The sequence below is a fragment of the Apilactobacillus zhangqiuensis genome (genome assembly GCF_019656215.1).
Taxonomy (GTDB): Bacteria; Bacillota; Bacilli; order Lactobacillales; family Lactobacillaceae; genus Apilactobacillus; species Apilactobacillus zhangqiuensis.
In genome coordinates, this window is the sequence record NZ_BPLK01000005.1 from 1 (window position 1) to 225,193 (window position 225,193).

Sequence of the window (225,193 nt, forward strand, 5' to 3'; positions counted from 1 at the left end):
TAACTTAGCTCTTCTGAATAAATTGTTATTTTATAAGCGAATTGACTTCGCAATGTTTAATTCTTACAACCAAGTTGCAAGTTCCTTACACATCATCGATTATCAATCTTGTTCAGTTTTCAAAGATCTACCTTTTATTAACTTGTTGCCTCAATTGACAACTCATTAATCATAGCAAATTATCAACACAGTGTCAATAACTTTTTTTAATTTGCCAACGCTTGAAATTAACTGATTTAACGCGACTTAATTATAATATCAAAATCATCAATCACTGTCAACATCAATTTTCAAGGTTGTTTGAGAGGATTAAGTAATCTCTCTCAACAGCAATATTTATACTACCAGGAAGTCTTTTTACGGTCAAGTACTATTTAAAAATTTCTATTTTATTAACTAGAACATCTTCAACAGGTTTATCGTTTGCATCAACCTCAGCATCAGCAATCTTATCAACGATATCCATTCCTTTAACAACTTGACCGAATACAGTATGTCTGAAGTCTAGCCACGGAGTACCACCATTCTTAACGTAGTAATCAATGATTTCTTCAGGGAATCCTGCTTCATTCATTTGATCCATTAGTGTTTCAGGAAGTGTCTTATTTTGCACGATAAAGAACTGACTTCCATTAGTATTTGGACCTGAGTTAGCCATAGACACTGCTCCACGTACATTGTATAAGTCTTTTGAAAATTCATCATCAAATGGACGATTCCAAATACTTTCTCCCCCTGCACCAGTTGCTGTTGGATCACCACCTTGAATCATAAAGTCTTTAATAACTCTATGGAAAGTTGTTCCATCATAGTAACCAACTTCTGCTAATTTCATGAAGTTTTCTACTGCTTGAGGTGCTTGTTTTTCAAACAAAGCTATTTGAATGTCACCATAATTTGTCTTTAGAATAGCCATCGGCTTATATTTATCATCTATACTTAATTGTGGATATTGAGTCATTTTGTCCTCCAAATATTTAATTGCTACATACATTATAGCTAACGAAGTAAAAATGATTAAGTGTTTTTATGAATTATTTTAAAAAAACTTTAATGTTAATCCTGTAAATTTGTTAAAATATATTTAAACAATAAAAGGAGAGAGAAATGCAACTTTTAATAGATTTTATATTACACATTGACCAACACATTATTAACTTGGTTAATTATTTTGGTGATTGGACCTACCTATTGCTATTTCTAGTAATTTTCATTGAAACTGGAATAGTAATCATGCCCTTCCTACCTGGGGATTCATTACTATTTGCAGCAGCAGCTATCTCTGCAAACTCAAAATATCACCTAAGCATATTCATATTTATCATATTATTCCTAATTGCTTCAATCGTCGGTGACTCTTTAAACTTCTTCCTTGGTGAAAAAGTCGGTAATAAACTTACTAAGCAAAAACATATTGGTAAGTTCATTAAACAAGAACAACTGGACAAAGCAAAAACTTTCTTTGATAAATATGGTATCTTAGCTATATTTATTGCTAGATTTATGCCAATCATCAGAACTTTCGCACCATTCATTGCAGCTTCAAGTGGTTATAAGTACAGTAAATTCGTTAAATACAACGTCTCTGCATGTATCGTCTGGGTTCTACTATGTTGTGGTGGAGGATACTTCTTCGGAAACATCCCATTCGTACAAGAACACTTCTCAGTAGTAGTACTTGGTATCATCCTAGTAACTTGTGTACCTGCATTAGTGGCATTATTCAAAAAAGGAAAGAAAGCTTAATAAAAAAGGGCTCCTGGTAAGGAGTCCTTTTTTATTGATTCGATTTGTTAATAAATCTAAGAAGGATTAAATAACACACGGTAACGAATATAAATATAAAGGCGAAGCCAATCACAAAATACTGATCAGGAAATAGTATTATGATTGGTTCTTTTTTTGCGTTAAAAATCCAGTCGTTGTTTCTAAACAAAAGTTTATGGAAAAAGATAAAAGCATCATTGAAATCAATTAATGCAAATACACAAACAAATACAAAGAAGGAGTATATTCGTTTAAAAGCTTGTTTTAAAAGCCACAGAAGCTTATTTTCCCTTAATTTAACCAATATTTTGATTAATATTGGCGTCATAGACACCATAAACAGATTATTTAGCAAAATTAATCTTCTAACATCCAAAAAATGCGTCTTAACCACATTATTGATTGGTAATGTTGTTTGCATATTATCGATAAAAAATGATTGTAGATATCTGATGATTAACAGGTAATTGTCCTTAATCTGATCAGAACTCATTTTAATATCATGTTGCACATTTAGTAGATGGACTACTGACGTATATATAAATGGCATGTTCATAAACAAAAATATCGAGCAAGTTACAAACCACAAAAGGATTACTAACGACAATGCTCGATACTTCATAAATTCAATATTCAAATTAAACTTCCCAATCATCCAATGAATCAATTTGATGAGTTGGTTGGACTTCTTTTTGAGCCACTTGTTCTTTTGTAGATAAACCTGTGTATACAATCAAAGTATCCATGCCAAAGTTAATACCCGCAGAGATATCAGTCATGTAGTTATCTCCGACCATCACTACATCAGATTTATTTAAACCAATCTTATCCAAAGCATTTTGCATGATGATTGATTCAGGTTTACCAATTAAGACTGGTTTTTGTTGGGTTGCATATTCAACTAATTTGACTAATGAACCAGCTCCTGGTTGCATCCCTTTTTCAGTTGGAATATTACTATCAGGATTGGTTCCAATAAACTTGGATCCATCTCTGACTAATAAAACGGCCTTACTCAACTGATCATAAGTAACCGAATTGTCTAAACCAACAATTACATAACTTGGTTTATCTTCTGTAATTTTAAAACCATTATTTTGTAGGGCGGTAAGCAATCCCTTTTCACCTACTACATAAGCTGTCTTTTCCAATTGATTACTTTCGGCATCTTTTTTAACGTAATCAGCAGTAGCCAATCCAGCGGTATAAACATTATCAGTGCTTACATGAATGTCATGATTATCCCCTAGATTTTTCACTACGTCCTCTGGCATCTTAGTTGTGTTATTAGTTACGAAAAGAAAATCAATCCCATTTGATTGTAATCTTTCGATAAATCTCTTTGCAGCCGGAATTCTCTTACTTCCAGCATAAATTGTGCCATCAAGGTCAATGAAATAACCCTTATACTTTGTCATTAAAACTCTCTCCTAGTCAGTTCTTTGTTTAATTGTAAAATGTCTTTTACCATGTCCTTTTGATTGAGTAACGGTCACATGTTCTCTTTTATCAACACGAGGCTTTTCATTAGTTACCTTTTCTTTAATAAAGGCATGACGATTATTCTTGTTAGAAGAACGACGTCCTCTTCTCTTGTTGAAAGAGCCATTTGGTTTGGTCTTTACTTCTAAGTTATGCAAAACAAAGTAATCCGCACCCATGTTGGCATATTCATATAAATAATCTTGAATTGCCATAAATTGGTTCTGTAGTGGTGTATTACTACCATCATCAGAAAATCCCTTTAGTCTAAGTACGCCATAACCGTAATCACCAACGATAAAGCTGTATCTACTAAATATGGGATTATAACTAGCGATAAAATCATCAATATTAAAACAGTTGTTACGATTACTAATAATTTCGTATTTATGACCATTAATCAAAATGGTCTTTTCGTCTTCAAGTTTTATGTTAGCTAGTGGTTTGTAGTTGCTATTTTTTTCTTCGACTAGTTCTTCAATACTCTTACGATCCAAAACTATCCTCTCCTATTCTAGCGGATATTTCTTTGATAGGTATGATGCGAACACTTCACGTAGTGTTTGATCATACAAGATATTATTATCACCCTTAATTGCAACCGTTGGGAAGAATGGAATGAAAATGTAATGATCTAGTAATGCAATTTCATATGTTTGGTTAAAATCAATTAACTTTCCGTCAAAATAAACATTATTTTGATCGTCAACATCAATTCCGTCATAGTTTAATTGGCCAAAGTACTTACCTCTAAAGCCCATTCCCTTTTGTTCATATGCAATTAAGAACTTCCAATTCTTTTGCATTTCCATTATCATGCGCCATAAGTCGCTTCCAGATAATGTTGTTTTAGTTACATGCATAGAATGAGGCAATATTTGATGTAATTGGTTCTTATCTACAATACCTTTTGGTAATGCATGTAAGAATAATCCATTATTAACGATTGCTGCTTTCGTTCCTGCCTTTTCTTTCATTGCAGATAAAAATTCGCTAACCATTCTTGGTTTGCCACGAAGACCATTATCCATTTTTTCATCTAACTTAGCAACTTTGGATTGAGCTAAAATGTCTTGACCACGTTTTTCAAGAGCATCTAGCCACTTACTATCTTCAGGTTTTACTGGTAAATCACTAGTTTTAACAACACTAGCTTCGCTATTAACGACATGATTATCTTCCACTTCTAACGTTACCTTACCTACATAGTATCCATACTTACCAGCTGCTGCTAATAGAGATTGATTGTCCCTTTCACCATGTTCAAACAAGTGATGGGTGTGACTTCCAATAATAACATCGAAACGTGGAAACTTCTTAGCAATCAATCTGTCTTGAGTAACACCTAAATGAGATAGCAATACTAGCACCTCATCATCCTTGTCATTGTCTAATAGTTCCGGAATCTTTTCTTGATCATCAATTGGGGTCCATCCCTCAAGCGTATAAGTTGATTGGTATGGAGCTGTTAAACCATAAATCTTTATATGATTTCCAGCAGGTGTATTAATCATCTTGGTTTCATTAGCCCAACTTGGCAACTTCTTAGTATCAGAATCAACAATGTTAGCTAAAACAACGTCAAAGTTGGCATCGTCATACAAATGATTTAATTGATCTTTGCTATTAGTTAAACCTTCATTGTTACCAATGGTTGTAGCATCATAGCCAATCTCATTCAACAGTTCAACATTTGCTTTACCATTTGTTGCGTCAGTTAGTGGATCAGCTCTATCTAAAGCATCACCTAGGTCAACGGTAATAACAAAATATCCTTGCTGTTCTAATTTTTGTTTTTCACTAATTAAATATCTTTTTATTCTTGGCCAATTTTCAAAGTGTGAATGTAAATCATTGGTGTGTAAAATCGCAATTTTTTCCAAACTTACTTCCTCCTTAACGTCTTTTGGCAAAATCAATTTTCTTTTGTTCAACCATGGTAAAAATATCTTCTTCGCTATAGGGAGCACCAAATGGTTTTTCATAACCTAAATAGTCTTTTTCAGGACTATCTACTCCCACATTGATATTTTCCTTTACTGGCACTGAATAGTGATGAATATGGCCATGTAAATCAATAATTGGTCCCACCTGTCCCATCATTAATGGGTAATGAGTCATATAATATTGGGCATGATTCATCTTAATTAATGCCCCAACATCATGAAAAGAAAACTTTGGTTTCCCGTTTAGATCATAATTATTTTTATCAATAAACTTAAACAGCGCCCTACTGTCATGATTACCCTTAATAAAAACAATGTGACCATTCAATTGTTTTAAAATGTTATAAATTTTTTCGTGTGCTTTTCTTTGTGGTTTCTCGTGACATACTGCAATATCACCAAGATGATAAACGATGTCATTGTCAGAAATCTCTTCGTTCCAGTTCTTAACGACATCGTTATCCATCTCATCCACAAAGAAGTATGGTCGTGGCGCGAAATTCTTATTTCCTATCATATGCTTATCAAGAAAATGCGTATCCGCTATAAAGTATTTCATCCTTGCCACCTACTTCCTTACTAATAGAATAAACTATTATCGATAAAATGAAAAACAAAAAAACAGCTTCAATCAAACTAACTACTTAATTAAGGAATTAGTCGTTGAAACTGCTTTAATTTATACGCGGTCTTTTACAACCTTAAAGATGTATAGGAATACAATCCACACGATTGATCCAATTAATGGAATCATAGTGTCTACTCTAAATAGCAATATAACTGCTACGAATAGTAAGAATGCTAATACGAAGTAACTTGAAAGTGGGAATAAAGGCATCTTAAATGTTAGCTTATCTTCTTCTTTATTCTTCTTAACTGAATTTCTGTACTTGATATGAGCAATAACAATTAATCCCCAAATGAATAGGAAACATGTGGTAGCAACACTTGAGATTAATTGGAAAACACCATTTGGCATGAATGCATTTAAGAATAGTGAAATAGCAATTACGATAATTGAAAAGACAATTCCGGCTGCTGGTAAACCATTCTTAGTTAATGAACCAATCTTCTTACCTACTTTGTTGTTAGTACCATAACATAGTGAGTATGCCATTCTACCAGTGGTAAAGATTGAAGAGTTACATGCAGATACAGCAGCTGTTAAAACAACAAAGTTAATAATTGAGGCAGCTCCTGCAATTCCAATATTTTGGAATACTTGTACGAAAGGACTTGAATCTGCATTGATGTAGTTCCATGGGTAGATACACATTAGTGCAACTAGTGAACCAATGTAGAAAATTAAAATTCTTGAAGGAACTTCGTTAATTGCCTTTGGAATAACCTTTTCTGGATCATGAGTTTCTGAAGCAGTCATACCAATCATTTCAATTCCGGCAAAACTAAAGATTACCATTTGAAAACTCATTAGGAACCCTGAGATACCGTGTGCAAACATCTTGTGACCAAATAAGTTTGAAAGACTTGCGTGACCAACAGGAGTCTTGTAATTCATGATTACTAATACAATTCCAGTAGCAATTAAAGCTAAAATTGCAACAACCTTTATTAGTGCAAACCAGAATTCAGTTTCACCGAAGGCTGACACGTTAATTGTGTTCAATAAGAACAAAATAATAATGATGATTAAACCAGTTATCCATTGTGGAACACTTGGGAACCAATATTTTATGTATAAACTGGCGGCTGTAATTTCGGCCATGGCAATCGTTATCCAGCAGGCCCAGTACGTCCAACCGGCAACAAAGCCCATCTTTTCGCCTAAGTATTTTTCAATAAATTCAATGTATGAGTGACAATCGACATTGGATAATAATAGTTCACCAAGTGATCTCATGATAAAGAATCCCGCAATCCCAGCAATTAAGTAAGCTAAAATAATTGATGGTCCTGCAAATTGAATGGATTCTCCAGCTCCTAGGAACAACCCTGTTCCAATTGTTCCACCCAAAGCGATTAATTGAACATGACGATTTTTTAAGCCTCTTGAAAGTTGTTGGCTTTCTTGTTTCGGTGATTCTTGCATCCCATCACCCTCCTATAAATATTCTATGATGCTAATTATACATATTTTATTTAAACCGCAATACGTCTAAACGCTTGTACAACGGTACTCATTGATGTTTAATCCCCGGTGTTACAACGTTTGTTCATGTTATTTTTATTTAATTGAATTATTTTCATCAATCCATGAAAATAAAAAAAGACCTTATTAGGTCTTTTTTTATTATTATTTCTTAAGACGTTCAATATCTCTAACAATCATTAATTCTTCGTTTGTAGGAATTAATAGTGTCTTAATCTTAGCATCGTCTGCACTAATATCTCTTTCAACGGCACGAATGTGGTTCTTTTCAGGATCAACCTTAACACCGAAGTAACTTAGCTTGTCAGCAACTTCTTGTCTGATACCAATATCGTTTTCGCCAACACCAGCAGTAAATACGATACCGTCAACACCATTCATTTCAGCAACGTATTGACCAACGTATCTAACAATTCTGTTCATGTACATGTTACGTGCTAATTCAGCTTGGTGGTTTTCATCCTTAACTGCTTCTAGATCCCTCATATCAGCAGAAACTTCAGATACACCAGCTAAACCTGACTTCTTGTTTAAGATGTTAATCATTTCATTAATATCTGAAATGCCTTCCTTTTGCATAATGTATGCAAGTAGTGAAGGGTCAACATCACCAGATCTAGTAGCCATCATGATACCTGTCAATGGTGTGAAGCCCATTGAGGTATCTAATGATTTACCATGGTCTACGGCACATATTGAAGCACCGGCACCTAAGTGCATGATAACAAGTTTTAAGTCTTCTAACTTCTTGCCCATCATTGCTGCAGCACGACCTGATACGTAACGGTAACTAGTACCATGTGCACCATATTTTCTAGCTTTGTGATCACGGTAGTACTTGTATGGTAAAGCATACATGTAGTTTTCTTCTGGCATTGAAGTATGGAATGAAGTATCAAATACTGCAACACTGATAACGTTTGGCAAAATCTTCTTGAATGCTTTGATTCCTAGAATATTTGCTGGTTCGTGAAGTGGAGCTAATTCTGATAGTTCTTCTAACTTACTTAAAACATCATCATCAATAACAACAGAATCAGTGAAGTATTCACCACCGGCAACAACACGGTGACCAACACCTGTAATTTCATTGTAGTCAGCAATAATGTTTAGACTTAGTAGTTTGTCTAATACAAGCTTAATTGCTTCTTCATGATTTTGAATATCCATTGTCTTTTGGAATTTTTCGCCATCACCATATTTAATTTCAACATCTGACTTAGTTAAACCAATTCTATCGATAGCCCCGCTAGAAATTAATTTTTCTGAAGGCATTTCGAATAATTTAAATTTTAATGTGGAACTTCCTGCGTTAATTGCAATTGACTTTCCCATAATAGTTCTCCTAACTTTCTTTAGATAATAAATCTTTTTCTTCCCACTCAACTAGTTCTGCTAAGAATTTTTGGAAAGCAGATACTTCATTAAATGATGGGAACTCACCAATCATAATTTTTTCAACTTGGTGGGCATCTTCACCATGCTTTTGTAGAATCAAAACTGCTTTTTGAGCATTGGCATTATTAAAGATTTCCTTTGGTAGATTCAACAAGGCTTGAAGATAAGCATTATCTTGAATCCACTTTAATAATGATTTTGATTCTGGCGTGTTAAAGATATTACTTGGTACTAAAAATACCCCGTAACCACCTGGTTTGATATGGTTCATCCCTTGTTCAATTAACAAGTGGTGAGCATATGAATGACCATCTGTTGATCTTGTCTTATAGTTAGTGGTATTTTCATCAATCGGATAATACCCAATTGGTAAATCAGAAATTACTAGATCTGCATCATCTACCAAAATATTGGCAACTGAATCTTGATAAATAAGTTCAGTATTTTTATCGTTTCTTTGCATTTGTGTACTTATGCTTGAAACGGCTAACATGGAATCGTCATTGTCAATCCCAATAGCATGCAAATCAATATCCTTAACTGCATCCTTCAATTGATTCATAACCGTAGTTAATAGGTTACCCATTCCAACGGATAAATCCAGAATCTGTAGATGCTTGGCATTCTTAACTAATCTAATAACTAAATATCCCATGATAGAAGCTATCGTATCAGGTGTTATTTGGTGGTTTGCCTGAATGGCGTCCTCTTTGGTTGCCTTAATCATGCAAATCTGAATGGCCTTTCTTACAGTTTCTGCATCCATAGATTGATAATCTACGTCTCGGTATAATCCTTCTAACTTAGAAACTGTGTCACTATCTGGTATACCATCTTCAACATGAACTTGACCGTCATTGATAAGGTTATCTCCAGTCTCGATAAATGCATCAAGATATGATACCCCTAACTTGTCTTTCAAAATTTCAGCTGAAGAATTGAAAACTTTAAACAGAGTTTCTGTATCTTTCTCAGTCAGCACACTCAACTCCCTTAAAAGTATTATCACTTAATAACAACTTTCATATTACCAGATTTTCACAAGAAAATTCAAGATAAACCATTAATTACTTCAATATAAATTACCATTATTCATAGCTTCTTATCATTTTATTTATCGTCTGCATTTCAGCATTATATTTTTCATATTTTATCAATAAGAAAATCGATAAAACTGATAAAACAACAATTGCAATTAGTGTTGCTGATCCACATTTTTTACTCATAAGATATCGAACTCACATCCTCATAGCTTTCATTATTATTAAATATTACCTTAATCGCTAAGTGCTTTTTTACTTCCTTAAAATCAATGCTTCTAACATCATCCAAAAGCGGATAGTATCCTCCGTTTATCCCCGAAAGAACAACTACTTTATTATATAAATGAAGATTGTATCTTTTTCCATATTCCCGGCTTATTATGGTCACAAAATGTTGTCCCGCTTTTTCGAACAAAACATAGTGCTTCTTTTTAGCTTCAATATTATTCAAGAAAGATTGAAAATCTGCCGCATGCTCATTTTTTTGATTGTAAGTTTTCTTCAACGGATAGATCATGGTAATCGTAATTGCGATTAATCCCAAAACTACAAGTTCAATAAGCGTCTCAATAATCGTAAAAGCCTTTTTTCTTTTCATACTCTATTCTCTTTTGTATCAAAGTCCTTCTAGCTTTGCCAAGATTGTCATACATATATTGATTCGACTCACAGAAGAAAATCATTCCAACAGAAATTAGCGTCAGTGCTGTAATCGAATCAATCATTATAAATCCATTATTCATAATATGTTTCATCTAATCTATAAGTCTCCCCACCAAGCTGTATTTTTACAAGGTAACGGGTATTTGTCTTTTTTGAATACCATCTAAATGTTTTAGGTGCAGAATAGCCGTCACCATTAATATAAATTAAAAGTCTATCTTGTACCCACATACTATCAGGCATACGAAGACTATAATGATGTCCTTTATTGAAAAAAATAATTTCATGTTTAGTAGCGTATATTGTCGTCAAAGATTTAGTGTATTCACTATTTTCAATTGCTTGTCTCCAATACACCCTGAAATTTATCCAAAACTCTTTTTCCAACTCCTTATCACTTACATGCATACCATGATATAAAAAAATACATAGCGACATAAAAATTGAGCTAATGACTAACACTATTAGCATTTCAATTGTGGTAAATGCATTTTTATTCTTTTGCCACAGCTTTATTATCCACAATTTGAATGCCCTCTTCTTGAGCTTGATCAGCTTGTTTTTGAGTTAAATAACCGTTTTTTACCAGTGCATCCATACTTACATCAGATTGATTGTCATCAGATTCAAATGAGTCAATTTGACCTTGGACTAATGTTTGCATTGCATGTACATGTACATTGGTAGCATGCTTCTTTTGTCCAGAAACATTTGGGACAACAATTAAAATTAATAACGAAATGATGAATAAAACGATTGTCATTTCGATTAGTGTAAAGCCAGCTTTTTTCTTGTTCATTTTTTAAAGTCCTTTCAATGATGAATAAATTGGCATAAGAACAACTAAATATGCCAAAACAATACAAATTCCAATAAATAAAAATAATAGCGGTTGAATAAGATTAATTAATTGATTTGAACGATGGTTCATTTCTTCAAATTTAATCTGCGAAAATGCCTCTAATTTAACTAATATCTCTGATACCTTTGATCCACGATGAAAGAATCCATTAAATTCAGAAGGGACAAATGCATACATCTTGGTTAATTTACCGACATCTTCTCCTCGATTAGCTAAATATCGAGCTTTTTCTCCCAACAAATACATAATCGTATTCGGTTTAAAGTCTTTTAAAATATTTAGTATATTTTTTAAGTCAATCCCATTTTGAATCAACATTTTAAGTTCCAGCGATAGTATATATCCCATGTAAGCTCTGTAAATCTTTCCTATAAAAGGGATTCTTGATATAACATCCCTTTTTCTGAGTAGCGGTAATCTTTTATACATGATTACTCCAGTCGTAATTCCAACGAATAAACCAAATGTTAGTATGTAAAGCCATCCTAAGTCGTAGTGTTGCATTGAATTAATTGAACTTAGTTGTGGTAATACAAAAGCATTTATTGCGTATACAATTCCAATTAAAATAATCACCAAAACGATTGGGTAAAAAAGTAAATCTCTGATTTTCGATTTATTTTTCAACTTCACTTCAATAAAATGGCTTAGTTCAGCCAAACAGGATGAAAGATCACCGTACTTTTCACTAATCATGATTTGATTGTAAAATTCATTATGAACGAGACCGACAATACTATTACTAAAGCTATTACCTTCGCTTAGCTTATGAGCAATCTTTTTAATTATTGATTGCCTACCGCCCACTTCTGATAAAAATTGAAGTGATTCTTTAATCGTGAAACCGGAACTGAATAAATCACTCAAATTCTTAAATAGATAGTACTGTTTATTTAACGATAGTTTTTCCATTACCGACTATCCTTCCCTTTAAATCGTCAAAATTATCTTTAATATCCATGTTAACGGACACATCTTTTTGATTTTTGATGGATAATTTTTGAAAAACAACTGAATTTAAGCAATTGAATAAATCATCATAATCACAACCTAGTTGTCCTAGTCTATTAATTACCCCGTCGATATCTCTTGCATGAATAGTAGTTAATACCAAATGGCCGGATAATGCCGCACGGACAGCTGATTTAGCCGTACTAGCATCCCTAATTTCTCCAATGATAAAAACATCTGGACGACTTCTCAAACCGACTTTGATTAGCTCGTCATATCCCATATCAGCGGATTCATTCACTTGTAATTGCAAAAAATTGTTATTAATGATTTCTACCGGATCTTCAATGCTCATAATCAATTTATTAGAACTCATCGTGTTAGCTAAATGATAAATAGACGTCGTCTTCCCTGAACCAGTCTTACCTGCGAAGACAATCATCCCATTTTGTTTAGATAGTTCCTTTAAACGATAAAATTGTCCATCATCATCGTAATTCATGGTCTCATCATCCAACGAGTAAATAATTCTAATAACCATTGATTCGTGATTTTTGTAATTACCGACTGAAGAAAATCGCAAGAAAAACTTCTTTTGCTTAGCAATAAATTCAAACGAACCAATCTGTGGTCTTCTTCGCTCACTTATTGACATTCCACCAATATACTTACAGTAATTGATTAATTTATTTGCTTTTTCATAATTGATACAATCACACTCAGTAATATTTATTCCTGTATGTTTCCTAACGATATAATTTTCATTAATCGGCAGAAGATAAATGTCTTTAATTTTTTCTTCGATTGCTTGATTAATTAAATTATCAAAATAATTTGAAATACTCATAAAAAAACCTCCACTTTTTATATTCGAAAAAAGTAGAGGTTTCATTTATTTTTATACAAAAAAAGATGCACTTAATGTGCATCTTTTTTAATTATTCAGCTGCTTCAGGTAATTCAGCTGCTTCATAAACGTCTTGTACGTCGTCGTTTTCATCAAGTTCGTCAATTAGACCAGTGTATTGTGATACTTTATCACTTGGTACAGCAGTCTTGTTTTGAGGGAACATTGTTACTTCAGCAGTATCTAAATCATATTTTTCTTGTAAAGCATCTCTAACAGCAGTTAGATCTGAAGGTGCAGTAAAGATTTCAAATTGGTCATCATCTGACTTCATGTCTTCTCCACCAGCATCTAAAACATCCATTAACATGCTGTCTTCATCAACGTCTAAACCGTCACGTAGGATAACGATGTATCCTCTACGGTCAAACATGTATGAAACAGAACCATTTGATCCTAGTGAACCACCATGGTGACTGAATGCTGAACGTACGGCTGCAGCAGTACGGTTCTTGTTATCAGTTAAGCAAGAAACCATGATAGCTGTACCAGCAGGTCCATATCCTTCGTAAGTAATTTCTTCGTAGTTTGCTCCACCTTGACCAGAAGCCTTGTCGATAGCACGTTGAATGTTATCTTTAGGCATGTTGGCAGCATGAGCTTTATCAATCACAAGACGTAATTGTGGGTTACCATCTGGTTCTGGACCACCGGCTTTAGCAGCTTGGTATAAATCACGAGACAATTTTTGGAAAATCTTACCACGTTTTTTATCTTGGGCACCTTTACGTCCTTGAATGTTATGCCATTTTGAATGTCCTGACATAATCACAGCACTCCTCTCGAATTCTATTGTTTCATTAGTTTACAAACATATCAATTATATCAATCAGTATATAATTAATCAAGTTACTAAATCAGCTATTTAGTTGAGTCGCGTTCAACTATTTCATAGCCTAAGATCACATATCGGTTATCAATCTCTTCTTTATTCATAATCTTGGTTAACAATCTCATTGCGACCGCACCAATATCATATAAAGGTTGTGTGATTGAAGACAACTGTGGTCTCATCATTTTAGCTAACTTAGTATTATTACTTGTGAATAATTCAAAGTCTTTAGGAACTGACACACCACGATCTGTCATTCCGTTTAAGATACCAGCAGCAAGCTCATCATTAGTGGCTACGGCTGCAGTAATCTTTTCTTTGATGATTTGTTCAGCCAAATCATAACCGTCTTCATATGTTCCCTTTGTTTCAAAAACCAACTGATCATCAAATTTGATTCTATTGCTCTTTAAAGCTGAAACATAGCCCTTTAGTCGGTATTCCTTGTTAACATCTTGTTTCATTGAACCTGATGCAAACGCAATTCTACGATTACCATTTTTGATTAAACGGTCTGTTTCATTTTTTACAGCATCCGCATAATCAATATTTACACTAGGCACTGAATTATTGATATCAACTGAACCGGCCAACACGATTGGACAGTCAGAACGCTTAAAATCAGCTCTTAAATCATCATTAATTTCATTACCCATAAAGATAATTCCATCAACTTGTTTACTTAACAATGTATTTAGTACTGATGCTTCCTTATCGGGATTATCATCCGAATTGGCTAGGATAATATTGTACTTGTACATAGTAGCAATATCATCAATTCCACGAGCTAGTGAAGAAAAGTATCCATCGGTTACATCGGGAATGATTACCCCAACCGTTGTTGTCTTCTTACTTGCTAGTCCCCTTGCCACAGCATTAGGGCGATAGTCCAGATCATCTATGACCTTCAACACTTTTTCTTTGGTTGCTTGTCGTACGTTACTGTTACCATTTAAAACTCTAGAAACAGTAGCCATGGAAACACCAGATTCTCTAGCAACATCGTAAATAGTTACATTTTGCTTTTCCATTCTCTCAAACTCCTCTTTAAGTCCGCCTGGTTTGTTTTCATAGCGCTTTCAATATGTTTACAAATATATCAGATAAACGACGATTTAACAAGACTACCACCTCTTGAAAACACAAAAGAGACCTAACAAAGTCAGGCCTCTTTCACGATTTAAAATTATTTACTTAAATTGTCTTCTTGTTTTAAAGCATCTGGATCAATGACGATGTCTTGGCTGTCGTCAGCGTTCTTTCTAACTTGGTTTCTTAAGTTGTCAGCTGCTTTGTGGAATTGGGTACTACCTTCATCATAATAGTATTGTGCTTTGTTAACTACATTATCATTAACCTTTCCTGCAGCATCTTTAATCTTTGATTTTGCATCTGAGGTCTTGTATTGTAGTTGATCTTTTACGTCATCAACTGAATCTAAAGCGTAAAAAGCATAATCCAATGCACGATCTTTTAAATCGTTAGCAGTCTTTACAGTACTGTTAACGAATTCCTTTGTCTTTTCATCATCCATTTTACGGTATGCTAGGTATGCAGCAGCGGCTGCACCAGTAGTTAATCCTAATAAAAATAGTCCTGTCTTTTTCATAAAAAACACTCCCTTTTATTTTTTAAACATTCTAAAGCCAGCACCTGCGACTTTTTCCATAAATGATTTTTTGTTTCTGTTTTGGAACTTTCTGGCTAAGTTTTGAGTTGCGTTATTTAAATCGCTAACGCTTTGTCCAACATCTGCAGCAGCTTTGTAAACTGGATCTAAGGTGTTGATTTTTTCATTAACATCCTTAACTAATGAATTTGAGCTAGCTAAAATATCCTCGGCTTGTTTTGATATTACATCAATATCTTGAGAAATAGAATTAATATTCTTATTTACCTCATCAACAGTCTTAGATAATTTGATTAGTAGAACCGCAGCAGCTAACGCAATGATTAAAAATGCAACTGCGGCAATCAAACCAGCTAATCCTCCAATTGTCATGCAACCCCTCCTCATACGTTTATATGATTATAATAGCATTTACCATTTAATCTTACAATTAGTTTAATCTTAAGCCTTCCACCATTCATCAAACTTACTATATAGTTGTTTAATTGCATTTCCTCGATGGCTTATCTCATTTTTTTCATGATCAGACATTTCTGCCATGGTTTTCTTCTTACTTGGCACATAAAATAATGGGTCATATCCGAAACCATTGTCACCTCTTGGTGCTTTTAGTATGGTTCCCTCCACTGTTCCATAAATGACGAATTTTTGACCATGTTGATTCAATAATACTAAACAAGTAACAAATCTGGCATCTCGCTTATCACTGTCACCTAATTTGGCCAATAGCTTCTTATTGTTCGCGGCATCATCATGATCTCCAGCATATCTAGCTGAATGAATTCCTGGTTCATTATTTAATGCAGGCACTTCCAAACCAGAATCATCAGCTAAAACGGCTAAATTAGTTCGCTCGAAAATGGCTTGTGCTTTAATGGTGGCATTTTCTTCAAATGATTCACCATTTTCAATAATTTTACCTAATTTTGGAAAATCCGCAAGTGTTTTAAAATCAATATTTTTATCGGCAAACATTTCGCGAAATTCGCGAGCCTTATTTTGATTGTTAGTAGCAATTACAATTGTTTCCATAATCATAGCTCCTCTAGTTCTTTGATTGATAGATGCTTAGCATGAACTTCGAAATTAAGCCACTCGTTAGCAACCTTGTTGAAGTTATCTGGATTACCTGTAGTGTAGAATGAATAAGTAGGTTTAGAAACTTCATTATTTTCAATGTGATTATCTTGTAAAATCTTTTTAATTTGTTTAACAGTTTCATGTCCTGGATCAATTAATTTTACATTGTCACCAACTGACTTTTGAATCAAATCACGCATGATTGGAAAATGAGTACAACCAAGGATTAATGTATCAACATCATCCTTGTTGATAGTTGATAAATCATTATCAACTACTATTTGTGTTTTTGAATCCTTAAATTCTTGATTTTCAACCATTGGGACAAACCTTGGACATCCCTGACTAAATACTTCGACATCATTATTAATCTTTTTGATTTCTTTTTCGTAAGCGCCACTCTTAACAGTTCCATTAGTGGCAATTAATCCAACACGGTTGGTCTTGGTATTATTAACCGCAGCAATACTTCCTGGGTTTACAACACCAATTACTGGAATAAGAAGATTGTCTTGTAAATAACTCAATGCATATGAAGTCGCTGTATTACAAGCAATCACTAGCATTTTTATATCTTCTTTTTTTATTAAGAAGTTTGCTATTTGTAATGAATATTGTTGAATCTCTTCTTTAGATTTTTCACCATATGGTAAACGGGCTTCATCACCCAAATATGCAATATTTTCGTTTTGTAATTCTTGAATCGCTAGCTTAGCAACTGTTAAGCCACCTACTCCAGAATCCATAAAGCCAATCGCTTTTTTGCTCAAAATAGTAACCCTCTTTTCAGTTCCGTTACTTTTATATTACCATTTTTAGCACTATCTGACATTTATTAAGGATAAACATTTGCTTTAATTTTACATGGGATATATAAATTATGATAAATTTATAATATAATGTATTTGTATATAAGGAATTGAGGTTAACAAGTATGGATAATAATAATCTTTACAATAAGATAATTGATAACGATTCTACTCGTTCCCTATGGGGACAAGAATTGTTAAGAGACGTATTATTAAACGATTTATTGGGAAATGATACCCACAGCATTATGTATTGGGCTGGTAAAAAAATCGCTAGAAAATTCCCATTAAAAGATGCTTTGGATACTGTCCTATTTTTCAAGCAATCAGGTTTAGGTGACCTAACTGTTTCTTCTGAAAATAAACACGAAATTCAATGGACTTTAAGCGGTGATATTGTTGCCAAACGAATCGAAGCTAATCCAGACGCTGATTTCATGTTTGAATCTGGATTCTTAGCTCAAATTGCCCAACAACAATTTGGTGTAATTTCGGAAGCTGAAATGAATCCTAAAGAAGAAAAAAATGGAACCGTCCTTATTAGAGTACATATGGATCCAAAACATCCCGCTCCAGTAATTGAAGATTCCGTTAAAGAATTTGATTTAAAATAATAATAAAAAAAGAACGCTTAGCATTGCTAAACGTTCTTTTTTTATTATCTTATAGGTATTGGTTTAAAATCTTAGCTAGTTGTTCTTTGCTGTGGTAACCCACGATGCTATCTACAACTTCGCCATCCTTCTTTACTAATAAAGTAGGAATACTCATAATACCAAATTTTTGTGGTGTTTCTGGGTTTTGGTCAACATCCATCTTGTTGAATGTTACCTTGTCACCCATTTCTTCAGATAATTGGTCTACAACTGGTGATTGCATACGGCAAGGACCACACCAAGTTGCCCAAAAATCAGTTAAAGTAACACCTTCGGCAGTATCTTTTTCAAATGTCTTATCTGTTGTTTCTGAAACCATTTTAATAGCCTCCTTATTTTTCTTACTGAAAGTAAGTTTAGACTGTTTATCAATTAAATGCAAAGAATATGTCTTATACGATTTAACTTTCTATCTCAATTTTACCACTGTGGAACCATCGCCTCCAGCATTTGCTGGAGAATAATTAAATGAAGAAACTCGTCGATCACTAGAAAGCATGTCTGTAACACCTTTTCTTAGAGCACCGGTACCCTTTCCGTGAATAATTGTTACTGAAGGATACCCTGCTAGAACAGCAGAATCCAAGTATTGATCAACTTCGTGCATTGCTTCTTCGTAACGATGACCACGTAAATCCAACTTAGCAGATACACGTTTAGAAGCAGTTCTTTTGACCTTAGTATTGAATCTTTGTTCATCGTTATCAACTTTGATTTTTTCAAGATCACCCTTGGCAATTCTCATTTTAAGAATACCAAGCTGAACTTCCCATTCGTTGTCATCTAACTTCTTAACCAGCACACCACGTTGTCCATATGATTTAACCATTACGTCATCACCCTTGTGGAAATCATGCTTGGCCTTCGCCTTCTTCAATACACGGTTATTAACAAGGTTGACATCGTGACGTAGTGAATTCAATTGTCCTTGAGCGTCAATTAATTCATTTTCCTTAATTGCAACTTGACCAACTTTACGTTGCTTTTCGTGAAGATCCTTGATGATAGCGTCTGCCTTCTTCTTAGCCGCTTCAGCAATTTCATTTGCTTGTTGCTTAGCAGCAGTTACCAATCTATCCTTTTGATTCTTGTACTTGATGTATTCTTCACTCAAGTCTTCATGTAGTTTAGTTGCATCATCTAATTGAACTTTTAATTCATCAGCTTCTACTCGAGCACGCTTAGTTTGTTCAGTCAATTCGACAATCATGGTGTTTAAGTCTTGACTATCTTGGTCGACTAATGATCTAGCTTCGGTAATGATTGATTCATCTAAACCAAGTCTAGAAGCAATATTCAAACCATTACTTTGGCCAGGTACCCCCATCATCAAATGATAAGTTGGTTGAAGGGTTTCACTATCGAATTCCATGGATGCATTAATCGTTTGTGGACGATTATAAGCATAAACCTTCAATTCTGGATAGTGAGTAGTAGCAACAACATCACAATCTTTTTCGGCTATCTTGTCTAAAATGGCGATGGCTAATGCTGAACCTTCCTTAGGATCGGTTCCGGCACCCAATTCATCCAAAATAACTAAACTCTTTTTGGTAATTCCATCCAAGATGTCAACGATATTATCCATATGAGATGAGAATGTACTTAGGTTTTGTTCAATTGATTGTTCATCTCCGATGTCAGCAAATACATTATCAAATACTGCAACGGATGAACCTTCATTAGCTGTAACAAATAGTCCGGACTGTGCCATCAATTGTAGTAGTCCCAATGTCTTAATGGTAATGGTCTTACCACCGGTATTAGGACCGGTAATAATGATGGCCTTATTGTCTTTACCAATATATAAGTCATTAGCAACAACCTTATTCATATCAATTAAAGGATGTCTAGCTTGCTTTAAATTAACATGGTTTTCATTTGATACTTCCGGTCTTGTCGCCTTTAAATCTCTGGCGTACTTGGCCTTAGCATTAATCAAATCCAAATGACCTAATATCTTGGAGTTATTAATAATTTCACTTTGGTAAGGACGAATTAAGTCTGATAATTCAATCAAAATACGTCTTTCTTCGTGACGTTCTTCGATTTGTTTCTGACGTAACTCTGTATTTAAACCAACAGTTGAAGCAGGTTCAATGTACAAAGTTTGCCCTGATGAACTGCGATCATGCACAATCCCACCAAATTTATTCTTATTCTCAGCTTTAACTGGTAACACCATTCTGTCTTCTCTGATTGTGACGATTGGTTCAGTTAAATCCTTGCTGTGCTTTTGAGTGAATTGGTTCATGATTGAACGCACTTCACCCTTAATGACATCCATACGACGTCTGATTGAATTTAATTCCTTTGAAGCAGTATTCAATAATCTACCATCATCATCGATTGAATCTGACAAGCGTTGAGAAATATTTGGTACTGCCTGAATTTCATTGATTAATTTGTACAAACGATTTAGTGATACTTCATCGTCTCTTAGGTTATTAAAAAATCTAACTAGATAGTTAGATGTCTTTAAAATCTTATTTATCTTTGATAATTCGCTTCCGTTCAATGAAGCGTCAATCTTTAATCGCTTCATGTATGGAGTAACATCATCCAGTTTAGGAATTGAAATTTCTTTATCTAAACGCAAAATATGAGCCCCATCATCTGTTTCATCGAGCCACATATTAATAGTATTAGGATTATCTACCGGTGATAGTGCAGCTAGTTCTTTTTTACCGTTTCTTGTCGTTAAATATTGCTCGATTGAGCTCTTAACTTTTTCATATTCTAAAGTTGATAGAACTTTTTCATTCATTTATTTAATCACCTTATCTTAGCCATTTTTCATATAAATCGTGTGAAATAATTGGTGTTTTGTTAACAATAAATTCAGCAACTGATGACTGATGATATTGTTTAGTTATTTGATTGCTTGGTAGAACAGAAATAACGTTTAAAATAAATAGCACTGATACGTAAGCAATTATCAATCCTATAATTGTTCCACCTAATTTATTAAGTTGGTGAATTACTGGAATATGGGTAATTTTATCCACGATTGAGATAATCATACGCACGAAAATTCCAGAAATTAAGAAAATAATGAAGAAACTAACACTATTACATAAAATCTGATTATTAATCAAACTACTATTAGCAAAGATAGCCTGACTCAAATCCCTAGAAAAGTATAGTGAAACAAACAGGCTAAACAAAAAACCAACAACACGTAATATTTCTTGTGCTAATCCACGGTGATATCCATCATAAGCACCATAAATAAGCAGCAAAAAGATAATAATATCAAACAACATTAGTTCATGTTTCCTTCTTCTTGATTATTTTCTGTTAATTCATTTAATTTTTCTTGTAACTTAATTTGTTCTGAAAATGCGTTAAAAGCCAATAAAATAGCAGCATCTTCGTCATTAATACCGGGTGACATTTCTTTCAATTGAAACAATTGGCGGTTCATTAATTCAGTCACTGTCTTCATATGATCTGCAGAACTCTTCCCTACAAATGTGTAATTCTTTTTTCCAATACTAGCTTTAAAGCGTTGATTCGTGTCGTTCATTTTCGATAAACCTCCATTAACTTCATCACTATTTTAGCATGAAAAGGCAGACTATAACCAGTAAAGAACACAAAAAAAGACGCCATTACGGCATCTTTTTAGGTATTACTTATTCTTCTTCATCGTCACCGTCATCGGTATCTAATAAAGTGTTTAGCACTGATTCAACCATTTCCCATTCTTCATCGGTTTCGATTAATTGTAAGTCTCCACCTTGTGGGTCCATTGGATCATCGCCTTCTGGTAAGGCGTATGCTTCAATGTTAACTTCTTCATCATCTGCTTTACCGGCTGGGTAAAGTAAGATGTATGATTTACCAAAATCATCAGATTCGAATGTGAATAAAACGTCGTATAATTCTTCGTTTCCCTTTTCATCAACTAATGAAATTTGTTGTTGTTCTTCTTCGTTGTTGTTATCCATTGCTAACCCCTCTTTTCTTTATCTTGTTAGTTTACCTTTACCATCCAAATAGGTTTGTAAAATCAATTCAGAGGCAATTTTATCGATAACTTTTTTACGTTTTTCTCTAGATGTGTCCGCTTTTTCAATTAGCATTCTTTCGGCTTCAACAGTTGTCAATCTTTCGTCTACGAAGTCGACTGGTAAGTTAAACTTTTCTTTTAACATTTCACCATAACGTTTTGAAGCCTCAACTCTAGGTCCTGAGGTATTATTCATGTTCTTAGGTAGTCCCAGAACAAACCCCGTAATTTCATATTTTTCGACTAATTCGGCTACCCGATCTAATCCAAATTGTTCTTCATCTTCATTAATTGGAATGATTTCGACACCTTGTGCTGTCCATCCCAATAAATCACTAACAGAAATCCCAACTGTCTTAGATCCGACATCCATCCCCATTAATCTCATATATTAGTTTTCCTCACGATCATTATTCTTGTCCAAGTAAAAACGAACCAACTCTTCAATAATCTCGTCTCTTTCGTATCGACGAATTAAATTACGAGCATCATTAAATCGAGGAATATATGCAGGATCTCCTGAAATTAAATATCCGACAATTTGATTGTATGGATCGTATCCCTTTTCCTCCAATGCCTTGAATACGATTAAAAGCGTATCGTGTACATTCTTTGGAGTATTATTGCTTAAATCAAAATACATTGTCTTATCTGAAGCACTCATTTATAACACCTCTAAATCTATGATGTAGGTTTATTATAATTCTACTTGAGACAAAATAAAACTTAAATATTAATTATTTTTAAAAGTTTTCTAACCAAGCAACGGCTTCTTCCATTGCCTTAGGTAATCCTTCAGGCTTTGAACCACCAGCTTGAGCCATGTTTGGACGGCCACCACCGCCACCATTAATTTCCTTAGAAATTGACTTAATGATGTCACCGGCCTTCATGCCATCCTTAACTTTTTCATCACTAACAGCAACGATTAAGTTAGCCTTTTCACCACTTTGGGTTCCAAGCACTAATACGTCTGATAGGTTCTTACTTCTCCAAGTGTCAGCTAATTGTCTTAATTGATCCATACCTGAAACGTTTAGAACACCAGTGATAATCTTGTTACCATTAACTTCTTTAACGTCATCGAAGACTGAATCAGCTTGTTGGCTGGCAATCTTTGATTCTAACTTATCTTGTTTTTGTTGTAAGTCCTTGATTTGTTCTTGCAATTGAGCAACCTTATTAGGAACTTCCTTAACTTGAATAGTCTTAACTTGATCAGCCACTTGTTTTAGAAGTGCTTCTTCGTTGTTTAGGTAGTCAAAGGCTGCCTTTGATGTAACGGCTTCGATTCTTCTAACACCGGCACCAACACCAGATTCTGAAACAATCTTGAATAAACCAATTTCACTAGTGTTGCTTACATGGTTACCGCCACAGAATTCAACTGAGTAGTCACCAGCACTAACAACTCGAACCTTATCTCCATATTTGCTGTCGAATAAGGCGATGGCTCCCATCTTCTTACCAGTTTCTTGGTCTGTTTCAACAGTTGTAACAGGTTCTGCCTTGAAGATTTCTTCGTTAACTAAGTCTTCAACTTTTTGTAAATCTTCCTTAGTTACTGAACCAAAGTGAGTGAAGTCAAATCTTAGGTAGTTTGGTTCAACTAATGAACCAGCTTGTTGAGTATGGTCACCTAAAACATTTCTCAATGATTGATCCAATAAGTGGGTTGCAGTGTGATTGTGTTCAACTAATGCATGGAACTTACGATCAACGCTTAGTTTGTATTGGTGATCTTTTGAAAGACTAGTAATTACTTCAACAGTGTGTAAGTTTTGACCATTTGGTGCGTGTTGAACATCAGTAACCTTTGCACATAGGTTACCATCTTCATCAACAATGGTACCTTGGTCAGCAACTTGACCACCCATTTCTGCGTAGAAAGGAGTCTTGTCAAAGATAACTTCAGCTTCACCAGCACCTGCTTGATCAACTAGCTTTTCATCAACAATGATATCTAATAGCTTAGCATCATCAACTTCTAATTGTGAGTAACCGACGTATTCACTTGGTGTCTTGATGTCGATTAATAGGTCACGTTGAACGCCCATTGACTTATCGTTTCCACGAGCATTTCTAGCACGTTCCTTTTGCTTTTGCATTTCTGCCTTAAAACCTGTTTCGTCAACTGAGAATCCAGCATCTTCTAGGTATTCCTTAGTCATTTCCAATGGGAAACCGTAAGTATCGTATAGCTTAAATGCATCTTTTCCTTCAACGGTCCTTTGGCTAGTCTTCTTCAAGTTGTCCATTAATTCACCAAGAAGTTGTAAACCATCTGATAGTGTTTCGTTGAAACGTTTTTCTTCAGAATGAATAACCTTTTCTAGATAATCCTTTTGTTCCAATACTTCAGGGTAGTATGACTTCATGATTTCGCCAACAACTGGAACTAATTGGTATAAGAAATCATCCTTGATACCTAAACGGTGACCTGAAACAATAGCACGTCTAATCAAACGTCTGATAACGTATCCTCTACCAACGTTTGATGGAAGAGCACCGTCACCAATTGCGAAAGTAATTGCACGAGCATGGTCGGCGATAATCTTAAAGTCGATATCGTCTTGAGCATTTTCACCATATTTTTTACCATCACTTAGTAATTGAGTCTTTTCAATGATTGGCATGAACAAGTCGGTTTCAAAGTTAGTTGGTGCGTCTTCAAAGATTGAAACAACACGTTCTAATCCCATCCCCGTATCAATGTTCTTTCTTGGAAGCGGTTCGTAAGTGTCATCTGGTTTGTGATTGAATTGTGAGAACACAATGTTCCAAACTTCTAGGTATCTTTCGTTTTCCCCACCAGGATAATTTTCTGGATCATCCGGAGCTAAATTGTCGTATTTTTCTCCACGGTCGTAGAAGATTTCAGTATCTGGACCTGAAGGACCTTGACCAATGTCCCAGAAGTTATCATCCATATCAATTAAGTGGTCGGGAGAAACCCCTGCTTCTTGCCAGAATTTCTTAGCGTCAGTATCTTCTGGATATACAGTCATGTATAGCTTTTCTTTATCCCAACCAAACCATTCTGGTGAAGTTAGTAATTCAAAAGCCCATGTAATTGCTTCTTTTTTGAAGTAATCACCAACAGAGAAGTTACCTAACATTTCGAATAATGTGTGGTGACGAGCTGTCTTACCAACATTTTCGATATCATTAGTTCTAATACTCTTTTGTGAACTGGTTAAACGGTGGTTCTTTGGAACAACACTACCATCAAAGTATTTCTTCATAGTAGCAACACCGGAGTTGATCCATAGAAGTGATGGATCGTCCTTTGGAACTAATGAAGCACTTGGTTCAATTGTGTGACCATGTTGTTTGAAAAATTCCAAATACATAGCACGAATTTGACTACTATCTAATTTTTTCATAGAAATTCCCTCCAATAAGCACAAAAACACCGTTGCCAGTAAAGACGCTGTATGCGCGGTACCACTTTACTTGCAACGATGTTTTTCGTATACCTCTTTAAGTCTCAATAACGCTGAGAAAGCGATTTAGTTTTTACTCGAGATAGCACTTGATAAACCCAATCATCTTTTTCACCAACCAAGATGTCTCTTAAAATGAAATTATACAAGCATGTTCTCTAATTTATATCTAAATTATATGGTTAATTAAAACCGGTGTCAAACGTTATCTATAACGTTGCGAACTATTCTTCTTGGACTTTCTCTTACGACGTCCTTCTTCTCTTTGTTTGATACGACGATTCATTTCATCGTTTCTCTTAAGCTCTTGTTTAATCTTATTCTTGTAACCTGGCTTAACGTTTCTCTTCTTCTTTTTAATCATACCAATCATGGTTGGTTCTAGCTTATCATGACCACGACGGTGTGACTTTCTACGGTTACGATCGTAAGTGTCTTCGACACGACCACCTCTAATTACCTTTGGCTTAAATGAAATGCCCATCTTTTCCAATGCGTCAATTTCATCTTCTTCATCAGGTTCATAAAGAGTTACAGCTGTTCCTGGCATGTTGTTTCGACCAGTTCTACCAACACGGTGAATGAAGTATTCCAAGTCTTCTGGAATGTCATCATTAATAACATCAGAAACACCTTCAATATCAATTCCACGTGCGGCTAAATCAGTGGCTACAACATATTGGAATTCAAGATTTTGAATTTGTTTCATTGTTCTCTTACGTTCACGTGGTGTTAAATCACCAGAAACGATACCAACCTTTAATCCTTGGTTACGTAAGAATTCGTAAATTTGTTCAACACGTTTTCTGGTGTTGGCAAAGATTAATACAAGGTAAGGTTCACCCATAGTGATTAACTTGTAGATTAAGTCATTCTTGTTTTGACCCTTAGTTGAAATCAACCAGTTATCAATTGTTGGACTGATAACAGTTCTGTTAGGAATATTTTCAACGTATGGGTTTTCAAGATACTTCTTCAAGAATGGTTTTAATTTTTGTGGAATAGTTGCTGAGAACACCATCATTTGAACATCCTTACCAAAGCTGGCAGCAATGTTATCAATATCATTTAGAAAACCTAAATCTAATGTCATATCAGCTTCATCAATTACTAGTTGAGTAGCAGTATGAACTTGTAAATGTTGACCCTTAATTAAGTCTGAAATACGACCTGGAGTTCCAATTACGATTTGTGGTTGTTCATTTTTTAGTTTTTCAATTTGTCTAACCTTATCAGTACCACCAACGTAGTTAGCGATATGAATAGTCTTATCTGAATGCTTAGCTAATTGCTTAGCATTGTTGTAAATTTGGTAAGCTAATTCACGACTAGGAGTGGTGATAACAGCTTGTACTTCCAAAGTATCCACGTCTAAGTTATCAAAAATTGGTAACAAGAACGCATGTGTCTTACCACTACCAGTGGCTGATTGACCAACAACACTTCTACCCTTACGGATTTCAGGAATAATCTTTTCTTGAATTGCGGTTGGTTCTCTAAAATTTAATTCATCTAAAGCATCCATGATGAATGGCTTTAAATCATATTGCTTAAATGTACTTGGCATTTATTATTCTCCTTTGTAACTAGCGACTAATTCGTCTAATTTACTAATTACCGACTTGATTTCATCTTCGTCCTTAGCAGCAGCACCACTTGCCAAATCATGACCGCCACCGCCAAATTCCTTGGCTAATTCATTAATAGCTGGTCCTTTTGATCTTAAACTAATCTTATAGGTACCATCTTCTTTTTGAATAAAGATAGCCCATGCGGTTACTTGATTAATATTGCCAGGAAGTGGCACAACGGCTGAAGTTCTTTCATTACCTAAATTGAATGGTTCCAAAACTTCATCGCTTAATACGATATAAGCGGCTCCGCTATCGGTAATACTTAGATTTTCATATACATATGCGGATAGTCTAGCCATTGGCAAATCAATTGATGATTCAATTGTGTTAACTTCACTAATTGAAAAGTCTAATTTAGCCAATTTAGATGCTACCCTAAATGTGTTTGATGAAGTAGATGGATATTTGAAACGACCAGTGTCACCAATAATACCAGCGTATAATAAGCGACCTGAATTTGCGTTAATCTTTAACTTCTTTGATGATTCAAACAAATCATAGATTAATTCAGATGTACTTGATGCTTCTGGTTTTACCCACATAATGTCTCCAAATTGGTCATCATTTGGATGGTGATCAATCTTAATCATCATTTTACCTTGAGTATATCTATCATCATCAACTCGAGGTTGGTTAGCAGTATCAACAACGATAACTAATGCATTTTTGTATACATCGTCATCAATTTCATCGGTTGTTCCTAACCAATCAAAACTTTGATATTGCTTTCCAACACAGTAAACCTTCTTTTTGGGGAAAGATTCCTTGATGATGTTAGCCAATCCCATTTGAGAACCATATGCATCTGGATCTGGTCGTTGGTGTCTATGGATAATAATGGTATCAAAATCGCAAATGGCTTTAATAATTTTACTTTGCGTTGATATATTGAAAAAATTAAACATTTTACTCATAATCGCTCCTAATATCCTTCTAAAAATTCATAACATAATTATATCATATGGTCATTTATGTTGTTTAGGGCTTTAACAGACAAAAGAGACAACCTTCAGCGGTGCTGAAAACTGTCTCTTTCAACTTATTATTTGTCTTCTTTAACTTCTTTAGTTTCTTCTTTTGAGTCTTCAGACTTAGCATCAGCAACACGGTCAGTTACCTTTGCAATTGCGTTTAGGTCAAATACTAAGAAGATACCGTCACAATCTAAAGTAACAGTCTTTTCTTCTTCGTCGATGTCGTCAACGATACCGTGTAAGCGACCGATAGTTGTAACGTGGTCACCTTTTTGAAGTTGTCTCAAAGTTTCTGCGTGTTTTTGTTGTTGTTTCTTTTGTGGTCTAATAACCAAGAAATACATAATCGCAAATAACACGATTAAAATAATAAATCCACTGTAGTTAGCCATTATAGTTCACCGTACCTCTCATAATTTAATATATATCTTATCAAAATTATCATTAATAGTCCAGTTTTTAATTATCACGGTTGATTGGATAATTAAGGTGATGATAACCATTATCAGTTACCACTCTCCCCCTGGCAGTTCGTTTAATATAACCAATTTGAAGTAAGTATGGTTCATACATTTCTTCGATTGTATTTACCTCTTCTCCAATATTAGCAGCAAGTGTTGATACCCCGACAGGACCACCATTGTAAAACTCAATCATGGTCTTTAGCAACTTAATATCAGTTGCATCTAGTCCTTCATTATCAACACCTAACATTTTAAGTGAAGTATCAACAATGTCGACATCAACGTTTCCATCGTTAGATACTTGTGCAAAATCACGCACTCGTTTTAATAAACGATTAGCAATTCTAGGTGTTCCTCTAGAACGTCTAGCAATTTCGTGTGCCCCTTGATCGTATATCTTGGTATGGAAAATATCTGCCGAACGTAAAACAATATCCTGTAAATCTTCAGTATTGTAGTATTTCATGTGTTCAACAATTCCAAAACGATCTCTAAATGGAGCTGATAACAACCCAGCTCTAGTAGTTGCCCCAATCAAAGTAAATGGAGGCAAAGGCAAATGAACTGGATGAGCTGTTGGTCCCTGACCAACCACGATATCAACGCTAAAATCTTCCATTGCTGAATAAAGCATTTCTTCTACTGTCTTTGGTAGTCGATGAATTTCATCAATGAATAAAATATCACCAGGTTGTAGTTCGTTTAATAGTGCCGCTAAGTCACCAGTCTTTTCAATTGCTGGACCACTGGTGGTTTTGATGTTTGCTTCCATTTCGTTTGCAATCACCATTGCCAATGTTGTCTTTCCTAATCCAGGAGGTCCATACAACAGAACGTGGTCTAAAGTTTCTTCACGTTGTTTGGCAGCCTTGATGTACACTGACAATTCCTTTTTCAAATCGTCTTGTCCAATGTACTCTGATAAATATTGCGGACGGAGTGATTTTTCAAATGTTTCTTCAATTCTACCTTCACTATCGCCTGAGATAATGCGGTTGTCATCCATTTAATACTCCTCCTTAAAATTTAGTTACAGCACTTAAACCTTGTCTCAAATAATCTTCAGTTGTTGTTACTTCGATGTCTTCAAGTGCCTTTCTGGCCTTCTTGATATCACGTGCTGAATATCCCAATTCGCTTAATGCTTCAAGTGCATCTTCAAGTGCTTGGTTATCTGACTTATCGTCTGATGAAGGATGGTTTTCAGCAGTAAAGTCATCGAATAATGATGGTGCAATGTCGTCTAACTTGCCCTTCAAATCAAGAATGATTTGCTTAGCCGTCTTTTGACCAACACCAGGGAACTTTGTTAAGTAAGTAACGTTTTCTGTGTTAATTGCATTCAATAATGATTGTGGATCATTACCAGCAATAATTGCTAACGCACTCTTTGGGCCAATCCCAGATACATTTAGCAATTTTTCAAATATTGATTTTAATTCTCGACTTGAGAATCCGTAAAGTAGTTGTGAAGAATCAGTCACTGCTTGGTGAATGTATACTTTCACTTGTTCTTTACTATCTACTTGGTATACATAAGGATTTGATGTGTATACCAGGTATCCAATCCCGTTTACATCAACTACGATGTATCCTGGTTGAACGTCTTCAATGGTTCCTTTTAAATATTCAAACATAGTCTATCCTCGATTACATAAAATTATCGTTAGTATGTGGGTCTTGAATTCGTTTGAACATCTTTTCCATATCTGTATTAGAAAAAGATACTAAAACTGGTCTGCCATGAGGGCAATTAAATGGATTATTAACAGTCGCCAATTCATCTAACAAATGAACCGCTTGTTTTCTATCCAAATGATGGTTAGCCTTAATTGCTTGCTTACAACTCATCATAATTGCTGTTTCAGCTCTAAAGGCAGCTACCGAGATATTCTTATGATTAATGACCCAATCAATCATTTCTCGAATTGTTTCTTCCTCGCTACCTTCTTCAATCCATGTTGGATGTTGCTTTACCACAAAGCTGTTTTTACCAAACGGTTCAACGTTTAAGCCAACTTCTTTTAGCATCCCCAACTTTTCCTGAATAATTAACGCATCTCGATTAGGATAGTCCAAAACCAGTGGCACTAACAAACTTTGTTGATCATTAGATACCTCACCAATTTCGGTTCTTAATCGTTCATAGTTAATTCTTTCTTGAGCAGCATGTTGGTCGACAATGTACATGCCGTCATCTGATTCAGCAATTAAATAAGTTCCATGAAGTTGACCAATATACAATAGCTTAGGAAAACGTGGTTGGTCATCATTATTTGCGAACACGTCATCAGTAACTTCAGTTTCCCCAAACGGAGTTACTGGGTGTTCATATCGATGAGCAAAACTTTGAACGTCTTCATCATTCAATTGAACCTTATTACTAATGTAAATAGCATCAATATCAGAAGTCTTAATGTCTTCTTTAGGCGTTTCTTCTTCCTCTTTTGCTTGAGGTTGTAAAACGGGTTCAACATAATCGTTAACTAAGGGTTCACTCTTAGGTTCTTCCCTTGTACTTGAATATTGATTAATTTGCATTTGCAACTGTTCGTTTGTGTATCTTGGTTGCACTGCACGATCCCTAGTCATAACTTCAGGAATTAAGTTTTCTTGATAAATCGTATCATAGATTGTTTTAGCAACCAAATTGCATAATTGGTCTTCCTTACTAATTCTAACGGTCTGCTTAGTTGGATGAACGTTTACATCAGTTAAAACCGGATCCAATTCGATATTTAACACCGCAATAGGATATCGACCAACCATTAGCTTAGAACCGTACCCATCCGTAATTGCTTTGAATAGTGCATAGTTTTTAACGTATCTTCCATTCAAGGTAATTGTGACGTAATTTCTAGAAGCCCTCGTTAGTTCAGGTAAACTCACAAAGCCACTAATCTTAAAGTCATTATCAGCATTTTCAATCTTAATGATTCGTTTTAAATTCTTGGCACCATAAATGTCACCAATCACTTGTTGTAATTGACCTCTACCAGACGTTCTTAGAATTTCTCTTTGGTTGTGTACCAATGAAAATGCGATATCTGGATGACCAATCGCTAAACGATCAACAATGTCTGAAATCTTGGCTAGTTCGGTCTTGATGGTTTTCATGTATTTCAATCTGGCCGGTGTATTAAAGAATAAGTCCTCAACGCAGATGCTAGTACCTCTTCTAGCTTCTGCTGGCTTAATTTCCTTAATCTCACCACCCTTAATATGAATTTGAGTCCCTTCATCCCCGGTCGATGTTTTCAAATGCACATCGGATACTGAAGCAATCGAAGGCAAGGCTTCACCACGAAAACCTAATGATTGGACCTTAAAGAGATCCCTTTGGTTATTAATCTTACTTGTTGCGTGACGTTTAAAGGCAATTTCGACATCATCGTGATTAATCCCAATCCCATCATCGATAATTTCGACTTTCTTTAATCCTGCATCTTCAATATTGATATCAATTTGCGTACTTTGCGCATCAATTGAATTTTCAACTAGTTCTTTTACAACTGAAGCTGGTCTTTCAACAACTTCACCGGCTGCAATTTGATCAGCAAGAATTGTCGATAATTCATGTATTTTATGCAAGATTAATCACCTCATTTATTTATCCATTTCGCGTTTCCATTTATATACTTCATTCATAATATCCATTGGTGTCTTAGACATCAAGTCTAAGTCCTTAATGGCCTTTAGAATCTTGTCTTCGCCACTCTTACGTTTTGGCTTCTTAGTTTCTTTAACATCGCCAAACAATGAAAGTTGTTGTTCTGATTCATCAATTTCATTTTCGACAACTGGACTACTCTTTTCAGCCATGACAACTTTATCTGTATTGGTCTTTTCATTGTTGCTTTCTAGGTCACTCAAGATGACGTCTGCTCTAGACAACAATTCATTTGGTAAACCAGCTAGTTTGGCAACGTGGATACCGTATGATTTATCAGCAGCACCCTTCTTAACTTTGTGTAAGAAGACTAGTTCACCATTTCTTTCAACCGCACCAACATGCACATTTTGTAGTTCATCCAATGAATCAGCTAATTCAGTTAATTCATGATAATGAGTAGAAAATAGTGTCTTGGCGTGAATATGATTGTGAACATATTCAATGATTGATTGAGCTAACGCCATACCGTCGTATGTCGCAGTTCCTCTACCAATTTCATCGAATAGAATCAAACTGTTTTCGGTTGCATTTTGAATCGCTTGATTTGATTCCTTCATTTCGACCATAAAGGTACTTTGACCAGAAATTAAATCGTCAGCGGCACCAATTCTGGTAAAGATTTGGTCAAAAATTGGCATTTTTGCTGACTTCGCAGGAACGAAACAACCAATTTGAGCCATGATGACCGTCAAAGCCAATTGACGCATGTAAGTACTCTTACCGGACATGTTGGGACCAGTAATCAATAGTACGTTAGTACCCGGATCCATAATGACATCATTTGGTACGTAGGATTGGTGTCCCATTACCTTTTCAACCACCGGATGTCTACCATCAACAATTTCTAATTTGTGTTCATCATTTAGACTTGGACGAACCAATCTGTATTCATCAGAAATCGATGCAAAGCTTTGCATTACGTCCAAACTAGATACTGCATTGGCTAGTTTTTGTAGTCTTTGGATTGCACTCTTAACAACATCACGGACTTCACTGAATAGTTCATATTCAAGTGTCTTTGACTTTTCTTGTGCTTCAATGATTAACTTTTCTTTTTCCTTTAGTTCAGGAGTAGAAAATCTTTCAGCATTAGTTAGGGTTTGTTTTCTTTCATATCTATCATCTGGTAACTTGCTTAAGTTAGCCTTTGATACTTCAATGTAATAACCAAAGACATGGTTGTAACCAATCTTTAGATTATTAATACCGGTAAGTTCACGTTCTTTGCTTTCTAGTTCAGCAATCCATTGCTTACCGTTATTCATTGCATCCCTGTATTGATCCAACATTTGGTTGTAGCCATCTTTAATAACCCCACCATCTGTTACAGAAATTGGAGGTTCTTCTGTGATTGCCTTATCGATTAATTCAGATACTTCATCAACGGGGTCTAAATCATTATTGATTTCATCAAATGATTTAGTATCCATTTCATCTAGAATGTATTTAATCTTTGGAATTTGTTGAAGTGATGTCTTTAGTTGAACTAAGTCACGACCGTTAACTGAACCAAAGGAAACCTTACCAGCAAGTCGTTCTAGGTCATAAACCTTAACTAACATGTCAGTGATTTCACTACGTTCGTAGTAATGATTTAATAAGTCATCAACTTGATTTTGACGGTTTTCAATTGATGCTTTATCGATTAGTGGATGGTCAATCCATTCACGTAATTTTCTACCGCCCATTGCCGTCTTAGTTTCATCCAATAACCACAATAAGCTACCTGACTTCTTGTTGGTTCTAAGGTTCTTGGTTAATTCCAGGTTATATTGTGAATTGTGGTCCATCTTCAAGAATTCGGCAGGCTTGTAAGCAATTGCTGCCTTCATGTGAGAAAGACTACGCTTTTGAGTATCTACAATGTATGTAGTTAGTCGATTAACTACCTGCTTTTCTAGGTCTTGTCTTAATCCTTCAGAAAGATATTGCATGTCATCTAGTTCTTTAATGTCATCTTGGTATGAAACTAGGATTCCAACTTTATTGATTAATGCGACGTCTTTTTCTGGAATTTCTGGATTAACAATTACTTCCTTAGTCTGTAAGGTCATTAACTCGTTTAAAACACTGTTCATGTTACTTAAAACAGTGGTCTTCAATTCACCAGTGGATAGTTCAGCGTACGCAAAGCCATAACCATCATTAGAATATTCAATTGCTGTTAAGTAGTTGTTATCCTTTGCATTTTCGGCACCCATTGTTGTTCTAGTACCTGGAGTCACTAGTTGGGTAACGGCTCTTTTAACCATTCCCTTTGCCAACTTAGGATCTTCCATTTGTTCTACAATCGCAACCTTATATCCCTTATCGATTAAGGTATCGATGTATGATTCTACCGCCTTGTGTGGCACACCACACATTGGGATTGGATTGTCAGCATTCTTACTTCTTGAAGTTAATGTAAGTTCAAGAATTTGTGCTCCCTTAACCGCATCTTCGTTGAACATTTCATAAAAGTCACCAAGACGATAAAAGACAAAAGCATCTGGGTATTGATCTTTTACTTTTTGATATTGTTCCATCATTGGTGTTTGTTTAGTTTTACTAGCCATTAAAACAATATCCTCCTTTGCTACTAACCTTTGTATGGGTGATTTGGATCAATTAATATTTTTTCAATAGATCTGGCAGTGCCATCATCTCTTAAATCAATTACGCATCCTGAAACGATTCCACGTCCCTTTTCTTCTACTTCGAATCTAGTTGGACGTTGAGTAATAAAACGATGAATGATGTTTTCATACTTCATTCCTAAGACACTATCAAACGGCCCACACATTCCAACGTCAGAAATGAACGCTGTACCGTTTTTTAAGATTTGGTCATCATTAGTCTGCACATGAGTGTGAGTCCCCACAATCGCAGAAATTTGACCATCTAGATACATTGCCATTGCTTTCTTTTCACTAGTTGTTTCAGCGTGAAAATCAACAAAAATTGCATCTGCATCCTTTTTGATTTCGTTTATTAATTCGTCAATCTTTTGGAATGGATCATCGATTGGATCGATAAAAATTCTTCCCTGTAGGTTAACAACTGCTAACTTTTTGTTATTAACGTTAATAATTGTATATCCACTACCTGGGACGTCCTTACCAGGATAATTTAGAGGGCGTACTAACTTTTTCGTATCATCGATAAAATCAAAGATTTCTTCGTTATTCCATGCATGGTTACCAAGCGTAATTACGTCAGTTCCCGCACTCATAATTTGTTTGTATACTTTTTTATTAATTCCGCGACCAAATGATGTTGAATTTTCACCATTTACAATCGTTACCTGTGGCTTGTAGTCTCTTTTTAAAATTGGTAGATATTTACTAACCATATCTACACCCAAGTTTCCTACTACGTCACCTAAAAATAGTATTCTCATTTTCGTCCTCAATTCATTATTATATATATACAATTTTACACCGTTTTACATAAAATAAAAAAGGGCAAAAGCCCTTTTTTATTTTGCATATTCGATTGATCTTACTTCTCTAATAATTGTAACCTTGATATGACCAGGATATTCCATATCCTCTTCAATCTTATTTTTAATATCTCTAGCTAAAACAACCGCTTGAGTATCAGAAACTTTTTCTGGTTTTACAATCACTCTAATTTCACGTCCGGCTTGAATTGCGTAGCTCTTGTTTACTTCTTCGAAGCTATCACTAATTGTTTCCAAACTTTCTAGACGATGAACAAAGCTTTCAAGAGATTTACTCTTTGCACCAGGTCTAGCAATCGCAATCTTGTTTGCGATGTTAACTAATTCAGAAATGATGTACTTAGGTTCGCTGTCTTCATTATCGGCTGCGATTGAGTCAATAACAACTGGACTTTCTTTGAACTTCTTGGCTAAGTCAACACCAAGGTCAATGTGAGAACCTTCTGTTTCATTATCTGCAGAGCGACCAATTTCGTGCAACAATCCTGCGCGTTTTGCTAATACGACATCTTCGCCTAATTCTGCGGCTAAGACACCTGACAACTTCGCAACTTCAATAGAATGGCTCAAAACATTACGGCCATGATAAATCTTAAACTTCAATTTACCAATCATCATAATCATTTCAGGACTCAATGAATGAATTCCTAAATCAAATACTGTTTCTTCACCAATTTCTTGAATCTTTTCATCAAGTTCTCGACGACTCTTATCTACCATTTCTTCGATTCTAGCTGGGTGGATACGACCATCTTTAATTAGACTTTCAAGTGCCATCTTGGCAACTTCACGTCTAATTGGATCAAACCCACTTAGCACAACTGCTTCTGGAGTATCATCAATAACCAAATCAATTCCCGTTAAGGTTTCAAAGGTTCTGATGTTTCTACCTTCACGTCCGATGATACGACCTTTCATATCATCATTAGGTAAGTTAACAACTGAAACTGTGGTTTCAGATACGATGTCAGCAGCACTTTGTTGAATCGCTTCAATAACTAGATTCTTTGCATTCTCAGAAGATTCCTTACGTGCTTGGTTATAACTGTCTTTAACCATCTTGGCACGTTCATCAGCTAATTCTTTCTTTGTTTCGTTAATAATTAGCTCTTGTGCTTCTTCTTGAGAGAGTGAAGAGATACGTTCTAACTCATCTTGACGTTGTTTAACTAGCATATCAGCTTGCTGTTGCTTTTGTTCAAGTTTCTTTTGGTTTGAATTAAGCTTTTCTTCACGCTTATTCAATGAATCTTCACGCTTGTCAAAAGCGTCATCTTTACGATCTAGAGAATCTTCACGTTGAATTAGACGATTTTCTTGTCGTTGAACTTCAATCCGTCTTTGCTTAATTTCTTTTTCGATGTTTGAACGATAACGGTTACTCTTTTCTCTTGCTTCAAGAATCGCTTCTTTAGCTGAAGTTTGAGCTTGTCGTTTAGCATCTTCCAAAATATCTTGTGCACTCATGTGGGCCTTTGTTAATTTCTTATCAACAATTTTCTTGTTAGAAAACATTCCCACAGAAATACCAACTACAAAAGCAGCGATGATTGCGAGGATCATAGGTAAAAAATAAGTCATAGGCTTATTGCACCTCCACATCATCTAATTTAATTAAGTTTTTGATAATTGCGCATTGAATGATTTATTAGTCATTTTGCGAACTAAATAAATAGTTCAATGTACATTATTATATTTTAAATTTTAGTTGTGTAAGTGTCAACACATGTTATTTTCTTTTGCAAAATAAAAAAGCCTTTCGGCTTATTTATCGTTATTCTTCACCGGTATCCAAACTGGTTTGTTCGGCTTCACCTGATTCAGAATCATCTCCGCCCATGCCATATGCAGCACGAACTTTTTTGTTAATTTCTTCCATTTTGTCCGGATTATCTTGTAAGAATTTTTTTGCGTTTTCACGACCTTGACCAATTCTTTCTTCACCGTATGAATACCATGAACCAGACTTACTAATAATGTCTTGTTCAACGGCCATATCAACTAATTCACCAGTTTGTGAAATACCTTGACCATACATGATATCAACTTCGGCACGCTTGAATGGAGGAGCTACCTTATTCTTGGCAACTTTAATCTTTGTTCTGTTACCAATAATGTCAGTACCATCTTTAATTTGTTCAGCTCTTCTGATTTCTAGTCTGATAGTTGAGTAGAACTTAAGAGCACGTCCACCGGGTGTAGTTTCTGGGTTACCAAACATAACACCAACTTTTTCTCTAATTTGGTTAATAAATAGAGCAATAGTCTTAGTCTTGTTAATTGATCCAGATAACTTACGTAGCGCTTGTGACATTAAACGAGCTTGCAAACCAACGTGAGCATCACCCATTTCACCTTCAATTTCAGCTCTAGGTACTAAAGCCGCAACTGAATCGACAACTACGATATCAATGGCACCACTAGATACAAGGGCGTCACAAATTTGTAGACCTTGTTCACCAGTATCAGGTTGTGATAGAAGTAAATCATCAATGTTTACCCCTAGGTTGGTAGCATATACTGGATCCAAAGCATTTTCAGCATCAATGTATGCTGCTGTTCCACCTTGTTTTTGTACTTCCGCAACAGCTTGTAGCGCAATGGTAGTCTTACCTGAACTTTCAGGTCCATAGATTTCAACAATTCTTCCTCGTGGGAATCCTCCAACACCTAATGCATTATCAAGTGCTAAGGAACCTGTTGGTACAGTGGAAATTCTAGTATCTCCACGGTCTCCCATTCTCATGATTGAACCTTTACCGAATTCTTTTTCAATTCGTTTTAAGGCACCATCTAGAGCCGCTTTTCGTTCATCAGCCATTAAATTGACCTCCCTTTGATAACTATTCGATATTTATACTATACTAATCTCTCATTAAAAAAGCAAGTAAAAGCAGAACAAAAGTTCGCATTATTTAGAATACTCATTTTCAATCATTTTCAATGCAGCTTGAACTGATTGTTCACGCACATCTTGGCGAGATCCACTAAAATGAAATTCCTTTGCAAATTGATTTCCCTTGAAATCTAGTCCGATAAATACAGTTCCCGCTGGTTGCCCTTCCAAACTATCAGGACCCGCAACACCAGTAAATGAGACACCTATGTCAACATTCATGATTTGCTTAGATTGTTTAGCCATCCAAATGGCAACCTGTTCAGAAACAACACCGTATTCATCAATCACATCCATTGGAATTGATAATAGTTTGGCCTTTGCTTCATTTGAGTAAGTCACAAAGCCACCATAAAAGATTGCAGATACACCAGGAACACCGCCAATCGTAGATTGAAACATCCCTGCTGTTAAACTTTCCGCTCCAGTTATGGTTAACTTATCATCAATTAGTTTATTAACAATCGACGTATCAATTTGCATACATAATCCAACCTTTCTTATATATATACGATAATTAAATCGATTTACTTGAAAGAATCTGCAAAAATGAAGCGACTCTTCCAGAAGTATTCAATACCTGAGTAAACAGTAAAGAATAAGCAAATGTAAAGTAGTAATGTACCAAAACCAATTGTAGTGAATGGAATGATTAAGAAGTCATTCAATAACAATAAGATAATGGCAATCATTTGACTGAAGGTCTTAATCTTACCGGGCCATGCAGCTGCAATCACTTGGCCATCGTTTTCCACAACAATTAATCTTAGACCGGTAACCGCTAGTTCACGACATACGATTATAGCTGCAACCCATGCTGGTACAAAATCAAATGAAACTAAGATAATGAATGCAGACATAACAATCATTTTGTCAGCCAATGGATCGGCAAACTTACCAAAGTTGGTAACTAAATGTTGTCTTCTGGCAATTTGGCCATCTAAAAAGTCTGTAATACATGCAGCAGCAAAGACTATTGCAGCTACGATTCTGGTAACTTGGATGCTTGTTCCTAACCAGATAACTGTTCCCATGTTAATAGAACATGAAAGCAAGATAATGAATAATGGAATCATGATGATTCTAATTAAAGTAAGTTTGTTTGGTAAATTCATATTTTCCTCCAAAGAAATAAAAAAGGGCTTTACAAAGCCCTCTTTTTTATTTGCTAAATTCTAATGTAATTTGTGTAGTTAAAGGTGTGCTCTTGTCGTATTTCAATTCAGTACCGTTAACCAAGATTTTTGCGCCTTGGGTGTTACCTAATGAAATGTTAACACTCTTTGTGTTAGCTGGAAGCTTAACATCTTTCTTGTCACCATTGCTTTGTGAGCCTTGGAATAGAGTCTTGTTATCAGCCATAATTGATGACCATGCTCTACCAGTAGCCTTTAGAGTAATAGTGTTTTCCTTTTGACCAGTCACATTATACTTAGTAGCACTAACTTCCTTGATGGTAGTCTTCTTATCAGTGGACTTCTTTTCTTCTTTCTTCTTGTCATCAGCCTTGCTGCTTGATGAAGTTGATGATTCAGAAGAACCAGTAACTGAAACAGAACTGCTACTAATACTAGTTTGAGAAGAACTATTAGTATGTACAACAACTGCCCAAACACCGCAAACAACCACTAGGATTGCTACGATAATTCCGATGGTAGGAATAACCTTACGGAACGAGTCTTTTCTGTGTTCACGACTACGACTAGCTACTCGGCTATTAACGTCATCCTTTGATACTTCCTCAGCGTATTCTTCACTTTGAGTATCTGGTAGACTATCGTCATGTTCATTTAATAGTTCAATACCGTTAACGCCAACAGTGTCAGCGAATTGCTTAATAAACGCGCGAACGTAAAAATCACCAGGAAGTTCATCAAAGTTCCCCTGTTCGATTGCTTCAAGGTAATGTTTTTGGATTTTGGTAATCTTTTGAATATCGTCAATGGACATTCCCTTGGCGACACGTGCTTCGTGTAGTGATTTACCAATTTCTACTTGTTTTCCATTGTTATTTTGCATAGGTATTACTCCACTTATTTATTATTTTACATTTACAGTATATCATAATTAAGCGTATTTTCTAAGCATCTAAACTAATTTATTTTTAGGAAAAACCTTATTTTTCACTATCATATCAGGTCTTAAGAATAATTTGCCATAATGAATCAAATCATCTAATTCTAATTGTTTAATCATCTCAATTTCATCATAAATATTTTCAAAATCATGATTTTGATCTGACATGTTATTAGCAATCGCCTCAATCGAATTCATCATTGAAACATGTTGGCCAATTTCTTCCTTTTTGATTAGCTCAAATTCATCGTTTTTATCTGAAATATATTCAGCAAAGTTCACTAATACATCGGTGATCTTTTCAATGAAATCATCGATTTTTTCAGTTTCACCGGCTAAGACAGCAAAATTGAATTGATCTTCGCAATCGAAATCAAAACCAAATGAATCATCGATTACTCCATCATTGTACAATTTTTCGTAGATTTCAGAACCTTCTGATAAAAGAAGTTGAAGCAATAATGATATGGATAGTTCATATTTGATATCACCGTTGTATTTAGAATCACCCTTAATTCCCAAGGCAACCTTTGGACGATTTACGTCCATGTAGTGAGTTGTTTCCTTAACAATGGATGAAGACTGAATAATTGTTTCCTTAACATCCCTAGGATTTGCAAATGATTTTTTACTTTGATTATCACTAACCCACTTAAAGACATCTTCGGGAATAACATTTCCAACCACTGTAAGTTGCATGTTTTGTGGCTGATAGAAGTAATTATATGAATCATATAAATCCTGTTTGGTAATCTTGTAGATAGAATCTTCTGTTCCCGCAATATCAACATTCAATGGCGTATCTGGGAACATGTTTTGCACTGTCTTGAAGAATAAAACCGCTCCGGGTTCATCATCATACATACTAATTTCTTGGCCAATGATGCCCTTTTCTTTTTCAACCTTTGCGTCACTAAAGTAAGGTTCTTGAACGAAGTCTAACAACTCAATTAGGTTTTCATGAACATTATCAGTGGTAGAGAATAGGTAACTTGTTTTATTAAAACTAGTAAATGCGTTAGATCCTGCACCATATTTGGAGAATGTATCCATTGCGTCGTGATCCTTTTTATCGAACATTTTATGTTCTAAGAAATGAGCAATTCCTGCCGGATAATTCTTACCATTAATGTTAGTATCAATAGATCCATATCGAACGGAAAAAGTGGCGTATGTCTTTTGGTAGCCCTTCTTTGGAACTACTACGACTGACAATCCATTGTCCATCTTATCGATATAAACCTTTTCGTTAAATTTACGATACTCTTTAATTTGCATCATCAATCCTCCCATCTAAGAAGAAAATTGAATTTAATTCTACTTTTTTAGCAACGTTGGCAATTTGTTCAATTGTCACTTCATTAACACGTTGTTTCCATTCTTCAAACGATAATGCACGGTTCAACAATCCATTAACAAATTGTTGTTCCATGTTTTGTCGAGGACTATCTAAAACAGATTTTTTGGCGTTAATCATTTCAGCCTTGATACTGTTTAAAACATCTACGTCGACGTTTCCTTTTACAATATCATCTAGTTGTTCTTTAACGATTGATAACACCTTATCCCTGTTTTGATAATTGATTCCGGTGCTAACCATGACAAATCCATTGATGGAATTATATGAACTGCTTGCACTGTACGCTAAACTATTCTTTTCTCTAACGTTTTTGAATAGTTTTGATTGCGGTGTTCCACCAAAGATTGCGTTAAACAATACCGCAGCCATTGCTTCTTTATTATTATAAAAAATTGGCAAGCGATATCCTAAATTCAAACAACTTTGTGAAGATTGAATCTTCTTATCAACCATTTCAACATCATCATTCATCTTAAAAGATGTTAATGGTTGTAATTCATATTCGACATTTCGATCCGATAAATCGAACTGATTGAATAGTTGATAAATCTTATCTTCATCAACGTCACCGATTACGGAAATCTTGATGTTGTCGTTATTCAAAACTGAAGAATAATATTCATATTCATTTTTATTATCAATCAAATCATAGTCATTTGGTGTACCAAATATAAAAGAACCACGATTTAAGTAGTCCTTGTAAAATAACTTTTTCAATTGAATTGAAGCATAGTATTGCTTGTCATCAGCAACTGATTCAACATATTTTTTCATGTTGTTTTTTTGTAAGGTGAAAGTGTCCTTATCAAATTGATTGTTAGCAGCCAATGGCTTGAATACGACACTATAAATAAAACTAACAGCCTGTTGTAACAAATCATCTTCGGCATCCACAAACTTTGGATTTGGAATACTTAAATTAATTCTTAGAACTGATAAATTACCATATCTTAAAACGTTGGTTCCAAAACTGGCTCCATACATTGATGATAAGTATCTTGCTAATTTGGATTGCGTTGGATAATCTTGATTACTAATTTCCATCAATTCTGCTAATACTGCTCGTTTGGCAAAATTTTCCGGAATAGCCTCGCTAACTAGATCAAAAGTAAATGAAATCGTTTTGAACTTATCTTCTAAAATAACATTTAAGTCTACTCCATTAGCTAATTTCTTATGCAACAAATCCCACCTCTAGTTCTTATTTTGTTTTATTTATTAATTTCATTAATGGTGAGTTGTAGTTCTTACCAAACCACTTTTCACAAATCTTCTTCAGTTCACCATTCTTTGCTAGCTTCTTGAATGCAGCATTAATCTTAGCTTGCATTGTCTTATCACCTTTGCGCATTCCAACACCAAATTCTTCTGGTGGGAACTTACCTCTAATCACTTTGTATAATCCTGGGTTAGCTTGGTGTGCAATGTAGTAGTTTGCATATGTGCTATCAATTAACAACCCACTAATTCTACCGTGATTCAAGTCAATAAATGCATTAGTAAATGAATTATATAGGATTGGTGATCCATTTTTAATGTATTGCTTCAATACTTTTGGTTGATCGTTAATATCGTTTAGACCAGCTGAACCACTTTGAGCACCTAGGTACTTGCCATTCATATCACTAAATTTATTAATGTGAGATGACTTCAAAGTAACTAGTTCTTGGTCATTTGCCAAGTATGGATTACTGAAGTTAACAACAGATTGTCGTTGCGGAGTAATTGAAAAACCATTCCATATTAAGTCAATGGTGGTATTTCTTAGTTCGGTTACGTTCATTGACCAGTCAATTGGTTGAAAAACTGGCTTAATACCATATTGCTTAAAAACAGCGTTAGCTAAATCAACGTCGAAACCGACGATTTTACCACTTTGGTTTTCAAACCCCATCGGAACAAAGGTAACATCTAGACCAATGGTTACTTGCTTGTTCTTTTTAATGCGGCTCCATGTGTCTTGATGATTTGCTTTTTGTGTAACAGATTCACAACCAGATAACATAATAACTGCCATCAAACAAACACTAATAAGTCCAACCATTTTTAAAATTTTGGTCTTCATGACTACCCCTCCTCTTTAAAAGGTCTAACTTCCTTCACTTTATCAGCAACTTGGTTTGCGAACGCAATGTCGTGGGTAACCACAAGCTGTGTGATATTTTGTTTCTTTAAGTCTAAAATAATTTTTCCAACTTCCTCACTTAACTTAGGATCCAATGCGGATGTTGGTTCGTCGTAACAAATAATCTTTGGGTGCATTGCTAATGTTCTAACAATTGCGACACGTTGTTTTTGTCCACCAGATAATTGATATGGATAAAGTGATTCTTTTCCAGTTAAATCTAGTTTATCAATTAATTCTTGAGCCTCATTTAAAGCTTCTTCTTTAGATTTCTTTAACACTAATTGTGGTGCCAAAATAATATTTTCAATCACAGTCAAGTTTGGGAATAAACCGAAGTCTTGAAAAACTACTCCGATAACAGATTTTGAATCATCAGTCGGATCGATTTGTTCACCATCCAAGAAAAACTTTCCTGAGTCAACTTTTTCCAAACCAGTGATACATCTTAATAGTGTTGTCTTACCAGCACCAGAAGGACCAACAATACTTAAAATTTCGTTGTCTTCAACATCCAGGTTCATATCCTTGATGATTGTTTTACCTTGAAAACTCTTATTCAAATTCTTTACTTGAAACATGTTAATCCCTCCTATCTCCAGTAATCAAAACGTTGTTCGATTTTTCTAAGTACTAATGTTAATACCGCTGTTAGTACTAAGTAGAAAACAGCAACTAAAATTAATGGAACCAATGTAACATCACGTGCTGTTGCAATATTTCCGGCTTGTAGCAAGTCACCAATTCCAATTACGTAAACTAATGATGAATCTTTAACAAGGTTGATTACTTCGTTCCCGATTGAAGGTAACACAATTTTGAAAACTTGTGGAATAACAATGTTACGAAGTGTTTGCCAACGGCTTAAGCGAAGCATCTTAGCACTTTCAAATTGGTTCTTTGGAATTGATTGAAAACCACCTCTGAAGATTTCAGCAAAGTATGCCGCATAGTTTAGAACAAATGCGATCACTGCTGCTTCAAATCTTGGAAATACAATTCCAATAATTGGTAAACCGTAAAAAACAAAAATCAATTGCAATAATAGCGGTGTTCCACGCATAATCCAGACATAAATTTCAAAAATTGTTTTGATAATATTTTTTCCGGTTAATGCTAATGAAAATAAAATTCCTAATGGGATTGATAAAACGATTGTTAATGCGAAAATCTCTAATGTGGTTACTACCCCGGAAAATAGTGAAGGTAATATTTCTAAAATATATTGCATTAATTATTCCTCCTTTGATAAAAAAACGTCCTTTTAGCAAAATGCTAAAAGGACGTTGAAAACGTGGTGCCACCTAATTTCCTATTCTGCTCGCGCAAAATAGCTCAGTGAGTCAAATAGACTCGCAGATAACGGCTGCACCGGTTTATTCCTAATTACGTTCAGAATAACAACTCACAGATGTGAACACCTGCTGTAACTACCTAGCTTTCACCTGTTACTAGAATCTCTGTGAATTACATGCAAATGTATTTCTGATCAAAGTCTTTTAATAATTAATAAAATAACTTAATTTCAATCGTAAGTCAATATCAAAGTTTAGTTACGTTTAAATAAATGCTTAAACTTATCCCATGCACTTTCTTTTTTGACATCAATCTTCATCAATGGAACCGTTTCACCTTCGAGTCTTCTAGCTACATTTCTGTAACCTTGAGCTGTTGGGTTGTCAGGGTTCATAACAATTGATTCACCGTTGTTTGAAGTACTAATAACCTTGTCATCATCTAAGATGATACCTAGTAAATCAATTCCTAAATGGGTGGTGATTTCATCAACATCCATGTAGTTATCGTCTTGCATCAATGATTTTCTGATACGGTTAATGATTAATTTTGGTGTTTCTTGAAGTGGATGTTGTTCTAACAAACCGATTACTCGATCAGCATCACGAACGGCAGAAATTTCTGGAGTAGTAACAACAATCGCACCATCAGCACCTGAAACGGCGTTAATGAAACCTTGTTCGATTCCGGCTGGACAGTCAATAAAGACGTAGTCAAAATCTGGTTTTAATTCATCAACAATGCTCTTTACTTGTTCTTCATTTAGAGCTGTTTTATCAGTATTTTGGGCTGCAGGTAATAGATATAATAAGTCATCGAAACGCTTATCTTTCACCATTGCTTGAACTAGCTTTACTCTACCAGTTGCAACATCTACGATATCGTACATAACACGATTATCTAGACCCATAACAACATCTAGGTTTCTTAGACCAATATCCAAGTCAATCAAACAAACTCTTTTTCCCATCATTGCTAACGCAATTCCAATATTAGCACTTGAAGTTGTCTTTCCAACTCCACCTTTACCTGATGTAATTACAATGGCTTTTCCCATTATTCAATACCTCCAATTCGATTAAAGAACTTTGGATTAATCTCTTTTAGATTCTTTATTTTACCATAACTTAGCACGTGTAGGTCGTTTACATATACAACTGTCTTTTCAGAATCTTCGATTGGACGATCCGCTACAATATCGTATTGTTCTCCTACACGAACTTGTTGTGCTGTATGTAAATTACCGATGATTAACTTACTTTCGTCATCAGGAAATCCTGCTTGAACAATCCCTTCGATAACTCCCATATTAAATACATTACCAGTGGCAATTAACTTTCCACCTTCATGAATCTTACCAAAGAATAAAACATCACCATCGACGTTTACTTCTTGACCATTTCTAATCACTCTGCTCATCACATCAACATTGTTTTGCGCCATGATTTTAGCAGACTCTCCCTTGGTAATAACGTTGGATAAAAAGTTATCGATAACTAAATTCTTGTAGTCATCAACTAACTTAATGATATCATTTTTATCTTCTTCTGACATCAATCTGTTACCCATCTGAACATTCAAATGTAATTGGCTTTTTCCTTTTTCACTTTCTTCGCCAAGACCTTCTAGTAGTTGTTTCAAATCAACTAGGATTTCTCTAATACTAGCTGTTTCTTTTAAAATTAACTCATATCCGTCTTTGGTTCCTTTAAGTACTACAGATTGCATTTATAGATACTCCCTCTTATCTCTTTTATTACTCTATTCAATTCGATCAAATAATATCCCGATTGGCACGTACAAAATTAAGAATAACACTGAGTTAAACAATACAGTTGGAATTACTGCATGTATTAAAAAATACCCAGCTGCCATGTTAGTAGCATTCATCAAACGATTTAAGCCATATACCAAAACGTTAATTAGTGCAATATTAAACGCAAATGAAAATAATCCGGTCACAATGTTCATTGGTAAAAAGCGATATAACTTTCTTCCGATGATGATTGCAATTGGGAAAACGATTACGTATACACCTAAAATTCCGGTATAGAATAAATCAAACAATAATCCGGCAATTGCTGCCCAGATTTCAACGTGTTCATTTGTTCGATTAATGAAGTACATACCAAAGAATAGCCATGCAAATGTAATGCTTGGGACTAGTATATATTTTCCATATAGAAGGTGACTAAAAATTAATGAAATTGATCCATCCAAGAACAAAGAAATGAACAATCCAATTATGAAAACATATCTAATTGGTTGACGTTCTCTCATCCTAATCACCCCTATGATGTTTTATCTACAACTGTAACAACTTCAAGATCATTCATGTTTGCTGGTGTTTGGATGTACAACTTAGTAGCAGTTCCATAATCATCAGTTGTTACCTTTGCAACTTTACCTACGTAAATACCCTTTGGTGTAACTCCACCAAGACCATTTGTAGATACTTTGTCATTTACCTTAATTTTAACCTTGGTATTTAAGTGACCAATGATTAATTGCCCAGTTTTTCTGTCATAGCCATTAATAATTCCGTTAACAGTTTCACCCTTTGAATTGGTAGCTTCAACTGGGAACTTGTTATCAGAATCAACAGTATTAGAGATTAATTCTACTTTACTGTTACTATTGTTAACTTCGATGACACGACCAATTAATCCTTTAGCGCCAAGAACAGCCATGTTCTTTTTAACTCCAGCTGATGAACCTTTGTTAATCACGAATTGATCATTCCATGCTGATGGAGTTCTAACTAAAGCTTCAGCAACGATTGGATTGTAATCAACTAAACCACTTTTAATCTTAAGTTCACGTTTTAGTTGATCATTTTCGCTTTGAATAGCTTGGTCTCTAACCTTAGTTGATGTAATTGTTTCTACTTGTGCTTTTAGCTTTTGATTTTCCTTGTAGGTGTTAATCAAGTTGTTTACAGTTTCACCAGCATGTCTAATTGAATTGGCTGGAACGGCAACAGTCCAACTAGCAATACCAACCACGTCATTTCCAAAGCGTTGGATAAATGGTGGCATTGACTTGTTATTTCTGGTAGAAACAGAAACTGATATGAAACCTAAACAAATAATAAAAATCAAAATGGCAGTTAACCACTTTCGATTGGAGAAAAATTTACGCATTTTTCAATCCTCCGTACTAGTAAATAAGCGGGAAGATAACCTCCCCGCTTATTTAGTCTATTTTCTCTTCATAATATCAATGCTCTTTAATGATTCACCAGTTCCGATTGCAACACAATCTAGCGGGTTCTTAGCGATTGAAACTGGAACCTTAGTAGCTTCTGAAATAACTTGTGGTAAGTTCTTCAATAAAGCACCACCACCAGTTAAGACAATACCATGATCGATAACATCGGCAGAGATTTCTGGAGATGTTTCTTCAAGGGTTTCCTTAACAGTTCCAATGATTTCTTGAATTGGTTCTGAAATAGCGTTTGCTACGTCTTCAGCAGTAATTTCCACACTCTTTGGTAAACCAGTTAGTAGGTATCTACCACGAATAGTAACGTTTTCGATATCTTTAGCACCTTCAATTGAAGCTGAACCGATATCCCATTTTAGCTTTTCAGCAGTTCTTTCACCGATTAGTAGGTTGTACTTCTTTCTGATGTATGCAGCAATTGCGTCATTTAGACGGTCACCGGCAACACGAAGTGATCTACTTGATACGATACCACCTAATGAGATAGTAGCAACATCAGTAGTACCACCACCAATATCAACAACCATGCTACCAGTTGGATCCATGATTGGTAGACCAGCACCAATGGCAGCTGCAAAAGGTTCTTCAATTACGTAAGCGTCCTTTGCACCAGCAACACGAGTTGCATCGATTACGGCTCTCTTTTCAACAGCAGTAATACCACTTGGTACACAGACCATAACGTAAGGCTTACCTGAAGCATGACCTACAGTCTTGTTAATGTAGTATTTTAGCATTGTAACAGTAGTTTCATAGTCAGCAATTACCCCATCTTTCATAGGTCTAATTGCAGAAATACTAGCAGGAGTACGACCAATCATATCTCTTGCTTCTTGTCCAACTGCAACGATTTCTCCAGTTCTTGTATTTTTAGCAACAACTGAAGGTTCTCTTAACACAATTTCTTTACCATCAACGTAAACAATTGTGTTGGCAGTTCCTAAATCAATTCCAATATTTTTAGTTCCAAATCCAAACACAGTTTTTCATCCCTTCATAATTACATTTGGCTGGCTATTTTTAATTTCACCTTTTTTTGCATACTTTCTAAGTATACCATAGTTATTTTTTAATTTTTAATAACACTCTCTAGTGTATACGATTTTGCAACATTTATCATTAAAGAATTTAAAATTTAACAATTTTTTATTCTAAATTGAACAATTTTCGTACATCAGAGATAAAATATAGTGATCCAGTGATTAAAATCATGTCATCTTCTGACATTTCACCTGCAGTTTGAGCAATTGCTCGCTTCCAATCATCGATAATAATTACTTCATTTTTCGCCTTAACTTGACCACTAATCTCATCGACATCCACACTTTGTCGTGAACCATATGCTTCAAACTTAGTTAATACTAAATGAACATTCTTAATACTACCTAAAATATTTAACATATCCATATAATCTTTATCGGCTAAAATCCCAATAATAATGTAAATTTCGTTTGAAGAAAAATCTGCGGTTAACAACTTTTTAATTTCACTTACTGCATCGATATTGTGAGCTCCATCTAACACCACCAGCGGTTGGTCGTTAACCCTTTCAAAACGACCTGGCCATGTTGTGTTGTAAATTCCATTAACAATAGCAGAACTATTAACATCCAGTCCTTTATCCTGTTGATGCAAAACATAAGCTTTAATGGCACAGGCTGCATTATGTGGTTGGTAAAAACCTAACAAGCTCGTTTTAATGTTACGAATCAAATTATCATCATCTTCATAATCAAATGACTGTTGCCAGTTATTGTTCACGACCGGTTTGGAAGTATCGAATTCATTTCCGTAAGCATATAGTGGAGCATCTAATTCTGATGCCTTATTCTTGAACACTTCCATTGCGTCGTCATCGACCTTACCAATTACTACCGGACGATTTTGTTTAATAATTCCCGCTTTTTGACTAGCAATTTTAGGAATCGTATCACCTAGTAACTTCATGTGATCCATCCCAATAGTAGTAATTATTGATACTGTGGGGTCAAAAACATTGGTGGAGTCCAAAATACCACCAATGCCAACCTCCACAATCACCACATCAACTGGATGCTTTGAAAAGTATAAAAACATCATTGCTGTGATAATTTCAAATTCTGTAGGACCACCACCGGGTATCGTTTCATCCATCTCTTCGGCAATTGGTTTAATGGTTTCAACTAATTTAACCAATTCGTCATCTAAGATTGGATTGCCATTCACACTGATGCGTTCATTGAATTTAATCAAAAATGGTGATGTGAATGTTCCGACCGTTTCGTTATCGGCTTGGAAAATGTTTCTAAGATAAGCAACCGTGGACCCTTTACCATTAGTTCCTGCAACGTGGATTGCATTAACCCCATCTTGTGGATTGCCCAAGCGATTTAGCAAGTCCTTGATAATATCTAGGCTTGGATGCTTTTTAAACTTATATCTACCATGGATAAAGCTAAGTGCTGTTTGATAATCCATTTTTGTCATCCCTTCAAAAAAGAGCCGGACATCTCGTCCGACTCTTTAATTAATCTAAATTACTTTTGACTCTTAATTTCTTCTAGTCGTTGCTTTGCAGCATCTAACTTAGATTGGTTATCAGCTTGCTTTTCTTTTTCAGCGTTAACAACTTGTTCTGGAGCGTTGTCAACAAACTTCTTGTTAGCAAGTTTCTTTTCGGCACGTTGTACCTCAAATGTGTAGTTTTCGATTTCCTTTTCGATTCTAGCAATTTCTTCGTCTAAATCAACTAGTTCGGCTAAAGGAATACTGATTTCAGCATCAGTCATGATTCCAGTCATAGCTAACTTAGGAGCTACAACATCTGAACCAATTGATAGTTCCTTTGGATGACAGAATCGATCAATGTAATGCTTGTTTTCTTCGAAGATGTTCTTCAAGTCGTCATTATCAGTCTTAACCAATAGGTCGATTGATGATGACATTGGCGCATTAGCTTGTGATCTAATATTTCTAACAACCTTAATCAATTCGATTAGAGCAGCCATATCTTTTTCTGCTTTAGCATCCTTGAATTCATCATGGTTAACTGGGTATGGAGCAACCACGATTGAATCACCTTCGTGAGGCATTGTTAACCAAATCTTTTCAGTAACAAATGGCATCATTGGGTGCATTAGTTTCAAAATCTTGTCTAGTGTGTAAGCTAGGATGTTTCTAGTGTTATTCTTAGCCTTTTCATCGTCACCAGTTAGAGTTTCTTTACTCATTTCAATGTACCAGTCACAGAAGTCATTCCAAATGAAGTCATATAATGCACGACCAGCTTCACCAAAGTTGTACTTTTCAAAGTGATCAGTAACTTGGTTTACCACGCTGTTTAGCTTACTTAAAATCCACTTGTCAGCTAGATTCCATTCTGATGAATCAGGTAATTCTGGTTTTTCCATATCACCTAAGTTCATGATTACGTAACGACTAGCGTTCCATAACTTGTTAATGAAGTTCCAAGCAGCTTCAATCTTTTCGTAACTGAAACGAACGTCTTGTCCTGCTGTATTACCGGTAGCTAAGAACCAACGCAATGCGTCAACCCCATACTTATCGATAACATCCATTGGATCAATACCATTACCAAGTGACTTACTCATCTTACGACCTTGTGCATCACGCATTAAACCGTGAAGTAAAACATCCTTGAATGGACGACGGTTAGTAAATGTTAAACTTTGGAAAATCATTCTTGATACCCAGAAGAAGATGATATCGTAACCAGTAACTAAAGTATTAGTTGGGAAGTAACGTTTGAAGTCTTCTGAGTCTTCGTCGGGCCAACCTAGAGTTGAGAATGGCCATAATGCTGATGAGAACCAAGTATCTAGAACGTCTGGATCTTGTTCCCAGTTTTCAGCATCCTTAGGAGCTTCCATTCCAACATACATTTCGCCTGTTTGCTTGTTGTACCATGCTGGAATTCTGTGACCCCACCATAATTGTCTAGAAATAACCCAATCATGAATGTTATCCATCCATTGAGTGAATGTATTTTCAAAACGTTCTGGCACGAAGTTAACCTTGTCGTCAGTTGATTGGTTCTTAACTGCACGGTCAGCTAGTGGTTGCATCTTAACGAACCATTGAGTTGAAAGTCTTGATTCAACTTGTACACCGGTTCTTTCTGAGTGACCGACTGAGTGAACAATTGGGTCAATCTTTAGCATGTAACCTTGGTCTTCTAGATCGGCAACCATTGCTTTTCTAGCATCAAAACGATCCATACCAACGTACTTGCCGGCATTTTCGTTCATAGTTGCGTCACCGTTCATAGTGTTAATACGTTTTAAGTCATGTCTGTTACCAACCTTGAAGTCATTAGGGTCATGGGCTGGAGTAATCTTAACCATACCAGTACCGAATTCAGGGTCTACATATTGGTCAGCGATGATAGGAATCTCTCTTTGTACTAGAGGAACCATAATCTTCTTACCAACGATGTCTTTGTATCTTTCATCACTTGGGTTAACAGCTACGGCAACATCCCCAAACATAGTTTCAGGACGTGTAGTGGCAATTTCAATGTAGTCTTTACCATCAAAAGTAGTACCGTCTACAAATGGGTACTTAACATGGTAGAAAGCACCTTTATCGTCTTTATGAATAACTTCAATATCTGATAAAGCAGTTTGTGCTTGTGGATCCCAGTTAATAATGTATTCACCACGGTAGATTAAACCTTGATTATATAAATCAACGAAAACCTTACGAACAGCTTCTGATAAACCATCGTCTAAAGTGAAACGTTCACGTGAGTAATCAAGTGAAAGTCCCATCTTAGCCCATTGCTTCTTGATAGTTGCTGCGTATTCATCTTTCCATTCCCAAACTTTGTCGACAAACTTTTCACGACCTAGATTGTAACGAGAAACACCTTGGTCTCTTAGCTTTGCTTCAACCTTAGCTTGAGTAGCGATACCAGCATGGTCCATACCAGGAACCCATAGAGTATCGTATCCTAACATTCTCTTTTGTCTGATTAACATGTCTTGTAGGGTTGTATCCCATGCATGTCCTAAATGAAGCTTACCTGTAACATTTGGTGGTGGTAAAACGATTGAGTAAGGTTTAGCCTTCTTGTCACCACTTGGTTTGAAAACGTCTTGTTCTAGCCATTTTTCATAACGACCAGATTCAACGGCGTTATGGTCATACTTTGTAGACATTTCAGTTTCTTTTGCCATAGTCCATCCCTCCAGTAAATAAAAAGAGCACTCCATCCAATAGGACGAAGTGCTCGCGGTACCACCTAATTTAAAGCATTAACAAATACTTTCTCTTAATCCAATTAACGATGGCCCGTTCATATCTAAATTATCAATATCAATATGAATGCTCACAAGCTACCTTCATTTTAATAACGGAAAGATGTCTCACCTAATCATCTTTTCTCTGATACTCACTATCAAAATTACTCTCTTGATCTTCGCATTTGTAATCTATATTGATTATATTAGACAATTTTTGGAAAATCGTCAACTCTATTTGTTTAATTTTTCAACAACAGCTTCTGCTTCTTTGAAATCTGGTTGTGAACCGATTTCTTCAACAACTTGACGGTAAACAATTTCACCGTTGGCATCGATTGCAAAAACCATACGTGCTAATGCGTCAATATCCTTAACATAAGTACCTGAAGCCATACCAAACTTATTATCAGCATCTGATAATAAGTGCATGCTTTCAACACCTTTGGCTGCACACCAATCTTTTTGTTCTTCAACTGTGTTCTTTGAAATAGTGTAGAATTCAACATTTTCGTACTTATCTGATTTTCTGTTGAACTTCTTAGCTTCTAAACTACATGCTCTTGAGTTAACATCTGGAACAGTCAAAATTAAAGCAGGACGTCCGATGAAATCCTTGTTAGTAAATTCCTTGTTGTTAGCATCTAGGACTTTGAAATCTGGTAGTGATTGACCCTTATCCATTGGTTCCTTGATTGTTTCTACTGGTTTGTCTAAAAATTTTAATTGCATGTTATAAATCTCCTTAATTGGTAGTTGCTAAATATTTAAAATACAACTTACACGATTAATTTGCAAGCAAAAAGAAAAGAGACCATCAATTACGATGATCTCTTTTATAGATTATAGTAATTCAGCGAATACGTCTTCTTGAGCGTTCAAGAATTCTTCCCCTGGTTTAATGTCGATAATCTTAACTTTGTCTAATGAACGTTGCATTAATCCTTCAACATCAATTAACTTTTCACATGCTCTAGTCTTTTCTAGATCAGGCTTAGTCTTTGGTGCTGGTGGAGTAAAGACTGTACAACAGTCTTCAAATGGCATAATTGATAGATCATAAGTATCAATTCTTTCAGCAATCTTAATGATTTCTGTCTTATCCATTGAAAGTAGTGGCTTTAATACCGGAACAGTTGTTACGTCATTAATTGCCATCATACTTTCAAGAGTTTGTGATGCCACTTGGCCTAATGATTCACCAGTAAAGACACCTTTGCAGTGTCTGTCTAATGTCAATTTAGCGGCTAGTCTTAACATCATACGACGTTGAATAGTCATTAAGTATCCTTCAGGAACCTTTTCCTTAATTTCTTCTTGAATTTCAGTAAATGGAACTTGAATGAATTGAATGTTACCACCAAAACGAGTTAACTTAGCAGCTAATTCTTTTGCCTTAGCTAATGCTTGCTCACTTGTGTATGGAGGACTATAGAAGTGAACCATATCTAGTTTCACTCCACGTTTCATTCCCATGTATGCTGCAACTGGTGAATCAATTCCACCAGAAAGCATCATAGTGGCACGACCACCAGTACCCACTGGTAATCCACCTGCACCATCAATGGTTTCACTTGATAAGAAGATTCCATTCATACGAACTTCAACTCTTAACTTAATGTCAGGGTTCTTCATTTTAACCTTGATACCATCAACATTACTCAAGATGTATCCACCTAAAGCATCGTTAATGTCGTGAGTGTCCATTGGGAAATGCTTATCTTGTCGACGAGTGTCAATCTTAAAGGTCATACCGTCTTTGAATTGGGCTTTAACCATTTCAACGGCGGTTTCTTTAACCTTATCGATATCCTTTTCTACCTTGATTGAAGGTGAAAAGTTTTCAATTCCAAAAACATCCTTTAAACGTTCGATAACTTTATCTGAGTCATCCCCGTTCAAAGTAACGTGTAAACGATCTCGCTTAGCACTTACCTTTAGGTTTTCGAAATCATGCAACACTCTGTCAACGTTCTTGCCTAGTTGCTTAATAAAGTCTTTACGGTTCTTACCCTTAGTGGATAGTTCACCGTATCTGACCATTATTTCAGTATATTGCATTCACGGATTTCCTTTCTATGAGTTAATCTTTTTAAATCTTTCATAAAGTTCATCAAAGACTTCGTTAAAACGATCTGCTTCTTCCATTGTGTTATGTTCATCTAATGAAACACGCACAGCACTAGTTGCTTCGTCTTCATCAACCTTCATGGCTGATAAAGTCCCTGATGCAACGTGACGTTTAGAAGAACATGCACTTGTAGTGGAAATAAAGATTCCATGGCTTTCGAACGCATGGACGATGGTTTCACCACGAACACCCAAAATTGCAAAACATAAGATATGTGGTGCAAAGTGTTCGTTATCCTTTGAAAAGACCTTTACTTTATCAAATTTAGAAATATGTCCTAAAATATTTTGCTTGATTTTGCGTTGTTTTGCAACCTTTTTATCTTCATCATCTAATAATAGACGTAAAGCACGTGCCATTGCAGTGATTGCAGGCAAGTTTTCGGTACTACTTCTTAGGTTACGTTCTTGGCCCCCACCGGTAATCAATGGTGCGATTTTCTTACCACTACGTTTGTACATAAAACCGACACCTCTTGGTGCGTGGAACTTATGACCTGAGAATGTAGCAAAGTCAACACGATCATTGAAAATCAAATTTTGAATACCCTTACCAATTCCTTGAACAGAATCAATATGGTAACTGATATTAGGATAATCTTTCAAAAGTTCGCCGACTTCTTTAATTGGTTGGATAGCACCAATCTCATTATTTACGGCCATGATTGAAACCAAGATTGTGCTTGGTTGAATGGCTTTCTTTAAATCATCAACAGAAATACGACCTTCATCATCAACTGGCAAGTAAGTAACTTCGAAGCCTAATTGTGTCAATTGTTCAACGGAGTTTTTTACCGCAGGATGTTCAACAGAGCTTACGATAATGTGATTTCCATAGGCACGTTTTTCAAAGGCTGTTCCTTTGATTGCCCAGTTGTCACCTTCTGTTCCACCACTGGTAAATAATATTTCACTTGGTAAAACACCTAGTAATTTAGCAATTTGTGCTCTAGATTGTTCCAACAAATTGAATGATTGTTCACCAAATTGATGTAAACTAGATGGGTTTCCCCAAAATTCTTTGCTTACTTTATCGTAAGTTGCAACAACAGAATCATCTGGTTTTGTTGTGGCACTATTGTCAAAGTATATCATTATTACCCTTCTTCATTTTGGATTTGTCCGACTCAACTATATTTGTCATTATAACAGAAAAAAAGAAGTAACGTTTGAATGATATCAAAGTTACTTCTTTATTTTATTTGGTTGTTTTCTTTTCATTATAATATTCAGTTTCCATTTGCTTGTAAGCACCTGGATTTACCTTTTCGATGGCTGCAGCCATAGTAGCTAAACTCTTTTCATATTGGTAACGATTATCAAAGTAGTCTTTAGCTTGTACACAGGCAGCATTTAAATCTTCGTTAGCGTTCTTATAACGGTTAGCGAATTGCATCAAACGTTCTGACAACATCGCACTATCAACAATATTTTCAGTGTCTGATAACAAGTGATCCATTGTATCGGAGATATTTGCCAATTTTTGGTTAATTTCATCCATACTAATCTTCACTTGGTTAATTGATTCTGACAAGTTAGAAACTTCGTTGTAGACGTAGTCATAACGTTCTAAGAAGTCTTCCGTTAAACCAGGAAGATTCAAGTTGTCAATCTTTCTTCTAATGTTCAATAGTTGTAAATCAAACTTTTGAAGACTGTCTCTGGCAACTCTTTCCTCCTTGCTTAGTTCGGCAACAGAGTCGTTAATGTCTTTTTGTTGTTTTTCAATTGAACTTAGTTCTTGTTTAGCATCTTGTTGATGTTTTTGAATAACTGAGTATACTGCCTTGTTTCCGTTGATAGCATCATAATCATTGTTATAGATTGTTTCAATCTTACTGATTTTATCAGCTAATTCAGCAGTCTTTTCAATTTCATCGTGTTCCAAATTGTAGTTCTTGCTTAAACCATCCAATTCGTCGCTTAGGATGCGATTTTGGTTCTTAGCGTGGAAAATGAAGTCGTAAACTAGGCTAATGTTTTTCTTAACCTTGCGTTTTGCAACGATTTCTTTTTCCATGATGGCATACATTGAATCAATCGTTTCTTCAATATATGTACAAATCTTCTTAGTTTCTGGGATATCTAAATCAGCAAGTGATTTTAATCCTTCTTGGCATGATTCCTTTAGTGTATTGATAGTGTCATCAATATCATCTTCGACAAAGTTGTAATCGGTTTGAATCATTGTACGATGGCCACGTTCAATTTCATCTAATTGTCTTGGGAATTCCTTTGATAATGAAACGTATGTATCAGGAATAATCTTCATTAATTCATTCATTTCATTAATCAAATTGTTAATCTTACCAAGTAATTCTTCAGCCTTGTTTTGATCACCATTTTCAGTTTCGGCAACGAATTCTTCGTAAACACCCTTGATAGTGCTTAACTTATCTTCAAGATTGTCGCTACTTGGACCAAATGAATAGTTTTGGGATAGAAGTTGTTGGTTAATTTCTCTGATGGTGTTATCAACATCTTCAACGGCTTTACGATGCAAGCTATCAACTTCTTGTAACTTACTTAAGCCATCATCAATGTCGTTTAATTTACCATCAACAACTTCAATTGCATCCCCCAAGTCACCGATAGTAACTGTAGCAGATAATAGTTTGTAACTGTTAATGAAATCTTCTGCATCACTCATATTACTTCTGATACTTGTTAAATCTGAATTGGTAATTTTTTCATATTGTTCTTTGTATTCGTTGAATTTATCAAAAGATTCACCATTTAATTTAATTTTACCAGTTGCTTCTAACTCATCTTCGACCATTACGTCTTTTAGTTTAGCCCTTTTCTTCTCAAGACTGTCAAGTCGCTTAAATAGATTCTTTCGATAAAAGTATGTCGCTAATAGTAGTACTACTAGCACTATTATTATGAAAATAACCAAATCAATCATTTTGACATCTGTCCCCTTACAACTTTTTATTTTAATCTAATCTTTTTTTAGAATTAATCATTTGTATTTTTAATATTTTAATAATAAACTAATTAACTATATTCAATTATATCATACGAGATAATTATTAAAACACCTAATTATCAATATATACAAGGGAGTTTTCAATTATGAAAATCAATTCAATGTTAGCACAACAGTTAGACGCATTATTAACCGATGAACACAATAATGTTGCCAATATGGCAAACGCCTCTGCACTACTAATGCAAGAACTTCCAGATGTTAGTTGGACTGGGTTTTATACCTATGTAGATGATAAGAACGAATTAATCTTAGGTCCATTCCAAGGTAAAGTTGCTTGTGTCCACATTAAAATCGGTAGCGGTGTCTGTGGTACTGCTTTTGATAAAAACGAAACTATCCGCGTAGAAAACGTCAACGATTTTCCGGGTCACATTGCCTGTGATTCAAACAGTAAATCAGAAATCGTCATTCCAATTGAAAAGGATGGAATTAGATTTGGTGTCTTAGATATTGACGCCCCTATCTTCGATCGTTTTTCAAAAGAAGATCAAGAAATGCTAGAAGAATTTGTTAAAGTCTTTGAAAGCCACATTACCATTGACAACTAGTGGTAATAATCATACAATAACCTTTGTGTAAAATAATGCAGCAGTACACGGTAAGCTCGTCAACATATTGATGCCTATAAATGGTTCAATTAGTACCCCCACGGCTGCTGGGGTGAACATTGCAGAGCAATATGCACGAATACTAAGTGTACAGTGATTATTTTACTCCAAATAATAATTTTTATTGGAGGATATTTTTATGTCTAGATATACAGGTCCAAGTTGGAGAATTTCTCGTCGTCTTGGTATTTCACTTTCAGGTACTGGTAAAGAATTAGCTCGTCGCCCATACGCACCAGGTGACCACGGTCAAGGTCGTCGCGGTAAGCTATCAGAATACGGTACTCAATTGAAGGAAAAGCAAAAGCTACGTTTCATGTACGGTTTAACTGAACGTCAATTCTCAAAACTATTCGTTCGTGCGGGTAAGATTAGAGAAGGTCGTCACGGTGATAACTTCATGGTATTACTAGAACGTAGACTAGACAACGTTGTTTACCGTTTAGGTTTAGCAACAACTCGTCGTCAAGCTCGTCAATTAGTTAACCACGGTCACATCACTGTTGATGGCAAACGTGTTGACATTCCTTCATACGAAGTAAAAGTTGGTCAAGTCGTTTCAGTTCGTGAAAAGTCAAAAGACCTACAAATCATCAAGGAAGCTGTTGAAGCTGTTGTTGGTCGTCCACAATACGTTTCATTCGATGCTGACAAACTTGAAGGTTCTCTAACTAGATTACCTCAACGTGATGAAATGAATGCTGATATCGATGCATCACTAATCGTTGAATACTACAACAAGCTATAATTTCTGGTTATACTTGTTGCTCCAAAAAAGCGCTTTGCATTTGCAAAACGCTTTTTTTCTACCCTCTTTTAATTAATGATAGAATAGTAATAAGACACATAAATGAAAAGGAGCAATTAATATGAGTGAAGATGACGTAAGCAGTCGTTTAGAACAATCATCCATGGGTGGAACTCCAAAGGTTAACCCTGATGAACAACGCAGATACTTAGGAACTTTTAGAGAAAGAGTTTCCTTAGCAATCCAAATCAAAGATCTATCAAATCCAAATGCGGTGAATGCTCTTCAAAAAGAATTTGATAACAACAACAGTTACCAACTAATCATTAACGGTAATTTGGATCATGATGTTGTCTCCCCTTTTATCAGACTAGCATCACAAAATAACATCAAGTTCGTAATTAGGACTGACTCATTCTACCGTACCGCACCAGATAACTACGGTGTCGTTTACGCAAACAGTCAATCAATTAACGTTAACCCAGTTGATTTCGAGGAAAAATACAATCAACAAGATACTTCAGAAAATTCAACCAATGATTCTTCTGATAAGCAAACTAACCAATCATTCTTTGGTAAACTCAAAAATATTTTCAAATAAAGGTGATGATAAATTGCATCCACTAGCATACCGTATGCGTCCGAAAAAAATTGAAGACGTTGTCGGCCAACAAGACTTAGTCGGTCCTGGGAAGATTATCGATCGAATGGTAAAAGCCAAAATTTTATCATCAATGATTTTATACGGACCTCCTGGGACAGGTAAAACCAGTATTGCCAGCGCAATTGCCGGTTCAACTAAGTATGCATTTCGTCAATTAAATGCGGCTACAGATACCAAAAAGGACCTACAAATTGTCGCTGAAGAAGCTAAGATGTCCGGAACAGTCGTATTACTTTTAGATGAAATTCATCGTTTAGATAAAACCAAACAGGACTTCCTATTACCACTACTAGAAAGCGGTAATATTATTCTAATTGGTGCTACTACTGAAAACCCATATATCAATATCAATCCCGCCATTAGAAGTAGAACCCAAATATTTGAGGTTCACCCTCTTAACGAGGATGACATTAAATCAGCCGTAAAACGTGCTTTAGAAGACAAGGATAATGGTTTAGGTAATATGAACATCCAATTGGATGAAAACGCCCTACACTTCCTATCAACTAGCACCAACGGTGATTTAAGAAGTGCTTTAAACGCACTTGAACTAGCTGCTAAATCAACTACTCCTGATGATAAAGGCGTCATTCACATTACTTTAGAAGATGTTGAATCATGTCTTCAAAGAAAAGCGTTAACGCAAGACAAAAACGGTGATGCTCACTATGACGTTGTTTCAGCATTTCAAAAATCCATTCGTGGATCAGATGTTAACGCTGCCCTTCACTATGCCGGTCGCTTGATTGAATCCGGCGACTTAAATTCCATCAGTCGTCGTTTAATGGTTATCGCATATGAAGATGTGGGATTAGCTAATCCGGCAGCATGTGCTAGAACTGTTTCTGCAATCGAAGCTGCTAATAAGGTCGGTTTCCCAGAAGCTAGGATTCCACTAGCCAATGCGATTATTGAATTATGCCTATCACCAAAATCAAACACAGCAATGCGTGCGATTGATGCGGCAATTGCTAAAATCCGTACCGGTAACTATGGTGATATCCCAGATCATTTAAAGGACAGTCACTACTCTGGTGCCAAGAAATTAGGTCATGGTGTTAATTATAAATACGCCCACGATTATCCAAACGACTGGGTTAAACAACAATACCTACCTACCAAGATTAAAAACGATACTTACTATCAACCAAAAACTAACGGTAAAATTGAAAGTACGTTTAAACAACAATACGAAAAACTACTTCACGCACAACGTGATAAATAGGAGTTTCCCATGTTAATTAGAATTCTAGTATTATTAGCGACAATTGTATTATTTATGATTGGTCGTTTCCTTTTAAACCATACCGATAAGCCTTTTATGATGCTTCATCCCGAAAATAATAAAGGATTAGGTAAAATCGTTAAGTTCTTTGGAATTGTCTTTTGCATTCTAGCTGTCTTTTCAGCAATCGCAATTTTCATTCCAAATATCTTTTTCGTTACAACTATTATGGTAATAAGTTGTATAATATTATTGGTGATGGAGTTAATGTTACTTACATTCCTTACCAAGTAAATAGTTTGAGGTGAAAGAATATGTTACAAGATTACAGTCAAATTATGATTCCAATCGATGGTTCAAAAAACTCAAAGCTGGCATTCAACAAATCAATTGAAGTTGCAAAACACAATGATGCTGACTTACACATCGTTCACGTAATCGATACGCGATCATTCACTAACCTAGCTAATTTCGACTCATCAATGTTAGATGACGTTACTAGCCGTGTTAAAAGCTCACTAGAAAAATACTTAAAGAAAGCCCAAGATGCTGGAATTAAGAATGTTGATTACACAATCGAATACGGAGCTCCTAAATCAATTATCTCAAGAGATTTAGTTGATCGTTTCGATACTGATTTAATCATCATCGGTGCCAACGGACAAAGTGCTGCTGAACGTTTATTAATCGGTTCAGTTGCTTCATACGTAACTCGTGTAGCAGAATGTGATGTCTTAATTGTAAAATCAGACTTAGACAACAAAGTAGAAAAATAAACAAAAAAGACCTGGAAATGATTCCAGGTCTTTTTTTATTCTACCGTCCAATCATCATTGACTGATAATGGATTGTTCTCACTTAAAAACTGTTTCCAGTATTCGAATACTCCATTGGGTTGATTCAGCTTTTCAAATTTAATATCAATCCCCTTACTTTCGATGCCAACAATACTTCTATAGAAGGCGCGACATGATATCTTCTTTAAATAACTAGAATCACCCGTTAGGTTTAGCGTTGTACAGATTGAATCAAGTTCGCGGTACAAGATTAAGAATTGCATATCCTCAATGTCTGAACTACTCATTTGCTTAGTCATTTCGATTGTTTCAACCACATATTGATAAGCAATGGAGAATTTTCTCATTGCAAAATAATCAATCGCAAGCATTCCCATGATGACCATTCTCTGCATACTAATCTCATTCTTGTCGTAAAAATTATAGTTCAGTCTCTGGAGTTCATCCACAGAAACACTATAATTTTTCTTACTGAGTTGAACTGCAGCATGAATGATTTGGAAATACTTAATGTCTTCTTTATCTTCCAAGTCATCTTCATACTTATCCAGTTTCGACTGAATCTCGTCTGGAATGCATAAAGCTGCACAAAATGGAATACTATTGATTTCGTAACTGGCCACTTTCTTCTCGTTTTCAATTACCTTATCAATATCTAGTAACAATATCTTACAAATGTTTTTGACAACATATAGACTAATTTGGTGGTCGTAACTGCCATTTTCAATTTGACAAATTACTGGTTGTGTACAAGCTACTCGTTTAGCTAATTGGCATTGAGTTATGTTTAAACTTTTACGTCGCTTCTTAATTAAAGTGCCGTTAATATTCATTCTAAAATCCTTTCTTTTAATCACGCTTTAAAACTATCATTTAATTCTTTATGTCTGAAACAATCTAATTCATGATCATTAATCACCCCTACTGATTGTATATATGAATAGAGTGTTGTTGGTCCGACACGTTTAAATCCAGCATCTTTAAATCTTTTTACATATGGCTTAATGAATTCTTTGATGTCATCCTTATTGTTGTCGTTTAGTCCATCCATTTGCGTAAAATCAAATGGTTCCCATGTTAAATGAACTAAGTCGATATTCATACAAGCCTTAGCATTTTGAATTGTGGCAACTATCTTCGCCCTATTTCGAATAATTCCTTCGTCATTCATCAATTTATCAACATCTTCATCGTTAAAACGACTGATTTTATCCACGTCAAAATTAGCAAAGTCTTCTCTAAACGCTTCTCTTTTACGTAAGACCGTTGCCCAAGATAGTCCGGCTTGAAATATCTCCAATGTTAAACATTCAAACAATTCAGATACTTTCTGCTTTGGAACTCCCCATTCCTTATCGTGATAAACTAACATATCGGTGCTATCGCTAGCCCATACACATCTTTTCATATTTCATAATTCCTTTCGGTGATTTTCACTCTATTACATACGTATAAAAACACAAACTTTTTTGGTTAATTTAATACTTTCTTAAACAATTTTCCTACAAAAAAAGAGATAATCCAAAGGATTACCTCTTTTTTCATATTATGATAATGGTTTGAAATCGTGAATAATGTTGTTTCGACGATCAAATTCTTTGTAAGCTAGGTCGATTAATCTATCAATTAGTTCAGTGTAACTGATACCTGAAGCTTCCCATAGTTGTGGGTATAGACTAATGTTAGTGAAACCAGGTAATGTATTAACTTCTCCTAGATAAGGAACACCTTCCTTAGATACCAAGAAGTCAATACGAGCTAGTCCCTTTAGACCTAATGCCTTGTATCCGCGTAGTGCTAAGTCAGTAATTTCGTCTGATAGTGATTCTGGAATATCAACTGGAATATCAAACTTAACTTGGCTAGCGTCAACGAACTTGTTGTCATAAGTGTAGAATTTGTCTTCCTTAGGAACACGAATGGCACCAACTTGAGAAGCAATTGGTTTTTCATTACCTAAGATTGAGATTTCTAATTCTTCTGGACCGTTGATTGCTTGTTCAGCTAGGATCTTGTAATCGTATCTGAATGCATCCTTTAGTCCGTCTTCAAACTCTTGTTCGTTTGTTACCTTGTGAATACCAACTGATGAACCTTGGTTGGCAGGCTTCAAGAAGATTACGTCACCGAATTCTGCTTGTAGTTTAGCGTATGAGAATTGGTCCTTGTTGTCAGGAGTAATTAAGTGGTAGTTTGTGTTTCTAACTCCTGCTAGGTTTAACATCTTCTTAGTAATGTCTTTATCAAAGCCCATTGCTGATTCCAAGATACCACTACCAACGTATGGCTTATGTAGTAATCTTAGTAGACCTTGGATAGTACCATCTTCACCCAAGTTACCGTGAACGATTGGGAAGAACACGTCAATATCCTTAGTCTTTGATAAGTTTTTAATTGGGGCCAATGGATCTGAGAAGTCTAAGTTCTTAACAGCTTCTTCAACCACAGCATCTTCAGGTTCACCATCAAACACACGGTGTGATGATTCATTATCTAAGATAATTCCTGTCTTAGTAATTAAGAATAAGCTAATATCGTACTTATCTTTATCCATCGCATCATAAATGTTATGAGCTGAACGTTTTGAAACATCATGTTCTGATGAATCTCCACCGAAAAGTAATGCTAAATGAGTCTTTTTCATCATTTTATACCGTCCTATCAATAATTCTTTGAAACTACATTATAACATGGTTTTGCAGATTAAAGAATTCTTTTTTATCTTTTTACTTGTTCTAATTTGGTGAATAATAAATTAAATCCTGCTGCAATAATAGATAAGATAATAAAAACTCCGATCAACGCAAATGGCTTAGAATGGTATCTATCAACGCCAAAAATAAAGTTTAAAATTGCTTCACCATTGATTCGAGCATAAAATTTACTGATTATTTTCTGTGAGCCGTATTGGGTTAACAGATTGGTAAAGAAGATATAGAAAACCACACCAATTGAGTAAAAGATTGATTTACCAATTCTGTTCATTAATGATGCAATGGTCCCAAAAGTATTCATGGCAATGAATATAAATACTAATACTACATAGTCTGTGATAAACATAAAAATAGATTGTAAAAACATATTACTAAAAGCTTTGCCAAATAATTGGTAATACGCATATGTTTGTTCATGACCCATCATAACATTCAATAGGCCTAAAAATACGTTAACGACATTAACAAGGAAAGCCGCTTTGATGATAAAAATCATCTTAGCCTTCCAAAATGTCTTACGAGAAACCCCGTTTTGTAATGCAACTTGAAATCTATGGTAATTAAAACTAATTCCTAACATCGTCACTAAGGTGATTAGATAAGGTGATAGTACAAAGGTTTCCTTCAAATCTTCTTTAATAGTTGCAGCGGTTGAGGCAGTATTTGCGTCTGTTAGCAATGCAAACAAAATATAAACAATGGCAACAATTATTCCGTACCAAATAAATGGAATAAAGTCATGGAGATATTGCTTAGCTAGTGCTTTTTTCTTCATTACTTTTCACCCCTATCCATAATGTATACTAGTAGTTTTTGTAATTTCATTTGTTCAATATCCACAGATGCTGGCACTTCTCTTTGTGGTAATTGATCCATAAAGTGAACAGTCTTGTATCTACCCAGTTGTTCTTCTTCTAAGGCACTTATTCCTTGAAGGTAGGCATCAACATCTTCAGCAGGTCCTGAAATACTGTAAGACTTGGATGCGATTTTCTCTAAGTTTTCGTTCATCTTGATTACACCATCTTGAAGCAAGATAACGTCACTAATAATCCGGTCAATTTCATCAATAATGTGAGTTGAAATCACAAAAGTTCTCGGATTTTCACTGTAGGTTTCAATTAAGTTACGTTGAAATACTTCACGATTTCTAGCATCCAAACCTAATGTAGGTTCATCTAATAGGACAAACTTACAAGGTACACATAGTGAAATAATGATTTTAACGATCGACTGGTATCCGGTAGATAACTTATTAAGCTTTTGATTAACATCTAGCTTAAATTCCTTAACTAGTTTCTCCTGTAGTTCAACGTCATAATCTTCGTACATGGATTCAACGAAGGAAAAGATTTGTCTAACCTTATCCTTCTTTGGATACATATTATCTTGGTTCATGTAATAGATTTCGCTTAATGCTTCATCATTTTCATGAACATTTTCACCATCAAAAAGAATTTCACCGGCTGATGGTCGATTGTAATCGGCAATCATACTCATTAATGTTGATTTACCGGCTCCGTTTTCACCGAATAATCCGTAAATTTCGTTTTCTTCTAGCGTAAAATTAACTTCATTTAATAGAGGTTTCTTTGAAAATTTGAAACGTTTAGCTAAGTGTCTAACTTCAATCTTGCTCATTGTCGTACCCTCTCTTCACTAGTGTCAAAATATCGTCTTCAGATAGATGCAATTTCTTTGATTCATTGATTAAATTCAAAATGTAATCATTGTAGAAATGTTCCTGTCTTCGTTTAATAATTATCTCCTGAGATCCTTGCTTCACAAAGGTCCCACGCCCACGACGCTTTTCTAACAAATCATTATTAACCAACATGTTCATCCCCTTAAGAACTGTTGCTGGATTAATCTTAAATTGCTTTGAAATTTCTGTCGTTGACGGAATCTGCGCACCCTCTTGGAAAGCACCAGTAAAGATTGCATCCTCTAGTTGAGTGGCAACCTGAATAAAAATGGGCTCTGGACTATTAAAGTCAAATTGCATCCTTTTCACCGCCTATCTTTGGTTAATTACTTATGTAACTAACTATAAAGTTTAAACTAAAAAAAGTCAATAAAAAAAAGCGTCTCAAACGCTTTTTTATTAGTAGTTCTTAGCTGGTAGCACAGAACCTTTGTAATGTTTTTTAATCCATTCTTGAGTTGATTTAGATTGCAAAACCTTAACCAATTCTTTGATGTCTTTTCTGTTTTGATCACCATTTCTAACGGCAACAATGTTGAAGTATGGTGAGTTCTTTTCAGGTTTTTGTAAAGCAATTGCTTGCTTATCTGGTTGTAAACCGCCTTGAACTGCGTAATTAGAGTTAATTGCCACAGCATCACCTTCACCGTTGTTGTAAATCAATGGCATAATCTTTGGTTCATATCCAGTTTGGAATACCAAATGTTTTGGATTATAAGCGATATCACTGAAGTTAGCTTGAGTGATGTTAACACCCTTCTTAATCTTAATTAATCCATTTTGTTGGAATAATTGAAGAATACGACCATAATCAGGTGCATTACTACTTACTAGGATGTGAGCACCATTTTTAAGGTCTGAGAGCTTTTTATACTTCTTGGAGTAAATACCAATAGGTTCCAAATGAACGGCCCCTACATTAACTAAATTGCCATTATATTCCTTGTTCCATTGATCTAAGAACGCTGGAGTTTGGAAGTAATTAGCATCTAATTGTTTTCCAGCTAACGCACGGTTAGGTAACACGTAGTCTTGGAAAGTAACGATATCTAACTTAATGCCCTTTTTTCTAAGTTCAGGTTCGATATGGCGAAGAATTTGTGCATGGGGAATATTAGAAGCCCCGATTCGAATTGTATTCTTTGCCTTGTAGTTACCAGGACCTAGTAATAGTAAAACGATGAATAAAACAACGATTCCACCAAAGGATAAAAGTTTTTTCATTTTAATATCCCCCTTATAGTGTACGTTTGTCGATTTTCTTAACTAGTAAGTCTCCAACTGTTTGAACGATTAGAACAATAATTAAAATAATAACGGTTGCCACTAAAGTAACAGTGTTGTTATTTGATTGGAAACCATCCAAGTATGCTAGGTAACCTAGACCACCAGAACCAATAGCACCAGCCATTGCAGTGTATGAAATCAATGAAATAGCAGTAACAGTTGCTCCGGCAATCAATGCTGGTGTACTTTCTGGAAGTAATACCTTAAAGATAACATCCCAGTTAGTACCACCCATTGATTTAACAGCTTCAATTACACCATCATCAACTTCTCTAAAGTTAGCTTCAACCATTCTTGCGTAGAATGGAGCAGCTGAGATAACTAGTGATGGAATAGCTGCCTTAGGTCCAATAATGGTACCTACAAGGTCCTTAGTGAATGGTAATAGCAACACGATCAAGATAATGAATGGAATTGATCTGAATACATTTACGAAGAATGAAACGATCCAGTTAATAACCTTCCAGCCAAAACCAGACTTGTTACGACTTTCAAATAATAATAGTCCTAAAATAATTCCTAATACAGCAACAATAATCATTGATAAAGCAGTCATCCAAACTGTTTCCCATGTTGCTTGTCTCATTGCACTCCAATTAACGTTATTGAATTGGAAGTATGATTGAATTCCTTGATTAGCCACGGTTAATCACCTCTGCTTCCACGTTTACTGATTTCAAGTATTCAACAGCCTTGTTTTGGTCTTCGGTAGTTCCTAATAGTTGTAAGATTAGTGAACCGATTGAACCGCCTTGTGTTTGATGAATACTTCCTTCAATGATGTTTAATTCTAATGAATCAAATTCGCGAATCATTTGGGATACAACTGGTTGTTGTGATTGAGTACCCTTAAAGGTTAACTTAATCACCATCCCATTTGGATAGTTCTTAATGATTTCGTCAACGGTCATGTTTAAGTCCTTAGCATTTGGATTGTCATCTTCGTTAACGAAACGTTTAGTGATTTCTTGTTGAGGATTTTGGAAAATGTCGTAGACATTACCTGATTCAACAACTTGACCATCTTGCATAACGGCAACTTTTGAAGCTGTCTTTCTAATGGCATGCATTTCGTGAGTAATCAAAAGAATAGTTAGGTTTAACTTCTTGTTGATTTCTAGTAATAAGTCCAAAATTTCATCTGTTGTTTGTGGATCTAGCGCACTAGTAGCTTCATCAGAAATAAGAATTTCTGGGTCATTAGCCAATGCTCTGGCGATACCAACACGTTGTTTTTGTCCACCAGATAGTTCTGAAGGATAGTCGTTTTCACGACCCTTTAAACCAACTAAATCAATTAGCTTTTCAGCTTTTTGATGGCGTTGTTCTTTAGCAACACCAGCAATTTCTAGTGGCAATTCAATGTTTTCTTGAATGGTTCTAGACCATAGTAAGTTAAAGTGTTGGAAAATCATACCAACCTTCTTACGTTGTGATCTTAATTCCTTGCTACTTAATTTCGCAATATCCTTACCATTAATTTCGATAGAACCAGAAGTTGGGGCTTCTAGACCATCTAACATTCTAACAAGTGTTGATTTACCGGCACCAGAGTATCCGATGATACCAAAGATTTCACCGTCGTTAATTTCTAAATTAACGTCTTTAACAGCTGTTAGAATGCTTTTCTCAAGTTTGTACTTCTTGTTAACATTCTTAAATCTAATCAAACTGTTTCTCCTCACTTTCAAATAAAAAAAGCCTTCCGCACCTACTGACTTAACAGTAAAGGACGAAAAGCTCGTGTTACCACCTTTTATTCACCATTGCCTCACGACAATAGCCTCATAAGTATCTTTAATACTTCAGCAATATAACGTTTGCCAAACGATGTTAGTTTATACCAATTTTTTCTAACTGATTATTTATCAAGACCATATTCGGTAACTACAAATAACTCTTTTTCACCAACCGAGCTCTCTGTGATATTCATTAATTACTTACTCATCTTATAATCAAATTTTAATAAAGTATACAATTATTTAATGTACTTGTCAATTCATTAGCTATGAGAAGTCACGGCTAGCACTGAACATGTAACCATAATTATGATACTGCATTGACATAACTAATCCAATCCCTATCATGTTACCAATCAAAGCAGATCCACCTTGACTGACGAATGGCAATGGAATACCAGTCAATGGTAATAGTCCAATACTCATACCAATATTTTCAAATACATGGAATAGAATCATCATGATAATTCCAGTTGAAATGTATGCGTAGTAGACATTCTTAGTTTCAAAAGTAACCTTTATCATTCGATAAATCAAAACAAAATAGATACCAATTAAAACTAATCCACCGATGAAACCAAAGTTTTCACCGATGACAGAGAAAATCATATCAGATTCACGAACTGGAACATAAACGTGTGACACGTTAAATCCAGTTCCACCGAATCCACCGGAACCAACGGCTTTAATGCTTTGCCATAATTGGTATCCGGAACCAGCTAGATTTTCAGGATTTGATGGGTCCAACCAGTCGTTAACACGATCGAATTGGTAAGATTGGAAACCTAATGCTTCCAAAATCTTTCTACCACCACTAGTAATAACTAAAATTAAAGCAGTCCCACCAATTGTTGCGAATGCAGCAACTCCAGGAACAATGATTCTCCAAGTAATTCCGGATACAATTACTAATCCACCAAGCATGGCAAAGAAAACAAGCATTGTACCGAAATCATTTTCAATTTTTAATAACACACAGATTGGTAATGTCCATAAGATCATCTTTCCCAATAACAGTGCGTCTGATTTTAATGTGTGAACAGCGTAGTTTCTGTTATGTTCAACAATCACTCTTGCCAACATAACCACAAACGCTGGTTTCATAATTTCAGCCGGTTGGAAGGTCAAAGGACCTAATTGGAACCAACTCTTGGCCCCTGTTTGAACAAAGTAATATCTACTGTACAAAACAAGTAACGATGCCAGTAACGTCAAAGCTCCCCAGTAAATAATCGGTGCCACTTTCCATAATTGTTCAGAATCAAATTGCATAATGATTATGATTATGACAGTCCCAATTGAATACCATACCAGCTGCGTAATCATTTGCTTCACGATTGTTCCGGCATATGAATCATGATTTACGGCAACATATATTGCACCAATACCAATCAATGCTAAAAGGGCCACACAAATTATGATTGTCCAATCTAATCGAGAAGAATTGCTATCATTGTCACTATTAAACACTGCAAATCACCTCTAAATCATTTTAGCCCTTGTGTAAGTTGTATTGGCTAATCAATAATTCAATTCCTTCGTCTAAGGATTTGGCTTTAAATACATTGTCTTCATCAAAGACAGCTTCGAACTTTTCTTCACCCACTTTACGGATAAAGCCAACTTCTTGCTTACCAACGAAAAGAACTTCACGTTCTTCTCCGTTTACGTTTTGTGTATCTAAAGTTACTTCAATATTTTTCTTTCCCTTTGACATTTTGTCCTCCTAAAAATAAAAGTAGCCGATTCAAAAATTTGATCGACTACTTTAAATTCATAGAACGTCGATAATCTTTCGACGCCCTCTTATTTCTAAAAATAGTAAAATGATCAGAAACCGGATCATAACCACCTTTGACAAAAGGATGACAACGTAAAATCCGTGCACACCCCATTACAAAACCTAATAATGCTCCGTGCTTTCTGACAGCATCGATCATATAAGTAGAACATGTCGGATAATAACGACAAGACGCCGGTAAAAGTGGTGAAATGAATCGTTTATATCCCATCACTAATTTTATCAGAAACTTTCTCATCAGTTATCACTTTCTTATATTAATCTTTATTTTTTGCTTTCTTGTTTGTTGATATGTTCAAGCAATGCACCGGCACCCTTAGCAACATTATCTAGAGGACTTTCAGAAATTAACACTGGCACAGTTAATTCTTTCGAAATTGCGTGGTCGATACCTCTTAATAAGGCACATCCACCAGTTAGCATGATTCCTCTATCAAAAATATCAGAAGCTAATTCAGGAGGAACTACTTCTAAAACATCCTTAGCAGCATCAATAATTTGGTTAACAGTATCTTGAACAGCATGTTGTACTTCTAAACTATTTAGAGTAATAGATCTTGGCATACCGCCTACCACATCTCTACCACGAACTTCCATTTCTCTTACGTCAGTTTCGTTTGGATCTGCAGTACCGATAGTGATTTTAATCTTTTCAGCAGTGTGTTCACCGATAACCAATCCATGTTTATCCTTTATGTAAGAAACAATTTCACTATTCATTACATCACCGGCTACACGAATGGACTTACTTGCAACAATATCACCTAATGATAACACGGCGATGTCAGATGTTCCACCACCCATGTCAATTACCATGTTTCCTCTTGGTTGGAAAATGTTCATTCCGGCACCAATTGCTGCAACCTTAGGTTCTTCTTCAATGTAAACTTTACCACCACCGGATTTTTCAGCAGCTTGAATAATTGCTTTTCTTTCGATGTTGGTAATGTTTGTTGGAGCACAAATCATAGTCTTTGGTTTTGACATGAAACCTTTAACGCTCAACTTGTTGATAAAGTATGTAAGCATCTTTTCAGTTACATCAAAATCAGAGATAACTCCTTCTTTTAGTGGTCTGATTGCACGAATGTTACTTGGTGTTCTACCAACCATTCTATAAGCTTCAGAACCAACTGCTAATAATTTGTTTGTCTCAATATCTACCGCAACAACTGAAGGTTCGTTTAACACGATTCCCTTTCCAGTTACGTAAATTAAAACATTGGCAGTACCTAAGTCAATGCCGATATCTTTTACCATTTCTCTCTTCCTCCTGAGTTAACTCATATGTTAAATATTATATCATATCGCTCTATAATTACTTTTATTTTTGTGAAGTTTTACTAAATGAAATTTCCTCATTATCTTTCATGTCAACTCTCTTAATGTCAGCACCTAATTTGGCTAACTTAACATGAAGATCGTAGTATCCACGATCTAAGTATTTAAGGTTTCTAACGATTGTAATACCGTCTGCGACAAGACCCGCAAGGACGAGTGCTGCAGCAGCTCTCAAATCAGTTGCAGCAACTTCAGCACCACTGAACTTAGTAGGCCCATTTAAGACCACACTTTTCCCGTTAATTCTAAATTTAGCGTTCATTCTTGCTAATTCGTCTAAGTGCATGAAACGATTTTCAAACACTGTTTCAGTCAATAAACTACTACCTTGAGCAGCCAATTGTAAAACAGTCATTTGAGGTTGCATGTCTGTTGGAAAACCTGGGTATGGAAGTGTCTTTACGTCAACAGGCTTTAATTCGTCTGGACCAATCACACGAATCCCATTTGCTTCTTCCTTTACAGTTACACCCATTTCTTGCATCTTAGCGATTAATGGTTGGTTGTAAGATGCTTCAGCATCTTCAATCAAGATGTTACCGTGTGTTAAAGCTGCAGCTACCATGAAAGTACCTGCTTCGATGCGGTCTTGTAGTACACTGTGATCGACACCGTGTAACTTACTTACACCCTTAATCTTAATCTTGCTAGTACCAGCACCCATAACGTTAGCACCCATCGCATTTAAGATGTTTGCTAAGTCAACGATTTCAGGTTCTTGAGCAACATTTTCAATAATAGTTTGACCTTCAGCTAATGTCGCAGCCATCATAATGTTTTGAGTTGCCCCAACACTTGGGAAGTCCATGTAAATTTCAGCACCCTTTAGACCGTTCTCGGCAAATGCTTCAACGTATCCATCGTGTTGTTCGATTGTGGCACCTAATGCTTCAAAACCTTTCAAATGAATATCAATCGGACGAGATCCAATTGCACATCCACCAGGTAACGCAACCTTGGCATGACCTAATCTCGCTAATAGTGGTCCCATTACAACGATTGATGCTCGCATTTTTGAAACATATTCTAATGGAGCCTCGTAAGAAATTTGATTGGTAGCGTCAAATCTCATTTGGTTCTCATTAGTGTTAAATTCAACTTTTAAGTTTAAGAAGCGCAAAACTTCTTCCATTGTATATACGTCTGATAGTAGTGGTACGTTATTTAAAACTGTTTTTCCTTCGCTGGCTAAAATAGTAGCAGCCATTATTGGTAGGACAGCATTTTTTGCACCTTCAATGTGGACGTTACCAGTAAGGCGTTGGCCTCCCTTAATCACGATTTTATCCACAGGTAACCCTCCAGTAATTTCAATTTTAATGATTTATTGTCATATTTATTACCCATATAAAGAAAGATCCGGAAACATATCCAATACAGATAGATAATAGAATTATTAAAATTCTGTACTGATTAATGTGCATTTTGACATATCTTTCTAAATGGATATCAATTAAACTCCAAAAAGCTAATCCAATAAAGAACAATTGAATAGCTAAATCTAAGAAATAATTAATATTTGATGATTCCATAATATCTCCATTCTTTATTGCAACTATAACATAAAATTACCATTTTGTCTTTCTAATCTTTATTAACTATTTATTAATTTATTTTTTATTTATGTATCAAAAAAGGTCCGCACTAAATGCAGACCTCTTTCTTAATGTTTAGCAACATGAATTCGGTTAATAGCTCTTCTCAAAGCAACTTGATTTCTTAGGATTTCTTGATTATCTTGCTTTTGTCTTGCGATTTCCAATGCCTTTTGAGCACGGTCTCTCGCAGCAGCGGCACGATCAACATCGATATCCCCTTGCTTTTCGGCACTATCAGCAATAACAGTTAAGTTATTGTTTGAGAATTCAACGAAACCTCCGTTAACGGCGATTTCATCTACATCTGAACCGGATTTTACTTTTACTTCGTCAACTTCCAATGAAGCTATTACGGGAACATGATTAGGCATAATTCCTAATTGACCACTCTTGGTTCTAACAATAACCAAGCGAGCATCTTCACGTTCATATACCTTACCATCAGGAGTAACGATACTAACGGTTAATACTGAGTTGTTATCAGCCAATTAGAACCCTCCTTAGTTGTTTTGCTTCATTTTTTTAGCATTTTCAACTACGTCTTCAATAGGTCCACAGTTTCTAAATGCATCTTCAGGAAGATCATCATACTTACCATCTAGGATAGCTTTGAAACTTTCAACAGTCTTGGCAACTGGAACATATTTACCTGGTAAACCAGTAAATGTTTCAGCAACACTAAAGCTTTGTGATAGGAAGAATTGAATACGACGTGCACGACCAACAATGGTCTTTTCTTCGTCAGATAATTCATCCATACCTAAGATAGAAATGATATCTTGAAGTTCATGATATCTTTGCAATACTTGTTGTACTTCAGTTGCAACCTTGTAGTGTTCTTCACCAACGATTGATGGATCTAGAGCAGCTGATGTTGATGCCAATGGATCAACGGCTGGGTAGATACCTTGTTGAGTTAATGAACGTTCCAAGTTGGTTGTTGCATCCAAGTGAGCGAAAGTAGTTGCAGGAGCAGGGTCGGTGTAATCATCGGCAGGAACGTAAACGGCTTGAATTGAGGTAATCGCACCATTCTTAGTTGAAGTGATACGTTCTTGCAATTGACCCATTTCAGTAGCCAATGTAGGTTGGTAACCTACGGCTGATGGAATACGACCTAACAATGCGGAAACTTCTGTACCGGCTTGAGTAAATCTAAAGATGTTATCGATGAACAATAGAACATCGGTACCAACTTCGTCACGGAAGTATTCCGCGATAGTCAAACCAGTTAAAGCAACACGCATACGTGCTCCAGGTGGCTCGTTCATTTGACCATATACCATGGCTGTCTTGTCCAAGACACCTGAACCTTTCATTTCAAAGTACATATCGTTACCTTCACGAGTACGTTCACCAACACCGGTGAATACTGAGATACCATTATGTCCTTGAGCAATATTATGAATTAATTCTTGAATTAAAACAGTTTTACCAACTCCGGCACCACCGAACAATCCAACTTTACCACCACGAATGTATGGTGCTAGTAAATCGATAACTTTAATACCGGTTTCTAGAATTTCTGCAGATGGATTTAATTGGTCGTAACTTGGAGCTTGTCTATGAATTGGCCAGCGTTCTGTATCGTCGCCAAATTCAGGACCACCATCAATTGGTTCACCAAGAACGTTAAATACACGACCTAGAGTGTTTTCACCAACAGGAACTGAAATAGGAGCTTTAGTATTTTCAACTTCCATTCCACGACGTAAACCGTCAGTTCCGTCCATGGCGATAGTTCTAACAACACCGTCACCTAATTCAAGCGTAACTTCTGTAACTAAAGTTTCATTTTCGTCTTTGTGTACACGAAGAGCGGTGTTGATGTCGGGTAATTCAACGTCCGTTGGGAATTCAACGTCAACGACTGGTCCAATAACTTGAATAATCTTACCAGTACTCATTTTCGTTAATTCCTCCCGTCATATTAGTGCTTCAAAGCTTCTTGACCACCGACAATTTCAGTAATTTCGGTAGTAATAGCAGCTTGTCTTGCACGGTTATATTGTAATTCTAATCTAGAAATAAGATCTGATGCATTATCTGAAGCAGATTGCATGGCAGTTGAACTTGATGAATGTTCTGAAGTCTTAGCATCAAGGATTGCTCCGAATACTAAGCTTTGTGCGTATTGAGGCAATACAACCTTCAATACAGCTGATTCATCTGCTTCAATTTCATATTCAGCACTAAAGTCATGTGCTTTAATGTCCTTGCTTGATTCTTCTTCGAATGCTTCGCTATCCATTGGTAGCATTTTTTCAGCTCTGAAAGTTGAAGAAATACGGTTAACAAAGTGTGTGTAGCAAACGTATAACTTGTCAAACACACCATCTTCAAACATTGAGTTTGCAGTCTTAACGATTTCTCTAACTTCAGCGAAAGTAGGAATATCAGAAACGCCACGGTATTCATAAGCCACGTTTACATTACGGTTCTTATAAAAGTCGGCACCGTTTCCACCTACAGCTAAAATCATGTAATCATCAGGATTTGGAGTATGTTCTTCAATAAAGTTATTAGTTTCTCTAATCACATTACTGTTGTAACTTCCTACCATTCCACGATCAGATGTAATAACTAGGTATGCTGTCTTACCAGACTTGTGGTCAGACGCATTACTTGAGGAATTAATTTTGTCTAACAAATGAGACTGAGCTAAATGCATTACAACAGCCTTAACACGAGAAACATATTCCTCATAATTACTGGTATGCTTTTGAATACGGTTTAACTTTGCAGTAGAAACCATTTGCATCGCAGTAGTAATTTGACGTGTATTTCTGGTTGATGCAATACGATGTTTAACATCATTAATAGATTCAGCCATTAGTTCTCACCATCCTTCAAGCTAGTTATTTTGTGTTTCTTCTTGCTTACTTGGAGTGAATGATTTAGTAAATTCATCAACTGCATTTGCTAAAGCATCACCTTCTGGTAACTTACCAGTGTTTACAATTGTATCTAGTAAGTCACGGTGTGAAGCGTCGAAGAAGTTAAATAATTCAGTTTGGTAACGTTGGATATCGTCAACAGCAATGTTGTCTAGGTATCCGTGTGTCAAACTAAATAGAATAAGTACTTGTTTTTCGACAGGTAGTGGAGCGTGAAGAGGTTGTTTTAGAACTTCTTCAGTACGAGCACCACGGTTCAACTTAGCTTGAGTTGCATCATCCAAGTCTGAACCGAATTGAGCAAAGGCTTGTAGTTCATGATATGAAGCTAGATCAAGTCTTAAAGTACCTGCTACTTGTTTCATCGCTTTAATTTGAGCGTCCCCACCAACACGAGAAACTGATGTACCAGCATCAATGGCTGGACGAGTTCCTGAATAGAACATGTCTGAGTTCAAGAAGATTTGACCATCAGTAATTGAAATAACGTTGGTTGGAATGTAAGCTGAAACGTCCCCTGCTTGAGTTTCAACAATTGGTAGAGCAGTCATTGAACCGCCACCTAACTTGTCTGATAACTTAGCAGCACGTTCTAGTAAACGTGAGTGGGTATAGAAGATATCACCAGGATATGCTTCACGACCAGGAGGTCTACGAAGAATAAGTGATAGTTCACGGTAAGCGTTAGCTTGTTTTGTTAAATCATCGTAAACGATTAAAACATGCTTACCTTGGTTCATAAAGTATTCACCAATAGCTGCACCAGCGTAAGGAGCAATGTATAGTAATGGAGCTGGTTCAGAAGGACCGGCTGACAATACGATTGTGTAATCCATTGCGCCAAACTTTTCTAGAGTAGCAACTTGTGAACGGACAGTTGAGTCCTTTTGTCCAATCGCAACGTAGATACAAATCATATCTTGATCCTTTTGGTTCAAGATAGTATCGACAGCGATTGAAGTCTTACCTGTTTTTCTATCACCGATGATTAATTCACGTTGACCACGGCCAATTGGAACTAACGCATCGATTGACTTAATACCAGTTTGTAATGGTTCAGAAACACTTTGTCTGTCCATGATACCTGGAGCTTTCTTTTCAATAGGACGAGATGATTCAGTCTTGATATCACCCTTACCATCAATTGGTTGACCTAATGAGTTGATGGTTCTACCCACCATTTCTTCTCCAACAGGAACTTCCATGATTTTACCGGTACGTTTAATAGTTGCACCTTCACGAATATGTGTACAGTCACCTAAAACAACAATACCTACATCGTTACTTTCAAGGTTTTGAGCCATACCATAGATTCCGTTTTCGAATTCAAGTAACTCACCAGACAACGCATTATCTAAACCATGAGCACGAGCAACACCGTCACCAACGTAGGTAACAACCCCTGTTTCTTCAACAGCTAAGTCATCCTTGTAACCGGATAATTGTTGCTTGATTAGAGCACTGATTTCTTCAGCATTAATGCTCATAAAAGTTTCACCTCTTTGATAGATATTGTTATTAACTCAATAGAAGTTTTTTAATGTTGTTAATTTTTGTCTTAACACTTCCATCAAAAATAACGTTCGATGATTTTAGAATTACACCACCGATTAGACTTTGATCAACTTTGTTATCTAGGATAACTTCGTTGGCACCTACACGCGCCTTAAAGACGTCTGTAAGTTTTTGCTTTTGTTCGTCGGATAGAGGAACTACAGATAGTGCATCAGCATGAACAATCTTATTCTTTTCATTGTAAGAACGTTCAAATTCTTCCACAATCAAAGTAAATTCATCCATTTTGTTAGCACCTAGTAAAACTTTTAGAAGGTTCTTAACAAATTCGACGTCAGAATTGTCAATCAAAGGTTTGATTAAACTTTCTTTTTTGTCTTCTGGAAAGCTTACATCAGTTAAAACTCGACTTAGTGATGCATTATCATCAAAAACTTGTTTGATGGATAATAATTCACTCAAACCGGCTTCAACTTGATTTTGTTCTTCAAGCACTTCATAAAGTGCTTTTGAATAGCGTTTTGCGAATGTGATTTTATCTAGCATCTTGCTTCCCCAACCCTTCAATATAAGAATCAATCAATGCCTTTTGATCGTCAGCTTTTAATTCTTTTTGAATGATCTTAGAAGCAATTTCAATAGATAAATTGGCCACATCATTTTTGGTGTTTGCTAAAGCATCTTTACGTTCTTGTTCAATATCTTTTTGAGCAGAAGTTTTGATACTTTGAGCATCGTTTCTAGCAGTTGTGATAATTTGGTCACTTTGTACTTGAGCAGATTGCTTAGCATTGTTAATAATGCCAGTTGCATCTTCTCTAGATTTTGCCAAGGCGTCTTCACGTTGCTTTGCTAAATCTTCAGCGTCCTTACGTGACTTTTCTGCAGAATTGATGTCATCGGCAATCTTGTTAGCACGTTTTTCCATCATTTCTGATAATGGCTTCCATGCAAATTTCATGATAAGTAGCATCAAAATGATGAAAACAAGAGCTGTAAAGATCATGTTACCGTAGTACAATCCACCACCATCAGTCACAGCGACAGTTGGCAATAATGAATGTGAAAGCATCTATTGACACCTCCTTAATTGAGAATAGAAGAATTACTTTACCTTTATATTATTATTTAGCCATGTATACGAATGATAGAACTAAAGAAATAATAGGTAGAGCTTCGACCAAACCAACACCGATAAACATGTTAGTTCTTAATTGACCAGTCATTTCTGGTTGTCTAGCCATTCCTTCAATAAATTTAGAAATAACGATACCATCACCGATACCCGCACCAATAGCGGCACCAGCCATAGCAATACCAGCAGCTAATACACCCATGGTAAATCCTCCTTATAATAAATAAAATTATTCCTCAGGTTGAATCTTTTGAGAAATGTATACGAATGTTAAGGTTACAAATACGAATGCTTGAACACTTCCGATAAAGATTGAGAAAGCTTCCCAAATCATTGCAACAAGTACGGATGGAACATATCCAATTAAACCGTAACCTAGTGCTAATTTAGATAGCAATCCTAGAAGTAGTTCACCTGCGAAAATATTACCATATAGACGCAAACCAAGAGTTAGGAAGTTAGCTAACTCTTCGAAGACATTCAATGGCAACCATAACTTAAATGGCTTCAAGTATGTACTTGAGAAGTAACCCTTGAATCCAAGCTTTGAAACTCCTGCGAAATGAGCCCATGCCAACGTGATAGCGGCCAATGTCAAAGTGACAATTGGATCTGACGTTGGACTTTTAACATAGGCAACCCCATTGTAATCAATTTGGAAAAGTAGTCCCATTTGGTTAGAAATGAAGATGAACACGAATAATACGAAAGCGAATAGGCCATAAACCTTAGCTTTAGCACCTTCAACAGAAGTGTTAACAATTCCGTTGGTGAAATCAACAATCATTTCAAGCAAGTTTTGTTTTCCTGATGGAATCACTTGTAACTTTCTAGAACAAATGAATACAAACAAGAATACGAAGACTGCGGCAACCGTAACGGAAACCATGTTTCCAATATTGAAAGTAAGCCCAAATAGCTTAAATGTGGATATTGGATCATTCACAGATTATCACCCCTTTTCGCAACCTAAGCATACTAAACATTAATGTTACATTAATTCACATTAACGATAGTTTTAACTCTTAAGATGATGTATTTCTCTTTCAAAATACAATAAGATAGTACCACCATTCAGGTTTCATTTCAAAATAAAATAACTATTTAACAGTTTTTTTACAAAAATTACAATTTGTGCTTTACAAATTGTAAAAAACGTATCTTAGACTTTTAGAACAAAGTTATACATAAATAAAAAATCCATCACAAAAAACGATGGATTTTTTTATTTTATTTAGTTCCGAATAAACGATCTCCGGCATCACCTAGTCCTGGTACAATGTAACCGTTTTCTAGATGATCATCTAACGCAGCAGTGTAAATATCTACGTCACCATGGGCTTTTTGAAGCGCTTCCACACCTTCGGGAGCAGCAACCAAGCATACAAATTTAATATTACTTTCGTCGACACCACGCTTAATCAAAGCATCGATTGCCATGATGGCAGAACCACCAGTAGCAAGCATTGGATCAACAACAAAAATTTGACGTTTGTCAATATCACTTGGTAATTTCACAAAGTATTCGTGTGGTTCAAAAGTCTCTTCATCACGGTACATACCGATGTGACCAACCTTTGCGGCAGGGATTAAATCTAGAATTCCATCAACCATACCGATACCGGCACGAAGAATTGGTACTACGGCAACCTTCTTACCTGATAGTTGCTTTGCATGTGCAATCCCTTGTGGAGTCTTTACATCAACGTCTTCTAGTGGCATATCTCTAGATACTTCAAAAGCTAACAATGAAGCAATTTCATTTACAACTTCACGAAATTCTCTAGTTCCACAATTTTCATTTCTAATAATAGTCAACTTGTGTTGAATCAATGGATGATTCATTACTTGAAATTTTCCCATGATTAATCTCCTTTAATCAAAAATTGGATGTGATTGGGTTAATTGGGATACTTCTTTTCTTACTTCATTTAGGACATTTTCGTCGTCATGATGTTCAATTGCACGTGTTATCATTTTTGCAACTTCACGTGAATCTTTTTCATCAAAGCCTCTAGAAGTAATTGCAGGAGTACCTAATCTTAATCCACTTGTAACAAATGGACTTAATTTCTCATCAGGAATTGCTTCCTTATTAGTTGTAATCTTAAGTGAATCTAATAGAATTTGAGCTTCTTTCCCATTTAACTCAGTGTTGGTTAAGTCTAAGACCATCAAATGGTTATCAGTACCACCAGATACCACCTTGATTGTATCACTGTTGTTAAATTCATCAGCCATTGCAGCTGCGTTTTTAATAACTTGTTTTGAGTATTCTGTAAATACTGGTTGCAAGTCTTCAAAGAAACAAGCAGCCTTACCAGCAATCACGTGTTCCAAGGGTCCACCTTGTGATCCTGGGAACATTGCAGAATTAATCTTCTTAGCATATTTTTCGTTAGACAAAATCATTCCACCGCGAGGTCCTCTTAGGGTCTTATGGGTGGTGGTAGTTACGACATCGGCAATTCCGATGGGACTTGGATGTAATCCGGTAGCAACTAGTCCAGCAATGTGGGCCATATCTACCATTAAGTATGCGCCAACTTCGTCGGCAATTTCTCTGAACTTGTTCCAGTCGATGATACGACTGTATGCAGAAGCACCAGCAACAATAATTTGTGGTTGAACTTCCTTAGCAATCGCTAAAATATCATCGTAGTTAAGACGTTCAGTCTTTGGATCTAAACCATATGAGAAAGATTGGTAAATCTTACCAGAGAAGTTTACCTTAGCACCGTGAGTTAAATGACCACCGGCATTTAGGTCCATCCCTAAAATCTTATCTCCTGGCTTTAAAAATGCTGAGTACACAGCTTGGTTAGCTTGTGAACCTGAATGTGGTTGAACATTAACATATTCAGCCCCAAATAACTTCTTAGCACGTTCAATCGCTAATGTTTCTGATTTATCAACAAATTCACAACCACCGTAGTATCTCTTACCAGGATATCCTTCGGCATATTTGTTGGTTAAAACAGAACCTTGCGCCGCCATTACAGCGTTTGATGCAATGTTTTCTGACGCAATTAGCTCAATTGTGTTTTCTTGACGAGTTTGTTCATTCTTAATTACATCCCATAATTCTTTGTCTTCATTTTGGTAATCGTATTTCATGATAGAAGTGCCCCCTCAAAATTTACGTAACTATTTATTAAAATGTTTTTGTCCGGCAGATTTATTCAATCTGTTCATATACGCTTCACCAATGCCTTGATTTGCAAAACCTTGGGTCAAGATTGATTTTACTTCTTCTTCATTGTCAAAATGTCTTAGTCCTGCAAATAAAGCATGACTTGCTGATAAGACGGTATCTCCTAATGAAAATGTTTCGACATTATCAGACCAATCAATATCGTTTAAAACAGTATCAGTTGCCATGACTCCGACAGTATGATCTTGTTGTGATGCCCACTTAGCGGCTTCTTTGAAGTCGTCAGCGGAATCTACAATATAGACTTGAGCTGATGGTGCATAGTGCTTGTACTTCATTCCTGGCGCCTTTGGAATTTGGCTCGCGGATAGATGTACTCGTTCATCTAGCACTGGTTTGTTAATAATTTCTTCGATTTGTTCGGCTGAGATAGCACCTGGTCTTAAAATCGCAGGTTGATCAGTCGACATATCTAAGACAGTGGATTCAACACCATATTGGCATTCACCGTCATCTAGAATTCCAGCAATCTTACCCTTCAAATCATGATAAACATGCTTTGCCAAGGTAGGACTTGGTTTTCCAGATGTGTTAGCAGATGGTCCCACGATTGGCACCCCTGCTTCTCTAATCAATGATAGTGTTACATCATTATTAGGGTTTCTAAATGCTGCAGTATCTAATCCACCGGTAACGGTTTTAGATAATACATTGTCTTTCAAATTAAAAATGATGGTTAATGGTCCAGGCCAAAATGTATTAATTAGCTTCTTTGCCTCATCAGACAATGGCTGTGCGTATCTTTCAACCATTTCTGGGCCGTCAACATGGACGATTAATGGATTGTCACTAGGACGACCTTTAGCCGCGTAAACTTGCTTAACTGCATCTTCATTAGTTGCGTCTGCCCCTAAACCGTATACCGTTTCAGTTGGGAAAGAAACTAACTTTCCATCCACGATATTCTTAGCGGCAGAAGCTATATCGTCTACAGTGTATATTTTTGTGTCCATATTAAATACATCCCCCCCTAATACTTAACTCGAATCATTCTAGGATTCCCGAAGAAGTCCTTACGACTAGTGACTTCGCATCCTGGAATTGACTCGGTAAAAATCTCGGTTACTGCTTCAATTTGTTTAAAACCAATTTCAAGGTATAAACTACCGTGAACAGTGTCCTTCTTTATTTTAATATAATCTGCGATTTTTTGATACATAAACAAGCCATTATTTTTAGCAAATAACGCTTCTTTTGGTTCGTGTTCTATGACACTTTCATCCATATACTTAATTTCATCTTCGGAAATATAAGGAGGATTACTAATAATTACGTTATAATCTTCGGTTATAGCATTGAATAGATTACTTTCAATGAACCTAACGTTCGTTTCGTTCATTTTATTATTAAAATCAGCTACCTGTAGGGCTTTATTTGAGATGTCAGCAGCATCTACTTGCCAGTATGGATGTTCCTTACTAATCGAAATGGCAATTGCACCACTTCCAGTTCCCATATCAAGGACTTTTAAGTCCTTTCTATCAGCAAAATCAGTCAATAGCCACTCTACTAATTCCTCTGTTTCGGGGCGGGGAATTAGGACTCTATCATCGACTTTGAAACGATTACCATAAAACTCTGTCTCGCCGACGATATATTGAGCCGGTTGGCCATTTAAATACTGATTAATCCAATCAAAGTATCTTTTGACATCTTCTTGTTTCATTTCATCACGATAATGTAACAGTAAGTGGGTATTATCGAAGCCAAACATTTCCATTAAGAATAGTTTGGCAGTTTCTTGATCCAAACTTTTTTCGGAGATAAGAAAAGAAGCCCTCTTCTGGGCTTCAAAATAAGTCATATTATTCATTCTTTAGTTGCTCCAACTTTTCGGTTTGGTCAGATAGAATCAATGCGTCAATGATGTCTTCTAAGTCACCATTCATAACTTTATCCAACTTGTTAACTGTCAAACCAATACGGTGGTCAGTAACACGGTTTTGAGGATAGTTGTAAGTTCTAATTCTTTCTGAACGATCACCAGTACCCACGGCTGATTTTCTTTCAGCGTCATACTTATCTTCCTCTTGTTGTTGGTAATAATCGTATACACGAGACTTCAACACTTGCATTGCCTTAGCACGGTTTTGTTGTTGTGAACGTTCATCTTGCATGGCAACAACGATACCTGTAGGCAAGTGGGTCATTCTAACGGCTGAAGAAGTCTTGTTAACGTGTTGTCCACCGGCACCGGATGCACGGTAAACGTCAGTCTTAATGTCTTTTGGATCGATTTCTAAATCAACATCTTCTGCTTCTGGCATAACACCAACAGTAGCAGTTGAAGTATGAATACGACCAGCTGATTCGGTTGAAGGAACACGTTGAACACGATGAGCACCGTTTTCAAACTTCAACTTAGAATAAACATTATCACCTTGAATCATGATGGCGATTTCCTTAAATCCACCAACTTCAGTGTCACTTTCATCAATGATTGATGTCTTCCAGCCTTGGCTTTCAGCGTAACGAATGTACATGTTGTATAGGTCAGCAGCAAATAGACTACCTTCATCCCCACCAGCAGCACCGTGGATTTCCATGATGATGTTCTTATCATCGTTAGGATCCTTAGGCAATAGCATAATTTTGATTTGTTCTTCAAGTTCAGCCTTTTGTGGTTCTAGTTCACTAATTTCACTCTTTACCATTTCGTTCATATCATCGTCTAGCTTTTCAGCAAGCATGGCTTTATCATCTTCTAGTTGTGAGACAACATCTTTGTACTTGTTGTAAGCAGCAACGACTTCTCTTAGACTACCTTCTTCTTTAGATAGTTCCATAAAACGTTTTGTATCTGCGATAACTTCTGGGTCACTAATCAATTCGTTTAGTTCATCGTATCGATCAACTACTGATTGCAGTTTTTCAAATATTTCATCCATTAATTATTCCTCACTTTCCCATTTCTTCCAAAGGTGGGTTGAAATAATGCTTACGACATACTGGGTAGTATGATTCGTTTCCACCTACTTGAATTTGTTCACCTTCATATACTGGTTGATTGTCATGGAAACGAAGGTTCATAGTGGCTTTTCTACCACAGAACCAACAAATCGTCTTCATTTCTTCAATCTTGTCAGCATATAATAATAACGCTTCAGATCCTTCAAATAACTTGTTTTGGAAGTCATTCTTTAAACCAAATGCGATTACTGGAATCGATAGTTCATCGACAATTTTAGCTAATTGTAAGACGTGAGCCTTAGTTAAGAATTGAGCTTCGTCAATTAAGATACAACTAGCATCCGGGTCAATTTCTTTGACCATTTCAAAGCAATCAGAATCCGCTTCAATCACATGTGCACTTCTACTTAATCCTACTCGAGATGCAACAGTACCTCTTTCTTCCCTTGTGTCCAATGCACTTGTCATGATTACGACTGATTTACCTTGTTCTTCATAATTATGAGCAACTTTGATAATTTCAATGGACTTTCCACTGTTCATTGCCCCGTAGCGATAATATAGTTGTGCCATGATTAAACTCGCTTTCTGTATTTTTTCATTTATTATTATAGCTGATTTACGAATTAATTTCGACAGTTCCAAAGAATTTACATCATTTTACTGAAATAATGCAATTATTCGGTCTATAATAGTAAAGTATGATAAAATTTTGTGTATTAATTAATTAAGGAGTACAAGCAATGTCTATAAGAAGCGAATTTGCGACTTTTGCTGGTAAGTCTTCATACTGGTTTTTACATACCTTTATGAATGGAGGAAGTTCACTTCCTGGAAAAATTACCACCGCAATTGATCCAGCGATTTTAAAACATCTAGGTCAAAACTATGACATTATTGTGGTTACTGGTACTAACGGGAAGACCTTAACCACCGCACTTACTGTTCAAGTGCTAAAACAAAAATATCAAAACGTTGTTACTAACCCATCCGGTTCTAACATGGAACAAGGTCTAGTAACTACATTTTTAAAAGCTAAAAATCCTAAGACCAACCGTCCACTTGCTGTCTTGGAAGTTGATGAAGCAAACGTTATTAAGTTAACTAAACACGTTAAGCCAATCGCATTTGTCTTTACTAACATCTTCCGTGATCAAATGGACAGATATGGTGAAATCTACACTACCTACAAGAAGATTATTGACGGTGTCAAACTAGCTCCAGAAGCAACTATCATTGCCAACGGTGATGCACCAATCTTTAACTCCGTTGATTTGCCAAACCCAAAGATTTACTACGGATTCAAGAATCATGATGACGAAGATAACTTCAAGGCGGAACCTAACACTGATGGTGTTTTATGTCCGGTATGTCAAAACATCTTGCACTACCACTACATTAGTTACGCTAACTTAGGTAACTACTTCTGTGAACACTGTGGTTTCAAACGTCCAGAACTAACTCATGAATTAACTAAACTAGGTGCATTAACTCCTAACTCATCTGACTTTACTGTTGATGGCCAAGACCTATCAATCGGAATTGGTGGAGTATACAACATTTACAACGCCCTAGCCGCTTATTCAGTTGGTCGTTTCTTAGACGTAGATTCAAAGGATATTGCTAACGCATTCACTGCTAATGAACGTGTCTTTGGTCGCCAAGAACTAATCGACATTGATGGCAAAGAAACTACATTAGTATTGGTTAAGAACCCTGTTGGTCTAAACCAAGTTATCGATACCATCTCAAAGGAAAAAGATGACTTTTCACTAATTTGCCTACTAAACGCCAACTACGCTGACGGAATTGACACTAGTTGGATTTGGGACGGTGAATTCGAACGTTTCACCAAGATGCCAATCAAGAAGTTCATCACTGGTGGTGAAAGATACAAGGACATCACCTTCAGATTCAAGGTTGCCGGCGTGGATGAAAACATCCATGAAGTTCAACCTGATCTAGAAAAGGTTGTCGAAGAAATCCCTACTCTACCAACTAAGAAGGTTTACATCCTAGCTACCTACACTGCAATGCTTCAACTAAGAAAAGACTTTGCAGAAAAAGGTTATATTAAGGGAGGTATGGAATAATGGCCAAAGAATATACATTACACATTGCCCATCTATACGGTGATTTGATGAATACTTATGGTGATTTAGGAAATATCTTAGTTCTTAAATACTATGGAAAGAAAATGGGCATCAACGTTGAATCAAAAGTCGTTAGTTTAGACGAAGATTTCAAGTCTGATGACTATGACATCGCCGTATTCGGTGGTGGTCAAGATTTTGAACAAAGCATTGTTTCAAAAGACTTCCAAACTAAAAAAGATGAAATCAAAAAGTTCATCGATTCAGATGGTTGCTTATTAGCTATCTGTGGTGGTTACCAACTTTTAGGTAAGTACTACATCGATGCCGAAGGAAACAAAATCCCTGGTATCGGTGTGTTAGACCACTACACCGAACAACAACACGATAACCGTTTCATTGGTGATATCAAGATTAAAAACAAGGAAACCGGAGAAGTTTACCACGGCTTCGAAAACCACCAAGGTGTTACTTACACTGGAAATGGTGAACGTCCATTAGGTGACGTTGAACAAGGTTACGGTAACAATGGTACCGATCAAGCTGAAGGTGCAATCTTCAAAAACGTATACTGCACTTACTTCCATGGTCCTATCCTAGCCAGAAACAACATCATCGCAAAACACATCTTAATCAAGGCATTGAAACGTCGTTACCCTAACGATGACTTCTCTGCTCAAGAAAAGATTGACGTTTCAGAATCATATTAATAAACAAAAAGACGGATACTTAAGTATCCGTCTTTTTTATTTGTTTTCGTTTAAATAGGTTTCAATCAAAGGTTTACGACGTTCAATATAATATTCATTTGGCGATACCGGATGAATACGGTTTGATAGAAATACCATAGCGTGTTTCTTTTCAGGAATAATCACGATAAAGGTTCCGGTAAAACCAGATTGCCAGATAAATGGCATTCCCTCATAGTCAATTCTTTCAAAGCCATAGCTTCTGCCTAAGCCATGCTTAGTCTGGTCTGTATAAAAACCGCGGACCGTGTCAGGACTTAGAATTGGATTATCATCAGGATTCAACACTGATTCCACGAACAATAATAAGTCGTCCATATTACTGAATAATCCAGCTGAACCACAGTCCTCACCTAATACTTGGGCTTTTGGATCATGCACATGACCTTGTAACAAGCCGTGTTCTTCATCGTATGTGGTTGGCACACACTTGTCGACATCAGGATGAAATGAACTGTTGACCATGTGTAATGGTTTTAAGACCAATTCCTCAATCAAAGGTTGAATGGCTTTGCCAGTCACCTGCTTGGCGATTAATCCTAAGAAGATAAAGTTAACATCGGCATAGTGCATTTCATGATTTAAACCAGCACCAGCTTTCAATCCCAAGAGTGCTTTAATTAATTCATCATGATTTAATTGATCGCGATGTGGAATGTAGCCCTCAATTCCAGAAGTATGGGTAATTAAATTACGCACCGTTACTTCTGGGTATTGCCATTCTGGCAAGTAGTCACTAATTGAATCCTCTAGTGATAGTTTACCGTCTTCGACTAGTTTTAAAATCACCATCGTGGTTCCAACAACCTTGGTCAAGGAAGCCATGTCATAAATCAAATGACCATCCGTTAACGGCACCTCTTTTGGCACTAGTTGCTTGTTACCAATCAAATGACGTTGTGTACCATCTTCATCGATAAATGCGTAGTTAACACCAGGAACTACCCCATCGTCAACTAACTTTTGAATCGCCAATTCTGTCTTATTATATTTCATCTTCTTCATCACCTATTATAGATTGTTACCAATAAATTGTGAGTTGTATAAGTCAGCGTAGAAACCATTTTGTTCCATTAATGAGTTGTGGTTACCAGTTTCCTTGATTTGTCCGTGATTCATAACAATAATCTTTTCTGCGTTTTGCACAGTAGATAATCTATGGGCAACAACGAAACTAGTACGACCTTGAATCAAACGGTCCATTGCATCTTGGATCAGTGATTCAGTTCTAGTATCAACAGAACTAGTAGCTTCATCCAAGATTAGGATTTCTGGGTTGGCAAGGAATGCACGTGCAATTGTGATTAATTGACGTTGACCTTGAGAAACGTTTGATGCTGCTTCATTTAAGACAGTATCATATCCATCAGGTAACTTTTCAATAAATTCGTCTGCTTGAGCTTCCTTAGCTGCTTTATATACTTCTTCATCAGTTGCATTGGCATTACCATACTTGATGTTATCAAAGATGGTACCAGTGAATAACCAACTATCCTGTAGCACCATTGAGATGTTTGATCTAAGTTCACTACGTGAGTATTCGCGAGTATCAATACCATCTAATTTGATTGATCCAGAATCGATGTCGTAGAAACGTTCTAGCAAATTAATGATGGTAGTCTTACCAGCACCGGTTGGTCCAACGATGGCAACAGTGGTTCCCTTTGGAACGTCTAGGTTAAAGTCCTTAATTAAAGGAGTGTCTTCAACGTATCTGAAGTTAACATCTTCAAACTTAATCTTGTCGTTAGTTTCTTCATGTTCCAACTTCACATCTGAATCTTGCATTTCCGGTTCATCTAGAATCTTGAAGATACGTTCAGCAGAGGCGATGGTTGATTGAATAGTGTTAGTTAGGTTAGCTAAGTTGGTGATTGGTTGGTTGAACATGTTAACGTATTGTAGGAACGCTTGAACATTACCTAAAGTAACAGCACCGGCAGCAACCTTAATTCCACCAAAGATGGCTACGAAAACGTAGTTTAAGTTCTTAACGAAGTTCATTAATGGGAACATAAAACTAGATACGAATTGAGCCTTCCATGCGTAGCTGTAGTATTTATCGTTTTGTTCTTCGAATTGATTAATTGCTTCTTCTTCACGGTTGAAGGTCTTGATGATGGTATGACCAGCAAAGTTTTCTTCAACTTGACTGTTAACATCACCCAAGTGACTTTGTTGCTTACTGAAGAAACGTTGTGACTTAGGAGCAACAACACCTACGATGATTCCAATCAATGGAAGTGTACAGATGGCAACCAATGTTAGTGAGAAACTAATAGTTAACATCATGTATAACACACCAAAGAATAGAAGCACACTGGTGATGAATTGCGTTAAGTTGGTTTGAAGCATTGTAGAAATGTTATCCATATCATTGATCATTCTAGACATGATATCCCCATTAGAATGAGTGTCATAGTATGAGATTGGTAAACGTTCTAGTTTTGCTTTCAAATCCTTTCTCAATTGGTAAACAACCTTTTGAGAAATATAAGTCATAATGAATTGTTGACCAACGTTGAATAACGCAGCCAAGATATATAATGAAGCAACTGTAATTAGAATATGACCAACCGCTGTAAAATCGATTGGAATTGAAGAAACGTGTAACCCTTGTTTCTTCATTACAAAAGCCTTCATAACACCCTTGTAAATTTCAGTGGTTGCTTCCCCTAAAATTTTAGGAGTAACGATTTGTAAGACTACAGCAGCAATTGCCATGATTAATGTGAAGATGATTCCTAGCATCCATGGTTTAACATACTTCACTAAGCGCCATGTTGCTGACCAGAAGTTTTCTGCCTTTGCGCCTTTTCCTTTGCCATGATTATGCACGGTCGTCATCTCCCTTCTTGATTTGTGAGTCTAAGATAGCACGGTAATATGGGTTATCCTTAGATAGTTCTGCGTGAGTACCTGATCCAACAACCTTACCGTTGTTTAATACCAAGATGACATCAGCATCGGCAACTGTTGAGATTCTTTGGGCAACAATTACTGTTACCGCACTTTGAATCTTTTCATCCTTGTTCAATGCTTGTCTTAATTCGGCATCGGTCTTGAAGTCCAATGCTGAGAATGAGTCATCGAATACATAAACGTCCGCATTCTTTAGAATTGTTCTAGCGATTGCTAAACGTTGCTTTTGTCCACCAGAGAAGTTGTCCCCGTTTTGTTCAACATGGGTATCTAAACCGCCTTCTTCTTTAACGAAGTCGGCTGCTTTTGCAACTTCTAGTGCATGCCAGATTTCATCATCTGTGGCATCTTCATTACCATACATCATGTTTTCTTTAACAGTACCAGTGAATAGGACCGCTTTTTGTTGAGTAATTGAGATTAACTTGTGAAGTTCTTTTTGTGCCATGTCCTTGATTGGAGCGTCATCAATCTTAATTTCACCACTTGAAACGTCGTATAGACGTGGAATCAAGTTAACCAGACTAGACTTACCAGAACCAGTTTCACCAATAATGGCAACGGTTTGGCCCGCCTTAGCTGAGAAGTTAATATCTTCTAGCGCTAACTTCTTGCTGTCACCGTATCTGAAATCAACATGGTCAAATGAAAGACTAGCTTGATTGGATTTTGGCGCAACAGTTTCATCAGCGTCGACGATTGAATCGTTAACGTCTAATACTTCGTTGATACGACTTGCTGATGCTTGTGCTCTAGGAATAAATACGAAAAGCATTGAAAGCATCATGAAACTAATCAAGATTTGAGTAGCGTAAGTCATAAATGATACCAAGTTACCAACTGCAAGAGAGTTAGCAGAAATCATCTTGGCACCAAACCATACGATTCCAACATTGGTTCCACTTAGGATAAGTGTCATAAGTGGGAACATTAATGAAGTCAACATGAAGACTCTAATTCCAGTCTTAGCGTACTTGTTGTTGTATTTGTCAAAACGGTCTTGTTCATATTGATCACGGTTAAATGCACGAATAACACGAACACCAGTTAGACCTTCTCTAAAGACAAGGTTCAATCTATCAGTTTGGCCCTGTAACTTTTTAAATAGAGGTCCGGCAAAAGACATAATTACAAATACAGACACTAATAAGACACCCAATGCACATAGGAAAACAACGGTAAGATGCGGACTCTTAACGAAGGCCAATACCATCGCACCCACTAACATAATTGGTGCCATTACCATCATTCTTAATACTTGAATCATTACGTTTTGGATTTGCACAACATCATTGGTATTTCTAGTAATCAATGATGCATCACCAAACTTATCCAAGTCTTGGTCAGCCAGATAAATAATCTTACGATATAAAGCTGATCTGATTTTCTTCCCCATCTTTTGGGATTGAGTGGCAGCGAAGAAGATGTTACCCCCTGCTGCTAATACCCCGATAAACGCAACTCCTAACATCTTAAGACCTTGGGTCCAGATATAATTAATATCATTTTGGGCGACCCCTTTGTCGATTAAGTTAGAAGTAACGGTTGGTAAATACAAATCACATGAGACTTGCACAACCATAAATAGGACAGCTGCTAGAACTGCCCACCATACTAAATACTTCTTAGCAAGTTTTATCATATTTACATTCACTCCGAACGATTTTTTTATAATTGCCGTTTTAAAATTCAAAAGATTATTATATACTCTACTCGTTGATTTTAAAAGGGATTGCATTACCCTTTTATTAAATACACACAAAGGAGTAATACTATGGGAAGTAATTCTGACGCATTAAGAAACGTTTTGACGTTTGTCAAAAACAATCCTGACAAGGTCATCATTAATAATAATAAGTACAACAACGCCATCCAAATGCTAATTCAAGACGACGTTGCTGTCGGTAATCCTGACCTCTTCTTCCCGGAAAATCGAATTCGTGCTAACCGCATGAACAGATCATTTCTGGAAGAAAACAGTCACCTCTTGGATTACTTCAGTGAAATGACTGACACCAGTTCAATGGCATTTAACGACGTCTGGATTTCCACCAGTCATATTTTAGACCTAGGAAAATACTTCTTAGACTTATCTTTTGAATAATCTCAATAATAACTATAACAAATTTTTTATGCTATAAAAAGCAACAACTTGACTCATTTTGTTGCAAATAGTATCATTTTATACTGTTAGTTTAAAGAATGGAGTTATTAAATGAATAATAAGATTGCCGCGATTATCATCTCAATCTGTGAATTCTTTATGGTCGCTTTATATACAGCGACTGGAATGGTGTACACATTTTTAGATGGTATCGACATTGAAAATGCCGTCATGATCGGCATCCTATTCTTTTTCCTTGCACTCTGCTACTTAACCCAGATCATCTTCAATTTCTTTTTGAGAAACATCTTGGTAAAGGAAGTCTTTTTAGGCATCCTAGTCCTAGTCTTCTTTGCCACATGTATGCTTACAACTGACTTGAAGGTTGGATTAGTAGTAATTAATTGGCTTGTGATTATTGCCAACATTTTAAACGTGATGGATTTAGACTTATTAAAATTCTAAGTAGGACAATTTATCCTACTTTTTTTCTTATGTTTTCGATAATAAAACTGGTTATTTTTAAATACTCATATATAATAGTAATAATTTAATTAAGGAGTTATCCATTATGAGTAACGAAGCCCTACTAATTATTGATTACACCAACGATTTTGTTGACGATAAAGGAAAGCTAACAGTCAGCAAACCTGGTCAAGTGTTGGTCGACTACATCGTCGATTTAGCCGAAGAATTTCGTCAAGCTGGCAAGTGGGTCATCCTACCAACTGACTTGCATCAAGAAAACAATCCATACCACCCAGAAACTAAGTTATTTCCACCACATAACTTAAAGGATACTTGGGGTCGTGAATTCTATGGAAAACTAAACAATTGGTACAACGAACACAAGGACGAAGAAAAAGTCTACATGTATGACAAGACTAGATACAGTGCCTTTGCAGGAACTGATTTGGATCTTCGTTTACGTGAAAGAAAAATAGATACATTACACCTAGTGGGTGTCTGCACTGACATCTGTGTATTACACACCGCTATTTCAGCTTACAACCTAAACTACGACATTGTCGTTCATGAAAAAGGTGTCGCTGGATTAACTCAAGCTGGTCATGACTTTGCTCTAAGTCACTTCAAGGACAGCCTTGGTGCTACTGTTAAGTAAACAAAAGAAGCTATCAAAAGATAGCTTCTTTTTTATAAGAATACAATAAAATATAAATGCCGTTTTTATACACTGTGTATAATTTTCTATAATAATGGTTAAATCTTTCTAAAACCTTTAATCCCCTATCATTAAGCCTTTTATCTATCCAGTTGGCGTTGTTACTTTATAAAATTGCCATATACGATGATAGATTTTTTATTTTCGTCTAGCATTCTAAAATTAGGCTTTACTGTTCTCTCATATTAAAGTTGTAAAATACGAATATTCCTTTTTCAATATAGCTGATAACTACTAAGGGGGAGAAAAATTGAAAAAGAATAATAATAAGACTGTGCGATTACTATGTATATTCGCAAATTTATACCTATTAATCTCTAGTCTGGTATTTGGCCTAATTCTTTTGGAAACCTCCAATCGGATGGAAACAGAGGGATTTTCCCAAATATATAGCTGGTTTTACGTTCTCTCGCTAATTACCCTAGTAATTTGTTTGATTGCACAACTACTCATCATGTTCGTTGAGAATGTGCAGTTAAAGAAGCTAGCAATTTTTGAGATTTTCTTCGTCGTTTTCGAAGTCATTCTCTTCACGTTAGACGTAATTGACTGGCCACTAATGATTAAGACGATCTTAACTGCCTTAATCGTGTTGGTTTTACATATACTATAATCTTCTCTAAAAATCCTTATCTGCCATATGATAAGGATTTTTTGTAAATAAAAAACGCCACTATCAAGTGACGTCAGCTTTTTAAATGTTATTTGTTATGAATAATGAGATTAAGGCCAATGCGGCTGGCAAGCCTTGTGTGATGATAATCTTCTTGTTAGCGGTAATGCCACCAAAAATGGCGGCGACGACCACAAATCCTATAAATAGATATAGGTTAAAAGTTGTAAGCGATTGTGGTAGGAAAAACGTCGTTAATAGAATACCGACACCGATGAAGCCATTGTATAGACCTTGGTTAGCCATACTAACCTTAGTTTCTGGTGTTAATAGGTATTCTCTGGATAGATCAAAAGCCTTTTGTGCCATCTTGGTACGACTAAAGAACATCTCTAAGATCATGATGAACAACGCTTCAATCGCGACAATTAAAACTAATACATCACTGATAATTTGCAAACTAATCACCTTTTACCCTTCGTTTATCTCGATTCTAACATACTAGAAGAAACTGGATGGGAATTGGGTGGATTGTTTAGAATTTCTTAAATGAAAAATAATATGACCATAAAAAACAATATAACTATAAAATCGAAGTGATATAATTATATTATATTTTTAAAGGGGTTAAATTAATATGAATTATAGATGTCCAAATTGTCAACAAGTATACACTGGAATGCTAAGATATTGTCCATATTGCGGAACTACAATTAGATACAATCAAAATGACGACATGGCAATAGACAATTATTCAAGTAGTAGAAGATCTAGAACTTCTACTACTATGGAAAAAGTTGGGTACATAGGTCAAATGATGCAGTCATGTGGATGTATTTTGCTTTGTGTTTGGCTATTAGCATTTTTCATTTTCCTTTTAATCGTAATTTTATAATTTATAAAATCGTACATAAAAAGCACCATCACTTAAAAGTGACGGTGCTTTTTATGTACGCTTAGAAACTGAGTATACTGGATTCGAACCAGTAAATTAAGGATTCAGAGTCCTCTGCCTTACCAATTTGGCGAATACTCAATAACTGATTATATATTCAATCTTAATACTCAAAATACCCTTATGTCAACGGTTATCGGCATTGACAGTCATAAAAATGAATAGTAGTATAAATATATAGTGATTGATTAGTGATATTGCCCGCTGGTCAAACTGGTTTAAGACGTCGCCCTCTCAAGGCGGAGTTACGGGTTCGATCCCCGTGCGGGTGATAATAAAGAAAAAGACAGCCATTTGGCTGTCTTTTTTGTTTTCTAGTAACTGATGGCTTTGTAGCCACTACGTTTCCATAGCTTGGTTAATTTCTTGACTGTGATGGTCTTATTTAGACCATCCTCTGGGTCAAAGTAGAAGAACACGCGGTGGTTAAAACCAAATAAGACGATGCATTGATTATCTCGTCTGCCCCATAACATCACCGGACGGTTACGATTAATCTGGCTTCTCACACGACGATATGACTTCTTAGTCAAATCCTTATATGAGCCAACACTGTTCACTAGAATGCTCTTAAATGTTGAATCAGATAAGTTATCGGTAATCTCACCTAACTTGTCGTAAACGTCAAAATCTGGTCTAGAAAAATGAACTAACACTGACAACGCCTTTTCTTCGTTTGAAGATTCGGTGTTATCCTTACTAGCTTGTAGATTTAAGATTCTGTAGTTCTTACGAATAAACTTGTTAGGAATCCAGCCGGCATCACTTTCACTTGTGAAGTGGAACCAAAGATGTTTTTGGTAAAAACCAATTTGATCAATTTCAAATTTTGCTTTTTCGTCTGATTGGTTGAATGCTTTGCGTTGATGCTTCCCCGCTTGCATTTCATTGACGTACCACTTGTCCATCTTACGGTGCTTTAATCGCACGTAAAAATGTGGCACGTTTTCATTTGCAATTGAATTGCTTTTCATTAATTCACCCTCATTTATTTAGGTATAGACTCCATTATAACAATAAAAAGGTATAAAACGCACCCTAAATGACGTTTTATATATAATATCATTTCACTAAGTTAATAAATATGGTAACATTGATATGTACCTTTTGGGGGCGTTATGGATTCGACGGGTATAGTTCGAATTCGGATTGCGTTCGCAGCGGCGTCTGCTCAACCGTCCAGTTTTTAAATTATAACTGCAAACAATAATTCAAACAACGTCGCTTTAGCTGCCTAATAAGCAGTCTACGACAATCCAACTAGCTTTGCCTAGGGGCTAACTTGGGTTTTATAATTGATAGGCTTACGTTACTTGCTCACACCTGAAGTTAAGTAAAAGAGATTAATCAGGTTAGCTGATCATGTTAACCCTGGAATACGGTGCTTTGGTCAGTGAAACTTCAAATAGTATCCCTATGAGCGTAGATATTCGAATGGCGATATGCTCGGACGCGGGTTCGACTCCCGCCGCCTCCATACACAAAAAGAGTTCTCAATTAAGAGAACTCTTTTTTATTTAATCACTAAACTTAGCATAGTAATGATCTGTTGATATTTCTTCTAATGAATCTTTTGTTAGATTATCTGGTATAACTTTCTTAATGACATTACCAGGAAGACTATAAGATTGAATAGGCATAAACTTAGTTTCATATGGAGTCCCCACTTTTCCATACAAAGTAACCTTAATATTATCAAAATCAGATGGAGTATATTTCTTTATAACCTTAATAATATCAATTATATAAATGTAATCTTCATCTGGATTTTCTGTAAAGTGAGAACTATAAACGGATACCATCATTGATTTTGGCTTTGTATCAAATTGTCCATTTACAGTGACCTTATTTACAGAAATTTCATCTGATAGTTTATCGTTGATATCATCTTTCATATCCTGTTTATAACTATTAACTTTAACTTCTGCTTCCGCTTTTTCATGATCTTTTTCAGCTATATCATTTTCTTTATTAAGATATTTACTCATCTTAGAATCAACAGTAATGCTAAAGTCAGTTACACCTGTTGTTAAATCATCAAATTGATCATCAGAAATGTCATCATTTCTGTCTTTATCATATTTTGACAAAGCAAATCCTCTAAACTTGTACTTCTTACCAGGTGAAACACTTCCATCTTCTCCTGTTTCCAAATCTGATGTATCAATATAAGTCTTAAATTTATGATTTTTTACAACTGACCATGAACCCCATCCATTAGATGCATAATTATAACTACCATCATTTAAATCAGAATCTAAAATAAATATTTTTGAACCATTTGGAGCATCAGACTTACCTGTTATTACGTAATTATCATATTCTCCAGAAATTTTTGAAATGCTAATTTTATATGGACTTGAATAAGTGTTTTTATTATTAATAGCTATAAGAAATGATAATATTACAAAAAAGGCTAATATAATCCCACCTACCAATAATATTTTCTTTTTAAAAAAATATGTAATTACATTTCTTACATCTTTTTTTGAAAATAGTTTAAAACTAAAGCTCAAAATAATTTCATATAAAATTACCACAACAACCATAAAAAATGGATTATTAACGAATGAAAATACTCCTATTAGAATTGTTAATGCTGATATGATTAGCAATTCCCAAGAATGTTTTTTAAAAACGTTTTTTTCGGATCTCAAATTTTTACAATACTCAGATATTGTAAAAATACTAACTGCCATGGATAAAATTAAAAATAAAAATTGAAAAAATATCATACTTAATCCCCCCCTAAAAAATAAACAACTTATATATTCTATCATAATAAATAAGTTATTTGGACATTTTGTTTATAAATGAAAGTTTATATATAACTAAAAAGGAACGAAAGAAAATCTTCTTTCGTTCCTTTTTTATTGGCATTAAAAATATAGCCTAATATACATGATTAACAGCATATTCAGCTTCTGCCATAGTAAATTCTCCACCATCGCTTGATGTTAAAACGACTAGTGTTTCTTCTTCTGAATAACCGTATTCTTCATAATATTTATTAGCTTTGTTCAAAGCATTTGATTTCCAGTCCATTTCATCTACTTGATTAACTCCATATTGAGCGTCACTAGGAGCATATCCCTCGAAAATTAATTCTCTGTATACTTGGACTTTAGATTTAACCGTGCTTTCAGCTATACCAATAGCATCATTAGCAGCATTTTTCTGTTCTGATGTAGCATTTACATCCTCATTAGAATCATAATAGTCTTCTCTATCATTACTACTTGAATCATTGTAAGAATCGTTGTTGTCACTGTCATCATCATTACTATCATAGTCAGAATCATCGTTATCACTATCTGAATCAGTAACTTCTTTTTTATCGGATGCTGGTTTAAATTGATCATGAATTGCTTTAGTAATTTTGTACTTTCCAACTGTACTTTCGTCAATTAGTTTAGATACTTGATCATCACTAAAGTCGTCTTCTGCATCATGCTTAATGCCTGAGAATGAAGAAATTAAAAATTCTAATTCAGACCCTACTTTGTATTTTGAATCATTACTAATATGATTTATTGAAACATATGCTGTAAATTTATGATTTTTTACTGTAGCCATATCTTCTTCGTCTGAATTATTGAAAGCATTTGTAGTTGTATCTGGATGGTCCTTATCATTCATAGATACATAAATTTTAGAACCATCAGATGCCTTGGTTGTACCTGAAACCTTTAAATAATCATGTGAACTATTTTCACTAATCTTAGTTAGATTAACCTTGTAAACAGTAAATTGTTCTTCTTTTTTCTTTTTAGGAGTTGTTTCCTTTTTACTTTGATTATCACTCTTCATTTTGTGATGAACAACGGTTTCATTGCTATCTGCATAGCTCCATTTGTTTGGAATAGTTGCACCGGTAATCGCAAATATAAAGAAGAATGCTAAAACAGCATATAAGAACTTTCTCTTTGGATTTGGAATTCCAAAGACTTCTTGAGTATTTACATGTAATCTATTAACAAAGAATGTTGCCACTAAAGCTAGTATTGCAATATCCAATATTATTAACATGATTACATTTATAATTGAATGTATTTTTAGGAAAAAGAATAATTCTTTCAATACAAATAAAATAACAGCACTAGATATCAATGCATAAAAGTATCTATCCAATGTATTTGGTCTGTTGATCTTTTTCTTTATATATTGATATAGAATATATGAATTAATTCCCCAAGATAAGAAAATTAATAATAAATTCAAATTCGACATTAATTAAAACCCCTCATGTTTTTTTCGAACAACATTTTAGCATATGAATTAGTGTATTTTGACGAGTTATCCATTAGATATCATTAAGAAATCTATGGCACAATCCTTATCATATCAACCTTATAAGAATATTGATAAGAAAACATAAGTTTGTTAAAATTATACAGTTGTTATAAAAGCAAAGGGGTTAATTATGAAAGTTTCACACAATATCATTTCTAAAGTTACATCAATCTTAAAAGATGCTACTAGCAATAAAATAAGTATTTTAATCTCAAGAGCATTAATTGGATTACTTCTTGGAATTATCCTTGTTATTATGGGATTTGAAATTTATTCAGAAGCATCTGGTGGCCTAATATTCATTCTTTTATTATTAGGATTAGTCGGATTCCCTGTATTCATGTATAAAACTGATAAAGACATCGTTAGATAAAAAAGGTCATAACAGATACAATTGAGTATCTATTATGACTTTTTTATTTATATGAACATCTTTTGTAGGTAGGCTTTTTTTGTTGTTTTAAAGCTTATATTTATTGGATTGATTATTTATCAACTGATTTAACCCAGAGAAAAATGCACCAATTTTTTGTTGTTCATCATATGTTGGATAAAAATATTTTAAATTATTAACTATTTTTCCTGATAAATTTCCTTGTCCACCTTGAATATATCTATTAACGATTTCATTTTTCTTTTAATTTAAAAACTCATACATATATAGCTTATCCAATTTTTTCTTAGGAATAATTGCTAAAACAGGTTGATTAATGGCACCATCAACTTTTGAAATACCAATTTTTCCACTTGTTGCTCCGTATAATGCAACAAGAAGTGTTCCTTTTTGTACCAATTTGGCCGAAGAATTACTTAATCCATCATCTGTTAAATAAAGATTCATAGAATGACTGTTAATATCACTAGACTTAATAAATGGAATTGATCCGCCGTAGTTTCTCTTATCGTTAACATTTGGAGTACCTCCTGAAAAAATATCTGCAATATCTTTTATTTTTCTTCTTTCCATTCACCACTAAATCTCAATCTAGGTAACATTTCTACATCTTGAGGGAACATCTTTTGTAGATATCCTTTTTTAGTTTATTCAGTTGTTCTAACTTTTGAGTTTGAAGTTCAATAGTTTTATCTAACTTTGAAAAACATGTCTCATTTTGATATGTCAACATAAAATGTCGAAAATGTTTTCGACATTTATAAATGTCTATAATTTTCCTTTTTACATTGGACATTATAGTGCTATTATATCCATATACATATTAAGGAGATGCTATAACATGGATGCAAAGAAAATTGATGAATTAATCGCCACTTCCACCAATCCAGAAAAGATGAGAATTATCGTCGACCAACTACACGCTTGTGGTTTTGGCGATGCTTTCATGACTGGACGCGAATTAAAGCAACTACCCGATTTAATCCAAGATGACGAAACAATTAAGTTTGCCACTAGCGGAAACTACGATGCAACTGCTAGTTCAGTATTAATAGTAGTAACTGATAAGAGAGTACTTTTAGAAAACAAAAAGTTATTCTTTGGATCACAAAATACAGAAATTCCATTAAATCAAATCAATGATATTTCATATAATTCAGGCATGATGTTTGCATCCCTTACCCTAATCAGTGGTTCAAAGGAACACAAGATGTCGATAATCGAAAAGAAATACATCGAAAAATTAGTACAAACAATCAGAGTCGAAGCCGAAAACGCTAAAAAACGTCAAGAATCATCTGACAATAATTCATCTAACGGAAATATTGATGATGAAATTGCACAATTGAAGAAACTAAAGTCATTAGTTGACGAAGGCATCATCACTGAAGAAGAGTTCGTAGCTAAGAAAAAGAAGGTCCTTGCCATCTAAAAAAGACATCCCTAACAGGATGTCTTCTCATTTATACAAATGTGTAATTTTTAGGCATTATGCTATACTTATTTTCATATAAGTATAAGGAAGCGATAATGTGAAGAAACTCATCAGTGCTTGTTTAGCAACCATGGTAGTATTTTCAACAGCATGTTCTTTTAATTATGATTGATCTATTTATTTAATTGCAATTTCAATGATTGTTTCGTATGGTGCTTGACCTAAATCATTATTGTAAGTATTGAAAGCATGTGATACACCAATCCCAATAGTCTTAGCATTCTTTTTCAAAAGAGCCTTTTTGTCAACATAGTTTAAATAGTATTGAGATGAATTTTTGCTAGTGACTTTTGCACTCATTCTTTTGACGTCCCATGTTCTTGAATCTGCTTCTAAAATGCTCTTGGCATTTTTATACTTCATTTTCTTAGCAGTAACTTTAAAGTATCCGCGCATTTTCTTTGAGGTGATATGTCTATCGTATCCACCTAAAATGTACGCCATTTTTCCATCTGATACTCGTTGACCTAATTTTTCCAAAGATTTATTATATCGTAATTTACCTAAATGATGCTTACTACGATATTTGTTAACACGTTTTAGAACATCAGCTTTGACATCCTTAACAAAGTTCTTTGAAACACGATCTGTTTGAGATGCAGATACGTATGTAGTGCTAGATAATACTGGAACAAATAATAAAACTGCTGCAATGGCAGCAAAAACTAATTTTTTGAATTTCATCTTCCTATCTCCCTCTTTTCAAAAATTCAACTAATTATACCACTAAAAGTAATAATTCTATTAAATTTATATCATAAGCTTATTATTTTTGTGTAATAATAGAAGTATACTTTTATGAGGAGATGCTTGCCATGATAGACCAAAAAGAATCAAAGCCAAGTTCTTACAAAGAATATCTTTCTCACCTTATTTACTACAGCAGTGAGCTTACAAGCACTTTGCTAAACGATTTAGATAATGAATTTGAATTCTACTACGCATACGATATCAAAGATTTAGATGATGAATTCGACACACATGATTTTGACACAGTATACAAAAGAGTCGCTGATGGTAAGTACGAAGAAATCAGCGATGCAGAATATAAAAAAGCAGCGTTTCGAATTTATGACATCATCCCCAATTGCATCTATGACTGGATGGTCGACTTTTTCTTCTATGATAATGATGACGTTGAAGAATCAAATCAGGAGTTATTAAAGGAATTTCCCGAGATTAAGGAAGCCCATATGGAAAGATCATGGATGAATGAAGATTATGCTAGCATTCGCCAACATCATCTATTTGATATGAACGACTTTCCACAACTATAAAAAAGAAGCCATTATGGCTTCTTTTTATTATATTAACGACATGGTTAGAAAAGTCATCATTCTTCTGTTCAATCAGTAATAAATCGACGTTTTTCATAGTTAAATTCTTTCTTTTTTTTAATATTTAAATGCTACTATTATCAAGAATTTTATGATAACTGATATTGATAGAAGGAAGGGAAAAACGATTCGTAGAGATGTTGTTACAGGTGGGTTTCAATTCATCGAATCATTTATTAACCTATTCATATTTACATACATAGCTTTACCATTAATTATAGGTGAAAATACCAACCAACAGAGTATTCTTTTGGGGGTATTAATCATCTTTATCAACCTATTCCAGGTTATCTTTACATTCATTTCTGCCAGTAAGAAGAGACTTTTATCAGCATCATTCATTATCTTATTGATTGAAATTTTTATAATCGGACTAGGTAGTCATTTTCAGTTTGACAGAACCCTTATCATATCACTATCAACAATTGTCTTAGCAATTCAGATAATGCTGTTCGACTAAAAAAGAGCCATTATGGCTCTTTTTTAATACATTCGGTTAAAATAATCCACGTAATATTGATTATTCTTTAGTCTAATCTTTGTAACAGATGTGTTATCCGGTTCGATCACAGACATTGGATTATCTTGTTGTTTTAAAGCCATCAACATCGCTGCTTTCACCGTAAAGCCATGCGATACCAAAACGAATTTACCGTCTGGATTCTTTTCAGAAATTTCTTCCATGAACTCGCTGACGCGCTTTTCAACGTGTTCAAAGGTTTCCCCATCGGCCAAAGAAGCGTAGCTAGGCAACACATCCTTTAGTTCTTCATCGAAGACTTCCGGATATGTCTTCATCAATTCTGCATTGGATTGTCCATCCCACTTTCCATATGAAATTTCTAGCAAGCGTTCGTCTTTTTCGATTGGCAAACCAACGCCATAGTTTAAATAATCCGCAGTATCTTTGGTTCTTTGTAGCGGACTGACATAGATTTTATCAGCAAAACTAATGTCAAAATGATCATGTAGATGCTTAGCTTGTTGCTTGCCTAGCTCAGATAAATAGGTGATCTCGGAGTTAATCGTTCCCTGCTTTAACCCCTGTTGATTGGCGAATGTTTTACCATGGCGAACAAAATAAAACTCAGTCAAAATAAAACTCTCCTTTCAAAGAAACACGTATATTTTGATTTATTATAACATTTTCGTTTGCAAATTATTATATGTGTGTTAGAATTTGATTAAATTAAAGGAGGGGGTAATTAAAAATGTTAAGAAATACAAATATTAATAATTTAATTGTCTCTTCCTGGTCTACACATCCATTTATGTAGGCCTATTTATACGAATCTTGTGCCCTGCATAGATGGTTAACTTTTTGTGGGGTCTAAAAGACAATACACTTGAACTAGTGGCCCCACAGAACTGTCTCTGTGGGGCTTTTTTTATTCGTTTAATCTATTTTTGGGAGTGAGAATTGTGACTGTATATAATTTTTCAGCTGGTCCAGCAGTAATGCCGAAACCAGTTATTGATCAGATTCAACGTGAGATGCCTTCGTTTAACGATAGTGGCATGAGTATTTTGGAAATTTCACACCGCAGCACCCTGTTTGAAAATGTATTAAATGACGCCAAGCAAAACATCAAGGAGTTAATGAATATCCCTGATAACTATCATATTCTTTTTTGCCAAGGCGGTGGAACCGGACAGTTTGCGGCCGTTCCCTTAAATTTAGCTAACCACAGTGAAAACATTGCCTTTCTAGATAGTGGACATTGGAATCAGAAAGCCTATCAGGAAGCAGAACAACTAGGATATGGCATCGACGTCATCAAATATGATGGACAGCTTCCCTACCCAGATAATAATTTTAACGAAAAAATTTATGACTATTTGCATGTAACCATCAACAACACGATTGAAGGCTCTACATACCACCCCAATCATTTACCAAACGTCAAAGACATTCCCTTAGTTGGTGACATGTCATCCAACTTCATGGCTGAACAATATGATGTTAACGACTTTGGTCTTATCTTTGCGGGTGCGCAAAAGAACTTGGCTCCGGCTGGTCTAACTATCGTTATCGTTAGAGACGATTTAATCAATCCAGCTAAACATATTCCGACCATTCTAAATTACGAAGCATACGCCAAGAAAAATTCCATGTTCAACACCCCACCGGTATTTCCAATCTACGCAGCTAAGCTAACCACTCAATGGTTATTGGACAACGGTGGGATTGCCGAAATGGAAAAAAGAGATATTCAAAAGAGCAGTATGTTATATGACTACCTTGATCAATCAAAACTATTCCATAACAACGTTAAAAAAGAAGAACGCTCATACACCAACATCGTCTTTACTACCAACGACGATGAATTAGATGCACAATTCGTCGACTTTGCGGCCAACCACGACTTAGTCAGTCTAAAAGGTCATAGAAGCATCGGTGGACTTCGTGCCAGTCTATACAACGCAATGCCTGTTGAAGGTGTTGAAAAACTAATTGATGTCCTAACTAAATTCGAACAAACTCGGGGGTAATAATTATGTATAAAGTTAAAACTTTTAATGCCATTTCACAGGATGGTTTAGACAAATTCAGTGATAAATACCAGATCAACCAAAGCGACAATCCAGACGCTTACCTAATCAGATCAGCAAACATGTTAGATGCTGACTTTCCAGAAAAACTAAAGGTAATTGTTAGAGCCGGTGCTGGTTTTAATAACCTACCTATCGATAGATTATCAGAATTAGGCATCGCCGCATTCAACACTCCCGGAAGTAACGCTAATGCGGTCAAGGAAGTTGTATTATCAATGATTATCGCATCTGTTCGTCACCTTTTCCCCTTGGCTAATTTCTCAGCTAACAACTTACACGCTGACATCTCAAAGATGAAGAAAATTGATCCTCGCTTCAAGGGAACTGAAATCAGGGATAAGACGCTAGCTGTAATTGGTTTAGGCCATGTCGGTTCACTAGTGGCCAATGCCGCCAACGACTTAGGCATGGACGTTGTCGGATATGACCCCTACCTATCAGCAAACGCTGCCTGGCGAATCGAAAGTGATATCACTCGCGCCAACACCCTAGAAGATGCCATTAAGGATGCCGATATCGTCACTGTCCACGTGCCAAAGAACGAAGAAACAACCGACCTAATCGATGAGAAAGCTATTAAAAAAATGAAGTCAGGCGTAAGCATTCTAAACTATGCTCGTCTAGGTATCGTTAACAACCAAGCTGTTGTTGATGCTTTAGACGCCGGCAAAGTTGCATCATATATCACCGACTTTGGTGACGATGTCTTAATTAACCGTGAAGATGTCGTTATCACCCCGCACATCGGTGGATCAACTGTCGAAGCCGAGGGCAACGGAGCAGTTAGAGGGGCTAAAATTATCCAACGCTACTTAGAAACTGGTAACCTATCACAATCATTGAATCTACCAAACATGAACGTTTCAATGCACTCACCATACCGAATTACCTTAATTCATAAGAATATTCCTAACATGGTTGGTCAAATTGCCACTAAGGCGGCCGAAAACAACTTTAACATCAACCAAATGAGTAATGGTGCTAAAGGAGAAACGGCCTACACTATGGTAGACTTCTGTGACGAACCAACTGAGCAATTATTAAACGATTTACGAGCAATCAACGAAGTTATTCGCGTTCGTGTTATCAAGCGCAAATAAAAAGGAAGCCTTTAAGGCTTCCTTTTTATTTGTAGTTAGTATCGGCTGATAGGATAACGATGTTTACTTGCACAGTAATTTTGGTTCTAATCACTCTTAGTCCGATTCCGTAGTATCTTAACCCATTTGCTTCATTACCTAGTAATTGAGTCTTGTGACCATCACCAGAAGCACCATCATTAGTAATCATTTCGTTAAAGTAGTTAACGTAATCTGAAATGCGATAGTAATTCTTATCCAATGTGGCGTAACCGTTTGATTCGTATATATCGTTTTGGTTCTTAACAATTCCCATTCTTTGACCATCTAAAATGGCTGCTTCTTGAAGATGACGCTTACCATTTCTGGTTATGTAATGAGATGCTTCCCCCATTGTTGGATCAACGTAGTTGGCACGTTCTTGAGCCACCTTGTCTAAGCCACGACTTAAAATCCATTTACCATTGCTAGTTTTCCTTCTTCGACTTTGCACGAAGTTAACAAACTTAGTTCTGATTCTGCTCTTAATTTGAGCATCAGTTAATTGAGTTAATTCTCGATTGTCTAATTTGACTGAATCATTAATACGCGGTGAAAGTTGGTGTGATGATTTGTTAGTAATCTTTCTCTTTACCACATATAAATCAGCTGATTTTACCCAACCCGATTTCTTACCATTCTTGCTTTCGACTAATTTGTATGTAGTCTTCTTCACCTTAGCGGATTTCTTTTCAAATAGTGCATCTTTCCCGAAGTATTTTTTAGCGGATTTAGTTTTAATCTTTTTAATTTTTTGTGTGTCGTATAAGCTGGCATCTTTTTTCAAACTAACTTGTGTATTACCAGATAAATTAGTTTCAGCTTTAGCATGCTGTGTACTGGCCATCATCAAACCGGTTGAAACGATTCCTGCGACCAATGTGGTTTTTAAAATTTTCTTCAGCAGCACTTTCATTTTTACCTCTCTTGTTAATTGTTAATTTTTTCTTAAGATAACAAAAAAGATTATATAATGTTTTATAAAATTAAGAAAGGTATAAGTGGGTTAATTTTATATTAATGAAATTACGTATTTTTGAACTATCATTACAATAACCTTAGTATAAATAACATTTTAATAATAGTTACTATTATTTTTATACATTTTTCTAATGGAGGAGTTTAAAGTTTTTTATGATTTTTGTGTAAAAAAAACACCGCCTATGGCGATGTCTTTCTCTTTATTAAATTCCACGTTGGTAAATCCAACCAATGAACTTACCTTCGTAATAACATTTGTAGTAATAAGTCTTCCAACCATCTTTAATTGCACGACCAGTAATGTGGACAGTCTTACCAGCGTATTCACTAGCTGTTCCCATGGTCTTGAAATCAGCAAAGTGACTTTGTGTTACATGGTTGTAGAATCTGTAGTTACTATTTAGTTTAACTTTTTTGTGCATGTTAACTTTTGAATAACTAATGTGTGGACCCAATCCATTTTGGTTGATCCAACCTAATAACTTACCATTTTCGTATGCACGGTAGTAAGTACGACCACTTACAGTCGCCTTTAAATCAACCGTTACATTCTTACCATGGAATGTACGACCATAGTGAGTTCTGTGAAGTTCACTAAAGTAATTATTTCCAGGAACATGGTTGTAGAAGTTGTATTTTACAGCTGTCTTAACAGTCAATGTCTTGTTTTCCTTTGTGTATGTCACATTGGATTTTGGCTTACTTGGTTTGTTGTTATTATTATTGTTGCTGTTATTTGTAGCATCAATAAACCAAGAACTATTCTTTTGTGTTAATACACTAGCATCGACGTATTGGTTCAATGCTGGAGAATAGAAATGATCTGTGTATTGCCATAATACATGTTCTCTTTGTGGTTCATTTGTTTGGTAAGCTGCTAACCAGTAACCATCATATGAACTAACGGCATCGGCGGCATGGGAAACCATGAAGCTTTGGTATGAGTAGAAAAGAATCTTTCTGTTACCAACTAGTGGTCTCAAGGCATTAACCCATGCTTTGGTAGCGGCATTAGTTCCACCTGACTTAACAGTTTGTTGTTCATAATCGTTAACATAGAATCTAGCTTCTGGAGCACGACTGTATAAAGTCTTTGCTTCACTAGCTGCATCTGAAGGACTGGTATATTGACTAAAAGAATATACACCGTATGGCACACCATACTTCTTCATCAAAGCAACGTTATGGGCAAAGGTCTTATCATGGTAAGCACTACCGAATTGAACACGAAGAATAACGAAAGGCACTTCGTTTTTCAAAGTCTTCACTTGGCTATCGGTAAAATTACCTTGCCATTCGGATAAATCGTAAACGTTATTGGATACGGCATTACTCTTCACCGAAGTGAATGAAATGCATAATACCCCGATCAACGCGACCCCAAAACTCATCAATAAATACTTTAACTTATACATATTCTCATCCTTTAACAATTATGATTAATACCATTGTACTATCTAAATATTGCAGGAATGCTATACAAAGGTTACAGTTTTTCCCAATTTATTTACAAATTATTAAATATTTGGTTACAAATTGTAAAATTTTTAATATTGACAAATTTATAAACTAAAAAAGACGCCTAAATTGGCGTCCTTGCTAGTTAACATTTAAAACAATTTTACCGGTATTTTGCTTTTCACGCATGCATGCTAATGCTTGTTTTGACTGCGATAAGTCAAACTCATTGCTGACATGTAATCTAATCTTATTATCGGCTAACAGGTCATAAACATCATTACTGAAATCACTGATTAGTGCAGCCTTGTATTCATTACTTCTAGGTGAAAGTAATGTCCCTGTAACAGAGATTCGTTTCCCAATAATATCCATGATATTAACTTCTTTAATCTCACTTCCGCCAAGATTACCGATTAGGATGATTTGCCCATCCATTGCAACGGATTGGATATTTTGTTGATAATAACTGGCACCGATGAAGTCCAAAATTAGGTCTGCACCGTGGTCATCCGTAATACGTTTCACTTCTTCTGCAAAGTCAGACTTTCGATAATCAATTGCATAATCGGCACCATAATCCAAACAAATCTTGGTCTTCTTAGTGCTTGATGTTGTGATAACAGTGGCTTTGGTCAGTTTTTTAACCAATTGAATTGCTGCTGTCCCCACTCCACTGGCTCCAGCATGAATCAACACAGTTTGATTATCTTGTAGTTTTCCAATGGTAAATAAGGTCTGATAAGCAGTTAAAAAACTCTCTGGAATCGTGGCAGCATGCTTATAATCGACGTTGTCTGGGATTGGCATTAATCGATCAGCTGAAACGGCGATATATTCGGCATAACCACCATCATCTATCAATCCCATGACACGTGTTCCTACATTATATTTAGTATCGTTTCCATCGATAACTTCTCCGGCCATTTCCAAACCTAAAACTGTATCGTCTGATTTTACTTTTTGATCTGCCCACAATAAATCAACGTGATTGACACCAACATTATGGATTTTGACTAAAGCATCCCCATCTTTTAGCTTTGGCATCGGTGCATTAACCAATGCATTCGATTTTTTTGAACTGGCAATATTAACCACTTTCATAGATATAAACCTCTCACTTTTATTTTCGTTTAAGATAACCACAGCTGCTAATCAGTGTATTTACTAGTTTCTAAAAAAATATATTAGTTACTTTTAACCCAGTGATTAAATTATTTTTATTTCATTTAATACTTCTGCCGGTATATCTTATATTTTGTTACTAAACTTTTAGTTAACGATGCTAAAACATCGTGCTATCATCGAGTTGAAGCTGATAAATTGATACACCTTTTCAACTCAGCTTGTTATCTTAACTTACAAACTAACTCTACATAAAAAGTGCGGCTCAATAACCGCACTTTTTTATTTTAATGGCCCATCGATAAATTGAGCGACTCCATTACCGAAGCTCCAGTCTTCATCGGTATTGGTAGTTAGGTTAATCATTAAGTCGGTCTTTTTGATGCCTAGCTTGTCTTCTAATTGTTCAGCTAAATCGTGGTAAAATTTTAACTTTTGTTCCTTGGTTCTTGGTCTGGTAGTAAGACTAAATACGACAACGTCGTTAGTACGATCAAAACCTAGTCCGGTATCTAAAATATTCATTTCAAAGTCTTCGTGTTGAGTTAGGATTTGGTATCTATCTCCATCCGGAGCACCGAAACAATCTAACATTACATGGTAAGAAATATCCATTAGTTGCTTTAAGTAATCACGGTCGTGGCCCTTGATTACATCAATATTCATCTTTGGCATTTTGCGTTCTCCTTACATAAAATAAGTTATTTAATGAAACCATTATCCAATATGTACATATCTAATGCAATTAATACGCTTTTTTATAATCGCCCTACATTTATATTGTAATTAACGTCAAAATAGTGGTAATATTTAAATGTGAAAAATAGTTAATATGATAGAACTATAAATACGGATGAGTAGTTGATGAATCTTATCAGCGAGTTAAGGATAGTGGGAGCTTAATAATACTTTCATCAATGAATAACACCTATTTGTTTTCGTTTTGAATCTTTAATAGAGACGAACGCACATCAAAGCGTTATTTGATTGAGTGGCCTATTTATAGGCACTTTAGGTGGTACCGCGGAACTTTCGTCCTAATTTTTGGGGCGGAAGTTTTTTATTTACCGCTATTTATAGTTTACGGAAAGGCGTGAATCACATGACACAACTTAGTGTTAAAGATCTATACACTAAAGATCTAGAAGATAACACAACAGTTTCTCTTGAAGGTTCAATTAAGACTATTCGTGGTTCAAAAAACATTAGTTTTATCGAACTAAACGATGGTTCTTGCTTCAAGAGTGCTCAAATTATCGTTAAAAAGAGTAACGAAAACTTTGAACAAATCAGCAAGCTTCCAATCGCTTCAACTATCACTGTTGAAGGAGCATTTGTGAAGACTCCAGATGCTCCTCAACCTTTTGAAGTTCATGGAGAAAAAGTAGAACTAGTTGGTCGTTCAGACTCTGACTATCCTCTACAAAAGAAGAAGACTTCTTACGAATTTCTACGTACTATCGCTCACTTGCGTCCACGTACAAATACTTTCTACTCAGTATTTAGAATTCGTTCATTAGCTGCATTTGCGGTTCATGAATACTTACAACACAACGACTTCGTTTACGTTAACACCCCAATCATCACAAGTAGTGATACTGAAGGTGCCGGTGAAATGTTTAGAGTTACAACTATGGACATGGATAACCTTCCAAAGGATGACCAAGGTCACGTAGACAACTCAAAGGACTTCTTCAAGACTGAAACTAACCTAACTGTTAGTGGTCAACTTCCTGAAGAAGCATTCACTATGGCATTCAAGAATGTGTACACTTTTGGTCCTACTTTCAGAGCTGAAAACTCACACACTCCTCGCCACGCCTCAGAATTCTGGATGATTGAACCAGATATGGCATACACTCGCCTACCAGGTATGATGGATGTCGCTGAAGGTTTACTAAAATACGTTATCAACTATGTTTTAGATCATGCTAAGGATGAATTAGAATTCTTGGATGAAAACGTTAAGCCAGGTCTAATCGAAAAACTACAAAAGACTGCTAGTGAAGACTTTGCTCGTGTTACTTACACTGACGCTGTTAAGTTACTTCAAGATGCAGATGTAGACTTCAAGGTTCCAGTTGAATGGGGAATTGATTTACAATCTGAACACGAAAGATACTTGTGTGAAGATGTCTACAAACGCCCTACTTTCTTAACTGATTATCCAAGAGATATCAAGGCTTTCTACATGCGTGATAACGACGATGGTAAGACTGTTGCCGCTGCTGACTGTCTAGTACCAGGTATCGGTGAAATCGTTGGTGGTAGTGAACGTGAAGAACGTTACGACGTCTTAAACGATAAAATCAAAGAATTTGACTTAAACCCAGAAGAATACGACTGGTATGAAGACCTACGTAAGTATGGTGAAATCAAGCATTCCGGTTTCGGTATTGGTTTCGAACGTCTAGTTATGTACGTTACTGGTATGGAAAACATCAGAGATGTTATCCCATTCCCACGTGAACCAGGTAGTGCTAAATTCTAATAAGATTTAAAAAGACAGGCAGATTATTCTGCCTGTCTTTTTATTTCACCGTCGGAATTAATTTCAAAGATACCTAAGTCGCCTTCATTACCCGCTTTGATTTCTTTTTTTGAAATCGCTTGAACGACAAATAATAAATCGTCGACGTCAAAGCCACGTGGCACCATGATTAATTGATCATTATCTTCTTTTAGATAATCTGCGAGAGTCTTTTCAGCATCAATAAAGTTTTCCACATTGGCTGATTTATTCACCAAGTTCGTATCTGGGAAAAAGTAACCAAACTCTCCTCTAAACTTCACCTTGATGAGATTTTTATGACGTTCCAAAACAGTAATTACTCTACCCATTACTTCTCCTTCAATCATTGATATTAAAAATATTATACCGATAATCCATAATAGTTTAAAACAATTTAACTTTTCAATATAAACGTTAAATTTTTTTTAAATTACACGACAAAATGATTTTACAATATTAGTTTGAATTATAATTAACATAAGCCAACTAAAAGAGGTGAAATTCATGAATAGAATTAATGAATTTGATCCATTCTCATTTATTGTCGGTATTTTAGGTGTAATTGCTGGAATTATTTCAGTCGCTAGACCTGATGTAGCCTTTAGTACTATCGTACTTATCGTCGCAGTATTCTCAATCATCAGAGGTATCTTCAAGCTTACCCACATGACTGACATCTTCGACTCAAAGGGTTGGATCATCTTTAACAGTGTTTTAGATATTTTAATTGGTGTTTTAATGCTATTCAACGGTGCATTCGGTATGTTATACATTGCAATCTTCTTTGCAATCATGTTCATCCTGGACTCACTAACAGCATTATCACTTGCCAAGTATGTTAAAACTATCAGCAACGGTTACTACATTATGGATGTCATCTTTGCCATCCTTGGTATAATCGTTGGTATTTTATTACTAATTTCTCCAGTAGCATCTGCTCTATCAGTTGCTTTCTTGGTTGGAATTTTCTTCTTAGTGAACGGAATCTTATTGATCGTTCATTCAATTTAAATCCTTTTAAAAAAGACCTACCAATTAATGGTAGGTCTTTTTTATTGTTTGATTATTCTAAGTGACCGATTAAGATTGCGGCAACCACAATCATTAGTAAACCGATAACTGTGAAGATAATTTCTTTTTTGTTCTTGTTTTCTTTTAGGATAATTAGACCACCTAAAGTTGAAACAACAACGTTCATTTGAGTTAATGGGAATGCGTTAGCAACACCGTTTAACTTCAATGAAGTTAGGTATGCTAGAGTACCTAGTCCACCTAGTAGACCAATGATTCCACTCTTGAATGTAATCTTTGATTTTAGGTAACCAAATGCATCTTTACCGTTCAAGATTAATGTAACGATAACTGCACCTAAGAACATACCAAATGTTTGTGGTAGTAGTCCAACTAATCCTGAAGCATTAGTAATTCTTGGGAACACTGAACATGCAGTGTAACCAAATGATCCGATGATTAGTAATGGCATACCAGCCTTGTAATCAAGCTTCTTTCTAACAACACCCTTGTCCACATAGCTGGTACAAGTAGTTCCTAGAATTAATAGTGCGATACTTAAGAACCCGATTAACTTGGCTAATGGTGAACCCCATTCACCGAAGAAGATAACCCCACAAAGTGGAATTTCAATTAACTGAAGACCAGTTGAAATAGGCATTGCAGTAGAAACATTCATCTTAGTGAATGAACTGAATTGCATGTATTGAGCAACTGCCCATGCAACCCCACCTAAGAATGGCCATAGGAATTCTTGGAATGAAATAGCAGGTCTAGTAAATAGGTAGATAATAATACCGATTGCTAATTGTCCATATCCAGTTCCTAAAACTTGTTCAACAGGTTTACCACCAATCTTGGTAGCGATTAGTGGTCCTACCCCCCATAAAATAGCGGGTAATATTCCGATTAAGATATCCATCTTAACACATCCTTTTTATACTCTAATTTTAATAATAATATCTATTTTCTTTATAATGAAGCATCACTAAAGTGTTTACTCCAACATTTAACATTTTTTATTATACATTTATTCCAATGCATAGTAAAGCGCTTACATTAAGAAATTTTTCAATTTTACCTTTTCTTAATAATTCAAAGCATCCCCTATATAACAGCAAATAAAAAGCCAACTATGAAATGCATAATCAGCTTCGTTACTTTATAGATCATGATGTTTCTTTAGGTAATAGATCATCCAGTAAATAATTACTACGGTAATCACTAGCGTGAAGAACCATGACCAACTACTGTTAGCGAATGGTAATACATTAACGTTCATTCCATAGAATCCACTGATAATTGGTGGAATCGCTAGAATTAGTGACCAAACAGTCAACACTTTCATAACATCGTTTAGGTTGTTATTAATGATGTTACTGTATGTATCCTCGATTTGACTAACAATTTCATCTAACACATCAAACATGTATTTACTTTCTTCATATTCAACGGCAACGTCGTCGATGTGTTGATCTTGACGTTGATTGAATGAAATTGGAATTTCAAAGTTATCACTAGATTTTTGTAGTTGATTAATTGACATGATATTGGCAGCGGTAGCAGTCTTTAGGTATACCAAGTCGTTCTTTAGAATTGCGATTTCGTTTAAATGACGATTATTAACGCTATTCTTACTACGCTTGTTTTGTAGATTTTCAACTGATTCGTTGATTTGATCTAGCTTGTTCATGTATGGCTTATTGATTCTTTGTAGCATGTTGAACACCATATCAAACTTGTTACATCTAGTTTCTTGTTTGATACGGTATCTGGAATCACTCTTAGTGATAATTAATTCGTTGGTAAAAGCAATGACAACCGGTGAAGTTTGTACATTCTCATCTTGACCACTAATTAGCGCGCGCATAATCATGACAGAATATTTTTTGACCGGGTCATATTCAAAACGTGAATGCTCATGGGCATCTAGCATATACCCTTTTAAGATATTTGGTAGTTTATATTCATCGATGGTTTCAACAACTTCTTTGGTGTTTGCGTCGACCATTTCAACCCATGTTGAATCAGTTAGTTGATGAATTTTAATCAATTAAATTGCCCCCCTCTTTACGTACGTCAATATATTTTCATTATTCCAGTATCACTTTATTCAGTCAAATCATTACATTAATCTTAAAAAAAATTTATGATATACTTTTTTAAGTATAAATATAGGAAAGGAACTGATTTATTATCAGCAATTATATCAAGGTCGCATTATTAATGGCTTCTAGTCTATTCATGCAATTCTTAGATGCGACAATCGTAACAACCGCTTTACCGTATATCGGAAGAAGCTTAGATGTGCCAACTTCTTCGCTATCATTAACGGTAAGTATTTATTTCATTACTATGGCAATCTTCATCCCATTGAGCGGATGGATTGCTAAACGAATTGGTAAGAAAAACGCCTGGTTATTGGCAACACTACTATTCGTATTAAGTTCATTAGGAGATGCACTTGCACCAACCTTTACATTCCTATTAGCGAGTCGTTTTGTCCAAGGTTTTGCTGGATCGTTAATGACTCCTACCGCTCGTTTAATCATGTTGGAAAAAACACCTTCTAACCAACTACTTAGAATGGCTAACTACTTGGTATGGCCGGCACTAATTGCTCCTGCGATTGCTCCTATCATCGGTGGTTTCTTCGTGAAATACCTTACTTGGCAATGGATTTTCTTAATCAACGTGCCAATCGGACTACTAGCGATTATTATCGGCATTAAGTTAGTCGAAAAAGACACTCAAAAGAGTCGCACTAAGTTTGATTTCCTAGGTTTTATCGAAATTGCAATCTCATCTGGTTTCATCCTAATTGGAGCTGAAATTGCTACTTATGGTAGAGAATACTGGCCAACCGCCGGCATCCTTGTCCTAATTGGACTATTAATGATTCTAGTTGTCGGCTATCACTTGTCACACGTGGCTAACCCATTGTTTGATATCAAGGCATTAAAGGTAAGCTCATTTAGAATCTACCAAACTGGTGGAACCTTCCTATGGTTATCCGTTGGTGCGCTTCCTTACCTATTAACAGTGTACTTACAAACTGTCTTCCACTGGTCAGCGTTAGTTGCTGGTTACTATGTCATTTTTGTTTTCATCGGAAACATTGGTATCAAACCATTTACAAACGTAATTATCAGACATATTAAATATAAAGCTTCATTATTAATAGCATTATTTACCGTTGGAATTAGTACCGCTGCATTGGCATGGATTCAACCCACTACAATCGGTTTTATCATTGCTGGTCTAGCCTTCATTTCTGGATGTGGTCGTTCACTAGCACTTACCTGCTACAATGCCGTTACCTTCTCTGAAATTCCAATGAACGAAAGAAACTCGGCTAACACGTTAAGTTCAGTATTACAAACCATGGCACAAGGTTTGGGAGTTTCATTAATTACCGTTGTTGTATCAGCACTATCCAGTTTTGTCAGTGTTAATACCGCATACGAATACGGATTCATCTTCTTAGGAATCCTAATGCTGTACCCAATCATCGAAGTATTTATCCAACCTCGCGATTTCGGAAGTAAGGCATTATAAAAATAAAAAGATGGTATCTATTCGATACCATCTTTTTTTGTGGGATTTTATCCACGACCATCTTTAAATTCTGGGTATAGTTTCATACCACCATCAACGTAAATGGTTTCACCAGTTACGTATGATGATTCGGTAGATGCCAACCATGCTGCAGCGGCTGCTACTTCCTCTGGTTTACCAATACGATTCATTGGTATTAGTTCGGCAGTTTGTGCGTAAAGTTCTGGATCTGCGAACTTCTTAGCATTGATTGGTGTGTTAATTGCTCCAGGAGCAATTCCATTCACACGAATACCTTGTTCAGCGTATTCCTTAGCAACTGTTTCAGTGAATAACTTGCTACCACCCTTTGACGCAGCGTAGTCAGCAAAGTGTGGCCATGAAATTAATTGGTGAACAGAAGACATGTTAATAATGTTTCCTTCACGTTTGTGATCCAAGAAGTAATTCAATGCGGCCTTAGTACCTAAGAAAGTACCAGTTAGGTTAACATCGATTACTCGTTTCCAATCTTCAAGAGCTAACTTGTGAGTTGGTGTTTCTTTTTCCATTCCAGCGTTGTTGATGAATAAATCCATATCACCAAATTCTTCAACAGCTGTCTTAACTAACTTGTTGACGTCTTCTTCTTTTGAAACATCAGCTTGAACGGCAACAGCGTCTCCTCCGTTTTCGCGAATTTGGTCAACAGCTTCTTGAGCTCCGTTTTGATCTGAATGATAGTTGAACACTAACTTCATGTGTTCTTGTGCCAAACGAAGTGCAATGGCCTTTCCAATTCCCTTTGAGGCACCAGTAACTACCGCTACCTTTCCATTTAAATCTGTGTACATTAAAATCATTCCTTTCCAAAAGAATCCCTTGTTTTTAATTATGACACAAATATATGAAAATGAAATTTTCTGGACTTAAATTAAGATAATCTTTAACAATGACAACACTAACAATAATATTAAATTGATAAAAGTAAATTGTTTAAGAAATTTACCACTTGAATGTGGTGCATTCAATGAAATTTGTTTGTAAGCCAATAAATTGGCTAATGAGGCAACCAACGTCCCCAACCCACCAATCGATACTCCATAATAGATAGAAGTAAAATCAGCAGAAAATTTGGACAATAAGACGGCTGATGGCACATTGCTGATGAACTGACTACTTATAATGGCAGTCAAATAGGTATCAATTCCCGTTTGCGTGAATTGATGAATCAATGAAACCACCATATCAATTCGGCTTAGCATCCCTACAATTAGAAAAAAGAAAACAAACGATAGTAATAGTGAATAGTCGACATCAGCGATACTCTTAGGAGAAAATAGTTCAACTACGAGCACCGTAATCAATGTATCTGACCAAATCGAAAATAGTGAAAATTGTGATAACAGGACTAACACGAATAATCCGGCAATCATTAGTACATGAATTGGCTTTACATTAATCATTTCCGTTGGTGTTTGTTGCAATTGTTTATTATCACCAAATAAAATCAATACCAATAAAGATACAATCCCCATTACCAACAGTAGCAACGAATTGGCAAAGAACGTCTTGACTGAGATTTGATAGAACTCAACCAAAAAGACGTTTTGTGGGTTTCCAATCGGAGTAAACGCACTACCTAGATTGGCAGCAATGGTAATCAACACCGTTGGATAAACTATCGAGAGACTTAGCTGTTTGGCGATGATGATATATAAAGGAACAAGCGTTATAATCGCCACATCATTGGTTACAAACATTGATAAAACAAAGGATGTAATTGTAATATAGGCAGTTATTTGGCGTGTTGTTTTAACATGGTTTATAATCGAGTTACTTATGTAAGCTAGGATGTTGGATCTCTTAACCAACGAGATGATTAACATTAAGTTAAACAAGATCATGATGGTGTCGATATCAATATCTTTGATAGCCATTGGTTTGAATATCAGAAGGATTAAAAAGACTGCTAGGACAATTCTTAATACCTTATCTGAGATAATATTTTTATAAATTGTTTGAATCAATTTTTGACACACCGTCCTGAAATAATATTTGTTTTACTAACCTATAATTTAACATTTAAAGGAATGTTTTTCAGATTTTTCTTTAAACTAGCTTAAATAAGTGGTAAATTGTACTTTATCAATGTGTGAATTTTACATAATTACTTTTGGAGGATTTAGTCATGAAAGCTAAATTTGATAAGATTTCCATTATGGGAATGCTAATCACCTTAGGAATTGTCTATGGTGATATCGGTACTTCACCTCTATATGTAATGAATTCAATTATTGGTAATGCTGGTAAGATGGCCAACATCAAACCATTTTACATAATTGGATCAATTTCATTAATCATATGGACATTAATGGTGATTACAACAATTAAATACGTATTGATTACAATGCGCGCTGATAACAACGGTGAAGGTGGGATTTTCGCCCTCTTCGCTTTAGTTAGAAGAAAGGCAAAATGGCTAGTATGGCCCGCTTTAATTGGTGGTGCAGCATTGTTAGCCGATGGTACTTTAACCCCTGCGGTTTCTGTAACATCCGCTCTCGAAGGTTTGAAAGGCCAACACTTTGGTCCTATTTCATTTAGTAATTCACAACAAAACGTCTTGATTATTACTTCATGTGTACTTTTGGTTTTGTTCCTTATCCAAAGATTCGGAACTGGAATCATTGGTAATTCATTTGGACCTGTGATGTTTATCTGGTTTACCTTCCTTGCAGTAATGGGAATTGTAAACCTACTAAAATATCCAGCCATCCTAGGTGCATTTAACCCAGTATATGCGATTGAAATTCTATTCAGTCCAGTTAATAAAGCTGGTATCTTCATTCTAGGTAGTATCTTCTTGGCAACTACCGGTGCTGAAGCTTTGTATTCAGACATGGGACACGTTGGTAAGAAGAACATCTATGGTACTTGGCCATTTGTTTACTTTGCCCTAATCATGAACTACTTAGGACAAGGTGCTTGGGTTATCAACAATGCTCATAACCCACAATTTGCTAACTTAAGTAACTTGAACCCATTCTATGAAATGCTTCCAGAATCACTACGTGGTTTTGCAATCGTAATTGCTGCTTTAGCAGCAATCATCGCTTCTCAAGCATTGATTACCGGATCATTTACTTTGGTTGATGAAGCAATTGGTCTTAAGTTCTTGCCTCGAATGATTGTTAGACATCCAAGTAACATTAGAAGCCAAATCTACATTTCAACTGTAAACTGGTTCCTATGTATCGTTACCTTCATTGTTGTTTGGTCATTCGGTAGTTCTGAAAGAATGGAATCAGCTTATGGTCTAGCAATTACAATTACTATGCTTATGACTACTGTTCTTCTATTCGAATACCTATCAGGTAAGATGAGAAGACTATTAGCCTTCTTCATCGCTGCATTCTTCGCAGTTATCGAATTTACATTCTTCATTGCAAGTATTATTAAGTTCGTCCACGGTGGTTTCGTTACTCTAATCATCATGGGTTCTATCCTAATCGTCATGATTCTATGGTACTTCGGTAACAAGCGTCGTGACCATTACGAAAAGGAAAGCGAATATGTTTCCCTTACTCACTACAAGGATCAACTATCTGCTTTGAGTGAAGACGAATCAATTCCGCTATACACTTCTAACTTGGTATACATGACTAAGATTAAAAATGACTACCAAATCAAGCGTAGTACAATGTATTCAATCTTAGACAAGGAACCAAAGAGAGCTAAAGTTTACTGGTTCGTTACTGTTAATGAAACAAGTAATCCTTATGAAAGTAACTATACTGTTGACTTGTTGGATACTAAGAACGTTGTTGACGTTCAACTATACCTTGGATTTAGAAAGCAACAAAGTGTAAGTATTTACCTACACCAAATTGTTAACTACCTAATCAAACAAGGTGTTATCGATCCACAAAAGCAAAAGTATACTTCAAATGGTAAACCAGGAAACGTCGGAGACTTTAAGTTCGTTATCATCAACGAACGTCCTTCTGATTTAGCATTGAACTCAGAAATCAATGCCTTTGACAGACAATTAATCTCTGGACGTATCTTCCTCCAAAACATCACTGCCTCCCCTATCTCATGGTACGGTTTGGAATTCAGTAATGTTATCGAAGAATCTTCACCACTATTTATTACCATGCAACATGATCAATATTTAGTACAAAGAAAGATTTACCACTCAATTCATACAAGACATAACATATAAAACAAAAAAGGACTTACCAAATTGGTAAGTCCTTTTTTGTGTGCTTATTTCATCATTTCATCGATGGCAACTGCCATACGGCGAACACCTTCATGAATTTGATTTTCCTTCATGTTAGAGAAGTTCATTCTAAATGTTCCTGGAATTACTTCGTCAGGATAGAATGGTTCACCTGGAACGAAGGCAACATTATGTTTAACGCAGTTATTAAATAAATCCATGGTATTAACGTTACCAGGTACTTCTACCCAGATAAACATTCCACCTTCTGGATTACTATGTTTTACCCCTGCTGGGAATTGTTCATCAATTTCATTTAACATAAGAGATGCACGTTCGTAATAAACGTCTGAGATTGCCTTAATATGTTTATCTAAATCGTTGTCTTCCATGTATTGAGCAACGATAAATTGAGACAAGTTATCTGAATGTAAGTCAGCAGATTGCTTCATAACAACAAACATATCGATAAATTTCTTATCAGCCACAATCCATCCTAATCTCATCCCTGGAGCTAAGATCTTTGAGAATGTGTTCATGTATACCACAGTACCATTCTTATCAAAGTGTTTAACTGGTGGTACAGCAACACCCGAGTATCTGATTTCACCATATGGGTCATCTTCTAGAATGGTTACGCCATGTGCTTCAGCTAATTCAACCATTTTAGCACGACGATTAGCGGTCATGGTACGACCAGTTGGGTTTTGAAAGTTAGGAATTGTGTAGATGAACTTAGCGTCTGGATATTCGTTTAACTTTTCATCTAAGACGTCCATCTTCATTCCGTCCTCATCCATATCAACACCGACAACCTTAGCACCATAACTTCTGAATACGTCTAACGCACAAAGATATGTTGGTTTTTCAACTAAGATAACGTCGCCTTTATCGACCATCATCTTAGCAACTAAGTCAATTGATTGTTCTGAACCAGTGGTAATACAAACATTATCCACAGTGGTTGTTACTTCTTTGTTGGTTTGCATTCGATCAACGATTAATTCTCGCAAATGCGGATTACCGATTGAAGCCGTATATTGTAATGCTTCTTCACCGTGTTTATCAAAAACTTTATCGGCTGCTTCGTGCATTTCTTTTACCGGGAATAATTCTGGTGCGGGTAGCCCACCAGCAAATGAAATGATTTCTGGATCACCAGCTACCTTTAAAATTTCTCCCACCACATCATTATCTACCTTCGGTACACGACTTGAAAACTTGAAACCCATATAAAATCACTCCATTCTTAATAAAAAAGTTAACGTCGGATTTAGCGTTAACAACAATATAGTACAGTGATATTAAAAGTTCAATAGTTTTCTAATCATTTTCTAATATCATTATAAATTATCCAGCAAAAACGACGTAAATACAGAATAGCAGGATAATTATTTCGATTATAAGCAAAATAATGCGATATAAGGCCCTTTCTCCTTTTTTATGGGTAAATATGTATGTTGTGTACATACTCACCATTAAAGCACTAATAATTCCAGCCAGAATAAATCCAACTACATACATTACATTTGATCCGCTAATTCCACTAATAATAAAAATGAGTGGAAAGATGTATAACGCGATATTTAATAATATTTCCTTAATAATTGCTTTCATGATAAATATTCTCCCGTGATTAGTATATCAATTCTCACTATAAATAAGTGTTATCGAATTGTTTTAATAATAACATGACAAATGTCGCACTTTTTTAATTTTTTTCAAATTTTTTATTGTCATACTAAATATCATCATTTATAATAAATAGTACATATTCAAGTCATCCCACTAAATGTTGCTCGTTATTTAGCTATTATTTTTTCGCAGCATTAGAAGTGGACACATATTATAAAAGGAAGCCATCAACCTACCGATGACTTCCTTTTTTATTATCCAACGTGATTTTCTTTTAGAATCATGGCAACTTCTTTTTCCATTTCTGGTGTCTTAGTCCATTCTTCGAAATGATCCATGCTTTCATCTGGCATTTCGAAGTTTTCGTTAATATAGTTTTCGTAATTAATAACGTGTTCTGAGTGTGGAATGTTAAGTTGCAAGATACGAACTTCCTTAATGAAACCTCGTTCCGCTGCCAGTTCCGCTCTCCCGTTTTGAACCATGTTACTAATTTCCATGTACTTGGTACCATCTAATCTAGTAATTTGTTCAATTAAATCCAATGTTTCATGACTCTTCATTTCTTTAGCCATCTTAATTTAATCTCCCCTCGCAAAAAAAATCCGTTCAAAAACAACGGATTTTTTTGATTATTTAATAGTTGCTTTTACTGATGATGTCTTTTCAGTAGCGGCCTTTTTATGATGTTTCTTAGTTTTCTTTTGGTTATCCTTAGCAACACCCTTAGGTAATACTAACTTCTTAGTTGGTTTTACGATTGATGATGGGTGTTCCACAATATGACTTAGTGGATGACCTGAAACGTTAACTAAGCAGAAGAATAGAGTAGCGATAGTTACTAACCAAGTAAATACAACAGATGTCTTAGGCATCTTTTCGCTAATTACTGATCCGTAGAAACGCTTCTTAACCTTAGCAGCAACGTGCTTGTCATCTGGATGTTGTGCTTGTTCTTCTTCTGTGACTTGTTTTTGGTATGCATCGATATCAAAGTCTTTTTGGATTTGTTTTTGTTCTGCTTCAAACTTAGCCTTATCCTTCTTGGATAGCTTCTTGAACCATTCAATAAATTCACGGTATTTCTTGGTTACTTCTTGAGTTTCGCCAATCATTCTTAGCTTACCGTAGTTAATCCAAGCAACACGGTCACATAGGAATTCAATTTGTTTAAGTGAGTGAGAAACGAAGATAATTGTCTTACCTTGTTCTTTAAAGTCAGCAATCTTGTCCACACACTTTTGGTAGAAAGTATCATCCCCAACAGATAAAGCTTCATCAATGATTAATATATCTGGGTTAATGTGAACGGCAATAGAAAATCCTAGACGTGATTTCATACCTGATGAGTAACTCTTTACGGGTTGATCCACGAAGTCACCAATATCAGCGAATGAAACGATGTCGTCCATTAATGCATCGATTTCTTCATTGGTTAAACCTTGCATTAATGACTTCAATCTAATGTTTTCTCTACCAGTTAGGTTCTTTCTTAAACCAGCACTGATTGCAACGATTGAAGTATCACCCTTTACATCAACATAACCAGTTGTTTGAGGAATAATTCCAGAAATAATGTTAGAAATAGTTGATTTACCTGAACCGTTAACACCAATTAAACCAAGTGCTTCACCTGGTTTAACTTCAAAAGATACTCCCATTAATGACCAGAAATGAGGCACATCAGTCTTAATGGAGAAAAATGATTTTAATTTATCAGCTTGTGTTTTGAACAAATCGTACTCTTTAGTTACGTTTTGAACCTTAATCTTATAATCTTCAGTCATTCTTTAATACTTCCTATATTTTATTTCGATTTAATCATTATAAAACTAACTACTAATTATATCAAATTAATAAAAAAGTAGTGACTTGGCAGAAATCCAATAATTCTTATGATTTAAAACGATACGATACCAAGTAGTGTTGTACTTAGATCTAATTCCCTTTAAATTAATGCTAACCTTGTAATCCTTTGGCACCTTTACTTGTGACCAAGCGGTCTTTTGAACGTGCTTGTAAGTGCCTGGAATGTGGTTATATAGCGAATACTTACCGTAGTTATTCAAATATGCATGTCCTGATGCTTTTGAATAAGTTGATGACTTAGTGGTTGTCTTTTTAACAACCTTCTTAGCCTTCTTCTTGGTAACTTTCTTTTTTGTGGTCTTTTTTACAGCCTTCTTTTCAACCTTATTGTATGTCACACCAGCCTTGTTAACCCATACATCCCCTAGGTTAGAAACATTAATACGATACCATGTGTTTTCTTTGCCGTGATAATTATAGGTAGCAATTTGGTTCACATTGAATGTTTGATTCTTATAGTCATTAGATGAACCAAGTGATTTGGCTAATGTTTGTGAATTGAAAACATTGCTGTATAGGCCGTGGTTAGCGCGACTTAGTTTCGCCTTACCACTGTATTCCTTAACATTAATGGTAGGAAAATCGATGGCCTTAGCACTTACCCAATAAGTCTTAGCGTTCTTGCTGGTCTTGACACGATACCATGTGGTGCTAACACCCTTGTAAGTACGCACTGCTGAACAGTCTACATAGACGTTACTACCCACTTTAAGATGACTTGGCCAATTACCTTTCACGTTCTTAGCGGTTGTATCTTTAACGTGTGTGTATAAGTTGTAGTTAGCAAACTTAGATGATAATTGGAAAGTTTCTAGCGGATTACCATATGTATAAGTAGCAGTCGCTAGTGTCTTCTTTGTTTTAGTGTTGGTTGGTTGAGTATTAGCAGTATTTGTATTGCTATCGCTATTCGTACTTGGGGTATTTTTATTATTTGATGATGTATTTCCATCTAGTGAAGTTAAATTATAAGTATTAATTAGATTAATTAGCTTACTAGAATAGCTTGGATCAGTCGCATAACCATCCTTTTGGATGTTAGTTGCAGCTTCAAATCCGTCCTTTGCTTGTGACTTAAATACATTGGCATAACGGGAGTTCACAGTTAAGAAAGTGGCATAGCCTTGAAGACTATCCATGATACTGTTGTAACTCTTGAAGTATGCGTAGGTGCTATAAACTTGACCTTTAGAATTATATTCCGAAGTCTTTAACTTAACACCAGTACCATCAAACGATTTAATACCAAACAAGTTGTTGGCAATCTGCGTTAAATAACTGGTTCCATAACCACTTTCTAGTGCTGCTTGGGCAACCATAGTTGAAGCATATAGATTATTGCTATTTGCAATAGATTGAGCAATTGGTGAAATTGTTGAAATAAAGTTGTCAGCTGTTAATTGTGACCCCAAAACGTTATTGATTGAACCAGTGTTTGTGCTGTTCACAGTTGCTGCGCTGGCAGTATTATTTGCACCATTGTCTAAATCATCAGCATGTGAAACGTACACGTGTCCCGCAGAAATAACTGCACTGGCACTCAGGACGTACAGCAATGATTTGACGATTGGTTTTCTTCTCATAATTATTCTCTCTCCATTAAAATCTTTTTATTCTCTCTTATCTCTTTACGCCTCTTCGGCTAGCACTTAGACGGTTTTGTTGTTCCTTGAACTTATTAAAAGTCTTGTCCGCCTTAGCTTGTTTATTCGAATTGTTTTTTGTCTTCTTGGTAAATTTCATCAAAAACACTCCCAGTTAAAGATTATAACATGCCAACGTTATTTTTTATAAAATCTTATAATAAAAATTAGTCTATTTTTAATTTTAATCAAATAAAAAAGAGTGCCAAAAGCACCCTTTTCGTTCTTAAATTATTGAACAGTAACACTCTTAGCAAGGTTTCTTGGATGGTCAACATCTAATCCCTTGTTCAAACTAGTGTAGTAAGCCAATAGTTGAGCAGGAATAACACTCAATAGCGGTGTTAATAATTGATCAACATCTGGGATAACGATATCGTCGTTGTCCTTAGCAAGTGATTCAGTAGCAATGGTAATTGCCTTAGCACCACGCGCCATAGTTTCTTCTAGGTTACTTCTAGTTAAACCAGCAGTGTTGTCTTGAGTAATAATACCAACAACTGGAGTGTTTTCTTCAATCAATGCGATAGTTCCGTGTTTCAATTCACCTGAAGCAAAACCTTCAGCTAAGATGTATGAAATTTCCTTTAGTTTCAATGATGATTCTAGTGAAACAAAGTAGTCAATTCCTCTACCAATGTAGAAAGCACGGTTAGCATTAACAAAGTACTTCTTAGAAATTTCGTTAATCATTTCTTTTTCGTCAACGATTGATTGCATACCAGTAGCAACGAAACCTAATTGTTGCTTCAAGTTAAAGTCCTTAGCAGCCTTAACGTCTGATGATTCACCTAAAGCCTTAGCTAGGATTGCTTCAACAGTGATTTGAGCAGTGTATGCCTTAGTTGATGCAACTGAGATTTCTGGACCAGCGTGTAATAGCAATGTGTAGTTTGATTCACGAGAAAGAGTTGAGTTAGCAACGTTAGTAATTGTTAAGCTCTTGTAACCTAATTGGTTTAGGTTAACTAAAACTTCACGACTATCAGCAGTTTCACCACTTTGACTTAGGAAGATAAAGAATGGCTTCTTTGAAAGTAATGGCATGTTGTAAGCAAATTCTGAAGAAACGTGAACTTCAGTTGGAACTTGAGCTAACTTTTCAAATAATTCCTTACCAACTAGACCAGCATGGTAACTAGTACCAGCAGCAATGATGTATAGACGATCTGATTGCTTGATTGAATCTAGTAGGTCGTCTTCGATTACTGGATTACCATCTTCATTTAGGTATTCAGCAGAAAGCTTTCTCATTACGTTTGGTTGTTCGTCAATTTCTTTTAGCATGTAGTATGGGTAAGTACCCTTGTCAGTGTCACTAGCATCGATATCAACGTGGAATGGTTGTCTATCGGTTACGACTTCACCATCCTTGTTTTCGATAGTTACTGAATCTGGTCTAACGGTCACAAAGTCACCATCATCCAATTCTAAGAAGTCATGAGTAACATTTAACATTGCTAGAGAATCTGAACATACAACGTTGCAGTCTTCACCTAGACCGATTAGTAGCGGACTCTTGTTCTTTGCAACGTAGATAGTGTTTGGTTCTTCTCTATCCATTAATTGGAATGCGTATGAAGAACCCTTTAATAGTGATAGAGTCTTCTTAAATGCTTCTTTAGCATTTAGTTTTTCAGTTACAGCGAAGTGATCAACTAATTGAACAACAACTTCTGTATCAGTTTGTGAAGTGAATTCAACATCACTTAAGTATTTTTCCTTTAGGTCACGGTAGTTTTCAATAACACCATTGTGAACTAGGTAGAATCTCTTGTCTTGTGAGAAGTGAGGATGTGCGTTTTCGACAGTTACTCCCCCATGAGTAGCCCATCTGGTATGCGCAATTCCTGCACTTCCGTTAATCTTCATATCATTTACGGCGTCTCTTAGATTACTAATGGCACCAGTTCTCTTTACAAGGTAATCTTTCTTACCTTCATCGTTTACGTATAATCCAGCAGAATCATAACCACGGTATTCTAGTTTTTGTAATCCATTAACTAAAATATCAACGGCATTTTTATTCCCTGTTACACCAACAATTCCACACATATTATATTTTCCTTTCACTCTATATTTATTAATTGTTTTAAATAAATTTATATCTTTTTTATCATTTTCGACATATTCTAGATTACAAGTTTTAATTATCAATGTCAATTGATAAATGTCAAATTGGTATAGTTTATGCAAAAATTTTAAAAAATTGCGTCATATTGGTATCAATAAGCCTAATTGAAACAAAAAATTGGTTCAATTTAGACTCATTTTATACCATTTGTTAAATTGGTATGGACAAATTATGGGTGAAATTTGGCAATAAAAAAAGCAATCTAATTAGATTGCTTTTAATTTTTTATTCAATTCCAAAACGTTCTTGAACAACGTCTGCAATACGCTTAGTGTAACCATCAACTAATTCTTGTGTTGGAGCTTCTGCCATCACACGTAGTAACGGTTCGGTACCACTAGGACGAACTAGGACACGGCCATCACCGTTCATTTCCTTTTCTACTTCAGCAATAACTGCCTTCACTTGTTCATCATTTTGAGCACCGTCTTTGTCACTAACCTTAACGTTGATCAATTGTTGTGGGTACTTAGTTACTTCGCCAGCAAGTTCTGATAATTTCTTACCAGTGTCCTTCATTACGTGTAGTAATTGAAGACTGGTTAGTAATCCATCACCGGTAGTATTGAAGTCTAGGAAGACGATATGACCAGATTGTTCTCCACCTAGGTTGTAACCAGATTTGTTCATTTCTTCAACAACATATCTGTCACCAACCTTGGTTTGAACGTTGTGCATACCATTTGCTTCCATTGCCTTGTACATACCTAAGTTACTCATAACAGTAGTTACAACAGTGTCTTGTTTTAGACGACCGTGATCTGACATGTATTTTCCGCAAATGTACATAATCTTGTCACCATCAACTAATTCACCATTTTCATCAACGGCTAGACAACGGTCACCATCACCATCAAATGCAAGTCCAATTTCTGCACCTTGTTCTACAACCATCTTTTGTAGTTGTTCTGGGTGAGTTGAACCTACTTGATCGTTAATGTTGATTCCGTTTGGCATAGTTGCCATGGTTTCGAATTCGATGCCTAAATCAGCGTATAGACGTGATACTAGGTTACTTGTTGCACCATTAGCTGAGTCAACACAAATCTTCATACCTGATAAATCATCAGGAACAGTTTGTTCTAGGAAACGAATGTATTTTTGACTACCTTCTGAGTAATCGTCAACACTTCCCAATCCCTTAGCTGATGGACGTGGTAAATCGTCTTTATCAGCTTCTAGAATTGCTTCGATTTCTTCTTCTAATTCATCTGATAGCTTGTAACCGTCTGAACCAAAGAACTTAATACCATTGTATTCAGCTGGATTATGTGAAGCGGTAATCATAACACCAGCTGCTGCTCCTTGAGTTCTAACAAGGTAAGCAACACCTGGAGTTGTGACAACACCTAGTTGAAGAACTTCAATACCGACCGATAGTAATCCGGCAATTAAAGCACTTTCTAGCATTTGACCAGAAATTCTTGTATCTCTTGCAACTAATACTTGTGGTTGTCCTTCTGCTTGGCTGTGCTTGGTTAGAATATAACCACCGGCACGTCCACATTTGAAAGCTAGTTCAGGGCTTAAATCTTTGTTAGCTACCCCTCTAACCCCGTCTGTTCCAAAATATTTCATAATTTTATCTCCATTCATCATTCGATTATTTAAAATCTAGCGTGGAATAACAGTTACTTTAATATCCTCGGGATCGAAGCCAGTAACATTATTTAAATTCTTATCTAATTCCACATTGACCACTTTCTTTGATGTAATTCCAGAAACATCAACGTAAGCAATCACTTTATCGATTGATTCTAACTCCTTTTTGGTCCCAAATACTTTGACCTTGTCAGTGTCTGACGTTAGTTCATAGTCTTGGTTACTAGAGCCATTTTCAACCTTTAATTGTAGTGGAACATTCTTATTATTTCCACTGCTTATTGGCAAATTAACAGAAGTTGTTGATGGCGTCAAGATAACGTTAACAATTCTGCCTTTTGAATCTAACGCTTCTAAAACAGCTGAAGAGCTTACAGACTTCTTAGTATTTTGTGGAATACTCAACTTGGCAACGACTTGCTTAATCTTAGCAATTTCGTTTGCAGCACCAGTCACCTTAACTTTATTAGTGCCAAGCACTGGTTTGCCAGCTGAATATCCATCTGCGATGTTAGCTGATTCATATTGAGCTTTTACTGGAAACTCAACTGTCTTTCTAGGTTGAATATTAACGTAAATATAACTTGGGTTAATGTAGTATCTCAATTCGTTGTTCAAACCATCTTGGTATAAACGAACCTTATGAGTCCCCACACCTAATCTTGAAAGATCCGCGTACACTTTGAAGTTTTGTGTATTTACTGTGGTAGTAACCAAAGCTGTTGGTCCTACAATCTTAACCGATACCTTTTCAGGATAACCGGTAACGAAGTACTTGCTGTTATCAACGTTTAATTGTAGTGGCACTGAGATATTAGCTGACTTATTGGAAGTCAATTGTGTAATGTCTTCAGAGCTGCCGTAGTTACTACCTGAACCAAAAAGTTTTGATTGGTTAACATAAGCAAATAATAAGATGGCAAAAATCAATGCCAATAATCTTAGGTACCATGGGCTATTAAATTTCTTCATTACTTTTGCCCCCCTGTTGATTGCTTGATTTTGTCGAACCAATTAAAGATGGTTGTAAATAAGTTCTTATTCATTGAATCTTGCTTAGTAATCAATTGATCACGTAAGAACTTCATATAGTCTTCCTTATTCATTCCTCGTAACAATTCGTTATTCTTGGTAATTGATACTTCCCCTGTTTCTTCAGAGATAACAATGGTTAAAGCATCAGTTACTTCAGAAATACCGACAGCTGCACGGTGTCTAGTTCCTAATTCCTTTGGAATCAAGTTACTTTGTGACAATGGTAGGTATGCAGCTGCAACGGCAACACGATTATTACTAATAATAACCGCACCATCATGCAATGGTGTATTTGGAATAAATGTATTAATCAAAAGTTCACCGGTGATGTCCGCATCTAACTTAATTCCAGTTTCGATGTAATCTTCCAATCCGGTATCCATTTGAATAGTCATTAAAGCACCAATTCTACGTTTTGACATATATTGGATGGCTTTATCAAGTTCCAAAATCATCTTTTCATTTTCAACGTTTTGGTTTTGTGCATGCTTAATAATTGAGCCACGACCTAAATGTTCTAGACCACGTCTAATTTCAGGTTGGAAAATAACGATAATCGCGATAACTCCCCAGTTAATAACTTGGTCAGTTAAGTATGATACAGTTGTGAATCCAAAGATCACACTGATTATTTTAACGATGGCAATTACTAAAACACCACGGAATAATTGGACAGCTTTTGTGCCCTTAAGTAAGATAATTACCTCATAGATAATGAACCAAACAACTAAGATATCTAAAAGGTTACTTAGTGTTAAGATGTTACTCCAATTTATCCCCATACCTATTCCTCCATAATTTCATTCATACTCTATATTATATCACTCATTTTCGTTTATTTTTAGCATTATCATTTTTGATAGAATTTTTAAGTAATAATCATTCAATATTTACCGTTTAGGGTTTAAAATGGTGTTAATACTATTTTGAGGGGTCCAAATCATGTTTAAAAACGCACGTTGGCAAGTACGCCTATTTTTCATTTTGTGGATAATATTTTTATTCGTGGTAGCAAAGCCACCATTTGAATTCTTAGTATTAAACACTTTCTTGGGTTACATCCCCATTGAACTGAGTTTGGAACTAACAAATAAGTACGTTGAAAAGTCATGGATTTTTTGGCCAATCTTTGCCCTTTGGTTAGTGTTCTACCCAAATGCACCTTACCTATTAACCGACTTGTTCCATTTGTCACTACTTCAACCATATGGAACTAATGGGCTATTAAGATTATCCGCTCACATGTGGATGAACTACTCATTATTGATGATTAGTGCTTTAGGATGCTCAATGCTTGGTTTCTACGGATTATTCCAAATCGTTAACCGTTGCTTTGCATTCTTCTCAATCCACTCTAAAGTAGCAAAAGTGTTGCTAATCTTTGCTTTAAACGTCATTTCATCAATTGGAATTTACGTCGGTAGATTCCTTAGATTCCACACCATCTACCTACTTTTCTCACCTCGTCTGGTGATTAAACAGTTAGCTGAGATGTGGACGTTGAAAATGTTAGTCTTTGTCGTTATTATGACGGTGGTTCAATGCTTTATCTATTGGATCTTATACCTAATCCTAAAAGACGTGAAAAACTCAGAAGAATAATAAAAAAAAGACAGCCGAATCGGCTGTCTTTTTTTAGTCTGTACTTAATTCATTATTTTCAACATAGTTAACTTCTTGTCTTAACTTCGAAGCGAGTTTCAAACTAATTTTATCGTTGATTAGTAATTCTTGAATTCCCTTACGGTATGCTTCTAACTCACGTTCCTTAGCGATACGGTAGTACTTTTCGTAATCCAATGAACGCGTTCTTAATGCCAAACTAAGGTTAGTGTATTCGTCAACGATTGAGTTAATTGCTTCAGAATCACCATGTTCCTTTAATTTTTGAACCGTATAGTCATTGACCATAATCAACGCTTTTTGAATCTTTAGTTTTTGTTCCTTGTCAGAACGTTGTTTGAATAACCATAGCTTAGTTGTTTGAATGGCTGACATGAATTCTAGTTTTAAATTAAAATCGTTAAATGCAACTAGGTTCTTCAATTCACGATGGTTAATTTGGTAATTAATCGTGTTAGCTTCCTTGCTGGTAACCACCTTATCGGCGACTAATTTCTTAACTGCTTGGTGTTCATATTGAACGGCCAGTGAACGAATACTTTTTTCCAATTCATCTGGTTTAATTGACGATAATTGTCTAATCATCAATTCACATTGATCAATTAGAATGTTGCAAATATGTTTGTCAGGACGATCCATTTGCTTAATATCGTCAATCACATAGTTTAACACGTAGATACGTGCCTTTTCTTCACTCCAATAGTTGTCATTGTTGTAAGAAACGACCGGATCGTTCTTAGAAATCAGTGGCAATACAATTACCGCTGCCAATAGACTTAAAACGATTACGATTGATGCGATGAATAGCACCAATTCACGATCTGGGAATGCTTCGTTTTGCACGGTAATCAATGGAATGGATAATATTCCGGCCATAGTGATTGCCCCACGTACACCTGAGAAACCAACGATGTTAGCGGTTCTGATGTCGATTGGGCCAAACTTCTTAGTGGTAATCAGGTTATGACAGATTTCGTATAGAATAATCCAAACAATTCGAATTATTAAGATAATTAACCATGTCACAACTGCATAACCAATTGATTGGAAGGTATTGAACTTCATGTCGTTAACAACTGCTTCCATTGCAAATGGCAACTCAATTCCTAGGATTAAGAACACGATTCCGTTTAATAGATAAACGATGATATTCCAAGCCTGTTCACTGATTAGTTGTAACTCCGCTGATGATGATTGAGTTGATGTGTTATTGACATGATAGACAATTCCAGCGGTTACTACCGCGATTACTCCTGAAGCATGGAAGACATCTTCTGAAAGCATATAAATCACAAATGGTGACACGATTTGAAGCACCACGTTAAATACCAAGTTGGTTAGGCCGTTCTTGTACAACCACTTACGGACCAATGAGATAATTAACATTATGACTACCCCGGTAATAGCACCAATGATACTGATGTAGAAGAAATCTCCCACGGCACTCTTCAATGAAAAGGCACCGTATACGGTTGCGGCAATGGCATATTTAAAACCAATTAAACCACTGGCATCGTTAATTAGACTTTCACCGTTTACCAAATGCAAGATGTTCTTTGGCAAACGCACCTTCTTGGCAATGGATTCAACGGCAATCGGATCTGTTGGTGATAGAATGGCAGCTAATGAGAATGCTACTGGAAGTGGCATCGATGGAATTAATTTATAGATTAACAAACCACCAAAGAACATGGTGATAAATACTAAGATAATTGCATTGGCGAAGATGGGCCATCTCAATTCCCATAGTTCATCCTTGGGAAAACGACGCCCGTCATTGAATAGCAACGGTGCAATAAATAATAGTAAAAACCAGTCTGTGCTTAGATTGATACTGAAGTTACCAAATAATGCTAGTCCACATCCAAAAACAACCTGAATCAAGCTGACTGGAATGGCTTTAACATAATGATTAATAATTGTTGATAAAAGCAGTAGTAACGTTAAAAATAAAATAATTTCAATAAGCTGCATGGATTATCCCCCTATTTGTCTTGTCCGATAATTCTTACTTCCGTTTCTAGATGTACTTTGTTTTTAGCGTAAACAGTTTCTTGCACGTGCTTGATTACGTCTAGATAATCTGTAGCAGTAGCGTTATCAATGTTAACAATGAAACCAGCGTGTTTCTTGGATACTTGGGCCCCGCCTGATTGATAGCCTTGAAGTCCAGCATCATGAATTAATTTACCAGCAAAGTAGCCAACTGGTCTTTTAAACACACTCCCACAAGATGGTAGGTCAAGTGGTTGTTTGGATTCGCGAAGTGCATTTAGATGATCCATTTCCGCTTGGATTTCATCTTTATCCCCAGCGGATAACTTAAATGTGGCCTCCAAAACGATATCATCTTGATCTTGGACGGCACTGTGTCTGTAGCCAAAATCTAGTTCACTGTTTGTTAGTGTCTTAATTTCATTTTCTGGTGTTAAAACGGTGACCGATTCAATCACTTCGGCGGTTTCGCCACCATAAGCACCAGCATTCATGAAGACTGCTCCTCCAATACTTCCTGGAATTCCGGCAGCAAATTCCATACCGGTTAAACCGTGTTGTTGAGCAACAATGGTAGTATCGATGTATCTAGCCCCTGCTTGGGCAATTACTAAATCATCGTGAGATGTGATTTCATTCATTTCAGTCAAAATGATGACTAGTCCCCTAATTCCACCATCCTTGATGATTAAATTGCTGGCATTTCCTAAAACGGTGATTGGTAGATTATCGCGTTTTGCCATTGATAGTAATTCTCTGACTTCTTCGGTGTTTTTAGGAAAGGCAACCAAGTCAGCAGGTCCACCAGTTTCTGTGAATGTATATTTTGATAATGGTTCATTTTTTAAAAGTTTAATTTTTTCCATCTTAATCATTTTCCTTAATTATCATAATTTATAAGAGTTTATTAGTATAAATCACATACTTTTAATATTTAATACGAATAAACTCATATTAGTACAATTTAATTTTACCACGATATCATATAGTAAGACCATGTTATAATGTTGAAAGAATAAAACGAAAGGACGTTAATAATGAACTTCGTTGCAATTGATTTTGAAACCGCCAACAATCAACGCGCGAGCGCCTGTTCACTGGCACTAACCGTTGTTCGCGACAACAAGGTTGTTGATGAATTTTATACTTTAATCAATCCCGAGGCTGATTTTAATTATCGTAATGTTGGTATTCACGGGATTCACGAAAGCGATGTGGCTAACGCACCAACTTTTCCTGAAATCTGGCCGGTAATCAAACAGTTCTTTACCAAGGATCAATTAGTAGTGGCTCACAATAATTCATTTGATAATAGTGTCTTGGCACGTTCCCTGATGCGTTATGGTTTAACGGTACCAATGTATAAGACTTTAGATACTGTTAAGACTTGTAAGTACCTATTTCCAGAATTTAGCAATCACAAACTAAACACGGTTTGCGCTAACCTTGGCATTAGACTTCATCACCATCACAATGCTTTAGACGATAGTCTTGCCTGTGCTAATATTTTGATTTATCAACAAGAAAACTTCGATGACGAAATCATCAAATCGTTTATTAAGTTAAAAAAATAAGCATCCAGCTGGGTGCTTATTTTTTTAGGTTATATCGCATTTCTTGTGTGGATAACACACTACCAAGTGCATTAATGACCCTTTTCTTTACCACGGTAAAACCACTTTTTTCGTATAAGTGAATTGCGTGTTCGTTTGTCTTTTTCACAACCAATGCCAATGTTGATAAGTTACTGTCATAGGTTGCCCAATCGATAACAAAGTCCATTAACTGACCACCAATCCCTTTATGGCTGTATTGATTCAATACGGCAATCCCTAGTTCACCTATTCCTGAATCCTGTAGTTCCTGGACTTGAATCATCCCGACTGCTTTACCTTCTAAAAAAGCTAACCCAATGATAAAACTACGGGTTTGATTGACCAACATAATTTGTTGAGCTTGATCATCCACAGATAACTCGCCAATGTTTGGATCAATCGTGTATTGGTCTGATTCTTGTTTTAATTGAGCGATTAATTCAATTAACTCAGCCGCATCATCTGGTTGTGCACAACGCACCTCTAAATTACACATCGCTACTTTTCCACCTGTGGAAAAATTTGCTTAACGATGTCTTCAAAGCGTTTGCCACTTGGTTCAAATGAAATGGTTCTAAAGTCTTCACCCTTTTCATCATCACGACGGAAAACGATTTTCAAGTAATCATCAGGTAGTTCGTCAGCAATGAATTCGGACCATTCGATGACATTAACTCCGTCACCATTGAAGTATTCTTCTAATCCTAATTCATCCCCACTACCATCATCTAGACGATAAATATCCATGTGATAAAGTGGCAATCTACCACCTTGATACTCACGAATAATGGTAAATGTTGGACTCTTAATATTACGTTTAATACCCAAGCCCTTGGCTAATCCTTTGGTGAAGGTAGTCTTACCAGCACCTAAGTCACCATCTAATAAGATGACGTCCTTAGCCTTTAATAATGGCGCAAGTTCTTCACCATATTTTTTAGTTTCATCAGGTGATTCTACGTTAACTTTAACCAAGAATCATCCCTCCTTTTGCTTATAGAGATTGGATTGCGTTAATGATTGCAACGTTGTAGACATCTTCAGCGACACAGCCACGTGAAAGGTCTGATACTGGTTTTGCCAAACCTTGTAGTAGTGGACCAAATGCTTCAAATCCACCTAGACGTTGTGCAATTTTGTAACCAATGTTTCCTGATTGTAATTCAGGGAATACGAAGACGTTGGCTTGTCCGGCAACGTCTGAACCAGGAGCTTTCTTGTCGGCTACTTCTGGAACTAATGCAGCATCAAATTGTAGTTCACCATCTGATGGAACATCTAGTTCGTCTTTAGCCATAGCAGCTGCTTCTTGTACCTTGGTTACCATGTCGCCCTTAGCCGAACCCTTAGTTGAGAAACTTAGGAATGCAACCTTTGGATCAATGTTGAATTGCTTAGCAGTAATCACACTTTGTTTAGCAACTTCTACCATACCTTTAGCATCTAATTCGATATTGATGGCACAGTCTGCAAAAATGTATCTAGTGTCACCCTTTTGCATCAAGAATGAACCTGAAATACGACGCATTCCTTCTTGTGTCTTGATGATTTGAAGTGCTGGTCTAACAGTATCACCAGTGGCATGAGCAGCACCTGATACCATTCCATCTGCCTTGTCCATGTAAACTAACATAGTACCAAAGTAATTGGCATCCTTTAGCCATTCAGCTAGTTGTTCACGGGTATTCTTACCATTACGACGTTCTTCTAATGCATCTAGCATTTCTTCAAAGTCTTTTTCTGGGTAATTGTTGATATCAACAATTTCTACGTTTGATAGGTTGAAATCACCGGCATTAGCCTTAATTTCTGCTGGATCACCTAATAGCACTGGGTGGATTAGGCTTTCATCAGCTAAACGACTAGCTGCTTCAATGATTCTGACGTCTTCTCCTTCTGGGAAAACGATTCTCTTATTTAAACCACTAATCTTTTCTTTTAATTCGTCTAGTAAACTCATATTTCTTCCTCCTAATGGATTGTAACGTGTTCTGGTAGTTGCCAATCAATTGGCTTTTCACCTAGTGATTCTAAGGCAATATTAGTCTTTGAAAATGGTTTGGAACCAAAGAACCCACGGTGGGCTGACAATGGACTTGGATGAGCGGATTCAATCACAATATTGGTCTTAGTATTAATCAACTTCACCTTGTCTCTAGCCGCTCTCCCCCAAAGGATAAATACGACTGGTTCAGGGCGTTGTGATAACTTTTCAATTGCTGTATCGGTTAACTTTTCCCATCCCTTTGACTTATGGGAAAAAGCAATTCCATCTCTAACGGTTAGCACAGAGTTCAACAATAAAACTCCTTGCTTAGCCCATTTTTCAAGGTAACCATGGTTAACTGGTTTGATGCCTAAATCACTTTCTAATTCCTTGTAGATATTTCTAAGCGAAGGTGGCACCTTCACACCTGGTAAAACAGAAAAACTCAAACCATGAGCTTGGTGTGGTTCATGGTATGGATCTTGACCTAAGATAACCACTTTTACTTTTGAGAATGGTGTCCATTCAAACGCTTCATAAATTTGATTAGCATTTGGATGGATTTCATGATTTTCATATTCTTCAACTAAAAATTTACGTAAATCTTGGTAATACTCTTTTTCAAATTCTGGCTTCAATACATCCCACCAGTCATTGTGAATAAAAGGTTTCATTTATAACACCTCTGTATATAATTTTATCATATATACAATAAATTCACATTGCAAAAAAGCGCCCCATAGCGGGACGCTTTTTTTAGTAGTGTTTTAATACACGTGAGATTTCACGTTCTTGATCACGTTTCTTCATTGTTTCACGCTTATCGTATTCATGCTTACCTTCGGCAACACCAATCAATACCTTAGCAAAGCCCTTCTTTAGGTACATCTTCAAGGGAACGATTGTGACTCCCTTTTTGTCTGTTTCCTTTGCTAAACGTTTAATTTCTTGCTTGTGTAAAAGCAATTTACGATTTCTAAGTGGATCATGATTGAACTGATTACCTTGTTCATATTCACTAATGTGAACGTTCATCAATGTAGCTTGGCCATCTCTAATTTGGGCGAACCCATCCTTTAGATTGACACGGCTTGCGCGAACGGACTTGATTTCAGTCCCGGTCAATGCAATTCCTGCTTCATAGGTTTGTAAAACGCGGTAATCATGACGAGCTTTGCGATTTTGCGCAACCAAGTTATCGTCTTTATTTGTTGGTTTCTTTTTAACCATTATCAATCACCTCTCAACCAATTAATGTTTTGAATTGGAATGATTACGACCATTACGGTTGTTGTTTCTTGAATGGCGGTTATTGTTGTTTCTACCAAACTTACCATTCTTGTTGTCGTTTCTTCTGTTGTTACGACGACCACCGTTATTTCTTCCACCACGACCGTGAGCACCATTACTGTGGCTTTCTGGTTTTAGTTTTGACATTGGTGTGTCTTCTGGATTAACAATATCGAAGTCAACAGCACTTTGGTCAACGTCGACGTTAACCACCTTAACACGAACTGGTTGACCAATTCTGTAAGTACGGTGAGTATTTCTACCAACAAGTGCTAGATACTTTTCAATGTATTCATAGTAGTCATCCTTCATACGACTAATGTGAACTAATCCTTCAACAGTGTTTTCAAGTTCGATAAACATACCAAACTTAAGTACTGAACTAACAGTTGCATCGAATTCTTCTCCAATGTGATCTGCCATGTATTCAGCCTTCTTCATTGCATCAGTATCACGTTCGGCATCGATTGAGCGACGTTCCGCCTTTGATGAATGGTCTGAAATTTCTTCAAGTAATCCAGCGTATTTAGCCTTTGATTCCTTGTTGATACCGTTGTCTTCATAATGGTGAATTAAACGGTGAACAGTAGTATCTGGGTATCTTCTAATTGGAGAAGTGAAATGAGTATAGAATTCAGCACCTAGCCCAAAGTGACCAAGTGGTTGGTCGGTATATCTAGCTTGCTTCAAACTTCTAAGCATCATAACAGATACAGCAGGTTCTTCTGGCTTACCAGCAACCTTCTTCAATACGTTTTGTAATACCTTTGGCTTCAAGTGATCAGGATCACCCTTAACTTCTACACCGAAAGCAGTTAAGAATTCGAAGAAGCTCTTAACACGTTCTCCATCTGGTGTTTCGTGAACACGGTAGATGAATGGTGCGTGAGCCTTACAGTAATGTTCAGCAACAGTTTCGTTGGCAGCTAACATGAATGATTCAATCATTCTTTCAGCGGTACCACGAACTCTTAGCTTAATGTCGATTGGGTGACCAGTTTCATCAACGATGATTTCTGATTCGTTATCATCGAAGTCGATGGCACCGCGGCGGCGACGTTGCTTGTATAGAATCTTGTGTAGTTCGCCCATTTCTTCAAACATAGGAACTAAATCTTTGTAACGTTCCATAGTGTTTTCATCATGTGCTTCTAGAATGTCATTTACAGCCTTGTAAGTCATTCTGGCCTTAGATTTCATCACACTTGGGTGAATACGATGGTCAACAACATTTCCGGCTGGGTTGATTTCCATATCACAACTCATACATAGACGAAGTTCTCCTTCGTTCAATGAACAAATTCCGTTTGATAATCTTCTTGGAAGCATTGGAATAACTCTGTCAGTTAAGTAAACAGAAGTACCACGTTTGTAGGCTTCTTCGTCCAATAGACTACCTGGTTTTACGTAGTGAGAAACATCGGCAATGTGAACTCCTAAGTGGTAGTTACCATTTGGTAATTTCCATACAGTAACGGCGTCATCCAAGTCCTTGGATGATTCCCCATCAATAGTAACTAGTGTTTGATCAGTAATGTCTTCTCGACCTTGCTTTTCTTCTTCACTAATTTCTTCTGGAATAGCATCTGCTTCTTGCAATACGTCTTCTGGGAATTGAGCAGGAATATCGTGAGCGTACACGATTTGTAGAATATCAATTCCTGGATCGTCAACGCTACCGATTACTTCCTTAGCAATACCAACCATGTAATCTGGATGGTCAGCGTTTGGGTATTCAGTAATTTCGGCAGTAATTACTTCACCCGGTGTAGGCTTTAGACCAACACCTGTAACGTAAAACTTGTAGTTAATAAGCTTCTTTTCTTTTAGCTTAACTTGACCAACGTAACCTTGATCATCGTCAGTGCGGATGAATTCACCAACTACTTGTTCGTAGTTTCTTTCGACGATGTTTACAACCTTACCTTCTGGACCTTTACCAGAGTTTTGGTCAGCACGTTTTACGATTTCGATTTGAACAGTATCACCGTTCATTGCTTGTAGTGTGTTGTCAGGTGCGATGAATGCATCTTCTAGGTTTTCATCATAGTTAACAAATCCGAACCCCTTTGGATTTGCATGAAAAGTACCTTCGATTGTTTCACCTTGTGCGTTTAACTTAAAATTGCCTGTTTCAGTAACCATAACTGTCTTTTCGCGTTCTAATACAGCTAATGATTGGACAATTAGTTTAAATGCGTTTGCACCATGGTATCCTAATTCATCTGCTAGTTCTTCTACTGAAAATTCGCGATTAGGGAATTTTTTTAGAACATCATGAATTTCTTGTTTTAAACTATTATCTTCCACGATTTACTCCTTAAGTTTTAAATTTTCGATCTTAAATCAAATTCGATAACTCATATCTAGTATTCTAACATTTTTATACCATCTATCCTAAACGGTTTTACGATTTCACATAAAAAAAGCTCCTGTAAAAATTACAGGAGTCTTATCAACTAGTGTGATGATAACCAAACTAATCCTAATGCTGATGCAAAGAAAATAATCAATAATACAACTGTTACCTTTTGCATAAAAGCTTCAAAACCACGTGGCTTAGAGTTGGCAAACAAATCATCAGCACCACCGGTTAAAGAAGACATTGCATCGTTGTTAGTCTTTGCTGGTTGCATCAAGACAGCGATGATAATTAATACACTGTCAATCCAAATTATATTCATTAAGAAATTATACAATTCGTTGCCTCCTACCTAAAATACATAGGTTTCATCTTTAACTTTAACTTTATCTTTACTGTTTAGTTTATCATAATACTTTCTAACATGCCAATTAATCAAAACTTTAATTATCTAACGTTAGTTTTTCCACATGTGTATATACGTAACCGCGGTTATCGTAGTTTGTGGATATTTCGATGTTATCCCCAGCTTTAATAATTGTATCACCATCAGGAATAATGTATTGTTCATTTCTTTTGATGGAGCTAATCAAACAACCGTCCGGCCAATTGATTGATTTAACTGGCTTGCCATCCATACTGGAACATAATTGAACTGAGAAATATAAATTGGTAAGTTGTCCACTTGTTGATAATTTTTGCGGACTCAACATCTTTTGCAACATTTCATTGTAGATTGGACTGCCGCCCAACAAGTCGGTAACTTCATAGGCAACCAATGTGACAAATGCTAGAGACATTAGGTTTTGTAATGATCCAACCATTTCGGTAATTAACAAAATGGCAGTAAATGGTGCCTTTCCGACACATGCGAAGAATCCACTCATTGAAATAATGATGAAGTTAACAAAATAACTTTGTGGTAGAACACCAAGGTGAATCAATACTTCTGAATAGATGGCACCAATCAATGCCCCTAGTGAAAGCATTGGTAGGAAAATACCACCTGGTAATCCGGTTGAATACGATAGTATCGACATAACGAAACGAATTAGCAAGAACCAAAGTAACACGGTAATGGTTGGTGCTGCCTTGGCAATTGTTAACACCATTGTGCTACCTCCACCAACGATTGTTGGTAAATACATTTCAAACGGAATTACCAAGATGAATGGAATCAATACCCACACGATGTTTGGTACCCATTCTAAATTGTCATACCAATCATTCACGTGTAGTGTTGCGTATTCATAGATTAGTCCACCGATTCCAATTACAATCCCCAAACCAATTAAATATGGATAAATATGTAATGGGATCACATGTGAATAACTCATGTGTAATACTGGTACTTTCCCAAATACCGCAGTAGAAACAAAGTTCGCACTGATGGCAGCAGATAGTGAAGTTAACCAAACCGAGGTTGAAAAGTTATGGTAAATTTCTTCTAACACAAACAATGTACTAGCGATTGGTGCATTAAACGCGGCTGATAATCCAGCTGCAGCCCCACCTGAGATGATTGTTTTACGCGCTTGTTTTGTTTGTTTAAAGGTATCTGCCAACCCTTGTGCTGTAGCAGCACCTAATTGAATAGAAGGCCCCTCACGTCCTAAAAATAGGCCACTTGAAATCGCAAGGACCCCACCGATGAACTTTTTACTTAAGACGGAGAACCATGAATAATCCAATTCGCCGTTTAACTGTCCTTCAACCTGTGGAATTCCTGATCCTTTGATATTTTTGTCTCGTTTTACTAAGTAGTATACGAAAAATGCGATTAGTAAATTCAAGATGATTAAAATTATCAATACTGATATTTTTGTTCTTGCTAGCTTAGCTAGTTTTAGAAATTGATCCGATAGTCCTTCAATTGATACTCGAAATAGACTAACCACCATTCCGACCGCTAGTCCGATCAATAGACCATACAGCACTGATTTAAATCGTCTTAAATTATCACTTTGCAATTTATTCGCCTTCTTTTTATTGGTACATCAATCATACCATATAATTTTATGTACAAAAAAAGCATTGAAATAATTCAATGCTTTTTTAGTAACTATTAGTTATTATTTGTTAATAACGTTGTTACGAGCTTCTTCAGTTAGGTTGTAGAATGAGTTAATACCCTTGTATTCTGCAACTGAAGCTAATTGATCTTCAATTCTCATTAGTTGGTTGTACTTAGCGATACGTTCGCCACGACTCATTGAACCAGTCTTGATTTGACCAGCATTTAGAGCAACAACTAAGTCAGAAATTGTAGTATCTTCAGTTTCACCTGAACGGTGTGAGATGATAGCTGTGTAGTTAGCTTCTTTAGCCATTTCAACAGCGTTTACAGTTTCTGTTAAAGTACCAATTTGGTTTAGCTTGATTAGGATTGCGTTAGCAACGCCCATCTTAATACCCTTTTGTAGGTAATCAGTGTTAGTTACGAATAAATCGTCACCAACGATTTGAACTTTCTTACCTAGACGTTCAGTAGCCATTTGCCAATCTGCCCATTCGTTTTCGTCCAATGGATCTTCGATTGAGATAATTGGGTACTTGTCAACTAATTGTTCTAGTAATGTAACAAATTCATCAGCAGAGTATGACTTACCATCACCTACTAAGTTGTACTTCTTAGTTTCTGCATCGTAGAATTCTGAAGCAGCACAGTCAAAGGCGATTGCAACGTCTTTACCTGGCTTGTAACCAGCACGTTGGATAGCTTCTACTAAGATTTCGAATGGTTCTTCGTTGTTCTTCAAGTCAGGAGCAAAACCACCTTCGTCACCTACGGCAGTTGAGTAACCTTTTTCGTTCAAGATAGCTTTTAGGTTGTGGAAAGTTTCTGAACCCATACGAACGGCTTCTTTAACAGTTTCCGCACCAACAGGCATAATCATGAATTCTTGGAAGTCAACTTTGTTGTTAGCATGCTTACCACCATTGATAACGTTCATCATTGGTGTTGGTAATACGTGTCCGTTGAAACCACCTAAGTAGTTGTATAAAGGAACACCTAGTTCATCGGCAGCAGCACGTGCAGCAGCTAATGAAACACCTAAAATAGCGTTGGCACCTAACTTACCTTTGTTAGGAGTACCATCTAATTTAATCATAGCTTCATCAATAGCAACTTGATCAGTTACATCGTAACCTACGATTTCCTTAGCGATAATGTTATTAACGTTGTTAACAGCCTTAGTAACACCTTTACCCATGAAACGGTTTTTATCACCGTCACGTAATTCAACGGCTTCGTGTTCACCAGTAGATGCACCTGAAGGAACGATACCGCGTCCCATTGCACCTGCTTCAGTATATAGTTCTACTTCAACTGTAGGATTTCCACGAGAATCTAGTACTTCTCGAGCATAAATATCTGAAATAATTGACATTTTATTCTCTCCTTAATGAAAGTTGTTACCTCGGAATCAAGGCTATCTTCATTTTATTATTTTACAGACCAAGTTTCAATAAAAAACTGTTCAAACTGTTAATTATTTTGGTAATTGACAATTTTGATGAATTCTTTTGCCTTTAAACTACTCTTACCAGGCAAAACTCCGTCAACATCATCTTGACTCATAATTTCTGAAACATTCTTGGCGTTAACGCTTCCACCGTAAACGATTCGGATTTGGTTAGCAATATCATCACCGTACAAATCTTTTAATGTTTCACGAATTAGAAAACATGCTTCCTGAATTTCAGCACCACTGGCTGATTTTCCGGTTCCAATTGCCCAACTTGGTTCATAACCAATGACAATCTTTTTAGCATCGTCTTCTGAAATCCCCTTTAATGCTTCAATGACTGGATTTACAACCCAGTTCATTTCATCATAGGTCTTTCGCTTTGCCATTGTTTCATCACAACAAATAATTGGCACCATGTTGTTAGCTAAAACGGCTTTAACCTTTTTGTTAATCATTTTATTGGTTTCGCCAAAATATTTTCGACGTTCTGAATGACCTAACATAACATAATTAACGCCCATGTCGGCAAGTGCCATTGGACTTACTTCACCAGTGTAAGCACCTGCATCTTTATAGAAACAGTTTTGAGCGGCAGTTTTTAGATTTGTTTCTTCTTTACAAAATCTAGTTAATACATCCATGTAAATTGATGATGCAGCAATAGCGCATTCAACGTCTTTAGGATCTGGTAGGTTTCCTTTGACTGCATCTAAGAATTCTTCAACTTCATGTAATGTTAAATTCATTTTCCAATTTCCAACGATAAAAGGAGTTCTCATTTTTTACCTCCTATTCTTTTAAACAGATTATTAAAAATCGCTATATATCAATGATATCACTAAATAATTGATATTAACAAATTGCGCATCTATTTTAATAAAAATTTCACTCCTTTTATTATACAAAAAAAAGACCCGATGTTATACATCGAATCTTAAAAAGATATTATTCTTATTTATCAGTAATAGCGGCGATACCTGGAAGAGTCTTACCTTCCATGTATTCTAGTGAAGCACCACCACCGGTTGAAACGTGTGATAGCTTGTCAGCTACACCTAGTTCGTTACATGCAGCAGTTGAGTCACCACCACCAACAACAGTAGTAGCGTCAGTTAGGTCACCTAAGAACTTACCAATAGCTAGAGTACCCTTAGCAAAGTTACTCATTTCAAATACACCCATAGGTCCGTTCCAAACTACAGTCTTAGCGTCTCTTAGAACGTTTTCGAATAATTCGACACTCTTAGGACCAATGTCTAGTGCCATTTGACCATCAGGAATGTTTTCACCAACTACTTGAGTAGGTGCATCATTGTTAAATTCTGGAGCAACAACTGAGTCAACAGGTAGAACGATCTTGTCGCCACCCTTTGCTAGGATTTCCTTAGCAGTGTCAATCTTGTCCTTTTCAACTAATGAGTTACCAATAGTGAAACCTTTAGCAGCGTAGAATGTGTAAGTCATACCACCACCGATGATGATGTGGTCTGCCTTGTCTAATAGGTTATCGATAACACCAATCTTATCTGAAACCTTTGCACCACCTAAGATGGCAACAAATGGACGTTTAGGATTGTTAACGGCACCACCGATAAATTTAATTTCTTTTTCCATTAGGAAACCAGCGGCAACTGGCTTGTTTTCTGCTTCCATTGCACGAGCAATACCAACGTTTGAAGCATGTTCACGGTGAGCAGTACCGAATGCATCGTTTACGAAGCAATCACCTAGTGAAGCCCAGTATTGACCTAACTTAGGATCGTTACCAGATTCACGTTTTACATTTTCACCATTTACAACATCTTCAAAACGAGTGTTTTCAACAACAACGATGTCACCATCATTCATATTGTTGATAGCTTCTTCAAGCTTTGGACCTTCAGTTTCGGGAACGAAAGTAACAGGTTTGTCCATTAGTTCAGAAAGCTTTGCAGCAACTGGACATAATGATAGTTCTTTCTTGTCATCTTCAGTCTTGATACGACCAAGGTGAGAGAATAGAACTGCCTTTCCACCATGTTCGATTACGTATTTGATAGTTGGAATAGCACCAACGATACGACTTGTGTCACCAACAACACCGTCTTTAATAGGAACGTTGAAGTCGACACGCATTAAAACTTTTTTGCCTTTTAAATCTAAATCAGAAACAACTGTCTTAGCCAATCTAGATTACCTCCCAAAAATTATTTAAAATTGATGTAACAATTTCAATATACTTCATTTAATTCTTTATTTCAAAGAATTTTTCAGCAGAAAGTAATTGTTATAAAAAATGGAGGAGGCAATTGCCTCCTCCACCTTATGCCTTGCTAAATTATAATTTAGATTATAGTTGAGCGAAGTGTAGTAAAGTACGAACCATGTTGCAAGTGAAGCCCCATTCGTTATCGTACCATGACCATACCTTAACAAGTTGGTCATCACCAAAAGTAGTAACATCAGTTTGAGTAGCATCAAATACTGATCCGTGAGTATCACCAATGATATCACTTGAAACGATTGGTTCGTCATTGTAACCAAATGCTTCGTTACCGTCAGTGTGTTCTTTCATCTTAGCGTTAACTTCGTCAGCAGTAACGTTCTTCTTGTCAACGATAGCAGTTAATTCAGTTAATGAACCGTCAACGATACCAACACGTTGAGCCACACCGTTTAACTTACCGTCAAGTTCTGGAACAACAAGACCTAGAGCCTTAGCAGCACCAGTTGAGTGAGGAATAGTGTTAGTTGAAGCAGTACGGTTGTTTCTGAACTTCTTACCACGAGGGCCATCTAAGATAGCTTGAGTTGAAGTGAATGCGTGGATAGTAGTCATAGTACCAACTTTGATACCAAAGTCTTTGTTTAAGAAGTATGCTGTAGGAGCGATACTACTTGTAGTACATGAACCAGCTGAAACGATCTTGTCGTCAGCAGTTAGAGTATCCAAGTTAACACCAGGAACAACAGTCTTGATTTGACCTGCAGGTGCAGAGATTAGAACACGCTTTGCACCAGCGTCTAAGTGAGCTTGTGATTTTTCTTCTGAAGTGTAGAAACCAGTACATTCTAGTACAAAGTCAACACCATCATTTTTAACCCATGGTAGGTCAGCGGCATTGCGTTCAGCGTAAACTGGAACTTCCTTACCGTCAACAACGATTCCGTTATCGGTTGAAGTAACTTCACCTGGGAATTTACCATGTGTTGAATCATATTTTAATAAGTATGCAAGCATTGAAGGAGTTGTTAAATCATTAATAGCAGCAACTTCAATATCGTCTGAGTTTAGTTCGTGGATACGTTTGAAAGCCAAACGACCAATACGACCAAAACCGTTAATACCAATTTTTACAGTCATAACTGTTTTCCTCCTAGAGAAATAAATTTGAGTACTACGTACGGATTAAATACTACTACTTTTTTACCGATCAGTCTATAATACATGCTCAGTAATTTTAAAAAAATAACCAGTACTAATTTGTAACAGTTATTTTCTGTATCAAATCCTTACACTCTAAGTATATCAGTGCTAATTTTAGTTTGCAAATCAATTACCTCAGTGTGTTTCTTGAATTTAACCCCCTTTTCATTTATAGTTTAACCTGTTGTAATGCATCTGTAGTGTAATGGATAGCACTAAAGATTCCGGTTCTTTCGATGGGGGTTCGATTCCCTCCAGATGCATTGGTGATTAAGTCAGATAAAATCATTTGACCTTAATTGACCATTGAGATAAAATTAATATAATTCAAATTGAATTGAAAGCAAGGGAGGATAAAATTATGAATTTAGTCCCAACTGTCATTGAACAATCATCAAACGGTGAACGCGCATATGACATTTACTCAAGATTATTAAAAGACAGAATTATTATGTTATCTGGTCCAATTGAAGACAACATGGCAAATACCATCATTGCTCAACTATTATTCCTAGATGCACAAGATTCTGAAAAAGACATCTACTTATACATCAACTCACCTGGTGGTGTTGTAACTGCCGGTATGGCAATTTATGACACTATGCAATTTATTAAAGCTGATGTTCAAACCATCGTTATGGGTATGGCTGCATCAATGGCCAGTGTCTTGGCTTCTTCAGGTACTAAGGGTAAGCGTTTTGCTTTACCTCACTCAGAAGTATTGATTCACCAACCTTCTGGTGGTGCTCAAGGTCAACAAACTGAAATTGCTATTGCTGCAGAATCAATCTTAAAGACTAGAAAGATGATCAACGAAATCTTAGCTCAAAACTCAGGTCAATCAATTGAAAAGGTTAACCTAGATACCGAACGTGATAAGTACTTAAGCGCTCAAGAAGCTGTAGATTACGGATTGCTTGATAGCATCATGACTAACAGTTCTGAAAGAAAATAATTAGATAATAAAAAAAGACGTTAACTTCGGTTAACGTCTTTTTTGTGTCTTTATGAAACTGCTTCTTCTCTAATCTTATCGGCAAATTCATTAATCTTTCTCAAACGGTGGTTGATTCCAGACTTCGAAATCGCCCCACTAGGTAATGATTCGCTTAATTCCTTCAAACTAACTTCTGGCATCTTCATTCTAGTGATGGCCACTTCATAAAGTTTTTCAGGTAACTTATCCAATCCGACTGTGTCGTCGATGAATTGAATATTAGAAATTTGCTTGGTTGAAGCATTAGCAACCTTGTTCATATTAGCATTTTCACAATTAACTAATCTATTCACAGAGTTTCTCATATCACGCATAATTCTGACATCTTCGAATTTTAACATCGCATTGGTTGCACCAATTAGTTGCAAGAAATTAGCAATCTTTTCTGCTTCCTTTAGGTATGTGATGTAACCACTTCTTCGATCGGTGGTTCTTGAATTCAATTCATACTTATTCATCATTTCTGAAATCATGTCATTGTGCTCTTCATACAATGAATAGATTTCCAGATGGTATCTGGAAGTTTCTGGATTGTTCACGGAACCTCCAGCTAGAAACGCCCCTCTTAGATATGATCTGACTTGAGAATCATCTTTCAGTAATTCGATAGGTACTCTTTCGACGATTTGATAGTTATCAAAGATTCCTAGGTCGTCTAGGATTGCTTGTGCTTGGTTAGCAATTCTTACGACGTAAACATTGTTCTTGTTTAACTTCATTTTCTTTCTAACAACAAGCTTACTTTCTACTTCGTAGAATTCCAAGATTAACTTGTAAATACGACGTGCGATGGCTGGATTTTCTGTTTGAATATTTAAAATAATTTTGCGATTAGCTAACGAAATAGAACCATTCATTCTAATCAAGGCCATTAATTCAGCCTTAGCGTTTTCCTTATGAACTTCTAACGTGGTTAGCTCCTTTTTTACGTCACTTGCGTATGACATTTTTAATCATCCTATCTTTTTGAAACCAGTTTGAATAATGTATCGGCAACCTTTTTTCCATCATGGAATGCCCCTTGATGACTTAGCATTAAAAAGTCATCGTAGATGCATTCACATCCCATTGCCTTAATTGCTTTTTCATCGTGTTTAACTGGATTTTCAATCTCGTTAAACACTTCTCGATTAATTAGATTGGTATCCACTGGTTGTTTGTTTACGATTACGACATCAATGAAGTTTGACTTCATGTGGCGGTTCAATACTTCAACGTGTTCAGCGTCTGAAAAATGGTCTGTTTCGCCCTTTTGCGTCATGATATTACAAATGTATACCACCTGTGCTTTAGACGCTAAAACAGCCTCCCCTAGGTTTTTAATCATTAGGTTTGGCAAGATACTGGTGAATAGACTTCCGGGTCCTAACACAATCTGGTCAGCTGCCAGGATGGCATCAATGACCTTTTGATTAGCATGTGGAATTTCCTTTTGGTCATCGCTGGATTCTACCCAAACACGATTAATCTTTTTATCAGCATAGGTAATCTCGTATTCGCCAGTCATTGTGGAGCCATCATCAAATTCGGCACATAGCTGTAACTTCTCGTTGGTAGCTGGATAAATCTTTCCAGTAATGTCCATCATCTGACTTAATGTATCAACGGCTACGTTCACGTCACCCTTCATTTCAGTCATCGCAGCAATGATTAGATTACCTAATGAATGCTCTGACAAGAAATGATCGCCCTTTTTAAAACGGTATTGAAATAAGTCCAGCTTGTCCTTAGACAAATTAGATAATGAAACTAAAACATTTCGAATATCTCCAGGAGGGACAATGTTAATTTCATTGCGTAAACGACCTGATGAGCCACCATCATCTGAGATGTTAACAATCGCTGTGATGTCGACATTTTCGTTTTTTAGATTATTCAAGATAACTGGTAAACCAGTTCCGCCACCGATGACAACAACGTTTTTTCTCGATTGATTGTCTTTCATCAAATCATTTCCTCCTTTCAATTTTTTCAACTAAGAAAGTATAACACACATACCCGGGCGTGTCATTTTAAAAGCAAATAAAAAAAAGCGTGTTATCACGCTTTTTTTATTTTTTAGCTTCTTTTGTTCGTTTGGTATCACGTTCTAGGACTGGTTTTAGATATTGACCAGTATAGCTTTCCTTGACCTTAACAATCTCTTCAGGAGTTCCTGTGGCAATAATTTCACCACCACCGTCTCCTCCTTCAGGACCTAGGTCGATGATGTGATCAGCTGTCTTAATCACGTCCAAGTTGTGTTCAATAATTAATACAGTATTGCCTTGTTCAACTAGTTCGTGTAAAACAACTAACAAACGATTAATGTCATCGGTGTGTAAACCAATGGTTGGTTCATCTAGGATGTATAAGTTGTTTCCAGCAGACTTCTTGTAAAGTTCAGAAGCTAACTTCATTCTTTGTGCTTCCCCACCAGACAAGGTAGTTGCTGATTGGCCAAGTTTAACATAGCCTAAACCGACTTCATCAATGGTTTCTAGTTTTCTAGTAATCTTTGGAATTGAAGAGAAGAATTCCAGTGCTTGATCCACAGTCATGTCCAAGACATCTGAGATGTTTTTTCCCTTATATTCAACTTCCAGTGTTTCGGCATTGTATCGTTTACCATGACAAACTTCACAAGGCACATAAACGTCTGGTAGGAAGTTCATTTCAATCTTTAGGATTCCATCCCCATGACATGTTTCACAACGACCACCCTTAACATTGAAACTGAAACGGCCCTTTTGGTATCCACGAAGTTTAGCTTCGTTGGTTTCAGCAAACAAAGTTCTGATGTCATCAAAGACACCGGTGTATGTTGCCGGATTACTACGAGGAGTTCTTCCGATTGGACTTTGGTCAATGTTAATTAACTTGTCGATATTCTTATAACCAGAAATTGACTTGTACTTACCTGGCTTTTCAGAGTTATGGTTTAGCTTTTGGGCGATTGCTCTTTTAACAATGCGGTTAATCAATGTTGATTTACCTGAACCAGAAACCCCTGTCACGACGTTAAATTCACCTAGTGGAATTTCAGCTGTAACATTCTTCAAATTATTTTCTGATGCCCCAGTTACCTTAATCTTCTTGCCGTTACCCTTACGACGTTTCAATGGCACTGGCACAAACTTCTTACCTGAGAGGTATTGACCAGTCAATGAATTATCATTTTGCGCCACTTCATCTGGTGTTCCAACGGCCATGACGTGACCACCATTGGTTCCTGCACCGGGGCCAATATCAACGATGTAATCAGCGGAACGTTGGGTATCTTCACCGTGTTCTACGACAACTAGAGTATTCCCCAAGTCACGCATTGATTTTAGTGAAGAAATCAAACGGTCATTATCACGTTGATGTAACCCAATTGAAGGTTCATCCAATACGTATAGCACTCCGGATAGGTTTGAACCGATTTGGGTGGCTAAACGGATACGTTGAGATTCACCACCAGATAGTGTTCCAGCAGTTCTGGAAAGTGTTAGGTAATCTAGTCCCACGTTCTTCAAGAAAGTAAGACGATCGATGATTTCCTTTAGAATTGGTTTGGCAACAACACTATCCTTTTCACCAAACTTTAGTTTAGAGAAGAAGTTTAGTTCTTTTACGACGTCTAAGTCGGTTGCTTCACTAATGTTTAAACCATCAACCTTCACACTTAATGCTTCTCTGTTTAAACGGAACCCGTGACAGGTTTGACATGTTAATTCGGTCATATATAGACGCATTTGGTCTCTGGTAAAGTCACTATTAGTTTCCTTATAACGACGGTCAATGTTGTTAATAACCCCTTCAAAAGGTGCATCAGTATCTCTGATACCGCCAAAGTTACTGTTGAAGTGAAAGTGAAATTCTTTTCCATTTGAGCCGTATAAAATTAGGTCTCTTTGCTTCTTAGGTAACTTTTTGAAAGGAGTATCCATATCGATGCCAAATGCTTCACAGGCTTGTTCTAGCAAGCTTGGATAGAACTTAGAACTGATTGGATTCCATGGTTCAATTGCCCCTTCGTTTAGTGTCTTATCCTTATCGGGAACAACTAAACTTTCATCGACTTCTAGTTTCATTCCTAGACCATCACAGCTTGGGCAAGCTCCGATTGGTGAGTTGAATGAGAATAGACGTGGTTCCAATTCACTAACTGTAAATCCACAAAGTGGACATGCGTAGTGTTCAGAGAAAATTAAGTTGTCACCATTACCCATTAAGTCAGCAACGGCATAACCATCACTTAGTCTTAATGCAGTTTCCAATGAGTCTGATAGACGAGATTTAATTCCATCTTTAACGATGATTCTATCAACGACGATTTCGATGTCGTGATACTTATTCTTGTCTAATTGAACGTCATCTTCTATTTCGTGGACTTCTCCATCGACACGATATCTAACGAAACCTTCACGTTTAATCTTATCGATAACTTTCTTGTGTTGACCACGTTGTTGTCTAACCACTGGTGATAAGATTTGAAGCTTTGTTCTTTCTGGAAGTGCCAGCACTTCATCAATCATTTGATCGATTGATTGTCTGGTAATTTTGGTTCCATCGTTTGGACAAATTGGTGTTCCTACACGCGCCCATAGCAATCTGAAGTAATCGTTAATTTCAGTAACGGTTCCAACAGTTGAACGTGGATTCTTGGAAGTTGTCTTTTGGTCAATCGCAATAGCTGGACTCAATCCTTCAATTGAATCCACATCCGGTTTGTCCATTTGGCCCAAGAATTGACGTGCGTATGAAGACAAACTTTCTACGTAGCGACGTTGTCCTTCAGCATATAGTGTATCGAATGCCAATGAACTCTTTCCTGAACCTGATAAACCGGTCATAACAGTCAATTTATTCTTAGGAATTTCAACACTGATGTCTTTTAAGTTATGTGCCCTTGCACCTTTAATGACAATTTTATCGTTTTGCAAGTTTTTGCCCCCTTACATTTGACCTTTCAATTCCATGACGGTATCACGCAATGCTGCGGCTTTTTCGAAATCCAGTTTAGCAGCTGCATGCTTCATTTCCTTGGTCAATGTTTCAATCATTTGCTTTTGATCCTTCTTAGATAGCTTTTGGAAGTCGGATTCAACAAATGAGTGATCTTCAGAAGAATCGTCGTTCTTATTGTTATCGTAACTAATAAGGTCTCTAATTGGTTTCTTGATGGTGTGTGGTGTAATGCCATGTTCTTCGTTGTATTTCTTTTGAATACTTCTTCTTCTTGCGGTTTCATCAATCGCCTTTTGCATTGAGTCGGTCATGTTATCGGCATACATAATAACCGCACCATTTTCGTTTCTAGCAGCACGACCAATAGTTTGAATTAATGAACGTTCATTTCTTAGGAAGCCTTCCTTATCAGCATCCAAGATGGCAACCAATGATACTTCAGGAACGTCGATTCCTTCTCTTAGAAGGTTAATTCCGACCAATACGTCATACTTACCTAAACGAAGGTCACGAATAATCTTGGTACGTTCAAGTGTCTTAACGTCTGAATGTAGGTATGCAACCTTGATTCCTAAGTCCTTTAGATAATCGGTTAAATCTTCCGACATCTTCTTGGTTAAGGTGGTTACAAAGGTTCTTTCATTTTTGGCGATTCGTTCGTTAATTTCACCGACTAAGTCATCCATTTGACCCATGATTGGACGGACTTCAACCGTTGGATCCAATAGACCAGTCGGACGAATAATTTGTTGAACAATGTTCTTTTCAGCGGTTTCTTCTAGTTCACGTGGACCAGGAGTCGCTGACATGTAGATTGCTTGATTGACACGTTCTTTGAATTCTGGCATCTTTAATGGACGGTTATCCAAAGCACTTGGCAATCTGAAACCATATTCAATTAGACGTTCTTTTCTAGCCTTGTCACCGTTATACATTCCACCAACTTGTGGCAATGTTTGGTGAGATTCATCGACAACTAACAAGTAATCGTCTGGGAAGAAATCCAATAGCGTGTATGGAGCTTCACCCGGTTTTCTGTTATCCATGTATCTGGAATAATTTTCAATCCCGTTGGTGTAACCCATTTCCGCCATCATTTCAACGTCATAGGTGGTTCGTTGCTTCAAGCGTTGGGCCTCAAGTAGCTTACCCTCTTTTTCAAACTTGGCAACTTGTTCCTTCATTTCTTCCTTAATGCCCTTCAAAGCATGGTCCATGTTTTGATCATCGGTTAAGAAGTGGGTCGCTGGGAAGATAATGATGTCGTCTTTTTTACCGATGAATTCACCAGTTAATGTATCAATTTCCTTAATTGAATCAATTTCATCACCGAAGAATTCAACTCGATAAGCGTGTTGATCCCCAGAAGCTGGGAAGATGTCGACAACGTCCCCATGCACTCTGAAACGACCACGTTGAAAATCAATATCGTTTCTATCAAATTGAATTTCGACTAGCTTCCTAAGTAGTTCATCTCGTTCAATCTGTTGACCAACACTCAATGGAATAGTGTGTTTGTAGTATTCTTTAGGACTACCTAATCCAAAAATCGATGAAACAGAAGCAACGATAATAACATCATTCCTGGTAAGCAATGAATTGGTTGCCGCATGACGTAGCTTATCGATTTCATCGTTAATAGAAGAATCTTTTTCGATGTAGGTATCACTGGATGGAACGTAAGCTTCAGGTTGATAGTAGTCATAATAACTGACGAAGTATTCAACCGCGTTATTAGGGAAGAATTCCTTAAACTCACTGTATAGCTGTCCAGCAAGCGTCTTATTATGAGACAAAATCAATGTGGGCTTATTAACGTTTTTAATCACATTAGAAATGGTAAAAGTCTTACCAGTCCCGGTGGCACCTAATAAGATTTGGTTCTTTTGACCATCTAAAACACCTTTAGTTAGTTTACTAATCGCTTCAGGTTGGTCTCCGGTAGGTTTGTATTTCGAGACTAAATCAAATTTATTATTCTCTTCACGTTTTATTTCCAAACAAAGTCCTCCTTTGTTTTTAACTCGGAGCGCAAGGCTCATTCATCTTAGTTTAATAATATTCTAACATACGAACAAACTTTCTAAAACTAATGTTCTCCTCATAGGCACAAAAAAGACTGGCCAGTTGACCAGTCTTTTAATCACACGTTTTAGTGTAATGAAGATACGTATTCGAATGCGTTTTGACCAGCAATACCACCGTCACCAACAGCAGTAGTTACTTGTCTTAATTCTTTCTCACGAACGTCACCAATAGCAAAGATACCCTTTACTGAAGTTTCCATACGTTCGTTTGTCTTAATCCAACCTTTTTCGTCAGTAATGTTTAAGTTACTGAAAGGTTCAGTCATTGGGTTGTTACCAACGTAAATAAATACACCTGAAGCGGCCACTTCGCCTTCTTCATTTGTCTTGTTGTTGATAGTCTTAACACCAGTAACCTTCATGTCATCTCCGACAATTTCAGTTACGTTAGTATCCCAAATGAATTCAATCTTGTCGTTAGCAAATGCTCTGTCTTGAATAACCTTTTGAGCACGTAGCTGATCACGACGGTGAATAACAGTCACCTTTGAAGCTAAACCTGCAAGGTAAAGTGCTTCAGAGATAGCTGAATCTCCACCACCGACAACTACTACTTCACGGTTCTTGAAGAATGCTCCATCACATACAGCACAGTATGAGACACCTCTTCCACCGTATTCATCTTCGCCAGGAACGCCTAACTTTCTGTATTGTGAACCTGTACCAATGATAACGGCACCTGCTTCATAACTACCTTGATCGGTGTTAACAATCTTAGAATCACCTTTGTCTTCGATTGATTCAACAGTTCCGTATTCATACTTGGCACCAAAGTTAGTGGAACTTTCATACATTTCTTTTGCTAAATCTGGACCTAGAATTGACTTAAATCCTGGGTAGTTTTCGATTTCAGCAGTGTTGTTCATTTGACCACCGTAGATACCACGGTCGATCATCATAACTGATAAGTTTGCACGAGAAGCATATAGTGCAGAAGTCATTCCACCAGGCCCTGCACCAATAATAATTACGTCATACTTTTCCATAATTAAGCTCCTCCTTTCATTGAATTAATATATGATACTTTACTATCATATATATCATTTGTCCATTAATTTGCACACAAACTAATTTTAATCTAACTTCTTAGCTAAGTCCTTGATGTATTGTTTTAATTCATCAGAAACTTCAGGATGTTTTAGACCAAATTCGATGTTAGTTTGTAACCAACCAAACTTGTTACCAGTGTCGTATCTGTCACCCTTAAATTCGTGAGCATATACCTTACCCTTTTTGTTTAGAGTATCAATGGCATCAGTTAGTTGAATTTCGTTACCTTTACCAGGCTTAGTGTTTTCAAGAATGTCAAAGATATCAGCTGTTAATAGGTAACGACCAATAATTGCTAAATCACTTGGAGCATCTTCTGGATTTGGCTTTTCAACAAAACTAGTAACGTCATATAAACCATCGTCTACTTCCTTAGATGGGTTAATAACACCGTATTTTGATGTGTCTTCATGAGGAACCTTCATAACAGCAAGTGTTGATGAACCTGTTTCTTCATAACTGTCAATTAATTGCTTAGTTAATGGAGTTTCATCTGTCATCAAATCATCACCTAGCATGATTACAAATGGGTCTTCACCAACGAAACTCTTGGCAGTATGAACAGCATCACCTAGACCATTAGGATGTTCTTGACGCTTGAAGTAAATGTTCAAACCGTTAGTTTTCTTAACAGCCTTTAGCATCTTTTCCTTACCTTTTGATTCAAGGTTCAATTCAAGTTCAGTGTTTGAATCGAAATGATCTTCAATAGCACGCTTACCCTTACCAATGATAATTAAAATGTCAGTAATACCTGATGCGATAGCTTCTTCAACGATTAATTGAATTGCTGGCTTATCAACAACTGGTAGCATTTCCTTTGGCATTGCCTTAGTTTCTGGTAGGAATCTTGTTCCTAATCCTGCTGCTGGGATAATTGCTTTTCTGATTTTCTTCATGAATATAAACTCCTATTTTCTCATATTTTCCTATTTCTTAAATCTTAATCTAATTCAGCTCTACCCTTACGGTGCATTAGTTGAGAAATTGCATCATCAATTGTAATTTCCTTGTGTAATACCTTGTAAATAGCTGATGTAATTGGCATATCAATACCACGTTGGTTAGCTAATTCGTATGCAGCTTCAGCAGTTGCAATGCCTTCAATAACCATTCCCATGTTCTTAACGATATCATCCAAGGTCTCTCCCTTACCTAGTTGATATCCTGCACGCCAGTTACGTGAGTCACTACTTGTGGCAGTAACGATTACATCACCAAATCCTGATAGACCAGTGAATGTTAATGGGTTAGCACCAAATGAAGTTCCTAAACGAGAAATTTCTGCTAATCCACGTGTCATTAAGGCTGCCTTAGCATTGTCGGCATAACCTAAACCGTAAAGTGCACCAGCCCCAATGGCGATAATGTTCTTTAGAGCTGCACCAATTTCAACACCGATGATGTCATCATTTGTGTAAACTCTGAAGTAATCATTGATGAATAATGATTGAATATGTTCAGCATCTTTAATGTTTTCTGAAGCAGTAGTTACCAAAGTAATATCGTGTTTAGCAACTGATTCTGCTTGACTAGGACCTGAGATAACTGAGATTGACTTACGATGGCTTTCATCGATTTCGTCAGCTAGAACTTCTGACATACGTTTGTAAGTCTTTTGTTCAATTCCTTTACTACCATGAATAATGTTTACCTTCATATCTAGTTTTTCTAAAATTTCATTTACTTGTTTGGCAGTACTTCTTGTAACTTGTGCTGGAACAACAAATAAAATATCATCAACGCCTCTAATTGCTTCCTTCATGTCAGCGTAAGCAACTAGTTCCTTTGGATATGTAAAATCTTTGATGTATTTTTCATTTGTGTGTTTATTGTTTAGTTCATCAACTTGTGATTGTTTGTATGACCATAAACGCACTTCATTACCATTTTCAACTAAAATATTAGCAAGCATGCTTCCCCATGAACCTGCTCCTAACACTGCAATTTTTTCTACCATAATCAATATAGCTCCTTAAAATTATTGTAACTTGCTACCATCTAGGTAGTAAGGTAAATCAGAATCATTTTTGCGACGATAGATCATTAAACCGATTGCACCAACAAATAAGACAATCGATAGTAATTGTGAAACTCTAATTCCACCAAATAGCATTAAGCTATCAGTTCTCATCCCTTCAACAAAGAAACGACCGAATGAATACCAAATAACGTAGGATAATACCACTTCACCACGTTTGAAGAATCCTTGGATTTGACGAAGATTCATTAGTAAAACGAATCCTAATAAGTCCCATAGTGATTCATACAAAAATGTTGGTTGGCGATAAAATCCTTGAATAAACATTTGATTAATAATGAAATTAGGTAGGTGTAGGGACTTTAAGAACGCTAAACTAGTGATTTTACCAAAAGCTTCTTGGTTCATGAAGTTTCCCCATCTACCAATTCCTTGGCCCATAATCACAGTTGGCTCTATTACGTCAAGCATCGCCCAAACTGAAATTAATTTACTCCTACAATATAAGAATACCACTACAAACGCACCAATCAAGGCACCGTAAATGGCGATTCCTCCATCCCAGATTTTAACAATCTCGTCTAGATGTTGGCTGTAGTACGACCATTGAAATACAACATAATAGATACGGGCACAAATAATTGCCACTGGCAATGCCCACAGAATCATATCGTAAATATTATCCGGTTCAATCCCGCGTTTCTTTCCTTCTTTGACTGATAGGTAAACGGCAATTAATACAGCCGTAGCAATAAAAATACCATACCAGTGAACCAAGATAGGTCCCAGGTTAAACGCAATTGGATTTAACGCAATTGACATTATATTCACTTCCTAAAAAAGAGGATTATTTTTTGTTACCTGAATTTTCTTTAATTAAATTGTTTAGGTTATCATCGAATACCTTAGTAGCATCATAACCCATCTTCTTAGCACGGTAGTTCATAGCTGCCGCTTCAATAATGATAGCTAAGTTACGACCTGTCTTAACAGGAATGCTTACTCTTTGAACGTCAACGTCAAAGATACGACGAGTTTCGTCGCCATTACCTAATCTATCATATGGAGTATCATCAGACCAATTTTCTAGGTGAACGATTAGGTCAACCTTGGTCTGTGAACGAACGGCACCGGCACCAAATAGGTTCATAACATCGATAATCCCAATCCCTCTAATTTCTAGTAAGTGTCTTAGAATCATCGGTGCTTGACCAATTAATGTTTGTTCATCTTGTTGGTATACTTCAACACGATCATCAGCAATCAATCTGTGACCACGTTTAACAAGTTCTAAAGCAGTTTCACTCTTACCAATTCCAGAGTCCCCTGTCATTAATACCCCTAAACCATATACGTCAATTAGCACACCATGAATGGACTTTCTTTCAGCTAATTTACCTTCTAGGTAGTTAGTCATATTACTTAATACTCGAGAAGTTGTTAGCTTAGAACCCAATACTGGAATGTGTTGATTTTTTGCAGCGCGAATTAATTCATCAGGTGGATCTAATTGAGTAGAAATAACAAATGCTGGTGTTTCTGGTAAACACATTTTCTTCATCACATCAAAAAGGTCATTACTATCCATGCCCTTAGCATATGATGTTTCTGTAATACCAAGTAATTGAATTCTCTTTGATGGGTAATAGTTAAAGTATCCTGTTAATTCCAAACCAGGGCGAGAAATGTCGCTCGTGGTAATTGGTCGATCAAGGTATTCTTCACCGTAGAAAATATCTAGGTGGGTGTTTGCGACAAGATCGGCGACCGTTACACTGTATGCCATAGCCTTTCCTCCACTTCTTTATAAGCTAATTTTATCATGTTATTAGATGTTTTAAAAAATTATTTAGTAGTCTGACAATATGACGTTACAAATTGACATGATCAAAGCAACGATTACTGCCATCCCAAATGAAGCAAAATGGAAAGTATTTCCCACCACATAAGATGTTAGTTCAAGCATAATTCCATTCAGAACAATACTGAATAATCCTAAAGTTAGGATATTGATTGGTAAAGATAGTATAAACAATACTGGTTTTACCAAAGCATTTAGAATTGCTAAAACGATTGCCGCCACAATCGCGGTTTCAAAGGAAGCAACATAAAAGCTGCCTTGGAAGAAACCTGCAATTGCAACAAACAGCAACGTATTAATCAATATTCTGCCTAAAACTCTCATGGTGTCACCTCTTACTTCTCATTAAATTCATCAACGTCAGTTAAGTTTCGACGAGTTCTTTTCTTATCGGTGTGTCGACCACCATATACATTGGGGTTTACCGGTACAATTACTAAACAAATTAAGTAGATTAATAGTCCGGCAATCAGATGGCCCGGATAAATGGATAGAACTACAAATATAATTCTTAAAAGTTGTGAATTGATATGGAAATATTCGGCAACTCCGCCTAATAATCCTGTTAATACTCGATCAGTTTGTGAACGGTAAATTTTAGTCATCTTAAAGCCTCCTCGTTATATGACATTTTAAATAACGTTTATTAAATCAATCTTAAGTTACTTTTCCTTAATAACAACTACACCTAATTCATTTGGTGAATCGCTGTAGATGGCACTTTCCATGATTTTAATTCGATCTTGGCGGTTTAATACCTTTAATCGACAAAATGTTGGTGAAGTCAAAGTAGCCTTGTAGAAATCGTCTTCGGTGCTTACTTCGATGTTATTAACCTCGATGATTAAGTCGCCCATTTCAACACCCATCTTTTCGGCTGGTGTGCCTTTTCTAACGGCGATTACTCTTAGACCATTGACCGCGTCTGAGAACCATTTAGCCTTCTTACTATCTTTATGCTTAGTTCGAATTAAAACTAATAGGTATAATACTGCCATTGCAACCATTGAAATCAATTCAATATTATAGATACCATCTAATAGGTAAGTTGCAACAACTAGAATAATACCCAAACATGTTAGCCATAACAATCGATTAGATAACTTTTTGAAAAATTCTTTTGGTACTGACTTGAAAATAGTGAATCGAATTCCAATTAGCACCGGTAGAATGAAGATTGTGAATTGATGTTGACCCATTGAAAAGACAGGCCACCAACTAATCAATGCATGAATTTGATCACCTGGAATTAATACGGCAATCGGTAGGACCGCGAATTCCTTATTTAAATAACCGGCAACCTTATTACCACGTTGGTTTTTGAAGATTTTTGGAGATTGGTAGTTTCCTAAAAACATCTTCATGTACAATGCAGAGACAAAGAACACTGTCACTAATAACAATAATGCATTTGATAGCGAAGTAGATGAAGTGTTAATCCCTTCTGTATTAATATACGTAAACAAGTCAAGTTTATATGTTACAAATGTCAAAGCAGTTGCAATCACTAGATTTAAAACCGTGAAAAATTGACCCGGAATTATGATTAGGTTAATTAAAACCAATGCTTCATAAATAATGATCCAAGGAAGTGATAGATAGATTCCTAAAATCATTGAAACAACACTTCCGACAATTCCCAAGACAATAAAACTTGCCCAAAAATGAGTCATTTCAAAATCATTTGGTGAAATTGAAGTGTTAAAATCCTTTCTTTCACGTTTGATACGTTTTCGGTAGATAATGTAATTTCTTAATATTCCCAACCATAAAACTGGCTGGATGAATATTAACAATGTCATCCATAAATTATTCATTTAAATTCCCCTATTCTGGATTTCTTTTGCTTAATTTCCATTGCAAGTATGCATTAATGAATGGATTAAGGTCACCGTCCATAACATCTTGCGCCTTTGCTGTTTCATAATTTGTTCGATGGTCCTTGACCATTGAATATGGATGGAAAACATATGATCTGATTTGTGAACCCCAACCAATCTCTTTTTGTTCACCTTCGAGTTGTGCCTTTTGTTGTTCCTTCTTTTCTTCTTCAAGTTCGTAAAGTTTGGATTTCAACATGTTCATGGCAGTTTCTCTATTTTGTAATTGTGAACGTTGAGCTTGACTGGCAACAACAATCCCGGTAGGTTCATGAGTAATACGAACTGCTGAAGAAGTCTTATTAACGTGTTGTCCACCGGCACCACTAGCACGATAAACGTCAACTCTCAAGTCGGCTGGATTAATTTCGATATCAACAGTGTCATCTAATTCTGGCATTACATCGACCGAAGCAAATGATGTATGACGACGACCGGCTGAATCAAATGGTGAAATTCTAACCAAACGATGAACACCTTTTTCTGATTTTAGGTATCCATAGGCGTTTTCACCGCTCACCATAATGGTGGCAGTATCAATTCCGGCTACTTCACCAGCTTGATAGTTCAATGTTTCTATTTTGAAACCATTTTGATCTGCCCATCTGGTATACATTCTAAATAGCATCATGCCCCAATCATGTGATTCGGTTCCACCAGCTCCTGGGTGGATTTCTAGAATTGCATTATTGCCGTCGTACTTACCGTTCAATAGCATCCCTAGTCGGTACTTTTCAAGGTGAGCCTTAGTTTGTGCTAAGGACTCTTCAAATTCTTCCATCATCGAATCATCGTTTTCTTCTTCGATTAATTCTAGGTTCACTTCAAGGTCTTCAGCCTCTTCATTTAGTTCATTAAAATTGTCGTATTTTTTCTTCAAACGATTGTTTTCATTAATAAAACTTTGGGCTTTTTCCGGATCATCCCAAAATCCTGGTTCAGCCATCTTGGCTTCATTAATTTCAATGCTTTCTTGAAGGGAATCTAAGTCAAAGAGACCCCCTAAAGCCTTGGATGGCTTTTTTGATTTGACTTATTTCATTTTTAGCATCAGCTAGTTCCATTCTTACTCTCCTTACCAAAAAAGCGAAGTGAACTTCTGTTCATCTTCGCTTTTTTATTATCTTTCGATGTTTTGTCTGATTTCAGCTTTCATGAACAATCTTGTGGCATCGTAATCAATATCTGAGACCATTTCTTCAAACATTTGATAACCTTCACGTTGGTATTCAACTAATGGGTTCAATTGACCATAACCTCTTAAACCAATTGATTGTCTCAATTGATCCATTTCATCAATATGATCAGTCCAGTGAGAATCAACAACTCTTAATATAACAACCTTTTCAAATTCTAGCATTTGTTCTGGGTCGTATAGTTGTTCTTTCTTTTCTTTGTAAACCTTTTCAGATAATTCAACCAAGAAGTCTTTGATTTCATCAGCTGACTTACCTTCTAAGTCAGATAGGCTAATCATATCAGGGCTAACAAGTGCGCTAATGGCAAAGTCTAGGATAGTGCTTAAGTCCCAGTCCTTCTTGTCACCTTGAGTGTGTAAGTTAACAATGCGGTTGATTGTTCTCTTAACCATAGGTTTCATAACCCAGTCTAATGACTTGTCTTCAGTGATTACTTGGTATCTTTCATTGTAGATAACGCTACGTTGTTGTCTCATAACGTCATCGTATTGTAGAACTTGTTTTCTTGAATCGTAGTTGTTACCTTCAACACGTTTTTGTGCTGATTCAACTTGCTTGGTAATTAAACGACTCTTGATAACAGCAGAGTCACCGTCAACCTTCATTCTTTCCAAGAAGTTCTTAATCTTATCAGAACCAAAACGACGCATTAAGTCATCTTCTAGTGATAAGTAGAATTGTGATAGTCCTGGGTCACCTTGACGTCCTGAACGTCCACGTAATTGATTATCGATACGTCTTGATTCGTGTCTTTCAGTACCAATAACGGCAAGTCCACCTAATTCAACAACACCCGGTCCTAATTTAATATCAGTACCACGACCGGCCATGTTGGTAGCGATAGTTACCGCACCCTTTTGACCTGCGTTTGCGACGATTTCAGCTTCTTTAGCATGGTTCTTGGCATTTAGCACTTCGTGTTTGATACCAGCATCATCTAAACGTTTTGAAATGTATTCTGAAGTTTCAACGGCAACCGTACCGATTAGGATTGGTTGGCCTTTTGAATGTAATTCTTTAATTTCTTCAACTACAGCATCGAATTTTGATTGTAGAGTTGGGTATAACAAGTCAGGTTCGTCCACTCTGGCAACCGGTCTGTTGGTTGGAATGGAGATAACGTCCATGTTATAGATTTCTCTAAATTCATCAGCTTCAGTCTTAGCAGTACCAGTCATACCGGCTAGCTTTCTGTACATTCTGAATAAGTTTTGGTAAGTAATGTTGGCCATTGTCTTACTTTCTTCTTGAATGGTTACTCCTTCTTTAGCTTCAATAGCTTGGTGTAAACCATCTGAGAAACGACGACCATCCATGATACGTCCGGTGAATGAGTCAACGATAAGTACTTCGTCATCTGAAACAACGTAATCCTTATCCTTAATCATGATGTAGTTAGCACGCAATGCTTCATCGATGTGGTGAGTCAATGCAGTGTTATCTGTGTCATATAGGTTCTTTAAGTTAAAGTACTTTTCAGCCTTTTCAATTCCCTTATCATTTAAAGAAACAGTCTTTGATTCCAAGTCAATCTTGAAGTCATCTTTTTCTTTTAATGTCTTAGCAAATTGATCAGCTTGCATGTATAGTTCTGATGAACCCTTAGCTTGTCCTGAAATAATCAATGGAGTTCTAGCTTCATCAATTAAGATGGAGTCAACTTCATCGACAATAGCAAAGTTCAATGGTCTTTGAACCATGTCTTCTTTATAGACAACCATGTTATCACGTAAGTAATCAAAACCGATTTCACTGTTAGTTGAGTAAGTAATGTCGGCATTGTATGCTTCACGTTTTTCTTCTGGACTCTTTTCAGTTAAGTTAACACCTACTGTTAGACCTAACCAGTTGTATAGTTCACCCATTTGTTCGGCATCACGTTGTGATAGGTATTCGTTAACAGTAATAACGTGAACACCCTTACCAGCTAATGCATTTAGGTATACTGGCATAGTGGCAGTTAAAGTCTTACCTTCACCGGTCTTCATTTCAGAAATGTTACCTTCATGTAGAACAATTCCACCCATGATTTGAACATGGAAAGGAGTTAAACCTAATACACGAGTAGCACCTTCTCTGGCAACTGCAAATGCTTCTGGTAGTAAGTCATCAAGAGTTTCCCCATCTTGATAACGTTGTTGAAATTCGGGGGTTTTAGCTTTTAGTTCGTCATCACTTAGTTTGCTGATTTCATCGGCGTATGCTTCAACTTTATCAGCTAGCTTGCTAAGTCTTTTAACTTCACGCTTATCGCTTTCGACCCATTTTCTTAAAATGTTAGCCATTTGTTTATTTTCCTTCCGTGAATTAGTTTTTAATGTTTTATTCGCTTTATATAAATTCTATCTTTCTTATTCTAACATTTAATTATCATTTTTAAAAACAGATTATCTAATTCTTCTAAAAAAATATCCTTTATATATAAAACATCCCTTATCGACATAGTGTTAATCCAGAAACTTTGTTAACACCGTTTGCTCTCAGTACTTCTGCCGCATGTCTAATCGTGGTTCCAGTAGTGTAAATGTCGTCTATCAACAACACTTCTTGATTCACTATTTTGGTAGCACATTTTTCATTAATTGTGAAAACCTGTTGGTTGTTAATTCGCTGTTTACGATTCAATTCTGATTGACGTGTCTTGCGGATTTTATTTACCTTGAGCGCATCTACATATTCAACATCACCAAGGAGTCCCACCACCTGATTAAAGCCACGGCTAATCTTTGTTTCCACACTTACTGGTATCGGCACTACCATCGAATTTTTTCTAATCTTTTTTCTAATCTCTTCTTGAAAAACCATCCGTAATTGATAATCACCGACAAACTTATAAAGATGCATAAACTCTTTCATTGCATCATTGTACTCAAAGATGGATCTATTAATAAAGTCTTGATTAGTCCGATGCCATTTTTGACAGTCACCGCATATACATGGCTTGTTCATCTGACGACCACACTCTCGACAAATTTTGGTCTGATCAATTCGCACGAAGCGATTCATGCAGTCATCACAAACATATCTTTTCGGCAGTCTTTTAAAGCTCAATAAAAAGGACAGTGTCATTTCATAATTCAACACTTTATTGCACAGCAAGCAACTATTCATTTAACTTCGCCGCCTTTTTATTCATGTACTTAATTTGATTAATCGCGCTTTTAATCGCCACCGTGTTTTCTTCGGCTAAAAATAAGACCTCACCGGTTGGCCGATCCATTTTTCTTCCGACTCTACCGGCAATTTGGACCAACGAAGATGTCGAAAAGACCTCATCTTCGGCACCAAACACGATTACATCAATTCCCGGAAAGGTAACACCTCGTTCCAAAATAGTCGTTGTTATCAGAAATAATTTGCGCTTCTCACGCATGTCAGATACCTTTTCCATTCTTTTATCATCACTGGAAAAGACCGTCTCCCACTTACTAGCATCAAATTGTTTAGCCAATATATCACTGATTGGTTGTAAATCAGCAATTCGTGGAACAAACAATAAAAAACGTTGATTGTCTGTAATTTTCTCAGCTATTTTAGTAATTAATAATTTAGGTAACTTGTGCTTATTTAAATTTTCGCGCCATTTCTTTGCGTATTTCAATTTAATCTCCGGGAGAAAATGGCGGTGAAACCGAATTGGTAAATAACTGGCCGTTAACTTATTTCTGCTAATCTTTTTGGTCATCTCATTGGTGGGCGTCGCCGTTAAATACAACTTGGCGCTGTTTTGTTTCGTCGCGTTTTTCACAGCAAAATGAAGACCTTCATTATTTACAAACGGAAAAGAATCAACCTCGTCGATAATCAAGACATCAAAGGCATGGTAAAACCGTAACAACTGATGAGTCGTACAAATCGTCAATTGTGCATATTGATATGGCTGGGGATTGCGACTGTGCAATAGAGCCATTGATGTGTTGGCAAACGCTTCCTTAATTCTTGGATAAAGTTCAACACAAACATCCACTCGAGGTGACGCAATGCAAACCCGCTTTCTTTCAATTAGTGCCTGTTCAATTCCCTTAAATAGCATCTCTGTCTTCCCCGCTCCGGTTACTGCCCACAATAGATGCGTCCGATTGTTTTTAAAAACGTCGATAATATCCTTAGAACATTGCTCCTGCTCATTTGTTAATTGTCCCTGCCAAGTTAACACTGGTTGTTTGATTGCAAAGTCGTTGGGTTCATCTGCATAAACTAACGGGATACTTAATGTGATCCGATCTAGGTTAATACAAGCCGGACAATAATAGTTGTTATCGGGTAATTCACACCTGTTTACGGGTGTTTTTTGCCCACATCGTTTACAATAGATACTGTTACTGTTAATCTTAATTGGAATGTATTTATGAACAATCGAATTATTAAGGAGTTTCCTATCTACCATTGTGGCATTGATTTGTCTCCCGTATAATTCTGAAATATCTTTAATCATAATTATCACCATAAATAAGTACGCAAAAAAGCTAAATTTCTGAGGTGAAAAGATTTAAATGGAAAAAGATTATCTCACAATTAAAGAAAATGGTGTCAATGAAATTGATATCAAAAAATCACAATTTATCTGTTCTATTGCAAGGGTTTCAAATGAAGATGAGGCAATTGCTTTCGTGAATAGCGTTAAAGAAGAACACAAAAAAGCTACCCATAATTGTCACGCCTACGTAATTGGCCAAGACGATTTCATTCAACGCGCCAGTGATAATGGTGAGCCATCAGGTACCGCCGGCGTCCCTATCCTAGAAGCGCTTAAAAATATTGGTGTCCACAACACCGCCGCCGTCGTAACTAGATACTTCGGTGGAATTAAACTGGGTGCTGGTGGTTTAATCCGTGCATACAGTAATGCCACCACGAAAGCAATCGAACACGTTGGTATCGTTAAAAAGATTTTGCAAACTGAAATTACTATTGATGTTGCGTACAACCTATTTGATCAGTTGAATTACCATCTAGAAGAAAATGGGACTAACATCATCGATACTCAATATACCGACAAGGTATCAGTGATTGTCGCCATCGATAATCCCAAGGTTGAAGAGTTCAAACAAAATGTAATTGATTTACTAAACGGTCGTGTTGAAATGCACGATGGCGACGAAAAATACTTTGAAGTCGATTATGATCCATACAAAAAAGAATGACCAAATGGCCATTCTTTTTTTAGTGGTTATCTTTACTTGTGTTTTCTTTAACGACTTTTTTGATTGCGTTCAATAATGGTTGTCTATCCTTACCAGCTAAACCAATTGATTCAACGAATAGTTCCAATCCAATTAACGTTGCAATCGTTAATAAGATGGAACCCCAAATGGTTGAGATTGGGTATAGCAATGAAATGAATGAGAAAATCAAAGCAATTCCATATATTACCAATACCGTTTGACGATGAGTTAAACCAATTTGCATTAAACGGTGATGTAAGTGTCGTTTATCAGCATGCATGATTGGTTGTTTGTTTAACATTCTACGTAAGATAGCGTAGATGGTATCAGTGATTGGTACCCCTAGGATGATTACCGGAATAATCACGGTAATGAATGTGGCATTCTTCAATCCATTCAATGAGAAGATTGAAATCATGAAACCGATGAACAATGAACCGGTATCTCCTAGATAGATTCTGGCTGGGAAGAAGTTGTAAGGTAAGAAACCTAAACATGCTGCAACCAGCGCAAAAATCATGATTGAAACGTAGACGTTACCAACGTTTAGGAAGAAGAAACCGGTGATTCCCATTGTGGTTAACGCAATAACCGCTACCCCAGTTGCTAATCCGTCTAATCCGTCAATTAAGTTAACGGCATTGGTGATTGCTAAAATCCAAATTAAAGTAATTGGTAAACTTAACCATCCCAGACTAAATGTTCCAATGAATGGCAATGATACGTTACTCATTTGAATATTTCCGAAGAAAAAGACAATGATTGCTGCTAAACTAATTCCAAATACTTTTTGACGAGGCTTTAAGACAATGATGTCATCGATTACCCCTGTAATAATGATGACTACTTGTCCTGCAAACATCCCATATAATTGATGAGTTGGCATCTGACTCCTCAATAGGAACATTGTGGCAATTGTATATGATACAAATATTGCCAAACCTCCTAATGTCGGCATTGGAATTTTATTCATTCTTCGCTTATTTGGACTATCGATAGCTCCCCAGCGAAATGCTAACTTTCTAATAAACGGTGTCACCACAGCGGAAATTAACATTGTCGCGAAAAGAGAAACGATAATTTCGAATTTTAGCATAATCGTTATCCTTTCGTTTTATAATACTATTAATAAATTATACAAATGTAACAGATTAAAAACAAGGCTAAACAAAAAAAGGACTCCCAAAAGGAATCCTTTTTTATTACATCATTGGTCCCATTGAAGGGTTCATTGCATCTTTCTTTTCTTCTGGTAAGTTAGCAACAACAGCTTCAGTAGTTAATAGTAATGCTGAAACAGATGCGGCATTTTGAAGTGCTGATCTTGAAACCTTGGTTGGGTCAACAACTCCGGCCTTAATCATGTCTTCGTATTCACCAGTAGCGGCATTGAAACCAATACCCATTTCCTTGCCCTTTAGATGTTCAACAACGATTGAACCGTCAATTCCGGCGTTGTGGGCAATTTGTCTAACTGGAGCTTCTAGAGCACGTAAAACAATGTTTACACCTGTCTTTTCGTCGCCTTCAGCAGGAATTTCTTCTAGGTCCTTTAGGATGTTGATGAATGCAGTTCCACCACCAGGAACGAAGCCTTCTTCAACGGCAGCTCTAGTTGAGTTCAATGCATCTTCGATTCTGTACTTACGTTCTTTTAGTTCAGTTTCAGTAGCTGCACCGACACGGATAACGGCAACACCACCGGCTAACTTAGCTAAACGTTCACGTAGCTTTTCTTTGTCGAATTCTGATGTAGTAGTTTCTAATTGGTTCTTGATTTCTGCAACACGCGCAGCAAGTTGATCCTTGTCACCGGCACCTTGAACGATTGTAGTGTCGTCCTTAGTAACGTTAACCTTGTTAGCTTGACCTAATTGATCAATGGTTACGTCCTTTAAGTTTAATCCTAAATCGTCAGTGATTAAAGTAGCACCTGTAAGAACTGAAATATCTTGTAGTTGAGCCTTACGACGGTCACCAAAACCAGGAGCCTTAACAGCAACAACGTTGAAAGTACCACGCATCTTGTTTAGTACCAATGTTGGTAGTGCTTCACCACCAATATCATCTGCGATGATTAGAAGTGAACGACCTTGTTCAACAACTGATTGTAATACAGGTAGGATTTCTTGAATGTTGTTAATCTTCTTGTCAGTAACTAAGATGTATGGGTTGTCTAAATCAGCTTGCATCTTGTCGTTGTCTGTAACCATGTATTGTGACATGTAACCACGATCAAATTGCATACCTTCAACAACGTCCATAGTTGTGTTAACACCACGCGAGTCTTCAACAGTGATAACACCATCGTTTCCAACCTTTTCCATAGCATCGGCAATTAATTCACCAACTTCTGGGTTAGCAGCGGAAATTGAAGCGATTTGAGCAATATCGTTCTTGCTCTTAATTTCGTTTGACATCTTGTGTAGCTTTTCAACAGCTACTTCAGTTGCCTTTTCGATACCGCGACGAACACCAACTGGGTTGGCACCAGCAGTAACGTTCTTCATTCCTTCATTAACGATTGCTTGAGTTAATACAGTCGCAGTTGTAGTACCGTCACCGGCAATGTCATCAGTCTTTGATGCAACTTCTGATACTAACTTAGCACCCATGTTTTCAAAATGATTTGGTAGTTCAATTGACTTAGCGATTGTAACACCATCATTAGTAATGTTTGGTGTACCTGTTGATTGTTCAACAACAACGTTTCTACCCTTTGGTCCTAATGTAGTCTTAACAGTGTTTGCAAGTTTATCAACACCTCTTAGCATTGAACGTCTTGCGTCTTCTGAGAATTTAACTTCCTTTGCCATTTTTTATTCACCCCATAATAAGTTTTTTATTTTTTATTCAACGACTGCTAAAATGTCGCTTTCTTTTAGTACTAGATATTTTTGACCATCGTAGTCTACTGAAGTACCTGAGTACTTGTCGTAAACAACTTCGTCACCCTTTTTAACTTCTGGTGTAACAGTTTGGCCATTGTCTAAGACTCTACCGTTTCCCATGGCAACAACTTTACCAGTTTGTGGTTTTTCTTTGGCATTATTTGCTAACACAATGCCTCCAACTGTTTCTTCTTTAGCTTCTTGTGCTTCAATAATTACACGATCACCCAATGGCTTTAACATTTTGCTTGACCTCACTTTTTGTTTTTAATGTCTTTTGTCAGTATTAGCAGTCATTTATCATAAGTGCTAATCACTATAAATAATATATTATTTTTTAGATTTAGATGCAAGCAAAAGGACATCCAAATCCAACAAAAAAAGATGAGCCAATAGCTCATCTTTCTTATTCACCTTCATAGTGTTCAATGAAGTAAATTAATGTTTGTAATTCGTTAGTTAAATCAACGTTTTGTACTCTGACATTTTTGGGAACTGATAAACGTTTTGAAGTAAAGTTCATAATACCCTTAGCGCCACCCTTTACGGCTTCGTCACATAGGTCTTGAACTACGGTTGCTGGAACGGTAAAAATAACTACTTCAATTTGTTGATCTCTTAGTTGTTCTTGTAAGTCCTTAACATCATATACTGGTACACCACTTTGAACAGTGTTAATCATATCGTCATGAATATCAAAGGCAGCTGAGATTCTTACGTTACTATCTTTGTGAAAATTAAAGTGTAGTAAGGCTTGACCCAAATTACCTAAACCGACTAATGCAACATTTGTTAAGTGATCTTGATTTAGAATCTTCTTGAAGAAGTCTAATAAATTATCAACTTCGTAACCATATCCACGTTTTCCAAGAGCTCCAAAATAAGATAAATCTCTTCTAATTGTTGCTGAATCAACTTGAACTGCTTCAGCAAAAGTACTAGAGGATATTCTCTTTATTTTCGCGTCATGTAAACCGCTAAGATATCGATAATACATAGGCAATCTTTTAGCCGTTGCCCTAGGAATTTTAATATCCAAAATGTTCCCTCCCGAATCTTTCATAACATTTATGTATTTTATCATAAAAACAAAGTTTGTGAAAATATTACCATCCATTAAAAAAGATTGAACATTTTAATTTATTGGGAGGAATATGCTAAAATAGTGATTATTGCTGATAATACAAGAGAATTAGGAGGTGAATTTTATGATTATTTTACAAGCAAATAAAATGACAAAACGTTTTGGTGGGCAAGATCTTTTCACAAGCGTTAACTTAAGCATAGAAGAAAATAGCAAGGTAGCCCTAGTTGGTAGAAACGGTGCTGGTAAGTCAACATTAGTGAAAATGATTTTGGGCGATGAACCAATCGATGAAGGTGAAGTAACCACCAAAAAAGGTATCACAATTGGATATCTTGCTCAAAATACTGGTCTTACTTCAGATGCCACAATCATTGAAGAAATGACCAATGTATTTGCTGATTTAATCGCTTTAGAAAATAAAATTCACGAATACGAAAACAAAATGGCGGATCCAAACGTCAACTCTAATCCAGAAAAACTAGCTGAGGTTTCACAAACTTATGATCAACTTCAAGCTGAATTCACCGCTAAGAATGGTTTTTCATATCAAGCCGAAATTAAGGCAGTGTTAAACGGATTTGGCTTCGGTGAGGAAATGTACGACCATAAGATTAGTGAACTATCAGGTGGTCAACAAACCCAACTGGCAATGGCTAAACTACTGTTACAAAAAAAGGATCTATTGATTCTAGACGAACCAACCAACCATATTGATGTAAAGACCATCAGTTGGTTGGAAGATTATCTAAAGAGCTATCATGGCGCCCTTCTAATCATTTCACATGACCGTTTCTTCATGGATAAGATTGTTGATCAAGTCTACGATTTAACACAAGGTCACATGACTCATTATGTTGGTAACTATTCTAGTTACGTTGAACAAAAGAAACTAAACTATCAACATCAACTAAAGGAATACGAAAAACAACAAAAGAAAATCAAAGAGATGCAAGACTTTGTCGATAAAAACATCGTTCGTGCATCCACTACCAAACGAGCTCAATCCAGACGAACTCAATTGGAAAAGATGGAAAAAATCGCAGCACCAACTCGTGATGACAAATCAGCCCGCCTTTCATTTAGTCCAGAAAAGCAAAGCGGAAACGTCGTCTTAAACGTCCGTGATGCTGCAATTGGGTACGATGATCAGGTACTATCGAAAAACATCAACATTGATGTGAAACGAAATCAAGCTGTTGCATTGATTGGTCCAAATGGGATTGGAAAATCCACATTATTAAAGACCATCATGAAGCAACTACCACTTAAAGCTGGTGAGATTGAACGAGGTACCGGTGTGCAAATCGGATACTACGATCAACATCAAGATAACTTGCACCCTAATAAGACCGTACTAAATGAAATCTGGGACGACTACCCTACTTACCCTGAACAACGCATTCGTTCTATTCTAGGTAGCTTCTTGTTCTCAGGTGAAGAGGTCGAAAAGATTGTAGGTAATCTTTCTGGTGGTGAAAAAGCGCGTCTAGTATTAACCAAGTTATCCATGAATCACGATAACTTCCTAATCTTAGATGAACCTACTAACCACTTGGATATCGATAGTCGTGAAGTGCTTGAAAACGCCCTAATCAACTTTGATGGCACAATCCTATTTGTATCCCACGATAGATACTTCATCAATAAATTAGCTACTCAAATCGTCGAACTATCCCCTGATGGCAGCGAGTTATTCCTTGGTAACTACAACTACTACGTAGAAAAGAAGGAAGAACAAGCAGCCATTGAAGAACATAAGCAAGAAGAAAAAGCTAAGAATGAAGAAGTTTCCAATACTAAACCAAAGTCACAAAATCAAAAAGAATTCATTGCTAACAAAGAGTTACAAAAGAAGCAACGTAAATTAAAACGTCAGGTTGAAGACTTAGAATCACAACTTGATGCTGCTCAAAAAGATAAAGCCGCGATTGAAGCAGAGATGGTTAAACCAGAAAATCTCAATGACATTGAAAAACTAAATGAGTTGCAAGCTAAAATAACTGACATCAATTCCAAGATTGAAGAGATTGAAACCGATTGGGAAAATGCAATGATGGAACTTGAATAAATAAAAAGATGAATCCGAAACGGATTCATCTTTTTTTATTCTTAATCTTCTAATAGGTCAAATTCCAAACTCGGATCAGCATTTAAATCAACGCCAGCAAAGACATTCTTCTTTGCCATCACGTAACCAGCTGCCCCAATCATTGCGGCGTTATCACCACAAAGTTTGTTTGGTACCTTAATCAAATCAGTTGTATCAATCTTGTCGATTGCTTCTTCTAATGCACCACGAAGTCCCTTATTAGCGGCGACCCCACCGGCTAAAATCAATTGAGAAACTGGATATTCTTGTAATGCTCTAGTGGTCTTATCAACTAAAACATCAACGACGGCACTTTGGAAACTAGCGGCCAAATCGTTTTTATCCAACTCTTCATGAATTTGATCAGCATGATGAGTGGTATTTAAAAAGGCACTCTTTAATCCACTAAATGAAAAGTCAAAGTTATCTTCTTTTTCCATCGCACGTGGAAAATTGAAAGTGTCTTTTCCGTCAGCGGCCATCGCATCAACCTTAGGTCCAGCTGGGTAATTAATTCCCAATACTCGACCAACCTTATCGTATGCTTCACCGGCAGCGTCATCCCTGGTTTCACCGATAATTTTGAAGTCACCCTCTTCTTTCATTAGGACCAATTCAGTATGACCACCGGAAACCACCAATGCCAATGCTGGGTAGTTAATCTTAGTGACAAAACGACTAGCTAAGATATGACCAGCAATGTGGTTAACCGGAATCAATGGGATATTGTGTGCCCATGCAATGGTCTTCGCAGCAGTAACTCCAATTAATAATGCTCCAACTAGTCCCGGACCATAGGTTACGGCAATTGCATCGATGTCATCGTAAGAAATATCAGCTTGCTTCATTGCATCTTCAACACAGATAGTGATTTGTTCAATATGATGTCTACTTGCGACTTCTGGGACGACCCCACCAAATCGCTTGTGACTTTTAATTTGCGTTGCAACAACGTTTGATAATATTTTTTCGCCATCCTCGATAATGGCCACACTAGTTTCATCACAACTAGATTCAAAAGACATAATTATATGTGGTTGCACAAAAAAACCTCGTTTCTTTAAATTCCAAAATTATTTGGAATAGTTTCGTATAGACTTAAATCTAAAACCATATCAACGGCATCTTCATGATCACCGTCATAGTAACCCTTCTTAACACCAACTTGTTTGAATCCTAAGTCAGAATATAATCTTTGAGCCTTTACATTACTAATTCGTACTTCTAAAGAAACCGTCTTATAGTTCAATTGACGAGCCTTCTTGATAATCTTAGCGATTAAGAAGTAGCCAAGGCCACGTTCTTGATATTCCGGCTTTACAGCGACGTTTGAGATGTGACAGTCGCCTTGCTTATCGTTCAAAGAACTACCAATAAACGCTACTAGTTCGTCTTTTTGACGTAATAGTAGGTAAAAACGATCCAAACGTGGCTTTAATTCTGGTAAAAAGGCTTCGTCAGTCCATGGTGCTTTACCATCGTAGACATCGCGCTCAATTTCAACCATTTCTGGAATATCAGTAACCATCGCCTTAGCCAAGTAGAATTTGTCGCCGTTAATCTTAACGATGTGGTTCTTGATGTTCAAGTGTTCCTTTTTCATTAGGTGCGCCGTATTCACAAATTTTTTCTGATACCAATTAATTAACTTTTTCAACATATGAAGTAACTTCTTCCCCGGGATGATTTTGTTTCCAATCTGCTTCAGCTTTAGTTAAACGTAAATATCTTGGTACAAATGCATGAATGTCTTCAACAGGTGATAAGGTTTGTCCATATAAACCTAATCTAGCTGCTTGTGGCAAGTTATCAAAGCTATCAGTAAAGATAAGATTGTCACCGAACTTCTTCTCCAATGCATCTTTAAAATGTGGTGCGTCGGTCCCGACAGCATATACTGTCTTGTCTTTGCTATCAATTCTGTCTAACCACTTATCAAAGTCGGTATGGCAGTCTTCTAAGACATTTTCTGGAACACCATTCTTAATTTCGTAAAGTCCAGAAAAGACGTTATTGTTTCTAGCATCAAAAATTGGCATTACAAGGCTACCTTCTTGCTTGATGTTTAGAGCTAAGGTTTGCAAACTTGATACCCCTACTAATTCAATTCCTAAGGTGTATGCCAAAGTTTTAGCTGTGGCAGTCGCAATTCTAATTCCAGTGTATGATCCTGGACCGTCTGCCACCACAACTCTTTTTAAATCCGATGGTGTTAAGTCCACCTTTGTCATTAGTTCATCAATAATGGGAAGTAAATATTCCGCATGCTTTTGATGAACAGTAGTTGTTTCTGTCGCTAATATTTGATCATCATCCAAAATAGCAACAGTTAGTTGTCGATTGGATGTATCTAAAGACAATACTTTCATCCTGTTTTTCCGTCTCCCTAATAACTTTATTAATGTACGTAACAATTCTAAAACAAATTATAACAAAAAAATAGGTGTCTCCATAATAAAAATGAACACACCCGAAAATATTTAATCATTTTTGCGCCAAGTAATGTTGGCGATTGCAGAATGACTGTCGCCACTCATGATTTCATGCTTAGTTAGAATTGAACCGTCATCTTGTTCTTCCATGTCATAATAACTTTCTACGGTTGAACCATATTTAACTTCATTTTCGTATCTTAATAGGAAATGAGTTGGGGTATGATTGGTCAAGAAATCAGCAGGTAAAACATTAACCATCCAATCCATGTAGTGAGCATTGTTTACGTGTTGGTTTGAATCAATATCTGTGTATCTAACGCGGAAGCTTTGCTTAGTTTCTTCGTTGTATTGCACCTTTCGTGGCTTAGGCATCTTTGGAACTTGGTTAACCTTTTCAGCACCAAATGGTTCGACGGTTTCCTTTGGAATAGAAGCAATCTTTCTTTCCTTGTAGTTCATTGCTGCCCATAGACCAGTCATGTGCATTAACACTTCACCAGATTCACTTTCGATAGTGAATTCACGGTAAGCAAAGTACTTGTTGTAAGACTTTGATTTGGTGTTAATGGTGATATTTTCATCAACCACTGGCATACGATTAATATGCACATCGTATTGAATAACAACCCAAGTAACGCCGAACTGGCGAACGAATTCAGCACCGACACCAAGTTTATCACTATGATCTTCTGAGGCTAGGATGATAACATCTAGCATCATCGCAATGGTCATACGACGGGTAAAGTCAGCTTCGTAGTAAGTAACTCGATGTTTTTCACTAAAAACAGTTGGTTGGTTTTCCATTATTATTCACTCCTAGATTTCGTGATAGATATTGTAAATTTCTTGTTTCTTTACTTTGTGTAGCTTAGCTACTTCTTTGATTGCGGCATTGGTCTTCATGCCCTTACCAATAAACAAATCAACTTGTTCTTGGACGGATAATCCAGCCAACTCATCTTGTTCTTTGCTTTCTTGTGTGGCGTTCTTATTACCATCAACAATCACCACAAATTCACCACGAACTTGATTAGTTTCGGTCCATTCTATTAATTCAGAGATTGTGCCACGGTCGAATTCTTCGAACTTCTTGGTTAATTCTCTGCACAATACCGCCTGACGGTCAGAACCGAACACCTTTTGCATATTCTTAAGAGTTTTGTTTAAACGATGAGGAGCTTCATAGAAAATTAACGTTTCACTATGTTTATTTAGTTCCTCTAATTCGCTAATCTGATCACTATTCTTTCGATTTAAAAATCCAAAGAAATAAAATGGCTGTGGAATTAATCCAGATGCAATCAACGCTGTTAAACCAGCATTAGCTCCGGGAAGTGGGACAACATTAATATTATTATCAACACATGCTTTTACTAGTTCCTGACCGGGATCACTAATTGATGGCATCCCTGCGTCACTAACTTGTGCAACACTTTGTCCTTCATTTAAAGTTTGCACCAACTCATCAATACGGTAGTCTTTGTTATCTTCTCTAAAACTGATTTTTCTGGTGTCAATTTCAAAATGATTCAACAATTGTTGAGTATGACTTGGGTTTTCCGCAGCAATTAAATCCACTTCTTCTAGCGTTTTAATTGCACGAAAAGTCATGTCATCTAGGTTCCCGATTGGTGTTGGAACTAGATATAATATTCCTTTATCTTGGTTAGCGTTAAAGCTATGTTGTTCTTGCACTTGGACTCCTCCAGATTAACGATTTAAGATTTCATTACAGAAAATACAACTTTCATCGTTTTCACGATGTGATCCATAAAATTCGATGCAGACATGGAATCCTTCGTTAAATAAGTGTTCCAAGTTTTCACGAGATTTAGATGAACGTGGTCTGCTCTTCTTATTATCACTTGCCACATTTTCTTTTTGTTCATTGATGAAATCGTGTAGGTGTTGGTTTTCAATTCTAAGTTCGGCATTTTCTTCCATTACTTCGGTTAGTGCCTTTCGAACTTCGGTAAATTGACTCAACATTAATTCAGTTTGTGATTCTAAATCCTTGATTCCATCATATAATTCACGTTTCTCCAAACAATTTCACCCCATTTAACTATTTAGTATTTTCATAATTTTTAATGTAGTAGCCTCTAATATGTTTTGGAAACTAACATTAACTGCCATTTGGTTGTTGCAGTTTAAGATTACTTCCATAATTTGAATTAGCTTGGCCTCGTTGATACTTTCGCTTAGTTGTTCAATGTTTTGGGCTTGTTTTGGAAAGTTGTAGTCCTTGCTTCCAGTATACTTAGCATCTAAAACATCTTCAAATATTGAAAGTAGCATATCAATGACTACTTGACGTTTACTATTATCACTAACTAACGGCATGATATTACTTTGTATCAAAACAAATGAAGTATTATCCCTTTGTACCAGCATGTTAAACCATTGACTAATCGCAGAAATCGTCTTAGTCAGCCATTCGTCTTCCTGCCACTCTTTAACGGTCGACATTTGGTTGGTTAGTCGTTTAATAATTTTAAACTGACTGGGAATTACACCCAGGTTAGTTAACTCCTCGTTAAACATTTTAGTATTTAAAGGATTTAAATCAACCACCTGGGTTCTAGAGATAATGGTTGGTAGTATTAAATTTTTATTGGTCGTTAGTAGAAACGAAACTATATTAGCACCAGGTTCTTCAATAAACTTTAATAAGCTATTTGCTGCTCCTGTCGTCATTTTTTCGGCATCACATACAATGAAGAACTTTTTGTTACCTTCCAAACCACTCTTGGAAAATTCAGACTTCAAGTATCTAATTTGATCAACCTTGATACTTAGTCCATCTGGTTTGATGATTACAACATCCGGATGTTGTTGTTCTGCGATTCTACGACATTCATCACAATGTCCACAGGGCATTGAATCATCGGAAACGTTTTTACAAAACATTCTCATTGTTATAAACAACGCTAATGACAACTTTCCGACCCCTTCTTCACCATTAAACAGGTAAGAATGAGATAATTCGTGATTGTTAACCACTTGTAAAAATCTGTCCATCAGTGGCTTTTGCTTTTGCTCAGTCTCTGCAATCACTTGATTTTCGGTCATGTTCTTCCCCCATTAGAATCGATAAAAATTATCCATCGGCATTTCCATTACAGTAGCGCCACCTACTTCAATCTTAACTGGATATGATGAATCTGAAACTCCACCATCCAAGTTAACTGGAGGTGTCATGTATTGTTCACGCTTGCTTGATACCTTTTTAATGATATCTAAAACATCATTAACACGTTCATCCTCAATCCCAATCATAAAGGTAGTGTTTCCTGACTTTAGAAATCCACCGGTAGTGGATAGCTTGGTTTGATGAACATTATTCTTAGCAAATGCATTTTGTAGCTTGTTAGCGTCTTTATTTTGCACGATTACAATTAAAAGTTTCATTCAAAATCACGTCCCTATTTTTTAAATTCATTTAAATATGGTTGCAAAATTTCTAAAACATTTTGGTATACATCATCAATTGATTGTGTAGCGTCAACTGACTTGATACGTTCTGGATTTTCCTTTGCTAAACGTTGGTATGCTGCATGAACTCGATTATGGAAATCGATGGTTTCAACGTCCAATCGATCGACTTCTTCTTCATCCCTATTTTTAGCAATGCGTTTTAATCCTTCTTCTACTGGAAGATTAAAGTAGATAGTAAGGTCTGGTAAAAAGCCTTCGGTAGCAAATTGGTTCATTTGATTAATTGCATCTTCACCAATTTCTCTACCCCCACCTTGATATGCAATTGAGCTATCAAGGTAACGATCACAGATAACTAACTTGTTTTCAGCAATCGCTGGTTTCACTGTTTGTTCAATGTTTTGGCGACGAGCTGCAGCATATAATAATGCTTCAGTTCGTTTATCCATATCAACATTTTTGCGGTCTAAAATTACCTCACGAATACTTTCAGCGATTGGGTTACCACCAGGTTCTCTGCTAGTAACCAACTTGTCACCCATTTCTTCTTTTAAGTAATCTAATACCATGTTCAAGATGGTGGTTTTTCCAGCACCATCTGTGCCTTCAAATGTGATAAATTTTCCAGCCATATACTATACCCCTACTTTCATCTTTCTATCTCATTGTACTTTAATTTATTCGTTTCAACAAATGAACAACAAAGAAAAAGTGTCTTATTCCAAGGAATAAAGACACCTTTAGTAATCAATAACAGAAGATTGAATACGATTGTTGGAAACCTTTCTTTCTCTTGCTTCTCGATATAAAAATAAATATTTTTCACGAGCTAAACGAGTTTGGGCAACAATTTCCCCATCAACTTCATAAATTGCTTCTTGAGTTTCAGCAGCTTGATCCCATTGATACTTAGCACGATCGATAGAATCTAATAGAAATTCATCATACTGTCTTCCTACGTTGTGTGAAAATCTTGAAAATCCTAACATCAGTATTCACCCCTACATTTCAGTTCGACCAGAAACGGCTCTAGAAAGCGTCATTTCGTCAGCGTATTCGATATCGCTACCCACTGATAAACCGTGTGCCAATCTAGTAACCTTAATTCCGGCTGGCTTAACCAAACGTGATAGATACATTGCTGTTGCTTCCCCTTCAGGAGTTGCATTAGTGGCAATGATAATTTCTTTAATTGCTTCGTCGCTTTGCAAACGTTTAATTAGGCTTTTAATATTTAAATCTTCTGGTCCTTTTCCCTCAATTGGAGATAAAACACCATTTAATACATGATATAAACCATGATAATCTTTCATTTTTTCCATTACCATGATGTCTCTTGGTTGCTCAACAACTAAGACAGTCGATTGATCTCTTGTCTTGTCACGACAGATAACACATGGATCTTCATCAGTTAAATTTCCGCAGATTGAACAATACATTAACTTGTCTTTTGTTTCCTTCAATGCTGAAGAGAACTTAGCAACGTCGTCTTTGTTCATATCGACTACGAAATATGCCAGTCTAATCGCTGTCTTATGCCCAATCCCTGGTAGACGCATAAAACTGTCAATCAACTTAGCAATCGGTTCAGGATATTGCATAATTAACCTTCTTTATTTGAATTACATTCCTGGAATTCCCATTCCTTTAGTGTACTTACCCATTGAGTCTTGAGTAGTCTTTTCAATTTGTGCAAGTGCATCGTTTACGGCACTAATTACTAAATCTGAAGCCATGTCTGGGTCTTCTGGATCCAATGCTTCTGATTTAATCTTCATGTCTTTCATCTTACGGTCACCTGAGAAAGTAACAACTACCATGTCTTCAGGGGCCTTTCCAACAAATTCAGTGTTGTTGATTTGTTCTTGTTCAGCACCCATTTGTTTTTGTAGTTGCTTAACTTGTTTCATCATCTTTCCCATGTTCATTCCGTTCATCATAACTATAACAGCTCCTTAATCATCTTTTACATCTATTATATCTTCACCAAATAGTTGAGTTGCTTGCTTAACTATTTTGGGTTCTTTGTCTTGTTTTTCATTAATATTATCATCGTTTTGTTCCGAATTTTCAACACTTGAATTTTCAGACTCTTCTCTAACTTCTTTACCACTGTTCTTTTGAGCAACAATGTATCCCTTTCTAATTTCAGGCCATTGTTCAGCTGGGATAAATACGAAGTCTGGAACGTATTTCAAAATTCGATCCAATCCGTTACCAAGGGCATCTTGTAGTTCTTCGTCAGTACTTGCCTTTTGGAATAAGAATGGATATTCGAATGAAACAACCACTCCATCATGACTGGCAGCCACTGGTTTAGAAACATTCATCAACGCACGCTTGGTTACGTCTAGGCCACTCAATAGCTCATCCCAAATATTTTGAATATTGGTCAAGTCTTGACGAGTAGCGTTATCCAAGACTGGATAAATCTTGGTTAAGTTAACCCTAGCATTACTTGAACTACCCGCTGATTTCTTGGCAGCCGGTCTTCTTGCTGGTTCGCTAGTGGAACCATTACTACCACTATTAGAAGCAACACCGTTTTTAGTTAGTTGTTCAACTTGCTTTTGGAGGCTAGCAACTTGTTCCTTCAATTGTTGAACTAGTTGGTTATCAACATTTGAAGCCCCCGTTGTTTGGGTAGCTGGTTGTGCTACCTGTTGACTAACAGCTTGTTGAGTATCAGTTGATAGTTTAACGGTCAATACATCTAAGTAAACATCTGGATGCATTGTGTATCTCATTTGATTTTGAATGTCGTTTAAATCAACAATCATGCGGTAAACCCTTTGCGCATCCACAATTGATGTTAGTTGTTTGAACTCTTCATCAATTACACCTAGTTCTGATTCTTCAACCATTTCAGGTGATTGTTGGTATAGCAAAATGTCTTGGCAGTACTTGATTAAATCTTCGACAAACCTAGCAGCATCTTTACCTGATTCAAGCATTTTTCTGACATCTGATAGTGCATCTTTAACATCGTGGTTAACAACGTTGGTTAAGTATTTTGATAGTAATGACTTGGTCACACTACCAGTTACTTGCAATGCGTTTTCGTAAGTAACTTTATCAAAACCAAATGACAACACTTGATCTAGGATGCTTAGGGCATCACGCATCCCACCTTCTGCGGCTTTGGCGATGACCTTTAGCGCCTTGTCATCATAATCAATCTTTTTATCGTTTAAAATGAATTCCATTCGACCTAAAATATCATTTGCAGTGATACGTTTGAAGTCAAAACGTTGAACACGCGAAATGATGGTAGCCGGAATCTTTTGCGGTTCGGTTGTAGCTAGAATGAAAATAACGTGGGCAGGTGGTTCTTCCAATGTCTTCAATAGTGCGTTGAAAGCCCCTGTCGAAAGCATGTGAACTTCATCAATAATGTAGACTTTGTAGGTCGCTTGAGTTGGCGCATACTTGGCCTTATCTCTAACATCCCTAATTTCTTCAACCCCATTGTTTGAGGCCGCGTCAATTTCAATAACATCATTTAGTGTTCCATTTGTAATGCTTTCACAAATTTCACATTCGTTGCAGGGTTCCCCGTCTTTTTGGTTTGGACAATTAATTGCTTTCGCCAAAATTTTCGCAGCGGAAGTTTTTCCAGTTCCCCTAGGACCTGCAAATAAATAAGCATGACTCAATTGATTGGTGACAATCGCATTTTTCAATGTGGTGGTAATAACATCTTGACCAATCACATCGTCAAAACGTTGCGGTCTCCATACACGGTATAAAGCTTGGTAACTCATGGAAAACTTCCTTTCAAAAAACTAGTTACTTACATTATATATTCTATTCAGTAATTATTCCATTATCGTTTTTATATCATAGATAAAAAAATCTCCTAGCCAGCATTTGACTAGGAGTTTATTTGTATAAAAAACAAGAAGCACAAGCGTAGAATACTTAGTGCTGCTTCCTCTCGGATCTGACACGGTTCGTAAACACAACTTTGCTTCAAGGCCTTACGGCAATAATTATATTAACTTATTCAGAATTATTTTTCAAGTTTATTTCTTTTTTTCTTCGCTTCTTTACTTCTTTTGCGTGCTGCTTTGAAAAAAGACTTCATTAAATGTTTGGCATCTTCAGCTAAAATACCACCATAAACGTTTACCTGGTGATTGAGTCTACTATCTTCTAACACATGATATAAACTTTCTGCTGCCCCAGCCTTAACATCGTTGGCACCATAATAAACGTTTTTGATTCTAGAATTAATGATTGCTCCCGCACACATCAAACATGGTTCAATCGTTACATATAAATCACAGTCTTCCAATCGCCAGCTGTGTAAACGACGACAGGCTTCGTCGATTGCGACTACTTCAGCGTGATCTAATGCATTGTTACTTAACTCACGTAGATTATGACCGCGACCAATAATTTCGCCATCCTTCACAACAATTGCTCCGATTGGCACCTCGTTTATCATGTATGCTTTCTTGGCTTCAAATAAAGCCTCTTTCATATAGTACTCGTTTGTCTTATCCATTAAATACACTTTCCAATATATAGTAACCTTTGTTCTTCTTAATGATTTCGCAATTACCAAATAGTGATTGCATTAGCTTCTTAGCAGATGGCGCACCTTGTTTCTTTTGTAATACCACAGTTAGTGTTCCTTTGGGCAACAAATGATCAATTGCGCCTGAAATCATTCCATCAACGATATCCTTTCCTGCTCTTACGGGTGGGTTAGTAATAATCGCCGCAAACTTGTCTGAAACATTTTCATAAACATTTGAATTATGAATTTTAACGTTTGATACATGGTTTTGTTCTGCGTTTTTCACCGCTAATTCTAGTGCTAGGTTATTAACGTCTACCATTTCAAATGTTCTGTTAGGATGATGCTTAGCTAAAGCGATTGCCATTGGTCCATATCCACATCCTAAATCTAAGACATTTCCTTTAGGAATTTTGTCAAAATTAACATTTTCAACTAATGTTTTTGAACCAAAATCAACGGTTTTTTTTGAGAAAACCCCGTTATCAGTGGTGAAGGTTAATGTGTTGTTTAATAAATCAAAATTCCATGTATGAAGTTCGTGTACAACGTGTGGATTAGGTGTATAATAAAATTCGTTCATTTCAAATCAGATCCTCGTAAAAAATTTTTAAAATTCGCTAAGACACTGTATCTAGTAGATTAGGAACATTTCGACCACTAAATATGGTGTTTTTTATTTGATTTTTTTCTGTTCTGGTGTAAACTTTTATATATAAATTAAACGGAAATATCTTACATATTTCGATTGAAATGTAATACATATTTCGTCAAAAGAAAGGGAGCAATACCATGGCAAAAGTAACTGTATACTCAAAGAACAATTGCATGCAATGCAAGATGACAAAGCGCTTTTTAAGCGAACACGATATTGATTTTATTGAAAGAAACATTAATGAAGAACCTGAATATGTTTCATACCTAAAATCAAAGGGATTCATGTCACTACCAGTTGTAGAAGCAGATGGTATTGACTCAATTTCCGGATTTAGACCAGATCAATTAAGCCAACTAGCTTAATTTCAAATTCGTATTATTCATTATAATATAAAATGTCGTTTTTGGCGAAACCGCTAATGGTCTCGCCATATTTTTTCTCAAGTTTAATTTTACTAATGAAAGAGTGGTTTAAGCATGTCGTTGAAAGATTTGAAGGACGTAACCTATTACGACCTAAATAATGAAATTAACATCCCTAAGGATGATAAGATTCAATTAAATAAGGATAAAGAAGCGCTTGAAGCCTTCATCAAAGAAAACGTTGAACCTAACCTTAAAAAATTTGGTTCCTTAAAAGAAAAATTCGATTTTCTAATCGATAATGATTACCTTGAAGAAGAATTCATTAACAAATATGACTTTTCATTTATTGAAAAAATCTACGACTACTTGGAAAGTCAAAACTTTAAGTTCAAATCTTTTATGGCCGCATACAAATTCTATGCACAATATGCCCTAAAGACTGATGATGGTAACTACTACCTAGAACAATTCATCGATCGTGTTGCTATCAACGCTCTATACTTTGCTGATGGTGACGAAGAACTTGCTATGAACTTAGCTGATGAAATTGTTCACCAAAGATACCAACCAGCCACCCCTTCTTTCCTAAATGCCGGAAGAAAACGTCGCGGTGAATTCGTATCTTGTTTCTTAATTCAACCAACCGACGATATGAACACAATTGGTAGAACTATTAACTCAGCTCTACAACTATCACGTATCGGTGGTGGTGTTGGAATTAACCTTTCTAACCTACGTGCTGCTGGTGATCCAATCAAGCATATTGAAGGTGCTGCTTCTGGTGTTGTTCCTGTTATGAAACTTCTAGAAGACAGTTTTTCATACTCAAACCAACTTGGACAAAGACAAGGTGCTGGTGCCGTTTACCTAAACGTATTCCACCCAGACATCATTTCATTCCTATCAGCTAAGAAAGAAAATGCAGATGAAAAGATTCGTGTTAAGACTCTTTCTCTTGCTGTTACTGTTCCTGACAAGTTCTATGAACTTGCTCAAAACGATGATGAAATGTACCTATTCAGTCCTTACGATGTTGAAAGATTTTACGGCGTTCCATTCTCTTACGTTGATATCACCAAAGAATACGAAAACATGGTCGCAAATGATGAAATCAAGAAGACTAAGATTAACGCTCGTGAACTAGAAACTGAAATTAGTAAACTACAACAGGAATCAGGTTACCCTTACATCATTAACATCGATACTGTTAACAAGGAAAACCCTATTGACGGTAAGATTGTTATGAGTAACCTATGTTCAGAAATCATGCAAGTACAAGAACCTTCTACTGTTGATAATGAACAAAATTACGAAAAACTAGGTACTGATGTATCATGTAACTTAGGTTCAACTAATATCGTTAACTTAATGGCTAGTCCTGACTTTGGTAAGTCTGTTGACGCAATGGTTCGTGCCTTAACTTTTGTTACTGATCATTCAGATATCGACGTTGTTCCTTCAATTCAACGTGGTAACGCCCTATCACACAGTATTGGACTTGGTGGAATGGGTCTTCACAGTTTCTTAGCAAAAAACCAAATTGAATACGGTTCAGACGAAGCAATCGAATTCACTGGTGTTTACTTCATGCTATTAAACTACTGGACTTTAGTTGCATCTAACAAGATTGCTGCTGAAAGACACGAAACTTTCCACAACTTTGATAAGAGTAAGTATGCCGATGGTTCATACTTCGATAGATACACTGCTGAAGACTGGGGGCCAAAATCTGACCGTGTAAAAGAACTATTCGATGGCATTTTCGTTCCAAACCAAAGTGATTGGGAAGAACTAAAGAAAGCTGTTATGAAGGATGGTTTATACCACCAAAACAGAATGGCTGTTGCACCAAATGGTTCAATCTCATACATTAATGATTCAACTGCTAGTTTGCACCCTATCATTAGTCGTATTGAAGAAAGATACGAATCAAAGACTGGTAAAATCTACTACCCAGCTCCATACCTATCAAACGACACTCTTAAGTACTACAAGTCAGCTTATGACATCGACATGAGAAAAGTTATTGATACCTACGCAGCTGCCCAAAAACACGTTGATCAAAGTATGAGTCTTACTCTATTCATGCGTTCAACAATTCCTGAAGGCCTATACGAATGGAAGAACGGTAGAACTGATAAAATGACTACTCGTGATTTAACTATCCTACGTAACTACGCTCACGCTAAAGGCATTAAGTCACTATACTATGTCAGAACATACACTGATGACAACCAAGAAGTCGGTGTTAACGAATGTGAAAGTTGTTCAATCTAATTAGTTAGGAGAATTTATACAATGGATAATTACAAAGCTATCAACTGGAATGCTGTAAGCGACCAAATTGATAAAGCGACATGGGAAAAATTAACCGAACAATTCTGGTTAGATACTAGAATCCCTTTATCTAACGATTTAGCTGATTGGAGAACGTTAGATGACGATCACAAATGGCTAGTTGGTCATGTCTTTGGTGGTCTAACTTTACTTGATACACTACAATCACAAGACGGTATGGCCGCACTTAGAAAAGACGTTGCAACTCAACACGAAACTGCTGTTTTAAACAACATTCAATTTATGGAATCTGTCCATGCTAAGAGTTACTCATCAATCTTTTCTACTTTAAATACGCCTGATGAAATTTCAGAAATTTTTGACTGGAGTGATTCAGAAGAATTTCTTCAAAACAAGGCTAAGAAGATTTATGACCTATACCATGATGATTCAAACCCATTGAAGAAAAAGATTTCAAGTGTGTTCCTAGAAACATTCCTATTCTACTCTGGTTTCTACACCCCACTATGGTACTTAGGACACAACAAGTTACCTAACGTTGCCGAAATCATCAAGTTAATTCTTCGTGATGAGTCTGTCCATGGAACTTACATTGGTTACAAGTTCCAACTTGGCTTTAACCAATTAGGTGGCAATGAACAACAAGATCTAAAGGATTGGATGTACAACTTCTTGTATGACCTATACGAAAACGAAGAAAAGTACACTCACATTCTATACGATCAAGTTGGTTGGACTGACGACGTATTGAAGTTCATCAGATACAATGCCAACAAGGCACTTATGAACTTAGGTCAAGATCCACTATTCCCTGATAACGCTGAAGACGTTGATCCAATTGTTATGAATGGTATCTCAACATCAACAGCTAACCATGACTTCTTCTCACAAGTCGGTAACGGTTACCGTCTAGGTGAAGTTGAAGCTATGAAGGATGACGATTACAAGATTTGGTATCCAAAAGATAACAAATAATCATAAATAAAAGAGGATGAAGTTTGATTGCTTCACCCTTTTTTTATTCCCATATGTGCAAAAAATACCCGATACAGAATTATTAATATCTATATCGGGTATTTTTATTTACTTAATTTAAATCTTCTAAAACGACCTATTTTTTGGATAATTTCTTCCAAATTGATTTCTTTTCACATGGTGTGTCATCAACATGTTCGTTTACCAATGCTAGTAATTGAAGCATGGTGAATACTAGTGAATTACCACGACGGTATGAAATGTACTTAGGTGTCCATTCACTCACGTATTTTTCCTTGTATGATCTTAATCCTTGGAAACTATAGAAAGCAGTTCCATACTTGTAGATTAAGTTAGAAATCTTTTCGTCAATAAAACTATATCTTGATTCACCAACGTTTGATAATGGAGCCATTCCAAGATTGAAGTACTTGTATCCTTCATCCTTTACATAGTTAAACAAGTTAATAAAGATTCCATCCATGATTCCTGATGGTGCATCTTCGCTTGATCTCATCAAATCGATTGATGTCATTTCATGATCTCCAGTTGGCATGATGTTTGCAAAGGCAACAACCTTGTTATCCTTATCCTTCATCACAGCGATTGGTGCTTGGTTCAAGTAGTAACTGTCAAAGTATCCTAACGAGAATCCCTTTTCAGGTTTACCCTTCAACCAGTTATCAGACACCTCTCTTAGTTCATCAATAAATGATGTTGAGAATGGTGGTTGAATGATTTCGAATTTGTATTCATCACGGTCGAATTTGTTCATCAAGGCTCTTTCGCCACGATGTTTCTTTCCGGCAATTGAGAAAGTATCTAATGCCACATGACCTTCTTCCCCAGCTTTAGTAAAGCTAAATCCTTTTTCGTGAAGCAACATGGTTAATTCTTCACCAATTTCATAGAAAACAAGTGAGTAACCAATGTTGTCACTATCTTCAATAAACTTATCGATTGCGTCTTCAAGTTTATCCATGTTACCGATTGGTTCACCCATGATCATAATCTTATTTGCACGACATTTGTACATGAAGAATAGTTGGTCTTTACCATCTTCTTGGTAGAAGTAAATGCTCTTATCACGAACATAAGCTAAATGACTTACTTCATTTCCACCAAATTCATTAATAACGTTAGATACTCTATCACCGTCAAATGGTTGGTTTAACCATTCAACCTTTGAGTATGATAGGAAACGGAAAGTTAGAACTAAGATTAGGAATGCTAAAATTAATCCCAAAAGTCCGGCGAACCATACTTGTGGTGATGGTAATAGGTATGAGTTAGTCCAATGGAATACCGCAAACTTAAAGTTTGTTAGTAGTCCGATGATTAAATATACAACAAACGCACTAATGAAGATTAGTAAATCAATTAACGCATGTCCCCATGAGTATGTGAACTTTTGTCTGTATAATACCTTGTAACTTAACCATAGGCAGGCAAGAATAATCACGGACATAACTACCATGTTAGTTGGAAAGTCTTCTTTCCAAAGAGTGTTCCATAAAGCAATCACCAAAATTAATGCTGTTGGCCAGAAAGCCTTCTTCACCTTTGAACCGAATCCACGTGCAAAACCAATTAATAAGAATGCAACGATAACAGTACTTAATTGGTCTAAAAAGTAGAATGAATAAGGCTCCAATGAAATATAGAATCTGTTTACCAATACTAAGTTAGGAATAACTGCTAGTAAAAGCATCATAATTCCTGAGAAGTACATAAAAATGGTAATAAACATGTGAGCTAATCTTTGTAAAATTAGCTTTGGAATGTCATCTAAGAAATTGTTAAAACGTTGGAATACGTCTACTACTAAGAAAATGATTCCTAGTAATACTGGAAAAATGTAGTAGAAAGCACGGTATAGAATTAACCAAACCGCTGCATCACTTGGTTTTACACCAATAAACATTAATCCAACTAACATTGTTCCTTCAAAACTTCCAAGTCCCCCGGGAACCAATGAAGCAACCCCTACTACGTTTGCAACAACGAACACTGGAAATACAGCTAATAAATTAATTGGTTGATGCATGAAGGCACCAATTGCCATAAATAATCCAGCACAACCTAACCATTCTAGACATGATCCAACAATCAATTGGATTTCAAGCTTAACGGTCAAGTCTTTGAAATAATCAGAATCATTTAATCTAGTGATGATAAACAAAATTGGGAAGTATAGTCCACCTAGAACTAATACAATCCACCACCACCAGTCATGACTGTTAGTTCCAAAACCAAAACTAAACATCATGATAATTGCTATCCAACAGTAAGTAGATAAACCGGCTAATAAGAAAATAACAATCTTTGAGATTGCATATAATATTTGTTTTTTAGTGGCGTTTTCGCTGTAAAAACTAGAACGCATACTTGCACCTAACACACCACCAAAACCAGCAATGTTAGTTAGTGTATTTGTAATCCACCCTGTCTTTACAATGTATGATTTTTTAAACTTACCTGGTAGAAAATCAACGATTGTAAAATCATATATTAACATCGGTGAAACTGCGATAAATCCCAAAATTATCATGATTACAATCGACGTAGGTGATAATCTTGAAAAACTTTCAGCCATTTGTCTTCCACTAATTTCCTTTGAAATAGAAAAAATAACGTGAACAACAACAGCTAAAACGAATACCACGAATAGGACTTTTACTAAAGTCATATGTCGATTGATCCAATCTCCACATTTCTTAAATAAAGCTTTCAATTATGTTTCCTCCATAACTCTTAATATTTCTATTATCTCAATTAATAATTGTCGGCACAAGGTTTTATATGAAAATATGTATAAAAAAAGAACGTGTGATAAAATCACACGTTCTTTTAAAGGGAAATTACTTAAGAGTAACTTCTGCACCAACTTCTTCAAGTTTTTCCTTGATGTCGTTAGCTTCGTCTTCTTTAGCGTCTTCTTTAATTACTGAAGGAGCACCATCAACTAAGTCCTTTGAGTCCTTTAGACCTAGACCAGTGATTTCACGTACAACCTTGATTGCTTTAACCTTTTGGCTACCAGCAGAAGTTAGTTCTACAGTGAATGAGTCCTTAGCAGCACCATCAGCGCCACCAGCAGCAGGAGCAACAGCAGCTGCTGCAGTTACGTCGAATTCTTCTTCAATTGCCTTAACTAAGTCGTTTAGGTCAGTGATTGAAGCTTCTTTAATTTGTTCAATAATGTTATCTTTATCAAAAGCCATTTTAATTTCCTCCAATTTGGATAGTTATAATTTTATATTATGAGCTTAGGCTGCGTCGCCATCGCCCTTTTCTGCAACTGCTTTAACAGCAATAGCAAACTTGCGAACAGGTGATTGTAACATGCTTGCAAGGATTGAGATTGATTCTTCGCGACTTGGTAATGAAGCGAATTCGTCAATTTCTTGTAGAGTAGCGATCTTGTTTTCAAGAATACCACCCTTGATTTCAACAGCTTCAGTGTTATCAGCAAAATGCTTTAATACCTTAGCTGGAGCAATAGGATCTTCATCAGAGAATGCTACGGCAGTAGGACCCTTGAATAAGTCACCTAATTCTTCGTAACCTGCTTCCTTAGATGCACGTACAGCAATGTTATTCTTGATAACACTGAATGAAACACCTGCATCACGTAATTGCTTACGTAGGTCAGTTACTTCAGCAACGTTTAAACCACGGTAGTTAACAACAATAGCAGTAGTTGAATTGTTGAATTGTTCTGTAACAGCTTCTACACGTTTAGCTTTAGCGTCGATTACTTCTTTCTTTGGCATTGTTTCACCTCCCAATATTTTTTGGGATTTAATAAAAAATCCCTATGCCACCTAGACATAGAGAAACCATTTTAAGTGTCCTCGTTGGGATATTAAGGTACAAGTACCACCCAAGTCTTAGGTAGATATCAATTTTATAACAAATAGAATTTTACTATATATATAAACTTTGGTCAATAGGGATTTTTAAATTCCAAATTAATTACTTAACTTTAGAATGATTCTAGATCAACCTTCACACCAGGTCCAAAGGTTGTTGAAACTGATAGGTTACTGATGTAAGTACCACGAACTGAAGCTGGACGGTTCTTAACAATCAAGTCTTCAATAGCCTTGAAGTTACCAACTAGCTTGTCAGCGTCGAATGATGACTTACCGATGATAACAGCAACGTTTCCGTCACGGTCAGTACGGTAAGTAACCTTACCTGATTTAGAATCAGATACGGCCTTCTTAACATCCATAGTAACTGTACCAGTCTTAGGGTTTGGCATTAAGTTCTTTGGTCCAAGAACACGACCTAGACGACCAACTTGAGCCATCATATCTGGTGTTGCGATAGCAACATCAAAGTCTAACCAACCATTTTGGATTTTTTCAGCTAGGTCTGCTTCACCAACAAAGTCAGCGCCGGCTTCTTCAGCTTCCTTAGCCTTGTCACCCTTAGCAAATACAACAACTTTTTGGTCTTTACCTGTACCGTTTGGTAAGACAACAGCACCACGTAATTGTTGATCAGCTTGTTTAGTGTCAACATTTAAGTTAAATACAACTTCAACAGTTGAATCGAACTTAGCAAAATCAATTTTCTTTACAAGATCAACAGCTTCTTCAACAGAGTAAGCCTTGTTACGGTCTACTTGTTTTAAAGCATCTTGATACTTTTTACCTCTTTTTTGAGCCATCTGTGTTTTCCTCCTTGCAATTGTGGTTGTAACGGATAAACCTCCCACATAACACCTAAATATTAGGTGTTATGGTACTACAGTATAGAAACAATTGTTGAATTAACCTTCAACAGTGAATCCCATACTACGTGCAGTACCTTCGATCATACGCATTGCGGCTTCAACATCAGCTGCGTTTAGATCTTTCATCTTAGTTTCGGCGATTTCCTTAACTTGGTCCTTAGTTACACTAGCAACCTTGTTAGTGTTTGGTTCACCGGAACCATGTTCAACACCAGCAGCCTTCTTCAATAGAATTGAAGCAGGTGGTGTCTTAGTAATGAAATCGAATGAACGATCTTCATATACAGAAATCACAACTGGAATCAAGTATCCTGCTTGATCAGCAGTACGAGCGTTGAATTCCTTAGTGAATCCCATAATGTTAATACCAGCTTGACCCAATGCAGGTCCAACTGGAGGAGCAGGTGTTGCTTTACCCGCAGGAATTTGCAATTTAACTACGTTAGCTACTTTTTTAGCCACGAGACATACCTCCTTAAGTCCGTGTGTGGTAAAAATTGGAGATGAGATTTCTCCTCCCACTTAAGTATGCGTAAACATACAACCAATAATATATCACGTTTAAATATTTTTAACAACCCAAATTTTTATCTAATTGGTTGTACTTGGTTAAAGTTAAGTTCAGCAGTAGTTGCACGACCGAACATATCAATATTAACCTTTAACTTACCTTTTTCGTCATCTTTTTCGATAACCTTACCTGAAAGATCAGCAAAGGCACCGTCAATAATAGTAATTGTGTCTCCCACTTCAGCATCCAATTCTTGCTTTTCTTGAGAAACGCCAAGACGACTTAGAACTAGTTCTACTTCATCTGGTAGCAATGGAGTTGGCTTACTTCCTTGACCATGTGATCCGATAAATCCAGTAACACCTGGAGTATTTCTAACGATGTACCATGCTTCGTCAGTCATAACCATTTCTACTAGAACATAACCAGGGAAAGTCTTTTCCATCTTAGCCTTGTCTACACCATCTTTAACTTCGTGTTCTTCTGTTTCTGGAACAACTACTCTAAAGATAAAGTTTGACATACCCATTGATTCTTTACGTGAATCAAGGTTAGCCTTAACTTTGTTTTCGTATCCTGAATAAGTATGAATAACATACCATTGCTTTTCTGCTGATTCCATTAAAATTAGCTCCCTTTATGATTTTTTGCAAAATAAAAAAAACTCCGCACTCACGAAGTTTCAAACTACCTATTATAATATCACTATTTACTATAATTTAAAACAGTAAATTATAGGTATAGTAATCCTGATTGAATTGCCCAGTCGACAATTGCAAAGAAGATTGCAAAGATAATTGACATTGATACTACGATGGTAGTGTCAATTCTAGTTTGGTGCCCATTAGGCCATACAACTAGTTTCATTTCTGTACCAACACTTTTAAAGAACTTAAATAACTTCATATTTTTCCTCCACTAACGTGTTTCTTTATGCATCGTAGACTTGCCACAATGTTTACAGTATTTTTTTACTTCTAATCGATCTTCATGGTTATTACCAACCGAGGTTGTGTAATTACGGGATCCACAGATTTCACATTGTAAAGCGACTTTATTTTGTGACATCGTTATATCCCCCTTTTGAATAAATTCATAATAGCATTTATATTTTTGATAGTCAATTTATGCTAACAACTAGTCATAGACCTTTTTAACAATCTTCTTTAACTTGTTTTTGACTCTTGCAATACAATTATCAACTATATTAGTAGCGTTTTCTGGATGTCTTGCTAACGCCACCTTCAATCTATCAATGGAAAAATTATTTTCATTAATTAAATCTTCTAAATAGCAAAACGCAATTTCAGATTCCAAAGGTGATAGTCTAGCAATCAACTCTTCATAACAAATTTTGATATTCATTGACTGAGCTGGCGTCAAAAAGATTCTATCCTTCAAACTATTTTGAAAGTATAACTCGTTAGCATTATATGAAACCATTTTATCAACAGGCATTCTCTTCTTGGCTTTTCTTTTCCTAAGAATGTCATACAAATGATTCTTTAAGCTAATCTGATATAACGTTCCAAATGTCGCTTTATGATTTGGATCATAATTACGGATGTTTTTTATCATCACAAGCATTGATTCTTGATACCAGTCGTCTATGTCCATGTCGTGCAAGTAATAATTGCGCCACACTTTGTTGACCAATGGTTTGTACTTATCAAACAGTTTTTGCAGTGACTCTTCACTGCCATTTTCTTTAAAATCAAGAATTAATTTTATATCAATATTATTTTGGTCAAAGCTCATTATCTATTCACCTCTGATTATAATTACATAAAATAATTTATATAGTTACATAATCATAAACAAGCGAATATCCGTTCGTTTATATTTGAACGAATCGGTATAAATATATATAGCTTTTAATCGTTTGTTAAATTATCTCTTAGCTTTTCCAATCTCAACAATTGGTCATTAGACCAAGGCGTTCTGCGCCCAGTTAATTGATTGGTATAACTACGAACTTGGGTCTTAATTTCTCGTTTTGAACGTTCAACATCACGAAGCAATTCACGTGCTGATATTCTCAAAGCCCCCGCTGAAAAGACAGTCCATTGTTCAGCCTGATCAGAAGTGACCACAACCACCTGAACAAATCTGGATTGCTTTTGTCTGGCATACGCTTCGATATAACTATCAGCAGTTTCATCTTTATTAGTCCAAACAATGTCTAAGTTATGCTTCTTATCTTTCTTTGATAATCCCGGCACATACATCGCATCAAAGATAATCATCATATCTAAGTCACGATACTTTTTATACTCCGAAATGATATTAATTAATTCATCCCTGGCGTCTGCCAAACGATTATCCAGCTTTAACTTATTCAACTCAGGCCAATTTCCGATGACGTTATATCCATCGATTAATAATAGTTGTTTTTTCATTGGCTTAATCCTTCTTATAGTGGATTTCTTGAATTATAAGCTTGATACATTAATAAACTAGCAGCAACACTGGCGTTTAAACTTTGTAGTTGACCAACCATTGGAATGGTTAGCATTTCATCAACGTTCTTCTTTAGTAATGGTGAAATTCCCTTACCTTCATTTCCGATGATAACAGCAACAGGTCCTTTGGCATCCCAACGACGGTAATCTGCACCTTTAACGTCTGTTCCGAATACCCAAACTCCTTGTTGTTTTAAGTCATTAACAGTGTTAACTAAGTTAGTCACTCTAGCAACCGGAATTCTTTCAATTGCCCCAGCAGATGTCTTAGCAACTGTTGATGTTAAACCAACAGCACGGTGTTTTGGAATGATTACACCGGTAACACCGGCAGCATCAGCTGTTCTGATAATTGAACCCAAGTTGTGAGGATCTTCAATGTTATCAAGAATTAAAAAGAATGGTGGTACATCTTGTTTTGCAGAGTTTTCAAATAATTCATCAATGGTTGCATACTTGTATGGTGAGATTGATAAAACCACCCCTTGATGATTTTGATTATCTGAAAGCAAGTCTAACTTTTGCTTTGGCACAGTTGAGATTACTAAGTGCTTTTGCTTAGCTAGTTTGATGATTTCTTCAACACTTTTTTCGTCTTTCTTGATTCCGTTTTGTAGGAAAACCTTGTTAATTTCTTGTTTTCCTCTTAATGCGGAAACTACCGGATGGCGTCCGATAATAAATTCGCTTTGGTCATTAGTCTTCATATTTTGGCCTCCCAGCATCGACTTGTTCAATACACCAGTTAGATAATTCTTCTAAACGGTCATCTTGTTTACTTAATGAAAGATATCCCATCATAGCTTCAAAACCAGTTGAATAGCGGTAAGTCAAAACGCTAGTGTTTTTAGCATGGGTATAACTCTTAGCGTTACGACCTCTTTTAAACACAGCATCTTCTTCATCTGTTAGGATGCCATCTTCAATCATTAAATCGATTAATGCTGCTTGAGCCTTAGCTGAAACATACTTTCTAGCTGTCTTTTGAAGACGATTTGGCTTTGTAATGCCTAGGTTTAAAAGGTGCTTTCTAACGAACACTTCGTAAACTGAATCGCCAAGATATGCTAATGCTATTCCGTTTAACTGTTTGTAATCCACATTCTGGTTTTCCATCATTTATTCCCTTCTGAAACGAGTACCTTGGGCAGTATCTTCTAGGATGATTCCTTGGTCTCGTAGTTGATCTCTAATTTCATCACTTCTTGCGAAGTCCTTGTTTTTTCTTGCTTCGTTACGTTCATCAATCAATGATTGAACTGAATCGTCATCTAGTGTTTCTTCCTTAAAGACAACACCAAAAATAGAAGCCATCTTTTCTAGCTTATTGATAATTAGGTTAACAGTATCCTTACCTACTTCAGGTCTTTGAGCATACATATTACCAAGCTTAGCCAGTTCATATACACAATCAATTCCGTTTTGTGCATTAAAATCATCATCCATTGCATCTTGGAAGTCAGCTTGAATTTGTCTGATTTCTTGTTCTAGCTTCATATCAATGATATCGGTGGCATCGCTTAAACGGTACTTCAAGTTATTGTAGGCATTTCTTAACTTGTTTAAGTTGTTTTCAGCAGCCTTCAAATTAGTTTCGTTATATTGGATTGGACGACGGTATTGAGTAGTAGACATCAAGAATCTAACTACTTGAGGATCAACTCGTTTAACAATATCGTGAACTGTTACGAAGTTACCTAGTGACTTACTCATTTTTTCGTTTTCATCACCGACGGTAACAAATCCATTGTGCATCCAGTAGTTAACAAACTTTGCACCGGTCTTAGCTTCACTTTGCGCACGTTCGTTTTCATGGTGAGGGAACTTCAAATCTTCCCCACCACCGTGGATATCAATTGTGTTACCTAAGTACTTGGTAGACATTACTGAACATTCAATGTGCCAGCCCGGACGACCTTTCCCCCATGGTGAATCCCATGAAATTTCGCCTGGCTTAGCAGCTTTCCATAAAACAAAATCGATTGGATCTTCCTTTTTGGAAAGTTCTTCTTCAGATACGTGTTGGCTAGCTCCTGATTCCAAATCATCAACACTTTGATGTGATAAATGACCATAATCATTGAACTTTCTTGCACGATAGTACACATCGCCGTCAACAGCATATGCGTAGCCATCTTCAACCAATTCTTTTACGAATTGAATAATTCCATCAATGTTATCAGTAGCTCTTGGATTAACAGTCGCTGGCTCAACATTCAATGCAGCCACGTCTTCTTTGTAAGCTTCAATGTACTTATTAGCAATATCCATTACTGTACTGTTTTCTTCTTTAGCTTCATTAATTAATTTATCATCAACATCCGTAAAATTAGAAATGTAATTCACCTGGTAACCACAATATTCAAAGTAACGACGAATAGTATCGAAAGCAACAATACTACGCGCATTTCCAATATGAATATAGTTATATACTGTTGGACCACAGACGTACATACCAACTGTTCTTGACTTAATTGGCTTAAAAACGTCTTTTTCTTGAGTTAATGTATTATGGATCCTTAGCATTAATGGCACCCCTATTCCTATTTTTTATACTTACTTCATTCTATCATAATAATAGCTACTATATTAGGATAAATTCAAATAAAAAAAGCCCGCCAAAGCATGCTTTAGCGAGCCTTATTTATTATTGATTGATTTGCTTTAAAGTTTCATCAATGTGTTTTAGAGCCTTTTCTCTACCAATCAATTCGATTGATTCAGGTAGTTCAGGACCGTGACTTTCGTGAGTTACGGCAATTCTGATTGGCATCCATAGTTGACGTCCCTTTATCTTAGTTTCCTTTTGAATTTCCTTAATTGTCTTTAGGATTTCAATCTTGTCGAAAACTGGAACATCCTTAATCTTTTCAGCAAAGGCTTTTAGAACAACTGGTGCAGTTTCATTTTGAATTTCTTCAAGAGCTTCACCAGAAACCTTAGCTGGTTCGTTAAAGAATACGTCAGCCATTGAGTTGATTTGAGCCATGTAGCTCATTTGTTGCTTGTAAGTGTTGATTAACTTACGAGCCCATTCGATAGTTAATGCATCTGGATTTTCAGGAATGTTACCCTTAGCAATTAATTGACGTAATGCTAAGTCCATAACAACATCTTCATCCGCTGCCTTAACGTATTGGTTGTTAATCCATTCAAGTTTCTTGTTATCGAAGTTAGCTGGTGACTTGCTTAGACGGTGTTCGTCGTACATCTTGATGAAATCACGTTGTGAGAAGATTTCATCTTCACCCTTTGGAGACCAACCTAATAGAGTAATGAAGTTAAACATTGCTTCTGGTAGATAACCTAGATCTCTGTATTGTTCGATAAATTGAATGATTGATTCATCACGTTTACTTAGTTTCTTACCAGTGTCGGCACTAGTAATTAAACTCATGTGCCCGAATACTGGAGCTTCCCAACCAAATGCTTCGTACATCATTAATTGTTTTGGTGTATTAGCAACGTGGTCGTCACCTCTAAATACATGTGAAATTTGCATTTCATGGTCATCAATAATAACCGCGAAGTTGTAAGTAGGCATTCCGTCACGTTTTACGATAACGAAGTCTCCACCAATAGTGTCAGAGCTAAATTCAACATGGCCCTTAACAACATCGTCCCATGCGTAGGTCTTGTTCTTTGGTACTCTGAAACGAATAACTGGTTTCAAACCTTTAGCTTCTGATTCAGCCATTGATTTTTGAATTTCTTCTTCTGACATACCAGCGTATTCGTATTCATAATGAGGCATAATGCCCTTTGCACGTTGTTCTTCACGATCAGCTTCTAGTTCTTCTTCAGTTCTGTATGAGTAGTAAGCCTTGTCTTCATCCAATAGTTTTTGAATCAATGGATCGTAAATTGAACGTCTTTCTGATTGTCTGTATGGTCCAAACTTACCAGGTTTGTCTGGACCTTCATCCCAATCTAAGCCAAGCCATTTTAAGTTGTCTAACTGACTTTTCTCACCATCAGCTACGTTTCGCTTAGTATCAGTATCTTCGATACGGATAATAAACTTACCTTTATTATGTCTAGCAAATAGATAATTAAAAATTGCTGTTCTAGCATTACCAATGTGTAAATGTCCGGTTGGACTTGGTGCATATCTAACACGAATTTTCTTATTAGCCAATGATATTTTCTCCTCTTTTTTATAAATTCTTAGAATAACATTCTAATTTTACAATTATTAGCGATAAAAATAAAGTGCTCAGTAAAAATCTAAAGGCTTCTATAACCTTTTATTTATCATCAATTCTTGCAAAAATCATTTTACCCGCGTCTGTTTGAATTGAACTGGTTACCTCAACGGATAGTCGTTCGTTTAAATGATTCTTTCCATCTTCTACGACAACCATGGTTCCGTCATCCAAGAATGCTACCCCTTGGCTTCTTTCAGTTCCCTTTTTCAAAATCATAACTTCAAGATGTTCACCAGGCACAAATCTTGGCTTTAGTGAGTTAGCCAATTCGTTAATGTTTAATACGTTAACCTTTTGGAATTGGATAACCTTATTCAGGTTGTAATCGTTAGTAATGATTGAACCGTTGAAATCCTTAGCTAATTTGATTAGCTTAGTATCGACTTCTTTGATGTTGTCGTAATCTTGATCTGTGATTTCAATTGGCATAATCTTTTCTGTTTGAAGTTTATTTAAAATATCCAAGCCACGACGACCACGAATTCTTTTTTGACTGTCTGCTGAATCTGCAATGTATTGCAATTCATACAACACAAATTTAGGAACAAGTAATGTTCCTTCGATAAAACCAGTCTTTGCAACCTCATAGATACGGCCATCAATTAAGATGTTTGTATCCAATATTTTAATTGATTTATTACGACTGGAAGAATTAGTTAAGGCACTACCGCCCTTTCTCAAGCTAACTCTAAAAATATTACGCCAATCATTTAGTTTAGTGGTTCCTAATAGAAAACCTAGGTATCCAAAAGTAATCATCAATAGAGCTGGCAAAATCAAATTAGTGATTAAATAAGGTGTTCTAAATAGCACAATTGAAATTAATATAGCTAAGATTAATCCAATAATCATCCCCAAAGTTCCCATTAAAATATAGAATGGGTTCTTTTGTGATAATTGTTTTTCAACGACACTCATTGCATTCATGATTCGTTTAACAACAAACAATGAAAGAATATAAAAAACGATTGCTCCAATCACTGAATCAACTAGTGCATTATTTAATAAAATTGAAGGGTTTTCCCACAAAGCATGCCAAATAACAGGTAAATAAATTACCCCTAAGGTAGCTCCTAAAATGACAAATATAAATTGGATAACCGTAAATCGATCAATTTTTTTCATAATTATCTTCCTCAGTATGTGTTAGTTAAGTGCGATTTTAATCGCTTGAGCCAGTGTGGATACCCCGACAACTTCAATTCCGTCTGGAGCCATCCAGCCCGACATATTATGTTTTGGTATTAATACGCGCTTAAAGCCAAGCTTTTGTGCTTCTAAAACACGTTGTTCAATGCGGTTAACTCGTCTAATTTCACCAGTCAAACCAATTTCACCGATATAACACTCGCTAGGATCGGTTCCCTTGTTCTTATAGCTGGAAGCCACACTAATGGCGACAGCCAAGTCGATTGCTGGTTCGTTTAGTTTAACCCCACCAGCAGCCTTCAAGAAGGCATCTTGGTTTTGCAGCATTAGTCCTGCACGCTTTTCTAGCACGGCCATTAAAACGGCAACGCGATTGCGATCAATTCCTGTAGCAGTTCTTTGGGCATTACCAAATACTGACGGTGTTACCAATGCCTGAATTTCAACTAGGATTGGTCTAGTTCCTTCAATTGAAACAACAATTGCGGAACCATTAGCGTCCTTCAATCTCTCTTCTAGAAAGACTTCCGATGGGTTAGCAACTTCTCTTAATCCAGATTCTTGCATGTCAAAAATGCCCAGTTCATCAGTTGAACCGAAACGGTTTTTAACAGCTCTTAAAATACGGTAGGAATGATGCATATCTCCTTCGAAGTATAGAACGGTATCAACCATATGTTCTAGTGTCTTTGGTCCGGCGATTGAGCCACCCTTGGTAACGTGGCCCACCACAAAGATGGTAATTCCATTGGTCTTAGCAATAGACATTAAATCAGCGGTAATTGCTCTTACCTGTGATACGGAACCAATTGCGGAATCAACTTCTGGTTCAGAAATGGTTTGAACAGAGTCAATCACGACTGCGTCTGGTTTGATTTCATCAATAGCGGACTTAATAGCCCCCATATCAGTTTCTGGGTATAGGTACATGTTTGAACCATTAACTGATAATCTTTCTGCTCTTAGTTTAATTTGGCTGGCACTTTCTTCCCCAGATACATATAAAACGCGTTGGTCCTTGGCACCCAGTTGGCCAGAAATTTGAAGTAATAGTGTGGATTTCCCGATACCAGGATCCCCACCAATTAAAATTAATGAGCCTGGCACAATTCCGCCACCTAATACACGGTTAAATTCTTGTGATTCGGTTTCAAAACGCGATTCTTTTTCAAACTTAACATCTTTGATTAGTTGTGGTTTGGTTTGTTGACCATTGAAATCCATTCGGTGAGTCGATTTCAAACTCGATGTTTCTTTTTGAACGGTTTGTTCTTCAAATGTGTTCCATTTTCCACAATTGGGACAGTGTCCCAAATACTTGGGTGAAATGTACCCACATTCTTCGCAAACAAATTGGGTCTTTACTTTAGCCACATTAATTTCCTTTCTTTAATTCGTTATTATTTACCAGATGAACCGAAACCACCAATTCGTTTAGTTCCCTTGTTTGAGTCGTCATCAGTTGTTAAGAATGGTACGAAAATACCTTGAGCAATTCTCTCACCCTTCTTAATTTTACGATCTAGTAATCCGAAGTTAGTCATTTGGACGAATAATTCTCCTTCGTTACTTTCATTGCCATAGTAATCAGCATCAACGATACCAATTCCGTTTGGTAAAACCATGCCTCTCTTTAACGGTCCACTTGAACGGTTAGCAATTAAAAGCATTTCATCAGGTTGCATGTATGCTTTAATTCCGGTTGGCACTAATAATGGACGTAAAATATCCTTTGCACGTTGCATTTCATCTTCAGATACGTCTTTTTCGTGCTTAATTGCCCATAGTACTTTTAAAAATCCTAATTTCCAAATTGAAGGCAATACAAAATCGACACCCGCTTCAATATCGTAACCTGCTGCTTGTTTAGTAGAACGATAAGGTAGGTTGATGCCTTTATCCTTGTACTTTGTAACTACTTCAAATCCTCTTTTCATATCTACACATCCTGTTAATTTATTAGTATTATTATACTACGTATTTTATATGAAATCTGTTAACAATTAAATACAAATATTTTATTTGACAAACACACGATAAGCATAGAAAATTAATATAGTATTAATGAGGTATGCTCAATACCTTTGTTCGAAACCTTTCGTCTGAATGTTTATGCATTCAAAGTCGATTTAACGTCGTTTTACCGAATATTTTAGAGGGGAAAAGGATTATGGATAAAGAATTAATGAAAAAAGTTGCCGGCCAAGAAGCTGTCAAATATATCAAAGATGGTATGACCGTCGGCCTTGGTACAGGTTCAACTGTAAAGTACTTGTTGGATGCATTGGGAGAACGAGTAGCCAAAGAAGGATTACGTATTATTGGTGTTCCAACTTCCAACCGCTCAGCAAAACGTGCTCGTGACCTGGGAATTGATGTTAAAAGTATCGATGACGTTGACCATATTGACTTAACAATTGACGGTGCTGACCAAATCGATGAGAATTTCCAAGGTATCAAAGGTGGCGGTGTTGCTCACCTTCGTGAAAAAATTGTCGCAATCAACTCAGATCGAAACATTTGGATTGTCGACGCTACTAAGATGGCTAAAAACCTTGGCTCTTTTCCCCTTCCATTGGAAGTTACTCCATACGGAAGTACTCACCTATTTAAACGTTTAGACGATATGGGTTACCATCCTACATTTAGAACCAACGCTAAGGGTGGCCACGTGTTAACTCACGCTGATAACTACATTATCGATTTAAACTTAGGTTACATCGAACATCCCCATGAACTTGAAACCATCCTAAATAACATGACTGGAATCGTCGAACACGGCCTTTTCCTAGATGTTGTCGATATGGTAATTGTTGGATATGAAGATCATTCAGAAACATTCGATGCTAAAAGAAAATAATTAATCTAAACCGTGATGATAAGGTAATCCTATTATCGCGGTTTTTTAGTTTTCAAAGTCATTTGACCTGAGTGATATAATATTATAAAAGTAAGGAGGAATCATGATGTCAAAAAGTATTAGTAATGAAAATATCCAAAAGTATCATAACGATTTATTAGATCGTAAAGAAGCTAAGGTAATGCAAAGAGCCGTAAGCCATAATGGTATTAACTCTTCAGCTGCCAACTTCGAAGCGGAAGGTAACATGAAACCAAACTTCTCAATTGAAATCGATACTGGTGAAGTTGCCAACCAAAAACATAGTGGCCGTTGCTGGATTTTCGCAGCGCTAAATACTATGCGTCATAACCTAGCTAAAAACTTTAACTTATCTGGTGATTTTGAATTATCACAAATCTACACTACTTTCTGGGATAAGTTTGAAAAATGTAACTGGTTCTTGGAAAACATCATCAAAACCGCAGATGAACCTTTAACTTCACGCCGTGTTTCATGGCTATTAGATTCACCACAACAAGATGGTGGTCAATGGGACATGTTATGTGCAGTAATCGAAAAATATGGCGTTGTTCCTCAATCAGCAATGGTTGAAACAGCCGTAAGTAATGACACTTCAGAATTAAATGCCGTATTAAACCAAAAATTAAGAATGGATGCTATTCAACTACGTGAATTAGCTTCACAAAATAGTTCAGACATCGAAAAAGTAAAGGACGAAATGTTAAGTGAAATTTATCGTGTCCTAGTTTACTCATTCGGTGAACCAGTTTCAGAATTTAACTTTGAATACCGCGATGAAAAGAACGAATACCACATCGATACTGATTTAACTCCAAAGAAGTTCTTTGATAAATACGTAAACTTAAACCTAGAAGATTACGTTTCAATCATTAACTCCCCTACTTTGGACAAGCCATACGAAAAAACTTACACCGTTGATATGTTAGGTAACGTTATCGATGGTCGCCAAGTAAAACATTTAAACCTTGAAATGGATCGTCTAGAAGAACTAACCATCACCCAACTAAAGAACGGTGAAAGCGTTTGGTTCGGAAGCGATGTTTCAAAGGAATCAGACCGTAAAAAAGGTATCATGGACGACAACCTATACTCAAAGGATGAATTATTCGACATTGATCTATTAATGAGTAAGGACGAACAATTAGATTACCATCAAAGTGTTATGAACCACGCCATGGTTATCACCGGTGTTGATATCGTTGATGGTCAACCAACTAAGTGGAAGGTTGAAAACTCTTGGGGTAACCAAGTTGGTTCAAAGGGTTACTTTGTTATGAGTGAATCATGGTTCAGACGATTCACTTACCAAGTTGTTATCAACAAGAAGTACTTATCAGAAGAAGATAAGAAGAATCAAGAACAAGACCCTGTTGTATTAGATCCATGGGATCCAATGGGAACACTTGCATTTAACGAAAAATAATCTAAAAAAAGAGCTGATAATTTATCAGCTCTTTTTATATTGTCTTTTTACTAATTACATTCAACTTATCATCGAAATGATAAATGATGGGTTTCCCGTTTGGAACTTCCACTCCATCAATGTCATCATCACTAATATTATCTAAATACTTAATTAAAGCCCGAAGCGTTGAACCATGAGCAACCACTAACTCATTTTGTCCATCCAATAGTTTAGGTGCAATTGAGTCTTGCCAGTATGGCATCAATCTTTCATAGGCCATCTTTAGACTTTCACCACGAGGTTCAATTACCCCAATCTTTTCGTATTTATACTCTTCATCGGGTTGATCCAGTAGTGGTGGGACCGTTGTATAGCTTCGTCTGAATTCAGCGAACTTTTCCGGTCCATATTGTAACTTAACGTCATCTTTCTTGCGGCCGCGCAACGCCCCATAATGACGTTCATTTAGTCGCCATGACTTTGTCTCTTGAATATATTGTTGGTTAATTTCACTTAACACAATATGCAACGTTTCAATTGCGCGTTTTAAAAACGAAGTATGAGCATGATCAAAATCAATTTCCAATTGATTAATCTTTTTACCAGCATCATGAGCTTGTTGTATCCCTTTCTCAGTCAAGGAAACATCGCTCCAACCAGTAAAGACATTCTTTTCGTTGGCAACACTTTGACCATGACGCATGATTACTAAATACGACATATTATCATCTCTTTTTATTCTTCTAATGCAGCATTCTTTTGTTCCATTTGACTACCAATAAACGTAATCACTGAACCGATTAGAATGATTACAATTCCAATCCAAGTATTAATTGCAATCTTTTCACCTAACAAGATCATTGCCAAGATTGGTGCTAAACCTGGCTTTATGAAAAATACAATTGAAGCAATTGATACCCCTGCTCTTTCCATGGCAAGGAAGTAGAATGCAAATCCACCACCTGTAACGCAGACACAGATAAATAATAGAATCCAGAAGTAATTCATGGAAATATTATGAATGATTGGTGTGTTAGCAAATGGTTTTAACCATTCTACCTTATTCATGTAGTTAGCAACAGCAGAAATATTTGTAATCGATACTAAAATTAATAGTTCAACAGATCCGGCTAGAAATGTGTAGCAAGTTGTTGCTAGTCCATTTTGACCGGTAACTTGTGAACCCCATCTGGATACAATGCTGTAAAGACCAAATGTTAGTGCTGAACCCAATGCTAGAGAAATTCCCAATGGGTTAGTAAGGTTGGCCGGATTAACTATAATTAGCAATCCGATAATAGAAAGAACTAAGGAAATAAATCCTAGTCGACTAATCTTTTCTCTTAGAATAAAGAAAGCGAATAGTAATGCAAATACTGGATTACAACTAAATAGCACCGCTACAGTTGATGCTTCATCATACATGATAGCTAATTGGAATAGCGTCATGCTGACTACCACACATAAAAATCCAGTTAATAAGAAGACACCTAAACTTTTCCATTTACTCGTCAAAAATGTTTGCTTTCCATTCTTCATCACGATTGGAATTAATACTAATCCCCCAATGAAAAATCGAATTAAGTTCAATTGGATTGGACTAAAAACTCCTTGAACACTTTTTAGTGCAATTTCCATTGAACTAAACATAAACGTGGAAATTAAAACATACAGAAAAGTCTTTTTCAACTTTAAACGCGCTCCTTTAAATTTACAAATTATAAAAAACTTGATACACTACAAGCTTAAAGTTCATGTTGTGATGTTTTTTACATTAACATCAGAATTATATCATATCCCCGTGCCTTATTAAAAATGTAACAGAAATATTACAATTTATTACATATTTAGTAAGTATTATTCTTTTTCAAAAAATAAGTTTATAATAAAAGTTATATTTACGTATCTTGATTATAGGTAGTATAATGGGGAAATTCAGAATAAAGGAGCTATTTTTGATTTATGCAAAACAATAATCAAAACATCGATGGAGCTTCCAGAACTAGAGGAAACCAACCTCACTTCAAAAAGAAGAAGAAAAGTCATAAGGGTGCTTGGATCACACTTATTATCTTATTAGTTCTAATAGTTACTGGATTAATCATTGCTCATGGTGTTTATGTCAACATGAAGAATGCTGCGGATAAGGCTTATCAACCAGGTTTATCCACAAAAGAAAGAAACGTATCTAGCATTATTGCTCAAAACAAACCTGTTTCAATCTTACTTCTAGGTACTGATACTGGTGCCCTAGGACGTCACGATACAGGTAGAACTGATACAATGATTCTAGCTACTGTTAATCCTAAAAAGGAAACAATTTATCTAACAAGTATCCCTCGTGATACTAAGGTAACTGTTCCTGGAGATTCACAACCTTATGAAAAGATTAATGCTGCATATACTATTGGTGGTGCTTCAAGTGCCGTACAAACCGTACAAAACTTGTTAAACGTTCCAGTTGACTTCTATGCAATCATTAACATGGGTGGTCTAGAAAAGATGGTTAACGCTGTTGGTGGTGTTACCGTTACTCCTCCTTTAACTTTCCATTATGGAGCTGCGAATGTTACTAAGGGTAAGACAGTTACACTTAATGGTGCCCAAGCTCTTGCCTACTCAAGAATGAGACATCAAGATCCAAGTGGTGACTACGGTCGTCAAGTAAGACAAAGACAAGTACTACAAAAGCTTGTTCTTAAAGGTATGAACATTTCTTCATTACCAAGATACAAGGAAATCCTAAGTTCAATCTCAGGTAACCTTAAGACTGACATGAAGTTTGATGACATGGTTGCTTTACGTGAAAGATACGGAAACGCAACTCATCACATCAAGTCACAAACTCTTCAAGGTCAAACTGCTGTTGTCGATGGTATTGATTACGAAGTACCAACCCAAGAAACTCTTCTAAACATTTCAAACTCAATTAGACAAAGCCTTGGATTAAGCAAACTTACTTCATTAAATCAAACACAAAGCCAAACTAGTGACTACAGTGTTGGATCCAGCGTAATGAGTAGTTCTTCAACTCAAATCAATTACTCAACTGATAACTAAAACAAAGGACTCTGGTTAAACCAGAGTCTTTTTTATATCCCCCTATTTTTCAAAAAAACGATGACAAAGAAAAAGGAGACATCCAAAATGGATGTCTCCTTTTAAGTAGTTGGGCTAGCTGGGTTCGAACCAGCGCATCACGGGATCAAAACCCGTTGCCTTACCACTTGGCTATAGCCCAATAAAAGGGCGGTAGGTGGGAATCGAACCCACGCGTGTCGGAACCACAATCCGATGTGTTAACCACTTCACCACTACCGCCATATTATTATATGTGATAATGATTTCTCATTAATGCGGCCAAGAAGACTCGAACTTCCACCGGGAATATTCCCGACAAGATCCTTAATCTTGCGCGTCTGCCAATTCCGCCATGGCCGCAATAAAAAATCACAAATATTATTATATGTGATTTTCCCCTACTTTGCAATAGGTGTTTTAAATTTTTTTATTCACCGCGTACAGTTGCTCCATCGTGATCAACCTTAATCAATCTCATGACCCCATGGAGTTTTTCGACGTTTAATCTATCACGTAATTGATTTAGTTCTGATTCTGTTCCAAAGGTAATCACACAACGATGTGATTGATTTAAGAAAGTACCATAAATACCTAGTTCATGAGCTTGTTTTCTGATGGTTTCAAGTTCTGGCACTACTTCATAGATATTATCAGTATAAATAGCGTCATTTTCCATCATTTCAGTGGCTTTAGTCCATTCATTGCTCATTAGTGATGCTACTAACACATTAGTGGCACTGCTGGCTTTTACGGCGTCTACAGAGCTAACTTGGTTCTTATAAATAGCCTTATCACTACCGTCATCCTTAGTTAGGTATACTAACGCATTAATTACTTCTGGAATTTGGGTTTTAACTGTTGTGGCCATTTCGCCGTTAAAGTAAGAAACGGTGATATCACCTAATAGTGCAGATGCTATACCATCAGCATGCCCTTCAATCTTACTACCAATGTTAATTTCATCGTCTAATGAAAGATCCAATTCACCCAATGCATTAGCAATCTTGATTCCAGCAACAATCGCTGTAGTACTTGAACCTAGCCCTCTTCCGATTGGTACGTCAGACATAACAGTCAATTGATGAGGCTTAATTGTTGGATCAATTTTTAAAATGGTTTGAACGATGATGTTATTTTCATCATTTGGTACGTCGTCACCTAGTGCATGGTTTACTTGCCAGTGTTGCATTTCTTCTTCAACAATGACGGTGTAATATAAACCAAATGCAATTCCGATTGAATTAATTCCTGCTCCGATTCCTGTTGATGTAGCAGGTACTCGAATAATTATTTTTTTATCCAAACTAATCATCTCCAGTGTCTAGTTTTAATTTCCCTCGACATTTTCCACATACATACTTATGGGTGTCAATTTTACGCTTACGACGATATATTTGTCCACAATGTGTACAAATATATTTCAACGGACGTTTGTCCACAGGTGCTGGTGCAAATCTTGAACCACCCACTGTCTTCAATAATCGTTTAAAGGCCAAGGTGTTATGTTTTCCAGAATACCCAGCTAGGTGTAGATGATAATGGCAAAGCTCGTGCTTAATCACACCTACTAATATTTCCATTGAATGTTCTGTTAACATCTTAGGATTGATATCGATATCGTGACTGGAAACATGGTATCTACCACCGGTGGTTCTTAAACGACTGTTAAAATAAGCGCGGTGCTTAAATGGTTTAGCAAAAGATTTCTGTGAAATCTTTTCCACCAAAGCTTGTAATTCTTGATTATTCATTTAAATTTTATCACTTCTCCGGATTAATCATTGTTAGTTGAATCCGATTTCTCTTAAGATCTACAGACAATACCCAAACATCAACGATGTCTCCCACAGAAACAATGCTACTTGGGTCAGAAATGAATTGGTCACTCATTTGAGAGATGTGAACAAGTCCATCTTGTTTTACCCCAACGTCGACGAATGCACCAAAGTCAATTACGTTTCTAACCGTTCCTTGAAGTTGCATCCCTTCTTTTAGGTCCTCAATCCTTAGTACATCTTGTTTTAGGACTGGTGTTGGCATGTTATCACGGAAGTCTCTACCAGGACGTTTTAATCCATCAATGATATCCGAAACGGTTTGCTTTCCATAACCATTATTGTTAATAAACTTATCAACATCAAATGTGGATAACGCTTGGTTAATTTCTTTTGTTCCCAATGAATCTAAACCTAAATTCAATTCATTCACAATTTGGTTAGCAATCTTGTAACTTTCCGGATGAATATCGGTATTATCCAATGGGTTGCTACCATCTAAAATTCTTAGGAAACCAATGGCTTGTTCATAGGTCTTTTGTCCTAATCTAGGTACCTTCGATAAGGATTGACGAGTCTTGTATTCACCATTTTCATTTCTGAACTTAACAACATTTTTCGCGGTAGTTTTAGTCATCCCTGAAATGTGAGTTAGTAGTTCTGGACTGGCAGTATTGACGTTTACACCAACTTTATTAACAGCAGTTTCTACAACTCGATCCAATTGGGCATCTAATTGTTTAGCGGGCAAATCGTGTTGATATTGACCAACCCCGACTGACTTAGGATCAATCTTAATTAATTCAGCTAATGGGTCTTGAAGACGTCTTCCGATACTGACTGCAGAACGTTCTTCAACGTGAAAGTCAGGAAATTCATCACGAGCATTTTGACTTGCAGAATATACGGAAGCTCCGGCTTCATTAACAATTACGTAATATACCGGTAGATTATTTTCTTTAATTAATTCTGAAACAAATTGTTCTGATTCACGACTTGCTGTTCCATTTCCAATGGCAATCATTTCAGCATTGTTTTTCTTAATGAAATCAACCAGTTGTTTCTTAGCTTGTTGACGTTTGGCTTCACTGGCTGGTTTGTGTGGATAAATCACTAACTTGTCCAAGAATTTACCATTATCATCAATCGCTGCTAGCTTACATCCGGTACGGTAAGCTGGATCAAATCCAATTACGACCTTACCTTTGATAGGTGCTTGCATTAATAGGTTATACAAGTTGCGACCGAAGATATTAATAGCGTGTTCATCAGCTTCTTCAGTTAATTCATTTCTGATTTCACGATCAATTGCTGGTTTCATAAAACGAGCATATGCATCTTCATAAGCATCCTTCACAAATTCAGCGGACTTACCATTACGCTTACGGTTAGTTTCCGCTTGCAAGAACTTGTAGATGACATTGGTATTAACATCAATGCTGACTGTTAATACCTTTTCTTTTTCACCACGATTTAACGCTAGAACACGGTGGTTCTTCAATTGGTTAATCGGTTGTGAAAAGTCATAGTAATCATCATAAACGTGCTTTTCGTCTTTTTCATCAGCATCTTTTTTGGCCTTGCTGGCAATTTGACCATGCTTCTGGGTATCTTCTCGTATCCATTCTCTTAGATGGGCATCGTTTCCAATGTCTTCTGCTAGAATTTCATGAACACCGTTTAACACATCTTCAACGTTGTTTAATTCTTTTTCTGCATCCACGTAGTCTTTTGCCTTATTCACAAAGGAATCGTCATTAGCTAAAACTAGTTTTGCCAATGGTTCCAATCCTTGTTCTCTAGCAATCATTGCCTTGGTCTTCTTCTTTTTCTTGTATGGTAGGTACAAGTCCTCGACTCTTTGCATGGATTCGGCTTTTTGAATGTCAGCCTTTAATTTGTCAGTTAGTTTGCCTTGTTCATCAATTAAACGAAGAACTTCTTCCTTGCGATTTTCCAAGTTTGTAATCTTAGTGTTGGTATCAGCAATTTCTCTGATTTGCACTTCATCCAAACTACCTGTACGTTCCTTACGATATCTGGCAATAAAAGGAACTGTATTGCCATCTTCTAACATGGAAATCACGGCTATGATTTGTTTTTCAGAATAGCTGCCTAATTCTTTTCTAATTTTTTTAATGATTGATTGATCCAAATCGTTCATCTCATTTCTTATTTGGGTTTGTCTTTAATTATATCATTGCATTTTTAGATAAAAAAATAGTTGGTAACGTTTACCAACTATCTTTTATTTTATTACATTGACATCATAATTTTTTGAGCTGTCTTAAATACTCGTTCAATGCTATCTTGTTGTAGCTTACCAGCTTCGTTAAAAGCATCTGCTTCAATGGTGTCAGCTTTGATACTATCAACCATGTCTTGGCATCCCTTAACGTAGTCAGCATAAGCTTCCTTTAGGATTGAATGACGACCTAATTCCTTAGCAGGAACATCGACGTTATCAAGTTGTGATAAGAATTCTTTGTACTTATCAGTCCCCTTTTGGAAAGTATCCTTTGTGCTAGCTAAATCGATTGATGAGTAATCGTTGTTAGCAACAGCGTCTTCCAATGGATCATAATCATGACTCATTTCTTCACCAACCTTGTTAGTGTTAGTGATTAAATCTGATAAAAATGGTGCATAGATTGCCATCTTATTTTTCTTCATAATTAAAAAATTCCCTTCTTACTTCCAAAAGTCATCGTAAATAGTAATTGGTAGATGACGTTTATGTTCTGTTTTAATATACCAGTTTTCAATCTTTTCTGCAGCATCTTTTGAAACTTCTCTGCCTTCTAGGTAGTTATCGATGTCGTCGTAAGTTACGCCTAATGCAACTTCATCAGGTAAAGCTGGGCGATTATCTTCTAGGTCAGCAGTTGGAGTCTTTTCGTATAAGTGCTTAGGTGCATCTAATTCGGCTAACATGGCCTTTCCTTGGCGCTTGTCTAGACGCCATAGTGGAGTGATATCGGCAGCTCCGTCACCAAACTTAGTGTAAAAACCAGTTACGGCTTCGGCAGCATGATCGGTTCCTAAAACGGCACCGTGAGTTTGACCAGCGATTGCGTATTGGGCAATCATTCTTTGTCTTGCCTTGATGTTTCCTTTGTTAAAGTCAGAAATTTCCATCCCATCGGCTTCAACAGAAGCAACGGCATCATCAGCAGCTGGTTTGATATCCACACGAATGGTCTTATCAGCTTCGATGAAATCAATTGAATCCATTGCATCTGATTCATCAGCTTGAGTGCCATAAGGTAATCTAATGGCAATAAACTTATATTCATCATCATTAGTTTCTTCGCGCATTTCGTTAATGGCGATTTGTGCTAACTTACCAGTCAAAGTAGAATCTTGGCCTCCCGAAATTCCTAGAACTAAGGTCTTCAAGAATGTATTCTTCTTTAGGTAGCTCTTTAGGAAGTCAACACTTTTTCTGATTTCTTCTTTTGGATCAATTGATGGTTTTACCTTTAATGCATCAATGATTTCTGCTTGCTTTTCTCTCATTACAATTCACCCTTGTCTTGCTTATTTTTGATTTTATCGTGAACATCTTTGATAATGCTCATCTTGTTGTTCCAACATTTGGTTGATAAATCAACTGGATATTCTTGTGGGTTTAACTCACGTTTGTACTCAGGCCATAGTGATGACAATACATCTTCTGAATAACGTTTGATGTCGGCTAATTCTGGTTGTTCATAAACTAGTTCACCGTCTTTGTAGATATCCTTTAGTAAAGGTCTAGCATCAAAATCAGTCAATGTCTTGTTAATGTATGTGTATTGAGGATGGAACATGTATAGACTATCATCATCATTTGGATTTTCGTCATCCAATGTGATGTAGTCTCCTTCTGATTTACCATCTTCTCTTTCAGTAATTCTCCATACCTGTTTCTTACCAGGTGTAGATACCTTTTCAGCATTGTTAGATAACTTAATGGTATCAACCATTTCACCGTCATCATTTTCAACGGATACCATCTTATAAACAGCACCTAGTGCTGGTTGATCGAATGCTGTAATTAGTTTGGTACCAATTCCCCAAACATCAATTTTAGCATCTTGCATCTTCAAACTAGTGATGGTCTTTTCATCCAAGTCGTTTGAGGCAAAAATCTTGGCATCTGGATATCCAGCATCATCTAGCATTTCACGGACACGTTTTGATAGGTATGCCATATCACCAGAATCGATACGAACACCAGCAAAATGAATCTTGTCACCCATTTCATTGGCAACCTTGATGGCGTTAGGAACACCACTCTTTAAGGTATCAAATGTGTCGACTAGGAAAACACATTCACGATGACTTTGTGCATAAGCCTTAAACGCTTTGTAATCATCTTGGAATAGTTCAACTAATGAATGCGCATGAGTCCCACTGATTGGAATGTTGAAGTTCTTACCTGCTAAAACATTTGATGTGGCATTAAATCCACCAATGTATGCAGCTCTGGTTCCCCAGATGGCCGCAGCAGTTTCTTGAGCACGACGGCTACCAAATTCTAGTAATGGATCATCCCCTGCTGCCATTCTAATTCTAGCAGCCTTGGTAGCAATCAGTGTTTGATAGTTAACGATGTTTAAGATTGCTGTTTCAATCAATTGGCATTCACAAACATTTCCTTCAACTTGAATCATTGGTTCGTTATTGAATACCAATTCACCTTCGACCAAAGAACGGATTGATCCAGTAAATTTGAAGTTACGTAGATATTCCAAAAATTCTTCGGTATATTCGTCTTGAGAACGTAAGAACTCAATATCATCATCAGTAAAGTTGATATCTTTAATATAATTAATTACTTTTTCCAAACCAGCAAAAATGGCGAAACCATTTTCGAATGGCATTTTTCTAAAGTAAACTTCGAATACAGCTCGACGATTTTGCAAACCTGCTTGGAAGTAAGTTTGCATCATATTGATTTCATATGCATCAGTATGTAATGTTAAATTATCAAATTCATTTGACATTTTTTATGAAATCCTCCTAATACTTGTCGCATTTTATTGTCTTTTATTTTATCATTAATTAAAGAAATAATCATAATAATTTATTTGAAGGTATTGCAATGGAAAATAAAACTGTTAATATTTTAGGTTTTGATTTTTTAAACAGTTCGTTCAATGATTTCATGGAAAATACCAAGCAAAGGATCGACAATCGCGAAAATACCTTTGTCGTAACTGCCAATCCCGAAATCGTTGTTCATGCTTTAAACAATCAAAAATACACTGAAACAATTAAGAAATCAGACTACCTGGTTGCTGATGGAATTGGTATCGTGATGGGAGCCAATATCTTAGGTTCTGACATGTCAGAACGAATTACCGGCTACGACATCCTATTGGACTTATTGGCCTGGGGTAATCAAAATCATAAATCTGCATACTTTTTAGGTGCTAAACCAGAAGTAATCGCTGATTTGAAAACGATTATACCGCAAAAATACCCAGATTTAATCGTTTCTGGCTACCATGACGGGTATTTTACCGATAGTGATGAAATTGCCACTGAAATCAAGCAAAATAAGCCTGATATGGTATTTGTTGCCTTAGGTTTCCCTAAGCAAGAGTACTTCATTGAAAAACATCGCCATGTTAACGATGGATTATGGATTGGACTTGGTGGTAGCTTTGATGTTTTATCAGGTCACGTACAACGTGCACCACAATTTTGGATCAATCATCACATTGAATGGTTATATCGTTTAATCAAGGAACCTACTCGTTTCAAACGCATGTTAGCATTGCCTAAGTTCATTCGTTTGGTAAAGAAACAAAAGAAAAATAAAAAAGTACATCGACTTTAGTCGAATGTACTTTTTTTACTATCTAGATAAAATTCGAATCTTTCGCCCACGTATTGGGTACGGACGTATTCAAATGGTTGGCCATTTTGTAGTGATGTCACCTGTCTTAATAACAGAATGGCATCCCCTTTTTTAATGTCTAAGTATTCAGCAATTCTTTCAGATGCAAGTGTTGCTGATATGTTTTGTCTTGATACTTTCGGTACTAGGTTCTTCTTTTCTTTCAATGATGCATAGAATGAATCGGTTACATCGTCTTTACTTAACCCATCAATAATCTTTTCGGGAACTGTCGCGATTTCAAAACAAATTGGTACGCCATCACCGTAACGAATACGTTCCATTCTCAATACCTTGTCGTTTTGAGAAATGTTTAATTTTTCAATTTCACTTAGTGATGGTTCTAGTGTGTGATACGAAATGGTCTTGCTAGCAGGAAGTTTGCCTTGAGCCAACATGATGTCAGTAAAACTAGTAACCCCCGACATCTTTTCTTGAACCTTTTCATTGGAAACGTATGTACCTGAACCAACGCGTTGATCCAAGATACCCTCATCAACAAGTGTTTGAATTGCTTGTCTTAAGGTCATTCGACTAACGTTGAATTCGGTCGATAGTTGTCTTTCTGAAGGAATTCGACTACCTAATTTCCATTTTCCCTCTTCGATATTCTTTTTAATTTCATTATGAATTTGGATATAAATTGGCAAAGCCATTATTTCACTATCCCTTCATTACTATTCTTGTGTTGCATCGAAACAATCGATTACGGACTTTTCAAAGCCACTCTTCTTCAATGCTAATAATCCCTTGATAGTTCCGCCCGCTGGGGAACAAACATCGTCGATTAAATCAGTTGGTGACTTATCTGATTTTTCAATCATCTTCATAGAACCTAGAATGGCTTGTACTGCCAATTGAGTTGCTGTTTGCTTATCTAGTCCGTGATTAACTGCACTTCTACTAAAGATATCTGCAAATAAATATGCATAAGCTGGAGTACAGCCCATTAAAGAACCTGACACATCGAACTTGTCTTCGGGTACCTCAATCATCTTACCTAGTAATTCTAGATTCTTAACTGTATCTGTTAGTCTTTGATCGACTAGGTTTTCGTTGGCCTTGTAGATTAACATTCCTTCATTAACTTCGACGTTAACGTTTGGAATTAAACGAATAATTGGTTGATTGTAACTAGTTAATTCTTCTAGACGTTCCAAAGAAATTTGCCATGCAATTGAGGCAAGAATCTTACCATCTAGATTTTCTCTAATGTCCTTTAAGGCATCAACAACTTGTTTTGGACCAGTTGACAAAATAACCATGTCACTACTTTGTGCTACTTCTTGATTACTGTTACTGCAGTTAATACCTGTAGTATTTGCGAATTCTTGATATTTTTCTTTATGTGGAGCATGAACGAAAATATCACTAGCATTAACTTTGCCAGAATTGATATATCCTTTGATCATTGCCTTTGCCATTGCTCCAACACCAATAAAACCTATTTTCATAGCAACCTCCAGAACAAAAATGATGTGTTTATTATAACATAAAAAAAATGACTAACTATAAAAGTTAGTCATTTCAAGTAGTTGGGCTAGCTGGGTTCGAACCAGCGCATCACGGGATCAAAACCCGTTGCCTTACCACTTGGCTATAGCCCAATAAGAATGGAGGGGAGTGGATTCGAACCACCGAACCCGAAGGAGCGGATTTACAGTCCGCCGCGTTTAGCCAGACTTCGCTACCCCTCCGAAAAGATATAAAATGTAATCAACAAGAAATATGATATCAAAATCATAGGTGCTTGTCAATGACTTTTTTTACCTAATCGCAAGTGTTAAAACTGCGATGTGATTGGTATGTCTCAACCAATCAACAAATAATATAATATCGAAAATCGCGGTTTAAGTCAACACTTTTTAAGCACTTTTTTTAAATTTTCTACTGATGTGCAAATCACGTAGAACTTGGTGTAATAAGATTACCATAACAATTGATAAAACAATTCCAATGCTTCCTAGTACCAAGAAGTAGTTAACATTATCTACAGAGAAGTATTTAACTACTTGAGAGTTGATAGCTTGTCCAGTCGCTGCAGATAAGTACCATACCCCCATCATTTGTGAAAGGAAGTTCTTAGGAGCTAAACGGTATGTTACTGATAATCCAACAGGATAGATTAGCATTTCTCCTAAACAAACCATTCCAACTGTCGCAATGATCCATAATGGATTAACTTCACTACCAGCTAGGAATTTGATTGGTATAAATAGAATTAAACAACCAATACTTGCTAAAATCACACCTAATGGGAATGATTTTAAGGCATTACTTTCTTTATGATGCCAATACTTAGCGAATAATGGTGTAAATATCAATATAAATAATGGATTGATAGCTTGATACCATGTTCTTGAAATGTGAACGTGGAAATCACCATTATGAAAAATGCCTAGTAAGATAAAGAACAATATAATTACGGCTGTAAATGCTCTTAATAAGGCACTATTACTCTTTTTATGAACGAAGTAACCAATAATCAATGAAACAACGATAAAAAACGCTAAAACGGCGTATTTCCATACATAGAAATCGTTATCTGTACTACCACTGGCCATCATCGCTAAAACGATTGGTCCTTGTTCTTCTACTCCCCAGAAGAATGAAGCACAAATGAATAGGATAACGTACACTACCATTCCTTTTCTTTCTTTTTGAGAAGTATGATTACTGCTAATGATTACAAAGAAGTAAATGAATGGAATTACAATGGTGATGGCACTCAATAATGTAATGATATTTTCAAGATTCAATGCATCAAAAACATACATTAGTAGAAACACTAATGAGATTGAAACAACGAATAACATAACTCGATCAAGTAGTTTTCTAATTTCGTAGGGTTCAATTGGATTTAAGGTATAAATACTGTTGTTTTGGTTATAATCCTTGGTATGTCTTTCAAATATAGCAAGCCCGATTGCCATTGAAATTGCACCGATTAAAAATCCAAGATGGAAATTAACGTGCACACCAATATAACCGATAATGATTGGTGCTAAGAAAGCCCCAATATTAACTCCAGAAAGGAAAATGGTAAAACGATATGCTCTGGTGTTATACCGTTCATCATATAGGTTACCAACCATCGTTGTGATTGTTGGCTTTAATAATCCGGTCCCCACTGTTAAAAATACAAGAGATATAAATAACAACCAAATTGTATTATGGAGTGGAATCGTTAAGATTAACTGACCTAAAATAATTAAAACGGCACCCAGGGAAACGGTTCTCTTTCCCCCTAAAATCCTATCACTAATGTAACCTCCACAAGCAGCAGATAGGTAACTTAGTGATCCATAGATTGCAAACAATGATGCAGCTGTAGATGGCTTGAAACCAAGTCCACCCCTACTTAATGAATAGTACATGTAGTACAAAAGGATTGCTTGCATACCATAATAACTAAATCTTTCTAGAGACTCAGTCAAAGTTAATGAAATTAGACCCTTTGATTGATTATCGTTATCAATTTTATCCAATTAATACTCCTCCAAACAATTAAAAATCATAGCAACGGTAATTATACTCTCTGATTAAAATTTTATCAATTTTACCAAAATTTAATCCTTTGAAAATAAAAAAACTAGGACTTTAGATCCTAGTTAATTTATGCCGGCTGCAGGACTTGAACCTGTGACCGCCGGTTTACGATACCGATGCTCTACCAACTGAGCTAAGCCGGCAAGGTTATGTATATTTTAATATACAAGAAAGGTGCTAACAAATGTTAGCACCTTTTTATATACTCCGAATGTCAGACTCGAACTGACGACAACCTGATTAACAGTCAGGTGCTCTACCAACTGAGCTAATTCGGAATA

At 36.2% G+C, this 225,193-nt stretch carries 224 protein-coding genes, 10 tRNA genes, 2 other RNA genes, 1 pseudogene and 3 other annotated features; of the genes and pseudogenes, 37 read left to right on the forward strand and 200 right to left on the reverse strand.

Features of this window, described 5'->3' with window-relative positions; genetic code table 11:
• Positions 1 to 370 precede the first annotated feature (370 nt).
• Positions 371 to 961 (reverse strand): peptidylprolyl isomerase, encoded by a 591-nt coding sequence (locus K5Q07_RS05380; RefSeq protein WP_220730062.1) that lies wholly within the window; start codon positions 959 to 961, stop codon positions 371 to 373.
• 146 nt (positions 962 to 1,107) lie between these two features.
• Between K5Q07_RS05380 and K5Q07_RS05385 the strand changes: the two genes are divergently transcribed.
• Entirely contained in the window at positions 1,108 to 1,746 is a 639-nt protein-coding gene (locus K5Q07_RS05385; protein ID WP_220730063.1) for a VTT domain-containing protein, read from the forward strand.
• 31 nt (positions 1,747 to 1,777) lie between these two features.
• Here K5Q07_RS05385 and K5Q07_RS06885 read toward each other — a convergent pair whose 3' ends face one another.
• From K5Q07_RS06885 to racE, 19 genes are all read right to left on the reverse strand, one after another.
• Positions 1,778 to 2,422: a TIGR01906 family membrane protein gene (locus K5Q07_RS06885; protein ID WP_373310047.1), complete on the reverse strand. Its 645-nt coding sequence runs from the start codon at positions 2,420 to 2,422 to the stop codon at positions 1,778 to 1,780.
• Entirely contained in the window at positions 2,406 to 3,185 is a 780-nt protein-coding gene (locus K5Q07_RS05395; protein WP_220730065.1) for a TIGR01457 family HAD-type hydrolase, read from the reverse strand. The genes K5Q07_RS06885 and K5Q07_RS05395 overlap by 17 nt, the downstream gene beginning before the upstream one ends.
• A 12-nt stretch (positions 3,186 to 3,197) precedes the next feature.
• Positions 3,198 to 3,746 carry a YutD family protein gene (locus K5Q07_RS05400; RefSeq protein WP_220730066.1) on the reverse strand — a complete coding sequence of 183 codons (549 nt, stop codon included), beginning with the start codon at positions 3,744 to 3,746 and terminating at the stop codon, positions 3,198 to 3,200.
• Between the two features lie 12 nt (positions 3,747 to 3,758).
• Positions 3,759 to 5,132 (reverse strand): bifunctional metallophosphatase/5'-nucleotidase, encoded by a 1,374-nt coding sequence (locus tag K5Q07_RS05405; RefSeq protein WP_251067644.1) that lies wholly within the window; start codon positions 5,130 to 5,132, stop codon positions 3,759 to 3,761.
• A 13-nt stretch (positions 5,133 to 5,145) separates the two neighbouring features.
• Positions 5,146 to 5,754: a metallophosphoesterase family protein gene (locus K5Q07_RS05410; RefSeq protein ID WP_220730068.1), complete on the reverse strand. Its 609-nt coding sequence runs from the start codon at positions 5,752 to 5,754 to the stop codon at positions 5,146 to 5,148.
• A 120-nt stretch (positions 5,755 to 5,874) separates the two neighbouring features.
• Positions 5,875 to 7,245, reverse strand: a complete 1,371-nt coding sequence (locus K5Q07_RS05415) for an amino acid permease (RefSeq protein ID WP_220730069.1) — start codon at positions 7,243 to 7,245, stop codon at positions 5,875 to 5,877.
• 204 nt (positions 7,246 to 7,449) lie between these two features.
• Positions 7,450 to 8,640: an acetate/propionate family kinase gene (locus K5Q07_RS05420; RefSeq protein ID WP_220730070.1), complete on the reverse strand. Its 1,191-nt coding sequence runs from the start codon at positions 8,638 to 8,640 to the stop codon at positions 7,450 to 7,452.
• A 10-nt stretch (positions 8,641 to 8,650) separates the two neighbouring features.
• Complete coding sequence (locus K5Q07_RS05425; protein WP_220730071.1) at positions 8,651 to 9,685, reverse strand: class I SAM-dependent methyltransferase; 1,035 nt, start codon at positions 9,683 to 9,685, stop codon at positions 8,651 to 8,653.
• 236 nt (positions 9,686 to 9,921) lie between these two features.
• Positions 9,922 to 10,344 carry a competence type IV pilus minor pilin ComGF gene (locus K5Q07_RS05430; protein WP_220730072.1) on the reverse strand — a complete coding sequence of 141 codons (423 nt, stop codon included), beginning with the start codon at positions 10,342 to 10,344 and terminating at the stop codon, positions 9,922 to 9,924.
• A gap of 137 nt (positions 10,345 to 10,481) precedes the next feature.
• Entirely contained in the window at positions 10,482 to 10,934 is a 453-nt protein-coding gene (locus tag K5Q07_RS05435; RefSeq protein ID WP_220730073.1) for a prepilin-type N-terminal cleavage/methylation domain-containing protein, read from the reverse strand.
• The gene (comGC, locus tag K5Q07_RS05440; RefSeq protein ID WP_220730074.1) at positions 10,903 to 11,208 is read right to left on the reverse strand and encodes a competence type IV pilus major pilin ComGC; all 306 of its coding nucleotides are present in this window, start codon (positions 11,206 to 11,208) and stop codon (positions 10,903 to 10,905) included. The genes K5Q07_RS05435 and comGC overlap by 32 nt, the downstream gene beginning before the upstream one ends.
• A 3-nt stretch (positions 11,209 to 11,211) precedes the next feature.
• Positions 11,212 to 12,183, reverse strand: coding sequence for a type II secretion system F family protein (locus K5Q07_RS05445; protein ID WP_220730075.1), 972 nt, complete (start codon positions 12,181 to 12,183; stop codon positions 11,212 to 11,214).
• On the reverse strand, positions 12,161 to 13,069 hold the full coding sequence (comGA, locus tag K5Q07_RS05450) for a competence type IV pilus ATPase ComGA (protein WP_220730076.1): 909 nt from the start codon (positions 13,067 to 13,069) through the stop codon (positions 12,161 to 12,163). The genes K5Q07_RS05445 and comGA overlap by 23 nt, the downstream gene beginning before the upstream one ends.
• Positions 13,070 to 13,160: 91 nt before the next feature.
• A complete protein-coding gene (locus K5Q07_RS05455; protein WP_220730077.1) occupies positions 13,161 to 13,895 on the reverse strand; it encodes a YebC/PmpR family DNA-binding transcriptional regulator in 735 nt (244 codons plus the stop codon).
• A gap of 95 nt (positions 13,896 to 13,990) precedes the next feature.
• Positions 13,991 to 14,992, reverse strand: a complete 1,002-nt coding sequence (ccpA, locus tag K5Q07_RS05460) for a catabolite control protein A (protein WP_220730078.1) — start codon at positions 14,990 to 14,992, stop codon at positions 13,991 to 13,993.
• 155 nt (positions 14,993 to 15,147) lie between these two features.
• Positions 15,148 to 15,570 (reverse strand): hypothetical protein, encoded by a 423-nt coding sequence (locus K5Q07_RS05465; protein ID WP_220730079.1) that lies wholly within the window; start codon positions 15,568 to 15,570, stop codon positions 15,148 to 15,150.
• A 15-nt stretch (positions 15,571 to 15,585) separates the two neighbouring features.
• A complete protein-coding gene (locus K5Q07_RS05470; RefSeq protein ID WP_220730080.1) occupies positions 15,586 to 15,963 on the reverse strand; it encodes a DUF948 domain-containing protein in 378 nt (125 codons plus the stop codon).
• A 69-nt stretch (positions 15,964 to 16,032) separates the two neighbouring features.
• Positions 16,033 to 16,623, reverse strand: coding sequence for an XTP/dITP diphosphatase (locus K5Q07_RS05475; protein ID WP_220730081.1), 591 nt, complete (start codon positions 16,621 to 16,623; stop codon positions 16,033 to 16,035).
• Between the two features lie 2 nt (positions 16,624 to 16,625).
• Positions 16,626 to 17,441, reverse strand: coding sequence for a glutamate racemase (racE, locus tag K5Q07_RS05480; protein WP_220730082.1), 816 nt, complete (start codon positions 17,439 to 17,441; stop codon positions 16,626 to 16,628).
• A 164-nt stretch (positions 17,442 to 17,605) separates the two neighbouring features.
• On the opposite strand from racE, the gene K5Q07_RS05485 reads away from it, so the two are divergent.
• Positions 17,606 to 18,094: a YslB family protein gene (locus tag K5Q07_RS05485; protein WP_220730083.1), complete on the forward strand. Its 489-nt coding sequence runs from the start codon at positions 17,606 to 17,608 to the stop codon at positions 18,092 to 18,094.
• 49 nt (positions 18,095 to 18,143) lie between these two features.
• On the opposite strand, the gene trxA is transcribed toward K5Q07_RS05485, so the two are convergent.
• The 37 genes from trxA to K5Q07_RS05670 form a co-directional block, all read right to left on the reverse strand.
• Positions 18,144 to 18,509, reverse strand: coding sequence for a thioredoxin (gene trxA / locus K5Q07_RS05490; protein WP_505603614.1), 366 nt, complete (start codon positions 18,507 to 18,509; stop codon positions 18,144 to 18,146).
• A gap of 36 nt (positions 18,510 to 18,545) precedes the next feature.
• Positions 18,546 to 20,903, reverse strand: a complete 2,358-nt coding sequence (locus tag K5Q07_RS05495; protein ID WP_220730084.1) for an endonuclease MutS2 — start codon at positions 20,901 to 20,903, stop codon at positions 18,546 to 18,548.
• A gap of 13 nt (positions 20,904 to 20,916) precedes the next feature.
• Complete coding sequence (locus K5Q07_RS05500; RefSeq protein ID WP_220730085.1) at positions 20,917 to 21,402, reverse strand: CvpA family protein; 486 nt, start codon at positions 21,400 to 21,402, stop codon at positions 20,917 to 20,919.
• The gene (zapA, locus tag K5Q07_RS05505) at positions 21,402 to 21,665 is read right to left on the reverse strand and encodes a cell division protein ZapA (RefSeq protein ID WP_220730086.1); all 264 of its coding nucleotides are present in this window, start codon (positions 21,663 to 21,665) and stop codon (positions 21,402 to 21,404) included. The genes K5Q07_RS05500 and zapA overlap by 1 nt, the downstream gene beginning before the upstream one ends.
• Positions 21,666 to 21,774: 109 nt before the next feature.
• Complete coding sequence (locus K5Q07_RS05510; protein WP_034532164.1) at positions 21,775 to 22,089, reverse strand: DUF1292 domain-containing protein; 315 nt, start codon at positions 22,087 to 22,089, stop codon at positions 21,775 to 21,777.
• Positions 22,090 to 22,107: 18 nt separating this feature from the next.
• A complete protein-coding gene (gene ruvX / locus K5Q07_RS05515; RefSeq protein WP_034532162.1) occupies positions 22,108 to 22,539 on the reverse strand; it encodes a Holliday junction resolvase RuvX in 432 nt (143 codons plus the stop codon).
• 3 nt (positions 22,540 to 22,542) lie between these two features.
• Entirely contained in the window at positions 22,543 to 22,815 is a 273-nt protein-coding gene (locus tag K5Q07_RS05520; protein WP_034532160.1) for an IreB family regulatory phosphoprotein, read from the reverse strand.
• A gap of 79 nt (positions 22,816 to 22,894) precedes the next feature.
• Positions 22,895 to 25,537: an alanine--tRNA ligase gene (alaS, locus tag K5Q07_RS05525; protein ID WP_220730087.1), complete on the reverse strand. Its 2,643-nt coding sequence runs from the start codon at positions 25,535 to 25,537 to the stop codon at positions 22,895 to 22,897.
• Between the two features lie 265 nt (positions 25,538 to 25,802).
• Positions 25,803 to 27,164, reverse strand: coding sequence for a DEAD/DEAH box helicase (locus tag K5Q07_RS05530; RefSeq protein WP_220730088.1), 1,362 nt, complete (start codon positions 27,162 to 27,164; stop codon positions 25,803 to 25,805).
• A gap of 3 nt (positions 27,165 to 27,167) precedes the next feature.
• Entirely contained in the window at positions 27,168 to 28,118 is a 951-nt protein-coding gene (locus K5Q07_RS05535; RefSeq protein ID WP_220730215.1) for a DHH family phosphoesterase, read from the reverse strand.
• Between the two features lie 155 nt (positions 28,119 to 28,273).
• Positions 28,274 to 28,597 (reverse strand): preprotein translocase subunit YajC, encoded by a 324-nt coding sequence (gene yajC / locus K5Q07_RS05540; RefSeq protein ID WP_220730089.1) that lies wholly within the window; start codon positions 28,595 to 28,597, stop codon positions 28,274 to 28,276.
• A 67-nt stretch (positions 28,598 to 28,664) separates the two neighbouring features.
• Entirely contained in the window at positions 28,665 to 29,675 is a 1,011-nt protein-coding gene (ruvB, locus tag K5Q07_RS05545; RefSeq protein WP_054606419.1) for a Holliday junction branch migration DNA helicase RuvB, read from the reverse strand.
• 13 nt (positions 29,676 to 29,688) lie between these two features.
• Positions 29,689 to 30,306 carry a Holliday junction branch migration protein RuvA gene (gene ruvA, locus K5Q07_RS05550; protein ID WP_220730090.1) on the reverse strand — a complete coding sequence of 206 codons (618 nt, stop codon included), beginning with the start codon at positions 30,304 to 30,306 and terminating at the stop codon, positions 29,689 to 29,691.
• 13 nt (positions 30,307 to 30,319) lie between these two features.
• Positions 30,320 to 32,260 carry a DNA mismatch repair endonuclease MutL gene (gene mutL / locus K5Q07_RS05555; protein ID WP_220730091.1) on the reverse strand — a complete coding sequence of 647 codons (1,941 nt, stop codon included), beginning with the start codon at positions 32,258 to 32,260 and terminating at the stop codon, positions 30,320 to 30,322.
• A 15-nt stretch (positions 32,261 to 32,275) separates the two neighbouring features.
• The gene (gene mutS / locus K5Q07_RS05560) at positions 32,276 to 34,897 is read right to left on the reverse strand and encodes a DNA mismatch repair protein MutS (protein WP_220730092.1); all 2,622 of its coding nucleotides are present in this window, start codon (positions 34,895 to 34,897) and stop codon (positions 32,276 to 32,278) included.
• Between the two features lie 23 nt (positions 34,898 to 34,920).
• Positions 34,921 to 35,721 carry a TIGR00282 family metallophosphoesterase gene (locus tag K5Q07_RS05565; RefSeq protein WP_220730093.1) on the reverse strand — a complete coding sequence of 267 codons (801 nt, stop codon included), beginning with the start codon at positions 35,719 to 35,721 and terminating at the stop codon, positions 34,921 to 34,923.
• A 78-nt stretch (positions 35,722 to 35,799) separates the two neighbouring features.
• A complete protein-coding gene (gene rny / locus K5Q07_RS05570; RefSeq protein WP_373310048.1) occupies positions 35,800 to 37,365 on the reverse strand; it encodes a ribonuclease Y in 1,566 nt (521 codons plus the stop codon).
• Between the two features lie 193 nt (positions 37,366 to 37,558).
• Positions 37,559 to 38,605 carry a recombinase RecA gene (gene recA / locus K5Q07_RS05575; RefSeq protein ID WP_220730095.1) on the reverse strand — a complete coding sequence of 349 codons (1,047 nt, stop codon included), beginning with the start codon at positions 38,603 to 38,605 and terminating at the stop codon, positions 37,559 to 37,561.
• 90 nt (positions 38,606 to 38,695) lie between these two features.
• The gene (locus K5Q07_RS05580; protein ID WP_220730096.1) at positions 38,696 to 39,163 is read right to left on the reverse strand and encodes a CinA family protein; all 468 of its coding nucleotides are present in this window, start codon (positions 39,161 to 39,163) and stop codon (positions 38,696 to 38,698) included.
• Positions 39,164 to 39,207: 44 nt separating this feature from the next.
• The gene (gene pgsA, locus K5Q07_RS05585) at positions 39,208 to 39,795 is read right to left on the reverse strand and encodes a CDP-diacylglycerol--glycerol-3-phosphate 3-phosphatidyltransferase (protein ID WP_220730097.1); all 588 of its coding nucleotides are present in this window, start codon (positions 39,793 to 39,795) and stop codon (positions 39,208 to 39,210) included.
• Positions 39,796 to 39,841: 46 nt separating this feature from the next.
• Positions 39,842 to 40,699: a helix-turn-helix domain-containing protein gene (locus K5Q07_RS05590; protein WP_220730098.1), complete on the reverse strand. Its 858-nt coding sequence runs from the start codon at positions 40,697 to 40,699 to the stop codon at positions 39,842 to 39,844.
• Positions 40,700 to 40,768: 69 nt separating this feature from the next.
• A complete protein-coding gene (gene yfmH / locus K5Q07_RS05595) occupies positions 40,769 to 42,034 on the reverse strand; it encodes an EF-P 5-aminopentanol modification-associated protein YfmH (protein WP_220730099.1) in 1,266 nt (421 codons plus the stop codon).
• Positions 42,024 to 43,298: an EF-P 5-aminopentanol modification-associated protein YfmF gene (gene yfmF / locus K5Q07_RS05600; protein ID WP_220730100.1), complete on the reverse strand. Its 1,275-nt coding sequence runs from the start codon at positions 43,296 to 43,298 to the stop codon at positions 42,024 to 42,026. Before yfmF ends, yfmH begins: the two co-directional genes overlap by 11 nt.
• A 19-nt stretch (positions 43,299 to 43,317) precedes the next feature.
• The gene (locus K5Q07_RS05605) at positions 43,318 to 44,181 is read right to left on the reverse strand and encodes an amino acid ABC transporter substrate-binding protein (protein WP_220730101.1); all 864 of its coding nucleotides are present in this window, start codon (positions 44,179 to 44,181) and stop codon (positions 43,318 to 43,320) included.
• A gap of 2 nt (positions 44,182 to 44,183) precedes the next feature.
• On the reverse strand, positions 44,184 to 44,822 hold the full coding sequence (locus K5Q07_RS05610) for an amino acid ABC transporter ATP-binding protein (RefSeq protein ID WP_220730102.1): 639 nt from the start codon (positions 44,820 to 44,822) through the stop codon (positions 44,184 to 44,186).
• 11 nt (positions 44,823 to 44,833) lie between these two features.
• Positions 44,834 to 45,472: an amino acid ABC transporter permease gene (locus K5Q07_RS05615; RefSeq protein ID WP_054606405.1), complete on the reverse strand. Its 639-nt coding sequence runs from the start codon at positions 45,470 to 45,472 to the stop codon at positions 44,834 to 44,836.
• 318 nt (positions 45,473 to 45,790) lie between these two features.
• Entirely contained in the window at positions 45,791 to 46,594 is an 804-nt protein-coding gene (minD, locus tag K5Q07_RS05620) for a septum site-determining protein MinD (RefSeq protein ID WP_034534331.1), read from the reverse strand.
• Positions 46,594 to 47,265 carry a septum site-determining protein MinC gene (locus tag K5Q07_RS05625; RefSeq protein WP_220730103.1) on the reverse strand — a complete coding sequence of 224 codons (672 nt, stop codon included), beginning with the start codon at positions 47,263 to 47,265 and terminating at the stop codon, positions 46,594 to 46,596. The genes minD and K5Q07_RS05625 overlap by 1 nt, the downstream gene beginning before the upstream one ends.
• A gap of 33 nt (positions 47,266 to 47,298) precedes the next feature.
• The gene (gene mreD / locus K5Q07_RS05630; RefSeq protein ID WP_220730104.1) at positions 47,299 to 47,817 is read right to left on the reverse strand and encodes a rod shape-determining protein MreD; all 519 of its coding nucleotides are present in this window, start codon (positions 47,815 to 47,817) and stop codon (positions 47,299 to 47,301) included.
• Between the two features lie 11 nt (positions 47,818 to 47,828).
• The gene (mreC, locus tag K5Q07_RS05635; protein ID WP_220730105.1) at positions 47,829 to 48,680 is read right to left on the reverse strand and encodes a rod shape-determining protein MreC; all 852 of its coding nucleotides are present in this window, start codon (positions 48,678 to 48,680) and stop codon (positions 47,829 to 47,831) included.
• 57 nt (positions 48,681 to 48,737) lie between these two features.
• Complete coding sequence (locus K5Q07_RS05640) at positions 48,738 to 49,742, reverse strand: rod shape-determining protein (protein WP_054606401.1); 1,005 nt, start codon at positions 49,740 to 49,742, stop codon at positions 48,738 to 48,740.
• A 166-nt stretch (positions 49,743 to 49,908) separates the two neighbouring features.
• The gene (locus tag K5Q07_RS05645; RefSeq protein WP_220730106.1) at positions 49,909 to 51,219 is read right to left on the reverse strand and encodes a bifunctional folylpolyglutamate synthase/dihydrofolate synthase; all 1,311 of its coding nucleotides are present in this window, start codon (positions 51,217 to 51,219) and stop codon (positions 49,909 to 49,911) included.
• A 59-nt stretch (positions 51,220 to 51,278) separates the two neighbouring features.
• Positions 51,279 to 53,939, reverse strand: a complete 2,661-nt coding sequence (locus K5Q07_RS05650) for a valine--tRNA ligase (RefSeq protein WP_220730107.1) — start codon at positions 53,937 to 53,939, stop codon at positions 51,279 to 51,281.
• Between the two features lie 37 nt (positions 53,940 to 53,976).
• Positions 53,977 to 54,191, reverse strand: a binding site (T-box leader).
• Between the two features lie 45 nt (positions 54,192 to 54,236).
• Positions 54,237 to 54,734, reverse strand: coding sequence for a peroxiredoxin (locus tag K5Q07_RS05655; protein ID WP_220730108.1), 498 nt, complete (start codon positions 54,732 to 54,734; stop codon positions 54,237 to 54,239).
• A 111-nt stretch (positions 54,735 to 54,845) separates the two neighbouring features.
• A complete protein-coding gene (gene thiI, locus K5Q07_RS05660) occupies positions 54,846 to 56,063 on the reverse strand; it encodes a tRNA uracil 4-sulfurtransferase ThiI (RefSeq protein ID WP_220730109.1) in 1,218 nt (405 codons plus the stop codon).
• A 15-nt stretch (positions 56,064 to 56,078) separates the two neighbouring features.
• Positions 56,079 to 57,227 (reverse strand): cysteine desulfurase family protein, encoded by a 1,149-nt coding sequence (locus K5Q07_RS05665; protein WP_220730110.1) that lies wholly within the window; start codon positions 57,225 to 57,227, stop codon positions 56,079 to 56,081.
• Between the two features lie 103 nt (positions 57,228 to 57,330).
• Complete coding sequence (locus K5Q07_RS05670) at positions 57,331 to 59,040, reverse strand: septation ring formation regulator EzrA (RefSeq protein WP_285289185.1); 1,710 nt, start codon at positions 59,038 to 59,040, stop codon at positions 57,331 to 57,333.
• Positions 59,041 to 59,210: 170 nt separating this feature from the next.
• Here K5Q07_RS05670 and msrC point away from each other — a divergent pair, with 170 nt between their 5' ends.
• From msrC to K5Q07_RS05695, 5 genes are all read left to right on the forward strand, one after another.
• Positions 59,211 to 59,675 carry a free L-methionine (R)-S-oxide reductase MsrC gene (gene msrC, locus K5Q07_RS05675; protein WP_220730112.1) on the forward strand — a complete coding sequence of 155 codons (465 nt, stop codon included), beginning with the start codon at positions 59,211 to 59,213 and terminating at the stop codon, positions 59,673 to 59,675.
• Between the two features lie 199 nt (positions 59,676 to 59,874).
• Positions 59,875 to 60,483, forward strand: coding sequence for a 30S ribosomal protein S4 (gene rpsD / locus K5Q07_RS05680; RefSeq protein ID WP_054606393.1), 609 nt, complete (start codon positions 59,875 to 59,877; stop codon positions 60,481 to 60,483).
• 121 nt (positions 60,484 to 60,604) lie between these two features.
• On the forward strand, positions 60,605 to 61,084 hold the full coding sequence (locus K5Q07_RS05685; RefSeq protein ID WP_220730113.1) for a YueI family protein: 480 nt from the start codon (positions 60,605 to 60,607) through the stop codon (positions 61,082 to 61,084).
• A 34-nt stretch (positions 61,085 to 61,118) separates the two neighbouring features.
• A complete protein-coding gene (locus K5Q07_RS05690; protein ID WP_251067645.1) occupies positions 61,119 to 62,372 on the forward strand; it encodes a replication-associated recombination protein A in 1,254 nt (417 codons plus the stop codon).
• Between the two features lie 314 nt (positions 62,373 to 62,686).
• Positions 62,687 to 63,148, forward strand: a complete 462-nt coding sequence (locus K5Q07_RS05695; RefSeq protein ID WP_053792591.1) for a universal stress protein — start codon at positions 62,687 to 62,689, stop codon at positions 63,146 to 63,148.
• A 35-nt stretch (positions 63,149 to 63,183) separates the two neighbouring features.
• Here K5Q07_RS05695 and K5Q07_RS05700 read toward each other — a convergent pair whose 3' ends face one another.
• The 29 genes from K5Q07_RS05700 to K5Q07_RS05840 all read right to left on the reverse strand — a co-directional run bounded on the left by K5Q07_RS05700 (position 63,184) and on the right by K5Q07_RS05840 (position 87,598).
• Entirely contained in the window at positions 63,184 to 64,002 is an 819-nt protein-coding gene (locus K5Q07_RS05700; RefSeq protein ID WP_220730115.1) for a helix-turn-helix transcriptional regulator, read from the reverse strand.
• A gap of 20 nt (positions 64,003 to 64,022) precedes the next feature.
• Complete coding sequence (locus K5Q07_RS05705) at positions 64,023 to 64,577, reverse strand: DNA-3-methyladenine glycosylase I (protein ID WP_220730116.1); 555 nt, start codon at positions 64,575 to 64,577, stop codon at positions 64,023 to 64,025.
• Positions 64,578 to 64,715: 138 nt separating this feature from the next.
• Positions 64,716 to 65,816, reverse strand: a complete 1,101-nt coding sequence (locus K5Q07_RS05710; protein WP_220730117.1) for a D-alanine--D-alanine ligase family protein — start codon at positions 65,814 to 65,816, stop codon at positions 64,716 to 64,718.
• Between the two features lie 71 nt (positions 65,817 to 65,887).
• Positions 65,888 to 66,658 (reverse strand): hypothetical protein, encoded by a 771-nt coding sequence (locus K5Q07_RS05715; protein WP_220730118.1) that lies wholly within the window; start codon positions 66,656 to 66,658, stop codon positions 65,888 to 65,890.
• Positions 66,658 to 67,524, reverse strand: a complete 867-nt coding sequence (locus K5Q07_RS05720; protein ID WP_220730119.1) for an ATP-binding cassette domain-containing protein — start codon at positions 67,522 to 67,524, stop codon at positions 66,658 to 66,660. The genes K5Q07_RS05715 and K5Q07_RS05720 overlap by 1 nt, the downstream gene beginning before the upstream one ends.
• Positions 67,511 to 67,888, reverse strand: a complete 378-nt coding sequence (locus K5Q07_RS05725) for a GntR family transcriptional regulator (protein ID WP_220730120.1) — start codon at positions 67,886 to 67,888, stop codon at positions 67,511 to 67,513. The genes K5Q07_RS05720 and K5Q07_RS05725 overlap by 14 nt, the downstream gene beginning before the upstream one ends.
• Positions 67,889 to 67,987: 99 nt before the next feature.
• Entirely contained in the window at positions 67,988 to 68,812 is an 825-nt protein-coding gene (locus K5Q07_RS05730; RefSeq protein ID WP_054606384.1) for a MetQ/NlpA family ABC transporter substrate-binding protein, read from the reverse strand.
• A gap of 13 nt (positions 68,813 to 68,825) precedes the next feature.
• The gene (locus K5Q07_RS05735) at positions 68,826 to 69,461 is read right to left on the reverse strand and encodes a methionine ABC transporter permease (protein ID WP_220730216.1); all 636 of its coding nucleotides are present in this window, start codon (positions 69,459 to 69,461) and stop codon (positions 68,826 to 68,828) included.
• 49 nt (positions 69,462 to 69,510) lie between these two features.
• Entirely contained in the window at positions 69,511 to 70,545 is a 1,035-nt protein-coding gene (locus K5Q07_RS05740; RefSeq protein ID WP_054606382.1) for a methionine ABC transporter ATP-binding protein, read from the reverse strand.
• Between the two features lie 336 nt (positions 70,546 to 70,881).
• Positions 70,882 to 72,084, reverse strand: coding sequence for an FtsW/RodA/SpoVE family cell cycle protein (locus K5Q07_RS05745; RefSeq protein WP_054606381.1), 1,203 nt, complete (start codon positions 72,082 to 72,084; stop codon positions 70,882 to 70,884).
• A gap of 22 nt (positions 72,085 to 72,106) precedes the next feature.
• Positions 72,107 to 72,331, reverse strand: a complete 225-nt coding sequence (locus tag K5Q07_RS05750) for a DUF2969 domain-containing protein (RefSeq protein WP_054606380.1) — start codon at positions 72,329 to 72,331, stop codon at positions 72,107 to 72,109.
• Positions 72,332 to 72,377: 46 nt separating this feature from the next.
• A complete protein-coding gene (yidD, locus tag K5Q07_RS05755) occupies positions 72,378 to 72,653 on the reverse strand; it encodes a membrane protein insertion efficiency factor YidD (protein WP_080768519.1) in 276 nt (91 codons plus the stop codon).
• Between the two features lie 26 nt (positions 72,654 to 72,679).
• On the reverse strand, positions 72,680 to 73,675 hold the full coding sequence (locus tag K5Q07_RS05760; protein ID WP_054606379.1) for a rod shape-determining protein: 996 nt from the start codon (positions 73,673 to 73,675) through the stop codon (positions 72,680 to 72,682).
• Between the two features lie 64 nt (positions 73,676 to 73,739).
• On the reverse strand, positions 73,740 to 75,047 hold the full coding sequence (murA, locus tag K5Q07_RS05765) for a UDP-N-acetylglucosamine 1-carboxyvinyltransferase (RefSeq protein ID WP_054606378.1): 1,308 nt from the start codon (positions 75,045 to 75,047) through the stop codon (positions 73,740 to 73,742).
• A gap of 25 nt (positions 75,048 to 75,072) precedes the next feature.
• Positions 75,073 to 75,288 (reverse strand): DUF1146 domain-containing protein, encoded by a 216-nt coding sequence (locus tag K5Q07_RS05770; RefSeq protein WP_220730121.1) that lies wholly within the window; start codon positions 75,286 to 75,288, stop codon positions 75,073 to 75,075.
• A gap of 131 nt (positions 75,289 to 75,419) precedes the next feature.
• The gene (locus K5Q07_RS05775) at positions 75,420 to 75,842 is read right to left on the reverse strand and encodes a F0F1 ATP synthase subunit epsilon (RefSeq protein WP_054606377.1); all 423 of its coding nucleotides are present in this window, start codon (positions 75,840 to 75,842) and stop codon (positions 75,420 to 75,422) included.
• A 12-nt stretch (positions 75,843 to 75,854) separates the two neighbouring features.
• On the reverse strand, positions 75,855 to 77,261 hold the full coding sequence (gene atpD / locus K5Q07_RS05780; protein WP_054606376.1) for a F0F1 ATP synthase subunit beta: 1,407 nt from the start codon (positions 77,259 to 77,261) through the stop codon (positions 75,855 to 75,857).
• Positions 77,262 to 77,284: 23 nt separating this feature from the next.
• The gene (locus K5Q07_RS05785; RefSeq protein WP_220730122.1) at positions 77,285 to 78,187 is read right to left on the reverse strand and encodes a F0F1 ATP synthase subunit gamma; all 903 of its coding nucleotides are present in this window, start codon (positions 78,185 to 78,187) and stop codon (positions 77,285 to 77,287) included.
• A gap of 21 nt (positions 78,188 to 78,208) precedes the next feature.
• The gene (atpA, locus tag K5Q07_RS05790) at positions 78,209 to 79,738 is read right to left on the reverse strand and encodes a F0F1 ATP synthase subunit alpha (protein WP_054606374.1); all 1,530 of its coding nucleotides are present in this window, start codon (positions 79,736 to 79,738) and stop codon (positions 78,209 to 78,211) included.
• Positions 79,739 to 79,769: 31 nt separating this feature from the next.
• Positions 79,770 to 80,312, reverse strand: coding sequence for an ATP synthase F1 subunit delta (atpH, locus tag K5Q07_RS05795; RefSeq protein ID WP_054606373.1), 543 nt, complete (start codon positions 80,310 to 80,312; stop codon positions 79,770 to 79,772).
• On the reverse strand, positions 80,302 to 80,838 hold the full coding sequence (gene atpF, locus K5Q07_RS05800) for a F0F1 ATP synthase subunit B (protein WP_054606372.1): 537 nt from the start codon (positions 80,836 to 80,838) through the stop codon (positions 80,302 to 80,304). The genes atpH and atpF overlap by 11 nt, the downstream gene beginning before the upstream one ends.
• Positions 80,839 to 80,890: 52 nt before the next feature.
• Entirely contained in the window at positions 80,891 to 81,103 is a 213-nt protein-coding gene (atpE, locus tag K5Q07_RS05805) for a F0F1 ATP synthase subunit C (RefSeq protein ID WP_041152751.1), read from the reverse strand.
• A gap of 27 nt (positions 81,104 to 81,130) precedes the next feature.
• Positions 81,131 to 81,790 carry a F0F1 ATP synthase subunit A gene (gene atpB, locus K5Q07_RS05810; protein WP_054606454.1) on the reverse strand — a complete coding sequence of 220 codons (660 nt, stop codon included), beginning with the start codon at positions 81,788 to 81,790 and terminating at the stop codon, positions 81,131 to 81,133.
• 341 nt (positions 81,791 to 82,131) lie between these two features.
• The gene (gene upp / locus K5Q07_RS05815) at positions 82,132 to 82,764 is read right to left on the reverse strand and encodes a uracil phosphoribosyltransferase (RefSeq protein WP_220730123.1); all 633 of its coding nucleotides are present in this window, start codon (positions 82,762 to 82,764) and stop codon (positions 82,132 to 82,134) included.
• Positions 82,765 to 82,776: 12 nt separating this feature from the next.
• The gene (glyA, locus tag K5Q07_RS05820; RefSeq protein WP_220730124.1) at positions 82,777 to 84,018 is read right to left on the reverse strand and encodes a serine hydroxymethyltransferase; all 1,242 of its coding nucleotides are present in this window, start codon (positions 84,016 to 84,018) and stop codon (positions 82,777 to 82,779) included.
• A 30-nt stretch (positions 84,019 to 84,048) separates the two neighbouring features.
• Positions 84,049 to 85,068, reverse strand: coding sequence for an L-threonylcarbamoyladenylate synthase (locus K5Q07_RS05825; protein WP_220730125.1), 1,020 nt, complete (start codon positions 85,066 to 85,068; stop codon positions 84,049 to 84,051).
• A gap of 17 nt (positions 85,069 to 85,085) precedes the next feature.
• Entirely contained in the window at positions 85,086 to 85,928 is an 843-nt protein-coding gene (gene prmC, locus K5Q07_RS05830; RefSeq protein WP_220730126.1) for a peptide chain release factor N(5)-glutamine methyltransferase, read from the reverse strand.
• A complete protein-coding gene (prfA, locus tag K5Q07_RS05835) occupies positions 85,921 to 87,003 on the reverse strand; it encodes a peptide chain release factor 1 (protein ID WP_034534741.1) in 1,083 nt (360 codons plus the stop codon). The genes prmC and prfA overlap by 8 nt, the downstream gene beginning before the upstream one ends.
• A gap of 10 nt (positions 87,004 to 87,013) precedes the next feature.
• A complete protein-coding gene (locus K5Q07_RS05840) occupies positions 87,014 to 87,598 on the reverse strand; it encodes a thymidine kinase (protein WP_220730127.1) in 585 nt (194 codons plus the stop codon).
• Between the two features lie 170 nt (positions 87,599 to 87,768).
• Here K5Q07_RS05840 and K5Q07_RS05845 point away from each other — a divergent pair, with 170 nt between their 5' ends.
• On the forward strand, positions 87,769 to 89,118 hold the full coding sequence (locus K5Q07_RS05845) for a Mur ligase family protein (protein ID WP_220730128.1): 1,350 nt from the start codon (positions 87,769 to 87,771) through the stop codon (positions 89,116 to 89,118).
• Complete coding sequence (locus K5Q07_RS05850) at positions 89,118 to 89,828, forward strand: type 1 glutamine amidotransferase (protein WP_220730129.1); 711 nt, start codon at positions 89,118 to 89,120, stop codon at positions 89,826 to 89,828. Before K5Q07_RS05845 ends, K5Q07_RS05850 begins: the two co-directional genes overlap by 1 nt.
• Positions 89,829 to 89,864: 36 nt before the next feature.
• On the opposite strand, the gene K5Q07_RS05855 is transcribed toward K5Q07_RS05850, so the two are convergent.
• The 3 genes from K5Q07_RS05855 to K5Q07_RS05865 are packed head-to-tail and all read right to left on the reverse strand — an operon-like array spanning position 89,865 to position 94,431.
• Positions 89,865 to 90,863 (reverse strand): serine hydrolase domain-containing protein, encoded by a 999-nt coding sequence (locus tag K5Q07_RS05855; protein WP_220730130.1) that lies wholly within the window; start codon positions 90,861 to 90,863, stop codon positions 89,865 to 89,867.
• A 15-nt stretch (positions 90,864 to 90,878) separates the two neighbouring features.
• Positions 90,879 to 92,714, reverse strand: a complete 1,836-nt coding sequence (locus tag K5Q07_RS05860; protein ID WP_220730131.1) for an ABC transporter ATP-binding protein — start codon at positions 92,712 to 92,714, stop codon at positions 90,879 to 90,881.
• Positions 92,698 to 94,431, reverse strand: coding sequence for an ABC transporter ATP-binding protein (locus K5Q07_RS05865; RefSeq protein ID WP_220730132.1), 1,734 nt, complete (start codon positions 94,429 to 94,431; stop codon positions 92,698 to 92,700). The genes K5Q07_RS05860 and K5Q07_RS05865 overlap by 17 nt, the downstream gene beginning before the upstream one ends.
• Positions 94,432 to 94,563: 132 nt before the next feature.
• On the opposite strand from K5Q07_RS05865, the gene K5Q07_RS05870 reads away from it, so the two are divergent.
• From K5Q07_RS05870 to K5Q07_RS05880, 3 genes are all read left to right on the forward strand, one after another.
• Positions 94,564 to 94,893, forward strand: coding sequence for a hypothetical protein (locus K5Q07_RS05870; protein WP_220730133.1), 330 nt, complete (start codon positions 94,564 to 94,566; stop codon positions 94,891 to 94,893).
• 111 nt (positions 94,894 to 95,004) lie between these two features.
• Complete coding sequence (locus K5Q07_RS05875; protein WP_220730134.1) at positions 95,005 to 95,358, forward strand: hypothetical protein; 354 nt, start codon at positions 95,005 to 95,007, stop codon at positions 95,356 to 95,358.
• A gap of 103 nt (positions 95,359 to 95,461) precedes the next feature.
• A complete protein-coding gene (locus tag K5Q07_RS05880) occupies positions 95,462 to 96,016 on the forward strand; it encodes a cysteine hydrolase family protein (RefSeq protein ID WP_220730217.1) in 555 nt (184 codons plus the stop codon).
• 754 nt (positions 96,017 to 96,770) lie between these two features.
• Here the strand turns inward: K5Q07_RS05880 and K5Q07_RS05885 are convergent.
• Together K5Q07_RS05885 and K5Q07_RS05890 are read right to left on the reverse strand one after the other, a co-directional pair.
• Positions 96,771 to 97,148: a DUF1304 domain-containing protein gene (locus tag K5Q07_RS05885; RefSeq protein WP_220730135.1), complete on the reverse strand. Its 378-nt coding sequence runs from the start codon at positions 97,146 to 97,148 to the stop codon at positions 96,771 to 96,773.
• Between the two features lie 504 nt (positions 97,149 to 97,652).
• Positions 97,653 to 97,725: transfer RNA gene (locus tag K5Q07_RS05890), tRNA-Gln, on the reverse strand.
• A gap of 117 nt (positions 97,726 to 97,842) precedes the next feature.
• Here K5Q07_RS05890 and K5Q07_RS05895 point away from each other — a divergent pair.
• Positions 97,843 to 97,916: transfer RNA gene (locus tag K5Q07_RS05895), tRNA-Glu, on the forward strand.
• A gap of 42 nt (positions 97,917 to 97,958) precedes the next feature.
• Here K5Q07_RS05895 and K5Q07_RS05900 read toward each other — a convergent pair.
• Positions 97,959 to 98,618, reverse strand: a complete 660-nt coding sequence (locus tag K5Q07_RS05900; protein WP_220730136.1) for a cysteine peptidase family C39 domain-containing protein — start codon at positions 98,616 to 98,618, stop codon at positions 97,959 to 97,961.
• Between the two features lie 135 nt (positions 98,619 to 98,753).
• On the opposite strand from K5Q07_RS05900, the gene ssrA reads away from it, so the two are divergent.
• Positions 98,754 to 99,124, forward strand: a transfer-messenger RNA (tmRNA) gene (ssrA, locus tag K5Q07_RS05905).
• A gap of 37 nt (positions 99,125 to 99,161) precedes the next feature.
• Here ssrA and K5Q07_RS05910 read toward each other — a convergent pair.
• On the reverse strand, positions 99,162 to 100,379 hold the full coding sequence (locus tag K5Q07_RS05910; protein ID WP_220730137.1) for a hypothetical protein: 1,218 nt from the start codon (positions 100,377 to 100,379) through the stop codon (positions 99,162 to 99,164).
• Positions 100,380 to 100,536: 157 nt separating this feature from the next.
• On the reverse strand, positions 100,537 to 101,661 hold the full coding sequence (locus tag K5Q07_RS05915; protein WP_220730138.1) for an Ltp family lipoprotein: 1,125 nt from the start codon (positions 101,659 to 101,661) through the stop codon (positions 100,537 to 100,539).
• Between the two features lie 406 nt (positions 101,662 to 102,067).
• Here K5Q07_RS05915 and K5Q07_RS05920 point away from each other — a divergent pair, with 406 nt between their 5' ends.
• A complete protein-coding gene (locus K5Q07_RS05920) occupies positions 102,068 to 102,310 on the forward strand; it encodes a hypothetical protein (protein WP_220730139.1) in 243 nt (80 codons plus the stop codon).
• Positions 102,311 to 102,574: 264 nt separating this feature from the next.
• Here the strand turns inward: K5Q07_RS05920 and K5Q07_RS05925 are convergent, their stop codons facing one another.
• Entirely contained in the window at positions 102,575 to 102,904 is a 330-nt protein-coding gene (locus K5Q07_RS05925) for a restriction endonuclease subunit S (RefSeq protein ID WP_220730140.1), read from the reverse strand.
• A 268-nt stretch (positions 102,905 to 103,172) separates the two neighbouring features.
• Between K5Q07_RS05925 and K5Q07_RS05930 the strand changes: the two genes are divergently transcribed.
• Positions 103,173 to 103,763: a PH domain-containing protein gene (locus K5Q07_RS05930; protein ID WP_220730141.1), complete on the forward strand. Its 591-nt coding sequence runs from the start codon at positions 103,173 to 103,175 to the stop codon at positions 103,761 to 103,763.
• A 180-nt stretch (positions 103,764 to 103,943) separates the two neighbouring features.
• Here K5Q07_RS05930 and K5Q07_RS05935 read toward each other — a convergent pair whose 3' ends face one another.
• Positions 103,944 to 104,510 (reverse strand): hypothetical protein, encoded by a 567-nt coding sequence (locus tag K5Q07_RS05935; RefSeq protein ID WP_220730142.1) that lies wholly within the window; start codon positions 104,508 to 104,510, stop codon positions 103,944 to 103,946.
• Positions 104,511 to 104,641: 131 nt separating this feature from the next.
• Here K5Q07_RS05935 and K5Q07_RS05940 point away from each other — a divergent pair, with 131 nt between their 5' ends.
• Positions 104,642 to 105,103: a hypothetical protein gene (locus tag K5Q07_RS05940; RefSeq protein WP_220730143.1), complete on the forward strand. Its 462-nt coding sequence runs from the start codon at positions 104,642 to 104,644 to the stop codon at positions 105,101 to 105,103.
• Positions 105,104 to 105,254: 151 nt separating this feature from the next.
• Positions 105,255 to 105,623, forward strand: coding sequence for a hypothetical protein (locus tag K5Q07_RS05945; RefSeq protein WP_220730144.1), 369 nt, complete (start codon positions 105,255 to 105,257; stop codon positions 105,621 to 105,623).
• 23 nt (positions 105,624 to 105,646) lie between these two features.
• Here K5Q07_RS05945 and K5Q07_RS05950 read toward each other — a convergent pair whose 3' ends face one another.
• A complete protein-coding gene (locus K5Q07_RS05950) occupies positions 105,647 to 106,258 on the reverse strand; it encodes a histidine phosphatase family protein (RefSeq protein ID WP_220730145.1) in 612 nt (203 codons plus the stop codon).
• Positions 106,259 to 106,585: 327 nt separating this feature from the next.
• Between K5Q07_RS05950 and serC the strand changes: the two genes are divergently transcribed.
• A complete protein-coding gene (gene serC, locus K5Q07_RS05955) occupies positions 106,586 to 107,656 on the forward strand; it encodes a 3-phosphoserine/phosphohydroxythreonine transaminase (RefSeq protein ID WP_220730146.1) in 1,071 nt (356 codons plus the stop codon).
• A 5-nt stretch (positions 107,657 to 107,661) separates the two neighbouring features.
• Positions 107,662 to 108,819, forward strand: coding sequence for a phosphoglycerate dehydrogenase (locus K5Q07_RS05960; RefSeq protein WP_220730147.1), 1,158 nt, complete (start codon positions 107,662 to 107,664; stop codon positions 108,817 to 108,819).
• A 25-nt stretch (positions 108,820 to 108,844) separates the two neighbouring features.
• On the opposite strand, the gene K5Q07_RS05965 is transcribed toward K5Q07_RS05960, so the two are convergent.
• From K5Q07_RS05965 to K5Q07_RS05980, 4 genes are all read right to left on the reverse strand, one after another.
• Positions 108,845 to 109,753: a hypothetical protein gene (locus K5Q07_RS05965; protein ID WP_220730148.1), complete on the reverse strand. Its 909-nt coding sequence runs from the start codon at positions 109,751 to 109,753 to the stop codon at positions 108,845 to 108,847.
• Positions 109,754 to 110,021: 268 nt separating this feature from the next.
• A complete protein-coding gene (locus tag K5Q07_RS05970; RefSeq protein WP_220730149.1) occupies positions 110,022 to 111,233 on the reverse strand; it encodes a GH25 family lysozyme in 1,212 nt (403 codons plus the stop codon).
• Positions 111,234 to 111,417: 184 nt separating this feature from the next.
• The gene (locus K5Q07_RS05975; protein WP_220730150.1) at positions 111,418 to 112,380 is read right to left on the reverse strand and encodes an NAD(P)H-quinone oxidoreductase; all 963 of its coding nucleotides are present in this window, start codon (positions 112,378 to 112,380) and stop codon (positions 111,418 to 111,420) included.
• A gap of 303 nt (positions 112,381 to 112,683) precedes the next feature.
• Positions 112,684 to 113,076, reverse strand: coding sequence for a tautomerase family protein (locus K5Q07_RS05980; protein ID WP_054604646.1), 393 nt, complete (start codon positions 113,074 to 113,076; stop codon positions 112,684 to 112,686).
• Between the two features lie 159 nt (positions 113,077 to 113,235).
• Positions 113,236 to 113,444 (forward strand) — a binding site (T-box leader).
• Positions 113,445 to 113,503: 59 nt separating this feature from the next.
• On the opposite strand from K5Q07_RS05980, the gene asnS reads away from it, so the two are divergent.
• Positions 113,504 to 114,892 carry an asparagine--tRNA ligase gene (gene asnS, locus K5Q07_RS05985; RefSeq protein WP_054606337.1) on the forward strand — a complete coding sequence of 463 codons (1,389 nt, stop codon included), beginning with the start codon at positions 113,504 to 113,506 and terminating at the stop codon, positions 114,890 to 114,892.
• 23 nt (positions 114,893 to 114,915) lie between these two features.
• On the opposite strand, the gene K5Q07_RS05990 is transcribed toward asnS, so the two are convergent.
• Positions 114,916 to 115,260: a hypothetical protein gene (locus K5Q07_RS05990; RefSeq protein ID WP_220730151.1), complete on the reverse strand. Its 345-nt coding sequence runs from the start codon at positions 115,258 to 115,260 to the stop codon at positions 114,916 to 114,918.
• Positions 115,261 to 115,417: 157 nt separating this feature from the next.
• Between K5Q07_RS05990 and K5Q07_RS05995 the strand changes: the two genes are divergently transcribed.
• The gene (locus tag K5Q07_RS05995) at positions 115,418 to 115,924 is read left to right on the forward strand and encodes an HdeD family acid-resistance protein (RefSeq protein ID WP_054606335.1); all 507 of its coding nucleotides are present in this window, start codon (positions 115,418 to 115,420) and stop codon (positions 115,922 to 115,924) included.
• Positions 115,925 to 115,976: 52 nt separating this feature from the next.
• Here K5Q07_RS05995 and K5Q07_RS06000 read toward each other — a convergent pair whose 3' ends face one another.
• Positions 115,977 to 116,846, reverse strand: a complete 870-nt coding sequence (locus K5Q07_RS06000; RefSeq protein WP_220730152.1) for a GRP family sugar transporter — start codon at positions 116,844 to 116,846, stop codon at positions 115,977 to 115,979.
• Between the two features lie 240 nt (positions 116,847 to 117,086).
• Entirely contained in the window at positions 117,087 to 117,977 is an 891-nt protein-coding gene (locus K5Q07_RS06005; RefSeq protein ID WP_054606333.1) for a magnesium transporter CorA family protein, read from the reverse strand.
• Between the two features lie 173 nt (positions 117,978 to 118,150).
• Here K5Q07_RS06005 and K5Q07_RS06010 point away from each other — a divergent pair, with 173 nt between their 5' ends.
• A complete protein-coding gene (locus tag K5Q07_RS06010) occupies positions 118,151 to 119,482 on the forward strand; it encodes an MFS transporter (protein ID WP_237756854.1) in 1,332 nt (443 codons plus the stop codon).
• 47 nt (positions 119,483 to 119,529) lie between these two features.
• On the opposite strand, the gene K5Q07_RS06015 is transcribed toward K5Q07_RS06010, so the two are convergent.
• Together K5Q07_RS06015 and K5Q07_RS06020 are read right to left on the reverse strand one after the other, a co-directional pair.
• The gene (locus tag K5Q07_RS06015) at positions 119,530 to 120,315 is read right to left on the reverse strand and encodes a glucose-1-dehydrogenase (RefSeq protein WP_054606331.1); all 786 of its coding nucleotides are present in this window, start codon (positions 120,313 to 120,315) and stop codon (positions 119,530 to 119,532) included.
• 75 nt (positions 120,316 to 120,390) lie between these two features.
• Entirely contained in the window at positions 120,391 to 121,503 is a 1,113-nt protein-coding gene (locus tag K5Q07_RS06020) for an SLC13 family permease (RefSeq protein ID WP_251067647.1), read from the reverse strand.
• Positions 121,504 to 121,652: 149 nt separating this feature from the next.
• Between K5Q07_RS06020 and K5Q07_RS06025 the strand changes: the two genes are divergently transcribed.
• The gene (locus K5Q07_RS06025) at positions 121,653 to 123,689 is read left to right on the forward strand and encodes a KUP/HAK/KT family potassium transporter (RefSeq protein WP_054606330.1); all 2,037 of its coding nucleotides are present in this window, start codon (positions 121,653 to 121,655) and stop codon (positions 123,687 to 123,689) included.
• Positions 123,690 to 123,733: 44 nt separating this feature from the next.
• On the opposite strand, the gene K5Q07_RS06030 is transcribed toward K5Q07_RS06025, so the two are convergent.
• The 9 genes and pseudogenes from K5Q07_RS06030 to cdaA all read right to left on the reverse strand — a co-directional run bounded on the left by K5Q07_RS06030 (position 123,734) and on the right by cdaA (position 134,389).
• Positions 123,734 to 124,921, reverse strand: a complete 1,188-nt coding sequence (locus K5Q07_RS06030; RefSeq protein WP_220730154.1) for an aminotransferase-like domain-containing protein — start codon at positions 124,919 to 124,921, stop codon at positions 123,734 to 123,736.
• A 657-nt stretch (positions 124,922 to 125,578) separates the two neighbouring features.
• Positions 125,579 to 125,887: a hypothetical protein gene (locus K5Q07_RS06035; protein ID WP_034532024.1), complete on the reverse strand. Its 309-nt coding sequence runs from the start codon at positions 125,885 to 125,887 to the stop codon at positions 125,579 to 125,581.
• A gap of 186 nt (positions 125,888 to 126,073) precedes the next feature.
• Positions 126,074 to 127,111 (reverse strand): annotated as a pseudogene (locus tag K5Q07_RS06040) (ABC transporter ATP-binding protein); the annotation flags it as partial.
• 66 nt (positions 127,112 to 127,177) lie between these two features.
• Complete coding sequence (locus K5Q07_RS06045; RefSeq protein ID WP_220730156.1) at positions 127,178 to 128,776, reverse strand: glycoside hydrolase family 73 protein; 1,599 nt, start codon at positions 128,774 to 128,776, stop codon at positions 127,178 to 127,180.
• A 37-nt stretch (positions 128,777 to 128,813) separates the two neighbouring features.
• Entirely contained in the window at positions 128,814 to 128,936 is a 123-nt protein-coding gene (locus tag K5Q07_RS06850) for a hypothetical protein (RefSeq protein WP_094751125.1), read from the reverse strand.
• Positions 128,937 to 129,067: 131 nt separating this feature from the next.
• Positions 129,068 to 130,891 (reverse strand): glutamine--fructose-6-phosphate transaminase (isomerizing), encoded by a 1,824-nt coding sequence (gene glmS, locus K5Q07_RS06050; protein WP_220730157.1) that lies wholly within the window; start codon positions 130,889 to 130,891, stop codon positions 129,068 to 129,070.
• Positions 130,892 to 131,195: 304 nt separating this feature from the next.
• Positions 131,196 to 132,548, reverse strand: a complete 1,353-nt coding sequence (glmM, locus tag K5Q07_RS06055) for a phosphoglucosamine mutase (protein WP_054606325.1) — start codon at positions 132,546 to 132,548, stop codon at positions 131,196 to 131,198.
• A 36-nt stretch (positions 132,549 to 132,584) separates the two neighbouring features.
• Complete coding sequence (locus tag K5Q07_RS06060) at positions 132,585 to 133,544, reverse strand: CdaR family protein (protein WP_220730158.1); 960 nt, start codon at positions 133,542 to 133,544, stop codon at positions 132,585 to 132,587.
• Positions 133,544 to 134,389, reverse strand: coding sequence for a diadenylate cyclase CdaA (gene cdaA, locus K5Q07_RS06065; RefSeq protein ID WP_053792528.1), 846 nt, complete (start codon positions 134,387 to 134,389; stop codon positions 133,544 to 133,546). The genes K5Q07_RS06060 and cdaA overlap by 1 nt, the downstream gene beginning before the upstream one ends.
• A 160-nt stretch (positions 134,390 to 134,549) precedes the next feature.
• Here cdaA and K5Q07_RS06070 point away from each other — a divergent pair, with 160 nt between their 5' ends.
• Positions 134,550 to 135,209, forward strand: coding sequence for a DUF1361 domain-containing protein (locus K5Q07_RS06070; protein WP_054606323.1), 660 nt, complete (start codon positions 134,550 to 134,552; stop codon positions 135,207 to 135,209).
• A 33-nt stretch (positions 135,210 to 135,242) separates the two neighbouring features.
• Here K5Q07_RS06070 and K5Q07_RS06075 read toward each other — a convergent pair whose 3' ends face one another.
• Positions 135,243 to 137,204 carry a cation:proton antiporter gene (locus K5Q07_RS06075; RefSeq protein WP_220730159.1) on the reverse strand — a complete coding sequence of 654 codons (1,962 nt, stop codon included), beginning with the start codon at positions 137,202 to 137,204 and terminating at the stop codon, positions 135,243 to 135,245.
• An 11-nt stretch (positions 137,205 to 137,215) separates the two neighbouring features.
• Positions 137,216 to 138,100, reverse strand: coding sequence for a UDP-N-acetylmuramate dehydrogenase (gene murB / locus K5Q07_RS06080; protein WP_220730160.1), 885 nt, complete (start codon positions 138,098 to 138,100; stop codon positions 137,216 to 137,218).
• 162 nt (positions 138,101 to 138,262) lie between these two features.
• Between murB and K5Q07_RS06085 the strand changes: the two genes are divergently transcribed.
• Positions 138,263 to 138,799 (forward strand): 3'-5' exonuclease, encoded by a 537-nt coding sequence (locus K5Q07_RS06085; RefSeq protein ID WP_054606320.1) that lies wholly within the window; start codon positions 138,263 to 138,265, stop codon positions 138,797 to 138,799.
• 16 nt (positions 138,800 to 138,815) lie between these two features.
• On the opposite strand, the gene K5Q07_RS06090 is transcribed toward K5Q07_RS06085, so the two are convergent.
• The 12 genes from K5Q07_RS06090 to gap form a co-directional block, all read right to left on the reverse strand.
• Positions 138,816 to 139,316, reverse strand: a complete 501-nt coding sequence (locus K5Q07_RS06090) for a GNAT family N-acetyltransferase (RefSeq protein WP_220730161.1) — start codon at positions 139,314 to 139,316, stop codon at positions 138,816 to 138,818.
• Positions 139,317 to 139,318: 2 nt separating this feature from the next.
• Positions 139,319 to 139,795 (reverse strand): tRNA (adenosine(37)-N6)-threonylcarbamoyltransferase complex ATPase subunit type 1 TsaE, encoded by a 477-nt coding sequence (gene tsaE, locus K5Q07_RS06095; RefSeq protein ID WP_220730162.1) that lies wholly within the window; start codon positions 139,793 to 139,795, stop codon positions 139,319 to 139,321.
• A gap of 19 nt (positions 139,796 to 139,814) precedes the next feature.
• Positions 139,815 to 140,780, reverse strand: a complete 966-nt coding sequence (gene pta / locus K5Q07_RS06100; protein WP_220730163.1) for a phosphate acetyltransferase — start codon at positions 140,778 to 140,780, stop codon at positions 139,815 to 139,817.
• Positions 140,781 to 140,791: 11 nt separating this feature from the next.
• Entirely contained in the window at positions 140,792 to 141,481 is a 690-nt protein-coding gene (locus tag K5Q07_RS06105) for a uracil-DNA glycosylase (protein WP_054606316.1), read from the reverse strand.
• An 82-nt stretch (positions 141,482 to 141,563) separates the two neighbouring features.
• Entirely contained in the window at positions 141,564 to 142,037 is a 474-nt protein-coding gene (gene smpB, locus K5Q07_RS06110; RefSeq protein WP_041152547.1) for an SsrA-binding protein SmpB, read from the reverse strand.
• A gap of 21 nt (positions 142,038 to 142,058) precedes the next feature.
• Positions 142,059 to 144,407, reverse strand: a complete 2,349-nt coding sequence (gene rnr, locus K5Q07_RS06115; RefSeq protein WP_220730164.1) for a ribonuclease R — start codon at positions 144,405 to 144,407, stop codon at positions 142,059 to 142,061.
• A 149-nt stretch (positions 144,408 to 144,556) separates the two neighbouring features.
• Positions 144,557 to 144,796: a preprotein translocase subunit SecG gene (gene secG, locus K5Q07_RS06120; RefSeq protein WP_034531960.1), complete on the reverse strand. Its 240-nt coding sequence runs from the start codon at positions 144,794 to 144,796 to the stop codon at positions 144,557 to 144,559.
• Positions 144,797 to 144,902: 106 nt separating this feature from the next.
• Positions 144,903 to 146,429, reverse strand: coding sequence for a ClC family H(+)/Cl(-) exchange transporter (locus tag K5Q07_RS06125; protein WP_251067649.1), 1,527 nt, complete (start codon positions 146,427 to 146,429; stop codon positions 144,903 to 144,905).
• 102 nt (positions 146,430 to 146,531) lie between these two features.
• Positions 146,532 to 147,851 (reverse strand): phosphopyruvate hydratase, encoded by a 1,320-nt coding sequence (gene eno / locus K5Q07_RS06130; protein ID WP_054606313.1) that lies wholly within the window; start codon positions 147,849 to 147,851, stop codon positions 146,532 to 146,534.
• Positions 147,852 to 147,949: 98 nt separating this feature from the next.
• Positions 147,950 to 148,711: a triose-phosphate isomerase gene (gene tpiA, locus K5Q07_RS06135; protein WP_220730165.1), complete on the reverse strand. Its 762-nt coding sequence runs from the start codon at positions 148,709 to 148,711 to the stop codon at positions 147,950 to 147,952.
• 172 nt (positions 148,712 to 148,883) lie between these two features.
• Entirely contained in the window at positions 148,884 to 150,098 is a 1,215-nt protein-coding gene (locus K5Q07_RS06140; protein ID WP_220730166.1) for a phosphoglycerate kinase, read from the reverse strand.
• Positions 150,099 to 150,261: 163 nt separating this feature from the next.
• Entirely contained in the window at positions 150,262 to 151,275 is a 1,014-nt protein-coding gene (gap, locus tag K5Q07_RS06145; RefSeq protein ID WP_054606310.1) for a type I glyceraldehyde-3-phosphate dehydrogenase, read from the reverse strand.
• Positions 151,276 to 151,529: 254 nt separating this feature from the next.
• Here gap and K5Q07_RS06150 point away from each other — a divergent pair.
• Both K5Q07_RS06150 and clpP read left to right on the forward strand, forming a co-directional pair.
• Positions 151,530 to 151,601, forward strand: a tRNA-Arg gene (locus K5Q07_RS06150).
• A gap of 98 nt (positions 151,602 to 151,699) precedes the next feature.
• Positions 151,700 to 152,293: an ATP-dependent Clp endopeptidase proteolytic subunit ClpP gene (gene clpP / locus K5Q07_RS06155; RefSeq protein WP_053791563.1), complete on the forward strand. Its 594-nt coding sequence runs from the start codon at positions 151,700 to 151,702 to the stop codon at positions 152,291 to 152,293.
• 50 nt (positions 152,294 to 152,343) lie between these two features.
• Here clpP and whiA read toward each other — a convergent pair whose 3' ends face one another.
• The 16 genes from whiA to K5Q07_RS06235 all read right to left on the reverse strand — a co-directional run bounded on the left by whiA (position 152,344) and on the right by K5Q07_RS06235 (position 171,760).
• Positions 152,344 to 153,282, reverse strand: coding sequence for a DNA-binding protein WhiA (whiA, locus tag K5Q07_RS06160; RefSeq protein WP_034534634.1), 939 nt, complete (start codon positions 153,280 to 153,282; stop codon positions 152,344 to 152,346).
• A gap of 11 nt (positions 153,283 to 153,293) precedes the next feature.
• Positions 153,294 to 154,280 carry a gluconeogenesis factor YvcK family protein gene (locus tag K5Q07_RS06165; protein WP_220730167.1) on the reverse strand — a complete coding sequence of 329 codons (987 nt, stop codon included), beginning with the start codon at positions 154,278 to 154,280 and terminating at the stop codon, positions 153,294 to 153,296.
• A 106-nt stretch (positions 154,281 to 154,386) separates the two neighbouring features.
• Entirely contained in the window at positions 154,387 to 157,242 is a 2,856-nt protein-coding gene (gene uvrA / locus K5Q07_RS06170; protein ID WP_220730168.1) for an excinuclease ABC subunit UvrA, read from the reverse strand.
• A 12-nt stretch (positions 157,243 to 157,254) separates the two neighbouring features.
• Positions 157,255 to 159,261: an excinuclease ABC subunit UvrB gene (gene uvrB, locus K5Q07_RS06175; protein WP_285289188.1), complete on the reverse strand. Its 2,007-nt coding sequence runs from the start codon at positions 159,259 to 159,261 to the stop codon at positions 157,255 to 157,257.
• A 158-nt stretch (positions 159,262 to 159,419) separates the two neighbouring features.
• Positions 159,420 to 160,343: a thioredoxin-disulfide reductase gene (gene trxB / locus K5Q07_RS06180; RefSeq protein ID WP_220730219.1), complete on the reverse strand. Its 924-nt coding sequence runs from the start codon at positions 160,341 to 160,343 to the stop codon at positions 159,420 to 159,422.
• 84 nt (positions 160,344 to 160,427) lie between these two features.
• Complete coding sequence (galU, locus tag K5Q07_RS06185; protein ID WP_220730170.1) at positions 160,428 to 161,303, reverse strand: UTP--glucose-1-phosphate uridylyltransferase GalU; 876 nt, start codon at positions 161,301 to 161,303, stop codon at positions 160,428 to 160,430.
• Between the two features lie 44 nt (positions 161,304 to 161,347).
• A complete protein-coding gene (locus K5Q07_RS06190) occupies positions 161,348 to 162,364 on the reverse strand; it encodes an NAD(P)H-dependent glycerol-3-phosphate dehydrogenase (protein WP_220730171.1) in 1,017 nt (338 codons plus the stop codon).
• 21 nt (positions 162,365 to 162,385) lie between these two features.
• The gene (gene lgt / locus K5Q07_RS06195) at positions 162,386 to 163,207 is read right to left on the reverse strand and encodes a prolipoprotein diacylglyceryl transferase (RefSeq protein WP_373310051.1); all 822 of its coding nucleotides are present in this window, start codon (positions 163,205 to 163,207) and stop codon (positions 162,386 to 162,388) included.
• Between the two features lie 25 nt (positions 163,208 to 163,232).
• A complete protein-coding gene (gene hprK / locus K5Q07_RS06200) occupies positions 163,233 to 164,171 on the reverse strand; it encodes an HPr(Ser) kinase/phosphatase (RefSeq protein WP_054606303.1) in 939 nt (312 codons plus the stop codon).
• Between the two features lie 63 nt (positions 164,172 to 164,234).
• A complete protein-coding gene (locus tag K5Q07_RS06205; protein WP_220730173.1) occupies positions 164,235 to 164,570 on the reverse strand; it encodes a phage holin family protein in 336 nt (111 codons plus the stop codon).
• Between the two features lie 11 nt (positions 164,571 to 164,581).
• Positions 164,582 to 164,851 carry a PspC domain-containing protein gene (locus K5Q07_RS06210; RefSeq protein WP_220730174.1) on the reverse strand — a complete coding sequence of 90 codons (270 nt, stop codon included), beginning with the start codon at positions 164,849 to 164,851 and terminating at the stop codon, positions 164,582 to 164,584.
• Positions 164,852 to 164,908: 57 nt separating this feature from the next.
• Positions 164,909 to 166,063, reverse strand: a complete 1,155-nt coding sequence (locus K5Q07_RS06215) for a PDZ domain-containing protein (RefSeq protein WP_220730175.1) — start codon at positions 166,061 to 166,063, stop codon at positions 164,909 to 164,911.
• Between the two features lie 10 nt (positions 166,064 to 166,073).
• A protein-coding gene (prfB, locus tag K5Q07_RS06220; protein ID WP_155443783.1) for a peptide chain release factor 2 occupies positions 166,074 to 167,190 on the reverse strand; the annotation gives its coding sequence in 2 pieces (ribosomal slippage) (positions 166,074 to 167,117 and positions 167,119 to 167,190; 1,116 coding nt in all).
• Positions 167,191 to 167,246: 56 nt separating this feature from the next.
• Positions 167,247 to 169,610, reverse strand: a complete 2,364-nt coding sequence (gene secA, locus K5Q07_RS06225; RefSeq protein WP_220730176.1) for a preprotein translocase subunit SecA — start codon at positions 169,608 to 169,610, stop codon at positions 167,247 to 167,249.
• A gap of 148 nt (positions 169,611 to 169,758) precedes the next feature.
• A complete protein-coding gene (locus tag K5Q07_RS06230) occupies positions 169,759 to 170,085 on the reverse strand; it encodes a ComF family protein (RefSeq protein ID WP_220730177.1) in 327 nt (108 codons plus the stop codon).
• Between the two features lie 343 nt (positions 170,086 to 170,428).
• Complete coding sequence (locus K5Q07_RS06235; protein WP_220730178.1) at positions 170,429 to 171,760, reverse strand: ATP-dependent helicase ComFA; 1,332 nt, start codon at positions 171,758 to 171,760, stop codon at positions 170,429 to 170,431.
• 58 nt (positions 171,761 to 171,818) lie between these two features.
• On the opposite strand from K5Q07_RS06235, the gene K5Q07_RS06240 reads away from it, so the two are divergent.
• Positions 171,819 to 172,469, forward strand: coding sequence for a YigZ family protein (locus K5Q07_RS06240; protein WP_220730179.1), 651 nt, complete (start codon positions 171,819 to 171,821; stop codon positions 172,467 to 172,469).
• 19 nt (positions 172,470 to 172,488) lie between these two features.
• Here the strand turns inward: K5Q07_RS06240 and K5Q07_RS06245 are convergent, their stop codons facing one another.
• From K5Q07_RS06245 to K5Q07_RS06260, 4 genes are all read right to left on the reverse strand, one after another.
• The gene (locus K5Q07_RS06245; RefSeq protein WP_225426100.1) at positions 172,489 to 173,586 is read right to left on the reverse strand and encodes a glycosyltransferase family 4 protein; all 1,098 of its coding nucleotides are present in this window, start codon (positions 173,584 to 173,586) and stop codon (positions 172,489 to 172,491) included.
• A gap of 106 nt (positions 173,587 to 173,692) precedes the next feature.
• The gene (groL, locus tag K5Q07_RS06250) at positions 173,693 to 175,306 is read right to left on the reverse strand and encodes a chaperonin GroEL (protein WP_054605416.1); all 1,614 of its coding nucleotides are present in this window, start codon (positions 175,304 to 175,306) and stop codon (positions 173,693 to 173,695) included.
• A 33-nt stretch (positions 175,307 to 175,339) separates the two neighbouring features.
• Complete coding sequence (groES, locus tag K5Q07_RS06255) at positions 175,340 to 175,624, reverse strand: co-chaperone GroES (RefSeq protein ID WP_220730180.1); 285 nt, start codon at positions 175,622 to 175,624, stop codon at positions 175,340 to 175,342.
• 163 nt (positions 175,625 to 175,787) lie between these two features.
• Positions 175,788 to 176,423: a redox-sensing transcriptional repressor Rex gene (locus tag K5Q07_RS06260; protein ID WP_034532012.1), complete on the reverse strand. Its 636-nt coding sequence runs from the start codon at positions 176,421 to 176,423 to the stop codon at positions 175,788 to 175,790.
• 166 nt (positions 176,424 to 176,589) lie between these two features.
• Between K5Q07_RS06260 and K5Q07_RS06265 the strand changes: the two genes are divergently transcribed.
• On the forward strand, positions 176,590 to 178,536 hold the full coding sequence (locus K5Q07_RS06265; protein ID WP_220730181.1) for an ABC-F family ATP-binding cassette domain-containing protein: 1,947 nt from the start codon (positions 176,590 to 176,592) through the stop codon (positions 178,534 to 178,536).
• A gap of 41 nt (positions 178,537 to 178,577) precedes the next feature.
• Here K5Q07_RS06265 and tsaD read toward each other — a convergent pair whose 3' ends face one another.
• From tsaD to K5Q07_RS06345, 16 genes are all read right to left on the reverse strand, one after another.
• The gene (gene tsaD / locus K5Q07_RS06270; protein WP_220730220.1) at positions 178,578 to 179,582 is read right to left on the reverse strand and encodes a tRNA (adenosine(37)-N6)-threonylcarbamoyltransferase complex transferase subunit TsaD; all 1,005 of its coding nucleotides are present in this window, start codon (positions 179,580 to 179,582) and stop codon (positions 178,578 to 178,580) included.
• 35 nt (positions 179,583 to 179,617) lie between these two features.
• Complete coding sequence (gene rimI, locus K5Q07_RS06275; RefSeq protein ID WP_220730182.1) at positions 179,618 to 180,217, reverse strand: ribosomal protein S18-alanine N-acetyltransferase; 600 nt, start codon at positions 180,215 to 180,217, stop codon at positions 179,618 to 179,620.
• Positions 180,198 to 180,926 (reverse strand): tRNA (adenosine(37)-N6)-threonylcarbamoyltransferase complex dimerization subunit type 1 TsaB, encoded by a 729-nt coding sequence (gene tsaB / locus K5Q07_RS06280; RefSeq protein WP_220730183.1) that lies wholly within the window; start codon positions 180,924 to 180,926, stop codon positions 180,198 to 180,200. Before tsaB ends, rimI begins: the two co-directional genes overlap by 20 nt.
• A gap of 111 nt (positions 180,927 to 181,037) precedes the next feature.
• Complete coding sequence (locus K5Q07_RS06285) at positions 181,038 to 181,796, reverse strand: acyl-[acyl-carrier-protein] thioesterase (RefSeq protein ID WP_220730184.1); 759 nt, start codon at positions 181,794 to 181,796, stop codon at positions 181,038 to 181,040.
• A 12-nt stretch (positions 181,797 to 181,808) separates the two neighbouring features.
• Positions 181,809 to 182,687, reverse strand: a complete 879-nt coding sequence (gene rsmI, locus K5Q07_RS06290) for a 16S rRNA (cytidine(1402)-2'-O)-methyltransferase (RefSeq protein WP_220730185.1) — start codon at positions 182,685 to 182,687, stop codon at positions 181,809 to 181,811.
• 15 nt (positions 182,688 to 182,702) lie between these two features.
• On the reverse strand, positions 182,703 to 183,038 hold the full coding sequence (locus K5Q07_RS06295) for a DNA replication initiation control protein YabA (protein WP_220730186.1): 336 nt from the start codon (positions 183,036 to 183,038) through the stop codon (positions 182,703 to 182,705).
• A gap of 15 nt (positions 183,039 to 183,053) precedes the next feature.
• Positions 183,054 to 184,064, reverse strand: a complete 1,011-nt coding sequence (gene holB, locus K5Q07_RS06300; RefSeq protein WP_220730187.1) for a DNA polymerase III subunit delta' — start codon at positions 184,062 to 184,064, stop codon at positions 183,054 to 183,056.
• A gap of 12 nt (positions 184,065 to 184,076) precedes the next feature.
• Complete coding sequence (gene darA / locus K5Q07_RS06305; RefSeq protein WP_034531916.1) at positions 184,077 to 184,403, reverse strand: cyclic di-AMP receptor DarA; 327 nt, start codon at positions 184,401 to 184,403, stop codon at positions 184,077 to 184,079.
• Positions 184,404 to 184,417: 14 nt separating this feature from the next.
• Positions 184,418 to 185,062 (reverse strand): dTMP kinase, encoded by a 645-nt coding sequence (gene tmk / locus K5Q07_RS06310; protein WP_220730188.1) that lies wholly within the window; start codon positions 185,060 to 185,062, stop codon positions 184,418 to 184,420.
• A 108-nt stretch (positions 185,063 to 185,170) separates the two neighbouring features.
• Complete coding sequence (locus K5Q07_RS06315; RefSeq protein ID WP_054606283.1) at positions 185,171 to 185,419, reverse strand: YaaL family protein; 249 nt, start codon at positions 185,417 to 185,419, stop codon at positions 185,171 to 185,173.
• A 12-nt stretch (positions 185,420 to 185,431) separates the two neighbouring features.
• Positions 185,432 to 186,031, reverse strand: a complete 600-nt coding sequence (recR, locus tag K5Q07_RS06320) for a recombination mediator RecR (protein ID WP_034531913.1) — start codon at positions 186,029 to 186,031, stop codon at positions 185,432 to 185,434.
• Between the two features lie 21 nt (positions 186,032 to 186,052).
• Positions 186,053 to 186,370, reverse strand: coding sequence for a YbaB/EbfC family nucleoid-associated protein (locus tag K5Q07_RS06325; protein ID WP_220730189.1), 318 nt, complete (start codon positions 186,368 to 186,370; stop codon positions 186,053 to 186,055).
• Between the two features lie 15 nt (positions 186,371 to 186,385).
• Positions 186,386 to 188,194 (reverse strand): DNA polymerase III subunit gamma/tau, encoded by a 1,809-nt coding sequence (gene dnaX / locus K5Q07_RS06330; protein WP_220730190.1) that lies wholly within the window; start codon positions 188,192 to 188,194, stop codon positions 186,386 to 186,388.
• 124 nt (positions 188,195 to 188,318) lie between these two features.
• Positions 188,319 to 188,415, reverse strand: an RNA gene (gene ffs / locus K5Q07_RS06335) — signal recognition particle sRNA small type.
• Between the two features lie 27 nt (positions 188,416 to 188,442).
• Positions 188,443 to 188,940, reverse strand: a complete 498-nt coding sequence (tadA, locus tag K5Q07_RS06340) for a tRNA adenosine(34) deaminase TadA (protein ID WP_220730191.1) — start codon at positions 188,938 to 188,940, stop codon at positions 188,443 to 188,445.
• A complete protein-coding gene (locus tag K5Q07_RS06345; protein ID WP_220730192.1) occupies positions 188,933 to 189,538 on the reverse strand; it encodes a class I SAM-dependent methyltransferase in 606 nt (201 codons plus the stop codon). Before K5Q07_RS06345 ends, tadA begins: the two co-directional genes overlap by 8 nt.
• Before the next feature lie 209 nt (positions 189,539 to 189,747).
• Between K5Q07_RS06345 and K5Q07_RS06350 the strand changes: the two genes are divergently transcribed.
• The 3 genes from K5Q07_RS06350 (at position 189,748) to nrdF (ending at position 193,251) form a co-directional block, all read left to right on the forward strand.
• Positions 189,748 to 189,975: a redoxin NrdH gene (locus K5Q07_RS06350; protein ID WP_220730193.1), complete on the forward strand. Its 228-nt coding sequence runs from the start codon at positions 189,748 to 189,750 to the stop codon at positions 189,973 to 189,975.
• 114 nt (positions 189,976 to 190,089) lie between these two features.
• A complete protein-coding gene (gene nrdE / locus K5Q07_RS06355) occupies positions 190,090 to 192,255 on the forward strand; it encodes a class 1b ribonucleoside-diphosphate reductase subunit alpha (RefSeq protein ID WP_220730194.1) in 2,166 nt (721 codons plus the stop codon).
• Between the two features lie 21 nt (positions 192,256 to 192,276).
• On the forward strand, positions 192,277 to 193,251 hold the full coding sequence (gene nrdF, locus K5Q07_RS06360; RefSeq protein WP_041152513.1) for a class 1b ribonucleoside-diphosphate reductase subunit beta: 975 nt from the start codon (positions 192,277 to 192,279) through the stop codon (positions 193,249 to 193,251).
• A gap of 136 nt (positions 193,252 to 193,387) precedes the next feature.
• On the opposite strand, the gene mprF is transcribed toward nrdF, so the two are convergent.
• The 17 genes from mprF to K5Q07_RS06445 form a co-directional block, all read right to left on the reverse strand.
• Complete coding sequence (mprF, locus tag K5Q07_RS06365) at positions 193,388 to 195,985, reverse strand: bifunctional lysylphosphatidylglycerol flippase/synthetase MprF (protein ID WP_220730195.1); 2,598 nt, start codon at positions 195,983 to 195,985, stop codon at positions 193,388 to 193,390.
• 127 nt (positions 195,986 to 196,112) lie between these two features.
• Entirely contained in the window at positions 196,113 to 196,475 is a 363-nt protein-coding gene (rplL, locus tag K5Q07_RS06370) for a 50S ribosomal protein L7/L12 (RefSeq protein WP_220730196.1), read from the reverse strand.
• Between the two features lie 45 nt (positions 196,476 to 196,520).
• Complete coding sequence (rplJ, locus tag K5Q07_RS06375; protein ID WP_054606277.1) at positions 196,521 to 197,027, reverse strand: 50S ribosomal protein L10; 507 nt, start codon at positions 197,025 to 197,027, stop codon at positions 196,521 to 196,523.
• A 24-nt stretch (positions 197,028 to 197,051) separates the two neighbouring features.
• Positions 197,052 to 197,167 (reverse strand) — a sequence feature (ribosomal protein L10 leader region).
• A 72-nt stretch (positions 197,168 to 197,239) separates the two neighbouring features.
• Positions 197,240 to 197,932: a 50S ribosomal protein L1 gene (rplA, locus tag K5Q07_RS06380; RefSeq protein WP_034531903.1), complete on the reverse strand. Its 693-nt coding sequence runs from the start codon at positions 197,930 to 197,932 to the stop codon at positions 197,240 to 197,242.
• 102 nt (positions 197,933 to 198,034) lie between these two features.
• Positions 198,035 to 198,460 carry a 50S ribosomal protein L11 gene (gene rplK, locus K5Q07_RS06385; protein WP_034531902.1) on the reverse strand — a complete coding sequence of 142 codons (426 nt, stop codon included), beginning with the start codon at positions 198,458 to 198,460 and terminating at the stop codon, positions 198,035 to 198,037.
• Positions 198,461 to 198,585: 125 nt separating this feature from the next.
• A complete protein-coding gene (nusG, locus tag K5Q07_RS06390; protein ID WP_034531901.1) occupies positions 198,586 to 199,131 on the reverse strand; it encodes a transcription termination/antitermination protein NusG in 546 nt (181 codons plus the stop codon).
• A 110-nt stretch (positions 199,132 to 199,241) separates the two neighbouring features.
• Positions 199,242 to 199,415: a preprotein translocase subunit SecE gene (gene secE, locus K5Q07_RS06395; RefSeq protein WP_034531900.1), complete on the reverse strand. Its 174-nt coding sequence runs from the start codon at positions 199,413 to 199,415 to the stop codon at positions 199,242 to 199,244.
• A gap of 12 nt (positions 199,416 to 199,427) precedes the next feature.
• Positions 199,428 to 199,577, reverse strand: coding sequence for a 50S ribosomal protein L33 (gene rpmG, locus K5Q07_RS06400; protein ID WP_054606275.1), 150 nt, complete (start codon positions 199,575 to 199,577; stop codon positions 199,428 to 199,430).
• Between the two features lie 69 nt (positions 199,578 to 199,646).
• Complete coding sequence (locus K5Q07_RS06405; protein ID WP_220730197.1) at positions 199,647 to 200,267, reverse strand: sigma factor; 621 nt, start codon at positions 200,265 to 200,267, stop codon at positions 199,647 to 199,649.
• 116 nt (positions 200,268 to 200,383) lie between these two features.
• Positions 200,384 to 200,908 carry an NYN domain-containing protein gene (locus K5Q07_RS06410; protein ID WP_220730198.1) on the reverse strand — a complete coding sequence of 175 codons (525 nt, stop codon included), beginning with the start codon at positions 200,906 to 200,908 and terminating at the stop codon, positions 200,384 to 200,386.
• 14 nt (positions 200,909 to 200,922) lie between these two features.
• On the reverse strand, positions 200,923 to 201,678 hold the full coding sequence (gene rlmB, locus K5Q07_RS06415) for a 23S rRNA (guanosine(2251)-2'-O)-methyltransferase RlmB (RefSeq protein WP_034531897.1): 756 nt from the start codon (positions 201,676 to 201,678) through the stop codon (positions 200,923 to 200,925).
• Positions 201,668 to 202,090: a Mini-ribonuclease 3 gene (locus tag K5Q07_RS06420; protein ID WP_191978746.1), complete on the reverse strand. Its 423-nt coding sequence runs from the start codon at positions 202,088 to 202,090 to the stop codon at positions 201,668 to 201,670. Before K5Q07_RS06420 ends, rlmB begins: the two co-directional genes overlap by 11 nt.
• A complete protein-coding gene (gene cysS, locus K5Q07_RS06425; protein WP_220730199.1) occupies positions 202,091 to 203,497 on the reverse strand; it encodes a cysteine--tRNA ligase in 1,407 nt (468 codons plus the stop codon). It abuts the gene before it with no gap.
• 121 nt (positions 203,498 to 203,618) lie between these two features.
• Positions 203,619 to 205,109, reverse strand: a complete 1,491-nt coding sequence (gene gltX / locus K5Q07_RS06430) for a glutamate--tRNA ligase (protein WP_220730200.1) — start codon at positions 205,107 to 205,109, stop codon at positions 203,619 to 203,621.
• Between the two features lie 109 nt (positions 205,110 to 205,218).
• Positions 205,219 to 206,304, reverse strand: coding sequence for a PIN/TRAM domain-containing protein (locus tag K5Q07_RS06435; protein WP_220730201.1), 1,086 nt, complete (start codon positions 206,302 to 206,304; stop codon positions 205,219 to 205,221).
• Between the two features lie 21 nt (positions 206,305 to 206,325).
• On the reverse strand, positions 206,326 to 207,702 hold the full coding sequence (radA, locus tag K5Q07_RS06440; RefSeq protein WP_220730202.1) for a DNA repair protein RadA: 1,377 nt from the start codon (positions 207,700 to 207,702) through the stop codon (positions 206,326 to 206,328).
• Positions 207,703 to 207,728: 26 nt separating this feature from the next.
• Positions 207,729 to 208,265 carry a dCTP deaminase/dUTPase family protein gene (locus K5Q07_RS06445; protein ID WP_220730203.1) on the reverse strand — a complete coding sequence of 179 codons (537 nt, stop codon included), beginning with the start codon at positions 208,263 to 208,265 and terminating at the stop codon, positions 207,729 to 207,731.
• A 233-nt stretch (positions 208,266 to 208,498) separates the two neighbouring features.
• On the opposite strand from K5Q07_RS06445, the gene rpiA reads away from it, so the two are divergent.
• On the forward strand, positions 208,499 to 209,188 hold the full coding sequence (rpiA, locus tag K5Q07_RS06450; RefSeq protein WP_034531888.1) for a ribose-5-phosphate isomerase RpiA: 690 nt from the start codon (positions 208,499 to 208,501) through the stop codon (positions 209,186 to 209,188).
• Between the two features lie 106 nt (positions 209,189 to 209,294).
• Positions 209,295 to 210,635, forward strand: coding sequence for a C1 family peptidase (locus tag K5Q07_RS06455; RefSeq protein WP_220730204.1), 1,341 nt, complete (start codon positions 209,295 to 209,297; stop codon positions 210,633 to 210,635).
• Positions 210,636 to 210,669: 34 nt separating this feature from the next.
• Here K5Q07_RS06455 and K5Q07_RS06460 read toward each other — a convergent pair whose 3' ends face one another.
• Positions 210,670 to 211,338 carry a 2,3-bisphosphoglycerate-dependent phosphoglycerate mutase gene (locus tag K5Q07_RS06460; protein ID WP_054606266.1) on the reverse strand — a complete coding sequence of 223 codons (669 nt, stop codon included), beginning with the start codon at positions 211,336 to 211,338 and terminating at the stop codon, positions 210,670 to 210,672.
• Between the two features lie 14 nt (positions 211,339 to 211,352).
• Positions 211,353 to 212,306: a DMT family transporter gene (locus K5Q07_RS06465; protein WP_054606265.1), complete on the reverse strand. Its 954-nt coding sequence runs from the start codon at positions 212,304 to 212,306 to the stop codon at positions 211,353 to 211,355.
• Positions 212,307 to 212,579: 273 nt separating this feature from the next.
• Between K5Q07_RS06465 and K5Q07_RS06470 the strand changes: the two genes are divergently transcribed.
• Positions 212,580 to 213,677 (forward strand): LCP family protein, encoded by a 1,098-nt coding sequence (locus tag K5Q07_RS06470; RefSeq protein ID WP_220730205.1) that lies wholly within the window; start codon positions 212,580 to 212,582, stop codon positions 213,675 to 213,677.
• Between the two features lie 109 nt (positions 213,678 to 213,786).
• Here K5Q07_RS06470 and K5Q07_RS06475 read toward each other — a convergent pair.
• From K5Q07_RS06475 to K5Q07_RS06515, 9 genes are all read right to left on the reverse strand, one after another.
• A tRNA-Gln gene (locus tag K5Q07_RS06475) sits at positions 213,787 to 213,858 on the reverse strand.
• Between the two features lie 7 nt (positions 213,859 to 213,865).
• Positions 213,866 to 213,938: transfer RNA gene (locus K5Q07_RS06480), tRNA-His, on the reverse strand.
• A 34-nt stretch (positions 213,939 to 213,972) separates the two neighbouring features.
• Positions 213,973 to 214,058 (reverse strand) — tRNA-Leu (locus tag K5Q07_RS06485).
• Positions 214,059 to 214,125: 67 nt separating this feature from the next.
• Entirely contained in the window at positions 214,126 to 215,001 is an 876-nt protein-coding gene (locus K5Q07_RS06490; protein WP_251067650.1) for a homoserine kinase, read from the reverse strand.
• A gap of 1 nt (position 215,002) precedes the next feature.
• Positions 215,003 to 215,449 carry a SprT family protein gene (locus K5Q07_RS06495; RefSeq protein WP_220730207.1) on the reverse strand — a complete coding sequence of 149 codons (447 nt, stop codon included), beginning with the start codon at positions 215,447 to 215,449 and terminating at the stop codon, positions 215,003 to 215,005.
• A gap of 10 nt (positions 215,450 to 215,459) precedes the next feature.
• Positions 215,460 to 217,628 carry a Tex family protein gene (locus tag K5Q07_RS06500; RefSeq protein ID WP_220730208.1) on the reverse strand — a complete coding sequence of 723 codons (2,169 nt, stop codon included), beginning with the start codon at positions 217,626 to 217,628 and terminating at the stop codon, positions 215,460 to 215,462.
• Between the two features lie 101 nt (positions 217,629 to 217,729).
• On the reverse strand, positions 217,730 to 218,146 hold the full coding sequence (locus tag K5Q07_RS06505) for a hypothetical protein (RefSeq protein WP_054606260.1): 417 nt from the start codon (positions 218,144 to 218,146) through the stop codon (positions 217,730 to 217,732).
• An 18-nt stretch (positions 218,147 to 218,164) separates the two neighbouring features.
• Positions 218,165 to 218,992: an NAD(+) synthase gene (gene nadE / locus K5Q07_RS06510; protein ID WP_220730209.1), complete on the reverse strand. Its 828-nt coding sequence runs from the start codon at positions 218,990 to 218,992 to the stop codon at positions 218,165 to 218,167.
• On the reverse strand, positions 218,992 to 220,464 hold the full coding sequence (locus tag K5Q07_RS06515; RefSeq protein WP_220730210.1) for a nicotinate phosphoribosyltransferase: 1,473 nt from the start codon (positions 220,462 to 220,464) through the stop codon (positions 218,992 to 218,994). Before K5Q07_RS06515 ends, nadE begins: the two co-directional genes overlap by 1 nt.
• A gap of 98 nt (positions 220,465 to 220,562) precedes the next feature.
• Between K5Q07_RS06515 and K5Q07_RS06520 the strand changes: the two genes are divergently transcribed.
• Positions 220,563 to 221,303 (forward strand): WecB/TagA/CpsF family glycosyltransferase, encoded by a 741-nt coding sequence (locus tag K5Q07_RS06520; protein WP_220730211.1) that lies wholly within the window; start codon positions 220,563 to 220,565, stop codon positions 221,301 to 221,303.
• Here K5Q07_RS06520 and K5Q07_RS06525 read toward each other — a convergent pair.
• From K5Q07_RS06525 to K5Q07_RS06555, 7 genes are all read right to left on the reverse strand, one after another.
• Positions 221,300 to 222,019, reverse strand: coding sequence for a GntR family transcriptional regulator (locus K5Q07_RS06525; protein ID WP_220730212.1), 720 nt, complete (start codon positions 222,017 to 222,019; stop codon positions 221,300 to 221,302). The two genes, K5Q07_RS06520 and K5Q07_RS06525, sit on opposite strands and share 4 nt — an antisense overlap.
• 21 nt (positions 222,020 to 222,040) lie before the next feature.
• Complete coding sequence (proC, locus tag K5Q07_RS06530) at positions 222,041 to 222,817, reverse strand: pyrroline-5-carboxylate reductase (protein ID WP_220730213.1); 777 nt, start codon at positions 222,815 to 222,817, stop codon at positions 222,041 to 222,043.
• A gap of 81 nt (positions 222,818 to 222,898) precedes the next feature.
• Positions 222,899 to 222,970, reverse strand: a tRNA-Gln gene (locus tag K5Q07_RS06535).
• A gap of 7 nt (positions 222,971 to 222,977) precedes the next feature.
• Positions 222,978 to 223,060 (reverse strand) — tRNA-Tyr (locus tag K5Q07_RS06540).
• Positions 223,061 to 223,228: 168 nt separating this feature from the next.
• Positions 223,229 to 224,851, reverse strand: a complete 1,623-nt coding sequence (locus K5Q07_RS06545; protein WP_220730214.1) for a peptide MFS transporter — start codon at positions 224,849 to 224,851, stop codon at positions 223,229 to 223,231.
• A 131-nt stretch (positions 224,852 to 224,982) separates the two neighbouring features.
• A tRNA-Thr gene (locus K5Q07_RS06550) sits at positions 224,983 to 225,055 on the reverse strand.
• A 62-nt stretch (positions 225,056 to 225,117) separates the two neighbouring features.
• Positions 225,118 to 225,190, reverse strand: a tRNA-Asn gene (locus tag K5Q07_RS06555).
• Between the last annotated feature and the right edge of the window lie 3 nt (positions 225,191 to 225,193).

Excerpts from the sequence above, each read along its gene's own strand:
- yfmH (WP_220730099.1), bottom strand. The coding sequence starts at position 42,034 with ATGCAAATTAAAGAGTATCGTAAATTTAACGAAAAGGTTTATATCGAT.
- K5Q07_RS05875 (WP_220730134.1), top strand. The coding sequence starts at position 95,005 with ATGAATAATAAGATTGCCGCGATTATCATCTCAATCTGTGAATTCTTT.
- K5Q07_RS06070 (WP_054606323.1), top strand. The coding sequence starts at position 134,550 with ATGTTTAAAAACGCACGTTGGCAAGTACGCCTATTTTTCATTTTGTGG.
- cdaA (WP_053792528.1), bottom strand. The coding sequence starts at position 134,389 with ATGGGGATAAATTGGAGTAACATCTTAACACTAAGTAACCTTTTAGAT.
- cysS (WP_220730199.1), bottom strand. The coding sequence starts at position 203,497 with ATGCTAAGGATCCATAATACATTAACTCAAGAAAAAGACGTTTTTAAG.
- rplA (WP_034531903.1), bottom strand. The coding sequence starts at position 197,932 with ATGGCTCAAAAAAGAGGTAAAAAGTATCAAGATGCTTTAAAACAAGTA.
- K5Q07_RS05870 (WP_220730133.1), top strand. The coding sequence starts at position 94,564 with ATGGGAAGTAATTCTGACGCATTAAGAAACGTTTTGACGTTTGTCAAA.
- K5Q07_RS05700 (WP_220730115.1), bottom strand. The coding sequence starts at position 64,002 with ATGAATATTAACGGCACTTTAATTAAGAAGCGACGTAAAAGTTTAAAC.
- K5Q07_RS05995 (WP_054606335.1), top strand. The coding sequence starts at position 115,418 with ATGAATAGAATTAATGAATTTGATCCATTCTCATTTATTGTCGGTATT.
- secE (WP_034531900.1), bottom strand. The coding sequence starts at position 199,415 with ATGAAGTTATTTAAGTTCTTTAAAAGTGTTGGTACAGAAATGAAACTA.
- K5Q07_RS06315 (WP_054606283.1), bottom strand. The coding sequence starts at position 185,419 with ATGTTAGGATTTTCAAGATTTTCACACAACGTAGGAAGACAGTATGAT.
- K5Q07_RS05520 (WP_034532160.1), bottom strand. The coding sequence starts at position 22,815 with ATGAGTGCTTCAGATAAGACAATGTATTTTGATTTAAGCAATAATACT.
- K5Q07_RS05970 (WP_220730149.1), bottom strand. The coding sequence starts at position 111,233 with ATGTATAAGTTAAAGTATTTATTGATGAGTTTTGGGGTCGCGTTGATC.
- minD (WP_034534331.1), bottom strand. The coding sequence starts at position 46,594 with ATGGGAAAAGCCATTGTAATTACATCAGGTAAAGGTGGAGTTGGAAAG.
- K5Q07_RS06035 (WP_034532024.1), bottom strand. The coding sequence starts at position 125,887 with ATGAAGAGTCATGAAACATTGGATTTAATTGAACAAATTACTAGATTA.
- K5Q07_RS05685 (WP_220730113.1), top strand. The coding sequence starts at position 60,605 with ATGAGTGAAGATGACGTAAGCAGTCGTTTAGAACAATCATCCATGGGT.
- K5Q07_RS05930 (WP_220730141.1), top strand. The coding sequence starts at position 103,173 with ATGGATGCAAAGAAAATTGATGAATTAATCGCCACTTCCACCAATCCA.
- K5Q07_RS06085 (WP_054606320.1), top strand. The coding sequence starts at position 138,263 with ATGAACTTCGTTGCAATTGATTTTGAAACCGCCAACAATCAACGCGCG.
- pgsA (WP_220730097.1), bottom strand. The coding sequence starts at position 39,795 with ATGAATTTACCAAACAAACTTACTTTAATTAGAATCATCATGATTCCA.
- K5Q07_RS05605 (WP_220730101.1), bottom strand. The coding sequence starts at position 44,181 with ATGAAGACCAAAATTTTAAAAATGGTTGGACTTATTAGTGTTTGTTTG.
- nrdF (WP_041152513.1), top strand. The coding sequence starts at position 192,277 with ATGGATAATTACAAAGCTATCAACTGGAATGCTGTAAGCGACCAAATT.
- glmS (WP_220730157.1), bottom strand. The coding sequence starts at position 130,891 with ATGTGTGGAATTGTTGGTGTAACAGGGAATAAAAATGCCGTTGATATT.
- K5Q07_RS06345 (WP_220730192.1), bottom strand. The coding sequence starts at position 189,538 with ATGAACGAATTTTATTATACACCTAATCCACACGTTGTACACGAACTT.
- K5Q07_RS05580 (WP_220730096.1), bottom strand. The coding sequence starts at position 39,163 with ATGCAAATTGATACGTCGATTGTTAATAAACTAATTGATGATAAGTTA.
- K5Q07_RS05935 (WP_220730142.1), bottom strand. The coding sequence starts at position 104,510 with ATGAAATTCAAAAAATTAGTTTTTGCTGCCATTGCAGCAGTTTTATTA.
- ruvX (WP_034532162.1), bottom strand. The coding sequence starts at position 22,539 with ATGAGATTAATGGGGATGGATGTCGGATCTAAGACAGTTGGGATTTCT.
- K5Q07_RS06090 (WP_220730161.1), bottom strand. The coding sequence starts at position 139,316 with ATGTGTAATTTAGAGGTGCGTTGTGCACAACCAGATGATGCGGCTGAG.
- rimI (WP_220730182.1), bottom strand. The coding sequence starts at position 180,217 with ATGTTGAAAAAGTTAATTAATTGGTATCAGAAAAAATTTGTGAATACG.
- K5Q07_RS05720 (WP_220730119.1), bottom strand. The coding sequence starts at position 67,524 with ATGAGCAAGATTGAAGTTAGACACTTAGCTAAACGTTTCAAATTTTCA.
- tsaB (WP_220730183.1), bottom strand. The coding sequence starts at position 180,926 with ATGAAAGTATTGTCTTTAGATACATCCAATCGACAACTAACTGTTGCT.
- yidD (WP_080768519.1), bottom strand. The coding sequence starts at position 72,653 with ATGAGAAAGTTTCTGATAAAATTAGTGATGGGATATAAACGATTCATT.
- K5Q07_RS05730 (WP_054606384.1), bottom strand. The coding sequence starts at position 68,812 with ATGAAAAAACTTTTATCCTTTGGTGGAATCGTTGTTTTATTCATCGTT.
- K5Q07_RS05380 (WP_220730062.1), bottom strand. The coding sequence starts at position 961 with ATGACTCAATATCCACAATTAAGTATAGATGATAAATATAAGCCGATG.
- K5Q07_RS06030 (WP_220730154.1), bottom strand. The coding sequence starts at position 124,921 with ATGGGTTTCAAGTTTTCAAGTCGTGTACCGAAGGTAGATAATGATGTG.
- K5Q07_RS06445 (WP_220730203.1), bottom strand. The coding sequence starts at position 208,265 with ATGAAAAGAGGATTTGAAGTAGTTACAAAGTACAAGGATAAAGGCATC.
- K5Q07_RS05710 (WP_220730117.1), bottom strand. The coding sequence starts at position 65,816 with ATGATGAAAAAGACTCATTTAGCATTACTTTTCGGTGGAGATTCATCA.
- tmk (WP_220730188.1), bottom strand. The coding sequence starts at position 185,062 with ATGGCTGGAAAATTTATCACATTTGAAGGCACAGATGGTGCTGGAAAA.
- K5Q07_RS05415 (WP_220730069.1), bottom strand. The coding sequence starts at position 7,245 with ATGCAAGAATCACCGAAACAAGAAAGCCAACAACTTTCAAGAGGCTTA.
- K5Q07_RS05770 (WP_220730121.1), bottom strand. The coding sequence starts at position 75,288 with ATGGAATCATCAAATATTAATTATTTCTTAGATTTAGCTATTCAATTG.
- asnS (WP_054606337.1), top strand. The coding sequence starts at position 113,504 with ATGACACAACTTAGTGTTAAAGATCTATACACTAAAGATCTAGAAGAT.
- K5Q07_RS05695 (WP_053792591.1), top strand. The coding sequence starts at position 62,687 with ATGTTACAAGATTACAGTCAAATTATGATTCCAATCGATGGTTCAAAA.
- K5Q07_RS05845 (WP_220730128.1), top strand. The coding sequence starts at position 87,769 with ATGTCTATAAGAAGCGAATTTGCGACTTTTGCTGGTAAGTCTTCATAC.
- tadA (WP_220730191.1), bottom strand. The coding sequence starts at position 188,940 with ATGGATAAGACAAACGAGTACTATATGAAAGAGGCTTTATTTGAAGCC.
- K5Q07_RS06165 (WP_220730167.1), bottom strand. The coding sequence starts at position 154,280 with ATGAAAGACAATCAATCGAGAAAAAACGTTGTTGTCATCGGTGGCGGA.
- K5Q07_RS05590 (WP_220730098.1), bottom strand. The coding sequence starts at position 40,699 with ATGCAAAATAACAATGGAAAACAAGTAGAAATTGGTAAATCACTACAC.
- K5Q07_RS05960 (WP_220730147.1), top strand. The coding sequence starts at position 107,662 with ATGTATAAAGTTAAAACTTTTAATGCCATTTCACAGGATGGTTTAGAC.
- K5Q07_RS05965 (WP_220730148.1), bottom strand. The coding sequence starts at position 109,753 with ATGAAAGTGCTGCTGAAGAAAATTTTAAAAACCACATTGGTCGCAGGA.
- K5Q07_RS05495 (WP_220730084.1), bottom strand. The coding sequence starts at position 20,903 with ATGAATGAAAAAGTTCTATCAACTTTAGAATATGAAAAAGTTAAGAGC.
- atpB (WP_054606454.1), bottom strand. The coding sequence starts at position 81,790 with ATGGTTTCCGTTACGGTTGCCGCAGTCTTCGTATTCTTGTTTGTATTC.
- K5Q07_RS06075 (WP_220730159.1), bottom strand. The coding sequence starts at position 137,204 with ATGCAGCTTATTGAAATTATTTTATTTTTAACGTTACTACTGCTTTTA.
- atpF (WP_054606372.1), bottom strand. The coding sequence starts at position 80,838 with ATGCTTTCACATTCATTATTGCCAACTGTCGCTGTGACTGATGGTGGT.
- glmM (WP_054606325.1), bottom strand. The coding sequence starts at position 132,548 with ATGAAATATTTTGGAACAGACGGGGTTAGAGGGGTAGCTAACAAAGAT.
- K5Q07_RS05650 (WP_220730107.1), bottom strand. The coding sequence starts at position 53,939 with ATGGCAAAAGAAACTGAAATGTCTACAAAGTATGACCATAACGCCGTT.
- nrdE (WP_220730194.1), top strand. The coding sequence starts at position 190,090 with ATGTCGTTGAAAGATTTGAAGGACGTAACCTATTACGACCTAAATAAT.
- K5Q07_RS05565 (WP_220730093.1), bottom strand. The coding sequence starts at position 35,721 with ATGAGAATACTATTTTTAGGTGACGTAGTAGGAAACTTGGGTGTAGAT.
- K5Q07_RS06000 (WP_220730152.1), bottom strand. The coding sequence starts at position 116,846 with ATGGATATCTTAATCGGAATATTACCCGCTATTTTATGGGGGGTAGGA.
- K5Q07_RS05475 (WP_220730081.1), bottom strand. The coding sequence starts at position 16,623 with ATGGAAACAATTGTAATTGCTACTAACAATCAAAATAAGGCTCGCGAA.
- K5Q07_RS06350 (WP_220730193.1), top strand. The coding sequence starts at position 189,748 with ATGGCAAAAGTAACTGTATACTCAAAGAACAATTGCATGCAATGCAAG.
- K5Q07_RS06410 (WP_220730198.1), bottom strand. The coding sequence starts at position 200,908 with ATGAAAAAACAACTATTATTAATCGATGGATATAACGTCATCGGAAAT.
- K5Q07_RS06190 (WP_220730171.1), bottom strand. The coding sequence starts at position 162,364 with ATGGTAGAAAAAATTGCAGTGTTAGGAGCAGGTTCATGGGGAAGCATG.
- galU (WP_220730170.1), bottom strand. The coding sequence starts at position 161,303 with ATGAAGAAAATCAGAAAAGCAATTATCCCAGCAGCAGGATTAGGAACA.
- K5Q07_RS05485 (WP_220730083.1), top strand. The coding sequence starts at position 17,606 with ATGGATAATAATAATCTTTACAATAAGATAATTGATAACGATTCTACT.
- K5Q07_RS06105 (WP_054606316.1), bottom strand. The coding sequence starts at position 141,481 with ATGAAACCTTTTATTCACAATGACTGGTGGGATGTATTGAAGCCAGAA.
- K5Q07_RS05715 (WP_220730118.1), bottom strand. The coding sequence starts at position 66,658 with ATGAAGAAAAAAGCACTAGCTAAGCAATATCTCCATGACTTTATTCCA.
- K5Q07_RS05645 (WP_220730106.1), bottom strand. The coding sequence starts at position 51,219 with ATGGATTATCAAACAGCACTTAGCTTTATCCATGGTAGATATAAGTTT.
- K5Q07_RS05840 (WP_220730127.1), bottom strand. The coding sequence starts at position 87,598 with ATGGCACAACTATATTATCGCTACGGGGCAATGAACAGTGGAAAGTCC.
- msrC (WP_220730112.1), top strand. The coding sequence starts at position 59,211 with ATGAAAATCAATTCAATGTTAGCACAACAGTTAGACGCATTATTAACC.
- K5Q07_RS05465 (WP_220730079.1), bottom strand. The coding sequence starts at position 15,570 with ATGAAAAAGACAGGACTATTTTTATTAGGATTAACTACTGGTGCAGCC.
- nadE (WP_220730209.1), bottom strand. The coding sequence starts at position 218,992 with ATGAGAGAAAAGCAAGCAGAAATCATTGATGCATTAAAGGTAAAACCA.
- rlmB (WP_034531897.1), bottom strand. The coding sequence starts at position 201,678 with ATGAAGACTAATGACCAAAGCGAATTTATTATCGGACGCCATCCGGTA.
- K5Q07_RS06885 (WP_373310047.1), bottom strand. The coding sequence starts at position 2,422 with ATGATTGGGAAGTTTAATTTGAATATTGAATTTATGAAGTATCGAGCA.
- K5Q07_RS05410 (WP_220730068.1), bottom strand. The coding sequence starts at position 5,754 with ATGAAATACTTTATAGCGGATACGCATTTTCTTGATAAGCATATGATA.
- thiI (WP_220730109.1), bottom strand. The coding sequence starts at position 56,063 with ATGCAATATACTGAAATAATGGTCAGATACGGTGAACTATCCACTAAG.
- alaS (WP_220730087.1), bottom strand. The coding sequence starts at position 25,537 with ATGAAAAAATTAGATAGTAGTCAAATTCGTGCTATGTATTTGGAATTT.
- K5Q07_RS05975 (WP_220730150.1), bottom strand. The coding sequence starts at position 112,380 with ATGAAAGTGGTTAATATTGCCAGTTCAAAAAAATCGAATGCATTGGTT.
- ccpA (WP_220730078.1), bottom strand. The coding sequence starts at position 14,992 with ATGGAAAAGCAAAATGTAACTATTTACGATGTTGCTAGAGAATCTGGT.
- mutS (WP_220730092.1), bottom strand. The coding sequence starts at position 34,897 with ATGGCTAGTAAAACTAAACAAACACCAATGATGGAACAATATCAAAAA.
- atpD (WP_054606376.1), bottom strand. The coding sequence starts at position 77,261 with ATGAGTACTGGTAAGATTATTCAAGTTATTGGACCAGTCGTTGACGTT.
- K5Q07_RS05920 (WP_220730139.1), top strand. The coding sequence starts at position 102,068 with ATGAAAGTTTCACACAATATCATTTCTAAAGTTACATCAATCTTAAAA.
- K5Q07_RS06215 (WP_220730175.1), bottom strand. The coding sequence starts at position 166,063 with ATGAATAATTTATGGATGACATTGTTAATATTCATCCAGCCAGTTTTA.
- ruvB (WP_054606419.1), bottom strand. The coding sequence starts at position 29,675 with ATGGATGACAACCGCATTATCTCAGGCGATAGTGAAGGTAGAATTGAA.
- comGC (WP_220730074.1), bottom strand. The coding sequence starts at position 11,208 with ATGAACAAGAAAAAAGCTGGCTTTACACTAATCGAAATGACAATCGTT.
- K5Q07_RS05500 (WP_220730085.1), bottom strand. The coding sequence starts at position 21,402 with ATGTTGTTTGATATTATTATCTTTTTGCTGCTTATTTATGGTGCTTAT.
- rpiA (WP_034531888.1), top strand. The coding sequence starts at position 208,499 with ATGGATAAAGAATTAATGAAAAAAGTTGCCGGCCAAGAAGCTGTCAAA.
- gap (WP_054606310.1), bottom strand. The coding sequence starts at position 151,275 with ATGACTGTAAAAATTGGTATTAACGGTTTTGGTCGTATTGGTCGTTTG.
- rpmG (WP_054606275.1), bottom strand. The coding sequence starts at position 199,577 with ATGTCACAAAATAAAGTCGCTTTACAATGTGAAATCTGTGGATCCCGT.
- K5Q07_RS06230 (WP_220730177.1), bottom strand. The coding sequence starts at position 170,085 with ATGGTAGTGCCGATACCAGTAAGTGTGGAAACAAAGATTAGCCGTGGC.
- K5Q07_RS06525 (WP_220730212.1), bottom strand. The coding sequence starts at position 222,019 with ATGGCTTTGCCAATTTATATCCAAATTCATAATGAAATTAAAAAGAAT.
- K5Q07_RS06460 (WP_054606266.1), bottom strand. The coding sequence starts at position 211,338 with ATGTCGTATTTAGTAATCATGCGTCATGGTCAAAGTGTTGCCAACGAA.
- K5Q07_RS05395 (WP_220730065.1), bottom strand. The coding sequence starts at position 3,185 with ATGACAAAGTATAAGGGTTATTTCATTGACCTTGATGGCACAATTTAT.
- K5Q07_RS05610 (WP_220730102.1), bottom strand. The coding sequence starts at position 44,822 with ATGTTTCAAGTAAAGAATTTGAATAAGAGTTTTCAAGGTAAAACAATC.
- atpE (WP_041152751.1), bottom strand. The coding sequence starts at position 81,103 with ATGGGTGTATTAGCTGCTGGTATTGCTATGGCTGGTGCCGCTATTGGT.
- K5Q07_RS06455 (WP_220730204.1), top strand. The coding sequence starts at position 209,295 with ATGTCAAAAAGTATTAGTAATGAAAATATCCAAAAGTATCATAACGAT.
- smpB (WP_041152547.1), bottom strand. The coding sequence starts at position 142,037 with ATGGTTAAAAAGAAACCAACAAATAAAGACGATAACTTGGTTGCGCAA.
- rplL (WP_220730196.1), bottom strand. The coding sequence starts at position 196,475 with ATGGCTTTTGATAAAGATAACATTATTGAACAAATTAAAGAAGCTTCA.
- K5Q07_RS05615 (WP_054606405.1), bottom strand. The coding sequence starts at position 45,472 with ATGCAATATATTTTAGAAATATTACCTTCACTATTTTCCGGGGTAGTA.
- eno (WP_054606313.1), bottom strand. The coding sequence starts at position 147,851 with ATGTCAATTATTTCAGATATTTATGCTCGAGAAGTACTAGATTCTCGT.
- K5Q07_RS05785 (WP_220730122.1), bottom strand. The coding sequence starts at position 78,187 with ATGGCTGAATCTATTAATGATGTTAAACATCGTATTGCATCAACCAGA.
- murB (WP_220730160.1), bottom strand. The coding sequence starts at position 138,100 with ATGATTAAGATGGAAAAAATTAAACTTTTAAAAAATGAACCATTATCA.
- K5Q07_RS05510 (WP_034532164.1), bottom strand. The coding sequence starts at position 22,089 with ATGGATAACAACAACGAAGAAGAACAACAACAAATTTCATTAGTTGAT.
- K5Q07_RS05455 (WP_220730077.1), bottom strand. The coding sequence starts at position 13,895 with ATGTCAGGACATTCAAAATGGCATAACATTCAAGGACGTAAAGGTGCC.
- K5Q07_RS05850 (WP_220730129.1), top strand. The coding sequence starts at position 89,118 with ATGGCCAAAGAATATACATTACACATTGCCCATCTATACGGTGATTTG.
- K5Q07_RS06240 (WP_220730179.1), top strand. The coding sequence starts at position 171,819 with ATGGAAAAAGATTATCTCACAATTAAAGAAAATGGTGTCAATGAAATT.
- K5Q07_RS05420 (WP_220730070.1), bottom strand. The coding sequence starts at position 8,640 with ATGGGAAAGTCAATTGCAATTAACGCAGGAAGTTCCACATTAAAATTT.
- rny (WP_373310048.1), bottom strand. The coding sequence starts at position 37,365 with ATGACTTATTTTTTACCTATGATCCTCGCAATCATCGCTGCTTTTGTA.
- K5Q07_RS06470 (WP_220730205.1), top strand. The coding sequence starts at position 212,580 with ATGCAAAACAATAATCAAAACATCGATGGAGCTTCCAGAACTAGAGGA.
- ruvA (WP_220730090.1), bottom strand. The coding sequence starts at position 30,306 with ATGTTTGAATATTTAAAAGGAACCATTGAAGACGTTCAACCAGGATAC.
- tpiA (WP_220730165.1), bottom strand. The coding sequence starts at position 148,711 with ATGAGAACTCCTTTTATCGTTGGAAATTGGAAAATGAATTTAACATTA.
- K5Q07_RS06265 (WP_220730181.1), top strand. The coding sequence starts at position 176,590 with ATGATTATTTTACAAGCAAATAAAATGACAAAACGTTTTGGTGGGCAA.
- K5Q07_RS05445 (WP_220730075.1), bottom strand. The coding sequence starts at position 12,183 with ATGGAAAAACTATCGTTAAATAAACAGTACTATCTATTTAAGAATTTG.
- tsaD (WP_220730220.1), bottom strand. The coding sequence starts at position 179,582 with ATGTCTTTTGAATCTAGTTGTGATGAAACTAGTGTGGCCATTATCGAG.
- lgt (WP_373310051.1), bottom strand. The coding sequence starts at position 163,207 with ATGTCAATTGCGTTAAATCCAATTGCGTTTAACCTGGGACCTATCTTG.
- K5Q07_RS06235 (WP_220730178.1), bottom strand. The coding sequence starts at position 171,760 with ATGATTAAAGATATTTCAGAATTATACGGGAGACAAATCAATGCCACA.
- K5Q07_RS05825 (WP_220730125.1), bottom strand. The coding sequence starts at position 85,068 with ATGGACACAAAAATATACACTGTAGACGATATAGCTTCTGCCGCTAAG.
- comGA (WP_220730076.1), bottom strand. The coding sequence starts at position 13,069 with ATGAGTATTTCAAATTATTTTGATAATTTAATTAATCAAGCAATCGAA.
- rplJ (WP_054606277.1), bottom strand. The coding sequence starts at position 197,027 with ATGCCAAAGAAAGAAGTAATCGACGCTAAAGCTAAACGTGTAGAAGCT.
- glyA (WP_220730124.1), bottom strand. The coding sequence starts at position 84,018 with ATGAAATACGATTACCAAAATGAAGACAAAGAATTATGGGATGTAATT.
- K5Q07_RS05865 (WP_220730132.1), bottom strand. The coding sequence starts at position 94,431 with ATGATAAAACTTGCTAAGAAGTATTTAGTATGGTGGGCAGTTCTAGCA.
- K5Q07_RS05670 (WP_285289185.1), bottom strand. The coding sequence starts at position 59,040 with ATGATTGATTTGGTTATTTTCATAATAATAGTGCTAGTAGTACTACTA.
- K5Q07_RS06435 (WP_220730201.1), bottom strand. The coding sequence starts at position 206,304 with ATGAAAAAAATTGATCGATTTACGGTTATCCAATTTATATTTGTCATT.
- atpA (WP_054606374.1), bottom strand. The coding sequence starts at position 79,738 with ATGAGCATTAATGCTGAAGAAATCAGTGCTCTAATCAAGCAACAATTA.
- K5Q07_RS06210 (WP_220730174.1), bottom strand. The coding sequence starts at position 164,851 with ATGACTAAAATTTACCGTTCACAAACTGATCGAGTATTAACAGGATTA.
- recR (WP_034531913.1), bottom strand. The coding sequence starts at position 186,031 with ATGCAATATCCTGAACCGATTGCTAAGTTGATTGACAGTTTTATGCGT.
- atpH (WP_054606373.1), bottom strand. The coding sequence starts at position 80,312 with ATGCTAGATAAAATCACATTCGCAAAACGCTATTCAAAAGCACTTTAT.
- K5Q07_RS06285 (WP_220730184.1), bottom strand. The coding sequence starts at position 181,796 with ATGGAAAACCAACCAACTGTTTTTAGTGAAAAACATCGAGTTACTTAC.
- K5Q07_RS05855 (WP_220730130.1), bottom strand. The coding sequence starts at position 90,863 with ATGAAATATAATAAGACAGAATTGGCGATTCAAAAGTTAGTTGACGAT.
- K5Q07_RS05980 (WP_054604646.1), bottom strand. The coding sequence starts at position 113,076 with ATGCCAAAGATGAATATTGATGTAATCAAGGGCCACGACCGTGATTAC.
- K5Q07_RS06025 (WP_054606330.1), top strand. The coding sequence starts at position 121,653 with ATGAAAGCTAAATTTGATAAGATTTCCATTATGGGAATGCTAATCACC.
- K5Q07_RS06245 (WP_225426100.1), bottom strand. The coding sequence starts at position 173,586 with ATGCTAAAATTCGAAATTATCGTTTCTCTTTTCGCGACAATGTTAATT.
- K5Q07_RS05940 (WP_220730143.1), top strand. The coding sequence starts at position 104,642 with ATGATAGACCAAAAAGAATCAAAGCCAAGTTCTTACAAAGAATATCTT.
- K5Q07_RS05470 (WP_220730080.1), bottom strand. The coding sequence starts at position 15,963 with ATGACAATTGGAGGATTAGCTGGTTTGATTGCCGCAGTTGCATTTTTA.
- K5Q07_RS06405 (WP_220730197.1), bottom strand. The coding sequence starts at position 200,267 with ATGAGCTTTGACCAAAATAATATTGATATAAAATTAATTCTTGATTTT.
- K5Q07_RS05530 (WP_220730088.1), bottom strand. The coding sequence starts at position 27,164 with ATGCCAAGTACATTTAAGCAATATGATTTAAAGCCATTCATCATGGAT.
- mreD (WP_220730104.1), bottom strand. The coding sequence starts at position 47,817 with ATGAGAGAACGTCAACCAATTAGATATGTTTTCATAATTGGATTGTTC.
- hprK (WP_054606303.1), bottom strand. The coding sequence starts at position 164,171 with ATGGCATACAGTGTAACGGTCGCCGATCTTGTCGCAAACACCCACCTA.
- upp (WP_220730123.1), bottom strand. The coding sequence starts at position 82,764 with ATGGGAAAATTTCAAGTAATGAATCATCCATTGATTCAACACAAGTTG.
- K5Q07_RS05625 (WP_220730103.1), bottom strand. The coding sequence starts at position 47,265 with ATGCAATCTGTAGTACTTAAAGGAACCAAAGACGGATATGAGTTAATT.
- K5Q07_RS05385 (WP_220730063.1), top strand. The coding sequence starts at position 1,108 with ATGCAACTTTTAATAGATTTTATATTACACATTGACCAACACATTATT.
- whiA (WP_034534634.1), bottom strand. The coding sequence starts at position 153,282 with ATGTCATACGCAAGTGACGTAAAAAAGGAGCTAACCACGTTAGAAGTT.
- recA (WP_220730095.1), bottom strand. The coding sequence starts at position 38,605 with ATGGCTGATGAACGAAAAGCGGCTCTAGATGGTGCCTTAAAACGAATT.
- darA (WP_034531916.1), bottom strand. The coding sequence starts at position 184,403 with ATGAAACTTTTAATTGTAATCGTGCAAAATAAAGACGCTAACAAGCTA.
- dnaX (WP_220730190.1), bottom strand. The coding sequence starts at position 188,194 with ATGAGTTACCAAGCTTTATACCGTGTATGGAGACCGCAACGTTTTGAC.
- K5Q07_RS06850 (WP_094751125.1), bottom strand. The coding sequence starts at position 128,936 with ATGAAATTTACCAAGAAGACAAAAAACAATTCGAATAAACAAGCTAAG.
- K5Q07_RS05925 (WP_220730140.1), bottom strand. The coding sequence starts at position 102,904 with ATGGAAAGAAGAAAAATAAAAGATATTGCAGATATTTTTTCAGGAGGT.
- K5Q07_RS05725 (WP_220730120.1), bottom strand. The coding sequence starts at position 67,888 with ATGCAATTTGACTTTAATAGTCCAGAGCCCATTTTTATTCAGGTTGCC.
- K5Q07_RS06325 (WP_220730189.1), bottom strand. The coding sequence starts at position 186,370 with ATGATGAACGGAATGAACATGGGAAAGATGATGAAACAAGTTAAGCAA.
- K5Q07_RS06205 (WP_220730173.1), bottom strand. The coding sequence starts at position 164,570 with ATGAGAGTTTTAGGCAGAATATTGATTAATACGTTGCTGTTTGTTGCA.
- clpP (WP_053791563.1), top strand. The coding sequence starts at position 151,700 with ATGAATTTAGTCCCAACTGTCATTGAACAATCATCAAACGGTGAACGC.
- K5Q07_RS05735 (WP_220730216.1), bottom strand. The coding sequence starts at position 69,461 with ATGAGACAAGCAACATGGGAAACAGTTTGGATGACTGCTTTATCAATG.
- K5Q07_RS06010 (WP_237756854.1), top strand. The coding sequence starts at position 118,151 with ATGGCTTCTAGTCTATTCATGCAATTCTTAGATGCGACAATCGTAACA.
- K5Q07_RS06420 (WP_191978746.1), bottom strand. The coding sequence starts at position 202,090 with ATGATGGAAAACCAGAATGTGGATTACAAACAGTTAAACGGAATAGCA.
- K5Q07_RS05760 (WP_054606379.1), bottom strand. The coding sequence starts at position 73,675 with ATGGTAAAAGATATCGGCATTGACTTAGGTACTGCCAATGTTTTAATT.
- K5Q07_RS06515 (WP_220730210.1), bottom strand. The coding sequence starts at position 220,464 with ATGTCAAATGAATTTGATAATTTAACATTACATACTGATGCATATGAA.
- holB (WP_220730187.1), bottom strand. The coding sequence starts at position 184,064 with ATGACCGAAAATCAAGTGATTGCAGAGACTGAGCAAAAGCAAAAGCCA.
- K5Q07_RS06015 (WP_054606331.1), bottom strand. The coding sequence starts at position 120,315 with ATGTACACAGATTTAAATGGAAAGGTAGCGGTAGTTACTGGTGCCTCA.
- groL (WP_054605416.1), bottom strand. The coding sequence starts at position 175,306 with ATGGCAAAGGAAGTTAAATTCTCAGAAGACGCAAGACGTTCAATGCTA.
- nusG (WP_034531901.1), bottom strand. The coding sequence starts at position 199,131 with ATGGAATCAGCAGAAAAGCAATGGTATGTTATTCATACTTATTCAGGA.
- K5Q07_RS05665 (WP_220730110.1), bottom strand. The coding sequence starts at position 57,227 with ATGATATACTTTGACAATAGTGCCACAACAAAACCAGATGATTCTGTT.
- K5Q07_RS06495 (WP_220730207.1), bottom strand. The coding sequence starts at position 215,449 with ATGAATAATCAAGAATTACAAGCTTTGGTGGAAAAGATTTCACAGAAA.
- K5Q07_RS06045 (WP_220730156.1), bottom strand. The coding sequence starts at position 128,776 with ATGAGAAGAAAACCAATCGTCAAATCATTGCTGTACGTCCTGAGTGCC.
- K5Q07_RS05990 (WP_220730151.1), bottom strand. The coding sequence starts at position 115,260 with ATGATTGAAGGAGAAGTAATGGGTAGAGTAATTACTGTTTTGGAACGT.
- pta (WP_220730163.1), bottom strand. The coding sequence starts at position 140,780 with ATGAGTTTACTAGACGAATTAAAAGAAAAGATTAGTGGTTTAAATAAG.
- proC (WP_220730213.1), bottom strand. The coding sequence starts at position 222,817 with ATGAAAATAGGTTTTATTGGTGTTGGAGCAATGGCAAAGGCAATGATC.
- prfA (WP_034534741.1), bottom strand. The coding sequence starts at position 87,003 with ATGGATGAAATATTTGAAAAACTGCAATCAGTAGTTGATCGATACGAT.
- prmC (WP_220730126.1), bottom strand. The coding sequence starts at position 85,928 with ATGAATAATATGACTTATTTTGAAGCCCAGAAGAGGGCTTCTTTTCTT.
- K5Q07_RS05945 (WP_220730144.1), top strand. The coding sequence starts at position 105,255 with ATGATAACTGATATTGATAGAAGGAAGGGAAAAACGATTCGTAGAGAT.
- zapA (WP_220730086.1), bottom strand. The coding sequence starts at position 21,665 with ATGAACGACACGAATCAACGCTTTAAAGCTAGTATTGGAAAAAAGAAT.
- secA (WP_220730176.1), bottom strand. The coding sequence starts at position 169,610 with ATGGCTAACATTTTAAGAAAATGGGTCGAAAGCGATAAGCGTGAAGTT.
- K5Q07_RS05860 (WP_220730131.1), bottom strand. The coding sequence starts at position 92,714 with ATGACGACCGTGCATAATCATGGCAAAGGAAAAGGCGCAAAGGCAGAA.
- K5Q07_RS05690 (WP_251067645.1), top strand. The coding sequence starts at position 61,119 with ATGCGTCCGAAAAAAATTGAAGACGTTGTCGGCCAACAAGACTTAGTC.
- K5Q07_RS05655 (WP_220730108.1), bottom strand. The coding sequence starts at position 54,734 with ATGCAATTAAAATTTTTAGACAAACCAGTAGAAACAATCAAGGAACCA.
- K5Q07_RS06520 (WP_220730211.1), top strand. The coding sequence starts at position 220,563 with ATGGAAAATAAAACTGTTAATATTTTAGGTTTTGATTTTTTAAACAGT.
- K5Q07_RS05910 (WP_220730137.1), bottom strand. The coding sequence starts at position 100,379 with ATGATATTTTTTCAATTTTTATTTTTAATTTTATCCATGGCAGTTAGT.
- rpsD (WP_054606393.1), top strand. The coding sequence starts at position 59,875 with ATGTCTAGATATACAGGTCCAAGTTGGAGAATTTCTCGTCGTCTTGGT.
- K5Q07_RS05900 (WP_220730136.1), bottom strand. The coding sequence starts at position 98,618 with ATGAAAAGCAATTCAATTGCAAATGAAAACGTGCCACATTTTTACGTG.
- K5Q07_RS05705 (WP_220730116.1), bottom strand. The coding sequence starts at position 64,577 with ATGAAAAGATGTGTATGGGCTAGCGATAGCACCGATATGTTAGTTTAT.
- K5Q07_RS06505 (WP_054606260.1), bottom strand. The coding sequence starts at position 218,146 with ATGAAGAAAAATAAGATGGCAATCTATGCACCATTTTTATCAGATTTA.
- groES (WP_220730180.1), bottom strand. The coding sequence starts at position 175,624 with ATGTTAAAGCCATTGGGTGATCGTGTAATTATTGAAGCACAAGAAGCT.
- K5Q07_RS05430 (WP_220730072.1), bottom strand. The coding sequence starts at position 10,344 with ATGAAAAGAAAAAAGGCTTTTACGATTATTGAGACGCTTATTGAACTT.
- K5Q07_RS05750 (WP_054606380.1), bottom strand. The coding sequence starts at position 72,331 with ATGTCAAAGGGAAAGAAAAATATTGAAGTAACTTTAGATACACAAAAC.
- K5Q07_RS06060 (WP_220730158.1), bottom strand. The coding sequence starts at position 133,544 with ATGAAGAAATTTAATAGCCCATGGTACCTAAGATTATTGGCATTGATT.
- mreC (WP_220730105.1), bottom strand. The coding sequence starts at position 48,680 with ATGCGTAAATTTTTCTCCAATCGAAAGTGGTTAACTGCCATTTTGATT.
- yajC (WP_220730089.1), bottom strand. The coding sequence starts at position 28,597 with ATGGCTAACTACAGTGGATTTATTATTTTAATCGTGTTATTTGCGATT.